The organism is Prevotella disiens (genome assembly GCF_900454955.1).
Lineage (GTDB): Bacteria > Bacteroidota > Bacteroidia > Bacteroidales > Bacteroidaceae > Prevotella > Prevotella disiens.
Genome location: NZ_UGTL01000002.1, coordinates 115343 through 346028, shown reverse-complemented (window position 1 = coordinate 346028; position 230686 = coordinate 115343). Strand labels below are relative to the sequence as shown.

Genomic DNA, 230686 nt, shown 5'->3' with positions numbered 1-230686 from the left:
CTTTCACGCGCCGCAGCTACTGCTCCACGCTTGTGGAAGAGCTTTGGGTAGACAATTTCTGCTGGAACAGTATATTTATCGTCCGAATCGCCGAGCATTTGCCCCTTTGTGGCAGTCTTAGAAGCTGGGTCGCCTGCTTGAATCATGAAGTCTTTGATGACACGATGAAAGAGTTGCCCATCGTAAATTCCTTCCTTTACATTTTTAAGGAAGTTGTCTCGGTGTTGTGGCGTTTCGTTGTAAAGTGCGATAACAATTTTTCCACTATCCGTAACCATCTCTATTTCGTGGCGAATGTTATCTGTTTGCGCTTGAATACCTATGGTTGCAAGGCATAAGACGAGGGTTGCAAAAAACTTTTTCATATTTTTTTTCATATTATTTGGGTTGTTTTCAACGATTTTCTTTTGGTTTAGAAGACAATATTGAAGCCGAAACGAATGCCATGTTTGGAAATTCCAGGCATATCAGTGTAGGTAAGGCGGCGCACATAGTCGATTTCAAACATTTTGAAGATGTTTTGAATGCCTATCACCATTTCCAAATATGGTTTTTTCCCCATGATATTGGTTCCTTCGGGGAACTTATACAGCACAGGGTCGTTGGCATTTTGCTCCAAGAAAGGGTTGTTTTTATCGGTAAGTTTGCCCCACATACCTTTGAAAGCGATGTATTCACGCCATTTAAGTTTCTTAATGAGTGGCAGACGGTTAAAGATTTTGCCTTGTAGACACCATGCAAGATTGAACTGCGCATAGCGGTCGTTCAAAAATTCTAAGTTCTCCATGAGGTTGAACGTGCCTTGGTGTTCAAAGAAAGAGGTGTTTACAGGTGGCATAATCAATAGTTGGTAAGGCACTTTATTCCATTGTGCGCCTGCCATAACACGCATATCAAGGTTGCCCCAACTGCCCAACCACAAGCGTTTATAAGCCGAAATTTCGGTGAGATTGTAGTTGAATTGTCCGCCTAACACCTTCTTTAATCCCATGGTATGGGTGAGTGTGAATTGTGGCGCATCAAGGTTCACCTCGAAACGGCGTTGCTTTGAGTTGATATAACTTTGTCCTGGGCGATAATCAAATCCCACTTTCACTTGCGTCATGCGCACTTTATCGACAAATGAACCGTCCATTCGCTCGTAATAAAGCTTGCCCAATGGTCGGTTGCTTTCCGTGTTCATTTCTATTTTTGTCGCTAAACCGTAGTCTGTTTCCCACATAAATCCTAAGCGTTGTCGGTTGTACAGATAAAGTTTTTCGACTTTTACAGGGCGGAAAGTCATGAAAATGTTGTCTTTATTGTGTACCAAATATTTGTCAGACGGTGATTCTAAGTCGCGTGAAGACTCAAACCATAGGGTTCGAATAGGGAATTCCGTTGGTTGATATTCAGGCTTATTGAACGAATAAGTAACCTTTGCGCCATAGTAATGACCTCGGGATTTTGTTCCATAGGCATAATATCCATCTGCAAACCAATGTGGATTGAGGTTGGCAGTGGTGCGTGCTGCTGCGCGAAGTCGTATTCCGTCGATGTAGTTTTTAGAAATAAACGTATTGACAGGACCTATATCCACTTTGCTTGGGTGTCCTTCCGAGCCAGTTTCCACGAAGTTTTCGATGAACGCTTTGGCTACTAACATGACATATTTAAAGTGTTTTGTTTGCTCCATTCGCTTGATAAAGTTGTCCATATCGCCCTCGCTCTTGGTGAGAGCGGTTGTTCTGTGCTGCTGCCAGAAGGTTTCGTCCTGCATTTTCGCCTTCGGGTCGTATTTTGTTTCCGCTTTACCTTTGAAAAGTTTGTCGTCTATCGGGTCGAAAGCATAGTTTTGCAAGCCTGTGGTACGTATAACAATGGCTTGACGGAACATACTTAGCAATTCCAATTCAGCCATTAAGTCGTCGGTAGTCAGCACCCATTCGCCATTATCGAGTTTGGTAAATTCTTGTTTAAATTTCATTGATGCAACGTAGTTTACACCTGTGTTGGCAGGCAACTGCATATCGCATCGTCGAACGTGTAAGGAGCTGTCGTTTAGCACATACAATTCGCCACGGAAACCAAAGTCTTGTTGGTTGGCAGGCATGAATTGCAGTCTGATACATTCGTCATTTCCCACTTTCAAAGTGTCGTCTATGTAGAAATGATAGAACGAAATGGCAGTTGCTCCGATAGGCGATGGGAACCTTGCTTGTAGGAGTTCTATTTGGTCGTCGTACAAATCAATGTCCTTAAAAATATCTTTCACCATGGTATTCATGGCATCACCTGTTTGAATGAGCTGTGAAATACCCTTTGTTGTTTGTCCTTTTATGATGTTTTTTTGGTCTTTCGGATTTTTGCGGTAGATGTATTGCGTAACGGTTTCGTCGACAGAAATCGGCAAAATCATCTTGTTGTTGTAGTCGCACATCTCTACTTGGTCTTTCAGCCACGGCGTTTTTTTGAATATTCCCCCCTCCATATCTTCTTGAGAAATATTGTTTATTGCCATTGTAACCTTCTGATACTTATCGAATTGATAGTAATCGTGGTTAGAAAGATTTGTTTTTTGTTTGGCAGCAATGACTCTCTTCATGAGTTCCACTGCTGGGTTATTTTTTCTTGTATATTTTTTGCGTCGTTTTGCCTTCACCACTACTCCTTGCAATTGCCTTGCGTCTGCAATTAAGGTAATGACGAGTTCGTCAGGTGTCTTTTCTGTTATCTTAACTTTTCTTGTTTTGTATCCTACTGATGTTACTTGGAGTGTTTCTCCATTTCTTCTTTCAATGGTAAATCGTCCATTTTGGTCGCTTGATGCTACAATCTTTGTGTTTTTGTAAATTGCATTTGCAAAGCCAATAGAGTCTTTGCTTTGAGCATCAATTACTACGCAGCGTAGTTTTTGCGCTGTTGCTGATGTTACCCAAATACTTAAAGTGAGTAGCAAGAACGCTATTCTTGCTACTCTGCTTTTGTTATCTTTTTTAATCAATTTCTTCATCTGCTTCGTAACCGCCTATTTCGCGGATAGCATTTTTGAGCATTGTGTATTGCTCAAAGAGGTTGTTCACCGCTTCCTCGCCTTGCGTGTAGTCGTGCATTGGACTCTTGAGGTAGAAACTCAAGAAACGTTGTATGCCGTATCTTCCGTCGCGTGCTGCAAGGTCGCTCAATAGGGCGAGGTCGAGCAGTAATGGTGCTGCGAGAATGGAGTCGCGGCAAAGGAAGTTAATTTTTATTTGCATAGGGTAACCCATCCAACCAAAGATGTCGATGTTGTCCCAACCTTCTTTGTCGTCATTGCGTGGTGGATAGTAGTTGATGCGCACTTTGTGGTAAATGTTTCCGTAGAGGTCTGGTTGGTCGTCTGCTTTGCAAATGGTTTCCAATGTAGAAAGTTTGCTGACCTCCTTTGTACGGAAGTTGGCTGGTTCGTCCAATACAAGTCCGTCGCGGTTGCCGAGAATATTGGTTGAGAACCAACCATTTAAACCCAATGAGCGTGTCTTGATGATAGGAGCGAAGCCCGATTTAACGAGGGTTTGACCTGTTTTGAAGTCTTTACCTGCGATAGGCATTTTTGTTTTTTCTGCCAATTCCCACATGGCTGGAATGTCTACGGTGGTATTTGGCGCACCCATGATGAATGGACAGCCTTCTGAAAGAGCTGCGTAAGCGTAACACATTGATGGTGCGATGTGTTCACGGTCGTCGGCTTTCATTGCTGTTTCCAACTGTTCAATGGTCTTATGATGATTTTCATCGTAAGGCACATAGATTTCTGTTGATGCTGCCCAAAGCACTACGACACGGCTAACTTTCTTTTCAGCTTTGAAATTTTGAATGTCTTTGCGCAATTCTTCTACCATATCCCATCGTGTGGCACATGGTTTCACGTTGTCGCCATCGATGCGTTTTGCGTAGTTTTTATCGAAAGCTGCCTTCAATGGCTTAATTGCTTCGAGTTCATCGCGTACGGGTTCAATGTCCTTTGCCTTTAATACTTCAGCGTAAACAGCTGCTTGATAAGCGTTTTGTGGGTACACGTCCCATGTTCCAAATTCAATATCGTTTAACGATGAAATAGGTACGATGTCCTTATAGTGTAAGTACTTTTTGTCAGCACCTTTTCCAACACGAATTTTATCGTATTGTGTCATTGACCCGATAGGCTTAGCCAAGCCCTTACGAGCCATTAATACACCTGTCATAAAGGTCGTTGCTACTGCTCCGCAGCCTACAACCATAATTCCTAATTTCCCCTCTGCTGGGGCTACTTTTTCCTTTTTCATTGTCGATTTGTTAACTTTTAAACGGACGATTAGGTCTTTTATTGTTTTGTTCTTTGTTTTTGGACTAGTCAGACTAGTCGGACTAGTCGGACTAGTCGGACAGGTCTGACACATTCTTTTAGCAAAAACCCGCCTTGTTCTCTGCGCTCTCCCTCCCAACGGAGGGGGTGGGGGAGGTTTTATGCTCTTATATTTCTCTCAAATTACCGATTACCTTGTCGGCAACGCCTTTTATTTCAGCTTCTTCCGTCCAACTTTCGCCTTTTATCCAAATGGTTTTACAACCAATCGAGTGGGCAGGGACGATGTCTTTGTCGTAGCTGTCGCCCACCACGATAACGTTTTGAGCGGGAAGGTTGATGGCTTCGATGCCCAATTCATAGATGCGTGGGTCGGGTTTTCTCACTTTCACCACGGCACTCTCAATGATTTCTTGGAAAATGCCGTCCAATTGAAATTCGCTCAATACCACTTCGATGTTGCCATAAAAGTTGCTCACCAATACCAATGGGTAGTTTTCTTTCAGTTTAACGAGTACGTCCTTACTCTCTGATACTGTGTGTTTTACCTCATTGTAAAGGATTTCTACGATTTCGTTTCTTATTTTTTCCAATGCAAATCCTGTTGCTGCAATTGCTCCTTGCTGCGCCAAGTATTCAGTTTGCAATTTTATTTTTTCTTTGAGCGTTTGGAGGAACGTGAAATGGGGTTTTATGATAGGATTTTTCCCCAATGTTCGTTCTCCAAAAACGTAGGCATCACGATACATTTTTTCTTGTATGGGCAAGTTGAGGCGTTCGTATGCGTGCCATATTTTCATGCCCCAATGACACCCTTCGGTGTCTATTGTGCCTCCATAATCGAATATGTAACCTTCTGTCATTCTGTTAATTCCACTTGTTTTTTATCCAATTCTTTTCTCATTTTTCGGCAATGGTCTTCGTGTCTTTTGTGCATGAACATGTAAACCATAGTGTAACCGATAATTTCTATGAAAAAATAGAGCCACGGAATGTTTGCCAACACTGTGATATAGATGATGATGGCGCGCGAATTGAACGTTAGGAAGTTGGTGATGGGCATGAGTGGGCGGCTCTTTTTCAGGAAGTTTTCTTTCCACTCTTGCGGTATCTTTTCTACTGTTCCATAGTGTTCTTTTAACGCTTTTCGTAGCTTTTGAAATTCAGGTGTGCGGCGTTCCTGACTTTTGCAATAGTTTTGGTAGTTGTAATGGAATGCCCTATCCCAAAACACACCTTTCTTGCCTTTCAACTGCTCTACAATAGCGTGTTCCGAAGCGTAGGAATCAAGTTCTGAACCTGCTTTCCCTTTGAGGAAATAAAGGTGTATTTGGCGATAATAGTCGGCTAAGGAACTTTGTTGTGCATGGCAAACAATGCCTGCAATGGCGGCTAAGGCTAAGCCGAAGAAGCCCCATGGCTCGTTAGTTCCTGGCATGTGTTGATGCCAAATTCTCAAAGCAATAGCCAAATAAATGGCAAAAAACCATGTGTCGCCTGCAAATCCGTCTAAGCATCGCCCAATCATGGAGCGTTGGTTGGTCAATCGTGCCAATTGTCCATCGGTTGAATCGCACAGATTAGCCAAAACGAGTAGCACTACACCTATTATATTATACCACACGTTCGTAAAATAGAACATTGCGCCTGCTGCTACTCCGAGGAAAATCGAAAGTATGGTAATGGTATTTGGTGTTACGCCCAATCGATACCACATTTTGGCAAACACTAATCCTATGGGACGTGTGAAATAAACATCGAGCCACTCCTCTGTGTCTTTTGACTTCATGGAGGCTCGGAGGAGTTCTTTGAAACTTTTATCTTCTATGTTCATTTGTGTTCTTAAATATTTTGGAGTCGGACTGGTCAGACTAGTCCGACAAGTCTGATGTGGATAGCCTCAGAGGCTCTCCCTTATTGCCTTTGCGGCTTCGTCTTTGCAGCGTGAAAAGCTGGGCCAATCGTTGAAATCGATGATGTAAAACAGCCCTTCTTTCGTGATGATAGCATCGCCCCCGTAAACCATTGTGTCGGTGAGGATTGCCAATCGTTCGGCTGCTTGTTGCAAATTGTCAGTTGCAAATGCGTAATGATGGGGAGTTCCGTTGCGCATTTCGTCGCCAAATTTCGATGTTCCGTCATCGTTCGGGTAGAAAATGCGAAAGAAATTCGCCGTGTTCACACCATAAAACTTCACAAGGTCGCCTACGATGTGGGCTTGTATCACGATATTTGTAATGCCCCGTTGGCTGAATCTTGCCTTTGCAGCATTGAGTTCCGTTTCGTTGGCGCAAAACTGCACGTCCTCATGCGTTTGGGCAGCTTCGTCGCCTCGCTTTATCCAATACCCATTTTCGCCCTTTTGGGGTGGGGTAGGTATGTTTTCTTGTGCCATGAGTTGGGCGAGAAGGCTGCGTTGGCAGTTCCTTACCCCCTTTGCCGAATTGATAACGCATTTGTCTTTGCCCTGTTTGGCAAGTAAATCGAGCGTTTGGGGCAGTCGTCCCATGTTCAAAACGATGTCCGCTTCGGCTATGTCGTTGGCAGTCAGTTGGCTTTCTGCAATGATTTTAGCCTCTAATGGCATCGCCACCGCTTCGAGAATGGCAAGGTCTTTGTCTACTGAATGAGGCGAAAAGCGTGGGTCGCGTTGCACAGCTATGGTCTTCATCGTCAAGGTTTTAAGTATTCCTCTGCCTTTTCGATGTCGGTAGCGTGGTCAATGTCCAACACTTTTGTGAACGCATAGGCTTTGGTTTTGCGCCCATTGGCAATGAGCGCACGTTGGAAATTGCGCATACGACTTTCGCCACGTTCCATGCAGTTGTTCAAAGTTGTAATGGTTTCGGGTGTGAGTCCGTAGATTCCGCCCGAAATATATTGGCAGTTGCCTGTATTTTTGTCGTGAAATCCTGTAATGTTCATGGCTTCGTCGGTGGAAACATATAGGGGCTTTTCGTCGTCAATATAGTCGGTTACACCCATAAAAGCCTGTGTTCCACCTTCAATTTCCTTTTGAAATTCGTGGATATAAACAGAAAATTCGTCCTCACGGAAGATAGTATCAACCGTTGTGAGGACGAAAGGTTCCTTGCCGATAAGGCTACTTATTTCGTAGAAACTGTGCATTGAGCTTGGCGTTGTTTTAACAATGAAGCGCAAAGGCACTTCTTTGCCGTTTAGTCCATGCTGCTGCACATCTGCCAAATGTTCTTGAACATCAGTCATTTGCTCGTTGCAAATAACAATAATTTCAGTTGCTTGGTTGTTGCAAAATATGCGTAAAAGGCGGTCGATAAGTCGCTCACCATTGACTTTCACCAATGGCTTAGGAGCTTTCACGCCTTCTTGGTGTAGGCGAGAACCATTCCCTGCTGCTATAATCGCATATTTCATTTTTATGTCTTTTTGCTGTTTTGTTGGAAAGTCGGACGAGTCCGACCAGTCCGACTAGTCCAACTAGTCCAACTAGTCCAACTATTCAAACTAGTCTCTTTGTGTGTAAAGCTATTTTATGCAAAGATACATATATTTCTTAATAACACCAAATTAAAATTTCATTTTAGTTTTAATTTTTAAAGTGAATTTTAATTTTTAAAGTGAATTTTAATTTGCCAAAGCACCATAAATTCTTGAAAATTATCTTGTTACGATGAGTCGTATGCTGTCGGCTTTGATACGCTCTTTTAGCCATTTGTGCATTTTTGTTCTGCTATTGTTTTCTAATTGTCCGTTTTTGCAACCAATAATTGCTACAACATAATCTTTGTTTTTTGTTGTATCGGTCGAAGCGTCATCGACCACTGACAATGAAATGTTATTCACAGAAGGCCATAAAGTTACGATTTCTTTCTCAATATTTCTTTTTAGTTTCTTGTAACGTGTATATTTATTGAGTTGAGCCTCTAATGCTTGCAATTGTTCTGATTGCTCCATTAACTCTTTGTTTAATAAATCGTTGTTGTTCGATTTCTTATACAACATATTGTTAATATATGCGCTGTCTGATTGAGCACCTTGAATGACATTGAGAGAATAGTCTTCGAGCTGATAATTTTTAAGTTCTTCCTTTAACTTTTTTATCGTAGTTGGAGGGATTATTCGTCCTAAAGCCACCACATTCAGATTTTTGTTATCTGTATTGTGCGATAAAATTTGTGTGCCGTTGAACGACATTTCTTGCTTGATAAACTTTCTGATGTTGTTTTCCTGCACACTTTTCGTAATGATTTGTATGGTAATGTAAGTGGCTGGGAGCATGGTGATAACGACAATCGCAATGATGTATCGTTTTACTTTTTGGAGTTGGTCAGTTTGAAGGAATTGTTTTTGTTTGAATTTTAACAAGCGTGTTCCAATAAAGGTAGCCAAACAGATGAATACGGTGTTGATGAAAAACAAGTAGAATGCGCCAAAAAAATAGGTCGATTTTCCCATTGCAAGTCCGTATCCAGCTGTACAAAGCGGTGGCATTAAGGCTGTTGCGATGGCTACACCAGGAATAACGTTTCCTTTGCCCTTTGTTGCCAATGCGAGGAAACCTGCTGCACCACCAATGAGAGCAATGAACACATCATAAAGGGTAGGCGAAGTGCGGGCAAGAAGCTCTGATTGCGCATCGGTTAAAGGCGTTAGAAGAAAGTAAACCGTTGCAGTTAAGACACTTATTAAGGTTGCTATGAGGTAATTTTTGAATGAACGTCGTAGCAAATCAAGGTCGCTGATGCCTATTGCCAATCCCATGCCGATGATAGGTCCCATGAGTGGCGAGATGAGCATGGCTCCAATGATGACAGCTGTCGAGTTTACATTCAATCCCAAGGAAGCAATGAAAATGGCAAATACCAATACCCAAAGTTTGGCACCATGAAAGAAAGCATCATTGCGAATGGCAGAGATAGTTTCTTTTTCGTCCTCTTTGTCGGGTAAAGCGTTGAAATAGCCTTTGATAACTTGCCACAATTCGTTTTTAGTTTGCATAATTTCTATAATATTTTTACTTTGAATGTTGATGCAAAGGTACAATAATTTTAGTTTTTTTGCTCGTTCCAATTAGTTTTTTTCCAATTTTAAATATAGAAGTGAGTTGTATTTTCAAAAGAAATGGCAGTTGAAAATATGCCTTGTTCGATTACTTTCTTAACTAAAATTTAGAGCAACGTTCCCATGGAATTAAAAAAAAATATTACCTTTGCAGCGATTATATAGAAAAACCACCGCTTCATCGCGGTATTTACCAGAAGAATTAAACATTGTTTATAGAATAGATGAAAAAGTTTAGATTAGTGGACAACACTTTGGGTTGGTTAGCTTTCTTGATAGCCGCCTTCGTTTATTGTTCCACAATTGAGCCAACGGCAAGTTTTTGGGACTGCCCTGAATTCATTACAACGGGTTATAGACTCGAAGTTGGACACCCTCCTGGGGCGCCTTTCTTTGCTTTAACAGCAAATTTGTTCTCACATTTTGCAAGCGATGCTTCCGAAGTGGCACGATGGGTAAACACCATGAGTGCGCTTTTGTCGGCTACTTGTATCATGTTCTTATTTTGGACAATATCCCATCTTGCAAGGAAACTCATCGTTCGTGATGGCGAAGAAATCTCTATGGGCAAACTTATTGCCATAGAAGGAGCTGCCATGGTGGGCGCACTTATCTATACTTTCAGCGATACTTTCTGGTTTTCAGCCGTAGAAGGCGAAGTTTATGCTTACTCTTCAGCCTTCACCGCAGTTGTTTTCTGGCTTATTTTGAAGTGGGAAGACAATGCCGATAAGCCTCATGCCGACCGATGGTTGGTGTTAATCGCTTATATGACAGGACTTTCTATTGGTGTCCACTTGCTCAATTTGCTTTGTATCCCAGCCATTGTGTTGGTTTATTACTACAAGCGAGTACCCGATGCCGACCTCAAAGGTTCGCTCATAGCCCTTTCAGTGTCTATCGTTCTCGTGGCTGCCGTGCTTTATGGCGTTGTGCCTGGCATCATTACCGTGGGCGGTTTCTTCGAACTTTTGTTCACCAATACGCTTGGAATGCCTTTCAATACAGGTACAATTCTTTATATTTTCTTGCTCATTGGTAGCTTTATTTGGGCAATTTACGAAACATATAAAGAAAAATCAAAATACGAAAACATAGCTTTTCTCTGTGCTTTCGGACTCATCGGTGTGCCTTTTGTAGGCTATGGTTGGACAGCTTTCATCGTAGGAATCGTTGTACTTGTCATTGTTTACTATGTGTTGCGCATGAAACGAGGCAAAGAACCATTGATTTCTACCCGATTAAAGAGTACAACTTTGCTCTGTATGCTCATGATGATTATTGGCTATTCGTCATACGCAGAGATTGTTATACGTTCTACAGCCAACCCTCCAATGGACCAAAACTCACCAGAGGATATCTTTACACTCGGTAACTATTTAGCACGCGACCAATATGGCGACTCTCCTTTGCTCTATGGTCAGGCTTATACGAGCGAACAAAAGGTGGCAGAAGACGGTCGCCACTACGAAATAAATTACGGAAAACCAATCTATCATCGAAAAGAAAAGGCATCGAAAGACGAGAAAGATTCTTATTTTAAGGTGCGCAACAAGATGTCGTTGGTCTACGAACAAAACATGTTCTTCCCTCGTATGTACGATGCAGCGCACGCTCATGATTACGAACAAATCATGGGTGGTATCGAAGGTCATGATGTGGACGGCGTAAAAATGCCAACCCAATTTGAAAACCTACGCTTCTTCTTGGCTTATCAATGCAATTTCATGTATTGGCGTTACTTTATGTGGAACTTTGCAGGTCGTCAAAACGATATACAAGGCAATGGCGAAACCGAACACGGTAACTGGATAACAGGTATTTCGTTTATCGACAATGCCCTTTATGGCGACCAAAGTTTGATGCCAGACGAGTTGAAAAACAATAAGGGACACAATGTCTTCTATTGTTTGCCGCTCTTGCTCGGTTTGCTCGGACTCTTCTGGCAAGCATGGCGAGGCAAACGTGGTATCCAACAGTTCTGGGTGGTGTTCTTCTTGTTCTTTATGACAGGTTTAGCCATCGTCGTTTACTTGAACCAAACACCGAGTCAGCCTCGTGAACGCGACTATGCTTATGCGGGTTCGTTCTACGCTTACGCTATATGGTGTGGTTTGGGCGTTTTGGCAATCTATGATTGGTTGAAGAAACTCAAACTTTCAGGAACCATAGCAGCTACGTTGGCTTCTGTGGCTTGTATCCTTGTGCCTATCCAAATGGCTTCACAAACATGGGACGACCACGACCGTTCAGGACGTTATACCTGCCGAGATTATGGTCAGAACTACCTTAACTCTATGCAGGAGAAGGGCAATCCGATTATCTTTACCAATGGCGATAACGATACTTTCCCACTTTGGTATAATCAAGATGTTGAAGGGGTGCGCCAAGATGCACGTGTCTGCAACCTTTCTTATTTGGCTACCGATTGGTATATCGACCAAATGCGTCGTCAAGCCTACACTTCTCCGAGTGTGCCAATCAATTGGCCAAGACTCGATTATGTAGAAGGTACAAACGATTATGTGCAAGTTCAACCAGAATTGAAGCAAGAAGTTTTAGACCTTTATGCACAATCTCCAGAGCAAGCACGCCAACAATTTGGCAAAGACCCATTCGAATTGAAGAATATTTTGAAGTATTGGGTGCGTTCGAAAGACCCTCAATTCCATGTTATTCCAACCGATACGGTTTATGTAACCATCGACAAAGAGGCTGTGAAGAAGAGTGGAATGATGCTTGCAAGCGATACCATTCCTGACCGTATGGCGATTTCGCTCGCTGGTAAAGGTGGCTTGGGCAAGAACGATATTATGATGCTCGAAATGATTGCTAATTGCAACTGGACACGTCCATTGTATGTTGCCGTAACCGTGGGTAGCGAAAACTTCATGAACCTTGGCGATAACTTCATACAAGAAGGACTTGTCAATCGTATTACGCCTTTCTACACGAAGGGACAACGCGACTATGATGCGCAAAAGTCGTACGATGTTATGATGAACAAGTTTAAGTGGGGTGGGGTTTCTACCAAAGGCATTTACTTAGACGAAACCGTTATGCGCATGTGCTACACGCATCGTCGTGAAATGGCATATCTTGCAATGCAACTTTCTATGCAAGGCAAAAATGCTGAAGCGTTGAAAGTGTTGGAAAAGAGTGAAAAGGAAATACCTTTCTACAATGTTCCTGTTTCATTCTCTTACCAACGTGGCGCACCACTTATGGCTGACGTCTACGCAAAGGTAGGAAAGAAGCAAAGAGCAATCCAAATTTACAACGACCTTTGGAAAACGTCAAGTCAATATGTGCGCTATTACTTGAGTTTAAGTGGCAATGGACTCTACATGAGCTTGCCTTCATGTGGTATGCACTTGCAAATCATGATGCAATACCTCCGTGCGGTCAATGAATTTGATGCTAATTGGGCAAAGCAACACGAGAAAGAATTAGTAATGATGGTGGCAGCTTATCAATCAAAAGGCGGAAAAATGCAATGATAAATAAGCAGAAATGCCATAGATAATACGAGGCAGCAAGGAAACTTTAAGTAGGTTTCCTCGCTGCTTTTTGTTTGAAAGAAAATAAAAATGTTTATAGAACAACCCGCACGATTTCTGCGTTGGCTTTATCCACACGCACTATGGCGAATGCCCAAAGATGACCATTCGGTTTATTTGACGTTCGACGATGGTCCCATACCCGAAGCAACACCTTTCATTCTCGACACCTTAGATAAATATGGGGCAAAGGCTACCTTCTTTATGGTGGGCGACAATGTGCGGAAATATCCTGAATTGTTCGAAGAAGTTATCCGTCGAGGGCATCTTGTGGGCAATCATACCTACCACCACCTTGGGTCGTTCAAACATTTTACACTTACATACGCAGTCGATGTAACGAAAGCTAACGGACTTATCAAGTCGAAATTTTTTCGTCCTCCGCATGGCTGGTTGCGCCATTCGGTTTATTGGTGGGTCAAACAAAACTATCGTGTCGTGATGTGGGACGTTGTTACACGCGATTATTCCAAATGGCTTACTGGGCGAGATGTGCTCCGCAATGTGAAAAAATACACTCGCAACGGTTCTATTATTACTTTTCACGATTCGCTCAAAAGCATTGAAAAGTTAGAATATGCCTTGCCACGAGCCTTAGCGTGGTTGAAGCAAGAAGGATATGAGTTTAAAGTTTTCAAGGAAGGAGATTAAAGCTGCGGCAAAGCATTTTGGTTTTTTTGCCTGTGGGGTAGCCAAAGCCGAACGCGTTGATGCTGAAACTGCTGCCAGAGTCTGTGCTTGGCTCGAAAAAGGTAGTCAAGCCGATATGGCATACATGGGCAACTACACCGACAAACGCCTTGACCCTCGTTTGCTTGTTCCTGGAACAAAAACGATTCTGTCGCTTGCCATGAATTATGCGCCTGCTAAAACTTTGCCAAAGGGTGAATATCAGTTGGCTGCATACGCTTATGGGCTTGATTATCATGATATTATGAAGGCAAAATTGAGGGAATTGGTAGAAGCAAAGCTGCGTGTAAAGGAAGAGCCTAATAGTAGGGGCGAGTCGGACTCGTCTGACCAGTCTGACTTGTCCGACCAATCAAACCAGTCGGAGTTGTCCGACCAGTCCGACTCTTCCCCAAAACAATCTCCCCAAATCTCCCCTTCTGAAATCCGTGTTTTTGTCGATACTGCCCCAGTTTTGGAGCGTTATTGGGCTTGGAAAGCAGGTTTAGGGTGGATAGGCAAGAGCCACCAACTCATTATTCCGCATGCAGGCTCCATGTTTTTCTTAGGCGAAATATTTCTCCCTTACGAGTTCGACGAATACGATGAGCCAATGCCTTCACGTTGTGGCAATTGTCGCCGTTGCATTGATGCTTGTCCAACCCATGCCATTACCGAGGCGCAAGGTTTTGATAGTGTGAAATGTCTGTCCTATCAGCTTATTGAAAATCGTGGTTCGCTCTCCGAAGAGGCTGTTAGCGCGATGCACGACACTATTTATGGGTGCGACCGTTGCCAAACCGCTTGTCCATGGAATAAGTTTGCTACCCCCAATACCACACCTGAATTTCAGCCAAAGCCCGAATTAATGGCAATGACCAAGGACGATTGGCATAATCTTACGCTGGAACAATATCGCAAACTCTTCAAAGGGTCAGCCGTAAAACGTGTAAAATTTGAAGGATTGAAGCGCAATATTGCCGCTGCCAATGGTAATAGCGATGTGATTGAATGATGAATGCGTCTTTTTAAAGATTGTAAGTAACGATTTTGCGGCTCGCAAAAGCAAATACGGATATATTCTTTGCGGTTAGGAACGTGATACGAGTTGTTGAGCTTGCGAAAAAATCATGCCCCTACATGCCTAAAAACAAGGCTCATGCAATCTAAATCGTTGGCAATTTGTTGAAAAACCATTGGCAAACCATTTGGCAAATCATTAGCAAGCCAGCGTAGGAGCGTGGTTTTTTCGCAAGCTCAACAACTCGTACCACGTTCCGAACACAACAAGCCAACGTAGGGGTGAGATTTTTTCGAAAGTTCAACAACTCGTATTCCGTTCCGCAAAAGCAAATGCGGATATATTCTTTGCGGTTAGGAACGTGGTAAACCACGCCCCTACATGAGAAAATCACGCCCTTACAGCAACAAAAAAGCCCACCGCAGCAGCGATGGGCTTATATTTTAAACCAATTAAAATGGATATTTTATATCCTTTTTATGTTCTTAAAGGGCAAACTTGTAACCCAATGTGATTTGGAATACAGAGTTCTTAGCCTTTGAACCTTCAACATCAAATACCTTTGTTACACCGAAGTTGTAACGAGCATCGAGTTGGAAGTTTGCGTATTCGTAAGAGATACCAACTGGGATAGAGAAGTCGAAAGACTTAGCACCGAGTTTACCCTCTGGGAGGTTCTTGTTAAGTAGCTTATTAACCTTATCACTACCTGTATCAACTTTAGAAGTTGCTTTGTCGCTTACTAAAAAACCTGGTTGGATACCCAATTTTACAGCCAAACCTGGCACTACATAAACGTTAGCCATGATAGGAATGTTAACGTAGTCAAGTTTGTTAGTTACAGTTGCGCTATACTTATCATAGCTCCAATTGTACTTGTTACCTTGCATAGAGTACATAACACCTGCAGAAATTGACAGAAGGTCAGTTGCTTGGTATTCTGCTTCAAGACCTGCAGCAAGACCAATACGTGGGTCAGCCTTGTCAGCATCTGTAAGCATAGCTACGTTCATACCAATTTTTGGTTGCAAGTTAATAGAACCAACTGCGTGTTGTGCGTAAGCACCAACTGAAGCAAGCATAATTGCCGCTGATAAAATTAATTTTTTCATAATCTTTTTACTATTAAATGATTTATATATGTCTTTTTTCTGCTGCAAAAGTACGCTTATTTTTCTATATGAGTCAAATTATTTTACTAAAAAGTTGTTAATATGTGTACAAAATGCCTATTTTTGTTCTATGCTGCAGGTATTTATTGCTATTTGCGAGTTAAAAAGGGTTTTTTATGCAGCTGGTTTGGCACTATTTTATTGGCTCAGTAGAAATATTAGGCGATAAAAATAATGTAGCAGTAACTTTGTAGGGGCGTGATTTTTTCGCTTTGCTCAACAATCACGCCCCTACGAAGTTACTAATGCTGTAAATAAGAAAGATTAAAGAAATAAAAGAATCCCCCCTTTAAATTTCTACTGAGCTTTTTTATTCTTAAAAAAAACAATTGCACCCCTACACTTTTAACAATGTAGGGGTGCAATTTTCGTTTTGTTGTTACCCTTTTTGCGTGAGCCTTTTGCTTCTTTTTTGCGTTAGGGGATTGAACCCCACCTTTTATTTAAAGGTCAATGCTTCTATTTAAAGGTCAATGCTTCTGCGTTGGGGTTCTTTCCAATGTTGATGGTATCGCCTTCGTGGAGTTCGCCCGATAGAATTTTCTCGCAAATGCCATCTTCAATGTAGTTTTGAATGGCACGTTTGAGCGGACGCGCACCGAATTGAACATCGTAGCCCTTTGTGGCAACAAATTCTTTTGCCTTGTCGGTAATGGCGATGGCGTAGCCAAGGTCGGCAATGCGTTTGGTGAGTCCACGCAATTCGATGTCGATAATTTTCTTGATAGCGTCCAAATCCAATTGGTCGAAGGTTATGATTTCGTCCAATCGGTTCAGAAATTCGGGTGCAAACTGCTTGCTGAGGCTCTTTTGGATAATGGCTCTTGCATGCTCTTTGTCTTGTTCGTTGTGAGAAAGTCCATTCAAATTGCGTGCTGTAAAGCCTACACCCTGTCCGAACTCCTTTAGTTGGCGAGTTCCCGCATTCGATGTCATAATGATAATGGTGTTGCGGAAATCGATTAAACGCCCATTTCCGTCGGTCAATCGTCCTTCGTCTAATACTTGAAGGAGCATGTTGAAGACGTTGCCATGTGCCTTTTCGATTTCATCGAGTAGGACAATCGAATAAGGGTGGCGGCGCACTTGCTCTGTCAATTGTCCACCTTCTTCGTAGCCTACATAGCCAGGAGGCGCACCAATGAGGCGTGATGTGTTGAAACTTTCGGTGTATTCGCTCATGTCAATGCGGATTAACGCATCGGCTGAGCCAAACATTGCTTCTGCCAACTTCTTGGCTAAATAGGTTTTACCTACACCTGTCGGGCCGAGGAACATGAATGCGCCAATGGGGTGGTTAGGCTCTTTGATTCCTACACGATTGCGTTGAATGGCTTTTACCATTTTTTCAATCGCTTTATCTTGTGCAATTACCTCATGTTTAAGGTTGTCTGCCATGTTCACGAGCTTTATTCCTTCGCCTTCTTTCATGCGTTGTACAGGCACACCCGTCATCATTGACACCACGTCAGCTACTTTGTCTTCGCCTATTTCGACACGGTCGCTGCTTTCGCCTCGTTCCCATTTTTCTTGCACTTCCTTGAGTTGGGCTTCCAATTCGCTTTGTTTGTCACGGAAAGATGCTGCTAATTCAAAATTTTGATTCTTTACTGCCAACTTCTTTTTCGCATCGGCTTCTTCCAATTTCTTTTGAATTTCAATGACTTCGGCAGGTACTTCAGCATTTTGAAGATGCACTCTTGCACCCACTTCGTCCATAGCATCGATGGCTTTATCAGGGAAAAAGCGGTCGGTAACATATCGGTCTGTCAGTTTGACACATGCCGTTATGGCATCGTCCAAATAGGTTACATGGTGGTGAGCCTCGTAACGGTCTTTTATATTCTTCAATATTTGCAGTGTCTGCTCTACGTTTGTAGGTTCGACCAACACCTTTTGGAAACGGCGTTCCAAGGCTCCGTCTTTCTCAATCGAGTTGCGATATTCGTCCAAAGTGGTGGCTCCAATACATTGAATGGTGCCTCTGGCGAGGGCAGGCTTGAGAATATTGGCTGCGTCCATAGACCCTGGGGTTGAGCCAGCACCTATGAGCGTATGAATTTCGTCGATGAAAATAATTACATCGGGGTTGTCTTCGATTTCTTTGATTAAGGCACGTATGCGCTCTTCGAACTGTCCACGATACTTTGTTCCTGCTACAACGCCTGTCATATCAAGGGTTACAACTCGCTTATTGAATAGAATTGGCGATGTCATGCGCTTCACAATGAGTTGGGCTAAGCCTTCTACGATAGCCGATTTGCCCACTCCTGGTTCACCTATCAAGATAGGATTGTTCTTTTTGCGGCGTCCGAGAATTTCGCTAACACGTTGTATTTCACGTTCACGACCTACTACGGGGTCGAGTTTTCCGTCTAAAGCAGCTTGCGTAAGGTCGGTTCCGAAGTTGTCTAAGACGGGAGTTTTCGATTTTCCGCCTGCTGTTTGCGTTGTCTGTGCCGCCTTTGAACCGCCCATATTGCGATTCATGATAGGTTCTTCGTCTTCATCTTCTGCCATACCGATGCCGTCTTGAATGGAACGCGTAGGTTGTCCCAAGTGGGAGAGGGCTGTGGTGTAATTCAAGTCATTGTTTTGCAATACCATTTTTGCTCCATTGTCCACATTGTCGTGCAGAATGGCGAGCAAAAGGTGCGGTATATCAACGGTTTGCATGCGCTGACTGCGTGCTTCAAGTACTGCCAATTTTAGAATATTATTGGCTTGGTCGCTGAGCAACATGTCGGTTGAAAATTGCATTTCGCTTATGTTTTCGTTGCGCACCCTTTCTTCCAATTGATTTTTTATATTTTCCAAATTCAAATTTAGTTTTCCCAGCATATTGGTAACTGCCCCTTCTTTTTGTCGGAGTATCGCCAACATGATGTGTTCTGGACCTACTTCACGGCTTGCCAATCGCTCGGCTTCTTCGCGCGAGTGCGACAAAACTTCTGAAACTTTGGGTGAAAACTGATTTATCATTGTTCTTTTAACCTTTCTTTATTTGTCTGTTGGCAAATGTTTGCCTTGTTTTAGGGCTTTTGTAGCACCTTATTAGTTGTATTGCAAAAGTTGTGCCAAAAATAAAAAGGCAAGTAAGAAACGTGTGTTTCTCCTTGCCATAGTGTGAAATGAATTCTATCTTACATTAGAAAACTCTGATTTTTGATTGTTTTTTTGCTTGTGCGGAACGGAATACGGGTTGTTGAACTTGCGAAAAAAATATCGACCCTATCTGCTGTTAGGAACGGAATAAATTCCGCCCCTACATCGATTTGTTGTGTTTGGAACGTGGTAAACCACGCCCCTACGCTGATTTGTTGTGTTCGGAACGCGGTAAACCACGCCCCTACGTTGGCTTGCTAATGATTTGCCATGCGCCGATTTGCACTCTTTGCGTTATTTTGTGCCTATTTTGGCATTCAAAAGAGTCTGTTTTGAGTTGCAAAATAGGCACTTTTATTTTTTATGTTGTTACAACGCTTCGTCTTCAGGCTTGGGAATGTTTCTATTTTTCACCTTTTTGAGGTGTTTCTTCTTCCTCAGCCACGCTTCTTTGCGCTGTAGATAGTCTTCGTGATGCTTTTCTAAGAAGTTATCTGCCATTGAATCTGGTATATACAACCGACATCTTGATGTTTCCGAGCGACCTGTCGCCACCCAAAAGCCCAGTATTTGCCATGCCCATATAGTGGGATACCTTATTAAGAACGAGGATTCCTTGGTCGTTGGTGCTTGTTTTCACTTCCACAGGCACGACCACCACTTTGCCCCAATTAGGATTTGAACTCGCAGTGGCTCTGTTGTTGGCAAAGTAAGAAACCAATCCTGCTATATTGGCAAACTCGTAACTATTTGTTTTTGAGCTATATATGGCAAGGAATGATGTTTTGTTGTCAGGAATTTTATTCTTTGCAAAGAATGAGCCAACGCTATCGGCAGGCAAGATGAGAACATTTTGCGGAATGTCGAGATTGTATTTTGAATTAGCTGTGCTGTTGATGCGGCGTAATTCAAGTCTTGCCGAGTTGATGGTATCGTTTTTGTGCTTCGCAATGATGTCGTCGATAGGCAATTGTAACTCGGTGAAGAGTCCCGCAGGGGTCTTCAAGTAAGTGCGGTCAGGCTGTTTTGCCAACTTTTCCAATTCAGTTCGGTTCATATCAAAGTTGGTTGTGAGCAACACTTCTTCCGTACTTGTGAGGTGGGTAACCATTGTTTTTGGTTTGTTGTCTACTTTTTCTTGATAGAACATGGCCAATTGAACTGCCTCAATGCGAGTCATTGCACCCAAACCGTTGGTAATTTTGAAGTAGAAGCCAGGGCAAATATCATGTAAGAATTTGTATAAGTTGCGGAAATCTTTCGGATTTTCGTAAAATTTCTGCATGATATACGAGCCATAGTTGTTGTAAACCTTTCCAGCCTTGTCGGTATATGGGTCGTTAAGTCTTATTTTGATGTTTAAATATCTGGTACTTGACTTCTTAATACTATCGCTTACCTCTTGGTCGTCCAATGTATAAGTGCGTGAAGCTGTCAGTCCTCCGCTTCTTACATATCCATTTTTTTCAGGATTGAAGTTGCTTAAAACCTCCGTATTTTCTTCTATAGGCTTTTCAAGTTCGTACGCTGTAACCTTCATTGGTGCCAACGAATCGCCATAATAGTTATAATAATAAAGAAGAATCTCGCATGAATCGGCTTGCGGATTGCCTTGCGCATCTTTGCTCAGTATTTTTGTCTTTTCAGGCAATGTGTAATTGTCCAGCACATAGAACTGTGAAGTCATGTTAGCTGTTATTTCTGAACCTGTTTCAGAGTCTTTGATGCGTCCTAAGTATCCTTTTGCCGAACGTGAGAGTACACTTTCTGCCATAATACTTTTAGAGCCAACGCTGAAAGTATCGGTAACGACTTGAATATTATCCGTTGTATCGCCGAGCGACTTGCCAATAAATTCAGTTGTGTCGTCGCATGACGTGAAGGCAAGTGCCATAACGGCTGTTGCCAACGCTAAGAGTTTTGCTTTCATTCAATAAAGTTGTTATAAAACTCAGTGTATTTTTCTTTGACTTCTTCCGCTGTTTTAGGCTGTTGCAACATTGGCTTTTTGTTTTCGCTTGCATATTTTAGCAAGTCTTTATTCACATTATCGCCCGTTTCTATGATGCCGTCAGAGTAGTCAATTGCTAATTTCCCAAGTTCCATGAAGTCGAAATTATCGCCATATTTCTCCAATTTGCTCACTTCTGCACTTCTAAATTCAAGACATTTCTTGAACATATCGCCGAGGCTGTCGTGTGGTTGTTCTGAGAAGAGCGACGTAATAACTTTTGAGTTGGTAAATTGTGGTTCATCGTGATAAGCTGTTTTAACATAGAATGGTATCACCGCTGACATCCAACCTTGGCAGTGTATAATATCAGGAGTCCATCTTAGCTTTTTAACAGTTTCCAATACGCCGCGTGCAAAGAAAATGGCTCTTTCTCCATTATCAGGGTAATCGTTGCCGAGTTCGTCCTTTGTCATTGCCGAACGCTTTTGGAAATAATCCTCGTTGTCAATGAAATATACTTGGATTCTAGTTTGTGGAATGCTCGCTACCTTGATGATGAGCGGATGATCCATGTCGTTGATGATGAGGTTCATACCCGAAAGTCGTATCACCTCGTGCAATTGACCTCTTCTTTCGTTGATTGCTGCCCACTTAGGCATGAATGTACGAATTTCGAAGCCTGCCTCTTGCATAAGATTTGGCATTTCTGCACCAAACATTGCCATCTCTGAATCTGGAACATACGGTGAGATTTCTTGGTTTATGAACAATACTTTCTTTCCCATTTTATTTTGCTTTACTTCTTGCAAAGTTACAAATTTATATTGACAATTCAGTGTCTTTTTGGCGTAAATCGTCAAGAAAGTCCCATATTTGGCATATTTTTAGGGTATTCTTACGAGTTTTAAATAAATTTGTTGTTACTTTGCACTAAAATTAGGAATATTGAAAATGAAAGTTATTGAAAAGGTTGTCGATTTGAAAAACGAGCTTTTTGAGGTTCGTAAGTTAGGCAAGTCAGTTGGTTTAGTGCCAACTATGGGTGCTTTACATGAAGGACACGCATCGCTTGTGTCAAGAAGTGTGAATCAAAACGATGTTACTGTGGTTTCAGTTTTCTTGAATCCTACACAATTTAACGACAAAGGTGATTTGGAAAGGTATCCTCGCACGTTAGAAGCCGATTGTAAATTATTGGAATCGTGCGGTGCTGACTATGTTTTTGCACCTTCGGTTGCTGAAATGTATCCTTCAAAAGACGAACGTCAGTTTGAATTTCCACCTCAATCTACGGTAATGGAAGGTGCGAAACGTCCTGGTCATTTCAATGGAGTGTGCCAAGTTGTCAGTCGTTTGTTCTATATTGTACGCCCACAACGTGCTTATTTTGGTGAGAAAGATTGGCAACAAATCGCTGTTGTAAAGCGACTTGTCGATTTTATCAATATGGATATTGAGATTGTGGAATGCCCAATTATCCGTGATGAAGACGGTTTGGCAAAAAGTTCACGCAATGCTTTGCTCTCAGACGATGAGCGTCAAATAGCTCCCCATATATATAAGGTGTTGAAAGCGAGCCAAGCGGAGGTTGAAAAGCTGAGTATTGCAGAATTGCACGATAAAGTGGTAAGCGAAATTAATGCAAAAGACGGTTTAGAAGTGGAATATTTCGACATAGTTGATGGCAATACACTTCTGCCTGTAACTACTTGGGAGGCTTCTCCTTATGTGGTTGGTTGCATTACAGTATATTGTGGTAAGACGCCAATCCGTCTTATTGACCATATAAAATATAAAGGTTAAAAATGCAGATTGAAGTTTTAAAAAGTAAACTCCATTGTGTTCAAGTTACAGAGGCTAATTTGAACTACATAGGAAGTATTACAATAGATGAAGATTTAATGGACGCGGCTAACATGATAGCCGGCGAGAAGGTTCAGATAGTGGATAATAACAATGGTGAACGTTTTGAAACCTATATTATAAAGGGAGAACGGGGCAGTGGTTGCATTTGTTTGAATGGGGCAGCTGCACGCAAAGTTCAAGTGGGCGATACGGTTATCATTATCAGTTATGCGCTAATGGACTTTGAAGAGGCGAAACATTTTAAACCAAGTGTGGTTTTTCCAGAGAATAATAGGGTGTAAGAACGATTGCACCAATTCTTTTATACAATAGCGCAGTGGGTTTCTTAGATAAACTCACTGCGTTGTTGTTGCGTTTCAAGCTTGTACAGAACGGACAAAAACGTCCGCCCCTATGTGGGTTTGCTGTGTGCGGAACGGAATAAATTTCGCCCCTACAAGGGTTTGCTGTGTGTGGAACGGAATGAATTCCGCCCCTACAAGTATCTTGCGTAAAGATATTGCCAACGAGCGTAATGCCAACTTGTTTCCTTGTAGGGGCGTGATTTATCACGTTCCTATCAGCAGTTTAATGATTTGCATGATACAATGTGGTCTTGTAGGGGCGTGATTTATCACGTTCCTATCAGCAGTTTAATGATTTGCGTGATACAATGGGGTCTTGTAGGGGCGTGATTTATCACGTTCCTATCACCCACGTGTTCGTCTTTCCCTATGAGAAACGAAAATCGAGTTGTGTTGTTGCGTTTCAGGCTTGTACGGAACGGAATAAATTCCGCCCCTACAAAGGTTTGCTGTGTTCGGAACGGAATAAATTCCGCCCCTACAAATATCTTGCGTAAAGATATTGTCAACGAGCGTAATGCCAACTTGTTTCCTTGTAGGGGCGTGATTTTTTCGCAAGCTCAACAACTCGTATCACGTTCCTATCAGCAGTTTAATGATTTGCGTGATACAATGGGGTCTTGTAGGGGCGTGATTTATCACGTTCCTATCAGCCACGTGTTCGTCTTTCCCTATGAGAAACGGAAATCGAGTTGTTGAGCTTGCGAAAAAATACGCCCCTACGGAGATTTGCACACGATTTTCAACTATTTTGCAATGGTAGTAAATCGTTTTTTACACTCCATAACCCATTACTACACACACGACACACCTATACTTACTTGATTTGGGTTTCACCATTGTGTACCTTTGCAACAGAAATAGCTGCCACGACACGTTAGTAACGTTGGAAAATCGACCATAGAAGCGGAATTTTTTTTCGCAAGTTCAACAATTCGATTTCCGTTTTACTTTTGTGAAAGATGTTTCTCGACAATATTTAATTCAACATCAACAAAATCTGCAGGTTTCATTCCCTTTTTGTTTCTTATGGTATGTACACATATTCTAACATGGCACGTCGTATGTTGCGTGCAGTGAGCAGTGGCAAAGTGGCAAAAGCTACGAGTGCCACGATGTAAATCCATGCGTCGCTAAGTGGGTATCCATTGAAAATAGTCATTTGATAGACCATATAATAATGTCGTAAAGGTATGAGTTGTGCCATTCCCATTATCATGGGGTTCATGGCAAAGACGGGATAGGTGGCTCCACATGCCGAGAAACCCAATACTCCCCAAAGGCTACAAACACTCATAGACATGCGCAGCGAAGGCATTAGTCCGAAGATGAAGATGCCAAAGCCTTGCGAAGCGGTAACAACAAGAAATGCCAACAGAATGATATTTCCTATTCCACCTGGGTGAGGGAAGTCTAAATAGCCATAGACAAACCATTCATAGCCCAAAAACATGGTAAAAAACACGAGAAATTGGGGCAGGAATTTGCCTGTGATTGCTATGAGAATGTTCTTTCCTGCCATTTGCATCCATTCCCTTGACCGCCCGAATTTTAATTCTGTACCAATAGAATAGGCTGTGATGAGCATTATGAAGAGGATAAAAATTCCTGGTATCATGATAGTCGACAGATAGATATTATAGTTCAGCCATGGGTTTCCGATGGTGTGCATATCTAATGCTATGGGCTGTAGTTTTGTTTTTATTTCGCGTTCGGTTTTGCCGAGCATTTGCATTTTGGCAGAACCGACGGAAGCCGCACCAAGATTGGTGATGGTTTTCAAATCTTTGAAGAGCAATGCGCCTGCGATGAGGGTTACATTGCTATAATAAAATGAAATTTTGGGCTGTCTGCCGGCTACAAGTTTAGCCGTTGTTCCTTTGGGTAGGTACAAGAATGCGTATATTTCGCCTCTTTGTATGGCTTTTCTTGCTTCGTTTACGTTGTTGAAATGTGCCACCACTTTTGTGCTTTGGAACGCATCTAACCTTCTCACAAGGGTGCGTGTTATCATGGAATTGTCGTTATCAACTACTCCGCAAGGCAAATTTTTGGGTTGTCCGTCGCCCATGAGGGTGGTGAAAAAGAACAAAATGATAATCGGAAAGATTATCATGCAGAACAAGTAGATAGGTGCGTGTAGCATTTGTCCTATCTCTCGTGCCGCTATGTTCATAATTCTACGAAACACAATTCACTTTTTTGCTTGCCATCTTGCCGATGACCATACGTTATTTCTTTAATATCACGGACATTCCTGGGCGCAAACCATCAATTCTTTGAAGTGGTTTGGCTTTTACTTGGAATGTTTTTAAATCGTATTGTCCTGTTGATTTTGTCGCTTTCCACACGGCGTAAGTGCCTTGGTCTTTGATAGCGGTAACTTGGAAATCTATTTCTTTTCCGAAAGCAGGAATATAGGCTTTCACTCGTGAGCCAATCTTCATTCCTTTGAGTTGGTCTTCACGAATATTGAACGTTGCCCACACGTCGTTGGTCATGGCAATCGACATGATAGGCGAGCCTAAGCCCACCAACTCGCCCACTTTTGGGTAAATGGTAGACACTTCTCCGTCGGCAGTGGCACGTTGTACGGTTTCTTTCAATACTGATTTCACTACTTGCACCACCTCTCGTGCGGCTTTTGCTTGACTTTTTGCTAATTGTTTCGTTTCTTCTCGCTTGCCACTTTTTGCCAATTCGTATTGCGAAAGTGCTACTTCTACTGCCGATTTTGTGGTGAGAAATGCTGCTTCGGCTTCATCTCTTTTCTGTGCCGACACTACTCCCTCGTTGAAAAGGCGTTGCAATCGTCCGTAAGTTTTTTGTGCTACGTCGTTTGCTGTAAGGGCTTGTTGATAAATCGAATATGCCGTTTTGATGATTTCTTCACGATTGGGGGCTTGGGTTAAGTCGCTCAATGCTTCGGTAGCATTTGCGGTAGCCTCTGCCACCTTTTCTTGTGCATTGGCTTCGGGTATTTCTACCACTGCCAACACATCACCTTTATGCACCATATCACCCTCTTTCACACGGAGTTCGGTGATGCGTCCTGGCAATTTGCAAGCTACTCGGTATTCGCTTACTTCAATTTCGCCTTGTATTACTTCTTCCTCTTTGCCCAATGTGAAATATCCGATGACGGCAACGAGGACTACCACTGTGGCAAAGCCTATGATAGCCAAGAGAATGTTGTTGTGTTGCGATTTTGCTGACATATTTTTTTTCTTGCTTTTTTGTTTGGAGAACTAGGAGAACTAGGGAAACTAGGGAAACTAGGGAAACTAGGAGTACTAGGAAAACTAGTCTGACTAGGGTTCGATTAGTCCTTTCTTAGGCTTTTACAACGCTCCTATTGCCTTTTTGAGTCCTACATGAGCCGTTCTGACTGCAATTTCGGCATCTATGATAGCGGTTTTAGCCGTGAGCCATGCTGTTTGTGCTTGCATGACATCGGTAACGGTCATGACTCCTTCCTTGAAACCAAGGTTGGCAACACGCAGATTTTCCTCTGCCGACTTCATATTTTTGTTGGCTGTCAAAAGCCTTTCGTTGGCATTTTTCAGTCGGAAGTTATTTTGTTCCACTTCCAACCTTATTTTATTTCTTACATCGCTCAACTCCATTTCTGCCATACGAGTAACCCCTTGTGCGGCACGGGTGCGATATTTTCCTTCTCCCCAATTCCAAATTGGCACATGCAAAACAAGTCCAACACTCCAAAGGTCGCGAAATTTTTGTTCGAAACCGTTGAAAGTGTTAGGATTTGTAATGGTGTACCCTGCCGTCAATGCAAGGTGCGGACGATAAAGAGCCTGAATTAATTTTGTGTTTTGACGCGTTATGTCGACCGTATTCTGCAACAATCTCACCTCTGGGCGAGCGTTGTAGGCTGTGTCTACATGGTTATATTGCGTTGGGCTGAGTGCTGTCAGTTCGTCTGTATTTTCGTCTTTCAAACTTATTTCGTTCTCTATGGAGAGTCCGCAGAGTTGGCAAAGTGCCATTTTAGCGAGCGAAATGCCGTTTTTTATTTCCGCAATGGTGAGATTGGCAGTATTGACCGCTACCGAAACCTTTAACCCATCGGCTTTGGTGGCTACTCCTGCCTCATACATTTTGTTCACATTGTCGTTCAATTTTGCTATTAAATCCCGATATTGTGTTGCCAATCGTTCTTTCTTTTTGAGCGAAATGATGAGCCAATAAGCGTTATCAACGGCAAAAAGCACGGTTTGCTGTTTCAGAGCGATGTCGTTTTGCGCCACCTGTTCGCCTATTGCTGCCAAGTCGTTGGCAGCTTTGATAGCCCCGCCCATATAAATAGGTTGTGTTACCATGATGCCTGCCGCATACATGTTTTTGGTGTTGGTGCGCAATTCGTTTTTAATGGTTTCGCCAATGTTGTTGCCTACCTGCGAGAGTGGAGCGCCAATGTTGCCAAGTACTTCGCTAAGGCGTTTCATTGCCTCTGCCGAAATGATGCCTTGTTGCTGGAGGAAGGATAAGTTTTGCCCTATCTGCGCTCCCATTTTGCCCACGGTGGTGGAGCCAAGATTGGTCAATGTTTCCTTTTGCTTATCGTTGAGCAACGACATTTCCCGCGATAAATGTTCGTATCCAGCCATACCCATAACTCGCGGCAAATACTTTGTTTTTGCAGCTTTGTGTGCATTTTCGGCAATTTCTACCGATATGCGCGATATGGCAAGTTGCTTATTGTTTTGCAGTGCCAACTCTCGACAGCGTTCCAACGATAATGTGTTTTGCGCATGGAGTGTTGAAATAACCCCGAAAACAATAGCTATAACCCCAAATAGGTTTTTCATTTTCTCAATCTCAATTTGCTTGCAAAGTTATATAATTTTCCAACCAATGCCAAGCAAATTGTTCTATATTTTCTTTATTTACGTTAAAGAATAGATTTTTTGTTCAAAAAAGAACCATAATTAATTTTTTTTTTTAATTTTGCAATTGAATTTGTATTTGATACAAGATTTATAAGAATTACATTTATGGTGAAACGTGGTTTTTTTTATAGAGTTTTCGACCTCTATTATGATGGATTCAAGAACATGACTTTGGGTAAGACACTCTGGGCGGTGATTCTTATAAAGCTCTTCATCATGTTTTTTATTCTCAAACTTTTCTTTTTTCCTAATTATATTAAGGAGAATGCCAAGAAGGGGAGCGAGGATAAGTTTATAGCAACCGAAATGTTGAACAGAAACTAAGCGAAGTTTTTTGGAGGAAAGCTGAGATTTGTCCGACCAGTCTGACTAGTCCGACTCGTCCAAACACTCCCCTCCAACTTAAACAACCGAAAATTATCATTCTAACAGTAATATTTAAACAGTATGGGAAATCATTTTTTAGCCATTGACCCTGATTTAGTGAATTGGTCGCGCGCTCAATTTGCCCTCACAGCCATCTATCACTGGCTGTTTGTGCCGCTGACGCTCGGTCTTGCACTCATTATGGGTATCATGGAGACGTACTATTATCGTACGCGCGATGAGTTTTGGAAAAAGACGGCACAGTTTTGGCAACGTCTTTTCGGTATCAATTTTGCCATGGGTGTGGCAACAGGTATCATTCTCGAATTTGAATTTGGTACAAACTGGAGTAACTATTCATGGTTTGTAGGCGACATTTTCGGTGCGCCACTCGCCATTGAGGGTATGTTAGCCTTCTTTATGGAGTCTACTTTCGTTGCCGTGATGTTCTTCGGTTGGAAGAAAGTATCACGCGGTTTTCACCTTGCTTCTACGTGGCTCACAGGTTTGGGTGCTACCATTTCGGCGTGGTGGATTCTTGTTGCCAATTCATGGATGCAATATCCAGTTGGTTGTGCGTTCAATCCTGACACGATGCGCAACGAAATGACCTCGTTTTTGGAAGTGGCTTTAAGCCCAGTGGCAGTTAATAAGTTTATTCATACCGTTACTTCGGCATGGGTTTTGGGTGCTTGCTTCTGTGTTAGCGTAAGCTGCTGGTATTTATTGAAGAAACGCCATGTAGAATTTGCCAAAAAGAGTTTGAAGGTTGGCGCAGTGGTAGGTCTTGTTTCGTCGTTGATTACAGCGATTGCAGGCGATAATTCTGCTTACCTTGTTGCCCAAACTCAGCCTATGAAACTCGCTGCAATGGAGGCTTTATATAAAGGTGGTAACAGTCAAGCCTTGACAGCCTTTGCTCTTGTCAATCCATTTACAGAGCAAGAGGACTACACGACACAAACTGAGCCACCAATGAAGATAGCTGTTCCAAACATGCTTTCGTTCCTTGCAACTCGTACAACCAACGGCTATGTTCCAGGTATTCAAGATGTTATCAACGGATATACCAAAGACGATGGCACAGTAGAACCTTCATTGAAAGAAAAAATGGCACGTGGCCAATTGGCTATCGCTGCTTTGAAGGCTTATCGTGGTGGCGAAAAGACCGCAGCAAACGAAAAAGTTTTAAAAGAAAACATGAAATATTTTGGTTACGGCTACATTAAAAACGCCGACCAAACTGTTCCGCCAATTGCCGTAAACTTCTATGCTTTCCGCATCATGGTTGGTTTAGGCACATTGTTTATCTTTGTGTTTGCGTTTATCCTTTTCATTATTTATCGAAAGGACATTACACGCCCTCGTTGGCTACAATTATTGGGCATTGCGCTCATTCCTTTGGCTTACATTGCCAGCGAAAGTGGTTGGTTGGTAGCCGAATTTGGTCGTCAGCCATGGACTATTCAAGACATGCTTCCTACATGGGCATCGGTAAGTCATCTTACTTCGGGCAACGTGGCAACCACCTTCTTCCTCTTTGCCTTCCTCTTCACCACCATGTTGGCGGTAGAAATAAGCATTATGTGTAAACAAATAAAGAAAGGACCACAACTATGACATACGAATTTTTGCAACATTACTGGTGGTTCCTCATCGCCCTTTTAGGTGGGTTGTTGGTGTTCCTCATGTTCGTTCAAGGTGCTAACTCTATGATTTTCCAATTGGGAAAGACAGACGTAGAGCGCCGATTGGTAGTAAACTCAACGGGTCGTAAATGGGAATTTACCTTTACCACGCTCGTAACCTTTGGTGGTGCATTCTTTGCATCGTTCCCACTCTTTTACAGTACAAGTTTCGGCTCTGCTTATTGGGTATGGGTTGCCATTCTTTTCACTTTTATCATTCAAGCTGTAAGCTACGAATTTCAGAACAAAGCAGGCAACCTCTTGGGTGTGAAAACCTTCCAAACTTGCTTGATTATCAATGGTATCGTTGGTCCATTGCTCATCGGTGGTGCTGTAGCAACCTTCTTTACAGGTTCCAACTTCATCGTTGAGAAAGCCAATATCGTCAATGAAATGCAACCCGTTATCTCGCATTGGGCAAACGGCTCACGCGGTTTAGACGTATTGTTGAACCCTTGGGTAGTTGTTTTCGGTATCGCAGTGGTATTCTTGGCACGTGTTTTGGGTACACTCTACATTCATAACAATGTGAACGACGACGCTATCCGCTCTCGCGTGCGCCCACAACTGCTCATCAATACCGTCTTCTTCCTTGTTTTCTTCCTCGCTTTCTTGGTGAAAACATTGCTCGGCGAAGGCTATGCAGTCAATGCAGAAGGCGTTATCGTCATGGAACCAATGAAGTATTTGAACAACCTTTTGGATATGTGGTACTTAGCCGTTATCCTTTTAATAGGTGTTCTCATGGTACTCTATGGCATCGTGCGCACCATCATGCAACCTACTTTCATTAAAGGTATTTGGTCTACTGGCATCGGCGTTGTCCTCGTAGTCATCGTTCTCTTCCTCATTGCAGGTTGGAACAACACCGCCTACTACCCTTCAACAGCCGATTTGCAGAGTTCGCTCACCTTGCAAAACTCAAGTTCAAGCGAATTTACATTGACCGCCATGTTCTATGCGAGCCTCATTGCACCATTCGTTCTCGCCTACATCTTCTATGCTTGGCGCAGCATCGACAGCAAGAAACTCGATAAAGCCGAATTGGGCGACGACAAACACGCTTATTAAACTCGTTTTGGGTGCGTAGGAACGTGATTTTTTCACAAGCTCAACAGCTCGTATTACGTTCCTAACAACTCAAAAACAATAATGAAAAACGTGGAAAATGGACTTTGTTCCGTTTTCCACGTTTTTTTGTTACCATAATCTGGTGTGCGGAACGGATACGAGTTGTTAAGTTTGTGAAAAACCTCCGCCCCTACACCTTTTTTATATATAGGCTGTTTTGCGCTTTAAAACAATAGGTTTTGGAATGCAAAACAGTAGGTTTTGAAAATCAGACCGGTTATCCTGCAATTTATCCCATATTTTTGTGCAAACGATAAAAAATGTAAGCATACCTACAAATAGGCATTGGAGGGATAGAAAATGCCCTCGTTTTGTAATCCAAAGATTGCAATTATTGGTGTATAATCTTAAAGGCGATACCTAAAAGTAGGTATTGAGTGCATAAAACTATTCGTTTTTGCACATCTTAAAAGACTTGTGCAATGAAAAATACTTAATTATAAGTATTGTCAAAAAAAGATAAACCGAGTACCTTTGTAACCTAAAAAATAATAACCAGACCAAGTATCCCATTATAAGGTACTCGGTTAAAAAATTTACTAAATTACAGATATTGTTATGAGAGAAGAATGGAGAGGTTTCACAGGCACAAAGTGGCTTGATGAAGTTAATATGCGCGAGTTTATCCAGTCAAACTATACTGGCTACGATGGCGATGCAGAATTTCTTGCAAATCCAACAGAAGCTACTGACAAGCTTTGGGGCAGATTAAAAGAACTCCAAAAAGAAGAACGCGCTAAAGGCGGTGTTCTCGATATGGAAACAGAAATAGTTTCAAGTATGACAGCTTATGGTGCAGGCTACATTGACGAAAGTATGAAAGACCTTGAAAAAGTAGTAGGTCTTCAAACCGATAAGCCTTTGAAGCGTGCCTTTATGCCATATGGTGGTATCAAGATGGCTGAACAAGCATGTACTACTTACGGCTACCAACCATCAGAAAAGCTCCACGAAATCTTTACAAAATATTGCAAGACCCACAATGATGGTGTGTTCGATGCTTATACTGACGAGATGAAACTCGTTCGCCACAACCATATTCTTACAGGTCTTCCTGATACATACGGTCGTGGACGTATCGTAGGCGACTATCGTCGTGTAGCTCTTTATGGTATCGACTTCCTCATTGCAGAGAAGAAAAAAGACTTGAAGAACTGCGGTTGCGGCGAAATGCAAGACAACATTATCCGTCTTCGTGAAGAAATTTCAATGCAAATCAAGGCGTTGAAAGAAATGAAGGAAATGGCTAAGATTTATGGTTACGATATTTCTAACCCTGCTAAGAACGCTCGCGAAGCAGTTCAATGGCTCTATTTTGGCTACCTTTCAGCTATCAAGACACAAAATGGTGCTGCCATGTCAGTAGGTCGTGTGTCTACTTTCCTCGATATTTACATCAACCGCGACCTTGAAGAAGGTACATTGACCGAAGAAGAAGCACAAGAATTGATTGACCACTTGGTTATGAAGTTCCGCATGGTGAAGTTTGCTCGTATTCCTTCTTACAACCAACTCTTCTCTGGCGACCCAGTTTGGGCAACCCTCGAAATGGCTGGTTTAGGTATGGACGGTCGCCACATGGTAACAAAGAACGACTTCCGTTTCCTCCACACATTGGAAAACATGGGTCCTTCACCAGAACCTAACCTCACAGTGCTTTATTCTCCAGCTTTGCCTGAAGGTTTCAAGAAATATGCAGCAAAGATTTCGGTTAAGACAAGCTCTATTCAATACGAAAACGATGAAGTTATGCGTCCAGTTTGGGGCGACGACTACTCAATTTGCTGCTGCGTTTCAGCAACACAAACAGGTAAGGAAATGCAATTCTTCGGTGCTCGTGCCAACTTGGCTAAGTGCTTGACATACGCTATCAGCGGTGGTGTAGACCACAAAACACGCGAACAATGCGGCCCTGCGTTCCGTCCTATCGAAGGCGATGTAGTAACTTACGAAGAATTTATGCCAAAATTCATGGATATGATGGAATGGTTGGCAGGCGTTTATGTAAACACCTTGAACCTTATCCACTACATGCACGACAAATATTTCTACGAAGCAGCCGAATTGGCACTTATTGATACCGATGTTCGCCGCACATTCGCAACAGGTATCGCTGGTTTCAGCCATGTTGTAGACTCAATTTCAGCTATCAAATATGCTAAGGTAAACATCGTTCGCGACGAAACAGGTTTCCCACTCGAATTTAAGACCGAAGGCGAGTTCCCACGCTATGGTAACGACGACGACCGTGCAGACGAAATTGCAGTATGGTTGCTCAAGACTTTCATCAGCATGATAAAGAAACACCATACTTATCGTGATTCAGAACCAACAACAAGTATTTTGACCATTACCTCAAACGTGGTTTATGGTAAATATACTTCAAATATGCCTGACGGTCGTCCTGACGGTGCTCCATTGGCTCCGGGTGCTAACCCATCATACGGTGCAGAGCAAAACGGCTTGTTAGCTTCTTTGAACTCAGTAGCAAAATTGCCTTACGAATATGCTTTGGACGGTATTTCAAATACACAAACCATCGCTCCAAGCACATTGGGTAAGGACGACGAAGAACGTACAAATACCCTCGTGGGCGTAATGGACGGATACTTCAGCCGTGGCGCACACCACTTGAACGTAAACGTGTTCGGTGTTGAAAAGCTCATCGATGCTATGGAACACCCTGAAAAGGAAGAATACGCTAACTTCACCATCCGTGTCAGCGGTTACGCAGTGAAGTTCATCGACCTTACACGCGAGCAACAAGAAGATGTTATCGCTCGTCAGGCTCACGCTAAAATGTAAGCATTGATTTAAGTTTTTAAAATATTAAAAAGATAATTGGGCAGCTGCCCAATTATCTTTTTCATATTGAGAAAGTCAGACAGGTCCGACAAGTCCGACAGGTTAGACAAAACTACAAACATTATGGCAGAAATCCCCACAATCGACATCTCCACCGAGCAAACCATCAACGCTGATGGCACTCACACCGCTCGTGTACACTCTATCGAAACCTTCGGCTCAGTAGACGGGCCAGGTATTCGCTTCATCGTTTTCCTCAAAGGTTGCGCCATGCGCTGCCAGTATTGCCATAATCCAGACACATGGGAACCAAATTCAGACACCCTCACCACCGCCGACGAACTCTTAGAAAAAGCACTCCGATACAAAAGCTATTGGGGCAAAAACGGAGGTATCACCGTTAGCGGAGGAGAATCGTTGTTGCAAATAGACTTCCTCATCGAATTTTTCAGAAAGGCAAAAGCAAAAGGCATAAACACCTGTTTGGACACATCGGCACAGCCCTTCCGCCGCACAGGTCAGTTCTTCAAGAAGTTTGAAGAACTGATGCAGTATACCGATTTGCTGCTTTTCGACATTAAACATATCGACACTGTCGAGCATAAAAAGCTCACAGGGTGGGGCAACGAGAACATACTCGACTGCGCTCGTTATCTTTCAGAAATCAATAAACCCATTTGGCTGCGCCACGTCCTCGTGCCTACCATTACCGACAACGATGAATATCTGCACCGTTTGCGTGCTTTTATCGAAGAATTGCACAATGTAGAACGCATCGAAGTGCTGCCTTATCACACACTTGGCATTTATAAATGGGAAAATTTGAACCTACCTTACGCCCTAAAAGACATACCAGAACCCACCCCAAAAGCGGTGGAATATGCTCAACGAGTGTTAGAAGGAAAAGCATAAAAAGATAATTTTTATTAATCTTCTGTTCATAACCTTTTCTTGTTCAAAGAATTTCTATACCTTTGTTCCCATAATTGGGTCAATTCTATTTAAGAATGAAAAGGATTATTATTGCTATTAGCCTGTTATGCTTGCCATTTATACTTTTAGGACAGAATAATATAGGAACAAACGACAACGAACAAGCAAACGAAATAGCGCACATATCACCCCCAAAAACTCCAGCGGAAAGGAAAAAGCTGTATGAGTCTTTGGCAATCATGGGCGATGCTGTGAGCCAATATAAACTTGCGCTTTGTTATGACGATGGAATCGGTGTTCCACAAAACTATGGTGAAGCGCTGAAATGGTATCGTAAATCCGCCGAACAAGGAGTGCCACAAGCACAACACAACCTCGGTTTTATGTACGCATTGGGCAATGGTGTACGACAGAGTTGGAAAGAAGCCGCAAAATGGTTTCAGCAAGCTGCCGACCAAGACCATACATTGGCACAATTCGCCTTAGGCTCATGTTACGAAAGTGGCAATGGCGTAGAACAAAATTATGTAGTTGCAGCAAAATATTTTAGAGCAGCAGCTGCAAAGGGATTGCTGCCCGCTGTCAATGCCCTCGCCTCATTTTATTTTGAAGGGACAGGCATTGTGCAAAACTATGAAGAAGCACTAAAATTATACCGTCAAGCCGCCGAACAAGGCTACTCGGAATCACAATATAAACTCGGAGTTTGCTACCAAAAAGGCACAGGAGTGAAAGCCAATATAAACGAAGCACTGAGATGGTTTTTAAGGGCTGCTCAACAAGGATATGCCCCTGCACAAAACGATTACGGCACTTATTTCTTAGATGAGAACAACCCTAAAAAAGATTATCCTACCGCTTTGTTCTGGCTACATAAAGCTGCCGAACAGGAAAATGCACAAGCCATGTACAACATTGCCGTAAGTTACGAAAACGGGTGGGGCGTAGCACAAAGCTTAGAAAATGCCATAAGTTGGTATCGAAAGGCTGCATTGGCAGGCGATGCCGATGCTATGCTGCAAATGGGATTGGCATACGCAGACGGAAGAGGCGTGAAACAAAGTTGGACAGATGCCACTCAATGGCTTTTGAAAGGAGCAGAAGCGGGCAATGCGGAAGCCCAATCCTACTTTGCCTTGTGTCTTTTACAAGGTAAAGGCATAGCAACCGATGCTAAAAAAGCCGTAAAATGGTTGGAAAAAGCAATAGAACAAGGCAACGCAATGGCAGCTAACAATCTTGGATTTTGCTATCTCAACGGATTTGGTGTTGAAAAAGATAAAGAAAAAGCCAAATATTATTTTCAGAAATCAGCCGAAATGGGCTATGAGTTGGCAAAGAAAAATTTAAAATTCATAAAATAAAAGTGTGGTAAATTTGCTCCCTTATGTTCTTGTAAGAATACATTTTTTAAAGAAAATATATACAATAATTTGCAGTTTATGGAATTTTTATTTAACTTTGCTTCATCATTTTTTCAAAAAGCCATAAAATGAAAAGAAAAGTTATATTGTTTGCAGCGTTGCTTTTGCCCCTTTTCGTTTTAGCACAAAGCAATTTAGGCAAGGCGGACGATAAAAAAACAGATGATTTTGTACACGAAAACTATTTTGGAGGGTTTACACCTGAAGAATTTCAACTCTATAAAGATGCTGCAAAGGCTGGCGATGTTGATGCACAATACAACGTGGGCTACTGCTACGAGAATGGTGAAGGAGTGGAACAAAACTATAGCGAAGCCGCAAAATGGTATCGTAAAGCCGCTGAGCAAGGACTCTCTGCTGCACAACATGGCTTAGGATTTCTCTATGCCTACGGTCAAGGAGTGAAAGAGAATTGGACAGAAGCTGCAAAATGGTTTAGCAAAGCTGCAGAACAAGGCTACGGACTGTCTATTTTTGCCATGGGAGCTTGTTACGAAGACGGCAATGGAGTTCCGCAAAACTTTGTAGAAGCCGCAAAATATTACCGCAAGGCAGTGGATAAAAATGTGGTTGAAGCCTACGAAGCACTCGGACGATTTTATTATATAGGTGGTGGCGTGCCGCAAAACTATGAAGAAGCTGTAAAATTATTTGCGAAAGGAGCAGCTTTGAGAAACCCTAATGCGCAATATTATTTAGGACTTTGCTATCATTTTGGCAATGGAATCAAGGCTGATACCACTGAAGCGGTGAAGTTGTACTTGCTATCGGCAGAACAAGGATTTGCTCCTGCACAAAACGAATTAGGTAATTTTTATCTTACAGACCCAACTCATAAAGATTACAAAAAGGCACTTGAATGGCTGAATAAGGCAGTTGCCCAAGACTTGCCTGACGCTTTTTTCAACATGGCACTCTGTTATGAAGAAGGGTGGGGCGTTGAACAAAATTTGAAAACAGCGGTAGAGTGGAATCGCAAAGCTGCTTTAGCGGGCGATGCTGAGGCTATTACAAAAATGGGAATTGCTTACGAAGAAGGAAAAGGTGTTGAACAAAATATGACCGATGCGGTGAAATGGTACCTGAAAGGTGCTGAATTAGGCAATTCGGACGCACAAACCAACTATGCTAAGTGTCTTTTACAAGGCAATGGTATTACGCAAAATTACACAGAAGCCATAAAATGGTTGGAAAAAGCTGTTGCTCAAAAAAATCCAATCGCTATTAATAACTTAGGATTTTGCTATCTCAATGGATTTGGTGTAACTGCCGACCTTGAAAAAGCTGAGCAATATTTTCAAAAAGCTGCCGATATGGGCTATGAATTGGCAAAGGAAAATCTAAAAATGCTAAAATAAAGAATAATGAAGAAATTCTCTACTATCCTTGTGTTACTCTTTGTCAGCACCATTGTGTTGGCACAAGACTTCAATCGCTATTTTATTGATGCCACATTGCGCATCGATTACACGTTTATTGGCAATATAAAGCAACAACATATTGCCGTTGATGAACTCTGTAAGATACCTCGTTGGTATGGTAAACATCAGCGATTGAGCGAATTACCTGTTGAAGGAAATGGACAAATTACCGTCCGCGACCACAAAACGCAAACCATTATTTACCGTAATTCCTTCTCAACTTTATTCCAAGAATGGCTCTCTTACGATGAAGCAAAGACAGCGACAAAATCGTTTGAAAACGTTTTCCTCGTGCCATTTCCTAAAGATACAGCCGACATCACCATAGAATTGCGCGACAATCGCCGTTCTGTGATGACACAACTCACCCATATGGTGGTCCCAAACGATATTCTAATTCGTAAAATTGGGGATAAATCGGTTACGCCATACGAAACCTTGCAGCAAGCAGCCGATACTTCTCGTTGCATTCACATCGCCTATGTGGCAGAAGGATATACCGAAGCAGAAATGCCAACCTTCCTAAACGACTGTCGCACAGCTATGGAAGCACTCTTTGCGCACGAGCCTTTCAAAACTTTACGCAACCGCTTTAACGTGGTAGCCGTGAAAGCTCCGTCAGCCGAAAGTGGCACTTCCAACCCAGGAAAGGGCATTTGGAAGAACACCGCACTGCACTCTAATTTCAATACTTTTTACAGCGACCGCTATCTAACTACGTTGCATCTCAAAGATTTGCACAATTGGTTGGCAGGAACTCCCTACGAACACATCATTGTTTTGGTGAATACTGACAACTACGGAGGGGGCGGAATTCTCAATTCTTACAACCTTTCCATGACACATCACCGTGCGTTCAAACCTGTGGTAGTACACGAATTTGGACATTCTTTTGCAGGATTGGCTGACGAATATGCCTACGACTACGAAGCCATTCCAATGTTTCCCCACGACATTGAACCTTGGGAAAAGAACATTACCACTATGGTCGATTTTAAATCGAAATGGTCGGACATGGTGAAGAAGGGGACAAAGATACCAACCGAGCAGCCTGCCGACTTAGATAAGCCCAATGCCAAGAAAGAAAAGTGGCAAATTGGTGCTTACGAACCAGCTGGTTACAGTATGCACGGCGTTTATCGTGCCTATCCCGATTGCCGTATGCGCACCAATAACAACCCCGAATTTTGTCCTGTTTGCCAGAAAGCAATCACCGAATTGGTGAAGTTTTACACAGAATAAATCAATTTTGCCAACCCTAACAGTCTGATAGCCTCCCTCAACACTCCGTTGGGAAGAAAGAAGCCTCCCCCAACCCCTCCGTTGGGAGGGGAGTGCAAATAGATAGTTGGTGGGGCAGGTGGGAATTGGCAGATGGGAATAGTCGGACAAGTCTGAAAGGTCTGACGAGTCGGACACAGCAATTGATGGTAGGTTGGTGGCTAAATGGTGCAACAAATAAAAAAACTCCCTTCTCCACGCAATTATGGGGAAGGGAGTTTTTTATTTTTCAACTTTGTTGAGCCTTCTGCTCCGCAAGTTTTTTTGACCTCTACGCTTTATTTTGCAGCGATGCACTCAACTTCTACCAAAGCATTCTTTGGCAAAGTCTTTACAGCAATGGCTGAACGAGCAGGGAATGGTTCGTTGAAAAATTCAGCATAAACTTCGTTCATGGCTGCAAAATCGTTCATATCAGAGAGGAAAACAGTAGTTTTCATCACGTTAGCGAGCGAGATACCAGCTTCTTCGAGAATAGCCTTTGCGTTGGTGAGCGATTGGCGTGTTTGTTCTTTGATACCACCAGGAGCAAATTCGCCTGTTGCAGGGTCGATAGGGAGCTGACCAGAAGTGATAACTAACCCGTTAGCTTCAATTGCTTGACTGTAAGGACCAATTGCCTTTGGTGCTTTTGCTGTGTTTATAACTTTCATAATCTTTGGTTTTTATTTGTTTTTGGTTTTCTTTTTTATTGCCTTTGTTTTTCTTTTTTGTCGCCTTCGGTTTGTGTTGAACCATTGTGCCGTAGGTTTTCATGGCAAAGTTAATAATAAATTGTGAGTTTTGCAAAGATTTTTTTGTTTGCTTTTTTGTACCCATATACCTTTTTTCAACCTATTCTGTAAAAAAATAGAAGGTGTGCTTCAAAAAAGCACACCCTCATAGGTTTGAAAACCTGCGGCATATAGCCTTATTGTGATAAGATGTAGAATATCTTATGCTGCAAAAATAAGAATTTTGTTTGGAAATTGCAAATATTATTACTATTTTTACAAAAAATAATTATAATCAATGGAAAAACAACGAATATTAGGATTAGACCCTGGAACAAATAGTTTAGGTTGGGCTGTTCTTGATTTTGATAATTCAAAGCAAGAATATAACTTAGTTCGCAAAGGAGAAGTTATTTTTGAAGAAGGTGTTGGTAAAAGCGAAAGGGGCGAATTTTCTAAAGCTGCCTATAGAACTTTTTACAAATCAACGCGTAAGCACTATTTTCGCCGCAGACTGCGCAAAATAGAAGTGCTAAAAGTATTGGTTAAATATGATTTTTGCCCATATCTATCAGACGATTTGTTAAAACAATGGCACGAAAAGAAAATTTATCCAGCAGTTAAAGAATTTATGGATTGGCAGCGAACCAGCGATGCAGAAGGAAAAAATCCATACTATGACCGCCATTGCTGTTTGAACGAAAAGTTGGATTTATCATTAAAATCAGATAGATACATTTTAGGAAGAGCATTGTACCACCTTACGCAACGAAGAGGTTTTAAAAGCAACAGATTGATACAAAATAATGATGAAAATGAAGAAGGAAAGGTTAAGAAGGGTATTTCAGAATTAAGTACAGAAATGCAAGAAGCCAATTGCAACTATCTTGGAGATTATTTCTATAAACTTTATACCGAGAAAGGTAATACTGTGCAAATTCGCAAACGATATACTGACAGAGAAAAGCATTATAAAAACGAATTTAATGCTATTTGTGAGAAGCAAGAACTTAACGAAACTATCGTAAAAGAATTAGACAAAGCCATCTTCTTTCAACGTAAATTGAAGCCTCAAAGACATGGTGTTGGTAAATGCACATTTGAGCCAAATAACCGCCGATGCGCAATTTCACACCCTGATTTTGAACGATTCAGAATGCTATGCTTTATCAATAACATCAAAATAAAAACTCCGTTTGAAGAAAATTTACGCCCTTTAAATAATGAAGAAAAAGCATTGATAGAACCTCTTTTTTATAGAAAATCAATTAAAAACTTTGATTTTGAGGAGATTGCAAAAAAGTTGGCAGGGAAAAATAATTACTGTTATATAAAAGATGATTCTTCAAAGCAATATAAATTCAACTATCGCATGTCGCAAGGTGCTTCTACATGCCAGACCATTGCAAAGCTAAAATCTATTTTTGGTGAAGAGTGGAAAAATGGTATTGCAGAAACATATACTAATAGAAGAAAAAAGGAAGGGCTTAAGAAACAAGCTGAAATGGTTGATGATATTTGGAATGTTCTCTATTCTGTGTCAGAATGCGATGTACTAAAAGATTTTGCAATAAATAAGTTACAGCTTGACGAAAAAACTGCAGACAATTTTTCTAAAACCAAATTAGCACAAGGCTTTGCTACATTGAGTTTAAAAGCTATCAGAAAAATATTACCTTTCTTAGAGCAAGGTTTTGGCTACACCGAAGCTGTCTTTCTTGCAAATATTCCTACAGTTGTAGGTAAAGAATATTGGAATAACGAAGATATTCGTAATGATATTATGGAAGAAATCAAGACTATATTTTATCATAATACTTTAAAGACAAACGATTCACATAATACCATACTTTTTTGTATTAAAGATATTTTAAGCAATAATTTTGATTTAGCTCCAGGGGCAATAGATAAACTATATCACCCATCAATGATAAATGTTTATAAAGATGTTATACCCAATGAAGATGGCATTCTTCAATTGGGTTCACCAAAAATAGATGCCGTCAAAAATCCAATGGCAATGCGTTCTCTTCATATCATTAGAAAAGTCGTAAATGAATTATTAAGAGAAGGTATCATCAATAGTGATACAGAAGTAAGAATTGAATATGCAAGAGAATTAAACGATGCTAATAAACGTCATGCTATAGCGGATTGGCAAAAAAAACAATACGGAAAGCATCAGAAATATAGAAAAGAAATAAAAGAATTATTCAAAGCTGAAACAGGTTTTGAAATTGAACCTAATGAAACTGATATTCTTAAATTTGAATTATGGGAGGAGCAAAATCATATTTGCCTATATACAGGACAAGAAATCGGAATTTCCGAATTTGTAGGAGAAAATCCAAAATATGATATAGAACATACTTTTCCAAGAAGTTTAGGTGGTGATAGTACAAAAATGAATATGACGCTCTGTGAAAATAAATTTAATAGAGAAAACAAGCAAAAGAAATTGCCTTCAGAGTTAGCAAACCATTCCGAAATTTTGGAACGTATAGATGATTGGAAAAAGAAAATTTATATTTTGCAAAAAAAATATGACAGCATACGTACTCATAATGGAATGGACAAAGAAAACAAAGATAAAAAAATTGTGAGTAGGCACAAAATAAAATTGGAGTTAGACTATTGGAAAGGGAAATATAACCGCTTTACAATGACCGAAATACCAGAGGGATTTAGTCGCAGACAGGGTATGGGTATTGGATTAATATCTCGCTATGCAGGTTTATACCTTAAAACAATATTCCATAAAAAAGATAATCCACAAAAGTCTAATGTTTATATCGTAAAAGGATCTATTACGGCAGAGTTTCGTCGTATATGGAATATACAAGACGATTACGAGAAAAAATGCCGCGATAACCATATTCACCATTGCATTGATGCTATTGTGGTAGGTTGCATTGGAAAAAGAGAATATGACTTAATGGCGCAATTTTATCGAGATGAAGAAAAATATAGATGGGAAAAGAAGAAAAAACCTTTCTTCAAAAAGCCTTGGGAAACATTTACTCAAGATATGCTTTCATTGAAAGATGAAGTTCTTACTGTACATTTTAATCCGAGCAATTTTACTAAAAAGGCACATAAGAAAGTCTTTACACCAAAAGGGATATTTGTTGCTCAGGGAGATTGCGCACGAGTAAAACTTCATAAAGGAAGCTATTTTGGTGCAATAGAGCAAAAAGGGGAAATTAAATATGTTATGCGAAAAGAATTAAGCGCATTAAAAATCGAAGATATAAAGAATATAGTTGATGCTGTAGTTAAAGAAAAAGTACTTGCTGTAGTAAAAAAGAAAGGTTTTAAACAAGCAATGGCTGAACCTATCTACATGAACGAAGATAAACGCATATTGATAAAGAAAGTTCGCCTATTCGTTTCCCAAGCAAATCCTCTGATTGTTAAGAAGCATAGAGACCTTTCTTCTAAAGAGTATAAACAAAATTATTATGTTGATAATGAAGGAAATCTAATGATAGCCATGTATGAAGGAGTTAAAAAGAATGGAAAAATTGATAGAGAAATTACAGTTGTAAATAATTTAGAAGCTGCAAAATTCTTTAGGCAGAGTCAAAAAAATAATGCAGAAAAACAACTAATATCACATTTAAGTCCCAAAAATGGTTATCCATTAAAGACCGTCTTAACTCAAAAACAATTGGTTTTGATGTACGAAGATAGTCCAAAAGAAATAAAATTGAGAGATACAAAAAATATGGTAAAAAGGCTCTACCAGGTTTTTGGAATAGAAAAAGATGGACGTGTTAAACTGAAATTCCATCAAGAAGCCCGTTCCGAAGGCTTGAACATAAATAGTGCAGCATTTAAAATACAAGATACTCCAGAATCATTATACCGACATACTAAATCAAATTTGAAGGTGTTAGTAAATGGAGTGGACTTTAAAATAAATATTTTAGGAGAAATATCATTAATATAACGCTTATGCCCAAATACTGATTATTGTTCAAAAATTTGCAAAGATAGAGAAATGAGTGAATTTAGATTAAATGCTTACCATATTATGTGGCTATTTATTATGTTCGATTTGCCCACGATTACAACAAAGGATAAAAAAGAATCTGCTCGATTTAGAAAAGATTTAGAAAAAGATGGCTTTACAATGCATCAGTTTAGTATCTATGTTCGGTATTGTGCATCGTTAGAAATAGCCAAAGTGCATATAAAACGAGTAAAATCACTTGTACCTTTAGCAGGAAAAGTTAGCATACTAATGGTAACTGATAAACAATATTCTAAAATGATAAATATTTGGGGAGGAATAAAGAAAAAATCTCCTTCAACACCTGTACAGTTAGAACTTTTTTAGTAAATTTGCAGTTAAAAGATTATATCAAGTTCACTTCATATAACATAAAAATATTATAACTCGTTGTAAAACAGTTTGCTATGCAATGTATGTTGTGATTTGATGTAGAATGCGCAAAAGAAATAACTTTTTACTTCTCCGCTTCTTCTTCCGTAATGTTGTGATTTGATGTAGAATGCGCAAAAGAAATAACTTAAATAAATTTATTATGACTTACGACAAGTTGTGATTTGATGTAGAATGCGCAAAAGAAATAACCGACTCGGCTAAATCGCCTGCTTTGTCAGCGTTGTGATTTGATGTAGAATGCGCAAAAGAAATAACGTCGTAGCGTTTCTCCTTTAATTCAAGCTCGTTGTGATTTGATGTAGAATGCGCAAAAGAAATAACGCCCGTGAAGATTGTCTTATACATTACGATGTTGTGATTTGATGTAGAATGCGCAAAAGAAATAACTTGCATGGTTCATGGACATACACACAATAAGTTGTGATTTGATGTAGAATGCGCAAAAGAAATAACACCACCCATAAAAGCAGGGCAGTTGATAATGTTGTGATTTGATGTAGAATGCGCAAAAGAAATAACTAATTCTCCTGGTTTTAAATATCCGTCAGGTGTTGTGATTTGATGTAGAATGCGCAAAAGAAATAACAACACATCAATATTACCGTCTATTGATGTAGTTGTGATTTGATGTAGAATGCGCAAAAGAAATAACCGGAACAGTATATAAAGGTGGCAAAGATATGTTGTGATTTGATGTAGAATGCGCAAAAGAAATAACAAATTTCAATATATGAGCAATAAAGAAAATGTTGTGATTTGATGTAGAATGCGCAAAAGAAATAACAGTTCAACGATGCCAGCCTATTTGTTACTTGTTGTGATTTGATGTAGAATGCGCAAAAGAAATAACTCGTTCTTCTTACATTGTCAGAACGTTGTTGTTGTGATTTGATGTAGAATGCGCAAAAGAAATAACCTTACAGATGCGCTGTGGTGTATAACCAAGGTTGTGATTTGATGTAGAATGCGCAAAAGAAATAACCATTCCGTATGCTAATGTGAGGGCTGCTCCGTTGTGATTTGATGTAGAATGCGCAAAAGAAATAACCCCTTTTGGCGATATTTTATCAGAGGGGGAAGTTGTGATTTGATGTAGAATGCGCAAAAGAAATAACCGTTACCTTTTTTATCCACTGCCGCTTGTAGTTGTGATTTGATGTAGAATGCGCAAAAGAAATAACTAAAATAGGTATGATAACAATATTAGGGACGTTGTGATTTGATGTAGAATGCGCAAAAGAAATAACCTATAATCCACAACACGGTAAAGTTCAATAGTTGTGATTTGATGTAGAATGCGCAAAAGAAATAACCTCGATATTGAGCCAATTATTTTCTGTTAGTTGTGATTTGATGTAGAATGCGCAAAAGAAATAACATGAAGTGGCGCAACAAGGTAATGAAGTACGTTGTGATTTGATGTAGAATGCGCAAAAGAAATAACCCTTGAACTTGACGGACTCAGCGCAATATCGTTGTGATTTGATGTAGAATGCGCAAAAGAAATAACGGGCGGTAAATAAGCATACAATAATCGCAAGTTGTGATTTGATGTAGAATGCGCAAAAGAAATAACGGAAGATTGAGAGGAAGTATCATATTCACGGTTGTGATTTGATGTAGAATGCGCAAAAGAAATAACTTATTTTTTACAACTTTTTTGGGTGCAGTGTTGTGATTTGATGTAGAATGCGCAAAAGAAATAACGCCACATGTGCACGATATTACGCTTTAAGTGTTGTGATTTGATGTAGAATGCGCAAAAGAAACAACGAACAACGTTCAATAGAAGTGTGTTACGGAGTTGGGAAACAAAAGTTCATAGGAATGCTTTCATGACAATATTTTGTAAACTTGTGCTTGTTAGTTGAACTCACTGAACCAACATATTCTTTTAAACGTTAATAAGGTTTAAATACACCTGTTGGCTAAGATAAAATTTGGTAGTTTCAAAAAAAAGTACTACCTTTGCACTCGCAATTCAGAGATAACACAACATCTTAATTACAATTGCATGGTTAATATCGCGGGTTGGAGCAGTTGGTAGCTCGCCAGGCTCATAACCTGGAGGTCGCATGTTCGAGTCCTGCACCCGCAACAAGTTTCAATAAGTCGCTCATTTTTGAGCGACTTATGTGCGTTTATAAGATAGAATTATTCATGATAATTTTGTCTCAGCGGATTTTTCCAGTTGGCAAAGCGCAGTATTGAACATAAAGTTCATACCTTTGCAGTATGAAATCAGACGCATTATTACGGCTCAGTAGGAAAAATATCCTCATATTTTTCCTACTGAGCCCTTTTTTTTCTATAGAATTTCGTTTATTGCTGTAACTTTTGGATACAAAAAAGGCACGACCACAGTCGTGCCACCTATTTATTATATAAATAACCAAATTGTTTTGAGCTTGATTATTAGTTCACACCTCACGGTGTTGAACTAAAATCTTGCATCAAAATGTCATCCTATTAACTAACCTATTACCTTAATAACCTATTGACTTCCTGAAAATTCTTTTTTTTACTTAAACAACTAAATCTTTAAACCTAAACAATCTATTCTTATAAACTTTACGTTTGCAAAGGTAAAGAGTATTTTCCAATGTTCCAAATATTTATTTGGAAAGTTTACAATAACTGCAATAACTTGATATAAATCAATATATTTGGTGCTTTTATGCGTGATTTATAGAAAGAATGACGTAAGTTTTAGGATAACGAATCAGAATGTTAGGTGATAAAATAGGGGGAATGATTAGTGATAAAATAAATTTTTGCTAATCATTTTACTATAATACGCAAATTTACTCACTTGTCCCCATGCTGCAAGTTGCCTTTTGGTTGTTGCTATATTATAAGGTGCAACCGAATGTAAACCATTCTTTGAAGGCAGAAGGGAATTGGGTTGGGGCAGAAGGGAGTAGGGCAAAGAACGCACTACCGCTGCCTGACATCTGCGCATAGAAAGCTCCCATATCGTAGAGCGATTGTTTCACGCTGCGTATTTCGGGGTAAACGCTGAAAATGGAGTGTTCAAAATCGTTGGACAAGTGGTTGCGCCACTCTGTAACAGGGCGTTTGACAATGTCTAAGCAGTTTTCTGCGGGTGCTTTTGGGGTGATAAACGAGAAGGCTTGAGCCGTAGAAATAGCCACAGGAGGTTTCACTATGAAGAGATAAAGTCCTTTTAAGTGAGCCAAATCATTGGTTATGGGTTGCAAAATTTCGCCTATTCCTGTTGCGTATGCTGGTTCTGAGGTTGCAAAAAAGGCACAATCGGCTCCCAATTTCGCTGCATAATGTTGTAATTTCTCGGTCGTTAGTGATAGGTTACAGAGTTGGTTCACCATTCTTAAAGCGTAGGTTGCATCAGCCGAACCGCCTCCCAATCCTGCTTGAGAAGGGATATTTTTTTTCAAATCGAAGCTAACGTGCGGTAAATCGAAATCGTTGGCTAACAGTTTGTAAGCCTTTACGATAAGATTGTCAGCTGCATTGCCTTCAATTTTGTTTCCGCTCATGGACAAGGAACAAGCATTTGGCGTTCCGTCCGTGATGTTTGCCTCCAATCGGTCGGTCAGTTCAATAGGATAAAACACAGTTTCCAAGTCGTGGTAGCCGTCTTTGCGCTTTGCCACAACGTTGAGACCAAGATTTATTTTACAACAAGGATAGGTTATCATACTTTCTATTTTTAGCTTTTGCGACCCTCTTCGTCGGGCGAGGGCATACAAAATGGCTTATCGTTCATAGGCGAAGACAAGTTCGAGGTGAATGCTTCGCTTAATCTTCTACAAAGTTACACAATCATTATGGAATATTTGCGAGAGTTTGAAGAATTTTGATTAATTTTGTAGCGATATGCCAGAAAAGAATAGTAACAGCAAAAAAAGTCCGAATAGACGCCAGACCGCGCCTATTGACAACACGTTTGGACACTTGCAACCGCAAGCGTTGGACATTGAAAAAGTAGTTTTGGGAGCGTTAATGATTGATAAAGACGCCTTTACGGTGGTATCTGAAATTTTGCGACCAGAAACTTTTTACGACCCACGCCACCAAAAAATATATGGGGCCATACAGTCTTTGAATTTCCACGAGCGTCCTGTTGATATCATGACCGTTGCCGAAGAGTTGAAACATCAAGGCAATTTGGAGGAAATTGGTGGTCCTGCCTACATCGTAGAGATTAGTTCGCATGTGGCATCGTCTGCCCACATCGATTATCATGGTAAGATTTTGCAACAGAAGTTCTTAGCACGACAATTGATTCAATTTGCATCAATGATAGAAACCGATGCTTTCGACGAAACAGTTGATGTTGATGATTTGATGCAAAGGGCGGAAGGCAGTTTGTTTGAACTATCGCAAAAGAACATGGCGCAGGAATATACGCAAATAGACCCGATTGTTCAGCAGGCACACGAATTGCTTTTGAAAGCTGCAAACAATAAGGATAGTGGCGGATTGACAGGTGTATCAACAGGCTATCACGACTTAGATAAAATTACAGCAGGTTGGCAACCGTCCGATTTAATTATTATTGCGGGACGTCCAGCTATGGGTAAAACTTCGTTTGCATTGAGTTTGGCTAAAAATATAGCCATTGATAACCGCATTCCAATGGCTTTCTTCTCGCTCGAAATGAACAATGTGCAGTTGGTAAACCGCTTGTTGTCAAACGTTTGCTCTATCTCTGGTAGCAAAATACTTAGTGGACAATTAGACCCAAGCGATTGGGAACGATTTGATACGAACCTTAGAAAAATGGAAGGCGCACCAATTTATGTTGATGACACGCCAGGATTATCCGTTTTTGAGCTCCGTACAAAGGCAAGACGATTGGCACGCGAGCATGGAATAAAAGTTTTGATGGTCGACTACTTGCAGTTGATGAATGCTAATGGCATGCGTTTCGGCAGTCGTCAAGAAGAAGTTTCCACCATCAGCCGCTCGTTGAAAGGATTAGCCAAGGAATTGGACATACCAGTTTTAGCCCTTTCTCAATTAAATCGTACCGTAGAACAACGTGATGGTATCGAAGGTAAACGCCCACAGCTGAGCGACTTGCGTGAATCGGGAGCCATTGAGCAAGATGCCGATATGGTTCTCTTTGTGCATCGTCCCGAATACTATCGCATTTTCCAAGACGAAAAAGGCAACGACCTACACGGTAAGGCGCAAATCATTATCGCCAAGCACCGTAAAGGCGCAACAGGCGACGTGTTACTCAACTTTAAGGGCGAATTTACCCGATTTGCTAACCCCGAAGAAGACAACTTCCTCCCTTCCATGAACGACCCATTGGGCGGCACAATCATGGAAAGCCGAATGAACAACGACCCATTGCCCCCACCACCAGGCGATATAGATTTCTAAAAAAGCCTCCCCAATCCCTTTCGCAACAACGAAAGGGATTGAGAAGGTTTCACCTTGATTTTACAAAATAGCCTATTTTGGAGTTGAAAAGCATAACTTTTTAGCACTAAAATAGGCTATTTTAAAAAAGTAACCGCCCCTCCGTTATTTTCGTTTCATAAAATGTTGTGTCTGTACAATATAAAAAATGTGCAACACTCTTCTCTTTAACCGATTAAAATCTTATGTCTCAGCATGGATAGTTAGCATAAAGTTGTTGTTTTTAAAAAAGGATTTTGGAGACCTCAGCAATATTGCGCCATGCAAGTTAGGTAACGAGATATTTAGCCATAATATAGACTTCATTGCTCGCAATCACCGATGACATTTTTACCACGATCACGATTATTAATTATTGTATTTCATTTTCCGATGCAGAAGTGTCTAAAAATGTTGTGGAGGGTTTCTTGCGACGTGATTTGATTTCCTGTAATTTCTCCGAGAATGGCGATGGTGTCTTTAAGGTCTTCGGAGATGAGGTCGCCACTGAGGTTCATTGCCATTGCTTCTTGTACACGGAGGAGGGAGGCGTGGGCACGGGTAAGGGCGTCATAGTGGCGAGCGTTGGTGATGATGGTCGTGTTTTCGGTAAGTTCGGGTAGGTCGGCAACCTTGTATATTAGGCTTTCAAGGCGGTCAATACCTAAGTTGTATTTGCCCGAAATGGCGATTTCGTGGTAGGTTTGGTTCTCGGAAAGGGTAGGAGTGGTTTCGGGAAGGTCGTCTACTTTGTTGCGCACGAGTATGAGCTGTTTGTCAGTACATTGTGTAATGATTTCTTCTTTCTCGGCTTCGGTGGGTTCTTGGTCTACTACCCACAATACGATTTGTGCTTTTTGTAGTTCAGCGAGGGTGCGTTCTATGCCCAATTGTTCCACATAATCGGTGGTTTTTCGTATTCCTGCTGTGTCAATAAATAGGAAATCGACGCCGTTAATGCTAATGCTATCTTCTATCACATCACGAGTAGTGCCGTGAATATCGCTTACAATGGCACGATTATCACGAAGTAGGCGGTTGAGTAGGGTCGATTTTCCAACGTTGGTTTTACCGATAATGGCTACTGGAATGCCGTTTTTTAAGGCTTGACCCGTTTTGAAAGAGCGTGCAAGGGTTGTAACTTTGCTGTCAATTTCGTTGGCGAGTTCCTTTAATTCAGTGCGGTCGGCAAACTCTAATTCCTCATGGTCGGAGAAATCGAGTTCGAGTTCGAGCAACGAATTGATTTTAAGTAGCTGCTCTCGCAGTGTAGAAAGTTCTGAAGAAAAATGCCCTTTGAGTTGCGAAAGCGCAAGTTTGTAAGATGCTTTGTTAGTCGATGCGATGAGGTCGGCTACCGCTTCGGTTTGCGATAAGTCCATTTTGCCATTGAGATAGGCTCGTTGGGTGTATTCTCCTGGTTTTGCTTGTTGGCAACCAGCTTCAATGAGTTGGTGTAGCACTTGTTCGAGAATATAAGCCGAGCCGTGGCAGGAGATTTCAACCGCATCTTCACCCGTGTAAGAGTGGGGCGCCCGCCAAAGCGAAACGACTACTTCGTCAATGGTTTGTTGGTCTTTGTCAATTATTTCACCATAATGCAAGGTGTTGGCAGTGGCATTTAAGATAGATTTTGAGAAAATAGAATCTACTATTTCGATAGCTTTACTGCCCGAAATTCTGATAACTCCGATTGCTCCACCGGGTTGTGTCGCCAATGCGCAGATAGTTTCTGTGGAGATAAGAGGATTGTTGTAAGTTTGCATTATGTTTCTTTTTATAAGATTTTAGGGACACACGAAAACGTATGTCCCTATATTTTAAATGGAATTGAAAGTCAATTAAATTCTTTCAAGTACCTTTTTAATCAGTCCGTCAATTGTATTTTTGTAACCAGCATTTGCTTCTTTTTGTAAACGATTAGCGATTACCATGCAGCAAGTTAATGCTTTGTGTCCCATGTGTTGTGCTAAACCTGCCAATGCGCTACTTTCCATTTCAAAGTTTGTGCATTGGTGTCCTTTGTATTCAAATTTTACAATTTTTTCGTTCAAATGTGGGTCAGCCAAAGGCACACGCAAGCGACGTCCTTGAGGTCCAAAGAATCCACCGCAAGCAATTGTTACGCCACGAACCATATCGTCTTGTGCAATTTGGTCTAAGAGTTCTTTATCGGCATTTGCTACATATGGGTTGCCCAATGCTGGTTTCCATTCTACTTGTTTCTTAAATTCTTCTTCAAACTCTGTATCCAACTTTTCTCGGTTGGCATAATAGTTCAGCAATCCGTCGAAGCCGATGCTTTTTTCTGATGCAATGTAAGTTCCGATAGGTGTGCTTTCTTGCAAACCACCGCAAGTTCCGATGCGCACCAATGTGAGTTGGCGTAGTTCGGCTTTTTCTTTACGAGTTTCGAAGTCAATATTTGCCAATGCATCAAGTTCATTTACCACGATGTCAATGTTGTCGCAGCCAATTCCTGTACTCAATACAGTGATGCGTTTGTTCTTATATTTTCCCGTAATGGTTCTAAATTCTCTATTGTTCACTTCGCATTCTACACCGTCAAAGTGAGAAGCTACTAATGCAACACGTCCCGGGTCGCCTACCAAAATAACTTTGTCTGCTAAGTTTTGTGGCTTCAAATGCAAGTGAAAAATACTTCCATCTTCATTTATAATAAGCTCAGAAGGAGCAAAAAATATATCTTCCATAATTCTTTGAATTTGGTAAATTATTAGTTCGTTCTTACAAAGATAGTTATTTTTGGAAATTGGAGCAAGAAAATAGGTATATTTTTGCCCAAATTTCCTGATTACTAATCTATAAATACGAAAAATCGAGTTAAAACAAGGTTTCGACTTGTTTTAACTCGATTAGTTTTCATGAAAATATTACTTCAAAAGATGTTCTGCCATGTTCTGTGCAGCCTTTCTACCGTCGCCCATTGCGAGGATTACAGTAGCGCCACCACGAACAATATCGCCACCTGCATAGATTTCATGAATAGAGCTTTGCATTTCTTCGTTTACTGCAATGGTGTTCTTTCTGCCCAATTCCAATCCTTCAATAGATTTTGGTACGAGTGGATTAGGCGAAACACCTACTGCAACTACGACTTGGTCGCATTCGATGTTTACTGTCTTGCCTGTTGATTTAGGGCTACGGCGTCCGCTTTCGTCAGGCTCGCCGAGTTCCATAACATCGAGTATAGCACCGCAAACACGACCATTTTCGTCAGCGATGTATTCCTTTGGATTGTGCAAAGTAAGGAAGTTAATGCCTTCTTCTTGTGCGTGTTTCACTTCTTCTACACGAGCTGGCATTTCTTCGAGCGAACGACGGTAAACCAAAGTAACATCAGCACCAAGGCGTTTGGCTGTACGACAAGAGTCCATTGCGGTGTTACCACCACCAACTACCAAAACTTTCTTGCCTATAATAATAGGTGTGTCGGTGTCAGGGTTGGCTGCGTCCATCAAGTTTACACGGGTAAGATACTCGTTACTTGACAGAATATTGATGCTATTTTCACCTGGAATGCCCATGAAATTAGGCAGTCCTGCGCCTGAACCTACAAAGATTCCTTTGAAACCGCTTTCCTTTAATTGGTTCACACTGATGGTTTTACCAATGATAGTATCTGTTTGGAAATGAACGCCTTGCTTGCTAAGGTTTTCCACTTCCACCTCAACAATCTTGTTAGGCAAACGGAATTCAGGAATACCATATTTCAATACACCGCCAATTTCGTGCAATGCTTCAAATACATAAACCTCAAAACCACGTTTAACCATATCGCCTGCAAAGCTAAGACCCGCAGGACCTGAGCCAATAACAGCAACTTTTATGCCGTTAGATGGGGCTAATTCAGGCAAGGTGGTGTTGCCGCTTTCACGTTCATAGTCGGCTGCGAAACGTTCCAAATAGCCGATAGCTACTGCTGGCTCGTTCATCTTCAAGTGGATACAACGGCTTTCACATTGTTTTTCTTGTGGGCAAACACGACCGCAAACGGCTGGTAGGGCAGACGTATCTTTCAAAACACGAGCGGCATTGAGGAATTGTCCACGTTCAATGTTCTTTACAAAACTTGGAATATTAATGTTTACAGGGCAACCTTCCACACACGTTGGCTTTGCACAATCGAGACAACGTTGTGCTTCACGCATCGCCATTTCCTTGGTAAGACCTTTGTTTACTTCTTCCAAACGAGTGGTTGCACGATAAACGGGGTCGAGTTCAGGCATTTGAACACGTTCAATGGTTGTGCGCTCTTTTGGTTTCATGCTCTTTCTCAACTCGTTGCGCCATTCTGCCTTGCGGTCAGTGAGTTCCGAAAGTGGAGTTTTTGTTTCTTCGGCAGGTTCCAAAGTTGGTTTATTTTGCTTGTCTGCTTCTTTGGTTGCTGCTGTTGCGTGGCACACTTCGGTAGATTTTCTTTCCAATTCTTCGCGTTCCACGTTCTTGAAAGTACCCATGCGCTTGAACATTTCGTCCCAATCCACAAGGTCGCCATCAAATTCTGGACCGTCAATACAAACGAATTTTGTTTTTCCACCAATGGTCAAACGGCATGCACCACACATACCTGTTCCGTCCACCATAATCGTATTGAGCGAAACATCGTTTGGAATGCCGTATTTCTTTGCCATGAGTGAGGTAAATTTCATCATCATAGGAGGACCTATTGCCAAAACTTTGTCCACCTTTTCACGTTGTAACACTTCTTCAACACCAACAGTTACGACACCTTTTTTGCCCATACTGCCGTCGTCAGTCATGATGATTACTTCGTCAGAATATTCAGCTACGTCATCAACCATGATAACGAGTTCTTTTGTACGGCCTGCTAAAACTGAAATAACACGGTTGCCTGCCTTCTTTAATGCTGTAAGAATAGGGAGAATAGCTGCGATACCAATGCCACCACCAGCACAAACCACTGTTCCATAGTTTTCGATATGTGATGCTTGACCCAAAGGACCAACGATGTCTAACACCTCTTCGCCTGGTTCCATGTTACACAATTTTGTTGATGAAAGTCCAACTTCTTGAATAACCATGGTTAAAGTGCCTTTTTCAGGGTCAGCTTTAGCAATTGTATAAGGTACACGCTCGCTATTTTTGTCTACGCGTACAATAACAAAGTTACCTGCTCTGCAACTGCGTGCGATAAGCGGTGCTTCTACAACGATGCAAAAAACCTTTTCGGAAAATTGCTCTTTGCTGAGAATCTTGTTCATGTTTATAAAGGTTAAATTTTTAATAAATGTTCTTGTAGGAAGTATTTAGTTGTTTAAGAAGAGTAGGTTTTTCCGTTACAAATCCTATGTTTTGCAATTCAAAACCTACTCTTTTGTTCTTTTTTTAAGTTTAGATTAGAAATTCTTATCGTCTAACATTTCAAAGCCACAGTAAGGAACGAGTGCTTTTGGCACACGGATACCTTCTGGTGTTTGGTTGTTTTCGATGATAGCGGCTACGATGCGAGGCAAGGCGAGGGCTGAACCATTGAGCGTATGGCATAGTTCAATCTTTTTATCTTCTGCCTTACGGTAGCGACAATGCAAGCGGTTGGCTTGATAGCTTTCAAAGTTTGACACCGAACTAACCTCCAACCAACGTTTTTGGGCTGCACTCCACACCTCAAAGTCGTAGCAAATGGCAGAGGTGAAACTCATATCGCCACCGCAAAGGCGGAGGATGTGGTAAGGCAATTCTAATTTTTGCAATAAGCTTTCAACGTGTTCGAGCATTTCGTTGAGCGATTCGTATGAATGTTGTGGGGTATCGATGCGCACAATTTCTACTTTATCGAATTGGTGCAAGCGGTTCAATCCACGCACATCTTTTCCATAACTACCTGCTTCACGGCGGAAACAAGAAGAGTAGGCGCAACGTTTGATAGGCAATTCCTTTTCGTCAAGAATTTCATCACGGAAGATATTTGTTACAGGCACCTCGGCTGTTGGAATCAAATAGAGGTCATCGGCTTGTACATGATACATCTGACCTTCTTTGTCAGGCAACTGTCCTGTTCCTAAACCTGATGCTTGATTGACGAGCAATGGAGGTTGCACTTCCAAATATCCGCTCTTGCGTGCTTCTTCCAAGAAGAATGCTTCTAAGGCACGTTGGAAACGAGCCATTTTACCAATGTAGATAGGGAATCCTGCGCCTGTGATTTTAACACCGAGGTCGAAGTCTACAAGGTTGTATTGCTTGCATAAATCCCAGTGGCACAAGGCTTCTCCTTCAAATGTAGGCTTTGTTCCACCTTCTTTTACAATGACATTTTGGCTTGCATCTTTGCCTTCTGGCACATCGTCATTGGCAATATTAGGAATGGTTAAAAGCACTTCTGTCATATCGTTTTGTGCCTTTTCCATTTCTTCTTGCAAAGTTTTGTCCGCCACTTTCAGCGCTGCAACTTTGTTTTTTATTTCGTTTGCTTCGTCCTTCTTGCCTTCTTTCATCAATCCACCAATTTGTTTCGACAATTGGTTTTGTTGTTGCTTGTTGCTATCCAACTTTTGTTGGCATTCACGACGAGTTTTATCAAATTCTAAAACCTTGTCAATGGCTTCTTTAGCACCTGCGAAGTGCTTCTTCTCTAAGCCTTTGATGACACGTTCAGTTTCCTCACTGATGAGCTTTAATGTAAGCATATGTCTTCGATTATTTGTTTTATATATTCTGACAACAAAGTTACAAAAAATATTTTATTTGCAATGAAATAATAGAGTAATTTATTTTTGTGCAGGTATTCATCTTTTATGAGAATTTACAAGCGGTTCTAATTCTATCTTTTGAACAATAGGTGTCCCAAAATGATGGCAATGACGAAATAAGCGGCGATATAGGAACAAAATAGAGAAAAGTCTACCCAATCATTCCAACCGATAGTTTCTCCAATGACTTCGCCTAATGAGTCGTAAAGATAACTTCCGAATTCTTTATGCGTTTCTAATGAAAATTTAAGGGTAGCGATGAGCCAAAAAACAAAGGTTGTGGCAATGCCCGACAACCTAATTTTTATCGTCCGACACCAATAATGGAGCAATAAATCACACAAGACCATGAAGCCATTAGCCATAAGAAACACGATGACAAACACAAATCCTGTTATGGCATCGCCTGGTCCGCCTGTAACTTCGTGGGTGGGGACGAGGAAGAAGGAATATATTTGAAATAAAAGAAATAATATCCCGATATTATAAAGGAGCGTTAGCACCCAATGTTGTTTATAAAAAGACACAAAAGCCATGTTGTGAGGGGGGGAAGCATAGTGGAAAATAAAAAGAGTTAAACCGCTTTATCATTTGATGATTCAAATATAAAGGGTTTAACTCCTTGAAATCTTTTGATAGAAGGTTACTCTATCACCACCATTGGTTCGTCTTCAAGCACTGCTTGACCTACTTTCACAATGATAGCGGTAACTTTACCGTCTTTTTCAGCTTCGATATTGTTCTGCATTTTCATTGCTTCCAACACAAGAACAGTGTCGCCTGCCTTCACTTCTTGACCAACAGTTACTTCGATTGATGTAATGGTGCCAGGAAGTGGGGCTTTAATAGCGTTTGAAGTGTTTACATTGGCAGCTGAAACTGCACCTTCTGATTCGTTTTCAGCTACAGGTTTACCCAATTCAACCTTTTTCTTTTCAGGTTCGGCAGGCTTTTCCATTTGCACTTTAAACGCTTCGCCATTTACAGATACTTCAGCAATGTTGTCTTCGCTGATATTTCCAATTTCGACCTTGTATTCTTTGCCGTCTATTGTATATTTAAATTCTTTCATTTTGCCTTATGGTTTCTTGGTCATAATTTCAAACTTAGCATTCCAAAGGGTTTGCTTTGGTTTGATAGTGATGATACCTGATTCGATGTCGTGAACGTTATTGCCTGCAAACTCGTAGAGCGCCATGGCAATAGCCGCATATTTATTATCGCTCATTATCTTATTTTTATTGATGATACCCTAATTACATTGGCATGCAACCATGCTTCTTAGCTGGCAAATCTTGCTTTTTGTTTGCCAATTGTGCCAATCCACGGCAGATGCGGAAACGAGTATTGCGAGGTTCAATCACATCATCGATGTAGCCATATTGGGCTGCTTCGTATGGATTTGCAAACTTCTCTGTGTACTCTTCTTCCTTTTCAGCGAGGAATTGCTTCACATCGCCACCTGCTTCCTTCACTGCTTTGGCTTCTTTACCGCAGAGAACGGCAACAGCACCCGATGCACCCATCACGGCAATCTCTGAACTTGGCCATGCAAAGTTAAGGTCTGAGCGCAATTGCTTGCAGCCCATAACGATGTGAGAACCACCATAGCTCTTGCGAAGGGTAATGGTAATCTTTGGAACAGTGGCTTCGCCATAAGCGTAAAGCAACTGAGCACCATGCAAAATAACTGCATTGTACTCTTGACCTGTACCAGGAAGGAATCCAGGAACGTCTACCAATGAAACGATTGGAATGTTGAAAGCATCGCAGAAACGAACGAAACGTGCGCCCTTGCGGCTTGCATTAGCATCGAGCACACCTGCGTAAGCAGCAGGTTGGTTGGCTACGATACCAACACTTTGTCCGTTGAAACGTGCAAAACCTGTGATGATGTTCTTAGCAAACTTAGGTTGCACTTCGAAGAACTCACCATTATCGGTTACCGCCTTGATAACCTTATACATATCGTAAGCCTGATTTGGGTCGTCAGGGATAATTTCGTTCAATAAATCTTCCTTGCGGTCGATTGGGTCGGTGCATTCTATGCGTGGTGCTTCTTCACGATTGTTAGAAGGAATGTAAGAAAGCAATGTCTTAATGATTTCCATTGCGTCTTCTTCTGTCTTGGCTGTGAAACCTGTTACACCGCTCTTTGTTGCGTGAACGCTTGCGCCTCCGAGTCCTTCAGCGTCAATATCTTCGCCTGTTACAGTCTTTACCACCTTTGGACCTGTAAGGAACATGTAACTGGTGTCCTCCTTCATGATGATGAAGTCGGTGAGGGCAGGAGAGTAAACAGCACCACCAGCACAAGGGCCGAGAATGCTTGAAATCTGTGGAACGACACCTGAAGCAAGAATATTGCGTTCAAAAATCTCTGCATAGCCTGCCAAAGAGGTGATACCTTCTTGGATACGAGCACCACCAGAGTCGTTCATGCAAATTACAGGGGCGCCGTTTGTCATAGCCATATCCATGATTTTGCAAATCTTTTGTGCCATCGTTTCTGACAACGAACCACCATTTACGGTAAAGTCTTGAGCGTAAACATAAACGAGACGACCGTCGATTGTAGCTGAACCAGCTACCACACCATCGCCAAAATATTGTTTCTTCTCCATGCCAAAGTTATGGCAACGGTGAAGTTTAAACATATCGTATTCTTCAAAACTACCTTTGTCTACCAACATGTCAATGCGCTCGCGTGCAGTATATTTACCGCGTGCATGCTGCTTTTCGATAGCTTTTTCACCGCCACCCAAGCGAGCTTGCTCTCTTTTCACTACGAGTTCCTTGATTTTTTCTGTTTGTTTACTCATATATGTTTATTTTTATCTTATAAAAGTCTTTTAATCAATTGGAAATATAAATTATCTAATTTTTCCGATGCAAAAATACGAAAAAGATTCTACTTATATACGCACGGCACTTTAAAGTTTGTTAAGGTGGTTTCTAAAAATTAGCTTTGTCATGAATACTTGAAACTACGGAGCGTGTTCCTGTTTCATTCTCAATTTTCACTTTTGTGCAGTCTTCCAAGTACCAGCACTTACTTTTCATTGTTGCTTGATTCGATAAATCATTATCAAACAGCAAAATTGAAGCAATTATATTATTTAGGGAAGAGATTGATAAAGCAAGAAAATGGAGTGATGGATTGTAGATAGCTCACATGGGTTTTTCTGCCACCCGAAAAGGAATAAAACTTTTCAATCCCTTGGCAATGCTGCTCTATTGGACAACCCACCGTGAGGTGCTGAACATGGTGAAGTTGCTTAACGGCATGGTGCTGTATGAGGGCGACTCGCAGGGCAAAGTAATCGAGGATAGTTTGCCGAAATGTTTGAAGAAGAGTATTACCGAGCTTTACAGGAGTTGCAGTTCACCTTTATAGGTCGGATTTGACGGTGGTTGGCATAATGGAAATCAGAAATAGCCTGTTTTGAACGTCAAAACAGGCTATTTTCGTTTTCAAAACAATAGGTTTTTATGAATAGCTAAATATTAACTATTTATCCTTTATCCTTTAAAGTTTTGGAGGATTCTTCTTTTCGCTTTCAGAAAGGAAGCCATGTCGGTAGGCATAGAGCAGTTCTTGGAGTGCTTCGATTTGCATTTTCAACTCTGTACCCTTATCCATGTCAGCCACTTTCAAACGCTTTTCGTTCAATTCTACAATCTGTGTTGTGCCGACAATGTCGATACCACGTTTGATAGCGTCTTCTTCTGAGGAAAAAGGCTCGTGTTGAACAAGTTCGAAGCCACGAGAGTGGTAAACCAAAGTGTAGCCTGCGATACCTGTTTCCTTGTGGTAGGCTTGTGAAAATCCGCCATCAATCACCATTAGTTTGCCGTTGGCTTTGATAGGACTTTCGCCTTTATTAACGTGTACGGGAACGTGTCCGTTGATGATATGACCTTTTGCAGAATTTACTCCGAACTCTTCCATGATAGTGTCTGCGATGTCTTCACGTTCACGGAACTTAAAATAGAAGCCTTTTTCCTCGTGGTGGGTTTCTTTTTCTTTGAGGAAATAGCGTTCAAAAGTAGTCATGGCGTGCTTGTCGAACAAAGGACTGTTTGGACCACACCATAGATAAAGGAAGTAGTCGGTGGCATATTGCATATCCTTGTCGCATTCTGCACCATTATTTTGGAAAGCTCTGCGAATAATCGTACCTATTTTATTGAGTAAATCCTTGCCTTTTGCAATTTTTTTCGGTGTAATTTCTACCTCGCGCAATGTGCCGTCTTCGTTTAAAGGAATGGAAGCATGATAGAGCAAATTATTGTTCACAACTTTATACATACAGCCGTGTCGCAATAGGAGAAGGATATGTTCACGCAACTTTTCGCTTACGGTGAAGTTATGGTGTAGCTTTTCCATTAAAGCCTGCTCCTCGGGTGTGAGAACGTCAGGATTTTTGGGGTCGATAGTAGGGAAATTGCATGATGTTAGTTGGTATTCTTTTCCGTCAATCTTTATTGTTCCCTTTTTGTAATCTATCTTGTCGTAGAGCAAACGACCATCCATTTTCCAATGTGGATACTTCTTTATCATTTGCGATTCCACCTTGAACTGAATAATACTAATGGCTTTGTGCATCTGGGCTATCAGTTGTATGCTCTTTTCGTCTATGGCATCGGGTTGCATAATCTTTGGCATAAACTCGGCACATGGGTCATTTTTGTAGGTTTCCATTGCGAAAGTAGCCAACTGCATCAGGTTTATTCCGTAGCCATCTTCGATAGTATCCATGTTGTCGTAGCGCAAAGCAATGCGAATTACATTACAAATACAAGCGTTATTACCTGCACATGCACCCATCCATAAGATGTCATGGTTGCCCCAAGTAATGTCCCATGTATGGTAATTCTTGAGAGTATCCATTACAGCATGGGCTCCAGGGCCACGGTCATAGATATCGCCCATGATGTGTAAGTGGTCGATTGCAAGGCGCTGAATGACGTTACAGATGGTTTCAATAAAGTCATCGGCACGACCAGTTGATATGATTGTCGAGGTAATCGCACTTACATAATCAGTTTTATCCTTGTCGTTTGAATTTTCATGCAATAGTTCCTGAATAATATAAGAGAAATCAACAGGGAGCGATTTGCGCACTTTCGACCTTGTATATTTGCTCGATACATCTCTGCAAATCTTTACTAAGCGGTGGATTTGGATATGATACCAATCGTCCAACTCTTTCTCTTCTTGCTTTACTAATTCGAGTTTTTGCTCTGGATAGTAAATCAATGTGCATAGGTCGCGCTTTTCTGACTCACGCAAAGTGTTGCCAAAGAGGTCGTTTACTTTTCTTTTAATGTTTCCTGAGGCATTTTTCAATACATGTTGAAATGCTTCGTGTTCACCATGAATATCTGCCAAGAAATGTTCTGTACCCTTTGGCAAATTCAAAATAGCTTGCAAGTTGATGATTTCAGTACTTGCGTCGGCAATTGTTGGGAACGACTGCGAGAGCAATTGCAGGTAGCGCTCGTCTTTTTTCAAATCATAAGTTTTGCTTGTCATAGTCAATTGCTTAATAAATTGTGATTAGTACTCTTCTTTATTAATGAAGTTTTTTATAATGTTCAATGTTTTCTTGTCGTCAATGGGCGGAAATGGCGTGTAACCGCGCTCTAAAAATAGGTTTTTGGTGAGGATTTGCATCATGCGTTGACCAAATTTTAAGAGGTGCATTTGCTTTAAAACCGCTGCGAGTTGGTCTTCATCGTAGTCTTCAAACCTTATCATGAGATAGATTTCCGATAGATGTTGCAGACTCAAACGCTTTTGTTGGGACAAGAATTTAGCATTTGCCATCATGAAAGTGATGGACTTTATAGGTTCTTCTTCTCGTTCATTAGCGTTCTCAATGCGTTCTCTGGAGAAGTAGTTAGTAGTGATTGCTTCTTTTTTATTGAGTGTTTCTTTTGTTTTTGGCATATAGGCTGGGTAGCGAAGTATGCTCTGCGAATCAATATTTGTGGGTGATAATTTCAATAAACTGATGCCAATGTCGATGTAATTTCGGATATTTTCATCGTCAGCAAATAGGAATATGCGTTGCCATTGCTGCGGTGTCAAATTGTGAAGTTCCAGCAATCGGTCGGTAGGAATAATCTTATAATTTTCGTCTTGCTGCAATCCTTTGTGCAAAAGTGTACAAATAGATTGGAATTCAGCCGTCGTCATATACTTTCTATAACGGGTATGAATGATTTTCGTATAGATTAAAATGACTTTTTCAGCCATTTCTTGAGCCGAAATATTACTATTAAACAGACAAGAAGGAACGATGTCGATGCGATTATTCCATTTTAATTTTTCTACATCGTGCTTCTCTTTCTCGCTGAAAACCAATAGTGCATCAACCAATTGCACCATTTTTTGTTGGTAAGTAATGCGTTTGATGTCTTTTCTTACCGCCTTTTCGCTTTCCATAGCAAATTGAAATAACTCGCCATGAGGGGAAAGTAGGAGAGCGCAGCCCTTGTTAATTGCTTTTTTTGCACACAAATAAGTGTTTAAATCCCAGCATTTATGAATATGAACAATATCGGGTTGAAACGTAGCAAACATCTTATTAAATTCTTTTTCAGAATAAGCCACAGCGACTTCCATTGATTGTTGCTTTTGATTTTCAACCAATGTGGAAATGTAATCAGTGATGACGTTTCCTTTGTTTGCCTTGTATGTAAGGTGCAGTATGCGCATTATAATTTATGAGAGATAAAGTCGTATTTGTCAGCTCGCCAGTATTTTATCTTATAACCTAAGTTTTGCCAAATAATTCGCAACTCAAATGGAATAATTTTCCATGACGGAATTTCTTCGTTAAAGGTTGTAAGTGCCTTTTTACCAATTGCTATTCTTATGGAAAGCGTTAAAATTAGTGCCAAGCAAGCGGCTATAATGAGGATTAAATTCTGTGTCAAAATGGAATAAACCAAGCCTGCAAGAATCATTAGATAGTTAAGATGCAAGGCTATTTGGTCAAGGTTGAACAAAGCACGGTGGGCAAAATTTCGGCTAAGATGTTTCCTATTTTCCATATAGAAAAGGTGGTTGTTAATCCAATGTTTATAGATTGGTTCTTCTTCTACCAATATTCCGCTCCATGAATTTTCCACAATGGTAGAATGTTTTGCAGCGTATTTATTGACGAGAAAGTCGTATTCGCCTCTAATATATTTGAGATTGCCCCGAAATCCTTCTGCTTTAATGAAATCATCTTTCTTGAAAAGCAACGTTTTAGAGTTCCAACGATAGGCGATACCACGTTGTGCGGCACGCATAAGATAACAAGAAGTGAGGAAATGCTCAAACCTCCAAAAGTCGGAAGTGCCTTCTTCGTATGTTGTATATCCTGCAACAAGGTTTACATCATCGGTACAATTGCGTGCCAAAGTTGCCAACCATTGGTCGGATTGTGGCGCACAAAAGATGTCACACATTAACAACCAATCGTATTTTGCCGCTTTAACGCCTAAGGTTATAGCGAGTTTTTTCCTGCTCATGTACTTTGATGAAGTAGGAATAAAGGTCGTATAAAGGCGTGGATTGTTGGCATACGTTTTCAAAATGTCTTGCGTTTCCGTATCATCTTGCGGCACAACTACTATGATTTCATAGTTGGGGTAGTCTTGATTCAGGTACTTTTCAATGTTTTTTGAGAATGCTGCAGCCCTGTCATTGGGGGTGAAAATGAGCGAAATGGGAGGAGATGGAATTTTATTTTGCACTTCTTTATTAGCCGAAACAGTGCTGTTCTCCAATTTTTTAGTATTTTTTTGCGCTTCTATATCCGCTGTTTCTGCTTCTATATTCTCTATTTCTATTTCTCTATTCTCTGTTTCTGTTTCATTTTCGATATTTTCTTCATGAAAATCATGGGCAATATCGTTGCCAAAGGGTTTCGAAACTTTTGGTTTTCGAAAGAATGGATTTATAAAAGATGTTAGCAACGCTACGAAAAGCAGTATTGCTGAACCAACAATCGTGTATGTATCTAATATAAACATTTGGAAATTTGTTAGAAAAGCACTGCCGATAAGGATTGAAGGGCATGTTTTTTGTCTTCACCCTTAATCAAAAATGAAATGTTATAGTTGCTTCCGCCATAGCTTATCATACGTACTGGAATATCTTTGAGCGCATCTGCTGCCTTGGTTTCAAAGCCAATATTTTTCCAAGCTAAGTCGCCGACCACGCATACAATGCACATGTCGCTATCAATGGTAATGGTTCCAAAAACTTTCAGTTCGTCTACAATTTCTTGTAAGTGGGAATCGTCCTCAATTGTAACCGAAACCCCAACTTCACTCGTGGCAATGAGGTCGATACATACTTGGTAACTTTCAAAAACCTCGAATACTTTTCGAAGGAAACCTGGCGAACCTAACATGCGAGTAGAGCGTACTTTGATGACAGTGATATTATCTTTTGCTGCAATGGCTTTGATTTTACCTTGCTGCATGATATTGTTGATGATTGTACCATCGGCATCTGGTTCCATTGTATTCTTTAATCTGACAGGTATTCCAGCGTATTTTGCTGGTTGAACACAAGTCGGGTGAAGAATTTTAGCACCGAAATAAGCCAATTCTGACGCCTCTTCAAAGTTTAATTGTCGCACCGCTTCGGTGTTATCCACAATGCGTGGGTCGTTGTTATGCATTCCGTCAATGTCGGTCCATATCTGAATTTCCTCAGCTTGGAGTGCTGCACCAACGAGCGAAGCGGTGTAATCAGAGCCGCCACGTTGTAGATTGTCTACTTCTCCGTAGGCATTTTTGCATACAAAACCTTGTGTAATATAGATTTGATAATCGGCATTTTGAGCCATTATCGCTTGCAATTTTTCTTTGATATAGCCCAAATCAGGTTCTGCATTCTTGTCGGTTCGCATAAAATCGAGTGCATTGAGCAACTTTGCCTTTATGCCTTTTTCCTCCAAGTAATTGACAACCATGTTGGTTGAAATGACTTCGCCTTGTGCAACGATGTTTTTTTCTTCAAAAGAAGTGAATATATCATTGGTAAACGAGCGTAAAAAAGCAAATTCTTTGGTCAGAAATTCGTGCGTTTTTGCTTTGTATTCTTCCGTAGAATAGAGCTTTTCGATATGTTCTAAATACTTTTGTTCCAATTTATTCAGCACATCGTTTGCTCCTTCGTGGTTCTTTTTGTAAAGATAATCAGATACTTCGATTAAAGTATTGGTTGTTCCACTCATTGCAGAGAGTACAACAAACGTTGGATTGCCCGACTTTGTAACCAAGTTGGCAACTTCTTTCATTCTTTCTGGCGACCCTACTGAGGTGCCTCCAAACTTCATTACAATCATATTTCTTTAACTGTTTGTTGTTTCTTCTATCGGTGTTGCTTCAGTAATTACTTCGTCGTCGTCAACGAAATCAATAGTTTCGCTTGATTCTTCCAAATCTTTCGTGTCATCATCGTTGGTAATTGGGATAAATTTTCCGTCTTTACATCTATAAACTTTCCCTGGAAATTGGTCAAGAATGTGTATGTTATGGGTGGACATCACGATGGTTGCACCGTCTTTTGATGCTTGTTTTAAGATGCTGACAATGTTGGTTGCTGTTTCAGGGTCAAGGTTTCCTGTTGGTTCATCGGCAATGATGATTTTCGGGCGATTGAGTAAAGCGCGTGCAATGGCAATGCGTTGTTGCTCACCACCCGAAAGTTCGCTTGGCATTTTGTCTTTTTTATCGGTCATGCCCACGTCTTCCAGCACGTCTTCAATGCGTTTCATGCGTGCTTCTTTCTCTTTCCAACCCGTTGCTTTTAGTACGAAGTCAAGATTCTTCACAACTGTTCTGTCATGGAGCAGTTGAAAGTCTTGAAAGATGATGCCCATTTGCTTTCTTAGTGCAGGAACGTTCTTGCGTTTCATATTGATGAGCGTTTCGCCTAATACTTCTGCTTTTTCGGCATCTTCTTTACAAATGTCGAGTTCGCAATAAATCGTTTTTAATAAAGAACTTTTTCCCGAACCAACTTTCCCGATTATGTATATAAATTCGCCTTCTTCGGCTTGGAAATCAACGTCTTCTAAAACCAGTTTATCGTCTTGGTAAATGCTAACTTTATGATAATCTATCAACATCTTTGCTCGTTTTTTGAAATTTCTATTGTCTTTTTAGCCTTGCCAACCATACTTTTACGAAAGGATATTGGCATGCTCATTCGATATAGAATTAGAAAGTGAAGATAAAGGTTTTCGAAATGAAATCTCTTTAAATATGTTTTCTAATCTATTATTTCGCAAAGTTACTAAAAAACTTTTGATTTAGGGAGTCAATAAAGGAAAAGAATTGTAAAGATTAGTACGAATTTATAATTTCATCGTGCTTTTCTTTCAATTGCTTATTGAGCTTTTTGCGATTGTTGAATAGGGTAGAGAAGTCGAAACTAAATCCTGTTTTAGGAAGATTGTATAGCCATGGTTCAATTTTCACTTTGGCATTTTTTGAAAAGCGGTTTTTCTTTCCCCAAATAATGACCTCGTCAAGGGTATTAAATTTGGGTAAAAGTTCAATGGTATCAGGCATTTCGTACAAATTTAGTGTACGACTGACAAATCCAGCCTTTACAATTGTAACGCTGGTGAAGGCTTTTGGTATGTAAAATTCGCCTTTATAATTGGTAAAAACGGTTTGTTTATTGTTGGTGTAGATGGTTACTTCTCTTATTGGTATTCCGTCTTCCATGTTTAAGATTGTGCCTTTTCTTTGCGCATTTGCCGAAAGAGAAAGCAGTAAGGCGGCTATAAAGAAAACGTTTTTGCCCATTATGAAATCATATTATTCACCTGTATTAAGGATTATACTTGTTGCTCCGATGGTGAAAAGCGTGCCATTTTCTATCACTCTTCGTTCGTTATCAGCAAGAATTTCATTGTCAACGAATGTCCCAGTGTATGATGGTCCGTCGCGTAAAATGTATTTTATTTTTCCGTTTTTGTCTTTTGACACGTTCAAAATGCAGTGTGTCATGTCCATACTTGGGTCGTCTGTTTGTATTGGACAATTGATTGGATTGCCTTTCATGTATCGTCCAATGACGTTATCGCCCATTTGTAACGGGATAATATGCTTGTAATGGAACACGTTTTCAATGACGTGTAGGGTGCCATAGATGCTTTCTGTTTCCTCTTTCTGTTCTTCTTTTTGCTCTGTTTGAGCCATTTTTTTAGCTTTGGAAACACCTATTCTTATTCCGAACTGCTTTCCGCAGCTTGGGCATTCAAAGTCAAGACGTTGTCCATCTTGATATTTTGTTTCGTCAAAAGTAAGAAATTTCTTACATTTAGGACAGCGTACTCTTTTCATATTTATCAGGTTTACTTACCTATTTCAAGCACCCATGCTTGTTTGAAATTGCGGTTTTCTCTTAATTTATTCAAGTTCTCTACCGCTTGTTGGGCTGATTTATAATTGCCATACAACACTTTTGTGCTGCTTTTGCCCATATATAAATGTGCTTGGGCATAGCCTTCGCTCTTTAAGTTTGCTATAAAATCGTTAGCATTATCTTCTGTTACATGGCTTGCCAAGACTAATGTCCAATAATGTTCGGCTTTATTTTCAATTTTCTTAGGGGTGGCTTTTATTGTTTGCACCTTTGTTTGTTGGGCTGATTGGCTTACATCGTTTGAATCGAAAATGTTGTAAAACATGCCACTTTTTACTTCATGATTTGCCAAATTATTTTGTCTTTCAGAAGTAAAGCCTACGACAAAAATTGCCGAGAGTAGCACAGCCGCCACAGCAAGGTCTTTCACTGCTTTTAAACTAACGTTTAATCGCTTTTCACCTTCATTGTTTATGTCAATATATATTGCTCTTGGCTTCTGCGTTTCGGTGTCTTCTATTGATGCAACGTCCTGTTTTTCAACTTCTTTGGTGGCTTTAATCTTGTTCAGTTCAAAGCTACTTAACCCATAAAATTCAGGGGTTAATATGCCCGCTTCGTAAGGTTCAAATGTTATTTTCCCTTCTTTGTCGTTATGCAACGTGCCTAAACCATTCAAAATAATTTCGCCATTCACTTCCAAATTGCGTTGTATGGTTTCCACTTCTGCCTCAATTTCGCTCATTGCAGCAGGGTAACTTAAATCGTAAGCCTCAATGTAAGATTGAACCAACAGAGAATCGTTCATCTGCAACACTGGATTGAAGCCTAAAGTGCGGTAGGGAGGGAGAAAGAGGGCATCATTTTCGTCATACGAAGCCTCAGCGTGGTGGGCAACAAAGCCACCAAGTCCAGGGACAATGACACAATCATTTTCCAATAAAAGAATCTCAATATGTCGGTCGAGTTTGAACATCGTTTGCAAAATTAATGCTTTTATTCGTAAAAACCAAATCTAAATTTTAAAAAGTAGTGCAGATGCAGAAAGTGGCGCACCAAATTCATGGTTTAAACACCTACTTTTATCAAAATGATATTTTGTTCCATTTTCTTAATAGGCTGTTTTAAAATCAAAAACAATGGGTTTTGCACTTCAAAACAGCCTATTTTATGATTCGAAACAACCACTTCTCAAAAATAATCGTTTTATTGTTGAAAAAAATAATTAACTTTGCAGCAAATAAAATACAATGAGCAGAAAGAAGAAACCATTACCAATATTGGAGAATGTTGAGATTGAGGCAGTAGCCGCAGAAGGTAAATGCGTAGCCCATGTAGACGACATGGTTGTTTTTGTACCTTTTGTCGTGCCAGGTGATATTGTAGACTTGCAAGTTCGCAAAAAGCATCGTAGCTATTCGGAAGCTACTGTAATAAAAATGGTGAAAGAAAGTTCTCTCCGAATTACCCCAAAATGTTCGCATTTTGGCATTTGTGGCGGGTGTAAATGGCAAAATTTGCCTTACGAAGAGCAATTAAAAGCAAAGCATCAGCAAGTGATTGACCAATTGACACGCATCGGTAAAATCGACTTACCAGAAATTTCGCCGATTATGGGGTCAGCAAAAACAGAAGAATATCGCAACAAACTCGAATTTGGTTGCTCTAATAAACGTTGGTACACCAAGGAAGAATTGGCAGAATTGCCCGAAGATGCAGGCTTAAACCAAGGTGCTATCGGCTTCCATATAACAGGCGCATTCGATAAAATTTATCCTATTGAGAAATGTTTCCTTATGGACGATTTCTGTAATAAGGTGAGAAATGCTATCCGAGACTTCGCTTTAGCAACAGGAATGACCTTTTTTGATATTCGTGAACAGCACGGACTTTTGCGTGATATCATGATGCGCAATTCCAATACGGGCGAATGGATGGTTTTAATTCAGTTCCATTACGATGAAGAAGGCGACGAGATGCGTGCCATGGCGTTGATGAACCATGTTGCAGAACAATTCCCTGAAATCACGGCTTTGCTCTATGTTGATAATCAAAAAGGCAACGATACTTTCAACGATTTGGACTTAACCGTATATAAAGGTAACGACCACATCTTTGAACTCATGGAAGATTTGAAGTTCAAAGTGGGACCAAAGAGTTTCTATCAAACCAATACCGACCAAGCCTACCACTTATATAGTGTGGCACGAGCATTTGCTGGATTGACAGGCAAAGAACTTGTTTACGACCTTTATACAGGTACGGGAACCATAGCCAACTTTGTTGCCAAGCAAGCCAAGCAAGTTGTTGGTATAGAGTATGTTCCTGAAGCTATCGAAGATGCTAAAATAAATTCAGAAATCAACGAAATCGACAACACATTGTTTTATGCTGGCGATATGAAAGACATTCTGACAGACGACTTTGTGAAACAACACGGTCGCCCAGATGTTATCATTACCGACCCACCTCGCGCAGGAATGCACAACGATGTTATTGATGTGATATTGAAAGCACACCCAAAACGCATCGTTTATGTGAGCTGTAATCCAGCTACACAAGCAAGAGATTTGGCATTGTTATCCCCTGATTATCGTGTCGTTGCAGTACAACCTGTCGATATGTTTCCCCATACTCCACATGTGGAAAACGTAGTTCTGTTAGAAGAAAGATAAAGAAAAAAGTCATATATTCAAGGAAAAATAGAACATTTTATTATCTTTAAAATAAAGGAAAAATAAAATAATGTTTCAATTTAAAACTTGTTATGAAAAAAATATTGGAAATAAAGAAATTTTATTGTACCTTTGTCAAAAATTATTCTTCAAAATAAATGGCACATAGAGGTTTAGATAAATTAGACAAAAAGATACTTTGTCTTATAGCAGAAGATGCACGTATTCCATTTTTGGAAGTAGCACGTGAATGTAAAGTTAGTGGTGCAGCAATCCATCAAAGAATTCAGAAGCTTACAAATTTAGGGGTTTTAAAAGGTTCACAATTCGTTATTGACCCAGAAAAGATAGGTTTTGAAACCTGCGCTTACATGGGATTAAATTTGAAAAACCCAGAAAATTTCGATGAAGCTGTAGAAGCTTTGAAGAAAATTCCAGAGATAGTGGAATGTCATTACACAACTGGTGAGTATGATTTGTTCATCAAAGTTTATGCTCATAACAATCATCACCTTTTAACTATCATACATGATAAGCTTCAAGTATTAGGACTTTCAAGAAGTGTGAGTCTTATTTCATACAATGCAGTGATTGACCGTCCGCTTCCTATCATTGATTTCCCAACGGAAGAAACAGAGGAGGAAGAAGATGAAGATTAAATAAGGCAGGATAAAAAAGGTAAAAATAAAATTCAAGCACCTTATTCTATTGATAGCAAAAGCTATTTAAAATAGAAAAGGTGCTTGAATTGTTTTATCGTTTAACGAAGAAGTAGCCTATTGAGTGCAAGACTTTGCGTTTGGCAGAATGGGCATAAATTTGATAAGTACCATTCTTCAAATCTGCAACATTGATTTTCAAATGCTGATTCTTTGTATAATAAACTTTTTTAATGGCATTTCCTTGCATGGACGTGATAAGATAATAATCTATATCCATGTCTTTCAACCATTCAGGAAGTTCAATTTGTTTCTTTTTCAGTTTTAAAAGTTTGCTTTCTACCTTTGCTTTTTTGAAAGAACTTTGCAAGGCTTCGCTCTCATTGCCAAATCTGTCCATTGCTGTAATGGCATAATAATTGTTCCCAGCAGCCTCGTGGACAAACGAATTACCTACAAATCTTGCTGTAACAAGGTTGCGTGGGTCTTTCGTATCAACAGGATAGGTGCTGCTCATGTATATATTATAATAAGGTGAAGAACCTTTCCATGAAATGGTTTTTGTTCCATCGCTGCCGATTGAGGATACAAGCGATGTGCCTTCAGCGTAATATGGCTTTTGAGGTTTCGTTGTTTTTTCCCATGTCATGGGTGGAGTGAGGGTAGGAATTGCATTAAATCGCTTTTCGAAATTGTAAATTCCTTGGTTGTTATCTAATAGAAATTTAGAACGGAAATGGGCATGTCCCATACCTAAAGAACGGCTAACATACATCTGACGAGTGATTTCGCTGAGCGTCCAGTTGCCTTGGCGAGGGTCAAGAAAATAAGTTCCTAACCCTGTAATCATATCTCTGCCATTTGAATTTTCTACCCAATCGGCGCAAAAAGGATAATAATTATCGCTACGGAAATATTGCATAGGATAGAGTTGGTCCATGATTCCTTGCTTAATCCACGCTTGTGCTTCTTGCGAAACACGGTCGCGTGCATTGTAATTCTTTGAAGAATAATTCGTTAAATCAGCGTATTTGCCAATGGGCGAACACGATATTTTAATCCAAGGCTTTATTGCTTTTACTCGGCGATTGATTTCTCTGACAATTGCAGTGATGTTTGCACGACGTTCATCGGGCGTATCTCCGTTTCGATAGCTTGGGCGTGGCCACTTATCGGGGTAACGAATATAATCTAAATTGATGCCGTCAATGTCGTAATTGCTTGTAATTTCAGCACAAATCTCGCCTAAATAATTCGCAATATTGGGGTCAGCAGGGTTGATATACGCCCCAGAAGAAAATCTTCTAATCTTAAAACCTTTTTGTTTCAATAGCTTGCAACCCAAAGAACTGTAAGAACCAACAGGAATAGCTGCCAACCAAGCATGAATTTCCATACCTCGTTTATGGCATTCTTCCACTGCAAATGCCAAAGGGTCGTAGCCAGGATTGCCATTTTCTCTGCCTGTTAAACATTTATCCCACGGCTCTATGTTCGAAGGATAGATAGTTGCAGCACGCACACGCGTTTGTAAGATTACGGTATTAATGTTCGCAGCAGCATATTTATCGAGTATTTCGATGAGTTCACGCTTTTGTTCTTCTCGTGATTCGTCAGAATTTGCCAAAGTCTTAGGCCAATCAAGATTGCCCAAAGTAGTAAGCCAAACGGCACGAGTTTCATATTTTTGAAGGGGAGTAGTGTCCCAATTGCTGAAAAAAACATTGTTTTGCGCTGAGCAATATAATGTGAACCAACTAAAAAATAATAATGTAGCTATTCTAAATTTCATACCGATTTAATTCTTGTTTAAAGGCAACAAGAGCGTTAACTCATTTGCAATTAAGTTACAAAGATAGGCAATAATTTTCGTAATTCAAATATTTCTTTTACCTTTGTCATTGAATAAGCCAATTGAACAATAAAATCCAATTTGCCAAACCTTTATTTTTTGAGCCTCAGACAGGCAGAAAAACATATAAGCAAGCAATATTGGACACAAAATGTAATTGATATTAAGTAAAAATAAACATAAAAATTTTTCATGATGAATAAAAAAAATATCCTTCTTATTCTAAGTTTGATGTTGTCATTAGGCATACATGCTCAATTTCAACAAGGCAAAGGTTACCTCGGAGCATCGCTTACAGGATTAGATTTGCATTATAATGCACAAAATAAGTTTAATATCGGATTAGAAGCAAAGGCTGGCTATTTGGCATGGGACAATATCATGTTGTTGGCTGACGTAAGTTTTGAGCATAATGGTTCTGAAGCGGTGGCTGACCATATCTCTCTTGGTGCTGGTGGACGTTATTATATTACTCAAAATGGTTTGTATCTTGGTGCAAATTGCAAGTTTTTGCATGCCAATCATGATTATAATGACTTCATGCCAGGGGCTGAAATTGGATACGCTTTCTTTATTAATCGTTCCGTAACCGTTGAGCCTGCTGTTTATTATAATCATTCTTTCAAAGACGCAGATTATTCAACAGTTGGACTTAAAATAGGTTTGGGTATTTATCTTTTTGACGATTAATTTAAAGATAACAACCAATCATGCAACAATTTCCGTCCCAATTGCTTGAAAAGGCAGTTGGCGAGTTTGCTAAACTGCCAGGGGTAGGACGAAAAACAGCTTTGCGCTTTGTTTTACATCTATTGCGTGAGTCGAAAGAAGAGGTTGATGTCTTTACTGAAACCATTTCAACGATGCGCCATGATATAAAATATTGTCATGTTTGTCATAATATTTCCGACACTGATACATGTGCTATTTGTGCAAATCCACGGCGCGATAGTTCCACAATTTGCGTGGTAGAAAATGTTCAAGACGTACTTGCCATTGAGAATACCCAGCAATTTAATGGCTTATATCATGTCTTAGGAGGAATTATTTCGCCAATTGACGGGGTAGGACCCAATAATTTGGAAATAGAATCTTTGGTGGAAAGAGTAAAAAGTGGGGGTATAAAAGAGGTTATTTTAGCCTTAGCCAGTACAATGGAAGGCGATACAACCAATTTTTATATCTCTCGAAAGCTAAAAGAATACGATATTACGATTTCAATCATTGCCCGAGGCATTTCTGTAGGCGATGAATTGGAATATACCGATGAGGTAACTTTGGGAAGAAGTATTGCCAACCGAACAATAATGAATGATTAAAATTTATGGAACAAACAAGAAAGACACTTTTATTCCAACTCTATGGCTACTTGTCAATCATGGTTTTAATATTGGTTTTATTCGAAACAAACATGATATTGGCAGGAACTTTGGTGGGAAGCAATAGCTTGATTTACATGCAATTTGTCATGCAGTTCCTCACTTTGATGACCATTCCATTTGCTTTGTACCTATTTAAAATCAAAAACATTGAACGAAATATTACAAACAAACTGTCTACGAAAGGTTTTTTGGTGTGGGGCAGTGTTCGTATGGCTCTGCTTTGTGTTCCAACTATCATCAATATTTTGCTGTATTACATCTATGGCGAAGAAGTTGGATACTTTTATTTGGCTTTAATTCTGCTCATTAGTCTATTTTTTATCTATCCTTCAAAATCAAGATGCGATAGCGAACGAAAGATGAACAACGAAGCAACAAACGAGGAAACCCAACCAAACGCATGAAATTAAGTATTATAATTGTCAATTATAACGTAAAATTTTATTTGGAACAATGCCTGTTAAGTGTTGAAAAAGCTATTCATGGCATTGATGCTGAGGTGGTTGTGGTAGACAATCATTCCAAAGATGGTTCCGTAGAACATATCGAACAGCGTTTCCCAATGGTAAGATGTATCTCCTCATTACATAATCTCGGATTTGCAAGAGCGAATAATTTGGCTATTAAACAAACTACGGGAGAATATGTTTTACTATTAAATCCAGATACTTTTGTTGCTGAAACCACGATAAAAGAAGCCTTAGATTTCATGGAGCAACACCCAAAAACGGGTGGGGTAGGTGTCAGAATGTTAGAAACAAGTGGCAAAGCTGCAATGGAAAGTCGCCGTGGTTTCCCCTCTCCAATGGTAGCATTCTATAAAATAATAGGACTTTGCAAACGTTATCCACAGCATAAAAAATTTGGACACTACTATATGAGTACAATGTCGTGGGACGAACCAGGCAAAATGGAAGTGATAAGTGGAGCTTTTTGCCTCTTGCGCCGCAAGGTTTTAGATGAAATTGGCTTGTTAGACGAAACGTTTTTCATGTATGGCGAGGATATTGATTTGAGTTATAGAATATTAAAAGGTGGTTTCGAAAATTGGTATTTGCCTGTAAATATATTGCATTACAAAGGCGAAAGTACCCAAAAAACTAGCTTTAAATACGTCCATGTGTTCTATGATGCCATGCTTATTTTCTTTAAAAAGCATTATGAAAGCATGAGTTTTCTACTCAGTATCCCCATTAAAATAGCTATCTATTTGAAAGCGACCTTATCGTTAATCAGTATGTTTTGCGAAAAATCGGAAAGAGCTTTGGGCTTATTCCACCCTGCAAAGCGGATTGACCGAAACTTTATTTTCATTGGAAATGAAAAAAATATAGAACGTTGCAAGCAAATAGCTAATAGGCGAGGACTGCAAGCAACCTTTGTAATAGGAAACAAAAACAACCTTCCCAAAGGACATCACGACCATATTGATTTGATAGATTCCGATAGAATCAATTACATCGTTTACGATATTGACGCTTATAATTACAGCGAAGTGTTAGAATTATTCGCTCAAAAACCGATAAAGAACGTATTTATAGGAACGTATAACAAGCGTGCCAACTGCATCATTACGTCAGAAGAAATATTAGAATAATGGATAAAAAAGAAGTTCGCCTTCGAGCAATGGAGCCCGAAGACCTTGATTTGCTTTATAAAATAGAAAATGACGAACAACTATGGAACGTTAGTACAACCAATGTTCCATACAGTCGTTACGTTTTAAGAGATTATATTGCAAATGCCAAAAACGATATTTTTGCAGACGGACAGGTTCGACTCATCATCGAAAACCAAGACAATGTGAGTGTTGGAATCTTAGATTTAGTCAATTTTGATTCCAAACACCAAAGAGCAGAACTTGGAATTATCATCTTAAACGAGCATCGAGGCAAAGGATATGCACGCAGTGCAGTTGAAAAAATCATACGCCATTCAAGAGAATACCTACACCTGTTGCAAATTTACGCTTACATTGATGTTCACAACACAAATTCTCTAAAATGTTTGGAATCAATTGGTTTTCAGAAAAATGCACAATTGAAAGATTGGTTCTTTGAAAACGGACAATTCCATGACGCCTATGTAATGCAATTTTTTTTGTAAAAAAGCGAGAAACTTTTTGGCGGATACAAATAAAATTACTATCTTTGCACTCGCTAAACAGAAAAGTAGTTAGCGCAAGCAATATTGGTGCGTTAGTTCAGTTGGTTAGAATGCCTGCCTGTCACGCAGGAGGTCACGAGTTCGAGTCTCGTACGCACCGCAACTACTATTCTTCAAGCACATTGGTGCGTTAGTTCAGTTGGTTAGAATGCCTGCCTGTCACGCAGGAGGTCACGAGTTCGAGTCTCGTACGCACCGCTTCAAGTACTCTGAAAATCATGTCAGAGAATTTTAAAGAATAGCATAAATATCATAGCTTCTCGAAGTTATGATATTTTTTGTTTTATCCCACTTCGTTTTTTCAGGACTATGCGAATATCCAAAGTTGGTAAAGCTAAATAAAATAGGCTATTTTGAAAGCAAAAACAATAGGTTTTGAACGCTAAAACCTATTGTTTTTATTTTTTTTGTGGATTGAAGAATCGACCAAAGTATTTACTCGAAATAATAAAGGAAGGTGGCTATGCCTTCTAAGGCTGGTTTGCGCTCGCCTTCTATTTCGATTTGGAATTTTATACCTGCTTTGCAAGTGCCACGAAGATTTTCAATGGAATGCAACGATGCTACAAGGCGCAATTTGGAACCAACGAGAACGGGACGACCAAAGCGCATTTTTTCCATTCCATAGTTTACCATCATCTTTAAATTGTTCACTTCAATGATTTCGTTCCACATGTGTGGCAACAACGAGAGGGTGAGGTAACCATGTGCAATTGTACTTTTATAAGGGCTTTCAACGGCTGCTCTCTCGGCATCAACGTGTATCCATTGATGGTCGAGGGTGGCATCTGCAAAAAGATTGATGCGTTCTTGGTTTACTTCTACCCACTGGCTTTCGCCCAATTTCTGCCCTAAATACGAAGCAAGTTCGTCATAATTATTAACGATGAGTTTTCCCATTTTTCTTAGTTTTTTATGGTGACTCCGATGGGATTCAAACCCATGACCTCAGGAACCGGAATCCTGCGCTCTATTCAGCTAAGCTACGGAGCCAAAAATGCAACGTTCGTGTCGCTATATTTTATATAATGTATCTCAAAAAGTCTGTTTTGCTTGTAAGGAAACGTGATACGAGTTGTTGAACTTGCGAAAAATCATGCTCCTACACCGATTTGCAGATATTTTTGCGTTACTGGTTTGTTGAGAGGAACGGAATAAATTCCGCCCCTACACCGATTTGCTGACAGTTATATCTTATGCAAAGATATTGCCAACGAGGACAAAGAAAGTTTATTTTCAATTTGTCGAGTGCAGTTATATCTTATGCAAAGATATTGCCAACGAGGACAAAGAAAGTTTACTTTCAATTTGTCGAGTGCAGCTATATCTTATGCAAAGTTACGGGAAAGTTTGGAATTGGCAAAATTATGGGGCGTGTTTTCCATTTTTTTCGTGTGCTTTCGTGTTTTGAGTGGAGGGGAAAGGCAACAAAAAAGCCCGACTATTGTCGAGCTTTTTTGTTTTGTTGATTGTATGAATTGTTGCTTACAAGCCACGTGATTTGAGCAATCCTGCTGCATCTGGGGCTTTAAGACCTGTGAAGTCTGTGAAGATTTCCATTAAATCTTTCGTATTACCACGGCTAAGAATCTTGTTACGGAAGTCGTCGCCCACCTTGCGGTTCAAGAAACCATTCTTTGCAAAGTAGTCAGCAATGTTTACTGCCAGTACTTCAGACCAAAGGTAGCTGTAGTAGCCTGCTGCGTAACCGCCACCCCATATGTGATTGAAGTAAGAAGTTGAGTAGCGTGGAGGGATTTGAGCGTTCAACAAACCGATTTCGCTCAATACTTTTGTTTCAAACTCTTGTGCTTTGTCGGCTGTAGGAATGTCCTTTGAACCGAGCATGTGCCATGCCATATCAAGGCAAGTAGCTGCAAGGTTTTCGCCGAGAGCGTATGCTGCTTGGAAATTGATAGAATTCAACATCTTGTCGCGCAATTCTGCTGGCATTGGTTCGTTTGTTTTGTAATGCTTAGCGTAATGATTGAACACTTCAGGAACGCTTGCGAAAGTTTCGTTGAACTGTGATGGCATTTCCACGAAGTCGCGTGCTACGGAAGTACCGCTCAATGTGTTGTAATAGCAGTTAGAAAGCATTCCGTGGAGGGCGTGTCCAAACTCGTGGAACATGGTTGTTACTTCGTCCCATGTTACGAGTGTAGGTTGTCCTTGTGGTGCTTTTGCGTAGTTGCATACGTTGTAAATGATAGGCAATTGTTGGCGCAAACCGCTTTGTTTAGCAAATGCGCTCATCCATGCACCACCGCGTTTTGTTGGACGGCGGAAGTAGTCGCAATATAAGATAGCGAGTTGCTTTCCGTTATTGTCGATAACGTCGAAGACTTTCATATCAGGGTGATAGGTAGGAAGGTCGTGGCGTTCTTTGAAAGTGAGTCCGTAAACTTTATTTGCAGCGTAGAAAATACCATTTATAAGCACTGAATCGATGTTGAAATAAGGTTTTGTTTCTTCATCAGAGAAGTTGTATTGGTCTTTTTTCATCTTTGCAGAATAGTAGAAGCGGTCGTATGGTTGAAGTTTGAAGTCGGCACCTTGTGTTTTTTGTGCATATTCTTCAATGGCTTTTGTTTCTGCTTCTGCCTTTGGTTGGTATTCTTTGATGAGTTGCTTGAGGAAAGCGTATGCCTTTGCAGGAGTTTTTGCCATTACGTTGTCTAATCCATATTCGGCAGCGTTCTTATAACCCATGAGTTCAGCCTTTTCAGCACGAAGTTTAGCAATCTCTACGGCAAATGGGAAAGTGTTGTAGGTGTTGGTTCCGTCGGCACGATGGATAGAAGCATTCCATACACGTTCGCGCAATTGGCGGTTGTCTAAACTTGCAAGGATAGGTTGTTGGGTAGTATTGGTGATAACGATGCAGTAAGGAGCTTTTGCGCCACGACTTTCTGCGTCTTTTTTGCATTGTGCAATGTCTGCTTCGTTCAATCCAGCGAGTTCGTTCACATCGCTAACCCATATAGTTGCTGCTGCGGCCGCCTTTGGAAGCATGTTGCCAAAGTCTTGTTGCAACTGTGCAATGCGGTTGTTGATTTGTTTCATGCGTTCCATTTTGTCTTTTGGAAGCAATGCGCCTGAACGTACGAAACCATTGTAAATTTCCTTCAACAACACTTTATCTTCGCCTTTAAGTGTATTGTACTCGTGGTCGTAAACGTATTTTACACGTTCGAAGAATTTTTGATTGAACGAAATTTCATTCTCAAAGTCGGTCAATAATGGTATGATAGCCTTTTCAGCAGCTTCTATATCTGGAGTCTTATGCGCTTCTGTAACACCGAAAAATACATTTTTCACACGGTCAAGTAACAAGCCACTCTTTTCATAAGCCAAAATTGTATTTTGGAAAGTTGGCTTTTGCTTGTTTGTAACAATTCTTTTAATTTCAGCACGTTGCTCTGCTATTCCTGCTTGAATAGCTGGTAGATAGTGTTCGCCTTTGATTTTGCTGAAATCAGGAGCTCCAAATGGTAATGGACTCTTCTGCATCAATGGATTTGAATACGCAGATTTACCTTTCTTTCCCTTTGGCGCAATGGCTGCTGTAGCCACAAGTGTAGCGCAGGCTAATCCCGCAACGAGGAAAGTTCTTTTAAAATTGTTCTTCATAAGTTTTTATTTTATTTTATAATTATTCGACTCTATTTTAGCAAGTTGCGTTAACAATGATTTTATACTTTAATAAAGCATTGAAAAAGTCACCAACAAAAATAACCAATAAATATTAAATGGCGATAGGTTTCTGAAAAATTAACTTTATTTGCCTCTACTTTTAGTTTCAAGCCAAATCGTTTTCTGCACAAAAGAAAAGGGTTCTGTGCTTTTAAATAGGTTTCTTGCGAAGTCATACGCAAGGTTTCATCTACTGACATGCTTCATTTTCCAATAAATCCAAAACCTTTTGTTCGTCCATCAACCTATCTTGACGGCGCGCAGTATCGTTTATATATTTTATTTTTAATTCGTTTTATCGTGCAAATATAGAAGATAAATTACAGACCAGCAAAAAAAGCGAAACCGAATCAATTGAAAATAGATTTTCCCATAAATACTTTTGCCTTTATAGGGTCTGTTTCATAATTAAATTGTATCTTTGCAAGGGTAATGATAATATCCTTTATCCTAAAAAACATGGAGAAAAGATTAAATAATAACCATTTAATAAGCTGAAAATGAAGAAACTGTACACAATGGTATTGGTGCTTTTTTTGCACTCAACCTACACGCACAAGTTCAAAGACCTAAACTTGTGGTTGGATTAGTAGTAGACCAAATGCGTTGGGACTACCTCTATTTTTATCAAAAAGAATACGGTGAAGGGGGTTTAAAACGCCTTTTGAACAACGGATTTTCGTTCGAAAATACGCTAATCAATTATTCTCCAACCGTAACAGCCATTGGACACACATCGGCTTATACGGGTTCGATACCAGCATTGCACGGCATTTGCGGTAACAACTTCTGGCAAAATGACAAATACATCTACTGTTGCGACGACTCTACCGTACAAAGTGTTGGCTCACAGAGTAAACAAGGTCAAATGAGTCCACGAAGAATGCTCTCTACAACCATTGGCGATGAACTCAGATTGGCTACCGATTTTCGCTCAAAAGTCATTGGTGTTGCTTTGAAAGACCGTGCTGCTATCCTCCCAGCAGGCCACTCTGCCAATGCTGCTTATTGGTGGGACTCATCAGTAGGTCACTTTATTACCTCTTCTTATTATATGAAAACGCTCCCAACATGGGTCGAAAAATTTAACAAGGAGAACCAAAAAGCACCAAAATACGACATAAAAAAATCGAATGAAGGTGTAACAATTACCTTCAAGATGGCAGAAGCAGTCTTAGAAAACGAAGGCTTGGGACAAGGCGACGAAACCGATATGCTCACCGTAAGTATCTCTTCTACTGACGCTATCGGACACGCTTACGGCACAAGAGGCAAAGAAAATCATGATGTTTATATGCAATTGGATAAGGATTTAGCCCACTTCCTTGATGTGTTAGACCAGAAAGTGGGACGCGGAAACTACCTTCTCTTCCTTACTGCCGACCATGGAGCTGCGCATAACTATAACTTCTTGAAAGAACACAACCTCCCTGGGGGCGCATACGATTATAAAAAGGCAGTGAAAGACCTTAACAACCACTTGCAAAAAACCTTCGGTATCAAGCCAGTAATGGGCGAAGACAATTATCAATTCTACTTTGACGATGCCATGATTGCTCAAGCAGGCAAAAAAAAGCAAGAGGTAATAGACGAAGCCATTGACTTTTTAAAACAAGACGAGCAATACGTTTTCGTGTTTGATTACGAAAAAGTGGCGCAAACTACCATGCCTGATTATATAAAGACACGAATGACGAACGGATACATGAATCACCGTTCGGGAGAAATAGGATTTGTAACACGTGCTCAATACTTTGGAGCAAAGAATGCGCCTGACTACAAAGGCACATCGCACGGACAACCTTACAATTACGACTCTCACATACCATGGTTAATGTATGGTTGGCATGTTAACCAAGGAGAAACAAACCAAGAAGTTACAATAAACGACATTGCAGCAACCGTCTGCGGTATGCTTAAAATACAAGCGCCGTCAGGTTGCATCGGAAAAGCTGTGTTAAGATAAAAGAAAAACTATGCACATAGCAATAGCTGGAAACATTGGAAGCGGTAAAACAACACTGACAACTATGCTCGCAAAAAGATATGGGTGGGTTCCACGATACGAATCAGTGGACTATAATCCGTATTTAGACGATTACTATAAGGACATAAAACGTTGGTCGTTCGCCATGGAAATATTCTTTCTCAAAGAGCGATTCAAGGATTTATTGGAAATTAGTAAAGCGGGAAAAGATGTCATACAAGACCGAACTATCTACGAAGGAGTTTATGTTTTTACGGCAAACAACTACGCAATGGGGAATTTAGACAATAGGGATTACGAAACCTACATGGAACTTTTTGAAGACATGACAGACGCTGTGCGCTATCCCGACCTCATGCTTTACTTAAAATCGTCGGTGAGCCACCTTGTAGCAAACATTGAAAAGCGAGGGCGCAACTACGAGCAACGCATGCCACTCGACTATCTCGAAAATATAAATAAGCGGTATGATGACTTCATAGAAAACCAATACAAAGGCAGAGTACTCACTATCGAAGTGGATAAACTCGATTATGAACACAATCCAAAAGATTTCGGATTGATAACCGACAAAATTGATAGAGAATTGTTCGGACTTTTTTAAACCAAACCAATCGTAGAATTTCAGAATACAAACAATATGCATATAGCAATCGCAGGAAACATAGGAGCAGGAAAGACGACACTCACCACAATGCTCGCAAAAAGATATGGCTGGAAAGCACAATTCGAGCCAGTAGACAATAATCCTTATCTCGCAGATTACTACGAAGATATGAATCGTTGGGCATTTAACCTACAAATTTATTTCCTTAACAAACGATTCCGTGATGTGGTAGATATATCACGCTCGAACGATACCATTATTCAAGACAGAACCATCTTCGAAGATGCAAAGATTTTTGCACCAAACCTACACGAAATGGGACTCATGAGCGACCGCGATTTCGACAACTATACTCATTTGTTCGACCTCATGCTAAGTCTTGTAAAGTTGCCCGACCTTCTTATTTATATAAGGAGTAGCGTGCCACACCTCATTGACCACATTCAGCAGCGTGGACGTGAATATGAGCAAACCATGCGCATTGATTATCTGCGTGGACTCAACGAACGCTACGAAGAATGGATAAAGACATACAAAGGCGAAATTATGATTGTAGACGGCGATACCACCGATTTTGCAACCAATCCTCAAGACTTTAAGCGCATTGAGGACATGATTGACGCCCGATTGTTCGGATTATTCCCACCAACAGAAGATAAATAAAACAAAATAAAGAAATGGAAAAAGTAAAAACATTAATCATAGGCAGTGGTCCAGCAGGCTACACAGCAGCCATTTACGCAAGTCGTTCCAACTTAAATCCTATACTCTACGCAGGATTGCAACCAGGAGGACAATTGACAACAACTACTATCATTGAAAACTTCCCAGGTTTCAAAGATGGTATTGATGCCAACCAACTCATGATAGAAATGCAAACACAAGCCAAAAATGTTGGTGCTGACGTGCGCGACGGCTCTATCGTAAAAGTAGACCTCGCAAAACGCCCATTCATCGCCGAAGATGAGCGTGGCAACCAAATTGAAGCCAACACCATTATCGTTGCAACAGGTGCCAGCGCAAAGTATTTGGGACTCGCTGACGAAGAAAAATATCGAGGACAAGGCGTTAGTGCATGTGCCACTTGCGATGGTTTCTTCTATCGTAAACGCACCGTAGCCGTTGTAGGCGGTGGCGACACAGCTTGCGAAGAAGCCATGTATCTTTCAAGTTTAGCAAAGAAAGTCTACATGATTGTGCGCAAACCTTACCTCCGTGCAGCCGAAATCATGCGCAAACGTGTTGAAGACCAAGAAAATATTGAAATCCTTTACAACACCAACACGTTCGGACTTTTCGGCGAAAATGGTGTCGAAGGCGCTCATTTAGTACGTTTCAAAGGCGAAGAGAACGAAGAAAACTACGACATCGCCATTGACGGTTTCTTCCTCGCCATTGGACATAACCCAAACACCGAGCTTTTCAAAGGTCAGTTAGAATTAGACGAACAAGGTTTCATCGTTACCCGTCCAAAATCAACCGCTACCAGCATTGAAGGTGTCTATGCCGCAGGCGATGTTGCCGACCCAACCTATCGACAAGGCGTTGTAGCAGCCGGAGCAGGCGCAATGGCAGCTATTGAGGCCGAAAGATTTTTGCAAGAGAAGGGCGAAAAATAAGCTAAACTTTTTAAAAAGGGTGGAGGGCTACCGATAATTTGGTCAAAAGCAGACTTGTCCACCTCGTCCGATGAAGTCTGATTTGTCAGAAAATCCCTTTCCTCAATTTACCCCCTTCAAATACCAAATAGCAAAACCCACTGTTTTGAAGCATAAAACAGCCTGTTTTATGCTTCAAAACAGTGGGTTTTATTTTTGTAAGAGTTTGGTTATCCAAATGGGGAACGTTGTAGGGGCGTGATTCATCACGTTCCTCATGAGCAAGTTTTTGATTTATAAAGCCTTAAACTTATGAGGAACGTGATGAATCACGCCCCTACAAAATTATTTTTTCGCAAAACAGTACTTACTTCCTACATTTCTTAATGGGGAATGTTGTAGGGGCGTGATTCATCACGTTCCTCATGAGCAAATTTTTGATTTATAAACCCTTAAACTTATTAGGAACGTGATAAATCACGCCCCTACAAAATTAATTTTTCGCAAAAACAGTACTTACTTCCTACATTTCTTAATGGGGAACGTTGTAGGGGCGTGATTCATCACGTTCCTCATGAGCAAGTTTTTGATTTATAAAGCCTTAAACTTATGAGGAACGTGATAAATCACGCCCCTACAAAATTAATTTTTCGCAAAAACAGTACTTACTTCCTACATTTTTTGCGTTTATATTTACTCTATGCCACGCTCGGTCAAGGCCTTAGCGTATTTTTGAGCGTTTATATTATGCTCTTCGTAAGTCTCTGCGAAATTGTGTGTGCCGCTGAAATCCTCTTTTGCGCACATATATATATAATTATGGTGTACATAATTTAGCACCGCTTCAATGGCTGCCACGCATGGAATACGAATCGGACCAGGAGGTAATCCTTTATATTTATAGGTATTGTATGGACTGTCATAGCTCAACCACTTCACATAAATGCGGTGGGCTTCAAACTTTCCTAACGCAAACTTCACGGTTGGGTCGGCTTGTAAAGCCATATTTCTATGTAAACGATTGATGTACATACCAGCAATTTTAGGCATTTCGCCCTCGTTATCGGTTTCTTCATCAACAATACTTGCCAATGTCATGACCTCTTCTTTACTAAACCCATTGCTCTCAGCCTTTTGTGTGCGTTCGAACGACCAAAATTTCTTGTCCTCTTTGCTCATCTTTTCAAGAAATTCATCAACAGAAGTGTCCCAATAAAAGTCGTAGGTGTTAGGGATAAACATGCCAATAATGGTTTCAGGCGTATAGCCATATTTCTTACAAACTTCAGGCGAAGTTACTGCATTCATAAAGTCTTTGTGCGAGAAAATAAGCTTCTTGCAAATATCGTCAGCCAAATCGCCCAACGTTCTAACCGACCTAATCGTCAGCGTTACAGGGGCTTGACTACCGTTGCGGAAGTTTCTGAATGTCTGTAATGCGCCCGAACTTCCCACAGCATATCGTCCTGAACGAATATGCTTTTTGTAAGCGAGAACTTTTGCTAACTGCTTGAAAGTCCACAAACTATGTTTTGTTGAAACATGTTCCAACTTTGTATAAACCGAATCAATGTTATCGTCGTTGTCAATAAAAACATATTCTTTCTCACCCGTCTTTGACATGGAAGAAAATAGAAAGAAATAAGCGATGATACCCCCCAATAGGGCTACAACACCTGCCACTTTTAAGCCTTTATGATTACTCTTCTTACGTTTTGTCTTTGTCATGTTATTTCTTTTTTAACGGCTGCAAAGGTAAACATTTTGCTGCAAACACATCACATAAAGGAATGAAAGAAAGTGTATTTTTTCTGTTTTTAAAATCTTTTATAGTAGTTCAAAAGTGTTATTTCAATTGTTTTAATTAATAATTATCAATTAACATTTATCAATTAAGTTAATATAGCTAAATAGAATGAATATTATTAACTTTTAATTGTTAATTGATTAATAGTTTTAGTAACTTTGCTTTTGGTTAAAACAAACAAAAACGCATACCGATTTAACATTGGTTGCAATCAATAAAAAAGAAGATGAACAAAAAAACGATTTGGACAATTGCAGTCATCATGGGACTTTCGTTCCTTGCCCTTCTTTTGCTACAACTCAATTACATTGAGGAAATGGCAGAAATGAAAAAGGAGCAGTTTGACGAATCGGTAAATCGCGCCCTCTATCAGGCTTCACGAAACATGGAGTTGAACGAAACGTTACGTTTTTTAGAGAAGGACGTGAATAAAAATGAATTAAAGAGCGAGAAGAAAGAAGATGTAAAAAAGAAGGTAACAGCAGGAACGCATCAAGCCTCTAACACTGAATTAGACATCGTTGAGCCTTACTCTTCATTCCAATCGAAACTTTTGCAAAACAATCCGTCGCTTACGCCAAAAGCAATGATACTCCGCAATGACAGCAGTACCATTTCTGCCACGAAGCGAAAGATGCAAGAAGTGGTGCGCAATCGGTACGTTTATCAGAAAGCGTTGTTAGAAGAAGTTGTTTACAACATACTTTATTCGGCATCAGAGAAACCTTTGAATCAGCGAATTAACTTCAAACTACTCGACCAAGATTTAAAAGCAGAGATGATGAACAATGGTATCAACATTCCTTACCACTTCTCTGTGCTAACACAAGACGGACGTGTGGTTTATAAATGCCCTGATTATGCTGAAAATAACGATGAAGTAAGCTACTCACAAGTGCTTTTCCGCAACGACCCACCAAACAGAATGGGCGTCGTAAAAGTGCATTTCCCAGACATGAATAGCTATATTTTCTCAAGTATACGCTTCATGATTCCGTCCATCATCTTCACTTTCGTGTTGTTGGTAACCTTTATTTTCACCATTGTCATCATCTTCCGACAAAAGAAATATTCTGAAATAAAGAACGACTTTATCAATAATATGACCCACGAACTGAAAACACCGATAGCAAGCATATCATTGGCAGCACAAATGATGAACGATTCAAGCTTGACAAAGTCGCCAAAAATGATAGAACACTTAGGCGGAGTAGTGAACGATGAGGCTAAACGCTTGCGCTTCTTGGTAGAGAAAGTACTCCAAATGAGTATGTACGACCAAAAGAAAGCAGTGCTTAAAAAGAAATATGTAGACCTTAACGAAATGGTAGAAACCATTGCAAATTCGTTTACACTGCGTGTTGAACATACTGGCGGTAAGGTGTTTACAGAAATTTCTGCCATAGATTCAATGATATATGTGGACGAAATGCACTTCCAAAACGTCATCTTCAATCTGTTGGACAATGCAGTAAAATACGCCAAAGCAGACCAACCATTGAACGTTTACCTCAAAACGTGGAATACAAACGAACACCTTTATCTCACCATACGCGATACAGGGCAAGGCATAAAGAAAGATAATTTGAAGAAAATCTTTGATAAATTCTATCGTGTACATACAGGTAACCGCCACGATGTCAAAGGGTTTGGGTTAGGATTAGCCTATGTTAAACGCATGGTAGACTTGCACGAAGGCGAAATTAGAGTAGATAGCGAATATGGAAAAGGAACGAAATTTACAATCATTCTGCCCGTATTGCTCGATAAAGACTAATTTGCAAGCAAAAAGAACAAACGAAATAAACAAATAAAATAGAAACAAACTAATAAAAGGAGAAAAGATATGGAAGAAAATTTCAAGATTTTATTGTGCGAAGATGATGAGAATCTCGGAACACTATTGAGTGAATATTTGCAAGCAAAAGACTATCAAGCTGACCTTTGCCCAGATGGCGAAATTGGATACAAAACATTCTTGAAGAACAAGTACGACATCTGTGTTCTCGATGTGATGATGCCAAAGAAAGACGGCTTTACATTGGCACAAGAAATTCGTCAGACCAACGCTGAAATCCCAATCATTTTCTTGACAGCAAAGCAATTGAAAGAAGATATTTTGGCAGGATTTAAGATTGGTGCAGACGACTACATCACCAAACCTTTCTCAATGGAAGAACTCGTATTCCGTATTGAAGCTATCCTTCGCCGTGTACGTGGAAAGAAGAGCAAAGAATCAACACTATATCAAATTGGTCGTTTCGCATTCGATACACAAAAGCAATTGCTTACACTCGACAACGACCCAGAAAAGGCAACAAAACTTACAACAAAAGAAAACGAATTGCTCGCCTTACTTTGCGCACATTCAAACGAAATTCTACAACGCGATTACGCTTTGAAGACCATTTGGATTGACGACAACTACTTCAATGCACGCTCAATGGACGTTTACATTACAAAATTGCGCAAACATTTGAAAGCCGATGACCAAATTGAAATCATCAATATCCATGGTAAGGGCTACAAACTCATCGTACCAGAAGAAGAATAAAGCTAATATATAAGGTGAAAAAACTTATATGAACCCCCAAAAGCCTATTCGCAGCAATGCAAATAGGCTTTTTTGTGGAAGAAAACCTAAACCATTATACGTTAAAAATCACGCTTTTGCAGTTTAACATGGGCAACGGTTCCACCAATAACCAATGTCAATCCAGCGAAAAGCAAACCATTGCCATGCACTTTTGCCAATAGATGAACGACGAAAAGAATAAGCCCCACCATCACACAAAATAAGCCTAAATATTTGATATATCCCTTCATAAGGTGCAAAAGTACTAAAAAGATTTGGCTATTTCATAAAAAAACAGTACTTTTGCACCGCATTTCAAAAAGAGATGCATAATATTTATAAATAATTTATATAACGTAGTATGAATCAATACGAAACCGTTTTCATTTTGACTCCCGTTTTATCTGATGAACAGATGAAGGAAGCGGTCGCAAAATTCAAGACTCTGCTTACCGATAATGGTGCTGAAATCTTGAACGAAGAGCTTTGGGGACTCAAAAAATTGGCTTACAACATTCAAAAGAAATCATCAGGTTTCTACGCAATGTTAGAGTTCAACGCAGAACCATCAGTTATTAACACTCTCGAAACAGGCTTCCGCCGTGACGAGAAAGTTATTCGTTACATCACCGTTAAGCAAGACAAATATTCAGCAGCTTATGCTGAAAAGCGTCGTGCTAAGTGGGCAGCTAAAAAGGAGGCTTAATCATGGCAGAGCAAAAGAAGTCAGAAATTCGTTATTTGACAGCACCTTCTATCGATACAAAGAAGAAGAAGTATTGTCGTTTTAAGAAGAGTGGTATTAAGTACATCGACTACAAGGACGGAGAATTCCTCAAAAAGTTCTTGAACGAGCAAGGTAAAATCCTTCCACGTCGTATTACTGGAACATCTTTGAAGTATCAACGTCGTGTGGCACAAGCTGTTAAGCGCGCACGCCAGATTGCATTGCTTCCATATGTAACCGATTTGATGAAATAAAAAAGGAGGCTAAAGATATGGAAATTATACTTAGAGAAGATATTATCGGTCTTGGTTACAAGAACGAAATCGTAAATGTAAAGAGCGGCTATGGTCGTAACTATCTCATTCCAACAGGTAAAGGTATCATCGCATCTCCTTCTGCAAAGAAGCAATTGGCTGAAAACCTCAAGCAACAAGCTGCTAAGATTGCTGCTAAAAAGGCTGAAGCAGAAAAGCGTGCTGCCCAATTGGAAGGTGTAGAATTGGTAATCTCAGCTAAAGTTTCTGCTACTGGCGTAACTTACGGCTCTGTAAATACAGCTACTGTTGCTGAAGAATTGGCAAAGAAGGGCATTGAAATTGACCGCAAGATTATCACCATGCGTGATATCAAGAAGGTTGGTACTTTCGAAGCCGTTATTCACTTCTTCAAGGACGTAGAATTTAAGTTGCCTGTTACTGTTGTTGCTGAAAATCAACCAGAACCAAAGGCTGAAGAAGTTGAAACAGTTGAAGAAGCTCCTGTAGCAGCTGAAGAAGCAGCAGCAACAGAAGAAGCTCCAGCAGCTGAATAACACAAATTCTCGCAAGAGAATTTCTGTAAATTGAACAAATAACAACCCTTATAAATGTCCCTTGCACCATGAAAAGTGTAAGGGATTTTTTATTTTACATGAAGAAAATTGTACTTACAGGCGGTCCATGTGCAGGTAAAACAACCGCATTGGTGAAAATAATGGAACACTTTTCAAGTATTGGATATAAGGTGTTCATCATTCCAGAATTGCCAACTTTGTTTCTACAAGCTGGTATGGATTATCTTACCGATAACAAACAGTTCTTCTATGAAGGCGAAAAAGCTACATTGGAGATGCAAATTGCAATGGAAGATAGATTCCAACGCATGGCAGAAACTATCAAGCAACCTGTTTTAATGGTCTGCGATAGGGGAACAATGGATATTTCTGCCTACATGAAACCCGAACTTTGGGAGGAAATTACAGCGGTGGTAGGTACAAATACTGAAGCTTTACGGTCGCGTTACGATGCAGTACTCCACTTGGTTAGTGCTGCCGATGGGGCTGAACAATTCTATACCACCGCTACAAACAAAGAAAGAACCGAAGGATTGGAGTTAGCTCGCGAACTTGATAAGAAGGTTATTCATGCGTGGTCGGGACACTCTCGCTTGCGTGTCATCAATAATCATGAGAAGTTTGAAACAAAATTGGAACGTGTTTTGCAAGAAATTTCTGATGTATTAGAGATTCCTCGCCAAGCTATTAAAGAACGTAAGTACATCGTAAAGCTGACAGGAGAAATCCCAGAAGCGATAGAAAGCAAAATCATTCAAACTTATCTTACTTCCGAACCTAACAACGAAGTAAGGTTGCGCCGCCGTATTCTCAATGGTATTTCTGTCAATGTGCGTACGACAAAGAAAACTTTATCGAACAACGAACAAGTAGAAACAGAACGTCAAATCGACAATAATCTTTATAAATCGTTGCTCCGTTCAGCCGATCCATACCGCCAACAAATCAAGAAAACGCGTAAAACATTCATTTGGAAAGGACAGTTTTTCGAACTTGATACATTCATTGAGCCATACAATGGTCTGCAAATCCTTGAAACAAGGGGCATTATCGAACACGAAGTTGTAAATTTCCCACCATTTTTAGAGGTTCTTGAGGACATTACGGGGAATACAAAATATTATAATTACAACCTTGCGTTGAAGGAAAATAACCATTAACGCTTGTGTAACTCCAACCTGGTATGAACCAAAGTGGACAAAAAAAGAGTGGAGTGAGCATAAAATATCTATAATTAAGGGTGAAAGCGGAAAAAATATTGTAAGTTTGCATAAAGTAAAATTCAACTTTCACTTTATCATAAAACTTTAAACGTGAGCATCAACAACAATTATAGCTTTAGATTTCCAGCAGAATGGGAGCCACAAAGTGGCGTTATGCTAATTTGGCCGCATGCAGAAACAGATTGGAAACCCTATCTGGACGATATAACAACGACCTATTTGCAACTCGCAGATGCTATCACTCGGTATGAAAAATTGTTGCTTGTCGCACAAGAATTGCCCCAAGTTCAGCAACTCATAGCTTCACGAATTAGCGAAAAACAATACCAAAACATCATATTTTGCTCGGCAGAAAACGATGATACATGGGCTCGTGATGTTGCGCCAATCACCCTTATTCCGTGTGAAAAGGGTGAGAAAACAAGTTTGCCTTACCACCTTCTTGACTTTAAATTCAATGGGTGGGGCGACAAATTTGCTGCTGATAAAGACAATTGCATCAATCGAAAACTTTATTTTGAAGGCATCTTTAACGGCATATTAGAGAACCATAAGGACTTTATTTTGGAAGGTGGCTCGATTGAAAGTGACGGCAAACATACTTTGTTTACGACCACTTCGTGTCTTACAGCACCTCATCGCAACCAACCTTTGACACAAAACGATTTGGAGAAACGGTTGCTTATGCTCTTTCCCGATATGCAACGAGTGGTTTGGATAAATCATGGCGAACTTCAAGGCGACGATACCGACGGGCATATTGATACGATTTTGCGCTGCGCTCCCAACGATACGCTCCTTTATGTCAGCACTGACGACACTTCAGACCCACATTATGACGAGTTGAAAGCCTTGGACGAACAAGCTAAATCGCTAAGAACCATAGACGGAAAGCCTTACAAACGCTTCAAACTTCCTATTCCAAAAGCTATTTTTGACGACGGAGAACGATTGCCAGCTACCTACGCTAACTTCTTGATACTGAATGGTGCGGTGCTTGTTCCTACCTATAATCAGCCCGAATACGACAAGGTTGCATTGGAAAGGATACAGGCTGCGTTTCCAAATTACGATATTATCGGCATTGATTCATTGACGATTATTCGCCAACATGGGTCAATTCATTGCTTAACGATGCAGTTCCCAGAGGGTGTTTTATAGGAAATTATTGAAAGGAAAAACGAAAATGAAAGAATTAAAAATAGGAATGTTGCAGTTGCACAATACTGCTGATACACAAAAGAATATAGAAAATTTGACAGAGGGTATCAGAGATTTGGCAAAACGTGGTGCTGAACTCGTTGTATTGCAGGAATTGCACAACTCATTGTACTTTTGTCAGGTGGAAGACGTAAACAATTTCGACTTAGCCGAACCCATTCCTGGTCCTTCAACCGAGCATTTTGGAGCGTTAGCAAAGGAAAACAACATCGTCTTGGTAACATCTTTATTTGAAAAACGTGCGGCAGGATTGTATCATAATACGGCTGTGGTGTTCGAAAAAGACGGCACCATTGCTGGAAAGTATCGTAAAATGCACATTCCTGACGACCCTGCTTATTACGAAAAATTTTATTTTACACCAGGTGATTTAGGCTTTGAACCTATTAACACCAGTGTTGGACGTCTCGGCGTGCTCATTTGTTGGGACCAATGGTATCCTGAAGCTGCACGTTTAATGGCTTTGAAGGGCGCAGATATGCTGATTTACCCGACTGCAATCGGTTACGAAAGTTCTGATACTGAGGAAGAAAAGGAACGCCAACGCACGGCATGGACGACCGTTATGCGTGGGCATGCGGTGGCAAACGGTCTGCCTGTAATTGCTGTCAATCGTGTTGGGCATGAAGACGACCCAAGTGGTCAAACCAAAGGTATTAATTTTTGGGGCAGTAGCTTCATTGCAGGCCCTCAAGGCGAGTTGCATTATCAAGCATGCAATGATGATGAAGAGAGTTTAATAGTTGAAATTGATTTGCATCGAAGCGAAAACGTAAGACGTTGGTGGCCCTTCCTTCGCGACAGACGCATTGAAAACTATGGCGATATTACCAAACGATTTATCGATTAACTGCCAATCAATGTTCGAAATAAGGAAGTCGGAAAAGAAAGATTTAAACTTTGTCCTCGAATTGATAGCATCGGGGAGGAAGAAAATGATTGAATCGGGCAACACAAAGCAGTGGAGCAATGGTCAGCCGACTACAAAGCAAATTGAAAATGATATTGAAAACGGCAACAGCTACTTGGTTTTTTCAGCAGAAGGTAAGCCCATTGCCACGTTTGCATTCATCATTGGCGAAGACCCAACCTATTTGAAAATTGACGGAGTAGGGTGGTTGAACGATGAAAAATATGGAACAATTCACAGAATAGCCTCTGTATCAGGCGTTCACGGTATATTTGCGAGCGTTCTAAACTATTGTTTTCAAGCCATTGACAACATTAGAATTGATACCCACGAGGACAATATTCCGATGCGAAATGCCATTAAAAAGTTTGGTTTTACCTATTGTGGCATCATTTATTTAGCGAATGGCGACCCACGAAGGGCCTACCAAAAAGTAAAAAACGAGTAACGATATGACAGAAAAAGAAAAGCAAAATCAAGGTTTACCCTATATTGGCAGCGACCCAGAAGTGTTGAAAGGCTTGAACGAATGCAAAGACGAGTTGTTTCGTATCAACCAAATGATGCCTTCAGATGATGAGCAACGCAACGCAGCTTTTAGGAAATTGTTTGGAAAAACAGGGAAAACGTTCAAGATTATCGCCCCTTTTTTCTGCGATTATGGTTATAATATCGAGATAGGCGAGAAGTTTTTTGCTAATACCAACCTTGTAATTCTTGACGAAGCGAAGGTAAAGTTTGGCGACAACGTGTTTATTGCGCCCAATTGCGCCTTTTACACGGTTGGGCATGCACTCGACCCAATCGAAAGAAACAAAGATATTCAATATTGTTATCCTATTACTGTTGGCAATAATGTGTGGATTGGCGGCAACGTAGTGGTACTTCCTGGCGTAACCATAGGCAATAACGTTACCATCGGAGCTGGGTCTGTCGTTACAAAAGATATTCCCGACAACGTTGTAGCTGTTGGAAATCCTTGCCGAATCATCAAGACGATAGAGTAAAAAACCTTACTTATTTTTTCTTTTTCTTCTTTTTCTTGACACCAAATAAATCCCAAATGTTGGTGAAATCTTTCTTCATGATGACACCAATGCCTTGTGTGTTGAGCGAATTTCGGGTGAAATATCGGTCGTTGGCTCGGTTGTAGAAGTTCAGAGCTATATTTCCACTTGGTGTCAAAAGGTATTTGATGTCGAAATCACCGATAAATGCCGATGTGTTGGTGGCTACATTATCGCGATAACCAAACTCGCCATTGATGAGCAAACGGTTGTTTAGCAGACTGCCCGACAGAATTCCTTGATATTCGGCATTGCTAAATCCGTCGTTACCTGTGGCAATATTTGCACCAAAATTCCAATGATTATCCTTGATAACATTCGAGAGAATTGTGTTGATTTGCTGCGATAGCGTTCCCGAAAGAATACTTTGCATCACAAGCGACGCCTGTCCTTTTTGTCCAGGTGTGCGTTGTGCAGCGTTGTTAGAGGTCTGTGGGTAGAATCTTCCTACTGCCAACAAATAGAGAACTTGTTGGTTAAGGTCTTGTTCCGAGTTGAGTACCGATAAAACCATTTGCTTTGCATCTGACGAAAGGTTCGGCAAGTCCAATCCGAAAGTAACTTTTGGTGTCCCAGGTGTGCCGTTAATGTCTAACAAACAGTTCACTTCTGTATTGTTTGAGCGGAACGAATTGCCCATTTGCAAGTCGGATAGCGGCACAGAATTGAGGATATAAGAGCCTTTCAGACTGAGTGCTGCATCAAACGGATTTCCTCCGAAGGCAATTAACGAGCCAGGTTGGAAAGCAAATTGGCGTTTAATGATATTCTGAATGGTGAAATTATAGTGTCCTCGTTCAATGTTGTAATTGCCAAATATATTGAATGCGCCTTTATTATAGTAGGTAGCACGAATGACACCCGACCCATTGAGCTCAATATTGTCGCCCGAAGCCTCGTCCATAAGTACGCCGAGTGTGAAATTAGGATTCGTATTGATGAGACAATTGATGTGCAAATCACTTGCAATAGGGGAGATATTATTGTCAATTGAGTCGCGTTTTTGCCATTGTGTGGTTTGAGTTATGGTTGCCGAAAGCGTGTCTGGCGTCATATCACGCCAACGAATGAACGAATTTTCGTCAATAGAATTTTTTGCTGCATTGTAGGTTATGAACGAATTTTTGGTGGGTTCCATGTTCACATTGATAGTCGTTTCGTTCTCTCGCCCAATGAGTTGGCACATACCATTGCCATATACTTTGCCCCAAAAAGTATTGTTTGTGTCGTACCGCCCATGGTTGTAAACCATTAAATTCTTGGCATTTACATCAATATCGAACGTAAGATGTCGCAACGCTTGGTGGTGTAATCCGCCCGTAACAATGCCAATGTTGCCGTCAGCATCGTAGACTGTATCACGTTCAAAGTATATTTCGTTCGGAATAAGGCGCACTCTGCCCTCATGAAGGGTGTAGGTTGTGCCGAGAGCTTTTAGTCGCACAGACCCCGAAGCCAGCATATCGCCTTCAAGATTTACATCAGATAGCGGTCCAACCACCTTTACCCAGCCGTTTCCACGCAGGTTGATATTATCCATAAAGGCTTTGCAAAATTTGTTCAAGAAGTCTAATTTTGTATCGTGGGCAGTAATTGGCAAGTTAATATACTTGCGTTTGATGTCAATATATCCGCCCACATCGGTTATGTTATCGTCGCTAATGGCTTTTGCGTCCACATTAATGCGCCCTTCGCTATGGGTGTAATCGGCGTCTGCAAAGAGCGTTCCCATGTCAGTATCTTGAAATTCAAACTTCTTTACAGTAAGTTTTGCGTGCGCTTGCAGATTGGTAAAAAGCGATTTAATGGCAACTTCGCCCGATGCGATACCGTCGAATGTAACGCTATGGAAATTAACTGCTTCGAGAATATACGGCACATCAATATCTTTGAGTTGGACGATTAAGGAGTCAGACGGATTGCCCGATGCTTGCCCATTTATAATAATATGTTGTGCTTTATTCGATAATTCGAAGTAATTGATATACAAATTGTTGTGCGAATAGGTTAAATCGGAAGGTTGAACCTCCAATCCTATCGTATCGACCATAATTTTCGAAGGCGAGAAGTGGAGATGAGTTGCCAAATTTCCTCGTGTTCGCTTGAACGAAGCCGCACAATTGATTTGTCCACGGATAGGTTTTTTGCCATGCGTATCGAATGAAGACAGCGTTTGTAGTTGGTTGTTGCGAGCGATAGCGTGCGTGTTTAGTGAAATGTGCCGCCCCGAAAAGTCAGTACGATTGCCCTGTAACTGAATGTCCAACCCTTTGTTTTGCGTTGTAATATCTACCTGCAAATTTTCAATTTCGTTGTTGGCGTAAGTGATTTGAGGCGCATTGAGGCTTAAATCCAATGCGTTACGCGCTTCGTTTATGGTGGCATTAAGATTTAAATATTGTGGAATATCCACTTTAACTTTCGCCAATTCATGCAACAAATCGGTATTTTTGATGTTGGCAGTCAGAGTGAAAGCATTGTTGCCCACTCCTTTTGTCCAACGTTGCGGACTGCCTACTATCGCAGGAAGATAGGTTCCCACCACATTTTTAATACTTTGAACGAGTGTTTTATAGTTGAAACGTCCTGAAATAGAAGCAGTTCCAAAGTCGGAATTAAGCGTAATGGACTTATTCAACAGGCTAACTGATGTTTTCAAATCCAAATGATTTACCTTAATATTACGATGTGGCTCATGCAAAGTGAAGTCGTCTATTGATAATTGTCCTATCAAATCGTCTAAGGTCGTTCCACTGCCGACAATTTTCGAATTGAATGTGAACGAGCGATTGCCTAAAACATTGGTTAGACGTAGGTTATGAAGGTTCACAGCCTTGGCATTGATTTGCGCATCTACATTGATTTTTGCCCGCTTTGCCATGAATTTCCGAATATTTCCCACCGTTCCGTCAATGTAAATTCTACCATTTGGGTCGTCTAACGATAGTTTTCCACGGAACGCATCGTTGAGGTAAAATCCGTCCACTTTGATGTTGCGGTAGGCATAACCATTGTAGTCGAGGAGTGGAATAGAACCCTTGGCATACAGGTGGTTAAGGTCGGTAGTACCTTCGACAAACAAGTCGGCAACAAAAGCGTTGATGTGCGACGACGTAAGAATATTTCCCAACGCAAAATGTTGGGTATGTAGCTCGCCCCGAAGGTTTTTTCCGTTGAGCGAAACATCAACATCGGCATTGCCCGCAGCAAGTGTTAAAGTTCCTTTTACATGGTGATTTTGCCCTCCACCTGACACCTTTCCTTTAAAATTTATATCCCCAATATTGTAGATTTCCTTCGGTAGGTTAAAATGGAAAGCCTTCGCTACATTTTTAATAGTGCCGCTTTTGACGTGCAAAACAATAGCTTTTATGTTCCAAAATAGGCTGTTTTGCAAATTTTTCAATTGGCCCTGCAAATCGGCAACAATACTTCTGTCTTCGGCACGCAATACAATTTTTTTTATGTTCAACTGCTGCAAATCACCTGCAACGTTTGCTTTCAAATGCAATTTTGTCCCAAATGGGCGGAGTTGGGGTAGGAGGAAAGCCAAATCTTGTGGCGTAATATACGAATTTTTTATGCGCAATTCGTGTCTTGCACGGTTTAGATTAGGCTTCTTTTCACCCTTTTTGAAAGTTGCTTGATAGAAAGGTATAGAAATTTTCGATTGTGGAAGTTCCACAAAAACATCTTTCATTTCTATACTTTTCTGATTGGCTGTAAGATTTAAACGCAAGTTTTTAAGGTCTAAACCCGATGCTTCGGTGAACGAAAAGTTGCGGATTGCAGCTTTGATTTGTTGGTCGGTCAGTTCGTTTAAATTGATGTGTCCCGAAACATTGCGCAAGTCTAAATGGTTGAAATTCAGACGATGATGTGTCGTAGGTTGGGAAAGAACATCGTAACGCACGTTGGTATGGCGCACAATCAAACTTTGAATGCGCAAGTCTAACGGCTTTTTCGAAGTGGTATCGCGTGAAGCCAAGGAATCGATAACAAATTGAAAATTAGGCTTTGAAGTAGGGGTCGCACGATAAAGCTGGGCATTCATTCCGAAGATTTGCGCTGATGTGATGCGCACTTTCCCCTCCTTAATGAGTGTCCAAATATCAATTTTTGCTGCAATGCGTGTGGCTCTCGCCATGAGTTTGTCGGTTTGGTCGTTGATAACAACTCCGTCTACCACAAAATGGTTTAACATTCCTAAATCGACACGCTCTACCGAAACCTTTGTTCCAAGCTTTTCGGAGAGGGCATTTGCAACTTGTGAGCCTACAAAGTGCTGCACAAAAGACATGCGCAATAACACTATCGTAAGCAAGTACAGTCCTATTGCAGACCATACAAACCAGCGTATAAAAGTTCTTAGCTTCTTCAAATCAAGTGCAAATCTACAATTTTTCAATCTTATATTAAAATTAATGATACAAAAAGTTTCTAAACTCCCTAAAATTTGCTATATTTGCATGCTGAATTAGCATAAGAATTCATTAACTAAAAGTATGGTAAATTTAATAAGGTTGCGTAAGGGTTTAGACATAAAACTCAAAGGGCGTGCTAAAAAACAAACTATGCCAACGAAGTTATCGAAAGAGTTTGCGCTCGTTCCCGATGATTTTGTAGGCGTAACACCTAAGATGGCTGTAAAGGCAGGCGACCATGTTAAAGCTGGAGAAGCAATTTTTGTGAACAAGAATTCTGAGGAAATAAGATTCGCATCACCAGTGAGTGGAATTGTGAAAGAGGTGGTTAGAGGAGAACGAAGGAAGATTCTCTATGTAAGCATTGAAGCTGACGAAACCCAAGAAGCCGTAGATTTCGGAGCGAAAAACCTATCGAAAATCAATGGCGAAGAGGTGAAAAAGGCTTTGCTGGAAGCGGGGTTATTTGGTTATATTAACCAACTACCGTATGCTGTTTCAACCACTCCCGACACAATGCCGAAGGCTATTTTTGTGTCCGCATTAAGAGATAAACCATTACAAGGCGACTTCGAGTATGAACTTGAAGGACAGGAAGAAGCGTTTCAAACAGGATTAACCGCACTCTCAAAGATTGCAAAAGTTTATTTGTCAATTGGCGCAAAGCAAAGTAATGTAGCATTGACGGCGGCAAAGGACGTAGAAATCAATGTCTTTGACGGTCCTTGTCCAGCTGGAAACGTAGGAGTTCAGGTTAATCATCTATCACCTGTAAACAAAGGAGAAGTGGTTTGGACAGTAGAACCAACCGCAGTTATCTTTTTCGGGCGATTGTTTAAGACAGGTAAAGTAGACTTAACACGATTGGTTGCAGTGGCAGGAAGTAAGGTGAAAGAGCCTTCTTATGTGAAAGCCTTGGTGGGAACACCTATCAAAAACATTTTGGAAGATAAACTTACAACAACAGAACATGTGCGCATATTGAACGGAAACCCATTGACAGGAGTCATTGCAGGCGAAAATTCATACCTCGGTGCGCATACTTCAGAGATTGTTGCAATGCCAGAAGGCGACGATGTAGACGAAATGGCTGGTTGGATAATGCCACGTTTCAAAGATTTTTCTACATCACGAAGCTATTTCAGTTGGCTTTTAGGAAAGAATAAGGAATACGATTTGGACGCGCGCATCAAAGGCGGCGAACGTCATATCATTATGAGTGGCGAGTACGACCGCATGTTACCAATGGATATTTATGGTGAATACCTTATTAAATCTATTGTTTCGGGTAACATTGATAAGCAAGAACAACTCGGAATTTACGAAGTTAGTCCTGAAGACTTTGCATTAGCAGAGTTTGTGGATAGTTCAAAACAACCATTACAACAAATTGTGCGTAAAGGTTTGGACATTCTAAGAAAGGAAAACGCGTAACCTTTTATATTATTTGAGAATATTAAACTTTAAGTGATTAAAATATGAGTTTAAGAAATTATCTTGATAAGTTGCGTCCACAATTTGAAAAAGGTGGAAAATTGCATGCTTTCAAGAGTATTTACGATGGTATGGATACCTTCTTATACGTTCCTCACGAAACTTCTAAGAGCGGAACGTCTATCCATGATGCCATCGATTCAAAACGAATTATGAGCATGGTAGTGATTGCTTTGATTCCTGCAATGTTGTTCGGTATGTACAACATCGGTTATCAAAACGCATTAGCTGCTGGAAAATTAGGCGAAGCCACCTTTATGGGCATGTTCCTTTATGGTGCTATCATGCTTTTGCCTAAAATCTTAGTATCTTATATCGTTGGTCTTGGCATCGAATTTGCTTGGGCGCAATGGAAAGGCGAGGAAATTCAAGAAGGCTATTTGGTAAGTGGTATTCTTATTCCCCTTATCATTCCTATCACCTTACCCCTTTGGATGTTAGCATTGTCAGTAGCTTTTGCCGTGATATTCACCAAAGAAATCTTTGGCGGAACGGGTATGAACACCTTTAACGTGGCATTAGGAGCACGTGCTTTCCTTTTCTTCTCGTATCCAGCAAGCATGACAGGCGATACAATTTGGACTTCAACAACGCAAGCTTTCGGATTTGGATATACTCTTCCTGACGGTTTCACAATGGCAACCCCATTGGGTGAAATCGCACAAGGGGCGGATGTGAACACTTCGTTGAACGATATGATTATTGGTTTAATACCAGGTTCTGTGGGTGAAACGTCAGTTATTGCTATCGCAATCGGTGCGCTCATCTTAATTTGGACTAACATTGCCAGTTGGAAAACCATGCTTAGTGTGTTCCTCGGTGGTGCGGCTATGGGCTGGTTATTCCACTCTACAGGCGCAAGTCCACTGCAATGGTACGAACATATCGTCTTGGGTGGCTTCTGCTTTGGTGCAATCTTCATGGCTACCGACCCTGTAACATCTGCAAGAACCGAAACGGGTAAATGGTATTTTGGCTTCTTGGTAGGTGCTATGGCAGTCATTATTCGTGTGTTGAACCCAGGATATCCTGAAGGAATGATGCTCGCTATCCTTTTCGGAAATATGTGTGCTCCACTCATCGACTATTGTGTGGTACAATCAAACATCAACAAACGTGCTAAACGTGCTAAAAACTAAGGAGGCAAAAAATGAAAACAAATAGCAATTCTTACACTATCATTTATTCGATTGTACTTGTTGTTGTGGTGGCTTTCTTGCTTGCTTTCGTTTTTCAAGCATTGAAACCTGCGCAAGATGTGAATGTTCAGCTCGACCACCAAAAGCAAATTTTGTTTGCTCTCAACCAAAATAGAGACATGACTAACCCCGAAGCAGAACAGCTTTGGAAAAAAATCATTATCGCTGATGATGTGATTGACGAGAATGGAAAGGTCGTAGAAAAGGGCGAACAAGGCGGTGTGAAGGCTGGCTTTAAGCTTAATAGTGCTGATGCAAAGGCAGGAAAGTTGGCTTTGTTCCGTTGTAAAGTGGACGGACAAGACAAGTATGTAATTCCTGTTTATGGCAATGGACTTTGGGGACCAATCAATGGTTTCATCGCTTTGAATGCCGATAAATCGACTATCTTTGGCGTTTACTTCAACCACGAAAGCGAGACCGCTGGTTTGGGTGCTGAAATCAAAGATAATAAGGCTTGGCAAGATAAGTTCAAAGGGAAGACTCTCTTCGACGCACAAAAGCAAAACATCGTCTTTTGTGTAACTAAAAAGATTGACAACCCTAAAACTCAAGTTGATGCCGTTACAGGAGCAACCCTCACAAGCAACGGTGTAACAGAGATGTTTCAAGGACAAAAAGGTGGTCTTGCCTCTTATAAGAAGTTCCTTACAAATAAGTAATCAATTTGAACAATAAATAATAAAAACAAAAAATTATGAGTTTGTTCTCTAAACAAAATAAAGAGGTTTTCATGACCCCACTGAATTTAGACCACCCAATCTTAATTCAAGTGCTTGGTATCTGCTCAGCATTGGCAGTAACCTCACAATTGAAACCTTCTATCGTAATGGGATTGGCGGTAACAGTGATTACTGCTTTCTCAAACGTTATTGTTTCAATTATCAGAAACACTATTCCTAATCGCATTCGTATTATCGTGCAGCTTGTCGTTGTGGCAGCTCTCGTAACCATTGTGAGCCAAATTTTGAAGGCATATGCCTACGATGTTAGCGTACAACTATCTGTTTACGTGGGTCTTATCATTACAAACTGTATCCTTATGGGACGTTTGGAAGCCTTTGCAATGACCAATAAACCTTGGCCAAGTTTCTTAGATGGTATCGGAAACGGATTAGGCTATGCGTTTATCTTAATCCTTGTGGGTGGCTTCCGAGAACTTTTCGGACGTGGCAGCTTGCTCGGTTTTAAAATTATCCCACAAAGTTTCTACGATATGGGGTATGTTGATAATGGTATGATGGCTATGCCTGCCATGGCATTGATACTCCTCGGCTGCGTTATTTGGGCTCATCGTGCATATTTTTATAAGGAGGAAAAATAATTATGGAACATTTAATAAGTTTATTCTTCCGCTCCATCTTTGTGGACAACATGATATTCGCATTCTTTCTTGGAATGTGTTCATTCCTTGCGGTATCTAAAAATGTGAAAACATCGTTCGGATTGGGTGCAGCGGTTACTTTCGTACTCGTTGTAACAGTGCCTGCCAACTATCTTTTGCAAACAAAAGTGCTTGGCCCAGACTGTTTAATGGAAGGCGTAGACCTCTCTTATTTGAGTTTTATCCTCTTCATTGCCGTCATTGCAGGTATTGTGCAATTGGTTGAAATGGTTGTTGAAAAATATTCTCCTTCTCTCTATGGTGCATTGGGTATCTTCCTTCCACTCATCGCTGTGAACTGTGCCATTATGGGAGCATCGCTCTTTATGCAACAACGCATTGGACTTGACCCAGCAAGTTCACAATACATCGGCTCATTCTGGGACGCTGTCATCTACGGACTCGGTTCTGGTATTGGTTGGATGTTGGCTATTGTGCTAATGGGTGCTATTCGTGAGAAAATGGAATACTCTGATGTACCAAAGCCCTTGCAAGGTTTGGGCATCACCTTTATTACTGTAGGCCTTATGGCAATGGCTATGATGTGCTTCTCAGGACTTAAAATTTAATATCAAAATGGCAGAATTTATATTATATAGCATTGCTGTTTTCTTGGTTACAATCCTCCTTTTGGTGGTTATTCTTCTTGTGGCAAAGAAATATTTAAGCCCAAGCGGAAAGGTAACAATCACGATTAATGGCGATAGAAAGATAGAAGTAGAACAGGGTGGAACCATTATGGGAACGCTCAACGAGAACGGTATTTACCTTCCTTCGGCTTGTGGCGGTAAAGCAAGTTGCGGTCAATGTAAATGTAAAGTAGAAGAGGGTGGGGGCGAAATACTTGATTCTGAACGTCCACACTTCTCTCGTAAGGAAATAAAAGAGAACTGGCGATTGGGCTGTCAAGCCAAAGTCAAGGGCGACCTCTCTATTCGAGTGGCTGAATCAATCATGGGTGTGAAAGAGTGGGAATGCGAAGTTATTTCAAACAAGAACGTTTCGTCTTTCATCAAAGAGTTTAAAGTGGCTCTCCCGCCAGGCGAACACATGGATTTCGTGCCTGGTTCGTACGCTCAAATCCGCATTCCTAAGTACGATTGCATCGACTACGATAAGGATTTCGATAAGGAACTCATCGGTAAGGATTACCTTGGCACATGGGAAAAATTCAATATTCTTTCGCTTAAAGCAAGCAACCCTGAAGACACCGTGCGTGCTTACTCAATGGCGAACTATCCTGCTGAGGGCGACATCATTACCCTCACTGTGCGTATTGCTACCACTCCATTCTTGCCACGTCCACAAGTAGGATTCCAAAATGTACCAACAGGTATCGGTTCGTCTTACATCTTTAGCCTCAAACCAGGCGACAAGGTTATGATGAGTGGTCCTTATGGTGAATTTGCACCTAACTTTACGTCAGGAAAAGAAATGATTTGGATTGGTGGTGGTGCTGGTATGGCTCCTTTGCGTAGTCAAATCATGCACATGCTCAAGACTTTGCACACACGCGACCGTGAAATGCACTTCTTCTATGGTGCGCGTGCGTTGGGTGAAGCTTTCTTCTTGGAAGATTTCTGGGAATTGGAAAAGGAATATCCAAACTTCCACATGCACTTATCGTTAGACCGTCCCGACCCAGTTGCTGATGCAGCAGGTGTGAAATACTATCAAGGTTTTGCGGTTAATTGCATTCGCGATACTTATTTGAAGGACCATGAAGCCCCAGAAGATTGTGAATATTACCTTTGCGGTCCTCCTATGCTCATCAAAACCGTTACCGACTATCTTGATAGCCTCGGCGTAGAGAAAGATGCTATCCGCTTCGATGACTTCGGATAATAGCTTTCTTTCCTTAAAACAAAGGAATGAACGCAGAAAACATATTAAAAGGTGGAAACGCAATAGAGTTTCCACCTTTTTCTTGGATTCTACTAAACCTTACACTCTTATTATTTCCAACGAGCATGTACGAATTTCGTTTCACTCATTGGATAAGATATAGCTGCACGCTACAAATTGAACTTTGTTCTCGCTTGCAATATCTTTCGCATGCTTCGTCTGGCTTAACGAAATCGTTCTTTTTCAAGTGCGATTTCTCGCCACGAGCATGTACGAATTTCGTTTCACTCATTGGATAAGATATAGCTGCACGCTACAAATTGAACTTTGTTCTCGCTTGCAATATCTTTCGCATGCTTCGTCTGGCTTAACGAAATCGTTCTCTTTTAGAGTGCAAAATAGCTGCTTTCTGGCAAGTTATGATACTTTGTAGGGGCGTGATTTATCACGTTCCTCTCCGCAAATTTTAGTGTATTAGGAACGTGATAAATCACGCCCCTACAAAGTATCATTGCTCGAAAGGTTCTATTTCTCGTCACGACCATGTTCAAATTTCGTTTCGCTCATTTGTATGCTTCGTGTAGTTTAACGAAATCGTTCTTTTTCAAAGTGCGATTTCTCGCCACGAGCATGTTCAAATTTCGCTTTGCTCATTTGTATACTTCGTGTGGCTTAACGAAATCGTTGGTTTTATTGCTATGCTTTTGCACCGATTTAATATTATTCAAAGCTGCGGCAAAGTTGCAAAGTTTCTTTTTAAACTTTAAATTATATGCTATATTTTTGAGAAAATGCCTATTTGTCGAATAAAAATTGTATCTTTGCGTAATACAATTTAAAATAAAGGATAAGAAAAAGATATGAATAAGAACGAAATTCCAGTACTTCTTTTGACTGGCTATTTAGGAAGTGGAAAGACTACTTTGGTCAATAAAATATTAAGCAATAACAAGGGTATTAAGTTTGCAGTAATTGTGAACGATATTGGAGAGGTAAATATTGACGCAGACTTAATTGAAAAGGGTGGCGTTGTAGACCAAGCCGACGATTCTTTGGTTGCTTTGCAGAATGGTTGCATCTGTTGCACACTGAAAATGGACTTAGTGCAACAGTTGAGCGACATTGTAAAATTGGGAAAATTCGACTATATTGTCATCGAAGCGAGTGGAATTTGCGAGCCAGCACCTATCGCACAGAGCATTAGTGCCTACCCTCAACTTTATCCAGAGTTTGCCAAAGACGGCAAAGCTGTGTTGGACGCCATTGTAACCGTGGTTGATGCGCGTCGTATGTGCGATGAATTTTCTGCGGGCAACGACCTAATGAAGAAAAATTTGGAGGAAGACGACTTAGAAAATCTTATTATTCAGCAGATAGAATTTTGCAATTACATCATTCTCAACAAGGTAGATGATGTTTCAAAGGAAGAACTTGAAAAAGTAAAAAGCATTATCCGAGCTTTGCAACCAAAGGCAGAAATCTTGGAATGCAACTACGGCGATATTGATTTTGACAAGATTTTGGACAATAGAAACTTCGATTTCGATGCTGTAGCTACGTCAGCTTCATGGATAGCAGCCATTGAAAACGAAGAGGAAACCCATGACGAACCGCATCATCACGACCACGATGACAATGAAGACGAACATCACCATGAGCATGAAGGGCATCATCACGACCATCATGAGCATGGACATCACCACCATCATCACCACGACCACGACGATTTGCACAACGAAGAGAGTGGGGAAGCGTTAGAATACAACATCGGCACGTTTGTTTATTATGCAAGACGTCCAATGGATATAAATTTCTTCGATGATTTCGTAGCACGAAAGTGGCCAAAAAGCGTTATCCGCTGCAAGGGTTTGTGCTATTTTGAGCATGAAAAAGACATTTGTTATGTGTTCGAACAAGCTGGCAAACAGGTTACTTTGCGCAACGCAGGACAGTGGTATGCCACCATGCCAGCCTTTGAATTACGTGAATTCTTAGAGCGCAACCCACGATTGAAGAAGGATTGGGAAGAACCTTACGGCGACCGAATGCAAAAACTCGTGTTTATCGGGCAAAATATGGACAAGGAAGCCATTTGCAACGAACTTGATAAGTGTTTGAAATAGGTGTTCCGAACGCTGAAACAATAGATTGAGCATGAAAATAGAAGATATAAAACATTTCCTTACCATCGGAATGTGGCAAACAGATATCAATCAGTCGGTCAAAAAAAGCCGATTGATTGGTCTGCTGCAACGTCTTTATTTGGCAGTAAAGCTATATTTGGAGCAAGGACACGTTGCTGCTGCTACCGAATTAGCCTTTACAACCATTCTTGCTATTGTACCTATTGTGGCTATCATCTTCGGCATTGCCAACGGATTTGGCTTTGGAACTTATATCGAAAGTGTGTTCCGTGAGAGTTTTTCAGCGCAACCACAAGTTGCCGATTGGCTCATAAATCTTACTCGTTCCTACTTAGAACACGCCCAAACAGGGCTATTTATCGGAATTGGCTTGGTGTTTATGCTTTATAGTGTCATCGCTTTGATACACAATATTGAGTCAGTTTTCGATGATATTTGGCAAGTAAAAACAGCAAGACCGATTAGCCGAATCATTGTAGACTACACCGCTATGATGTTTCTCATGCCCATTGGCATCATCGTCATGTCGGGATTGAGCATCTTTGTTTTTAGTTATGTCGAAGGATTAACCCAATATTTATTTGTAGGAACTTTGACACGATTCACGTTCCATTATGTTGTGCCGTGGCTTATCCTCACCGTCATGTTTGTTGTGCTTTATACTTTCATGCCCAACGCAAAGATAAAAATCATGAAAGTAATATGTCCCGCTATGCTTGCAAGCTTTCTAATGCTCTGTTTGCAAGCAGTTTACATTCACGGACAAATATTTTTAACTTCCTATAATGCCATTTATGGTTCGCTTGCTGCCCTCCCTTTGTTCATGCTTTGGATGCAAGTATCGTGGCATATTTGCCTTTTTTGCGCAGAATTGAGCTATGCCAATCAAAATTTGGAATATTATGAGTATTTGGTACAAACCAGCGATGTCAATCATAACGACTTCTTACTCATGAGTGCCTTCATGCTTAGCTTGATATGTCATCGTTTTTCAGAAGGCAAAAAGCCCTATACTGCTTACGAACTCAAGAATTTGACCCACATACCTATCCGTGTAACCGTGGATATTCTTGCAAAACTTTGCGAAATAAAACTTGTTTCATCAAACCGAGCCACCAATTCTGAAGACGTAACCTATACGCCTACACGCGATACAGACACTATCACTGTGGGCGAAATGGTCGATTTATTAGAAACATTGCCAAAGAATAAAATTTTGTTCTTCGATATTCGCAAGCATAAAGACTTCGATAAACAATGGTTGAACACTATTTTGAAGACTCACAAAACTTATCTTTCCGACCTCAGCACTATAAAAATAAAAGATTTAAAGGCAACCGATTTGTAAGGCAAATCACCCTTTTCAACCCAAAAAGGCCCCACAAACGTGGAGCCTTTTATGCTATCAATTTTATTAAAAACGGATATTTCTATCCAAGATATTTCATTAATACCTTTGCATTACCGCTTAAACGGATTTTCTCAATAGCCTTTTCACGAATTTGGCGTACACGCTCACGCGTCAAAGCCATTTCCGTTCCAATCTCTTCCAACCCCTTTTCAGGACACCCAATGCCGAAACATTCTATCACGATTCTGCGTTCACGGTCTTTCAGCGTATTTTGTAATACAGCATTAAGGTCGTCAGACATCGATTCAAAATCCACTGCTTTGTCTGTTCGTGAGTCATCACCTGACGCCAACATATCGCTCATCGAGTTGTCATCGTCATCGCTAAATGGAGCATCAATACTCATGTGGTGATTGTCGGCACTTTGACTTTGTCGAATACGTGCTTCGTCAATGCCTGTTAAGTCAGCCAATTCGTGAATAGACGGACGACGATTGTGTTTCTGAATGAACTCATTTGACACTTGGTTAATCTTTGAGATTGCTCCCACTTGGTTCAGTGGCAATCTAACGATGCGACTTTGCTCTGCAATAGCTTGCAAAATGCTTTGTCGAATCCACCAAACTGCGTATGAGATAAACTTAAAGCCACGAGTTTCATCAAACTTTTCAGCCGCTTTTACTAAGCCGATATTTCCCTCATCGATAAGGTCGGTAAGCGACAATCCTTGATGTTGGTATTGTTTTGCAACAGAAACAACAAATCGAAGATTAGCCTTGATTAGTTTTTCTTTTGCTCGTTCACCTTTTCTGCCGCCTTTATGAATTTCTTGAGCAAGCTCAATTTCTTCATCAACGGTAATCATTGGCTCACGACCAATCTCCACTAAGTACTTGTCAAGTGCCTCGCTGGTGCGATTGGTAATACTTTTTGAAATCTTAAGTTGTCTCATTCGATAAAATACTTCCTGATTAAAATGGATTAAATTGCGCTCAAAAGAACGAAATTTCGTGCAAAGTTACAAAAAATAATCCATATAATCAAGTCAAACTTTATTTTTTATGTTAAGAAAACTATAAAACAAAGTTGTATTTAGCAAAAACGAAGTAATTATAGGCTTATTTTAATTCAGTGGATTATGGCTGAGTAGAAAAAAGGGGATTCGTTTTTGAGTGTTTTAGTACTCTTATAGCGGAATATAAGCAGGTCGGTGTAGGGGCGGAATTTATTCCGTTCCTAATATTAATAGAGATAATTTTTGCTGATAGGAACGTGATAAATCACGCCCCTACAAAACGTGTTGGCAATACGCTCGTTGGCAATATCTTTGCATAAGATATAGCTGCACTCGGCAATATGTAGGGGCGGAATTTATTCCGTTCCTAATAGAAAAAAGGAATACTTGGCTGATAGGAACGTGATAAATCACGCCCCTACAAGGAAATATGTTGGCAATACGCTCGTTGGCAATACCTTTGCATAAGATATAGCTGCACTTGGCAATATGTAGGGGCGGAATTTATTCCGTTCCTAATAAGCAAACCATACGCAGGTTGTTAGGAACGTGATAAATCACGCCCCTACGCCGTTCTGTTTTTCATGTTCAAACTGTCTAAATTGATTATGCGGAACGGAATAAATTCCGCCCCTACGCCGAAAACCTATTGTTTTGCGCCCTTAAAGTGCCTATTTTGCGCTTCAAAATAGGCGGTTTTGATTTTCTTAAAAATGCTATCAAGTCGCAGATGTTAATAAATTAATTGGCAAAAAGGTTAAAAATCCATTGAGCAGTAACAACAGCAAAGTAGATTAAAGCAAAAATGAGGATAAGGAAAATGATGATGAGTATGGATAAACTCACAGCTTGTCGGTTTACTTCCTTAATGGTTGCAACATCGCCCTCAACAAATCCTCGTACCAACTGCATGTTCTGACGGTTGGAACGATGGAAAAAGTCAATAATGTCGCCAATGTAAAAAGGAATTAAACCTAACAGAACATCGCGTAAAGTGTTGTAAATAATTGCCAAAGTGAGTGGGGTACTCTTTATTTTGGTCAAGGCAAACCACGCATAAGCAACACTGAAAAGCGCAGAAATAACATCGCCTATACCGTAAGGAATTAGACCCATAAAACCGTCAAGGCAGTATTGGTCTAAAACTTTCTGTATGGTTTCCAATCGTTGATAAGCCTTGCTATTTTGCAAACGTTGGCGAGCGATATTGCGCTTTTCGTCGTTCATATAGGTAACTTGTGCGGAAAGATTTTAACGTAAGTCGATAATTTCAGCCGAAGGCGCATTGGAACGTGAGAAACGGAAAAGCGAATCGGGTTGCGCAGCGGTGCGGAAATTATTGATATAAATGGTTACCCATTTTTTTCCTTGTAATAATTTGACTATTTTAGGGTGATATGACTTGGACAAAGTGATGTAAAACTCTTGAACAGAGCGTGCTGGGTGCATGGCTTTCAGATGAACCACATACGTATTGCCCTTTGTTTTCATCGAAATATTGTAGCCATTGCGATACATTGAAATAAAGGCATAAGGGTTGAGCGACATGCGTTGTGCCTCATTAGGAGTAGAAATGTTCACTTCGTTGGTACTTTTCATGTACGACCACTGGGTTTTCCCGTCAAACCAAATGGTAGCTTGGGGTGTGGTAGCCTTAAATTTGTTGCCTTTGATAGCAATATTTCCTGTGGTACGTCCCATTGTTCCACCAGAAATTGAGAAACTTGCGGCAGCACCACTACGACTTCCAACAATGGCAGCAGCACGGTCTAACACTTTGCGAGCTTGGGCAGATGATTGGGCAAAGGCATTGGCGCAAAGAAAAAATGCCAACGCTATGATAATATTTCTTTTTGTTTTCATATTCTAATTCCTTTCTTTTTCATTTAAAATTTACAGAAACAGTGTAAAACTACACCTTATTATATTACATACGGTTGCCGCGTAAACTTGAAAGCAATGACTCTAAACTCATTTCGTCGCTCAAAAGCACTTCGCGAGGCTTTGAACCTTGGGCAGCACCCACAATTCCAGCCTTTTCCATTTGGTCCATTAAGCGACCAGCACGATTGTAACCAATGGCAAAACGGCGTTGTATCATACTCGTTGAACCTTGTTGATTAAGCACAATGGCACGAGCTGCCTCCTCAAATAATGGGTCTAAGTTTTCGTCCAAACTGCCTCCGCCAACAGTACCGTCTTCTGTCATCGGCTCAGGAATTTCCAATGGAGAACGAGGACCTGGCTGATTGGCTATAAATTTAGAAATTTCATCAACCTCAGGCGTATCAACAAAAGCACATTGCACACGAGTTGGTTCGCCACCATTGAGGTAAAGCATATCGCCTCGACCCACTAATTGCTGCGCACCAGGGCGGTCAAGTATGATGCGAGAGTCCATCATAGCACCTACACGGAACGCAATGCGACCAGGGAAGTTGGCTTTAATGTTACCCGTAATAATGGAAGTAGTAGGGCGTTGGGTGGCAATAATCATGTGAATACCTACGGCACGTGCCAATTGGGCAATGCGTGTGATTGGCATTTCGATTTCTTTGCCCGCAGTAAGGATTAAATCGCCGAACTCATCAATAATTACGACAATGTAAGGCATGAACTCATGACCCTCTTCAGGGTTGAGATGATGACTTAAATATTTCTTGTTGTACTCCTTGATGTTGCGTGCGCCAGCAGCTTTTAGCAAGTCGTAACGATTATCCATGAGTGCGCAAAGACCTTTTAATGTCTTCACAACCTTTTGAACATCAGTGATAATTGGTTCGTCAGCGTTCTCATCTACGGCTGCCATGAATGGTTTGGCAATTGGAGCATAGATGCTAAATTCCACCTTTTTAGGGTCTACCAATACGATTTTCAAGTCGTTCGGGTGCTTCTTATATAATAAAGAGGTGATAATAGCATTCAGTCCTACGGATTTACCTTGACCCGTTGCACCCGCAACAAGCAAGTGTGGAATTTTGGCAAGGTCTACCATGTAAACATCATTGGTAATGGTTTTGCCCAAAGCAATTGGCAATTCCATCGTACTTTCTTGGAATTTTCGTGAATTCAAGATAGAGAACATTGACACGATAGAAGGTTTTGCGTTTGGCACTTCAATACCAATGGTTCCTTTACCTGGCATTGGTGCAATGATACGAATACCGATTGCGGCAAGGCTAAGGGCTATGTCGTCCTCAAGATTCTTAATCTTTGAGATGCGAACACCTTGTGCAGGCGTAATTTCGTAAAGCGTAATGGTAGGACCAACCGTAGCACGAATACTTCTGATTTGTACACCAAAGTCGCTCAAAACCTTAATAATTCTATTTTTATTTGCTTCTAATTCGTCCTTATCAACGAAGTTTACGTTGCTGTCAGAATCATATTGCTTGAGCAAAGCGAGGGTAGGGTACTTCCATTTTGTGAAAGGTTCGTGTGGGTTAATAGGTGTTGATAAGTCTTCCTTGCTTGCAACAACCTTGCCCAAAGTTTTCTCTTCGTGGTTAGGACGCTCCACTTCCAAACCGATTTCAGCATCATTTTTTGCCGATTTCTTCGGCTTTTCTATCGGCGTAACCTCTAATTCAGTAGGTTTTACAATTGGTTCTGGTATGTTATCCTGCAAGAAATCAACCATTTGTGGCTCGGTAGAAAGAAATTCTTCCACCTCTTTTGCATCAACAGCGTCATCGAGTTCTTTCACCACTTCCTTATCTCCATGGCGGCGAACAATGGTAAACTTCACTTTATCGCGAAGGTATCCCACAGGGTTGAGCATCTTTTTAACCACCGTAATGGTTTCCGAAGTGATGTAAGTGAGGAAGGTAATCATCGTAACCACCAAGATAACAATAAGTCCAGGAGGACCTATTACGTTTTCAATGTATTCAACCACGAATGCACCATGGTCGCCACCAGGGTTGAAAACATTTTCTCCCATGATAGGTGTAACAAACTTTGCGAAGGTGATACTGCTCCAAATCATTATCAAAGCAGCACCAAAGAACCATTTCCAAAGGTTTACTTTCTCGTAAGCCTTAATCATTTTAACACCACAAACGATGATAAAAAATGGAATGATGAAGGCTGGAATACCAAAACAACGTGCGATGAGGAAGTAAGAGAGCAAGGCTCCTACCGACCCACAATAGTTTTGAAACTCCTTTGCGGTATTTTCTATTTCACCAGGTCGCAACGCCATAACCAAACTTTGGTCGGCTTGCCCCGTATTAAAATAGCTTACAAAGGAAATAATAAGGTAAATAGCCAAACAGAGTAAGATTAATCCAAATACAAACCCTGTCTTATCGTTGATAATATAATTGATTCCAAGTGCCTCAGTAAATGTCTTCGGCTTTTTCTCTGTTTTCTTCTTTGCCATTATGAAAAGTTTAACCAAATGCAAAAGTACGAAAATTTTGGGAGAAAATAGGGTATAAATTCAGAAGAATTTGCTAATTTTGCAAAACGAAATAGACATCATGATTACTACATTATACAATAAGTTCGATAAAAAGAAGATTTCCACCTTGCCAAGAGTTATTTTCCCAGGCAAGATTGTGGTAGTTTTGACCGAATCGGAAGCCGAAAAAGCGGTTGATTATTTATTGTCAGCCGATATTCTTGGCATAGATTCTGAAACACGACCTGTATTCTGTAAAGGGAAGCATCATAAGGTTGCCTTGTTGCAAGTGAGCACTCACGATGTGTGTTTCCTATTCCGATTAAATTTAATCGGTATGCCTCCGTGCATCATTCGCTTATTGGAAGATACCACGGTTACCAAAGTTGGACTGTCATTGCATGATGATTTCATGATGTTGCACAAACGTACAGACTTCACAACTGGCAAGTTTATTGATTTGCAGAACATTGTACAAGAGTTTGGAATAGAAGACCTTAGTTTGCAAAAGCTATACGCTAACCTCTTTCACGAGCGCATCACAAAACGCGAACAACTATCTAATTGGGAAGCACCCATATTGTCTGACAAGCAAAAACTTTATGCTGCGACGGACGCATGGGCATGTATTCAAATTTATGAAAGACTGCGTGCGTTGCGTTCTACCAATAATTACGAAACAATAAAGGTAGCTGAACCTGAAAAAGTGGTATCACGACAGTCAGAAAATAGCGAATCCACCGATAAATAGACGATTATTATGTACAAAAAAATAAAATTAAAACGAGGGAAAGAGGAGAGTTTATTGCGTAAACACCCATGGGTCTTCTCTGGTGCTATCGCCAAAATGGACGAAAATTTGGAAGAGGGCGACCTTGTTAAGGTATATACGCATAACGAAGACTTCATCGGTGTAGGTCATTATCAAATTGGTTCTATCACGGTGCGCATTCTTTCGTTCAGCGATATAGCTATTGATGCCGACTTTTGGCAAAGTCGTTTGGCTGCAGCATTGGAAGTTCGCAATGCCATAGGAGTTATTCGTCCTGCCGAAAAGGTGGCTACAACGGGCGAAACTATCAATACGACCTATCGTTTGGTACATGGTGAGGGCGACAATCTGCCTGGATTAATCGTTGATGTTTACGATAAAACGTGCGTTGTGCAGGCTCACTCGGTGGGAATGCATGTGGCTCGTTACGAAATAGCAGATGCGCTGCGAGCTGTTTTGGGCGAAAATGTGGATAGTATCTATTATAAAAGTGAAACAACCCTACCATTTAAAGCCGATTTAGGACAAGAAAATGGTTTCCTTTATGGGGATACGGAAAATAATATTGCCATTGAAAATGGATTAAAATTCCATATTGACTGGTTGAAAGGACAGAAAACAGGATTTTTTGTAGACCAACGTGAGAATCGAAGTCTATTGGAATACTATGCCAAAGGTCGTTCTGTGCTGAATATGTTCTGCTATACGGGCGGATTTTCTGTATATGCTATGCGTGGTGGAGCTAAAATGGTACACTCGGTTGATAGTTCGGCAAAGGCGGTAGAACTAACCAATCAGAACATCGCACTTAACTTTCCTAACGACAAAAGGCATGCTGCCATTTGCGAAGATGCCTTTAAATATCTTGATGATAACGACGGAAAGTACGACCTTATCATACTTGACCCACCTGCTTTTGCCAAACATCGCAGTGCTTTAAAGAATGGTCTGCGTGGTTATACCCGATTAAACGTAAAAGGTTTCGAACGCATTAAGAAAGGAGGCATACTCTTTACCTTTAGTTGTTCGCAAGTTGTAACAAAGGAAAACTTCCGCCAAGCGGTGTTTACTGCTGCTGCTCAGGCTGGTAGAAGGGTTCGTATCTTACACCAAATACACCAACCAGCCGACCACCCAATTAATATTTACCACTTGGAAGGGGAATATTTAAAGGGGCTTGTCTTGTATGTTGAATAAAGTAAAAGCTTATATTGAAGCGCATCATTTACTCCATGAGGACGGCAAATATATTGTTGGACTTTCTGGTGGGGCTGATTCTGTTGCGCTTTTATTGGTGCTTAAACACTTAGGATATAACATTGAAGCAGCGCATTGTAACTTTAATTTACGAGGAGAGGAAAGCAATCGTGATGAAGAATATTGCAAAAAACTCTGCGAAAAACTAAATGTTCCATTTCATTTAATTCACTTTGATACAATACTTTATGCAGAATTACATAAAGTAAGCATTGAAATGGCGGCTCGAACCTTACGCTATGGCTATTTTGAAAACCTTAGACGTGATATTCAAGCTGATGCAATTTGCATCGCTCACCACCGAGATGATTCGGTAGAAACAATTTTACTCAACCTTATTCGTGGCACTGGTATGCGTGGATTAGTGGGCATTCGCCCTAAAAATAGCAACATCGTTCGACCAATGTTAGATTGTTCACGACACGAAATAGAACTTTTTTTAAAGGAAAAGGGGGTAAATTTTGTTACGGATAGCACCAATTTAATAAACGATGTAAAGCGTAACAAGCTGAGATTAAATGTTATTCCAGAATTGCGCAAGATGAATCCATCGTTCGATAATGCTGTTATGCGCATGGCAAATAATGTAAACGAAGCGAATAAAATCATTTTTTCAACGTTAGAATCGGCTTTTTCTTCTATTGTTACTGCCGACACAACTGACCCAAAAGCATTCTTCGAAGCCTTGAAATTAGGATTACCAACAACAGATTTGCCTTCTTTGCAGATTGATATTGTTCGCCTTCGTGCTTTCGTTTCACCCTCGTATTTCCTATTTTATTTGCTCACGCCATACGGATTCGCCGCTTCTATGATTGAAAGCATTGTAGAAAATTTAAATTTGCAAAGCGGAAAACAGTATATAACAAATGATTATATACTTTTATTCAATAGAAACTTTATATTGATTTCGCGTAAAAAAGACAGAGAAATGCCCACTTTAAGAATCCAAGAGGTGGGTAAATATATTTATTCTGACCAACTTTCGCTCTGCATTCAGTATGAAAAAGTAGACGAAAACTTTGTCCTTTCTCGGCAAAAAAATGAAATTATGTTGGACGTTTTAAAAGTAAATTTTCCCTTTACGCTGCGTCCTTTGACTGCTGGCGACCGCTTTCGTCCCTTTGGTATGACGGGTTCTAAACTTGTGAGCGACTATCTTACCGATGAAAAAGTAAATGTTTTAGACAAAAAAGCCCAACTCGTTCTCACAGATTCGGCAGGAGAAATCGTTTGGGTTGTGGGCAGAAGAAGTAGCGAAAAGGGTAGAGTAACTGCTGAAACAAACGCTGTTTATAGAATTTCTCTGTGCTAAAATAAAACCAAAAGATGTAGAAAAGTTATTTAAACGGCGTATTACATCGCTTGATAAAATATGTTTAAAAACAAATAACCCTCTCAACTGATGTTGAAAGGGTTACATTTTTTATCTCAAGTATTTCTTTACTTTATTATAATAGGCTTGACTCCCTTTTATGGTGTATTTTTCACCTCCATGCCACATTCTAATCGCTTTCTCAATATTGTTTTTAGGATTGTATTTTGACATGAAAAGCACAAACATTTCGCGCGATTTTTTAGGGCTAAAGCGGTCGGCAAGTGTGTAGCGTAGAGCCTTACCTTGGCTTTTTAAAATGTTATTACAAGCTGTTACGATACCTGATGAGATTTGTAAGATACCAACGTGAGGTCCATTTTTTGCTTTTGCGTTACCTCTACTCTCTACCATCATGATTGCGTCCATCACTGGTCGCCAATTAAACTTTTCTTTTGAAACGACTGCCTCTGCACTAGCAGAGAACGAAGTCAAAGACATTAAAACTGTTACACTAAATAATTTAATAATTCTCATTATTCTTTACTTTCCGAAATCTATAAAAATACCGATAAAATGGTATTTTTTGCGACTTGACGGGCGTGAGAATTTGCGCGACGAAGTCTTGATTTCATGTTTACTAAGTGCAAAGGTAAGCAAAAAAATGCTGAAAATCAATCTATTAAGGATTACTTAACAAAATTATAGATGGTAACGTTTGTATGATAACCTTCCTTTAAAAATGCTAAAAATCTTGGTAATTTCAATTGTTAATATTTAGCGCTTTAAATGTTACAATTAACAAAATATCCCCAACACTCCTTGTTTGCAGCAGGAGGATTGGAGGCATTGATGAGTGTATGCGTTCTATCGCGCTTCTAAAAAGGGATTAGCGCATTCGCTAAATCCTATTATGGGCGCATATCAAAGCCGATGCGCACTCCGTCATAATTCTTTGAGATATCGCCAATGGAAGAAAGCGTAGAATTGCCTGACATTGCTGAAATGGTTTGGAGCAATGAAAGTACTTTGCGAGATTCGAATAGAACGCTAATACCATTCGCTTCGCGCTTAACGTAGCCTTTCAAATTTAGCAAGAAACCACTAAAATTGATACTCTGAGTTCTTTCGTCGAAAGTGTACTGACCATTCCAAGGCTTACCGTCAATCTTTGCTGAAAAAGTTCCGTCTTGATTGAAAGTCAGATAGGTGTTTTGACTGTTAAATCCTATCTTTTTGTATTGTGCTGCCAACTTCTGTTCCACTTCGGTAGCGGCAACTTCGCCACCAGCTTTTGCCAAAGCGTTCTCTGAAGTAAAGGCACAACCAGGACCATTATATCGCCATGTACCCAATAAGTTACGAGATGATAACTTATCAAGACCGATAACCGATGTTAGAATGTTACTAATTGTTTCTCCATTGGTAGCTGCACCAATGATACTTCCAAGAATGTTGCCCGTTGTGCTACCAGTATTGGTATCCCTCATTGTTCCTAATCCTCCGCACGATGTCAATGCAAGCGCTGCAATCGCCGCAGCTGCAAAATAATTCTTTTTCATAATTCCGTATATCTATATTTGTTTCCTTTCTTAACTTTTGGAATTTACTTCGCAAATTCTTTTGCAAAGGTACGCAGAAAGGTTGGATTGGTCAAACAGAAATTCCTTATGTTCTGAGGGAATTCCCTTTATTTGATTAGAGTATAGGGGATTTTTCCCTATGGAATGGCTTTATTATGATGTTTTTTTAAACGAAATGAAGATTTGTCATACGTTGGTGTAGCAGCAAAAGCGGTTGTTTGAAAAATTAAAAAATCTGTTTTCATCAGCAAAAAACTATCATTCTGAAAAATTTCTGGTTCAAGAACTATACGACAATCGTGCATTTACCGATGAAGTGATTAGCGCTTTTGTTTAATAATTATCCAGAATTTTAGCATAAATAGCGCAAAAATGATAGTATTAAAGCGTTTAATATAACCGTTTTGGGTCATATTATTATTTATTAACATAATATTTTTGTAGTGAACACAATTATTCGATAACTTTGCAACGTGTTTTTCATGGTATTAGATTATTAAGGTTTGAAGATTGGTTGTCGTGAGACAGTCAATCTTTTTTGTCCCAACAAGTAATTGTTGGGACATTTATTTTAGGCGAATTGTTATTCATTTCGTGTGCTTTGTCCTATAAACTCCCTCTTTTTAATGTTTAAATATTTGTGTATGCCTTAAATTTGAGTCTCAATGTGCAATCGTTTGTATAGCATATAGGTTATTTAAAATACAAAAATACTTTTCTTTTTTCAAATTTGCAATACCTTTGCATAAGATATAGCTGCACTCGGCAAATTGAAAGTAAACTTTCTTTGCGCTCTTTTGCAATATCTTTGCATAAGATATAGCTGCACTCGGCAAATTGAAAGTAAACTTTCTTTGCGCTCGCTGGCATATCTTTGGATTGGACAAATAGTTAGTAGTGATAAATAATGTTGACATAACCTTCAATAAAGCGGAAATCACAAGATTGTAAGGCAATTGTGCCTAAGGTTAACAAGATATGATTTGGTATTTTAGATGATTGATTAGTACGACCAATGTAGTTTTTTACTAAATTGGGAAAACCCCACCTGCTGTTGAAGTAGGTGGGGTTTTGCATTGTATTTATAGCTAATTTTCTACGGTTTGTCTTTATTTATTTCAACTTTTCTTTTGCTTCTGCGAGTGCTAAAATCCAGTTTGTATCCAAAGAGAATGGAGTAGGATAGTCGTCTCGATTGTAATAAGCTAAAACTAATTCCTTATCTTCATCGCCATACAAAGGGTTGTTGATGCTTGAATCACGGAAAATCCTCATGACACGAATCTTTTCTTTTTCGGTAGACGCTTTGGCATATTCCTTCAAATATAGGTTTACGTAATCGTACATGTAATAAGCCATTGAATCCAATTGATTGTTCAAATGGGCTATATCGGCGTTTTTAAGATTTGCATTAGGGGCAGAGAAAGCCTCTAATGTCTTAGTTTTCAAGTAGGAAATGGCATCTACTTTGAACGAAGCAATCTTGCGCAACTCAGTATCTTCAGCTTTGTTGGCTGCGATTTTATAAGAACTTTTATAAATTTGTTCGTAAACACGTTGTGAATCCTGAGCGTAAGTTGTGGCTGTGAATGCTAAACCAATGATTGCCAAGGCGATTTTTCTTAATGTTGTCATATTTTATTGAGTTTGAAAATTCTTATTTTTATGCTTTGACTCCATAACGTACAAATGGTTTAAATGTTGTATGAAAGAGCCTTTGATACTATTATTTTAATATTCTGACACGCTTTTTATTTATTATTTCGATATTCTTGACTTATTTTTCAGTGCAAAATCTTTCCACGATGAGAAATGTTTTGCATCATTTTCGGGGCAATTCGATTGCAAAAAGTGGCAATATGCTGCGCCAAGTGCATCGGTTGCGTCCATGAACTGCGGCATTTCGTCGTCCTTTAAGTGTAAAAGTCGCTGCAACATACCTGCTACTTGGTTTTTAGAGGCTTGTCCATTGCCTGTAATAGCCATTTTAATTTTTAATGGAGCATACTCGTGTATGGGAACATCGCGCTGAATAGCTGCTGCTATCGCTACACCTTGCGCCCGTCCAAGTTTCAACATTGACTGAATATTCTTACCGAAAAATGGTGCTTCAATTGCCATTTCGTCAGGCAAATACTCTTCAATAATGCCCGTAACACGCTCGAAAATTTTGCCCAATCGCAAGTATGGGTCTTTCTCCTTACGCATATCAATAACGCCCATTACCACCATTTCGGCTTTATTGCCTTTTGCTCGAATGACACCATAGCCCATCACGTTAGTGCCAGGGTCTATTCCAAGAATGATGCGAGCAGGTTTTGATTGCGAAAGTGTCATGCTTATCTGTCCATATAAGGGTTGTGAGCCAACTCATAGCCGATAGTTGTAGCTTCGCCATGCCCTGCATAAACCGCTGTATTATCTGGAAGTTGTGATAATTCTCTCAAGCTATTAATCAACTGAAACATACTTCCACCTGGGAAATCAGTTCTACCCACGCTACCTTTGAATAGGGTATCGCCCGTAAAGGCAATGTTTTCTTCTTTACAATAGAAAGTTACACCCCCTGGGGTATGCCCTGGGGTGCGAATAATGGTAAGTTCGTGGTTGCCAAATTTTATGGTTTCGCCCTCTTCGAAGATATGTCCTACTGGTGGGAAATCGTAATCAAGTTGCATTCCGAACAGCGTTTGCGCCTGTTCTTTGAGCGTTTCGAGCGCTGGAGCATCTTTTTCGCTCACCTCAGGTTGCAATCCAAAGGCTTCGTTTATCGTGTTAATGCCAAAATTATGGTCTAAATGAGCATGTGTGGCAAGCAAGTGAACAGGTTTTAAGTTGTTCTCTTTGATGAAATGAACGATTGCATCACGTTCCTCTTGGTAGTAAGCACCGCAATCAATGAGGACACATTCGGAAGTTTCGTCCCACAAAATGTAGGTGTTTTCCTCAATCATGTTGCAAACAAACTTCTTTATTTTAATCATATTGTTTTTGTTTAATAAGATTATATAAACGATTAAATGCGAGGAACATATACAAGGTTCTTTTCTTTAAACCACTCTTCTGAAAACCATTGAGAAAGTTCTTCCATGACAGCTATCTTTTTAAATGGTTGTAACTCCTCTTGCAGGTTGCCTCCTTTGAGTACGATGACGCCATTTTCAAGTGCATTATGATTGTCAGCTGCTATGTTTTTGCGCACAATACGCATCAAATCGGGCAACGGCATAACAGCTCTTGAAACAATAAAATCGAACTTTCCTTTTTCTTCTTCGCCACGTTTGTGTTGTGGAAGCACATTTTCCAATCCTATTGCGTTAGCCACTTCGTTAGCGACTTTGATTTTTTTACCTGTGCCATCAATGAGTTTGAAGTTGGCATTGGGAAACATAATTGCCAAAGGAATGCCTGGGAAACCGCCACCTGTACCAAAATCGAGTACATTGGTATCGTCTTGAAAGTTAATAAACTTGGCAATGGCAAGCGAATGCAGCACATGATGCTCGTACAAATTCTCAATATCTTTGCGCGAAATAACATTGATTTTCGAATTCCAATCTACATATAAATTGTAGAGCGCTGCGAATTGCTCTTGCTGTTTGTTGGTAAGTTCAGGGAAATATTTAGTTAAAACTTCTATCATTGCTATTATTCAATTAGTTATCTATTGTTACTTTTACTTCCTTTTGACTGATTTCTCCCGCATTATACACAAACGTTACCGAGTCAGAATAGAGCATAAAATTGGGTGAAGCGTAGGGTGCTATGCCCACAAAGTAGCCTTTGCGTTGTGCCTCCTCTATATTATCATCGTCCCAATCATTGTCTTTCGCCATTTGTTCAACGATTTCCTTGACGAGTTTCTCTTTGTAATCGTCGCCAAAGGCGTCTTTTAGTGTTGTTTGCTTGCCTGTTTTCGGGTCAATATTGAAACATTGAACGTATTTATTAACCGTTTCGCCTGTTTTTATCATGATGTTTGAAACGTAAATAACACTTTTTTCTGTGCCAGGGAGTATCTTCGTGTCAATCGAAAGTTCCCAATTTAATTGTGAAGCATTGCGCTCTCTGTCTTTTAACCAACGTGCGAGTTCCAAATACTCTTTTCCATAGCGGCGTGCAATCTCTGGGATTACGATTTGGGGCGTAAGTTTCTCGTAACTTGCTGCAAAGTAATTAGGTTGCAAAGTTCCCATACGAAGCAGCGAATCGTTGGTTACGGCATATTCTTTTCCCTTTAAAAAAGCGTAATTGATGTGTATTTTACACGCTGCGTCCTTGTTGAAACTGATAATTGTATCAACTTGAACCGTTTCAACAGGCAAGTTCAACTGCGGTTTCGTGGGTTTGCTCATACAGCTTGCCAAAAAACAAACCACAGCCACTGCCGAAAAGTATATAAAATTCTTCTTTACCATATAATTGGGACAAAGTTACAAAAAACTTTCGTAACTTTGCACAACGATTACACAATTAAATGAAAATGATAAAAGCGTGTTTATTCGATTTAGATGGGGTGGTTTTCGACACAGAACCATTGTACACCTTATTTTATAGGGATATTTTCAAGGAATATTACCCCCACGAACAGGGAATCGAATACAAAATAAAGGGGCAAACACTCCGTGAAATTTATGATGCTTACTTCCCCAATGACGAAGCGTTGCAAGCATCACTTACGCGCCGACTTTATGCCTATGAAGCACAAATGCCGTATCGATTTATAGACGGATTGGAGGATTTCGTTCAACACTTGAAGCAAATCGGTGTAAAAACCGCAATAGTAACGAGTTCCAACAATGATAAAATGGAAAATGTTTACGCCCAACATGCAAATATTAAGCAGCTTTTCGACCGTGTTTTTACCGCTGATGATTTCACCGAAAGCAAACCTTCTCCCGAGCCATACCTCACGGCTGCACGCCAATTAGGAGTGTCAATAACCGATTGTGTTGTATTCGAGGATAGCTTTAACGGATTGCGTTCAGGTGTTGCTGCTAAGGCAAGAGTTGTAGGGCTGGCTACATCGAACTCGGTGGAAAGCATTCAAGCCTTTACAAGTGAAGTAATTGAAAATTTTGTTGGCTATCAGCTATAACATTTGATATAAAAACTAAAAATAATGGGTTATTTATCAACAGACAAAAAGAAAATAACGGCAACGACATTGCGCGACATGAAAGCTGCTGGAGAGAAGATTGCGCAGATTACTGCCTACGATTTCACAACGGCAAAGATTTTCGATGAAGCAGGAATTGACAGTATTTTGATTGGCGATTCGGCATCGAACGTAATGTGTGGCAACAACGATACGCTGCCTATAACGGTGGACGAAATGATTTATCATGCCAAGTCGGTGGCAAAAGCTTGCAACCATGCTTTTGTTGTTTGCGATATGCCGTTCGGCAGTTACCAAGTAAATCGTGAAGAAGGGGTGCGCAATGCTATCCGCATCATGAAAGAAAGTGGGGCAGATGCTGTGAAACTTGAAGGCGGAACAGAGATACTTGACACCATTAGAGGAATGCTTGCTGCGGGCATTCCCGTTGTCGGACATTTAGGACTTACGCCACAAAGTGTTCATAAGTTTGGCGGTTATGGTTTGCGTGCAAAGAATGAAGCCGAAGCAGCTAAACTTTTGGAAGATGCGAAGGCATTAGACGAAGCTGGAGTTTGCGCTTTGGTATTGGAAAAAGTGCCAAGTCAGTTGGCTAAAAAGGTGTCTGAAACCATCAAAGCCCCCACAATTGGTATTGGAGCAGGCAATGGTACCGATGGACAAGTTTTGGTTTATGCTGATGCAATGGGCATGACACGTGGTTTTAAACCTAAATTTTTGCGTTATTTCGCCGATGTAAACAAGTGTATGACAGACGGAATAACCGATTATATGCGTGCCGTGAAAGACCAAAGTTTCCCAAATGAGCAGGAATCTTATTGATTTTTTTCGCTGAAACAAAATCATATCAATAAAAAATAAAGGGAGTTAGTAGCGCAAAACTACCGACTCCCTTTTGTTTTTTGTTTCATCATTTTTTAAAACCATAGGTTTTGCAACTCAAAACAGGCTATTTTGGAGTTCAAAACAGGCTCTTTTGAAAATTAAAGCGTTAGGCTTTTTATTTTTCAGCCTCATACCACTCTTTGATATACATATAATGGTCGGCTGAAACGCGTGATTGTCCTGGCTCACATGCTTTGATGCGCTTGGCAGGAATACCGCCCCAAATTTCGTTGGGAGGAATAATGGTTCCTTTCACCACCACCGCCCCTGCGGCAACAATGGAGTTTTCGCCCACAATGGCATCGTCTAAAATGGTGGAATTCATACCGATAAGCGCACCTTTGCGTATGGTTGCACCATGAACTACGGCTGCATGGCCAATGCTTGCATCGTCTTCGATGATGACAGGGCTGCCCGCAGTTTGGTGAATGCACGCCAAATCTTGAATATTGGCACGATTGCCAATTTTAATAGCATCGACATCAGAGCGTACTACAGCTCCAAACCATACAGAGCAATCGTCGCCCATGATAATATCGCCAGCTAACGTGGCATTTTCGGCAATGTAACAGCGTTCGCCCCAATGTGGTTTTTTGCCACGAGCAGATAAAATTAACGGCATAATGTTTTAGTTTTATTGTTTGTTTTTTCTGTTTTAGAATTTATTCAACTCTGTCCAAATGCGCTGAACAGGCAGTCCCATGACGTTAAAGTAACTGCCTTCTAACGACGTAACCCCCACATAACCAATCCATTCCTGTATGCCGTATGCACCAGCCTTATCGAATGGTTCGTAAGTTTCAACGTAATAATTTATTTCAGCATCGGAAAGTTCTTTGAAAGTAACATCTGTTGAAACCGAAAAACTATGTTGTCGTTCCTTCGTTGTTAGGCAAACACCCGTAACAACTTGATGTTTTCGCCCACTAATCTTGTGTAACATGGCTTTGGCTTGCTCTGCATCGTGCGGTTTTCCGAGTATTTCACGGTCTATAATCACCACTGTGTCAGCTGTTAGCACGAGTTCTTTCTCGGTAATGGTGTCCAAATAAGCATTTGCTTTCACCTTACTGATGTATTCAGCAACGTCCTTTGGCTCAATGGTTTCGGGGAAATTTTCTGCAATATCGGGCAGTACACGCACATCGAAAGCAAGGTCTAAACCTCGCAAAAGTTCTCGGCGGCGTGGCGAATTGCTTGCCAATATGATGTGATAATCCTTGATATTCATTTTATTTTAGTAATATTTCTTTGCTTACCACCCGAAGGCTTTGGTGTCCATTTCCCATTTTCTTTGTGCCATTAACACCTGTTCTATGATGTCGCGCGCCACGCCGTAGCCACCATTATAATCGCTAACGTAAAGCGAAATGGCTTTAATGTCGGCACAAGCGTCCTTCGGACAGCACGCACAGCCTGCTCGTTGCATGATTTGATAGTCAGGAATATCGTCGCCCACATAGATAACCTCGTCTTCACGGAGTCCGTTTTTCTCTAAATAGGCATTCCAAATATCAAGTTTTATGGCACAATTAAGATATACATCTTTCACTCCGAGTGCTTGATAGCGTTTTTTTATTGATTCACTTCGTCCACCTGTCATAATCGCAATGTGCAAACCACGCTTTACAGCCAACTGTAATGCGTAGCCATCTTTGATGTTCACGGTGCGAATAGGCTCTCCCGCATCGTTCATTGGGACGGTGTTTGCTGACAGAACGCCATCAACATCAAACACAATAGCCTTAATCTTGTTTAAATCATAGTTTATCATAGTGTTACAATCACTTGTTAATCTTTTAGTTATACTTTCTTTTTACTTGTTTCATGAATACTTTTTGCCAATTCTTCGTATAGCTTTTTCGCTTCAGGCATATCCTTCATGAGTTCCATTTGCGCCTCTATCACATTCGTATCATATCGTATTGCTGGACCTGTTTGGGCTTCTCGTGGCGACAAATCGTGTACTTTTCGTGCCGTTTCGTCGGTCAATTCCAACATAACAGAGAAGGGTAGGTCGGCTTTTTTCAATACTTCGGCTGCCATATCGTAGCAATGATTGGCATAATTGCAAGCCCAAACGGCTGCCAAATGAAGATAGCGACGCTTGTCAGTTGATAGGTTTCGCACGTTTTTGCTAATGCTTTCAGCTACATCGGTGAGCTTTTGCAAAGTGAAATCATCGCTTGCTTCCAAGAAAATTGGAATGTTTTCGAACGCTACACGCCTTTGTTTGGAGAACGTTTGCATCGGGTAGAACACACCATAATGCTCCGCTTTCCCCTTAAAACAATCTAATGGCATTGAGCCAGCCGTATGTACAAAGACTTTTTGCGACTTATTTTTGCATATTCTATCGATTATTTCAGTCAGGATACTATCCTTTACTGAAAGAATATACAGGTCGGCTTCGTCGGTAATTGCGTCTAAATCGTTGGTTGGTACACTCTCAATTGCAGCCGCAAGTAGCTTAGCCGATGTCATTGTTCGACTAAAAACCTGCACTATATCATGGTTTGCTTCATGAAGTGCAAGTCCTAAATTGGTGGCAAGATTGCCTGCTCCTATCAAAACTATTTTCATAAGTCGGACAAAATTAGCAAAAATATACATAAAAAGCTATTTGTTTCTCGCTTTTTTAGAAAAGATTTACTATTTTTGCAATTATCAAAGTGCTTTTTAAATCCTTTTCATAATCTACTGAAAGAATAAAAACGAATGGCAATACAAATTGTAACGCGGAGCAAAGATTTGCCAAAATTGTGTGAAGGCAATTTCTTTCATAGTCGGGATTTGTTCGTTATGTTGGAACAAACCCCTCGTGTGATGCCGTGTATGGTGATTGCTACGAATGAAAAAGGCGAGGTATTGGGGCAAATTTTAGCCCAAGTGCGAACAAAAAGGCGCATCTTTTTTATTAATTTTACGCATCGAGCGCGCATTTATGGCGAGGGTTCTTATTATAAAGGAATAGAGTTTAAAGAAAAAAATGAGCTTTTCGAGGCAATGCTTACGGCATTAGTTCACTTTCTTAAACGCCGCTTTTGCTACCATATAGAATTGAGTGATACCTCAAAGAAGATGTTTGGCTATCGAGCCTTGCGCAAAAATGGATTTGTACCCATACCTTGGATTCAATTACACCACTCGCTCCACAGCAAAGCACCCAAAGAACGTGCCAACGAAAAGGTACTTCACCGTGTGCAACGTGCCTATGACAATGGATTTATTACGCGTGAAGCTGTGGGAGAACAGGAGATTCACCAGTTGTATACCTTAGTAAAGAAGTATTATATCTTGCGCAAACAACGCCACATACCAGCTGAAAAACTTTTCCAACAGATTGGTGCAAGCCAATATGGGCATGTTTATGTAACCACTTACAAAGACAAAATTGTTGGCGGAAGTGTTGTTGTGGAGTCGGGGAGAGAATCTATGTTATGGTTTGATGCCGCTTTGGACAAACGTTACCTATTTTATCACCCCCATTATGTAACGGTTTGGCACGCTTTGCAAGATGCTTTTGAGCGTGGGCAAGACCATATTCACATTCTGAATCTCGGTTTGCCATTCTCACATTCCCCCTATCGTGATTTTATGCTGAGCTTTGGCGGCAAACAAGTGAGTTCCTATCGTTGGTTTCGCTTCTCCAATTCGCTCATACGTAGCCTTATGTATTGGTATTATCGCTTGTAAAGGACCCAGTAGGAAAAGGTTGAGGATATTTCTACAAGCTTAGTTAGACGAAAATAAATTAATCTTTTGTACTTGGAAATAGTCTTGCGAAATAATGAAAGCCTTGTAGGGGCGAAATTTATTCCGTTCCTCATAACTAAAAAATAACTTTTTAATTGATAGTAACATGATACAAGTTTATGAGGAACGGAATAAATTCCGCCCCTACAAGGCAACTACAAGCAGTCCTAATTAACAAAAGATAGAAATCCAAATCCCACTTTTTTCCCAACTAAGCCTTGTAATGCTTCATAAAGGCAAACTCAAACATTTACAGACAAACAAGAAAGAGGAATCACCCACTGGTGAATCCCCTTTCAAACTTTACAAAAAAACTATTTTTATTTCTTCTTTTTCTTTCAGAAACGCTTATTTCATGCCTTTGTAAGCCTTGTTCATGCCTTTTACAACTTCGCTTGTGATGTTTGCAGAAGGGGCTGCGTAAAGGATATTGTCGCCACTTTTTGCAAGAATCATAGTGTATTTCCCATCTTTGTTGTATTCTTTCAAGTAGTTGTGAACGCTGTCAGAAAGTGCTTTGTTGTATTTTGTAACTTCCTTTTGATACTCTGTGCCTAATCTTTGGCGCAATGCTTCAGCGTCAGCAGCTTGCTTTTGTATGCCAGCTTGTATTTGTTCAGCCTGTTGTTGAGTGTATTTGTTGGCTTGAATATTCTGTTGGAAGTTTGCAGCAGCTTGTTGAATTTGCTGTTGTTTGCCTCCTAAAGTCTTTTGAATGTTTTTTTCTTTTGCTTCAAGAATCTTTGTTACTTCTTTCCAATAGGTGTATTGGCTCATGATAGAGTCAATTTCCACGTATGCTATCTGTTGTTCGCCTTTTGCAGGAGTTGCTTCTGCTGGTACAGGGCTTTCCTTTGTGTCATTTTGCTTTGGCTGTTTGTTGCATGACATGATGCTAAAAGCAACGGCTACGATAGCCATAGCAGTAAGAGTCTTTTTCATTTTTATATTTATCTTTTTTTTATTAATAATCGTTTAATATGCTTTGTTGGCTGTACGCGCCTCTTTATCTTGGTCGATAACGCAATGGATTCCTTTCTTACGCAAATGCTTGTTGTCGTGAATGTGCTGCGACTGAAAGGTTCCGCCTTTCTTAAAGATTACTCTGACCGATAACAAGAGTATCGCAATAGCAATTATTAACACACTCAACAATAAAGTCTTAACCATTTTTCGTATCTTTGCATTTATATTTTTGCAAAGGTAACACAAATCAAGAATATATCAAAAAAAAATACTATTAAAAATGACAAACATGGAATTAAAACCTGCTCGTGTTTTCGAGCAATTCGCAAAAATTAATCAGATTCCTCGCCCTTCAAAACATGAGGAAAAAATGATAGAATTTCTTAAAGAGTTTGGTAAAAGCCACAACTTGGAAACAAAAGTAGATAAGACTGGTAACGTTCTCATTACCAAATCTGCAACAAAAGGCATGGAAAACGCTCCTACAATTATTCTCCAAAGCCATATAGATATGGTGTGCGACAAGTTGGTGGACGTTGATTTCGATTTCTATAACGACCCTATTCAAACTTATGTAGATGGAGAATGGCTTACCGCAAAGGGTACAACGCTTGGTGCTGACGATGGTATCGGTGTTGCTTACGAATTGGCTATACTTGATTCTGACGATATTGAACACGGAAAAATAGAATGTCTTTTCACAGTAGACGAGGAAACAGGACTCACTGGAGCGTTTGGTTTAGAGCCTAATTGGCTGACAGGTAAGTATCTTATCAACCTTGATTCGGAAGATGAAGGACAAATTTTCGTAAGTTGTGCGGGTGGTGTTACAACCGACAACCTATTTAAATATAAGCGTGAAGAAGCTCCTGCGGGTTACTTTTTCATGGAAGCAAGCGTGAAAGGATTCATCGGTGGACACTCTGGTGATGATATTAACAAGAAGCGTGCGAATGCTATCAAGGTGTTAGGACGTTTCCTTTACATGGAGCAAAGCAAGATGGACTTGCGCCTTGTTGAGTGGAATTCAGGTAAAATGGACAACGCTATCCCTCGTGATGGCAAGGTTTTGTTTGCTGTTCCTGCTGCTGAAAAGGAAAATGTTATGGCAGATTGGAACATCTTCACAAAGGGAATCGAAGAAGAATACCACGTTTCTGACCCTAATGGCGTATTCAGCATCGAGAGCAAAGAGGCTCGCCCAGTAGTAGAAAAGGAAGTTGGTCGCCACCTCATCATGGCTATTCAAGCGGTAGACAATGGTCCTTTGACCAATTGCCAAGACGAAGTTATTGCTTATATGGTAGAAACTTCAAGCAATGTGGCTGTGGTAAAAACAGAAGAAGAGGTTATCACAGTTATTGCTTCACAACGTTCTAACGTGCCAAGTGCATTGACCAACATGGCAAACACTATCAAGGCTTGCTTCGAAATGGCTGGTGCTGAAGTAAATCAACATGACCAATATCCTGGTTGGAAGATGAATCCAAACTCTAAGCTCGTTGATGTAGCGGTTGCAGAATACAAGAAACTTTTCAACAAAGAGCCTGAAGTATTAGGTATTCACGCTGGTCTTGAATGTGGTTTGATTTCTGAAAAATATCCAAATGTAGACATGATGAGCGTTGGACCAACCCTCCGCTTCGTTCACACACCAGAGGAGCGTTTGTTGATTCCTACTGCTCAAATGGTTTGGGATCACTTATTGGCAATCTTGAAGAATATTAAGTAAAAAGAAATAAAGATTTCATTAATGTTAATTTTTTTATAATTACTTTTTAGTAAACTGATAAGAAGTGATGAGAATCACATAAACTTATTAAATAAAAATAGAAAGTGATGTGAATCACTTTCTATTTTTTTTGCAAAACCCACTGTTTTGGAGCATAAAATAGGCTGTTTTGGTGCGAAAAACAGCCTATTACGTTAATAAAACAATAAACTTCAAATAGGTATTGTTCGTTTTAAGGAAATGTTATTTTGAGCCAAATCAACTCAAAAAGTCGGCTACGACATAACTTGAACCACCTATAAAGATGAAATCATCGGGATTAGCATCTGCTAAAGCTGCTTCGTAAGCTGCTTTTACAGAGGTAAATAGACGACCATGCAAACCATTTTCGGCTCCAACCGAGGCGATTTTTTCAACTGGGAAGGCACGCTTTGTACTTGGTTGTGTCCAATAGTAAACGGCATCATCGGGCAACATCGACATGATAGCGTGAATATCCTTATCGTCTACCATGCCAAAAACGATGCGCAATGTTTTGTATGATTGGCTTTTAATTTGCTTTGAAAGGTCTATCCAACCTGCTTTGTTGTGCCCAGTATCGCAAACGACCTTCGGATTTGTTTGCATTTGCTGCCAACGCCCCATTAGTCCTGTTGATTTTGTAACCGTTGCAAAGCCTTTAGACACGCTGTCTATATTTCTAATAATCTGATTATTATACAATTGCATCACTGCTGTTAAAAGCGTATTGGTATTCTTGTCTTGATAAATACCCCCTAATTCGCCTTCAATTGTGCCGAACAATCGTGTTTCATATCGGCGTCCTACTGTTGGCAAAGCACGGGCAGACTCGACCATTGGCATATCTTCTGCGAAGACAATCATGGCGTCCATTTCTTGCGCTTTGGCTTCAAAAACGACACGCGTGTCTGGGTTAGCCTCGCCTATGACTACGGGTGTGCCTTGTTTGATGATGCCTGCTTTCTCGAAAGCTATCTTTGGCAGTGTATCGCCAAGGAATTGCGTGTGGTCTAACGAAATGTTTGTAATAATGGAGAGTAGGGGATTGATGATATTTGTACAATCTAAACGCCCTCCAAGCCCCACTTCTATAATGGCAAAGTCTACTTTTTGTTCGGCAAAGTATTTGAAAGCCATTGCCGTAGTTAGTTCAAAGAAAGACGGGTGAAGGGGTTCGAAAAATTTGCGATGCTCTTCGGTGAAGTCTATCACATATTGTTCGGAAATCGTTTCGCCATTTACTCTGATTCGTTCGCGGAAATCAACAAGGTGAGGACTGGTATAAAGTCCCACTTTGTAGCCGTCGGCTTGCAAAATAGAAGCTAATGTATGCGAACAAGAGCCTTTTCCGTTCGTGCCACCAATATGAATGGAGCGGAAATTCTGGTGCGGGTGTCCGAAATATTCGTCTAACGCAAGCGTTGTAGAGAGTCCTTCTTTATAAGCAGAAGCACCCACATGTTCAAAAACAGGGGTGCTATTGAATAAATATTCTATTGTTTCTTCGTAAGTCATATACCTTTTAAGCTAAGAAAGATTAGCTAAATAGTTTTTTGAAGTTTTCAAAAATGGAGCGTTTGGTATGGCTATCGCCTTTGAAATTGTCGCTTTCTTGAAATTCTTCTATTGCTTTTCGTTCTGTTTTTGATAGTGTTTTTGGAACGTAAACACTGATTTGAACAATCAATTCGCCCATTCCACGACCATAACCTTGTACGGCTGGCAAGCCTTTTCCTTTCAAACGGAGTATCTTTCCTGGTTGTGTCCCAGGTTCAATCTTTATTTTTACCGCACCACCGTCAATGGTTGGAATATCAACTTGACCACCGAGCACAGCAGTAGGGAAGTCGAGCAACAAGTTATAGATAACATTTTGTCCGTCGCGAATAAAGGTTTCGTTCTCTTCTTCCTCAATGTACACTTGAATATTGCCTGTAATTCCGTTGTGTTTTCCTGCGTTTCCTTTGTTTGGAACATTGACAACCATGCCTTCAGCTACACCTGCTGGAATGTTGATTTCCACAACTTCTTCGCCTTTTACAACGCCATCTCCACCGCAATGTGTACATTTGTTTTTAATAACTTTGCCTTCTCCGCCACAAACATGACAAGTTGTCTGGGTTTGCATCATACCAAAGATGCTTTGTTGGGTACGAATTTCCATACCACTACCATGACAATTTGGGCAAGTTTCTACGCCGCTACCGCTTTCTGCGCCTGTTCCATGGCAATGTTCACACACAACATCTTTGCGAACTTTAAACTTTTTGGTAACGCCTGTGGCTACTTCTTGCAATGAAAGTTTTACTTTCAAACGCAAATCGGCACCTTTATATTTAGGAGCTTGTCGGCTTCCACCGCCAAAACCTCCAAAGCCACCGCCTCCATGTCCGCCAAATACATCGCCGAACATAGAGAAAATATCGTCCATAGAGAAACCACCATCGCCAAAAGGATTGCCGCCACCGAAATTAGGAGCATCAAAACCAAATTGGTCGTACTGTTGTCGCTTCTGTGGGTCGTTTAAAACGCTGTATGCTTCAGCAGCTTCTTTGAATTTTTCTTCTGCATTTGCATCGTCAGGGTTTCTATCTGGGTGATACTTTATGGCGAGTTTTCTGTACGCCTTCTTTATTTCGTCGTCCGAAGCATTCTTATCAATGCCTAATACTTCGTAGTAATCTCTTTTTGCCATTGTTCTATTATTGTCCTACTGCAACCTTTGCGTGACGTATAACCTTATCGTTGAGCATGTAACCCGTTTGCACACAATCTATAATTTTTCCTTTTTTATCGTCGCCCATGCCTGGAACCATGGCGATAGCTTCGTGGAAATCGACATTGAAATCCTTGTCCTCAGTATCAATTTTGCTCACTCCGATGCCTTCCAAGGTCTTTAAAAACTTCTTGAAAATAAGGTCAAAGCCTTCTTTGATAGCTGCGACATCTTCTGTGTTGTCGGCAATAGCACGTTCAAAATCGTCAAGAATAGGGAGAATTGCTGTAATGGTTTTTTCGCCACCATTAAGGATTAGTTCTGTCTTTTCCTTTAAAGTGCGCTTCTTATAGTTTTCAAATTCAGCAAAAAGGCGGATATATTTGTCTTTCCATTCTTCTGCCTCGTTCACTTCTTCCTTTGTTTCCCCTTCTGTTTCCTTGTCAAAATCGGTTTCAACGTTATCGTCAGAAGTTTCATTTTGGGCAGTTTCGTCGTTCATTGCCTCTTCGTTCAACTTTGTTTCCTCGTCTTCGAGTTCTATGTTTTTATTCTTTTTGCTCATGATTATGTTTTTTATCTACTATATAAATGGAACAAATAGCGTGCCAAATTAAATAATAAATAGATTAAAAGTGCATGGCTGACATTTTATGCGCCATACATTTTATTGCGTTGCTCCTTAATTTTCTCGTCGTGAACGTATTCATCGTAACTCATCAACTTGTCAATTGTGCCGTTAGGAGTCAGTTCGATGATTCTATTTGCCACCGTTCCAATAAATTCATGGTCGTGTGAACTGAAAAGAACATTGCCTTTAAAGCCAACAAGATTATTGTTGAACGCTTGAATACTTTCAAGGTCGAGGTGGTTAGTAGGGGTATCGAGTATCAAACAGTTGGCATTTTGCAACTGCATACGTGCTATCATACAACGCATTTTCTCGCCTCCTGAAAGCACATTTACTTTCTTTTCCACTTCTTCTTGCTTGAATAACATTCTGCCTAAGAAGCCTTTCATAGCCACTTCGTTGCCTGGTCCATATTGTGAAAGCCAGTCTACGAGATTCATATCGCAGTCGAAATATTCTGTATTATCGAGTGGGAGATAGGCCGTTGTAATGGTAACACCCCAATTATAAGTGCCTGCTTGTGCTTCACGCTCACCATTTATAATATTAAAGAGGGCTGTCATCGCTTTTGAATTGCGTGAAAGGAACACAACTTTTTGTTCTTTTTCAACGTTGAAATTTACATGGTCGAACAAAACTGTGCCGTCTGCATCAACTGCTTTAAGGTCTTCTACTTCCAAAATTTGGTTGCCTGGCTCGCGTTCCATTTGGAAAATAATGCCTGGATATTTACGGCTTGATGGTCTGATTTCTTCCACATTAAGCTTTTCAAGCATCTTTTTGCGTGATGTAGTCTGCTTACTTTTGGCAACATTGGCAGAGAAACGACGAATAAACTCTTCCAATTGTTGTTTCTTTTCCTCCGCCTTCATCTTTTGATTTTGTGCCTGACGAAGTGCTAATTGAGAACTTTCGTACCAGAAAGAGTAGTTACCTGCAAAAACAGTAACCTTTCCAAAGTCAATATCAATAGTTTGCGTACTTACAGAGTCAAGGAAGTGGCGGTCGTGCGATACGACAAGCACAGTCTGTGTCTCCTCAATTTCGCCCAAATATTCTTCCAACCATTCAACTGTTTCGAGGTCAAGGTCGTTGGTAGGCTCATCGAGTAGGAGGTTTTCAGGCTTACCAAATAGGGCTTTAGCCAACATAACACGCACCTTTTGAGTATTAGATAATTCACCAACAAGCTTCTGGTGGTCAGTTTCTTGCACGCCAAGGTGTTGCAAAAGCTGTGCTGCTTCGCTGTCAGCTTCCCAACCATTCATCTCAGCAAACTTCAGTTCCAAGTCGGCTGCGCGGTTGCCATCTTCCTCAGTCATTTCAGGTTTAGCATATAATTCCTCACGTTCCTTCATGTTTTTCCATAAAGGTTCGTGTCCCATAAGGACTGTATCGATTACTCTAAATTCATCATATTTGAAGTGGTCCTGCTCCAAAACCGATAAACGCTCGCCAGAACCTAAGGTAATCGTACCTTTGTTAGGCTCTAAATCGCCTGAAATGGCACGAAGTAAAGTTGATTTTCCAGCACCATTAGCACCGATAACGCCGTAGATGTTACCTGGTGTGAACTTGATATTTACGTCTTTGTACAGAACTCTTTTGCCGAACTGAACTGCAATATTTGAAAGTGTAATCATTGTTTGTTTTTAAACCTATTTCTATTTTGCGTGCAAAGGTACAATAATAATGTGGTTCTGCCAAAAACAAATGGATAGGAGTGAACAAGAATAAATTATTAATTTGCCCTATTTATCATAACTATCATTAGTTTATAAAATAGGTTTCATTTATCAAAATAGGCTCTTTTGGTTGGCAAAACAATAGGTTTTGAACCGCAAAAGAGCCTGTTTTGATTTTTAAAGCAATCTTGATATTTTTACTTGCCGATATATTCTGGGCGAAGTTTTACTTTTGGAATTTTCATGGTGTCGCCTTCAGACATGGTTTCGGCATTGTTCAGCACTTGGAAATAGCCAACCATATCGGGACCCAACGTTTTTCGACTATACGACTCCATGGTTTGACCTTTCTTTAATACTACCACTTTTTCAATTCCTACAATATCGTATGCGCCATATCGAATGCGTCTGTCAGCACTCAGCTGCTTAAATTCGTTGGTTTCAACAGGTTGTGGGGCTTGTGCAGCTGCTTTTTTATCTGCTTTTTTAGGAGCAATTGGCGCAGTTGCTTTGACTTTCTTTGCAGTTTGACTCGGTTTTTCAGCAGGTTTTTGCGCCGTTTTTTCTTGAAAAGATGCAAGAATATTGTCACGTAATGCACAATCTTTGCCGTATTGATAGCCGAAAAATGCGAGTACAACAATCGCTAAAATGGCTACTATTATCCACCATTTTTTGTTGGAATTGGTTGGCTCGTTCTCTAAATCATCAGTTGTTTCAGCCTCATTTTCAAAGGTTTGCGTTTTATGTTCAGCTTTCTCGAACTGTTTTTCAGTAGACTTTTCTTCCTTTTCAACCGATTGTGTCCCCTGCTCTACTGCTTTGGGCTGCTCAACTTGCTCTTGTTCTGGGCGAGGAATAGGTGTCGCGTGAGTTGGCGGCGTTGGATTTTCAACTTTTTTAGCAGTATTTTGCTCTTCTTTTCGTTCTATTTTGGCGTTATTTTCCTCTGTTTTTACCGATTTTTCTACAATATTTTCGCTTTTTTCCGCAGCCTTTTCAGTGAGCGGAGTTGCAGTTTCAGACACTTTTTCAAGCGTGTTTTCCTCTTCAACCGATTGGTTTTCAGCATTTTCTGCCACCTCTTCGTTATCGAAGTCTACCCCATCGTTCAACACAACGGTTTCAAATTGCGCAAAAGGCTTATTGACAAGCTCTTTCATCGCAGCATCTGGAGTGAACGAAACCTTATCGTGTCCTGCAATTAGTACACGCTCGCCCGTATTCACATTGATGCTTTCACGAGGCTTTACGGCTTGCACTTTGAAAGTTCCAAGTCCCTTTACCTTTGCTATTTTGTCTTCGTGCAACCCTTCTTGAATGACTTCAAAGAGCTGACTGACAAACTTTTCCGACTCTTTTATGGTTAGTTTGTGCTTTTTTGCAACTGCATCAGCCACCAATTGTAATGCTGTTTTTGCCATTATTCAGCCCCTCCTTTCTTCAGTTTTTCCTTGACAGACTGAGTAGCACGGAAGCCTAAAACCAATTTTGGTGGCACTAACATGCGCTGTCCCGTACCAGGATTGACCATGATACGTTCCATTCTTTTTTTTACTTCAAAAGCTCCAAAGCCCGAAACCAAGAAAGGTTCGCCCGATTCAAAATTATCTCCCATTGCTTGCAAGGCTGTTTTCACAAGCTTTTCCGTTTCGTCTTGCGTGCGACCTGTCTTATTTGCTAATGCGGCTATGAATTCTTTATTGTTCATATCTTGGGATTTACTTTTGCGTTTATACTAATTGTTATCGTAGTACTTTAGAGTATTTTTGTAAGAACTATTATATCAGTCGTTTAAAACTTCTCCATAAAGGTCGAATTCATCAGCTTCTGTGATGCGGACTTGATAAAATTCGCCAATTTTCAATGTCTTGTCGGCTTGAATAAGCACTTCTGGGTCTACCTCTGGTGAGCAAAATTCGCTGCGTCCAATGTAGTATTCACCTTCTTTACGGTCAATAATAACTTTCAATACTTTGCCAATCTTTTCAGCTTCTATCTCTGCTGAAATCTCTTGCTGTATTGCCATTATTTCGTCCAACCGCTTTTGCTTCACTTCTTCGGGTACATCGTCTTCATAATGCAATGCGCTGTAAGTGCCTTCCTCGTGCGAATAGGCGAAAGCACCCATGCGTTCGAAGCGAGCCCAACGCACAAATTCTTTCAATTCTTCAAAGTCTTGCTCTGTTTCGCCAGGAAAACCCACTAAAAGCGTAGTACGAATGTGCAAATTAGGCACCTTTTCGCGCAATGAACGGATAAAATCCATAGTTTCTTGCTTGGTAACATTGCGGCGCATACGGGTCAGCATATTGTCGGAAACATGCTGTAAAGCCACATCTAAGTATTTGCAAACCTGTGGCTTTTCACGCATTACATCTAACAAATCCATAGGGAATTGATTTGGATAAGCATAGTGTAATCGAATCCACTCGACGCCAGGAATATCCGCCATGCGCGAAATCAATTCCGTGATGTGGTGTTTGCCATCCAAATCTACCCCATAATAGGTCAATTCCTGCTCAATTACTTGAAATTCTTTCGTCCCTGCAGCGGCTAATTCAGCCACTTCTTTGAGAATATCCTCCATTTTTCTTGAACGGTGTTTGCCCGTAATAAGTGGTATTGCACAATAAGCGCAATGGCGGTCGCAACCCTCCGCAATCTTAATATAAGCGTAATGATGCGGTGTAGTAAGGCTTCTACGCCCATTACATGCCGTTACTTCAGCTTTGCCAAGGTCGGTTAGCAATTCTTTGAAATTAAATTTTCCATAGAATTTGTCCACCTCTGGTATTTCTTTCTCTAAGTCTTCTTTGTATCTTTGTGATAGACAACCCATTACAAATAGTTTGCTCAGTTGTCCGTTTTCCTTTCTATTAACAAATTCAAGGATTGTGTTGATGCTTTCTTCCTTGGCAGTATCAATGAAACCGCAAGTATTTATGACTGCAATTTCGCCTTCTGGTTTTTCAGAATCGTGTACACAATCGTATCCATTGGCTTCAAATTGTTTCATGAGGAGTTCCGAATCAACAAGATTCTTGGAACACCCCATGGTGATAATATCTATTTGATTTTTCTTCATGCAATATTGGGCGCTTTTTTCGTCTTACAATTTAGATTTTTGCGCTGTATTTTAAGTTCTCAACTTGTAGGTTTAAACCTTTAGTCTTGCTTAAATAAACTATCTACAAATTGCTCTTTATTAAAGAGTTGCAAGTCTTCTATGCCTTCTCCTAAGCCGATATATCTTACAGGAACTTTCAATTGGTCGCTGATACCAATCACTACTCCACCCTTTGCAGTACCATCGAGTTTCGTGATAGCGAGTGATGTGATTTGCGTAACCGATGCAAATTGCTTCGCTTGCTCAAACGCATTTTGTCCAGTACTGCCGTCTAAGACCAACATAACATCGTCTGGTGCTTCTGGTAATATCTTTTTCATGACCTCTTTAATCTTTTTCAACTCGTTCATGAGTCCTACTTTATTGTGCAAACGACCAGCTGTATCAATGATAACAACGTCAGCCCCATTGGCTTTTGCACTTTGTAAGGTGTCGAAAGCAACACTTGCAGGGTCGGAACCCATTTGTTGTTTGATGACAGGAACGCCAACACGGTCGCCCCAAATCTGTATTTGCTCCACCGCAGCAGCACGGAAAGTGTCAGCAGCCCCAAGATAAACCTTCTTTCCAGCCTTCTTAAATTGGTAAGCAAGTTTGCCGATTGTCGTAGTTTTGCCTACTCCATTTACGCCCACAATGAGTATAACGTATGGTTTATGGTCGGTTGGCAAGTCCCAATCTTCAGCATTTTCAGTATTATTTTCCGTGAGTAGATTGGCAATTTCAGCGCGTAAAACATCGTTCAACTCCGATGTTGAAACGTATTTATCGCGTGCGATGCGCTCCTCAATACGCTCAATGATTTTCACTGTCGTATCAACGCCCACATCAGACGTGATTAAAATCTCTTCAAGGTTATCTAAAACCTCATCATCTACCTTTGATTTGCCGGCTACTGCGCGTGCAATTTTAGAGAATACACTTTGCTTTGTAGTCTCAAGACCCTTGTCGAGTACTTCTTTTTTCTTTTTGTTGAAAAGTCCGAAAAATCCCATAATTAGCTAATTTGCTACAAAGTTACAAAGTTTTTATTGAAAAATGTAGCACTTTGATGAATAAAAAAACTTCCCTAAACCCACCCTCGCCCTCCGACGAAGTCAGTTGAGTGGTAATGAAACATGCTAAATGCAGCGTAAACCATGCTAACGTGCGGGGCTTGATACGTAAATTTTATTTTATAACGCGCCCAAACGTTTCATGATCCTTTATTTTCAACTCGCCCTTCGCATTGGGTTACACCAAAATATCTTTAATCTTCCAATTCAACGAGGAAGTTTAGTCCTTGAATTTCAATATCCAATTTGCGCAATTTCTCTGCCAATTTATCAATTTGCTTGCTCAAATTGCGCACATCAATGGTGGTAATGAGTTTAATTTCAGAGCGAGAATAACGGTCATGTCCTTCGTTTGCTTTATTGAAAACATCTCGTAGAATGCTAACACGCAAGGTTAAAACCTCTTTTTCAGCCATCATTTCGGTCAATGTGCGCCCATTATGCAAGGTGTGCATATTGGTTTTATTGATGCGAGCAATCAATTCTTCCAATGTTTTCAAACTATTATCAAGCGACTTCATCAAATCTTCCACTGGTTCAGTGGGTTCATCACCTTCTTGTAGCTTTATATTTGCGAGTAATCGGGCTTGTAATTGCTCTATTTTTCTATTCAATTCTTTGCGAATTGACAATGCTTCTGCTAATTTCATTATTCTTATTTTGTTTTAAATACCTTTACATTCCGTCTTCTTCAGCCTGCTCGAGAGCTGTTTTAGGCTTCTCTTCGGACTTTTCTTGTCCCACTACGCTTTGCGTATCAAGTTCCACTGAAGAAGTAACACTCATGTTTCCTAAGTTATTGATATTGACATCGATAGGAATAAACTCATCGCTATTGGGGTCAGGCGAGCCTATACTGGCTCCAAACTTCAACACATTGCCTTCAATCCTATCGAACATCAAACCTATAAGCGCCCCATTTTTAACGTATTTATTATGTGCAAATGCTTTAAAATCATCTTTTTGGAATGTTTTATTAAAGAATTTCGTACCGTCAGAGTGCAAGATTGTGAGCGTTATTTTATTGTCATAATATTTCTTTTCATCGGAATCGGCTACCATAGGCAGCGATTTATCAGCATGGCGTTCAATAAGAATCGTATAATTCTTGCCCAACCACTCAATATTCTTTTGGTATTTAAAATTTGAAAGTTGTTGTGGTTGATGCGAAGCCTTGGGTTTTGGCTTTATTTTGGTGATAATGTTATCAGATTTTTTTTCTTCTTTGCACGATGTTATCACTACGGAAATTACTCCGAGCATAAGGATAACTACAATGTTGCGTGATACTTTCATCATCAGTTTTAAATTATTATATTATGCAAATTTACGACTTTTTCTTAACACTGCCAAACGTTGAAAAGAAAAACAACATGTTTTGGTGTTTTAAAGCTATTTATTGGTGGCACAAGGTGCTTGCTTTTACGATAGATGTGCGGCATTCAATGCCATAGATTTCTAAAGAAGCTAAAAAAAAATGCTAATTTCCGAAACGTTTTATGTAACTTTGCACCCTGAAAACGAAGAGAGTATGAGTACAAAAAAATACATCATAGCGATAGTTTTTTCCATGATAACATTGCCCATTTTGGCGCAAGAATATCACGGAGAAATGGAGCGGCTCTATCCAAACAAACCAGATAAGCAAAAAGAAGTGAAGCAAATGGTGGCTAAAACGACAAACGAGCCACCTACAACCCTGTTGCCACAACTACAAACCCTTGCTGCCGAGCTTTTAAAAGATAAGAAAGGAAGCATTGTAGCCCTGCGCCCTAAAACAGGAGAAATCATCTGTTTAGCTACCAATTCGCCTCAAGGAGAGAATTTAAGCCTCGCTATCGGAACGGCTTATGCACCAGGTTCTACCATAAAAGTGGCGAATGCGCTCGTTTATTTGCAAGAAGGAATCATTCAACCCACTACAAAATTGCATTGTGGAGGGGCTTTTCGTGAGGGTAATATAAAGGTAAATTGCCACAAACATCGCCAACCTTTGATGTTGGAAGGAGCTATTTCGGCTTCGTGCAATACCTATTTTTTGAAAGCATTCAAACTCATGATTGGCAATAAAGCCAAATATGGGAGCTATAATAACGCCTTAGACACGTGGCACGACTACATGATTAGCATGGGTTTGGGCGGACCATTAGGAGTTGATTTGCTCGATGAAAAAGGCGGATTAATTGCTAATTCAGCTTATATGGCACGCCGTTATAAAGGTGGGTGGAACCCATTGACCACCATTTGGACAGGTATGGGACAAGGCGATTTAACCTGTACGCCGCTTCAATTGTGCAATTTAGCAGCTACCATTGCCAATCGTGGCTTCTTTTATACGCCTCATATCACTCGCTCGGGCAAGGGATATACGTTGCCACAACGTTTTTTTGAACGCCATAATACGAAGATTGCGCCCAAATATTACGAGCCTATTATAAAAGGAATGCGTGGTGTGGTTACTTCAGGAACGGCTTATGCTATCAACACGCCCGACTATACCATTTGCGGAAAGACCGGAACGGTGGAAAATGAGGGTGCCGACCACTCCACTTTCATTGCTTTTGCGCCTATGAACAATCCGCAAATTGCTATTGCAGTGTTCATCGAAAATGGTGGTTGGGGGGCTGAAGTGGCTGCTCCAATTGCTGCTAAAATCATAAAAAAGGCACTCACAAAAGAAACAAAAGCAGCTATCAAACCAACGAAAAAGTCGATAAAAACGGCAAATACAACGAAAAAGAAGAAATAAAAGAATACAATTTATTCACTATCTATCGCAATATAAATCATTAAATAAAAAAAATGAAACATCTAAACGTTCTCTGTAAAGGCACGATATGCCTTTCGCTCATTTTACTTCTCGGCTCGTGTATCAAAGATGAAGCCTTAAATAAAGAGGCAGACATAACGAAAGCCACCTTGAAAGATTATAAAACCTCGCGTATGCCTATCATTACCAACAATGAAGTTCGGTTCTATATGAATGGTTGGGAGGATTTAACGAAGATGGCACCCGAGTTTGAACTGACCCCAGGTGCTACCATTGACCCTGCAAGTGGTACTGTTCGTAACTTCTTAACACCGCAAAATTACATTGTAACATCGGAAGATGGACAATGGAAAAAGCCATACAAAGTGTCGTTTATCACCGATGACGTGGCAACAAAATATCATTTTGAAAATGCAAAATATTACACTTATACCGATAGGGAAGGTGTTAAAAAAGAGTATTTCCACATCTTTTATGAAACAACCAATGGCAAAGATATCATGCAATGGGGAAGTGGAAACGCAGGATACCTCATTACGCACCAAGATGCAAAGGCTGAAGATTATCCAACTTGCCAAGTTGATGGTGGCGTCTTGGGCAAATGCGTAAAACTTACTACAAAAGATACAGGCGAATTGGGTAAAAGATTCAAAGCGCCTATTGCCGCTGGCAACTTGTTCATGGGTACTTTCAACATCGAATTAGGTAATATGGCGAAATCAACCCACTTTGGTTTGCCTTTCAGAAAGATACCTACCAAACTTTCAGGCTATTATAAGTACAAGGCAGGCGATGTTTATACCGATAAAAATAGCAGTATCGTAAGTGGCAAACGAGATGATTTTGATATTTACGCAGTATTGTTTGAAGTAACAGATGATACGCCTTACTTAGATGGAAATAACGCTCAGACCAGCAAGAATATAGTTCTTTTTGCTCAAGTAACAGATAAAAAAGAAACAAATGAGTGGACTCACTTCGTTATCGACTTTAATTCAGTGGACGGACGTGTGGTTGATATGGAAAAATTGAAAGACGGAAAGTATAGTTTAGCCATTATCATGTCGTCAAGTAAAGACGGAGCGAACTTTAATGGAGCCGTTGGCAGCACGCTTTATGTAGACGAAATGGAACTTTTTACCAAGTAATCAATTCTAATTAAACGTAAAAACAATGAACAATATATCAGCTATATACAATTTTTCATTAAAGAAAACAAGTAAGTTTGCTTGCCTTTTTCTTTTCCTTTTCACGGGTTTGACAGCACAAGCACAAGAAGAACTCATCTCAGCCATAGAACTTACCGACCGCAATGGTTGGGAACTTGAAGTAAGAGCTGGGGTGAATATTGGTGGTGCAAGCCCCCTTTCATTGCCTCAAGAAATAAGAAAAATCGATAGTTATAGTCCACGTTTAAACGCAACCTTAGAAGGTGTGGCAACAAAATGGTTTGGTCCTGAAATGAAATGGGGTGTTTCAGCAGGATTGAAATTTGAAGAAAAAGGTATGATAACAGGTGCAAAAACCAAAGCATACCACATGGAAATTATCAATGACGGCAGCAAAACTTCAGGTTATTGGACTGGTTATGTTAAAACACACTATAACAGTACGTTCCTTTCCATACCTATTATGGCGAATTATCGCATTAACAACGCATGGAAAATACGCGCAGGCATCTTTACCTCTTTCCGTCTTGACGGCGAATTTGCAGGTAAAGTGAGCAACGGATACTTGCGTGAAGGCGACCCAACAGGCGAAAAAGTAAGTTTTGATAACGACAAAGTGGCGACATACGACTTTAGCAGTAACCTCAATCACTTCAATTGGGGCGCACAAATCGGTGGTTCGTGGAATATGTTCCGCCATTTTACATTGAATGCAGACCTAACTTGGGGTTTCAAAGATATATTTGAAAGCAGTTTCAAAACCATTTCTTTCAACATGTACCCCATTTATATGAACATAGGATTTGGCTATAAATTTTAAAAACACACGATTAAAATAAAACGCAAGAATAAAGGGGATAGGTATGCTTAGGCTTATTCCCTTCTTCTTTTTTATATATGAAATGGAAATCAATTGCAGTCATCGTTAATTCAGCATAAATGACTTATTTCCCAAAACAGCCTGTTTTGCAATTCAAAACAGGCGGTTTTAAGATGAAAAACAGCCTATTTCAAAAAAAATAGGATAAGGTGCTGATTTTTAAAGTGAATACATTAAGTTGCGAAAGCGTCAATGTGGGATTATTACAACTCCACCACCGTGATACCAGCACCACCAAATTGGACATGTTCATCACGACAATTCGTAACATTAGGAATGGAATGGAGGAACTGACGAATCATGGTGCGCAAAATTCCATTTCCTTTGCCATGTAAAATGCGTACTTGACTGGCACCCACGAGGATAGCATCGTCAATGAAATATTGCACTTGATTCAACGCTTCATCGGTTCTCATACCACGCACATCAAGTTCTTGTTTAAATTGACTACGGTGTTGGTCAATCGTTTCACGTGTTTGGCGACTGTAATTGTAGGCTTGAAATTGTTTTTTGGTTTCTTCTATCGTTGCAGTGTCCACATGTTCCAATCGTGAAACAGCCATTTTAGTACGCATTCCACCAAAAATCACAGTGGCTTGCTTTCCGTCTGTGGTTTCAACCTTACCCACTGACGTTAAACCTTTTATGCGTACAGTGTCGCCATTGCCAATTGGACGATTCTTAGCACGCTTTTCTGTCGCTGCTTTCAACGATTCGGCAGCCGTTTGCTTGCGCTCTTCCTTCTCCTTTACATGACGTTCGTGGCGTTCCTTACGATTTTTTATTTTCTCAATCTTGGCTTTCAGCTCCTCGTCTGTCATGAGTCCACCCTCACGCATCGCTGCTTTGTTGGCAGGTTTCTTAGCCTTGGCTTTGTTTTTTTCGTTCAATTGAGCGACCGAATCGTTGAGCATCGCTTCCTCATATTCGGCTAATTCTTGGCGCAAACGCTTCGTTGCCTCCTTTTCGGCTTGCTGTTGGCGTATCTCACGAATCACGTTTTCAATGCGCTTATTGCTCTCTCGTATGATTTCTTCGGCTTCGGCTTTCGCTTTTTTGATAATTTCCTTTCGACTTTGGCGCAACTCCTCTATTTCTTTTTCGTATTTAGCGATGGTGCGCTCCAATTCTTTCTCGTGTCCATGCACAGTTTGTCGCTTGGCTTCCCAATAACGTTTGTCACGAACAATATCTTGTAAATACTTGTCGCTCTGTATGTAATCTGAGCCAACAATCTCGGAAGCATCGCTAATTACCTCCTCTGGAATACCCGTTTTGCGAGCTATTTCTATGGCAAACGAACTACCTGGGCGACCAATTGCCAACTGAAAAAGTGGGCGCATCTCGTGTCTGTCGTAAAGCATTGCACCATTTGCCACTCCCTTATGGTCTTCGGCAAAATGTTTTAGGTTCTGATAGTGGGTGGTAATGACTGCCCACGCTTGCTTTTTCCAAAATTGTTTCAATACCGATTCGGCAATCGCACCACCAATTTGTGGCTCCGTTCCTGTTCCAAACTCATCAATTAAAATGAGCGTATAGGGGTTGGCTTGCTTCATCATGTTCTTCATGTTCATCAAATGCGATGAGTAGGTACTCAAATCGTTCTCAATACTTTGTTCGTCACCTATGTCAATCATCAAGTTTTTGAACATTCCTACCATAGAACGCTCATCAACAGGGATTGACAAACCGCATTGAAGCATGTATTGAAGTAGTCCGATTGTCTTCAAACAAACCGACTTTCCGCCTGCATTCGGTCCCGAAATAATGAGCAAACGCTTCTCTTTTGTGATTTGAATATCCAATGGTACGACTGCCAAAGGAACATCATTATTTTCCGCAGTACGCTGTTTTCGGCTTAACGAAAGCTGCAAAAGAGGGTGAATGGCACGAATAAAATCGACGTGAGGTTCTGCTCCCACTTTGGGTTCTATCGCTTTGAACGTGCGAGCCAACTCCGCTTTGGCACGAACAAAATCAATCAGTGCAAGAAAATGGTAAGAATCGAGAATTTCACGCACATTGGGGCGCACTTGTTTGGCAAACTCTCGCAAGATGCGAATGATTTCTTTGCGCTCTTCGTTCTCCAATTCACGCACTTTATTGTTGGCTTCCACCACCTCAGTAGGTTCGATAAAAACAGTTTTTCCTGTGGCACTTTCATCGTGAACAATGCCCGAAATCTTGCGCTTCATGCCTGGAGCAACAGGAATTACCAGTCGTCCATCACGCAAAGTTGGGGTTACATCACGCTCAACAACACCCTCGCTTTGAGCTAAACGCAAGATACTGTTCAAAGTACGGGATATGCTGCCTTCCATACGAGCCAATTCACGGCGAATTTGGAGCAAATCGGGCGAAGCTGTATCACGCATTTTGCCAAATTTATCAATTATCTGACTGATGCGTTGCACCAATAAAGGGAACGTAGCCACACCGTCGGAAAGCGCATAAAGTGCTGGGTAAGTATGATTTATATCACCATTTGGCAATTCATCGCCCATGCTAAGAAAGCGCACAACGGCAATAATGGTTTCCATGGAACGCTTCAAATCGAAAAGTTCGCCCTCCTCCATGTAGGTTCCTTCAAGGCGAATGCGTGCCACACTTTCACGAACATCAAAAACATTGTCTAACGGAAATGGCTCTGTACCCTCTTGAATCAGCCGAAATTCACGAACTTCAGCCAACCAACGGTTCACTTGTTCAGTGTCGGTAGAGAACTCCATAAGGTCTACTTGTTCCTTGCCAAGCGTTGAAAGACAGCGTTCGCGCAACAAAGTGCGTATCTCGTTGAAACCTATTTTCTGCTCAAAATTGTTGGGATATATCATCTTTTTTTCTCAATATTCATTGTAGTAAGCCTGAGGGGGGATATTTTTTTTAGACGAGTTAGTTTTTTTCGGACGAGTCGGACAGGTCAGACGAATCAGACTTGTTCGACTTTGCTAAAAAGCCCCTAACACTCTCCCCACGTCTGACTTGTCTGACAATCCGACCCGTCCGATTCTTCCTCAAATTCCTCAAAGCCCCTCAAAGCCTTCAAGCCAAAAAGCCACTACAAAGTTACTATTTTTCTTTTTAATTTAAGTGGGTGTTCGTTTTTTAATTGCATAATTCGTAACTTTGTCCACAAAAAAATATGTTCAAAGACTTTTTGCTTGTAGGTTTTGGTAGTTTCTTTGGTGGGGGATTGCGTTTTCTTGTATCTCGCCTTTTAGCCGTTTCATGCAACTCAACCTTTCCGTTTGGCACTTTCACTGTCAATGTTTTAGGCTGCTTCATCATAGGTTTTATTTCTTCGCTATCGATGAATAATTGGCTAACACCTAACACTCGCCTGCTGCTTACAACAGGTTTTTGCGGCGGATTCACCACCTTTTCAACTTTTATGAACGAAAACGCTGCGATGATGAAGGACGGAATGCCTACCACTGCCCTACTCTACACGCTCGCAAGCCTCGTTCTCGGCTTTGTTGCCCTCATTATTGGACAACAATTGGCACGAGTTTTCTAATTTTCATCGTTGCTAACAAATCATTCGCAAATTGTTTGCCGACTTACAACCTTTTACTTTTTTAAAAAACAGCCTATTTTCAAAAGAAAAAAAGCGTCTATTTTGCAGTGCAAAACAAACGCTTTAATTTTTTAACTGACACAAGAAAAATTATTTTCTGCCCTCTGCCATGCGCAAAAGACACCCTGTTGGGCAAACAAAGCGACAATAAGGGCGGGGAATGAAGAGGGAAAGCACGACAACAACGATGCCAAGAGCAAGCACAATGTAAGAAGCGGAGGTGAAAAGGAAGGCTGAAAAAACTTCGTAGTCTATCCATTCCAAATAAATTCCGCTTAAAGTTACCACCAAAAGACCCAAGAAAAGCAACGAACGAAAGGTGCGTAAAACTTTGGTAGTCAATGGTGATAGACGCCATTTCTTGACTTTTGTTTTCGATAGCAAATCTTGTAAGGAACCACAAGGGCAAACATGGTTGCAATAATAATTCTTTTTTCCAAAAAGTGGGTAGATAAAAGCGGTTACAAGCATGACTATCGGAATGAGGGAAGCCCAAAAATAAATGCCACTCGATAGATAATTGATGAACAACGACCATGAAAGGAAGGTACCACAACCAAATCCTAAGACCAAAACGTTGAGCAACATTTGTGCCAAACGATAGTATTTGTTTTTGAAAAAGAGGGGAAGAATGGCGGCTAACAATACCACTGCTAAGCCCATATATACTTTAAAATCAAGCGATTGAAAGGTTACTTGCTCTTCTTTTGCTGCTTTTTTATCATAATAAGCCAATCCAAGGTGGAGGTTTTTGATAATGGCTTTCGATGAATAGGTAGCCCCACTGACGGCATCGACACGCATTTTCAAAGCCTCATCTACTGTTTTGCCGTTCCATGAAGACAACAACGAAGCGGCTTCTTGGAAGAAATCGGGCGTTTCGGTATTCTTCAGCGATTTCACTTGCGTGATTTTGCCATTGTTGATATAGATTTCCAACGGCACCGTGCCTGCATAACCCACAATTTTGTTGCCTAAATCGGTGGTATTCACCACGATAGTGCCGTCTTCTAAGGTGCGCAATGTTTCTATTTTAGCAGTCTTTGGCTTATCATTGAATAAGTCTTTAAAGTCTTTTCCCCACACTTTTCCGTCGCGTTGCACGGCAGCCACCATCAAAACGAGCAGACAAAGTGCTAACATGAGGATTTGTTGCAATTTCTTCATTGTCATATTCTTTGTGCGAAGCGTTCAAATCGCTTTCTTTTTTAACGAATTAGATATTCCAACAAGGGGTTTCACAACGTCATTTCCCCCACCCTGTCGGCGTTTCGTTTAGTAATTTTTGATAGCTCTGTCCATTTCGCGCCTGTCTTCTTTCTCCTTGAGTGTCTGACGCTTATCATATTCTTTCTTACCTCGGCAGAGTGCAATGTCCACTTTGGCATGTCCTTTGTCGTCGATGAATACAAGTGTCGGCACAATGGTGTAGCCTGGCGTTTTCGATTCTTCTTCCAATCGCTTGATTTCACGCTTATTGAGCAACAATTTACGCTTTCTTCTTGCCTCGTGATTAGAATAAGAGCCATAGAAATAAGGGGAGATATTCATGTTCTCAACCCACATTTCACCTTTATTGATGAAGCAAAACGTATCAACCAACGATGCCTTTCCCGCCCTAATAGACTTGATTTCAGTACCCGTTAAGACAATTCCTGCCGTATAAGTATCAATAAAATAATATTCGAAAGAAGCCTTTTTGTTGCGTATTTGCACGGGCGACTTCTTGCGTAATTCTTGTTCTTCTTTATTCATTTTCTATTGTAACAAAATCGTTAATGTGGTCGTCAATGTATTGAGCCACCTCGTTTGTCCATAATTCTTCATTGACAATGAAATCATCGTCCACCTCATCGAACTCAGGCATCTGCTCATAAAGTGCCATAAAGTCGTCGTCCGACATTTCCTTTTCTATTTGTTCGTGGTATTTTTCGTAGGCTTTCTTGGCTTTTCTGATGTGCGAATACAAATCGGTCAAGCCCCAATTGCGCATCGCCACGGCGAAAGGGTTCTTGAAAATAAAAGCTCCGTAACCATTATGTATCAGCTGTACGTAACCACCGTCCATAACTTCTTCGTGCAAATAGCTCCAACCGAGCAACGTTATTTGGTCGGGCGTGAGTTCTTGCATATTCTCTTGGGTGAGTTGTCCGCCAATTGCCTCGTTAATAGCGTCAATAAAAACTTGTACAAAGGCGTCTAATCCCTCTTGGGCAGCTTGTTGCAAAGTTGCATCTTTTATCTTTATTTCTATCATTTCTTTGTTTTTAAGTTGTGAAATAGACATTTTCTTTTCACGTTTCAGCGTTAAACTTCCTCGACAATGGTGTTCGGCACTTCGTGTTCCTTGATTAATTTGTCAAGACTTGTAAAGGTATAAGCCGCCTTATCCTTGACTATCATGGAAGTAAATCGATTGCGCAATTCCATTAATTTCTCTGCTGCTAACGGATAAATCTCCGCTGTGATGCGCTCCGACATGGTTTTTGCATTCTCCTGAGTGAACTCAAAATAGTGGACAAGCATCTGTTGGAAGTGGCGACGTTGCATTTCGTTCATCTGTTCCAGTTGTGCGTCCATCTTGTTTTTAGCCTTAAAGATATTGAAAATCAATTCATCTGGCTCACCGCCTCGCTGTCCATGGTCGTATTTCTTTTCGTATTCGAAGTAGCAATCGCACAATCCTTTGTCGGCTAACTCTTGCAATTCTTGTTGCGCAGGGTCAAGAACACGGCGACAAAAGTCGGAAAATTTCTTGTAATTATTCTCCAATCGCAACATTTTTCTGAATTCTAAGGTCTTGATAACGGTGCGTCCTTTGTCAATCCACGACTCTATGAACATGTAAATGCGCTGGGTATAGCGGTTCTTACAAGCGAAAACGATTTGCTTATTCAGGCTATGGTAGCCAAAATCTAACGACACTAAACGTTCGGCAACGGTTTGGTCGAGCTTCAAAATTGCGTATTTATTGTAAGAACTGTCCTCGGGAATGTAAACATCGCATAGGTTTGTCGCCTTTGTATACTTGCGTCCTTCGCTTGTTTTGTATGGAATTTCAACAGGAATAGAGGCCAACATTTTGAGCGAATTGCGCAGTTGCGGATAGTGATTGGGGTCTACTCCCAACTCTTTAAATGGCAATTTGATAGGCATTCGTCCGTCTTCGTCCAACTCATCGGTCTTAAAAATTTCGAGTTGGGGATTGCGTTTTTTATTGAGAATGCCGTGCAAAATCGATTGTAAACTCTCAACAATAGAAACAAGTATACGCACTTGAATGAGCGAATAGTCGTGTCGCATCATGGTTACGGCAATGGGTTGCAACAACCATGTTTCTTCTTCAATAGGAATGAGTTCGTTTGATATGCCACGCTTTACTGGAGCTTTCTTCGCTTTGGCCCCTTTTTTGGTTGCCGAAGCTGCTTTTTTCGTTGTTTTGCTTGCCGTCTTTTTTGTCGTTGCCATATAAATTAATGTATTATTTCTGTCGAAAAACGCTCCGCAAAAAGGCTTATCGCCCTATCAAACACGCTATTGGAGAGTTATCCTTGCAAAGATAATAAAAAAAAATAAGACAAAAAAGAAAAGCGACAAAATGTTTTCGATTTGTCGTACTTGCTCTTTTTCATGGTGAAAGTGATGGAAAATGGAAGCAAGTCGTGGGGAGAACGGTAGGAAACAGCGGATAGTTAGGTGGATAATGGTGGAAAAGCGTAAAAAAATAGTGGAGAAACGGCGTAAGGGCGGAATTTTTTCGCAAGCTCAACAACTCGTTTTCTGTTCCGAATACCAAATTTTGAGAATTAAGCACATGGAATAACGGCGTTTTTGATTGGGCGGAACGTGATAAATCACGCCCCTACAAAGAATTTGCAGTGGATTTGCGAACAATTCGCACAACTACTGCACGGTGAGAATGTAAATATCCGACCATATTTCGACATCAACGGTTACGGAAACATCTAATTTTCTAAATTCTAAGATATTCGTAGCACGGGGCGTATTGCGCATTACAAAGCCGATAGTGCGTAATTGCTGGGCAAAACGGCGATAATAAAGTTTATCCCAGAAGATGATTTCTGTTTTCCCCTCCTTTGTATCGACCACCGCCATAGCTGTTAAGTTGTTGCGTTGGAAGAGTTTGTAGAGTGGTTCTGATGTTTGATAGTTTTCGTTTGGGTGAATTTGCCACCCCCATATCTGCCGTGGGTCGTTGTCTTCCATTATTTTTGACGCTCTGATGCGCCTCATTCCGTAGCGGCGGAAAGGTGGTGTTGTCATCTGCTTTCGGTTTTTCTGCATTTGATATTGCAGCAAATCTAAAGCCGATAACTGTACATAATTGCCATATTGGGCATGTCCCAATATGGCAATCATGATAAAGAGGATTGTTAAAACGCTTCGTTTCATTTTTTTTGGAGTGTAGGGCGGGTCATAAAAGTTCTTTTTCAAAGTGCAAAATAGCTGCTTTCTGGCAAGTTATGATACTTTGTAGGGGCGTGATTTATCACGTTCCTAATACACTAAAATTTGCGGAGAGGAACGTGATAAATCACGCCCCTACAAAGTATCATTGCTCGAAAGGTTCGATTTCTCGCCACGAGCATGTTCAAATTTCGCTTCACTCTTTTGTATGCTTCGTGTGGCTTAACGAAATCGTGGGATTTTCAGCCTTAGCAACCCCGTCCTTACCTTAGAGTTGCTCTATTTCCGTCAACCAATTGGTGCTATCTGCATCGGAAGGCATGCGCCAATCGCCACGAGGAGAGAGGCTTACCATTCCTACTTTTGGTCCTTCAGGGAGGCATGAGCGTTTGAATTGATTATTGAAGAAGCGGCGCACAAAGGTGTAGAGCCATTTTTTGATTTCTTCATTTGTATATTTTCCTTCAAATGCTTGTCCTGCAAGATAATAGATTTTAGACGGTTGGAAGCCGTGACGGAGGAAGTAGTAGAGGAAGAAATCGTGCAATTCGTATGGTCCAACGATGTCTTCTGTCTTCTGTTGCACTTCTCCCGACTCATTTGTTGGCACTAATTCTGGTGAAATTGGTGTGTCTACAATATCACGGAGACTCTCTGCCACCTTAACATTGTCTGTTTGATTAGCCACATAGCCTACTAATTGTTTTACTAATGTCTTTGGCACGCTACCATTGACGGCATACATGCTCATGTGGTCGCCGTTATAGGTACACCAACCGAGGGCTAACTCGCTCAAATCGCCTGTTCCAATAACCAAACCATTGTATTCATTTGCCAAATCCATGAGAATTTGTGTGCGTTCTCGTGCTTGTGCGTTTTCGTAGGTAGCATCTTGAACGTTGATGTCGTGTTCAATGTCTTTGAAGTGCTGTGTTACTGAAGGTACAATGCTTATTTCTTTCATGGTTACGCCCAACTCTTGCATGAGTAAAAGGGCATTGTTGTGCGTGCGGTCTGATGTTCCGAAACCTGGCATGGTAACTGCGAGAATGTCTTTGCGGTCGAATTTAAGTCTGTCGAATGCTTCTATACAAACCAAGAGGGCGAGTGTAGAGTCTAAACCGCCACTAATGCCAAGGACAACTGTCTTACATTTAATGTGTAACAGGCGTTTCGCCAATCCTGTAACCTGAATATTGAACGCTTCTTCGCATGCTGCATCGATGGTTTCGCCTTGTAAGAAAGGTTGTGGGGCGATGTTTCGATTCAATACAAATTCACGTTCTGCATTTTCCTTTGGCATACAGTCGATATATTTCTTTTCGTATGTTCCAGCTCCAACTGGTAAAACGAACAGATTGTGCTGTGCATTGACGAAAGTTGTGTTTAAACGGCGTTCGCTGCGCAACTTTTCAATGTCTATATCGCAAATAACGACTTGTGATTCCATTTGAAAACGCTTGGCAGAAGCTAATTGCACACCATTTTCATATACAAAAGCGTTGCCGCCAAAGACTACATCTTGTGTGCTTTCGCCAAATCCGCAACTACTATATACGTAAGCCGAGAGCGTTCTTGCACTTTGTTGTGCCAGGAGAGCCTCTAAATAGCTGTGTTTTCCAATTTGTTCTGTACTTGCCGACAGGTTGAAAATGATTTCAGCACCATCTAAAGTCAGCACGCTGCTTGGTGGAATAGGCGACCATATATCTTCGCAAATTTCAATTCCAAACTTTACGCCGTCTGCTGTTCTATATATTTGTGGTTCAGGAGTTATGGGTAGAAGTTGTCCAGCATAGTGAACTTTTGTAGGACTCATATCGAATGCTGATGCGAACCAGCGTTTTTCGTAAAATTCTGCATAGTTAGGCAGATAAGTTTTCGGTACAATACCGAGTATTTTTCCGTGTTGAACCACTACTGCACAGTTGAGCAATATTGAGCCAACACTTACAGGTGTGCCCACAATAGCGATAATATCCAACTGGCGAGTGAAGTCGAGCAACCTAAGCATAGCTCGTTCAGCGTCGTCAAGGAGTTGCTGTTGGCGAAATAAATCTTGGCATGTGTAGCCTGTAATGCAAAACTCTGGGAAGACGATTATCTCAACCCCCTGCCCTTCAGCCATAACTATTTGCTTTTCAATAGCTTCCAGATTAAACTTAGTGTCTGCAATCCTTACTTCTGGTATTGCCGTAGCCACTTTGATAAATCCATATTTCATATCAAAATATATTAGGTGATTATTGTTACTTGAGTAGCACCATATCCATATTCACGGAAAGATGCGTCTTGAAACTGATATTTTTTATAGCGATAGTTCAATTCTCTGATAATGGTTCGGCGCAAAACACCCTCGCCTTTGCCATGAATAAAGACTATCTTTTGTCTATTTTTGTTTTTATATTGTTCGAGTGTAGCGTGGAAAATGCCCATTTGATATTCTAAAATATCGCCTGCTGTCATTCCTGCCGTTGTTTCCAACACTTCATTGGCGTGCAAATCTACAACAATTTTATCGTTTTGGAGTATTTGTTTGGCATGTTTTGCCTTGCTTTGGTTGTTTTCGTATCTTCGTTCCAAGGGCTTTCGTGCTGAAGCCGCTTTTATCTCGATTTTTTCGGTTTGACTTCCCTGCAATTTTTTAGGAAATTCGAATTTAGGTTCTATTATCTTTTCGATTGTTTTTTCCTCTTCGGTGATAGCGTAAAGGAGGGCTGGCTCGTCGAAAAAGTCGTTTTCTTTAAAGGTATTGAGTTTGTAAAACTTTGTTGCATCTAAGTGGATATGAACGTCTAAGGCTGGTTTTCGCTCGAAAGGCTTGTCGTATTTGTAGGCAAAAAGTTGCACACTCGACTCGCTAATGTTGTTCAAATCGGTGTAAGGAAACTGCTCTAAATACACTTTCGTGTTGGGTTCTATCTCGCCTACTTTCTTCACCGTCCATTCTTTGCCCGTGCCTACCATGTAAACGTAGTGTACATAGTAGTTTGAATCGTTCACCATGAAAGATTGGAACTCGGTGTTTTGCATGTCTTTGGGCTTGGTAGGCACAAAAGCTAAATAGGTTGTAAGCTTGTTTCCGCCCTCTCGCTCTTTGGGCGGAGCCACGAAATTGTCGGCAGGGTCGTAGTCGGGTTCTTCCGTTGCGTTCCAATCGGCATCAGCCTTATCATTTTGGTCGCTCAATCGTGCTTTGATTGATTTCGATTGGTCTTGTGTTTCCTCCTCAACAGTGGTTTCCAAACTTTTGATTTTGGCTTTTGCCATATCGTCATTGCCCACCAATACCACTTCATTGATAGGGGTCGGAATTTCGAAACCGTCTTCATCTTCTACCAATACGATTTTGTTGCCTTGAAATCCTGAAATGATTCCACCACCAACATCACTTAAAAATCTTACTTTATCACCTATTTTCATTGTTGCAAATATTTAGAGCTTGCGAGTTGTTTGCGCTTTGTACGAGTTGGAATAGTCAGACTGGTCAGACAAGTCCGACTATTCAAACCTCTTTCCCACAAGCTTACTGCAAAGGTACTAAAACAAAACACCTTTTCCAAACTATTTGGCAAATTTCTATTTTCTCGTAAAAAATAAAAACAATAGGTTTTGAGGTGCAAAACAGCCTATTTTGGACTTCAAAACCTATTGTTTCTAAAAAATTAGCGGTAAGTCTGAAAAAAACATCCTACGGTATGAGCAACGAACTATCGCCGTAGCTCAAGAAACGGAAGTCGTGCTGGAGAGCGTAATCGTATACTTTGTGCCAATCGCCATGGAGGAAGGCACTCACAAGAAGGAGCAACGTGGATTGTGGTTGGTGGAAATTGGTTACCAACATCTTCACTATCTTGTATTGAAAGCCTGGGGCTATGATAATTTGCGTACTCGAATGGAGTGCCTCTAAATCGTCTTTCTTCAAGTAATCCAAAAGGTTTTGAATGGCTCTTTGGACGGTAACCACTTGTCCGTTCACCTTGATAAATCCGTCTTCGGTAACGTCTTCAGCGTATGGCTCCCACTGATTAACGTGCAAATCGTCTTCCGTGGCATTAGCATTGCGTTCCAATTTTACGCCCATATAGTAAAGACTTTCAAGCGTACGCACAGAGGTTGTCCCCACGGCAATGGCAGAACAATCGTGAGAAAGAAGATTTTCCAACGTGTGGCGATGCACTACAATGTATTCGGTGTGCATGTTGTGTCCTTCTATCTCACTACTTTTCACGGGTTTAAACGTACCTGCGCCAACGTGGAGCGTAAGTTCATCACGCAAAATTCCTGCCTTGTCCAATTGCTCAAGTACGGCATCGGTGAAATGAAGTCCAGCCGTTGGGGCAGCCACCGACCCCTTTATCTTCGAGTAAATGGTTTGATAGGTTTCCTTGTCGCTCTCTTGGGTTTCACGATTGAGGTAAGGCGGAATGGGCAATTCGCCCACTGCTTCCAAGATTTCGGCAAATGAAACTTTCGCATTGTCCCACTTGAAATCCACCCAATGGTTCGTTCCACCTGCTAAGTCGCTTGCTTTCGAGCGGTCGACACTGGCAGTTAAAACCAATTTATTGCCGTTAATTTCGAACGAACGACGGAGTTCGCCCTCTTTCCATTTCTTCAAATTGCCTATCATACAGAGCCATGAACATTCAGAATTGGTCTGAAACATGAGTTCATAGTCAGTTGGTTGAGCAGGTTCCATGAGGAAAATCTCAATGAGTGCGCCTGTTTCCTTGCGGAAGTGCATGCGTGCTTGAATGACTTTCGTGTTGTTGAAAACCATCAATGCCCCATTAGGCAAATATTTCGGTAAGTTGCAAAACACATCTTCGCTCACTTCACCATGCTTATAAAGCAAGAGTTTGCTTTGGTCGCGTTGGTTTAAAGGGAATTTTGCGATGCGTTCATCGGGCAACGGATAATCGTAATCTGAAATTTTAATATGTTTTGTTTCGTCTAACATTGGTTTGTGAATTTTAAACATGAAGTATTGTGGTCGCAATAAGGTTTAATTCAATAAATTCCTGCCTCTATAAAAGCACGAAGCACACAATAAAGGCAGAGTAAAACCATGGTTGAAATGACCACGTCAATATCTATTAAACTATAACCCGTAGCGGTATATTGGCTTGAAACGTATGGGGATATGGGCGCAACACGCTTGCTCACTCTACTATAAGCAAGGTAACAGAGCGAAGCGAGCAACATGCCTACAACAGTACCAACCACTACATCGGAAAAATAATGGACACCGAGGAACAAACGAGTCCAAACCGAGAAGGCTGCCCACAGAAAAAGAAAGGCGGAAAGTATTTTGCTGCGCACTAAAAGTGTAAAGAAAGTGGCGACAGCAAAGGTGTTGCACGCATGGGCAGAGAAGAAACTGAACCCTTCGGCAGTATATCCATTAACCAAACGGACGATGCCCACCATGGAAGGGTCTAAAGAGGGGCGCAAACGACCAATGTATGGTTTTGTAAAAGCATTGTTCAAACTATAAGACAGCAACATACAAACGCCAATGGTGAACATAATGAGGAAAATGCGCGACCATTTTTCATTGTTTTTCATCACCAAATAGAACAGGGCAACATACAACGGAATCCATGTGAAACCTGACGTGAAAGCCAAAAAGAAGTGGTCTAAGAAAAGGTTATCGCTCCCATTGAAAGATGAGAGCAACAACTTGTCGAACGCTATGATGTTGGTTAAATCCATGCTATATACTTGATGATGTTTCTTTCAGACAAGTCAGATGGGGTCAGACGAGTCGGACAAGTCCGATGTGGGTGTTAAGGAAAATCGTAATTGCTGCACTCTAACGTCTTAATTCTAAAATCTAAATCTCTAAACTCTAAAATCTTAACTCTCAACTCTTAACTCTAAATCTCTTCTATCTGATTCGTTGGTATCCAACCCTTCTTATCGTCAGGCAAACGAATACCTCGCCACTCCTTCAAACTGCGGTCTATGATTTCAACTTTCGTCCCTTCGTGCAAGGTGGTAGCATTGTCTGACTTGCCATCGGGGTGGGTTTTCACGGTTGCAATAGAGGCCACTATGATGGCTTGGTTCTTGTTTGTTTTCTCGTTACGTTGAGTCTTAGCAAACGATATGGAGAAAATAAAAACTAAAAGGAAGAATAAGCCTGCGAAAAAGCCTAACTTGCGCCTACCCACTGTGGTTGCGAGGAAATACAAAAGGGCAAAAGACAAACTCAAAAAGAGAGAAACAAGTCCTACGATTGCCCATGCGTCAATGCTCATTAAATAGACCAAAGCGTGATACCAACGCACAAAAAACAAGTCGCTATCGGGCGAAAGGCGGTCAATGGTCTTGGATTGAGCAATCTGAAGATTAAATCTGGCATCTTCATCGCTGGGTCTTAACTTCAAAGCACGCTCGTAAGAAAGGATAGCATGGGTAATATCGTTGGCACGATACTGTGCATTTCCGAGATTATAATAGAGCGCAGCCGATGGATTTTCCTCAATTAATCGTTGATAAATCTTTGCCGCTTCGGTGTAATTACCTTTATCATAAGCCTTTGCAGCGTCCTCCATGCTTACGGCAAAGGCACGCTGTGGCATTGAGAAAAAGGCGATTGCAAGGGTCAAAAGCAAAAGAATGGACTTTACATTTGACTTGTCGTTGCTCTTATTTTTCATCGTTCTCATACGTTCTTCTATATCAATAATGGCTTTAACGGCTGCCGCATAGCTTGAAGACATGTTACCTCGCTCGTCGCCAGGGGCATAACGCTGAAATTCGCACTCATCTAAAGCAGCAATAAACTCATCGATAACATCGCTTTCAACACCGAGTTTTGCGAAATTTTCCTTCACATTGTCGCGCGAAAGCTGCTCAACTGGTATGTTCAACTTGTCGCTAACATATCCCCAAAGCGCACGCAAATTCTCGTCATAGAAATCCTCTGCTTTGCGTCTTTCAAGATAAACTTTGGCTTTATGCAAACGATTTAACGCCACACGTTCGGCATTTTTGCCCTTCAAACCTGCTATATCGCCACGAATATTGGCACGTTTGCGCAACAAGGTAAGCGCAATGACGAACAAACCAATAAACAATACGATGCAGAACCAATAGCCTACAGAACCATAGAAATTGGTATCAGCGGCTAAAATATCTTTCGCAGTCTTCAAACCCTTAATATCTTGATTGGCAACCGCATCGAAAGCCTCAGCATTTTGATTCGTTCCGTCGCCCTTTGCCACCTTGATTTTGAAAGGCGAAGTGGTCAAAGTTTTGTAAGAATTGGTCGCTGTGTCGAAGTAAACAAACGTTACTGGTGGTATGGTATAGTTGCCTTCTTTGCGTGGAACCGCCAAAAAGTCGTACACCATGCTACCCTCTACGCCATTGGAAGTGAGGTGGGTTTTATCGGAAAGCTTAGGGTCGTAAACGTCAAAGCCGTCAGGAAATTTAACTTCGGGCTTGCGCATGAGTTTCAAATTGCCCACTCCGCTGATAACAACTCGAAGGTTGATTGGGTCGCCCTCGACTGCATCGGTCTTGTTAAGTTGGGCAGTGATGTTCATTCGCCCTACCCCTCCAGAGAAAGAAGCGGGCTTTTGGGGCAATGGTAAAACCTTGATAGTCAAACCTTGTGCCGTAATCTTTTTCTGAATATCCTCTCCTTCAGACATGAAAGCAAACGGGTCGAAGTCGTCAGCATTGGGTCTGATAATGCCCGTAAAGTTCACTGAAGGCACAGAAAGTCTGCCTATAACTTGCGGATAGACCACATATTGACTCCATTTTGTTACTCGATAGGTGCGTCCGTTGAGGCGTTCGGTGGTGAAAACTTTTTGTTGTGGCAAACTAATTTCCTGCACATGAGCACCTTTTATATCAGGCATTTTGCCTGCCATTTGCACCAAATTCACGTTGGTATATACCTTATAAGTGAGCAAAACTGGCTCTTGTTCGTGTACAACTCGCTTGTTTGCTGTTACCCGAACGAACAAATCTTTGCCACCAATAACCTTGCTTTCGGGTCGAGAGATACTAATATCTTGTCTACCGCCACCATTTGACTGTGCAGCACGATTGATATTCGCCACGCCAGTAGCTGTAATGCGCACAGGAGTTGATGCCAATGTTTGTCCTTTTACGGTAATTCGAGCAGGTGGAATGTTAAATGTTCCACGTTTTGTAGCAAGAAAAACGTATGTAAAAGATTCTGATGACGAACTGCTCATGTGCCCATTTGTCATCTGAATGTTCTTCTGTGATGAATAGTAAGGGCCTGCCATTAACTCAATACCATGCGGCATTTTTGCTAATTTAAGTCCTTCTACATCGTCAGTATAGACGATATATTCTATTTGGAATTGCTCTCCCACTTCCACTTGACGAGGTGCTGCAACACGAATATGTTGTGCTAAGGCGGTCAAAGGCAAGAGCATTGCCAAAAGTATGTTAATGTATCTTTTCATATTTTCCTTACCAATTTTTCTCAATAACCCTACTTGGAGGCTGTTGCATATACTTTTTGAGTCGTTCTTGCGTTGCTTTTTCCTCTTGCATGGCTGCATTGAGTAATTGCTCGGCATTGTCTTTACTCATTCCATCGTCCTCTTTTTTGCGTTTATCTTTATTGTTTTGAGGATTCTTTTTATCTTGTTTTTGCTTGTTTTTGTCGTTCTTATTGTCTTTCTGCTGCTTGTTATCATTCTGTTGTTGCTGCTTTTGATTTTTCATTTGGCGCAAACATTGTGTCAAATTGTAGCGAGCATTGTCGTGATGCGGATTGTTTCTAAGCGCATTCTTGTAGGCTTCGACTGCTTTTCCATAGTCTTTTTTAGCTTGATAGACTGTGCCTAAATTGTGAAAAGCACTGGCTTTACGCATTTTATTGCTCTCATTTTGCGCTGCCAACTGATAGTTTTTTATCGCCAAAGAGTCCTTATGGAGTGCTTGTGAAGCACACCCAAGATTGTAAGCTGCTATGGCATTTTGCCCATTTGCTGCCAATGCTTTCCGATAAAACAGCTCTGCATCGGCAAATTTCTTTGCAGCAAACGCCTTGTTACCGCTACGAATGAGTTGGCGGTCGGTCTGTGCTGATACGGCAAGTGCCATAAAAGCCACACAAAGCAATATGTAAATTCGTTTCATCATTGTTTCTTTGTAAAAAGATGGAAGCGACTGTACCACGGATTCTTACGCTCCATGAGCAACGCCTCGACGATTAAAAGAACGAGAGCCAACACAGCTATGGCTTGAAACTGCTCTGCGTAATCGCTATACGATACACTTTCGATTTCGCCACGCTGCATTTTTCCTATTTCGTTGTCCAAGATTGTTTCTGCTGCGGTGGTATTATCAACGTGGATATACATGCCTTTGCCCGCTTCAGCAATCTTTCGGCACATGTCTTCGTTAAGGCGTGTCATGACAATTTGACCGCTTGTGTCTTGTAAATAGCTACCGTTGCCCATTGGAATGGGTGCGCCTTGTGGCGAACCAATGCCGAGAATGAACACTCGAATGCCTTGTTTTTGGGCTTCACGTGCCATTTCTTCAGCTCCTTTTTCGTGGTTTTCACCATCTGTTATGATGATGATTGCCTTACCAAAGTTGGCTTTTTCCGAGAAACTATGCTCCGAAAGTTCAATGGCTTTGCCTATATCTGTGCCTTGACTGCCTATGAGTTCTGGACTAATATTGTTTAAAAACATTTTGGCAGAAATATAATCTGACGTGATAGGCAACTGAACGAAAGCATCACCTGCAAAGACTACGATTCCAATTTTATCGTTTGTGAAGCGATTAACGAGGTCTTCCACCAATCGTTTGCTGCGGTCTAAGCGTGTGGGAGCAACGTCTTGCGCCAACATGGAGTTGCTAATGTCCATTGCTATCATGGCTTCAATGCCTTCACGCTTGTCTTTCGATATTTTTGTTCCCACCTGTGGACGTGCAATAACGATGATAAGCAAGGCGAGAATGACCTCCATAATGTAGAATTTAAGCAGTGGACGCCACTTGGAATAACCTGGGGTGAGCTGCTTTAGGAGGGTTTTGTCGCCAAAACGAGCCATGCGTTTTTTGCATTGATACACCCAAACATGGTAGATTACTGCTAATATTGGAATTAGCAGCAATAGCCAAAGGTAGGTGGGATTAGCAAATCTAAACATGCTTTTTTATTTTTTCTTTCCGTTTGGGAATGTCTTTCCGCTACGGTATGCGTTTAAATACAGTTGTTCTCAACAAGATTTCAGCCACGAAAGTGAGCAAAGCCAGAATGGCAAAAGGCATGAAAGCCTCGTAACGTTTGCCGTATTGGGTGGCATTGATTTTTGTTTTCTCCAACTTATCAATGTCTTTGTATATCTGAGATAGTTCTGCTCTGCTCTGAGCGCGATAAAAGTCGCCGTCAGTTTGCATGGCAATGTCTTGTAATGTCTTATAATCTATTTCGCCAACAGGTCGCCCTTGAATGTCTTTGCCGTCGGTTCCGAGTCCGATGGTGTAGACACGAACACCGAATTTCCTTGCAATTGAGGCGGCAGTGAGGGGAGAAATATCGCCCACATTGTTGCTTCCGTCGGTCAAGAGTATGACTACTTTGCTTCCTTCCTTCACATCTTTCAATCGTCCCACGGCATTTGCCAATCCCATACCGATGGCTGTACCGTCTTGAATCAAATGATTGACCGACAAATCGGCACGTATTCCTGCCAAAAGGTTGAGCAATGAGGCGTGGTCGGTGGTCATTGGGCATTGCGTAAATGCCTCGCCTGCAAAGATAGTTAGCCCAATATTGTCGTTCGGACGTGAGGCAATGAACTCTTTTGCAACGTCTTTTGCCACCTCAATGCGGTTCGGGTCTACATCGTCTGACAGCATACTGGCTGAAATATCGACTGCCAACATAATGTTAATGCCCTCTACTTGTCCGTTATCGATAGGCGTTGTGGTTTGCGGACGTGCCAAAACGATGACGACCAAAGCGTAAACCAAACAACGAAGGAGCATGGGAAGATGGATTAAACGCATCTTCCAACTCTTTGGAGCATACTTGAACGTGAACGTATCGCTCATGCGCAACGATGGTTCTGTGCGGCGGCGATAGAGAAAATACCATATTATATAAGGTATAAGGAGCAGAAGCAGCAATAAATATTCTTTGTTGGCAAATTCCATTGTTACACTTCCTCCTTTTAATTCATTAGTTCCCAAATGCCCATAGCGGCAATTACGCCCAACGCTATGGCTGCCACGAGGGCAAGATATTTGCACCAACGCAAGATAAGGCGCATACGTTGATTGCGTTTATCTTCTTGTTCTGCTTTGGTTTCCTTTATTTCTTTCGGTGGCTGATAGCCTGCTTTTGTCTCTTCGATGAACTCCACGACGTTGCCAAGATAGTAGTCTTTCTCGTTGTCTTGGGTTGAATATTTCGCAAATTTCACCAAATCGGCAGTAGCAAAGACACGTTCCAACTCTTCTATTTTCTCTCTATCGCCCTCTTTACGCAAGGTTTCCACGATTTCTGCCGAGGTCATTTCCATAGCATTGATACCGAAACGGTCTTCCAAATATTCACGAAGAATATCGGTCAAGGCGGTATAATAAGCCTTTTGGTCGGCTGCTACCTCGTTGCGCTCTGCTTTCACCATCTGAATAGCCTGCATTGCCTTTTCGTGTGGCAAGAGTTTGCGCTCTGGTTGGCGTGCTTTGACGAGTGGTTTTTGACTTTTTAAGCGCAAATGTATGGTGTAAGCCACGCCTAAAAGCAGCAAAACAAAGACACTTAACCAGAAGTAGGGCCACCATTCGTCTAACAAGAAAGGTGGTTTTTGTATACCGTCTTCGGGGCGAGCCTTAGCGTTTGCGGTGGTATCCACCTTTACTTCCTTAACATCGAAAGCGAGTTTAGAGGTGGTATAGGTTTTTCCGTTTACCTTTACCGTAACGGCTGGCAACTCAAAGTTGCGTGTGTCCCATGCTGTAAGGGTGCGGCGGAAAGCTATTGTAGGGTTGTTGCCTTGTTGAAGGGTGTCAATGTGTTGCTCCAACACCTCTATTCCATGTGGAATGTTAGTGGTATCGGCAAATTGAGCATACTCTATTTTTGCGCCTTTGGGTGCAGAAACCAATACCGACCAATGGATTTGTTCGCCTATTAAAATCTTCGTTGAATCCAAAGCGGCCTTCACTTCCACTTGCGCCGTGGCAAGTAAAGCGTTGAAAAGGAGCAATATGGTAAACAAATATTTCTTCATTAGCTTCGTTGGGCAAATAATATCATGAGTTTTTTAACGTAATCTTCGTTGGTAGCAATGCTGATATTATCGACATTACTCTTGGTGAAAATCGTTTGTAAGGTGTGCTGTCGTTCCAACCAATTGGCTTTATAAGCCGTGCGGAGCTTCTTGCTACTGGTGTCGATGAGCATTTCATGACCCGTTTCGGCATCGGTAACGTTCATCAATCCTACATCGGGCAACTCTTTGGCACGTGGGTCGTAGACTTGAAGGGCTATGACATCGTGTTTGCGATTGGCTATTTGCAAGACTTGTTGGAAGTCGGAACGCACATAGAAATCGCTTAAAACAAAGGCTGTGCAAGGGTGTTTCACCACACGAGTAAGGAACTCTATGGCAGCGTTTAAGTCGGTTTTCTTGCTTTCGGGTTTGAAATCCAACATTTCACGAATGATGTACAAGATATGTTTACGTCCCTTTTTGGGTGCGATGTATTGCTCAATTCGGTCGGAAAAGAAGATAACGCCTATTTTATCATTGTTTTGTATGGCTGAAAAGGCTAACGTTGCCGCAATTTCTGTTGCCATATCGCGCTTCATTTGGTGGGTTGTACCGAAATCTAACGAGCCACTGACGTCGATGAGCAACATCACTGTGAGTTCTCGTTCTTCCTCGAACACCTTGACAAAGGGGTGGTGAAAACGAGCCGTTACGTTCCATTCTATATCGCGAACATCGTCGCCGTATTGGTATTCGCGCACTTCGGAAAACGCCATACCACGCCCCTTGAAGGCAGAATGGTATTGCCCTGCAAAAATATTCTGACTAAGACGCTTGGTCTTAATCTCTATTTTCCTTACTCGACTCAGCAATTCGGTGGCGTTCATGGGTTCTTCCTATCGTTTATTAAGGTACTTGCACCTTGTTAATTATCTCGCTTACAATGGCTTCGCTGGTCATATTGCTGGCTTCAGCCTCGTAAGACAAACCGATGCGGTGGCGCAAAACATCGTGTGCCACAGCACGAATATCTTCGGGAACAACGTAGCCACGACGCTTAATAAAGGCGTAGGCACGGGCAGCTTTGGCAAGATTGATACTTGCACGAGGGCTACCGCCGAAGGTTATCATTTGTTCAAGACTGTGCAAGCCGTAACGTTCTGGATAGCGAGTAGCAAAAACGATGTCGGCAATGTATTGTTCTATCTTTTCATCGATGTAAACTTCACGCACCACATTGCGGGCTTCTAAAATGTCTTGCGCCGTTGTAACAGGCAAAACAGTTGGCAAATGCTCACGCAAATTTTCACGAATGACACGTTTTTCCTCTTCCAATGTAGGGTAATCGATGACTACTTTAAGCATGAAACGGTCTACTTGTGCTTCTGGCAACATATAGGTACCTTCCTGTTCGATAGGGTTTTGCGTAGCCATGACCATGAAAGGCGTTGGCAAAGCAAACGTTTTTTCGCCAATGGTTACTTGGTGTTCCTGCATGGCTTCGAGCAAAGCACTCTGCACTTTGGCTGGTGCACGGTTGATTTCGTCTGCCAAAACAAAATTAGCGAATACAGGACCTTTCTTCACTTGGAAAGTTTCGTCCTTCTGCGAATAGATTTGTGTTCCCACAACATCGGCAGGAAGCAAATCAGGAGTAAACTGTATGCGACTATATTGTGCGTCAATGAGTTGCGAAAGGGTCTTAATAGCCAATGTTTTAGCCAATCCTGGTACACCCTCAAGGAGGATATGACCGTCGCTAAGTAGCCCGATGAGCAACGAATCGATGAGGTGTTGTTGTCCGATAATGACTTGGTTCATGCCCGTAACAAGATTGGTTACGAAAGCACTTTTTTGTTCTATTCTTATATTCAGTTCACGAATGTCAATAGCTTCTGCCATATTTCTTCTGTTTTTATCTGTCTTCTTTTTATTCTTACGCAAAAGTACTACATTAAAAAGAATATCCGCTCGCCCTACCAACTAAATAATATTAAAAATTGAACGTGTAAATTAAATTTTACTGATTATGGTGGTTTTTTCAAGATATTTCGCAGTTTCAAAGTGCTTTTTGGCTTTATTTTTTTTGTTAGATGGACAAAAAAATGGAAAACAGGGGGTTTTGAAAACAAAAACAGCCTGTTTTGGCTTTCAAAACAGGCTGTTTTTGTTTAGCTAAGGGAAAAGATAGTGAACCTAGTCCTGACTAGTATAAATAGAATCACTAGAACCTCTTCCCTTTTTTCTTTATGCGCGTTCGCCCAACTTTCTATCAATATGAGCGATAGTGTGGTGTGGCATTTGCTTAAAGAGTAAAAGAATATTGTGGCAATTCTTTTCTTCTTCTACTTGTTCGTCAATATATTTGGCGATGAAGTTCTGAGATGCACGGTCTTTTTGTTCGTCAGCAACGTCAGCGAGCTTGTTCACCATTTCTGTAACAGCTTGTTCGTGCTTCAAAGTAGCTTCAAAAACTTCCTTTGGACCGTCCCATTTTGTTTCAACAGCCTTGATTTCTCCTATTGTAACCTCACCACCACGATTGATTACATAGTTAGCCATGTCCATAGCATGCTCCTTTTCTTCTTCAGCTTGCTTAAACATCCAATTGGCAAAGCCGTTCCAACCTTCCTTGCGGAAGTAAAGACCCATACTAAGATAAAGATGTGATGACCAAAATTCGGCTGCTATTTGCTCATTGAAAGCGTCTTGCATTGCTTGATTAATATTCATAATACTCTAATTTTTGTTTGTTATTGCGACTTTTCGCCGCATTTGTTATTATTTATATATGCAAATGTAAACCTTTTTTTTGACAATACCAAATTAAAAACAAAGAAAAGTTTGTAATTAATACAAGTTTAATCTTACCATACAGATTCATTGGTGTTTTTACGAGAAAATGATTACCTTTGTTGGCAAACATGTTTTTCATCGAAAACTTAAACAAGAAGCACAAATGGCAGAAAACTCCTACAATCTTTTAGACAATAGCCAGAAAAAAGTGGTCGATGCGCAAACGGGACACCACCTTGTATTGGCATCTCCTGGCTGTGGCAAGACGCATATCTTGGCAGAACGTGTGAAACAGGCTCGCCTACAAGGCATTGCTTACGAGGATATGTTGTGTCTGACGTTTACCAATCGGGCGGCAAGGGAAATGCTCAGCAGAATAAAATCGGTGGTAGCAGAGGATTTTTCGGCTTTACAAGTGGGCAATGTTCACCATTTTTGTGCAAAATTTTTGTTCGATGAAGGGGTTGTTCCTGCTGAAACATCGATTATTGACGAAGAAGAATGTGTGAGTATCATTGCCGAATACAAACAACAGAGCGAGGAAGCGGTGATGAATAATTACGCCCAACAGAGGGAATACTACGAAATTATACATTTTGCCCACTTCCTTCAACAAATGGAAGACCAACAACCGTGGGAGGTTTTCGTTCACCCTGAATGTTTTACCGAGGACGACCGTGAGGCATTGAAGCATATTTGTAAGGTGCAAAAAATGGATTATAAGCGGAATACGGTGCTGGAAATCTATCACAATGCGGAGAATTATGCCGACGAAGCCAATGCTTGCAACATTGATTATGCACTGAAAAGGAAACTCAACAAGCTGATTTCGAAGATGTTTTATGCCAAGAATTTCAATCGTTACAAGGCGGAACACAACATGTTGGACTTTGAAGATTTGCTCATTTTCACCTATAATATATATAGAAACAATCCCGATGTGCGCCATTATGCGTGGGTTCAAGTGGACGAAGTGCAGGATTTAAATCCGTTACAATTGGCGATTGTAGACTTGCTTGTGGCGAAAGACAACCCAATGGTGATGTATCTTGGCGACGAACAGCAAGCCATTTTCTCGTTCATGGGGGCGAAAGTTGAAATTCTTAGTTTGCTGAAAGTGCGCTGCAAGGGCAACATTCACCACCTTTTGCGCAACCACCGCTCGCCAAAATACCTCTTGGACGTGTTCAACGACTATGCTGCCGACCAATTAAAAATTGACCGTGAATTGCTGCCAACAACTGATAACAAAACTCAAGCAACAGCGGGCGACTTGCTAATTATAGCTGATGAAAACATGGAAGCACAAACGCAGCATGTGGCAAGTGTAACCCACCGACTTTTAACAACCCACAAAGACGAAACGACAGCCATCATCGTGAACTCGAATGCCGATGCCGACAAGGTGAGCCAGGCATTGGAAAACGAACAAGTGGAGCATCTGAAGATTTCGGGAAGCGACATGTTCAACTCCAAAGACATGAAACTCTTGCTCGCACACCTCATGGTACTCGCCAACGAACACAACCTTTTGGCGTGGACGGAAATCATGCGCGACTTGAAAGTATTCGACTCTAAAGCGCTCACAAGGCGGTTTCTCTACAAACTAAGAGAGTGTGCTTTGTCGCCAACCGACTTGCTTTGCTACGAAAACTCAAATGAAACGGCAGAATTTTTAAAGGCTTTCTCGGGCGATATGGTGGTGTTCGACACCGAAACAACGGGGCTTGACGTTTACGAAGACGACATCATTGAGATTGCTGCCATACGCTTGCACAACGGAAAACCTGTGGGCGAACCCCTCGATTTGTACATCGAAACCAACCGACCCATATTGGAAAAGTTGGGCGAAAACGAAAATCCGCTCTACCCTATCTATCACGAAAAGTTGGCAAAGGGCGAACTTCTCCAACCGAATGAGGCGTTTCAGCTGTTTTGGAACTATGTGGGCGATGCTACTTTGTTAGGGCATAACGTGATGTACGACCGCAATATATTGCACTACAACCTCTTGCGCCACGCCCAAGACAGCATGGAAAACCATGCCAACCCTGTGTTCGACTCGCTTAAAATCATGCGTTTGCTGCAACCCAACCTACCCTCTTACAAGTTGGAAACGCTTTTGGAACGCTTCCAACTCGTGGGCGAAAATTCGCATAAAGCCATTGACGACGTCGCAGCAACCATCAGTTTGGTCGCCCTATGCGCCGAAAAAGCTGCCAAAAAGCAAGCCAAACAAGCGGAATTCCTGCAACATAAAAGAGTAATTCCCTTTGTTCGGAAATTTCGTGATGCCTATAAAGACTTGTATATCAGTGCAAAAAACGATTATTACACACTCCACAAAGACGATGAAAAAGCAGTGGTCAAGGAACTAAAACGAGCCTATGAAGAACTAAAATTGGCAGGAACTATCAAAGAAATTGACAGAATCGATTACGTTTTGCGCTATCTGCAAATGGATTTAATCGTGTCTGAAAGCGTGAAAAATGTTCTTTCAGAGCAAATTTCAACCTATCTGTTAGAAATTACCACCATGAAAGAAAGCGATTTCTGTAAAAGTCGCAGCATAACGGAGCGTGTCTACGTTACCACCGTCCATAAAGCCAAAGGATTAGAGTTCGATAACGTCATCGTTTTCGATGCTGCCGACGGTCGTTATCCAAGCAAAATGTGCAAAAAAGTACAAGAATACAACGAAGATGCCCGCAAGTTTTACGTTGCCATGTCGCGCGCCAAACGCCGATTAATCATTGCCTACGCCATGGAAGCCCGCGATTGGCATGGTGTTCCCTACCGCCGCGACATCACACCCTTCATGCGTTCGATAGAAAAACACTTTTAAACTGATGAGAAAGACTCCTTTTAGCGAACAGAAAGGCTTTTTAAGCTCACGAGAAAAGAATATTGAACGAAGCAAAAAGAAAATATAACTGAATGGAAAGAAAAAATATAACCATTGAGAAGAGAAATTAAAAATTACGGAATCGCTTATTAGTCAATGAGAAAAGGACTTCCTAAGCTCTAAAATAAGCAAAGAAAAGAAAAAAAGAAAGAAAAAAACAAGACAAAAATTTGGACAGTCAAAAAAAAATCTGTAATTTTGCACCCACTTACGAAACGTAAGGGCGTTTAGCTCAGTTGGTTTAGAGCATCTGCCTTACAAGCAGAGGGTCGGCGGTTCGAATCCGTCAACGCCCACAACACCAAAGGGTAGTTTCCAGAGTGGCCAAATGGGGCAGACTGTAAATCTGCTGCTTCTTGCTTCGGTGGTTCGAATCCATCACTACCCACAGATTTATTTATTTACTTTCTGCTGTTCCATAATAACATTTTTTTTTATGCACCCAAAGTTCAGAGTATGCTGATTTTTCGGGCAAAACCCTCAACAACTCGTCCTTTTTGTAGCAATAAAAAGGTAGTGGACGCAGCTAGCACAAGGTTTTGTAGGAAAATACTACCTGAAATGAAATGTAGGTGTGGAGATTTTCCGTACAAACCAAAGGCACAGACCTTGTGCAAGCCGTAACCCCTTACTACCTTTGCGAATAAAAAGAAATCAGCACCGACTTATGGCACATCAAAGTGGAATATGTGGACATAAGAAGCGAAAGTGCAACACCTTGTATGGAAAACAAAAAAGGGTGGCTACCTCAATTGAAATAACCACCCTATAAACAACAATTTTTTTTGGCTCATCCGACATTTACTGTACAAATAACAGTGCGTTTTGTTCTAAGCAGTATTTTGACACACCCTCTTTTGGTAGATTTTTTCTAATATTCATTTGCAAAATGAGCAAAGATGGTAATTACAATGGATGGTCATAATACCTTATTTTAGGTATTGTGCAAATTACCTTATTTTAGGTATTGTGCAAATTAAGGGATGTCTGTATATTTGCACCAATTTTTTCTTAGACTCTTATTGGGTCTATTAGACTCTTATTGGGTCTAATTGTCAATCAGGTTTAAGATATTGAAGTAAATAACTTAATAAAAAAAAGAATGAAAAAATTTTACTTATTGTTAATCATTTGTAGTATGTTCTTTGCATCTGCAAGAGCAGAAATAGGAGAAGGAGTTATAAAAATCAAGACCGACAAACTCATAGGTGAGAATATCAAAATGGATATTCTCATCTATGGTGGCTTGGATGAAGAAGGCGAAGTTCAGGATGAAGATCCTACTGAGGGGAAAAACATTTCATTTGAAGGTGCTACCGTAACATGGTCAAGCAGCATGAAAATTATACTGAAGATAAATTCTCCTGAAATAACTATTCGTGGCAAAGTGGATTATTTATCTATCGTAAATCAAAAATTGGTTGAAATTGACGTGAACAAAGCCGATGAGCTATATGAACTGCGAATCAATGAAAATCCTATCCAAAGCCTTGATATTAACCAAGCACCAAAACTAAAAGTACTTTGGGCAAGTTACTGTAAAGAACTTAGTGATGTAAAAATGGATAAAGCCGATAAAATCACAAGTATATCATTGCAGGGTACTAAGATTTCTTCTATTGATTTGAGTAACAAACCTTTAATTACAAATTTGAATCTTGGTGAAAATCCTCACTTAAAATCTATTGATGTAACAATGCTTCCACTTCTTGAAGAATTGTGGATAAACGCCAATGGTATAAAAAGTCTTGATGTTTCAAAGAATCCTAAACTCAATCACTTAGAATGTAGCAGAAACAAACTTACAGAACTGGATGTTACCAACAACACCAAATTGGAAGCTTTCTTCTGTTGGGGTAATCAAATCAAGGATAAAGCAATGGACAAACTAATTGCCTCATTGGTACAAGAAAGCGGTGATACAGAGCGTGAGTTCTGTGTTTACAACAAGTTGTATGCTGACGAAGGTAATGTTCTTACCGAAGAACAAGCAGCAGCGGTAAAGGCGCGCGGATGGATTCCAAAGCAGGCGACAGGCTCTATGGAATTCTTTATGTGGGAAGAATACAAGGGTGTTCCGACAGGTATTGAGAACCTGACTATTCAGAAAGAAGATAAGGGCGCATGGTACGATCTCAACGGACGTAGAATAGAAAAGCCATCTGCTAAGGGTATTTATATCCACAATGGTAAGAAAATACTTATCAAATAATTCAAAATATTAAACTGTTTCGACTCCGAAGTGCCATTGCTTACCTGTTCATGAAAGATAACAATGAACTTTGGAGTCTTAATGTTTTTTTGAAAAGCTATGGAAAGAAACTTTTCAAGATAACTTTTTAAAATTATAATAGGTGTTCAGAATGAAAGTGAAAGAAGAATATATATATAATTATGAACACCGACTTAAAACTAAAATGTAAGGCGTCATAAAAGAGTTGTGGAAAGAATTATAATGACATTTTTTGCATGCCTGTTCTTCGTTCAGATGCAGGCACAAATGCAATGCAAGGTACTTGAAAAAGGAACACGAACTCCTATAATCGGAGCAACAGTTATGGTTGTTGGAACAAAGAAAATCATTGCTGTTACTGATCAGAATGGATGTTTTGTGTTGTCCGATGGTTTCAATAAAACCATAAAGATAAGCTATATCGGTTATAAACCTTTACAAATTATACCGAAGAAAGCAGGTGTTTATTATCTTTCACCCAACATAAACAGCCTTCAAGAGGTTGTAGTAACTGCACAGGAAGGACACGGACTTTCGAGTGCTTCCACCATCAGTAGGCAAGCTATGGAACATTTGCAACCATCAAGTTTTGCAGACTTATTGGAACTTTTGCCAGGTGGTAGAGCACACGACCCACACTTAAATGTCCCCAACACCATAAATCTGAGAGAAGTACCGATAGGCAACGACCAATATAACACAACATCATTAGGTACACGCTTTGTGATAGACGGAGCACCTGTTAGCGTAAATGGTAATATGCAGTATCTATCAGGAGCAATAGACCGCACATCGGGTAAAAGAAATTTTGCAAATGCCGGTGTCGATATGCGCACACTCTCTACCGATGACATTCAAGAAGTAACAATCATACGCGGTATTCCGTCTGTGCAATATGGAGATTTAACGAGTGGTTTGGTGAAGGTGAAACGTCGCAAAGGCGGAAACGATATATCAGCAAGATTTAAGGCAGATATGGATACCAAGCTATTTTATCTTTCCAAAGCCTTTGAATGGCAGGAAAAGAAGCTTTCGCTCAATCTGAGTGCCGACTATTTGAATAATAAAGCTGAGCCAAGAAACCTGCTCGAAACCTATCAGCGCATTACTATTTCAGCACGTCTAAACAAACGATGGCACACAAAGCCTCTGAACTTCAACAGTTCGTTCAATCTTGACTATGGCGGCTCTTTCGATAATGACAAAAAAGACCCACAGTTTAATCATGGTGGAATAGACAAATATAAGTCCAAATATAATCGCTATGCTGCAAGCTGGGCATTCGACATGAACAGCAATAGCGACCGTTCTATCTTTAAGAGCGCAGAATTGTCAGCATCATTCTCCTACGAAAAGAATTTGCTGGAGCGCACACGACTTGTCCAACTGGATGGTGATACTCCCGCAGCCATGACGATGACAGAAGGAGAAAGCGATGCCGTACTGATAACTCCTTATAAATATACTGCTACACATACAGTAGATGGCAAGCCCATAAGTCTCTTTCTGAAAGCAAACGCAACTTTCAGCGCACCCATAAAAGGGCTTTCAAACACATTGCTCACAGGTATAGACTATCAGATGGATCGTAATTTAGGAGAAGGACAAATCTACGACCGACTACACCCTGTCTATACAGGTGCATCGTTTCGCCCACGCAGATATGCCGACATACCCGCTTCACAAATGTTAGCAGCTTATGCCGAAGAACGGTTAAGTATGGGAATTGGTAGTAATAAGCTCGATATTGAAGCGGGAGTAAGAGCAGAAACAATGCCTGGTATTGACAAGCGTTTCGCTACCTACAGAAAAGTCAATATAGACCCTCGTATAAATGCAGGCTGGACTTTTCCATCATTCAAGGTTGGAAAAGACAGAATGACTATCAACCTGACGGGAGGTATAGGTTGGCACAGCATGTTTCCAACCATCGACCTACTCTACCCAGAGCCTGCTTATATGGATATTGTCGAGTTGAACTATTATCACGAAAAGCCGGAATACAGAAGAATGTATCTCCAAACCTACGTTATCGACCCAACAAATCCAGACTTAAAAGCAGCCCGCAACCTAAAATGGGAGGTGAAAGGAGACATAGACTGGGCAGGAAACCGCCTCACCATGACCTATTTCGTTGAAGATATGAAGTCAGGATTTCGCTCAATGAGTGTTTATGCACCTTATCAATACAAAGAATACGACCCATCGGGAATAGATCCTGATGCGCTTTCCGACCGTCCCGATATTCACACGCTGCCTTATAAAATAAAGAATGTGATGAGATATTATGAGCATTCATCAAACGGAAGTCGCACATATAAAAGAGGATTGGAATGGATACTCTCTACTGTCAGATTTCCTGTTATCAACACACGACTTACTGTCAGCGGTGCATGGTTTCTTACGGAATATCACAATTCGCTCCCTATAATGTATAAACCAACAAAGATGATAGGTGGAGAACCTATGGAAATAGTAGGAATTTATAAGGACGACGAAGGCTTTATCAGAGAAATGGTAAATACAAATTTCACTTTCGATACCACTATTCCAAAGTTGAAATTGGGTTTTTCGCTGTCTGCACAATGTATTTGGCAAACAGCTGAACAATCCATGTATAAAGAAAACATCCCATTAAAATATATGGACGTGAACGGAAATATTCACCCATTTACCGAAGCAGACACGCATGACTTATATTTACAGCATCTTGTCAGAACTTATACCGACGGAATGTTTCTTCGACAAACTGTTCCTTTCAGTATGGATTTGAATTTCAAGGCTACCAAGAAACTATTCAACGACAAACTCATGGTGGCACTATTTGTAAACAAGATGTGGGACGCACATCCTGATTACGAACGAAACAACTTTGTTATACGCCGATATGTTACACCATATTTCGGATTGGAAATGAATGTAAAACTTTAATTTACGATGCTGTTATTTCACTCGTACAAGATAAAATAAAATGAAACAATTATCATATATATTCATTGTCATCCTATTTCTGTTTGGTGCAGGAAGTTGCCAGCAGAAAAATGACGATTATTACACACAAGCGTTCATTACACTTCAAGTGCCAGACACCATCACACCGCTGAAAATTCAAGGAACTGTTATTCTGAAGAATTTATCAAATGGGCGCAAATATGCAACATCAGATTTTAAAAGCAACACGGTAAGTATTGAGCTGCTTAGAGGCACCTATATGCTTGATGCCGAAGGCACCCTACTCTGCCGTATGCCTGACGGAAAAGAAGAAGTGAAATATTACAGAACATCGAAAAACTATATTGAAATTGTAGAACATCCCGTAAAGATTGATACGGAAATAATCTTTATGTAAAATGAATAAATCTTATCTATTCAAAACAAAGAAGACTGACATTACCAAAGATGTGGCTTTACGGAAGACAAAGCGCAGATGGGCGGTTTTGCTACTGTGTCTGCTGTTGCTAACTCCAACCTTTGCGCAAACAAAGGACACTACCGCAATAGCCGAACATCAGAACAAATGGAACGAAGTGTTGAAAGAATCAAGAAACAATCCCGCATTCATGCAAGATGCCTTCAATACCTCCATCACACGGATGGGAATTAACTTTGAACACAGAGATGCTAACCGACATTTCCAACTGGAAACAGGCAACGGACATAGCTTAGTAAATGCTCGGGTAGCATCTTATTTGCGATTAGATAAACACAACACAGTATGGGGCGGTGCTTCTTACCAAATAGGAAAGAAACGTAACATCCGCTTCAATTCAACTTCCGACTACGAGCTTCTCTATCCCTATGTAATGGCGGATACCATTGGAGGAAACATGGAAAACGAGCAGTATGCCTTCAACGGTGGTTATGCAGTGAAACTGAATCAATGGACTTTTGGTGCCAAATTAGATTTCAAAGCAGAACACGAATATCGCACGATTGATCCAAGACCGCGTGGTATATCGACCAACATAACGCTACGTTTAGGACTTGCCTATGATTTGCAACGCTATCGGTTGGGCGTAGGAATAGGAGGACACACCTATAAACAAACCAATAATGTTGATTTCTATAATCCACTCGGAGTGATTCCAGAATTTCACATGACAGGACTCGGTACCGACTATGTACGCTTTGCAGGTGCTGTACGCTCTGCCTACTATAAAGGAACGGGATATATTGTAGATTTTCAATTAACTCCTTTGCAGGAAAGCGGATGTTATGCCTCTATCGAAGAAAACTACATGCCTTATCAGAACATACTCACCGAGCTCAATGCACTTCCTATCAGTCAGCTCAATGTCTATCAGACAAACGCACAGATTGGTTGGAAGCACTCGGGGCGTTTGAACTGGACGGCATATTCGGGAGTAAACTACGAGAATCGGAAAGGCAACGAACATATTGCAGGAAGTTCGTCGAGTACGGAATATAAATCACTTATCACCCTGTCCATGTTCTCAAACCGAAAGACAGACCTTCATATCGGAGGAGGTCTGAACATGGGAACAAAGCATTGCATTACTCTTGACGCACGGTTTGGATTTATAGACGAAAAGTCGGAATATGTGGATTTGAAGCGAGAAATGGCTTTTACGAAAAGCTACGGAAAGCTAAGCGGACAATGGCTGTGGCGAAGCAATACGCATTGGCTCTTTGAATGGAATGGAAATGCAGCCTACTATCATAACAACTCAAAAAGAATCATTATGCCGTATGCTTGCATGGACAAGCAGATAACACAGCTGGTGAACGAGACATACACTGCAAAAACAGAACATTTATGGCAACTCGCCACACAAATTCAAATCTGCCATACCCCTGAGAAGTGGAAAGGTGTAGGCTTGTTCTTAAACTTCGGAAGCGAATATAGTCATACACCGACAATTCATCAGATAGAAATCAACAGTTCGGCAGGAATCGTATTCTGAGCGCAATAATCATCAGAAAAAATGAATAATAACAAATTATCCCAAATAAGGTGCAAAGACGAAGAAAAGCATAACATCTAAACGCTTTAAAAAGCCTTTCCGGGTTAATGACCAATTTGGGATTATTATTAACATAACAATACAAAAAAAATGAAAAGAAACAAAACAAAGAAATATTTATTCAAGATTGCTACAACTATTCTTGTACTATGCACAATATTGGTATCGTGCAACGAATACAATGAAGTCGACCATGAAATGATGCCTATCAGACATAAGCTCACCCTTAACATGCCGTTCAACATAAAAAATGCCACACTTACACAAAGCGAGGCAACACTCACAAATATCCAAAGTGGGAAACAATACACAATAGACAATTTCAAAGCAATAGAGGAAGGATACGTTGCAGAAACATTCATTCCAGAAGGCACTTACAACATAAAGGTAAAAGGTGCCATCTCCTATATGCTTAACAAACAAGAAATAAAAGCTAACGTAAAAGCAAAGCGTGAGAATGTCATCATTAAGAAAAATAACACAAGCGAAGAAAGCAGCCAAACCAACATAGCGCTCAATGTGTATTCCGCACAGGAGGGCTTTCTTATTTCGGAAATATTCTTCACGGGTACGACAACGCCCGACGGATTTATGTACACGGACGACCAATACATCAAAATCGGTAACAACAGCGACACAATCATGTATGCAGATGGGATAGCCTTCATCGAGTCGTTCTTCACTAGCGATGACAAACACGACTATCAACCCAACATCATGAACGAGGCAATGACCATTGTAACGATATACGTTGTACCGGGAACGGGAAAGGAACATCCTGTAAAACCGGGCGAAGAATTGGTTATAGCACTCACAGCCATTGACCATCGCCCCATCAATCCTAATTCATTCGACCTTAGCAAGGCTGATTTTGAGATCTACGACAAATCATCTCATCCCGAAGGCGATCAAGATAATCCCAAAATTCCTAATCTTATCAACTGGTATGCCAACTTTGAAGGGACATTTGTCATGCACACAAGAGGCGTAAAAAGCTACGCTCTGGCACGACCGATGGTTGATATGAAAACCTACATGACAAATTACCGCTACAAATTCGGCTATATATTCAAGCAAGGCGACATTGTTGTTCCAATGAACGAATACGAATATTTCATGCCGAACGCATGGATTATTGATGCTGTAAACCTTGCAGTCCCCACCGTTCACGAATGGAATCTGGTGTCGCCTGTACTCGATAAGGGGTTCACCTACTGCGGATACGTTGATTTTGACGAAAACCGATACAACAAATCTGTCATCCGAAAAAAAGAAGGAAAGAAATGGGTAGATACCAACAATTCCACTGACGATTTTGAGCCCAACGCTGTTCCCTCTTATCTCAGAAAAGAATGAAAAAGAACAACGTGTCATCGTGTATTAAAAAAACTATATATCGAACTTAAAAAAAGCTCGCCAGCTTTTTTGAAAAAACTGGCGAGCTTTTTTGACACAGCAAAACCAGACAATAAAAAAATATTTATAATATAAAAAAAGTAATTATGCGAAAACTTATCATTATCATCTTAGCCTGCATAGCCTGCAACGTCAGCGCACAGGAAAAAGTGATAGAAATGGACAAGACCATCCGAAAAGGAATACTGTCGAACGGAATGACCTATTACATCCGACACAACCACCAAACAAAGGGAGTAGCAGATTTTTACATCGCACAGAAAGTTGGTTCCATACAGGAAGAGCCTCATCAGCGTGGACTTGCACACTTCCTTGAACACATGGCATTCAACGGCACTCGCAATTTCCCCGGCGATTCCATTAAGCCCGGTATTGTAAAATGGTGCGAAAGTGTCGGTATTAAATTCGGAACAAACCTCAACGCCTACACCAGCGTTGAACAAACAGTATATAACATATCGGCAGCTCCCATAAACAGAGAAGGAGTGATAGACTCCTGCCTGCTCATTCTGCACGACTGGAGTCATGATCTCCTGCTCTCCGACAAAGAAATCGACCGCGAACGAGGCGTTATCGAAGAAGAATGGCGTTCAAGACGTATCGGAATGGCAATGCAAAGACTGGCTGAAAAGTCCATGCCTGTAATCTATGCCGGAACAAAATATGCCGACTGCATGCCAATAGGCGATATGAACATTGTCAGAAACTTCCCTTATCAGGCACTAAGAGATTATTATCATAAATGGTACAGACCTGACTTGCAGGCTATCATCATCGTAGGAGATATTGACGAGGACATCATGGAAGCCAAAATAAAAAAACTGTTCGGCTCTATCCCCGCACCCATCAATCCGGCAGAACGCATATACTATCCCGTTTCTGATAACAAAAAGATGATACTCTACACAGCAACTGACAAAGAACAGCCCACGGTGAACTTTACGCTGTATATGAAACGAGACGTAACGCCGAGAAACCAGCGCAATACGCTGCAAGCCTACACCGACGACTACAAAACAAGTATCGTAAGAATGATTATTAACGATCGCCTCGAAGCACTCACAAGAGCAACTGATGCGCCGCTTATCTCTGCATCTGTACGCGATGGCAACTTCTTCATGTCGTCCACAAAAGACGTTTTTGAACTTTCGGGCGTATTCAAGGAAGGCAAAGTAAACGAAGGAATACAACTCCTCACAGGAGAAGTAGAACGGGCAAGAACAAACGGATTTACGGAAAGCGAACTCAAACGTGGCAAGGCAGAAATGCTTTCATACGCCGAAAGCGGCTATAACGACCGGATAAACCGCAGAAACGGAGATTTCGTGGAAGCATGCGTAGAAAACTTCCTCGAAGAAGCACCTATCATTGACCCCGAAAAAGAACTTGCTATCGTAAAGAAACTTGATGAAACCATCACCCTTGACGACATCAACCAAATGGCAAAAGAAATTATTAGCAACAAGAATCAAGTAGTAACTCTCTTTGGACCCGACAAAGAAACATTCAAGATGCCAACGGCAAAGAACATCGAGAAGCTCATACTAAAAGCACAAAGAAAGACCTACGAGCCATACGCTGAAAAAGAACTTGCAGACAAACTCATAGAAAAACTACCCACACCGGGCAGAATTCTGTCAGAAAAAGAATACAAATATGGATACAGAGAGATAACTCTCTCCAACGGACTATGTGTCTATGTGCGACCAACCGACTTCGAAGCCGACGAGGTAAATCTCAAACTGTTCAGCATGGGTGGAAAAAACATGTACAAGGACGAAGATATGCCCAACCTCACCTACCTCATCTCAGGAGCAACCATAGGAGGCGCAGGACAGTTCGACGACCTCACACTCGAAAAAATGCTCGCAGGAAAGACGGCAACCGTCAGTCCATTCATTGACGACGAAACAGAAGGAATGACAGGAAGTTCGAACATAAAAGACATGAAAACGCTTTTCGAACTCGTCTATCTCTACTTTACACAGCCGCGAAAAGACATCGAAGCATTCAAAAATATGATGGAACAGCAAGAAGAATTTCTCACAAATGCACACGCCAATCCGATGATTGCATACAACGACACCCTGCATGCAGTAGCATACGGCACACAACGTCTGGAATCCATGAACAGTAAATTGCTGAAAAAGGTAAACTACGACCGCATCATGCAAATATACAAAGAGCGATTTGCCAATGCAGCAGACTTCAAACTCATACTGACAGGAAACATAGACCTTCAAAAACTAAGACCCTTACTCTGTCAATACATGGCAACACTTCCGACAGGAGGCGCAATAGAGAAAGTAGGCACACATGGTGCAAACCTCATAGACGGCGATACCTTGCACATCTTCAAGAAAGAACAGAAAACACCATCAGCCACCACCACCATCATTATCAAAGGAAAGATGAAGTACAACAATCGGAACGAACTCATCATGGATGCCATCGGACAGCTGCTGCGCATCGTATATACCGAGAAAGTACGCGAAGAAAAAGGCGGAACATACAGCGTACAGGCAGCAGGAAGTATGCAGCACCATCCGCACGACGAGGCGATGCTCCGAATAGCTTTCCAGACCGCACCCGAAAAATACGCAGAATTGATACCGATTGTTTATCAACAGCTCGAGAAAATGGCAGCCGAAGGACCTTCACAGGAAGACCTCGATAAAGTAAAAGCCTACGAACTGAAAATATACAACCAAGTGCTGCGTATGAACAACTACTGGGAATATGTCGTGTACAGCGACCTCTTTAACAACATAGACGTTGATACCGAATTTAAGTCTATCGTTGAAAGCATGACACGGCAAGACATACAAACCACACTTCAAGAACTACTCAAACAGAAAAATCGCATAGAAGTAACCATGACTAATTAAACCCAAATCGGTCGTTAGACTTCTTCGAGATTTGCGACCTTATTTTGAGCTATTTTTGGTTGTTTTTGAAGACGTTTAGCGAGCTAAACAACTAAAAAAAACAAACGAAAAGAGCCTAAATAAGGTGCAAAAACGAAGAAAAGCATAACATCTAAACGCTTTAAAAAGCCTTTGCAAACATCTTTTTTACGCACTAATCACATAATTCCAACTAAAGAAGTTACCTTTTTGCACGTAATTCCAACTAAAAACCATAGTTTTTTGCACATAATTCCAAATATCACAATCGTTTTATTTCGTCATTACCTGCACCTTTACCTCGGTATTTATTACTTGCAGTATTAAAACTATAACGCAAAGTAACATAAAACGCTTGTGCAGTACCTTTCAAACATTTTGTAAAAGATAGCCCTGGAGAATTTGCACCCCAATATTCACGTGATGTATTAAAAATATCGCTTATTATAAACGATAGTTGTAAACCACAAGGAAAATCTTTGACAACTGAAACAGAGGTATTTAAATTAGAATATCGATAAACCAATTCATCATTACCAGCAGATTTACCTACAAGATTAAAGGTTGCAAAGAATGATTTAGAAAACGACAGCATATTTTTAAATGCGTAAATTAATAAAGGTTTTGTATAACTCATTCCTTTATAATTAAGATGTTGAACATATCCGCCCAATGTAACAGTAGGTTTCCAAATTCCAAAAGTTGAGCTATACGTGGCTTGAACTCGCAAAGAGCTATAATCTGTATTAATATGTGTACTCAACGCAATGGGCTGATTGTCTATCAATGCTTTATAAAAACTAATACCATCTTTCAAGTAAACATAGTTTGCACTCATCACAAAATCTTTACAACGTAGAAGCAAACCTAAATCATACTTATAGCAAGGACGCAATGAGGGGTCGCCTCTTTCATAAGTATATCGGTCGTTGTAAGATATGCTGGAACGCAATACGCTATATGAAGGACGCATTATAGTAGAACGAAAAGATAGAGTAGCTCCGAATTGCTCTTTAGAATAACTGAGCGAAAGCGTTGGCAATAAACTGCTATACTTTTTAGATTGCTCTGCTTGCTTGATGTTATTCAACTTATAATTGAAGTTCACCCACTCATAACGCAATCCCATATTCGTACTCCAATGTTTCCATTGTTTGCTGTATTGTCCAAAAAGAGCTATCGAGTTTTGTATTGTTTGATTATTATTTGATGAAAGTATTGTAACGTGTGCGTCATCAGTAAGGTCAAACTTTTGTTTGCTATTACTATATATGTATTCTTCTCCAAAGGTAAATTTACCAATAGAAGATGGCTTAGACAACATTATATTTTCTGCATACACGTTCGACTTCCTATCGTTTTGACTTCCTACAATTACAGTTCTATTTTGTTCCATCTCCGTTGTACTAAGGTCGGTTATGAGGTTAAGACCTGCATACGAAACATTTGCTTCTATCTGCCATTTGTTTTTAAAAGTTCTTAGAAAATATCCCGTTACATTATGTTGCCCACCATAATTATTCTGAAAATAAAATGTATTCATTATATGGTCACCTTCTAAATCGGAAGAGCGAAGCTCTCCATTAGAAGTATAAGGCATTTTAATGGTTCGAGAATAGAAATACTTCATTCCTGCATACAAGCTATTGTCATTCGATGCATAATTTATTCCTACCACAGGAACAATATATTTAGCGGTAGACTTCATTGCAACTGTGCTATTTACAGCTATGGTTTTATCTAAATATGAAAGTAACATTTTATTTGTTTGGTCGCCTTCATTTCTACTTTCACGATAGTAGGTTGAAGCAAAAACATCAAAACCATTCTTACGATAATTAAACTTAGCAAAATTTTCTTGCGCAAATCTATGTGTTTGAATACCCGACCATTGAAACAAGCCTGACCAACCATCACCTTGGTTACGAATAGTGGTAATACGTATCACAGCCCCTACATTTGAAGCATAACAACTACCTGGATTCATTATCACCTCGACATTCTTTATTTGGTTTCCTTTCAATCCTTTCAGTTCTGTATTATCAGTTATTTTTCTACCATCAAGATAGATAAGAGGGCTGCCTTTGCCCAACACACTTATCACATCATTAGAGACATTAAGAAAAGGCAACTGATTGAGTACATCGGATAGTTCAGGAAGTTTGTTCAAAGCACTACCTTGAATAGTAGCACTAAGTCCTTCAGCTGTCATTCTATAAATACTTTGTTTTCCTTTCACAACTACTTCTCCCAACAGCTTGCTATCCTCAACCAAATTTATAGTAGCAGTAGGCTCACCAGTATAGTTTTTATAAAGCGTGGTATAGCCTATTGAGGAAAACCTTAATATACAGGGTACTGATTTACACTCAATGGAAAACTTACCTGTCTCATTCGTAGTTGTACCGCCAAGCAAGGTTGAGTCGGATACAGAAAGAACAGCAATATTTACAAAAGGTATTGCTTCGTTCTTATCGTTCACAACAACTCCATTTAAGACTTGCGCAGTCAATTGAATACTCACAACTTGTAGTAGTAAAAACAAAATACTTCTCATCGCTTTATATTATTTCTTAAATACATAAAGAAGACAACAAAATTATTATAACTCAAACACAAAAGATTAAAAGTTAATATTTTTTAACTCCAGCTTTGATGTTCTGTCCCCTTAAACCCAAATCGGTCGTTAGACTTCTTCGAGATTTGCGAGCTTATTTTGAGCTATTTTTGGTTGTTTTTGAAGACGTTTAGCGGGCTAAACAACTGAAAAAACAAACGAAAAGAGCCAAAATAAGGTGCAAAGACGAAGAAAAGCATAACATCTAAACGCTTTAAAAAGCCTTTGCGGGCTAATGACCGATTTGGGTTAAAATGTCAATCGGTCGTTAGAAGAAAAAGCATGAATAAGTAACCGCAGAGTCAACCAGCAAGTGCAAAATTATAAAACGTATTTGAAGAATTCATACTTTGGAGTAGAAAAGTTTAATTTTTCTCTCGGTCTTTCGTTTAATTTCTTTTGTATCGACATAATTCCTGATGAACCTATTTTTATGTTCTTGCTCATATCAAATACAAGTGAATTTTAAAACCTATTGTTTTGGCATTCAAAATAGGCTATTTTGGAGCTCAAAACAATAGGTTTTGAAAATAAAAGCATATCAACTGACTTTACCTAAATTTTCTATACACTTTTAGGCTATATAAACTAACTTTCTATGCACTTTCTTTTTTGCTATACTAAATTAGTAGACAGAGTCCTAAAGTTGCACTTAAAGTATGAGAGCTGGACTTGCTGACCCCCTACTTGTTGTTTGTCAAAATTGTATGCCCCTCAATGGGGCATGCAATTTTTTTCTTTCTTATCAGGGTTGCTGGCATGTGCTTTGCCCCTGACTTGTTGTTTGTCGCTGTAAAGTTACAATTTTGTTTTCTTTCGTCTCTTGTTTTTTATCATATTTTTTCTTTTTCCACTTTTTTTGTTGTGGTCCTTTCTCTTGATGCGCCATGGCAGGGGTTTTGTAGCCGATGCTCATGTGGGGGCGTTTGTTATTATAGAATTGTATGTATCGTCCGATAACTTCTTTTGCTTGTGCTTGGTTTGCAAATTGGTGGGTACGATAAACGTATTCTTCTTTGATAATACCATTTACTCGTTCGGCTATGGCGTTATCGGTGGGCTTGTAATCTTCTGTCATAGAGATGGATATACCATACGATTTTAAGACTTCAACATAGGCATCGCAGCAGTATTGTACGCCACGGTCGGAGTGGTGGATAAGTCCCTTTAGGCAGCTATTACCTGTGCTTTGAACTGCTTGGTCGATGGCTTGTTGGAGGGCTTCTATTGACATGGCTGCTTTTAAGGTATCGGTTAATACCCAACCTATTATCTTATGGGAGTAGGCATCAGTTATAAGATGTAGATAACAAACGCCTTGAGCCGTCCAAATATAAGTTATATCGGCTACCCATAGTTCGTTGGCAGAGTTTAGAGAAATGCCTTTTATAAGGTTCTTCCATTTATGATAACGATGATTGGAGTTGGTCGTATGCCGTACCTTAGGGGGAGGAAGCATCAACTTGTGTCTGCGAAGCAGGACATAGAAACGATCACGACCCATAACTGCCTCATAACCATAGATGTTTCTCATCATGAGCCAAAGCTTATAAGCACCGATACCAGGGTCTTCCGCCCTAATTTCGCAGACACTTTCAAGTACACGACGCTCGTTGGCAATATCCTTTTCAATATCAGACTTTAACTGGTAAAAAGACTGACGATGATGGTCAAATAGCTTACAAGCAAGCGTAACACTGAGGTTGTCTTGCTTGACCAGTGAAGTGGCTACTTGACCCCACATTTTTTTCTGATTGAAATGTTAAAGTATTCTTCTGCCTTATCAATGAGCATATCACGAGCTTTGGTCTCTAAACGAGAAATTTCCAAGGCTTTTTCTAACTCTGCATACTGCTTTTTCAATTCCGACAACTCTTTACGATAACCCTCTTTACTTATATTTGCCATGTCTATATCGAATGATTCAGAGGGCAAAGGTAAGCCTTTTTTCTCACAAGCGTAACGCTTTATCCAACTACTTAAGAGAGTTACATTGCAAATGTTGTGCAATTTAACAAACTTAGACTTACTCAAACCTGATTCGTAATACGAACGAACCAAACCTAAACGAGCTTCATCACTGTAATGTTTCCGATTTTTTACCATATTTCTTACTCATTTTATGCGCCGAAAATGTGTATAGAAATTTCAGGATAAGACAGGTTGATTTTTTCTTTTTTATAGAGCACTTCATCGTTCTATCCATAAGCTATTGTTGCAAAGCTATTGCAAACGAGGGCAAAAAAATGTATTTTCAATTTGCCGAGTGCAACTATGGGTTATGCAAAGATAGCGATTTAATTTTATAATTTCGCCCTCTGACCTATGAAAGTTGTTGTATGCACTAAAAAAAGAGAGGGGCATCTAGTTTGGCACACCCCCTTCTGCTATGCAATTCAGCCTGAATTCAAATGCCGTCAATGCTCTCCCTGGGGTTTTGACATCTGTTTTTTCTTTACATTTTAAGGACAGGAAACAGATTCTTTTAGTGAGCAGTTTGAGGTTGTCTGCCCCTGGGCAAGGCGTGTACTCGGGAAAGCATTCCTAAGCAGACGCTGCCAGCCGATAATCGCTCTTGTGTGGCTGAGCGGGTGTTTTCAAGGCACAAAAAAAAGCGACTCATTGAGCCGCTTCTTTTTAGTATGTTGTTATCAGTTTCCGCTATTACCAAGCCGGGCTTTTCAGCCAAGGGAGGAAATATTTCCCTCCTGCTGTTCCGGTTTGAAGATTCTGTGCAATACCATCAAGGTTGAAATCAGTGTAGGTTGACTTTGGCTCATTTGGCAGCAGGATTGTATTATCGTTGCTAAGCCAATAGGAACCCAACTGGAACTCACGTGAAATGATATCCTGACGATCCAGCTTCTTCCAGAAGTCAGGATGACAGATAAAATAACCTGCTACATTGAAGGACAGATTATAGTTTGGACCCAAATAATATGTTTCTACCTTTGCAACACCCAATTTAGCCTGAGGACCTGGGAAGGTCATCCTGACAGCCACCTTGTAGTTGTTTGTTGGGTTAGGGTCAATATCTTTCACAGGTTTCATATACATGATAGCATACATCACCTTGCTGTTTTTCTCAGCACAGTACCAGTTAGAGAACTTTCTTTGAACACCATTCAGGTCAACGAAGTAACGATGACTGTCAACGGTAAATGAGTTACCATATCCTGTTCCGGCATCGAAGGGGTCTAGTTTGCCTAACTTCTCGCCTTTGTCAAGCTGCAACTTAGGATTGTTGAAGACAGGGGTAAACTCGGTATACTTTGGCAATCTGTAGAGTTTGCTGCTCAGAAGAGGATAGTTTTTGTTGTCGACAGTCTGCCCCTGAGCAATCCTGTCAGCCTCGGTTCTTGTTTTTTTCTGCAGCCTATTACCGTACCTGTAAGCCCACAAACGCTCGATAGGGAGGTTAGGGCGGATGATCCTCAGCGTCATGTCATAGCTGGACCCCTTGCTGAGCTCGTTACTGAAGCTGCCCAAGAGATATCTGTTGCCCATATACGGACGCCATGTGTTTGGCTCAGTGGCATAAACTCCCGTATTGTTTGTAAAGTTCGTTCTTTTTGGATCCGTTACATCAACCTTTCCATAGAGGAGGGTCTCATTGACGATACCGACATGGTCGCTTGTCTTCTTGTAGTTGACAGGCATCAGGCAGAGAAGGAAACCACGGTTTGTCCTGGTGTTTGGTGTGTTAGTACCCGTTGATTTTTTATAGCTGTTGAAGTAAATGTAACTGTCGAGGTCGCTCTGACCGTTACGCAGCGTACCGTCATCCTTGCCCGAATTATAGTTGAGCTTGATGGTGCTTCTATAATGTTTTGCATTATACTTCTCGTAGACGCCAGACATACCGCTGATAGCCAGTTGGTTGTTTGGTTCCCAATAATCAGCTGCTAAGTCAGCATCCTCGCCAACGTTGTTGCCGACATTGAACTTATAAGAACCTGACGTACAGAAGGCATTGCTTTCGAGTGTGAGCTCACGGCTGATCTTTGTAGGAAGGGTCATACGGCTTTCCAATGACATGACAAGGAAGACACCCTGTGGCTTGAATACCATCTTGTTGCTTTCGTTGCTGAGTTTCAGCTTATTGCCGTTCTTGACAATGCGACGCCATGTGGTTGCAAAAGGACAAGGAGAAGTAAAGGTCTGACCCTTCTCAATCTGGTTGATTTCGGTTGGCATATCCACCTTCAACCCGTTATCGTTCTTCTCACCACCCATCAGCGACATAATGTACCATTCACCGTTAGCCAGGTCGCTCTTAATGTTCAGCTTGTTCAGGTTAAACTTTATGCCTGTAGCTTCCTTGATCACGCTCCAGTTTGCCTCGACAACTTCCTTGACATCATTATTCTTATTGTAGAGCACCACCACCGAAGGCATAGTCTTCTGTGTGATGTTCAGTTTCGGATACAGAACAGTCTTGCCCTTGATATTCTCTTCCGTAACCTTGAATGGCATAGCGGCCCTTGTTTTAGGTTCGTTGGCAGGCTCATTGGCCTGTGCTTCAATCTCCACTTCGTAGGTCTTCAATTCATTTGCAGATGTAGTGGTGGTTGTCATGGAATCGTAGTCTGTGCTTGTCTGGCTGCACGACACGGACAGCAGTGAGGCTAAGATAGCCATTGAAAAAACTTTAATAGACATATTTTTTTTAAGATGTTTCTGTTTTTATATTCTTGTTTCGTTATTAAAACCTGTATGAGTGTATAGACATTTGACATACGTTTGTCTATACGGAAGAGGATGCCTATTGGTCGTCTATCTCGTCGGTAAGGTTCTCCCCGTAATGAATGTCCTCAATAGTCGCTTTCGGATCTGAACCAGCCATCAGATGCACTGTTTCTATAGCCGTGATGTTGATACGCGGAGTAACGTACTGCTTACCTCGGTCTGATAGGGAATGGAATTCCTGCTCTTTGTTGTAGTTATAAAGCATAATGTAATTATTTTCTTAATTCCGCAACACTATTATAAATTAAACTTTTTAAGTATCTGAGCAACAATAAGTTGCTTGGGATTTTGTTATGTCAGAATTTTCACTTATCTTAGTGTTGCAAAATCAAACAAGCAAAAATCTGATATGAGGTGGCAAAGATACAAATTAAATCTGAGAAACTCACTCCTTTTGGGGGATTATTTTCAATCATAGAGCAAATTCAGTAATGAGAGGACGTGTAAACGCAATAAGGACGTTCAAGGGCTTAGTTGCGGATTTGAGGGTAAATGTTTTCCAAACAGAAATTTTTTACAGAAACAAGATTTCGGAATAAGAAGATTTTAACCAATAATAGGTAAACGGGAATACCTACAACAAGGTAGTTTGACAACCCGAAAAGCTAAAACAGCATTTTCCCCTCATCACATCTGGGTAAAATCTTCGTATTTTCTTACTTAAGATTTCATAATATTTAGGTATTGTCACATCGTATGAATCTTTATGTTTTTGTTTCCAAAAGTTAAGGATACCATTCTTACATGATAATATAAAACATATAATATAATAATGAACAAGAATTTACTTCTACTAGGACTTTTGTTCTGCGGACTTTACTCTTCCGCCTTAGCAGAAGAGAATGCAACCACAAACAAAGGAACAGAGTCTACCGTAAAAAGCGAAAGCAAGGACGACGATGGCAAAGTGAAGAAACTTGCCAACGCCCTTTCACGTTTATCTATCGGCGGATATGGCGAGGCTGTTACTTCGCGCAACTTCTACAGCCAGCACTTCAACCGCTACCGTAATCCTGCTACCTACAAGAATGACGACAGCCACGGACGCTTCGACCTGCCACACGTCACTCTCAACCTCGGCTATAACTTCGGCCATGGATGGACCATGGGTATGGAGATTGAGTTTGAGCATGGCGGCACAGAGAATGCCGTAGAGATTGATGCTGACGAGAGTGGCGAATACGAGGCTGAGACAGAGCGCGGCGGCGAGGTTGCCCTGGAGCAGTTTTGGATTAACAAGGCTTTCTGGGGAGGTAAGTTCAACATCAAGGCTGGTGAGATTATCATCCCTGTCGGAGAAATAAACGCCTACCACATGCCTAACGACTTCTTCTCCGTCTACCGTTCTGAGGGTGAAGCAAAGATGTTGCCAAACACATGGCACCAGGTCGGTATCTCTCTTTGGGGACGCATCAGCGACTGGCGCTACGAGGCTATCTTCACTTCCGGTCTTGATGCCGAGCGCTTTGGGCACAACTGCTACGTGCATTATGGCGCAACAAGCCCATACGAGTATAAGTTGGGAAATGTATATGCTGGTGCAGCACGCATCGACAACTATTCCATCCCTGGTGTCCGTCTCAGTCTGAGCGGATACTACGGCTATACTTTCAAGAACACGGAGCGAAAGGCAAGTGCATCTTATGATAAGGTACACGGAGCCTTGGCAATCGGAAGTTTAGGACTGGAGATGAAGCGCTGGAACTGGATAGTACGTGGTAATGTTACCTATTCTCATCTCGGCAATGCTGCCAAGATGACCACCTTCATGAACGCTTACCCCAAGCACACCCAACAGGACGGTTCGCCTTCAAAGCACTCTCCTATCGCAAGCAACGCCTACTCTGTAGGCCTTGAGGCTGGCTACAACATCTTCTCGCAGATTGGCAGCCTGAGCGACAAACAGAAGCTTTATATCTTCGGGCGCTATGAGGACTACAACACCTATGCCGCCGGTAAACAGAAAGTGGCTTACAAATACGACCGTGTTAAGAGAATGGCGGTCGGCGTAAACTACTCTCCTATCAAGCAGATTACAATCAAGGGAGAATACAGCAACCGCTTCCTCAGCCACGGCTACAACAACGAGCCAAGCGTTTCATTGGGAATAACCTATGCTGGATGGTTCCTGAAATAATTTAAAGTTTGGAATATAATATTAATTTAAGTTTCTGATTTGGAAAAGACATTAAAACGCCCATTTTATTCTGTACAGTCCAGTATTTGTGTAATGTATCTATGTCAATTACTTCAGTACTCTTAGGGAGATTACTCCAGTACTTACGCAAGAGTACTGCAGTACTTACGGGAGAGTACTGAGCAAGTTGACTTTGAAAACGACAATGACATTACTAAAATGGCGATGATATTAAAAACAAAATAAATGGTTTACTCTCAGTTTTACCATTACTCACATAAAAAAGAAAATTTAATAATAAAGTAAAAATCAAGAAAATGAACAATTTTTTTAAGTATTCAATGATGTTTGCAGCTGCATTGGCTTTCACAATGGGCTTAACAAGCTGCAGCGATGATGACAACGACGAACAGGAAGTAACAATCAACTCCAACGAGCTGAAGAAAGTCAACGCAGGCTATGTTGACAACACGATTGTTGCAACATACCGTAACCTTGCCGACTATAACAAGCAACTCGTTGCCGACCTCAACGCCATGTCTGACGATGCCGGCGTTGCAAAGGCTTGCGAGACATGGAAGCGGTCACGAAAATGGTGGGAGTTCTCCGAGGCTTTCCTCTTCGGAGCTGCCGGCGACTATGCTATCGACCCTCACACAGACACATGGCCATTCGACCGCACTCAGTTTGACAAATACATGAACAAGTATAAGGATGCTATGCTCGGAGAGGAAGGATATGAGGATGAGACTAATATCATCGACGAAGCTATCGCTACAGGACAGAACCTCACAGGCTTTCACGCTGTAGAATATCTTATCTTCCGCAACGGACAGCCACGTCACTTCGCTGACATGACACACAACGAAATCTACTTTGCCAAAGCTGCAGCACAGGATCTCTACCTCAGCTCCTTGAAGCTCGTTTCCGCATGGGGCGGCAAGGTTTCTGCCGACGAGCAGGCTCTCCTCGACAAAGTTGAATTCGCATCTTCCATCAACTATGGCGAGAACTTCAAGAACGCAGGCAATGCCGGTTCTACCTACTCTACCGTTGTACTTGCATCCAAGGAAATAATTGCCGGTGCAAACGACATCATCGGTGAGGTACGCGACTCTAAGATTGGTGCTCCTGCCACAGGTGCGGACGTCAACTACATCGAGTCTCCTCATGCCTATAACTCTATCCAGGACTTCTACGACAACATCATGTCTTGCAAGCACGCTCTCTATGGCGGCTGTACAGTCGACGGAACAACCCCTGAGGCAAAGTCTCTCATCGGCGTCTGTCTGAAAAACGACAAGACCAAGGCTGCCGCACAGAACGTCATGACTAACCTTGAGAATGCTCTATCCAAGATCAGCAACATGAAGAAGCCATTCGTTCTCTACTACACAGACCAGAGTGCAAGAGATGCAATGGAAGCTCTCGACGGACTGGAGAAGTCTCTGAACGTCCTCAACAATCTGCTCGACTAACAAGTCCATAGGATAAACATCCGAAAGAACATTAAAAATTTTAATAACCGTTGGTGGTCTGCTCCAAAACAGCCACCAACATTTCACGTCTAACAATAAACAACATTATGAAACAGATCTATTTAGTTCCTGCGTTGTTCTCGGTATTGGCATTAACAGCCTGCACCGATGACGACAAGCTCGACACCAATCTGCCGGAAGCCATCTACGGTAAAGCCAGCGATTGGTACTATGCCGGAGGAAAACTCGGCACGACAAGCATCCAGTCTGCCTACGCCTACCGCCAGGCTACCCAGGCTGTTGAGGACGCTGGTCTGTCGCTGAACTTCCAGATTGGCGAGTCGCTCTTCGAGAAAGACTACAACACGTCCAACGACGCCTTCGCTGGACTCGGTCCTGTCTACGTGCGCCGCGGCTGCCTCTACTGCCATCCCAACTATGGCCACGGTAAGCGTCAAACAGCCTATCGTGCCGATCAGGACGGCAACGGCTACCTGCTCGTAGTCTACGACAAGAAGACCAATGCCTATATCTATTCCGTAGCCGGAATGCCGCAGACCAAGGCTGTAAAGCCGTTCAAGCCTCAGATTGACGAGAGCAAGATCAATATTGAATGGAAGAACTATACAGACGAATGGGGCAACAAGTTCCCCGATGGCGAGACCTACTCGCTCATCTATCCTGAAGTTACCATCCCAGCCGACGCATACTACTCTCCCGTGACGGTGAAACGCAACGGACAGTATGTGGTTATCCCTGCCGACCAGGTGGCAAGTGAAATCGGCGTACGCCTGGAATCTACCATCGGAATCTACGGCACCGGACTTACCGATGCCATCCCCGACGACTCCATCACAGCAGAATGGAAGCGACAGAGCGAATACTTCAACTCCGTAGGCAAGACCAACGCCCTAAACCCTGCCTACTGGAGCCAGGCTGACAACAAGTGGGTCAGCTACTACGTGAACAAAGCCGGCGACAAGAAGCAGTATGTCCGTCGCTACACCTACGCCATAAGCCGCGGACCTATCCTCGACGGCCCCGGAGCAAACGCCATCTGGAACATCACGAACGTGACCCGTCCCGACCGCCGCTACCACTACTTGAGCCTCGACGGTACCATCTATGCCAAGTCGTCTATGGAAGACCCTGACGTTCAGGCTGGCTTTCCGGAATACATCAAGCAGATTGACCCGAACAACGCTCATCCTACGTGGCACACAGACGACGTGAAGCAGAACATCTACAACTACCTGATGGCCAAGGATCTCGATGCGGAAATGTCAAACCAACAGTACAAGAACTTCATGATATGGCACCGCGGACTTGCCGTCCCTGCAGCCCGCAACACGGGTACCGACCGCTTCAAGCAGGGCATGAAGCTCTTCAAGGAAATCGGATGCGCCAACTGCCACCGTCCGTCATGGACCACCGCCAACGACAACATCCAGGACCCTAACGGCATCTTCAAAAACGACGACATGCCACGCTATCCTCACCAGAAGATATGGCCATACACCGACTTCGTGCAGCACCGTCTCTTCATGGAGAACAACATCCGCACTGGCTGGTGCCGCACCACTCCTCTCTGGGGTCGCGGACTGTCTAAACTCTGTACCGGTGCCGAAGACCGTCTCCACGACTGCCGTGCACGCAACACCATAGAGGCTATTATGTGGCACGGCAACGCCAAGAGTGATGCTCGCTACACCATCGAGAAGTTCCGCAACCTCTCAAAGACCGACCGTGACAACATCATATTCTTCGTTGAGTCGATTTAACAAACACTTTAATACAAATATGAGCGTCTTTACCATCACCCAGGCGGTGAAACGCTCATAAATCCAACCGCACACTACCCATTATATACAATAAGGTGGCGTGTGGCTTTTCTTTGACCACACACCAATGAAACATCTAAAGAATCTGATTCTAATCGTGGCGACAGCGATAATCCTCGTTCTCATTGCCACAACAATTATCGAAAGCAGCAAAGGCACACCCTTTGTACGCCAGAATATCTACAGTTCCCTGTGGTTCATACTTCTGTGGGCAGTTCTTGCTGTGGCAGCCACATGCTACATCGTGCTCCGCAAACTGCACAGAACCCCCATCGTATTCCTCATCCACGCCTCATTCCTGGTGATTCTCCTTGGAGCCTTTGCCTCATGGAACATGTCCGAAAGCGGCAATATCCATCTGCGCCATGGCGAATCAACAAACCTGATGAAGAACTCGGAGGGAGAACCAGAGGAACTCGGCTTCAAGGTGGCGCTCAAAGACTTCTGCGTAGTCACTTATCCTGGCACCGACGCTCCGATGGACTACGTTACCACTCTCTCTGCCGACAGTCACGACATCAAGGTGTCGATGAACAACATCGGTAGCTACCAAGACTACCGCTTCATACAGTCGGGTTACGACAGCGACATGCAGGGCACCACGCTCATCCTCTATCACGACCCTTGGGGCATAGCCATAACATACTGCGGTTACGCCATGCTCTTCATTTCGCTCATCGCCGCCATGTTCAGCAAGCGTACAAGAATACGTTCTCTCTACCGCAAAGCCCTTTCGCAGCAAGGCTCAAAGGCACTCCTGCCTCTTCTGCTCCTCACCGCCCCAGCCCTCGTTCCTTCTGCCAGCGCACAGGAAAGGGTAAAGATTGACAGCAACATCGCCGACGACCTGGGCAGAATCTGCGTGCTCTACAACAGCAGGATAACTCCACTCAACACCGTTGCCACAAGCTTCGTCACCAAGCTTTGTGGCAAGTCCACCTGGGACGGGCTTTCCTCCACTCAGGTCTTTGCTGGATGGATATTCGACGTGCCTTATTGGGAAACGGTAAAGATGATAGAGGTAAAAGACTCAAAAGCGCAGGAGCTGCTCGGCATCAGCGGAAAATGGGCTTCTTTCTCTGACTTTTGGGACTCATACAACAACTATAAGCTCGATGCCCCTCTGAAGGAAGCATACAAGAAGGGCGACACAAAACTGCAGAAGCAGCTGCGCGACGCTGACGAGAAGTTCAACATCATCCGCATGCTCTATGGCGGAGAGATGCTGAAGATGTTCCCATACACCGACCGTCGTGGCAACATGCAATGGTTTGCTCCCGGCGAGCCGCTCGGCAACATTTCGCTCGACGAAAAGGAACTGACGTTCATCAAAAAGTCGATGGACTATCTTGCCGAAAGCATCATAACTGGCGACAAAACCCGTGCCGAAGAAATAGCAAAGAAGATATACAGCTACCAGCACGTAAGGGCAAAGTCTGTCGTACCCACCAAGTTCCGCATTCTAACGGAAATCCTCTACAACAGGATAAACGCACATCACTTTCCCGTCATACTCTACCTCACTATCTCGCTTCTGCTCGCCATAGTCTCTACGGTCAGCCTCAACAATAAGAAGCGCAAAGTAGCCTCAACCATCGGCAGCGCACTCATCTGGGTAATGCTCGTCCACACCACTCTGCTGCTCGCCCTGCGCTGGTACGTCTCCAGCCATCTGCCTATGTCAAACGGCTACGAAACGATGCAGTTCATGGCGTGGGCAACGCTCATCGTCACTCTCCTCATGCAGAAGCGCTTCCTGCCCATCAGGCAGTTCGGACCGTTGCTATCGTCGTTCGCCCTGCTCGTGGCAATGATAACCGACAGCAATCCGCAAGTCACACAGCTCATGCCCGTGCTGCAGTCGCCTCTGCTCTCCGTTCATGTTATGGTAATAATGTTCTCCTACGCCTTTTTCGGTCTTATGGCACTCATCGCCATACAGGGCATCGCCGCCCACTACCGCAGGGAGATGGAACAGGAAAGCCGCCTTGCCGCCCTCTCGCAGTTTCTGCTCTATCCAGCCGTGGCGCTCATTGCCATCGGCATCTTCATCGGAGCCGTATGGGCAAACGTCAGCTGGGGGCGATACTGGAGCTGGGACTCCAAAGAGACATGGGCTCTCATCACGATGCTCATCTACTCTGCCCCTCTCCACAGCGACCTGAAATGGCTGCGCAAGCCGCTCCACATCCACATCTACATGCTGTTGGCATTCCTCAGCGTACTGATGACGTACTTCGGAGTGAACTATTTCCTCAGCGGCATGCACTCTTATGCATAAACCCAAATCGGTCATTAACATAAAAAGGAAACGCTGGCTGCACGCTTCATCAGTCTGCGTTTCCTTCCGCCTTTATCTTCTTGACGTTAAGGATTCCTACCATCATGTTATATGAACCTCAGATACAGTTAAACACCTCTCCGTAGATGTCTATCTCCGGCGTATATTTCCATTCTTTGTCTTCCTTCAACGAATTGTTCTTTAAGCAAACAGCGGTTTTCAGACTGGTCTTATGCGGCGGCTGCAAACTGCGACCCATGGTGTAGCCTGTCCACAGCAGACAGGCAATAACACATACAACGGTATTCTTGCCTGTTGTAAAGGCAGCGCCACGTCCCGTATCAGACTTTACTTCTCTGACAAGCAAAGCTCTACTTTTATAACATTTCTTCATAAATTTACAGTTTAAGGTTTCGATTATAGCACAAATATAGCAAAATATTTTATAAACCTTAATTCCGTAACACTATTATAAATTACCCCACTTCGGGATAACTGAGTGTCTAATATGATATAAATGCAGCGTGAATACACCTCCTCCCCATACCATTAGGAGTGGGTAATAACAGAAGGCTGAAAGAAATTGTTTTGCCCTTAGAATAGTGACAGCTGTTTGGTGTCTTCGATGCAGTATCCCTGCAATGCCTTTGGCTTGTTGTCGAAGAAGCAATATGCTCCCAATGCTGAAATAAGGTTCATGATAAAGTTGCTTACAGATCTATGGCGTGAGTGTACAATCTGTGCCGTATTCTTCAGCATATCGTTGATTGTTTCGATGATGTATCTCTTGCGCAGCATCATTCTGTCATAGAATGGCATCAGCTTGTTTTTCATGTTTACGCGCAACCCAGTTATCAGTTGTATTCCATCCTCAAAGAGGAAGTCAAACAGCTTCTGCGAAATATAGCCTTTATCAGCGAACAGCTTGCCGTACAGTCGTTTAGCGAGAACCTTGAACACATTCGGATCCTTGTCGCTGACATTTGCGCCTGTAAGGACAAAGGCTATTATCTCGCCTCTGTCATTGCACGCAAGGTGGAGCTTAAAGCCATGGCACCAACCCATTGTTCCTTTTCCGTCAGTGGCAATTCCCTTGAATACCTTATTGGCATATCTCCTGAGATTATGGCATACGGGTATCATCGTGGAATCAACGAATGTTATGCCGGTACATCTTCCGAAAGCTCTCAGATTAAGGAAGAACATGAGCTGGAAGAATACGCGGCTTTCCAACTCCACAAAGCGGTTGTACGACACGGCTTTCGGAAAATAAGACTTCATCGTACCCTTGACGAAGAACAGATAGTAATGCTTGAAATTGCGGAATGTACCAAAATGAAAATACAACAAAATGGTCATGATTTCACTGTCGGACAACGACGCTTGGCGACGTCTACGCTTGACTACGCTATTGTCTTCAAGTAGATTTCCTGCATTTTCTGCATCAAAATGTTTGCAAAACTCGTCTATTATACAAAATAATTCTGTAACTTTGTAATCGGCAGTCATATCAAACATTTTTGTAACTAATTGATTTTCACCTATAAAGATACAAAATATTTGTGAGGCTACCAACTTGTTTATGAACTATTTCTTATCCCGAACTGGGGTAAGTGAATTTTAAAACCTATTGTTTTGGCATTCAAAATAGGCTATTTTGGAGCTCAAAACAATAGGTTTTGAAAATAAAAGCATATCAACCATTATTTCAGAGGAATTTTTCTATTGGTTTAAAAGAACTTAAGGAAGCAAATATGGTTTACACTTGTGATAAATCCAAGCACGCCTATAAGTTCAATAAGGATGAGAAATTAAACCAACGATTTCGTTAAGCCAGACGAAGCATACAAATGAGTGAAACGAAATTTGAACATGCTCGTGGCGAGAAATCGCACTTTGAAAAAGAACGATTTCGTTAAACCACACGAAGCATGCAAATGAGTGAAACGAAATTTAAACATGCTCGTGGCGAGAAATAGAATCTTTCGAGCAATGATACTTTGTAGGGGCGTGATTTATCACGTTCCTCTCCGCAAATTTTAGTGTATTAGGAACGTGATACGAGTTGTTGAGCAAAGCGAAAAAATCACGCCCCTACAAAGTATCATAACTTGCCAGAAAGCAGCTATTTTGTACTCTAAAAAAAGAACTTATTTGTGGTAAGTTGAGCAAAAAATGACAAATCGACCTTTCTCGTAGGGTTAAATGAGACGCAAACAAGTTTTGAGACAAACAAGGAAATTGTTTGCGGAAATAAGGTTAATTCCTTAATTCCGCAACACTATTATAACTTAAACTTTTTAAGTACCTGAGCAACAAAAAGTTGCCCAGGATTTTGCCATGTCAAAGAATTCACTTATCTTAGTGTTGCAAAACAAGCAAGCAAAACTCTGATATGGCATGGCAAAAATACATATTAAATCCGATAAACTCACTCCTTTTGGAGGAATATTTTCAATCATGGAGCAATTTGACTCCACATTGTCATCTGTAATCGACTCGACCCTCGGTCTAAGGTGTAGATCATTCGGTTATCAGTACAGCGAAATCATCCGTTCACTCATGAGTATCTACTTCTGTGGTGGCTCATGTGTTGAGGATGTCACTACTCATTTGATGAGCCATCTCTCGCTTCATCCGACACTTCGAACTTGTAGCTCTGATACTATCCTCAGAGCGATAAAGGAGCTGACGCAAGAAAACATTTCATACACATCAGATATGGGCAAGACCTACGATTTCAACACGGCTGACACTCTCAATACTTTACTGCTCAATTGTATGTTTGCATCTGGCCAACTGAAAGAGGACGAGATGTATGATGTTGATTTCGACCATCAGTTCATAGAGACAGAGAAGTATGATGCAAAGCCTACATACAAGAAGTTCCCTGGTTATCGCCCTGGCGTGGCGGTTATTGGCGACTTAATCGTTGGCATTGAGAATAGCGATGGCAACACAAATGTTCGTTTTCATCAGAAGGACACGCTGAAGAGGTTCTTTGAGAGATTTGAACAGAACGGCCTTACTATCAATCGTTTCAGAGCTGACTGTGGATCATGTTCCGAGGAAATCGTAGAAGAAGTAGAGGAACACTGCAAATCCTTCTATATCCGCGCAAACCGCTGCAGTTCGCTCTACAATGAAATCTTTGCTCTCAGAGGTTGGAAAACTGAGGAAATCAATGGCATTGAGTTCGAATTGAACTCTATCCTTATTGAAAAGTGGAAGGGTAAAGCATACCGACTTGTGATTCAAAGACAGAAACGGTTGGATGGTGTATTGGATCTCTGGGAAGGAGAATACACATACCGTTGTATCCTGACTAACGACTATGTATCTTCCGTAAGAGAGATTGTCGAGTTCTATAACCTTCGAGGGGGAAAGGAACGTATCTTCGATGATATGAACAATGGTTTCGGATGGGACCGATTGCCCAAATCCTTCATGGCAGAGAACACCGTGTTCCTTCTTCTTACAGCACTTATCCGTAACTTCTACAAGGCCATTATCCAAAGACTTGATGTAAAGAGGTTCGGACTCAATACAACAAGCCGCATAAAAGCGCTTGTCTTCAGGTTTGTCTCTGTACCAGCAAAGTGGATCAGGACATCAAGGCAGTATGTGCTGAATATCTATACTTGTAACAATGCTTACGCGGATGTGTTCCAGACAGATTTTGGATAACGCCTACAATTTATGGGTATGATACTGCGTATTGCCTCAAGTCGCATTGTGGGGTAAGGGGATGTTGTAGGCTGAAGTGGGGGATTTCAGTTCTAATTATCTGCAAATTCAGTAATGAGAGGATGTGTACACGCAAGAAGGACGTTGAAAAGTTAAGTTGCGGATTTGAGGTAATTGTGAATTTTGAATTAAAAAACCCGCAGGCCTTCTTCTCGAAAACCTGCGGGAATATTGTTATTGATGATTATTCAATCGAGTTTAGTCGATGACAATCTTAGAGGTCTGAACGTTGGTTCCGTCGGTGGCCTTGATGAGGTAAACACCTGCGGGAACACGTCCCTTCAGCTTCTCTGCGTCGAGCGGCAGGCTAAAGGTGCCCATCTTGACGCCGGAGAGGTTGTAAACCTCAGCTTGACCCTTGGTCAGGGTAGTCGTCATTCCCTCAATACCGGCTATAGAACCAATAATCTTGGCGAAATCCGTCTCAGGAGTGTCCACGAATACGAAGCGGTTTGCTTGTACGCCATCCACCTCACCAGTGAAGAAGTACTTGGCCTTGTCGTCAACAAACGGAGTAACCGTCTTGTTCTTCAAGTCTACCAACTTCAAGTTCTGATAATCCAGATCCATAGCCGTAAGTTCCATGTTGTAGGTTTTGCCCTTACTAACTTCCACATTGAAAGCACTTCCAACGACACTCGGCACGGTCATCACCTGCACATTCTTGGCATCGGTGGTTGTTCCGAAGACCGAAGGCTCACCCATATTGAGTTTCTCGCCATCCAATCCGTTGTCGTAAGCAGTCGTAGCGTTTTGGCGCTGCAATATGGTGAACTTGTCGTACACTTGCTCGTTGTCCAGCTTCACAGCGATACCACCATTGCAATAGTCAGACTCCATGTAGAAAGGCTTGGCGCAAAGTTCGCCACCTTCTTTCACAAGGCCTTGATAAGGAATGGTGAGTTTGCCCGGAGTAGTGCTAAAGGTAGGATTCTTGTATTTCACCATGAAGCCCTGCATAGGTGCAAGGGTCTGGGTCATACCATTCTCTCCAGCCACACCAATAGGCACTGCCTCGTAGCCACCCTTGGCTTTCACTGAGTTGCCATAAGCATTCTTCCAGTCTTCCCAGCTACCGGTGGTGTAGATGTAAACCGTGTTGTCCATGTCCACACCATCTTTACCAGATTCTAACGTGATGTCCTTGATTGGCACACCAGCCATGAACGAGTTACCCACAATGTTGTAACCCAATCCGTAACGCTTGGCATCATCGCCTTCTGCCGTAGAAGCAGTAACGACAGCTGCCTGACGTGTCAGCTCAATAGTTTGCTCGCAGAGGTTCAGTTGTCCTTGAATCTTTTGTACACCCTTACCTGTATCGGTTATTGGAGCCACCTCATAGCCTACGAATGCCTTCATCTCGCTACCCTTAGGAACGTCTGTCCATTTGCGGTAATAGTGATTAGGGTCATTCAGTTTCTCACTGTAAGCACGGATATAAAGATCCTTAGAGCGTGTCTGCTTCTTGGTCGTTTTAACAGGCAATCCTATAAACTGCCAGTCAAACTCATTCCATACCGTCTTGTTGTAGTCTGGCGAAGTCTGATCCTTGTCATCCACGGCAGTACGACGTTTTACATACGTACCCAATGGCTTGAATTCAATAGTAGCATATACGGTAGAGGCGCATGGGTCAGTGTTGTTCAAGATGAACGTACCCACCTTCTTACCGTCGGTTGATGTCTTCATCACAAGCTTGTCCTTGTCACCGTCTGTGGTGAAGCCCTCCACGCTCTTCACGGTCAAACCACCGTCAGCGGGAACAACCACAGCTGGGTGACCAACGGTCTTGGTAGTGGCACCTTTCTCAAACTTCTCGTTCGGAGCGTTGTTCACCAACTTGTTTGCAGAGATAAACTTACCAGCAGGCAAGTACAGGTCGCGCTCTGCCACCTTCTTCTCACCCTTGATGTCTTTCTGGTTATTGGCAAAGATGATGCTTTGCCCGTCCTTAGGAACATCGTTGGTCCAGTTGTTCTTGTTATTGAAGTCGTTGTCCACGCCACCAATCCAATAGTTGTTGCCGCAGGCATTCTCTTCTGGGTCGTAAGCAGAACCAGCTCCCTGTCCGCCATTGGCAGCCACAGGAATACCGTTTTTATCTACTTTACCCTTGATGACACCGCCTTCAACCATGTCCTCAGTGATGTCGCCATCACCCTCTATTGCATCAGGACAGCCGTCTTCGTCGCTATCAAGGTCAAAGTAGTTAGGAATACCGTCCATGTCATCATCGCAAGGCAACATGATGGTTACCAAGGTGTTCACAATACCTGTTTTGTCAGGAGTCTGTGTAAACGCAAAGTACTTCTTGCCGGGATCGGTGTTCAGGTACGACAGTGCTACCATATTAGTAAGATTCACATCCTTGTTATTTATCAGCACTTTCTTGGTGCCTTGATCCTCGTAGACGGTGTAGCGGTCATCGTCCATTTTGGTGTACAACTCGGTCTGCGACAACGCATGCTCATTGGTGAGAACGTTGATGCCAAACTGGTTGTCCTGGTGGAACTGTGAAACTGGTGTGCTCTGCATCAGCACATACGGATGCATGGTTCCTCCAATTTCCCAAGTGGTGACAGTTCTGTCGCTATTTGTTCTAAAGTAACCTCTATCCAATGAGTAGTTTTGAACCGTTACAACTACTCTACCCGTACCAGCTTCGTATCCAAACTTATCGGAGAGGTCTACGGTATAAGTCTCGTCACCCGTTGCAGCTTGTGCACCAATCACAGAAGGCAACAAGGTAAGTACCCTACCAGGCTTAGGATTAGGATTGAGATAGTTCTCATCCTTCACTATATTAGCGAAGAGTTGCTGAGTCTTCACATTATCTCTATAACGTATCCACTTGCTTTCACCCAAGCCGTTTTTGTCAACCAGCGGTGTGAGGTTGGGCTCGGCAATGTCCGCACACTCCACCTCGTTCTTGATACCGTCATCGTCCCAATCGAGATCGCCGGGAGCCACAACACATTGCTTGAAGAATATCTGTGCACCGGTGCTTTGTGCGTACTGGCGTGTCTCGTCATAGGCACCCACGCAATCGTATATATACTCATTCTTGTCACCATCAGTCATGCTCTTCACGATGATGGTGTAGAGATACCCCTCTTCAACCTTGTTAGAAGGGAAGAGTTTGTCCCCCTTGATCGTAACATTGTCTGGGAATTCCTCGACCGTTACCTTCTTGGTGCCGTTCTGTACATAGCCGGTGATATTTCCGTCTTTATCGTAAACAGGTTCCAAGTTGGGAATTTCTTTTTCAATAGGAACTCTTTCTTTTAGCGTTTCCGCTACGGCACCTTCTACAATCCTTTCGGTGCTGTGTCCTTTCTGTTTCCATACATCGTAGGTAAAGGTGAACGGACCTTCGCCACCAATACTCTGGAACTTAGCCCAATATTCTGTATTGCCGGCACAGTAGGATGCGTATGTACTGCTCACACCTGGCTTGTCACTGTCGTTGGTGATGATGTCGGCATGTGGTTTCAGCACGTCAACCTCTGGACGAAGTTCAATTGGCTTACAGTCTACCTTCACACCTTGACCTTTGTCGCCTATCTCGGCATCGGTGGGATAGGTATAGCCCTGTCCAGTCGCTACGTTTGGCTCGGTAGGAACCTTAGGGTCGGTAGCGTAACCTGCATTGCCACCCTTATCATTCAGCCTTAAATTGGTAGTATAGGAATTAAAATTCAATTGCAATTTCGTGTTGGAAATCGAGATGGGGTTATAGCCCTTCGTACCTTTGGGTACAGCGATGTCTGCACCCCAAACAGCAGCACTCAGCTTTTTGCTGGTACTCATTCCTTGGTTGCCATAGAACACACAGCCATCCAACTTGTCGATGACATCTTCTGCACCAGGTCCAAATTTTCCACTACGTGTATAAACATAAATGGCACCACCGCTTCCGTCTGCTCCATAATCACCATCAGCGATGTTATTCACAAACTTGGCATTGACAATCTCGCAGTTTCTTTGTTGTGCTATATAAAAGTGTAAAGCACCTCCTACACCATTGTTCTTACCTTGCTTTCCGCCATTCAGCGCAAGTGTGGCTTGGTTTTGATAGAATACATCATTTGTAGACCAGAAGCCACTTGACCAATCGACACCTCCGTCGTCTAGGATACGAATGGCACCACCCTCTACTGCTTTGTTGCCATAATATTGGTTGTTGGCTGACTTCAGATAAGCATTGCTATAGTTATAGATGGCACCACCCATACCATTGGCAGTGTTGCCATTGAAAATACTATTCTTCACATCGGTACCAATGCAACCTTTTACAAAAATGGCACCACCGCCAGACCATTCAGAGGCTGAGTTTTGCTTGAAGATACAATTGTTGATAAATACCGGGAAGTTAGCGCCAACCTGTGCGATGGCACCACCGTTTTTAGCTTTATTGCTTTCGAACAGACAGTTGGTAAAATTAAAGATAGCATTTGTTACCTTGTAGGCAGAGCCAGCAAGGAATACGGCACCACCTTGTTTTGTACTTGTGTTGCCCACAAACTTACAGTTGGTGAAATCACCATAGCCACTTTCCACATTCACAGCACCACCGTTGTCTGAACCAACGGTACTTGTGGTTTGGTTGTGGATGAACATACAGTTTTTCACGTCGAACTTGCCCTGCTGTATACCAATAGACAAGGCATTGGCTTGTGCATCGCAACTGTTGTTCTCGAAATAACAGCCTTCCACCAACAGGCTTTTTGCATTGTTCGCTATACGGAAGGCACCACCGTATTTAAGACCACTGTTGTTACAGAACACAGTGTTGGTAACCTTGACATTGCCGTCTTGGTTTGCGATATAGAGTGCACCACCTTGATTCTTCGATGTATTGCCTTTGAAGTTACAGTTGTCTATTGTTACATCCACCGGAGCTGATGCATCTTCATCTTGAATCTGAAGCGCACCACCAGCATTGGTCGCAATATTGCCCTCGAACTCATTGTTGATGAAGGTAATTGTGCGGCGACCAGTTCCTGTTGGGATGTAGGCAGCTTTTCCTCCGCTCTGAACAGAAACAGCACCACCGGCGTCACCTGATGTACATTTGTGGAACTGGTTATTCTTGAACACTACCTCATGACATGACTGAACTCTGAAAGCTCCACCAATTCCTGATGTGGTATTGCGGAAGATAGAATTGGTGACACTCACTTTCTTGAAGCTTTGCAAAGAGATGGTTGTGATTTGCTGTCCAGCCGTACCACCAAGGTTGCGGTTCACCTGCACATGGTCGAGATTGACATAGGAATTGTCTTTTCCATCGGATGGTTGGTAGTTTCTCGCACCAATCACCGCATATTTCTGGTCTGGTCCCAAGTGGTTGATGTCATGAAACGTAACATATTTCATGTCAATCTGTATGTTCGTCGGCTTATATATAGTTTGCTCGTTGAACACCAAGAAGCCACCACCTGTTGCAGCCACGCGATCGCCTTGTAACACCTCTACACGCTCTATCTTAATCTTGGGATTTTTCATCGTACCGAAGAAGTAAATAGCTCCGCAGAATGACGACTTGTAATATTTAATGGAACAATCAATCATCTCAAAATATGGATTGTCATACCCATTGTTGTCAAAGGTAATCAATGCACCATCAGAGAGACTACCCACAAAGTTTTTAGAGTCGAACGTGATGCCGTGCAAAATCAACCCCTGATTGTGGTTGTTGGTGCGGAATACGGATGTTGTTATCTTATCCTTCGATACGAATTTTGTCACATGTCGTTGAGGGTTGCTGTTACACGTATCTTGAGGCAGCGTTTGAGAGCCTGGCGTGGGATATCCACCCATGAGCCACAGCTTCTGTCCTTCTTTTGACAAGGTGTAAAAGCCTGCGGTTCTTTTTTTGCCATCTTTATACTGAATCGCTTTCGTATCACTCACGTCATACTCACCCTCTGCCAAATAAATTTTGACCTGTGTGTTTGCACTACTCTCAGCTATTTTCAATGCTTGCGTGAGGGTTTTGTATGCATTGTTCCACGAAGAGCCATTACGCCAGTCGTTACCCGTCTTGGCAGACACATAAATCTTCAATGATGTATCTTCTTGAGCCTGCACCCCGAGTGCCATGAAGCACGCAAGGAGCATCGTCAGCAGATACCTTGCTGGTAATAAATGTTTCATGTTTGTGTTATTTTTTTTCATTTTCTTATTTACTATACGTCTGTTTACTTACGATCGCCGACATAGGGTTTATTATTCCCAGCCTGTGTCGTTCTCTTCGTCGTCAAACTCCATTTCTTTTGCATTGTTTGTTTTAGGCTTGTCAGGGTCATACTGGCTAAACGCCCCCAGACCTGCACCTGGACCCCCGCCGGGCACAAGCAAGATAACTGGACTCACATAATTTCTTTTTGCCATGTTTAATTTTTTGTTTTTATAAATAAATAAGTGTTCTATGTTTTGTTACCAGCTATAGCTGGCACATTCTTCTCTTTTTTACAAATGGTTATAGACAAACATTCATCCAAAGTATCTGTCTTACTTGGGGTTCTCCGTCCTACATTACCTTCATTCTATTTTGCATATCAGCGCAAAGGCTGTTTCAATTTCGATAATTTGTGAACTATATATAATAAGGTGGAATGGCAACAGCGATTCATCACCTAATAGTTCTTTTCCAAAGTGCGATTTCTCGCCACGAGCATGTACAAATTTCGCTTCACTCATTTGTATGCTTCGTCTGGCTTAACGAAATCGTTGCAAAAAGTTCGTATTTTGAACAATGCAAAAGTAATCATTACAAATGGAGTAAATGCACGAAAAAATATCAAAACGATAAATATATCTATCTACCCCCCCCACAAACGTTAATAGTATTTAATTACTTAATGTAAGTGTTAATATTTTATGTATTTACATTCTATACAACCATTATTTGCTTATCTTTGCAAAACTAATGTCTGTTTTCTTTTATTCTACAGATTTGCAAACATTTAGCACATGAAATTTTACAATTTAAACAAGCATCGCCAGTGTCCCAACTATATTGGCTCTAAAGCCATGGGTTTTGCTTTGATTACCGGCATGTGTGGTGATCGTGTGGGCGACATTCTACCCGTACCCGTGATGATATTTGTAATCAGTGGGAAAATTAAGTTATGCTATCAAAAGAACGTTGAAACCGTTGTCAATGCCGGAGAGATGATAACTGCCGTTTTCGGAAATGAGTCGTACGCCACCGCCATGGAAGATACGGTATGCATGCGACTCTACGTGCAGGGCGACGGACTGGATTTCTGTCATCGCATCGTGAACTCTAACTTGCTACAAAGGTTTGGTGAACAAGTAGGAGAACAGGGCAAGGTGTTGTCTATGATACCCGAGATACAAGCCATTGTGCGACAAATGACGGGCTACATCACCGACGGGCTGCTGTGCTGTAACGTGCATGCCATGAAACAACAAGAGTTAGCGGCGGTGCTGCAAGCCTATTACAGGCCAGAAGATTTGCTGCCCTTTATTGCTCCTATCTACGATCCGAATGCGCGTTTTTACAATGACGTGATGAAGTTGGCTGATGATTATCTCCCTGTGAAAGAAATGGCAGCAAGACTCAACATGAGCTACCCCTCGTTTGTCCGACACTTTCGCAAGGTATTCAAAGAGACGCCGTTGGAGTGGCAGTCGAAGCATCGCATGAAACGTTTGACGGATATGCTGCGCCAAACGGCGCACACGGAACAAGAGATTGCCGACGAACTAAAATTCTCTACGGTGCAGAACATGCGGGTTTTCTGTAAGTCAAGATGCGGGCAGACACCGGCACAGGTTAGAAATTCAAAATTGGGCTGCGCGGGGTAATTCAAAATTCTAAATTCTAAATTAGGTTGCGTGGGGTTAGGTGATATTCTGAGATTGTTTGCGCAGCAAACGGGAATATTTTCTGCGATAAGCCTTTCGTTCTTGAAAAATATTCTTCAGATATTCTAAGATTCGGCGAAGCCGAGCGGAGGAGTTTTTTCAATTCAAAATTCACAATTCATAATTAGTGTTTACTGAATAATTTATAATATTTTGATATACAATAAATTATATTGTTTTATCTTTGGTTATTTAACATAAAATTCGTACCTTTTCATTGTATATTTCTGAATACGATTCATTAAAACATACTCTTAGGTATAAGCCGCTCTTATGCTCATGTAAAGAGTTGTTCCCTCCAGGCAATTCCCCAAGATTATCATCTGTGAAATACACTTCTATCAATATTTCGGGCAAAACATGATTTACCTTATATTCTTGGATGCTTTCTATGTTGAATATGTGTGGAGTTACCTCAAACTTGTTTAGACCATACCCTAAGGCAAGAGATACAGCTTCCATCAGTGTGGATTTTCCTACACCATTGTTTCCTACAATAATATTTTTGAACGATACTGTCCTATAAAAGTGTGTAAGCCCATATTTCTATTATCTTTGTATTTAGATATAAAATAAGATAAAAAATGGAACTTACACAATTACAAATTTCGGAAATTATTTCCAATTACACAAGCAGTAGTGAGGGTTTTGTTACTCTTCAGTCTTTAATTATGAACTCCTTGATGTTTCACGAGCGTGAATTATTCGTCAATGAGAACACCGGTGAACAATGCAATGGCTTTCGTAGTCGTCGCTGGTATAGTCATGGCTTTGAGTTTTCTCTTCGTATTCCCCGTAGCCGTAGTGGTAATTTTTATCCTGTGCTTCTTGGCCTGATACGTAATGAGAGCGAGGAACGCGCTCGTCTGTTCAATCTTCTTTATACTAAGGGGCTCACAACAGAGCAGATAGGCGATATATCTGAGTGTGTCTATGGTCGTTCCTACAGCAAACAACAGGTTTCCTATTTGGCAAACAGTTGTCGTGATGATGTTGAGCAATGGCTTTGCCGTGGTCTTTCTTCTCACTATCTGGCAGTCTATATCGATGCAACCTTCATCTCCACTCGTAGGGACAGACAAGTGTCAAAAGAAGCTTATTATACGATATTGGGCGTACTTGAGGACGGCAGCAGAGAGGTGCTTTCCGTGGTGAATCATCCCACCGAGGGCGCCCTATGCTGGAAGGACGAACTTGATACTCTGAAAGAAAGAGGCGTTAAGGAAATAGACCTGGTTATCTCTGATGCACTAACAGGCATAGAGAACGCTGTCTGTGCCGCTTTCCCTTGTGCTGCGCATCAGTTCTGTGTGGCACATCTCAAGCGTCAGGTTATCAACAGTGTTGCCCACAAGGACAAACCCTCCATCGCCAGTGAACTCTCAGAAGTCTTCCGTATGGAAGATAACAGTGGGGATTCCTTGTGGGGATACGAACATTTTCTTACTTTTGTAGGCAGATGGGAAAAGAAGTATCCAACCCTTAAGAAATATAAGGCAGAAAGAAATATGGCATACTTCACCTATATGGACTTCCCGAAAGAAGTGCAAAGGTGTATATACACGACAAATTGGATTGAAAGACTCAACAGAAAGTATAAGAGGACTATCAACATGAGAACATCTATGCCATCAGCACAAGCGGTCATCTTGCTCTTGGGGTCCGTAGCAATGGAGGAGACTAAAAGTGCTTACAAAAGAAAAATATACCAATTCAAAAGTTGGGAGAAAATAAAGAAAAATGGAAATAACAAGGATAAAAGAGAAGAATAGCTTACACACTTTTAAGGACAGTACCGCTGCCGGACAGGTTGAGCGTCTTACGAGCAATAAACAGGGACGTCAGAGCGTTATAGTAGAAAGGATAGGCTACGATAAGGACGGGCACACCGTTTACCAGAAGCTCGGCAACGGTACCGAGACTACCTATACCTACGACAAGCAGCGTGAACGTCTGCAGGTGATGAACCTTACAGCGGACGGTCAGACTGTGATGGAAAACAGGTATCGTTATGATGCTGTGGATAATATCCTCGGTATTACGAATGCTGCCAACCCAACGTCGCTTACAAAACTCAATAGGGCGAAGTTAGGAGGAAGGAGTTCGTATACGTATGAGTATGACGAGCTGAACCGCCTTATTCATGCAAGCGGTAAGGCAAAGCGTGCATCGTATGATATGGTGATGTCGTTCGGGCGGATGAGTGAACCACTGACAAAAGTTCAAAAGGTGGACTCAACGACGACTGCCAAGTCTTATAACTTTGCTTATAAGTATGAGGACAATAACCACCCGACAGCTCCAACGCAGATTGGTCACGATCATTACACGTATGATGCCAACGGTAATCCTACGCTGGTAACGAACGACTCTACGAACACTACTCGTGAGATGTACTGGGATGAAGACAACCGTCTGATGGTTCTCTCTGACAACGGTAAGATAAGTCGTTATACTTACAACGCCGCTGGTGAGCGCATCATGAAGAGTTACGGTACGATGGAAGGTGTGTATATCAATGGTGCACCACAGGGCATTACTTTCCATGAGACGGACAACTTCACGCTTTATCCTGCCTCAATAATCAGCATTAATAAGAATCGCTTTACAAAGCATTACTTCCTTGGTGACAAACGAGTTGCCTCAAGGATAGGAACAGGTCTGTTTAATAATGTCTATGGGCGTAACGGCTCATATGTAACCGCTGGTCAGCAGGACTATGCTGAACGCATGAATCAGATACAGAAGCAGAAAGAGTCATACTATAAGCAGCAGGGCATTGCTCCTGGTGTACCTACAGAGAAGGGTGCGTATGGTGATCCAGAGAACACTGGTGTAGGGTATAATGCCGTCCTCACTGAACTCGGCAACCATGATGTGCCACAGGGTTGGGTACAGACTCCGAAGCCGAACACCACACCAAATACCAACCCCGGTCCGCCTGTAAGCTGGAACGACCCGAGCAACCCTGATGACCCGCAGGCTGGATATGGCTATATTCCAAACGACCCCACGAAGGAGGAAACCTTCTTCTATCACAGTGACCACCTCGGCAGCACAAGTTACATCACTGACAAAGACGCCAACATCACCCAGTTTGATGCTTACCTGCCCTATGGCGAATTGCTAGTGGATGAGCACACATCCTCAGAAGAGATGCCGTATAAGTTTAATGGAAAGGAACTCGACCAAGAGACGGGACTATACTACTATGGTGCGAGGTATATGAACCCTATTGCAAGTATTTGGTATGGGGTAGATGCACTAATGGAAAAACATCCAAATCTTGGTGGATATGTGTATAGTACAAGTAATCCCATCAAATTTGTAGATCCAAATGGAAAAGATTGGATTCGTCATAACCATACATATATGTATGATCCGATGGCAAGAAGCCAAGAAGATGTGAATAAAACTCATGGCGATGGTTGGGAATATTTGTTTCCCTCAGGAAGACTTTTTGCAACAAATGGCTCTTATAGTTATGATTTGACATTGGAAGGAGATATAAAAGATAGTTACACAGGTGAATTCATCCCAGGTGAATTTACAACTCCTTATGGAAGCACACTCATTAATAATAATCAATATCTCTCGCAATATGAGCCTTCATTTATGGAAAGATGGGCACAGTCGGATAACTTCTTTAGTCAAGTTGTTTATGAAACTGTTAATGATATTTACTTAACAGCACAGATTTTTGACTTTGGAAATTTTGCAGGTTCTGGTTCTGTAAATCCTTTAACTGGTGCCGAAGTACAATTTTATAATATGGATGGAAGTCCCAATTATAATCCATCTACATCTATTGTTACAACATTAGCTACTCAAGGTACAGGAGGATTAGGAACGATGGCAAAGGGGACTATTGGAAAAAAAGCAACTTCTATTATGAAGAATTTCAATAAACTAAATGCAGCACAATTTAGCTCAAGTTTTAATAAAGTATTTGCGAAATTTTCTCCTAGGACAAGGGGTTTCTTGAACCGTAATTATAATAAAGTAATAGATTGGTTAAATAAACCTCAACGAGCCGTGTCTGTATCAAAATCTACGGCAGGAGCAGTTAATGGCTCTGAAGGAGAAAATAAATAATTATTTTAACAATAGTTCGTTAAAATTTGAGTATATGGCTACGCAGCCTTAGGCTGCCAACCAATGAGTTCTTTGACAATCTTACTAATTAAAGTTCGGTTCGGTCGGCATCGGGATATATCGAAAATTAATTTCGTATAGTTCGCATTGAACATCAACGACTTAACTTTTGCCATGGAATTGTCCATGCCATTGTCTTTCATGAAGACCTTGGCGGCATTCAGTGAGGCGAACGATGCGTTGAACGCAAAGTCCAACTGGCTCTTGTGTCTTGCCTGACAATCCATAAGTCCCGTAAACTGCTTGCTGTCGCGATAGCAGAACTCTATCTGGAAACGAGTGCGGTATGTCTTCAATACTTCCTCACCCGTCATTGAGAGTTTTGTCGAGAAGAACAACTTGCACTTTCCACCGGGCATTCGCCAGATGACAAGCGTTGTCACGGAAGCGGCTGACCAGATAGAAGCCAAGTTCCGACATGCCCTTCTCGAACGTGGATGTGGAGAAGAATGCATCAGCCACTACTATATCGGTGATACTCAGCAGTTTCTTTGAATACCTCTTCATAACACTGATGTAATATTCGACGAGTGTCTTGTTCCTCATCTTCAGCGCGGAGTTCCCTATTGTCTGATGGGCACGCAGCATCATGCACTTGTTGTTGGCAACATCCAGCAAGCCGACGCCCATGATTTCAAGTCCGTGCTTCACCGCCCCTGCACATCCCGACCAGAACCGTCCGATATGAGGAGTCTTCTTCCCGGCCTTGCTGATATAGCATGGGTCTATGGCAATGGCAAGTAAGCCATCCATGTCCAACACACGCCTTGCAAGAGACAGGTTCAACAGAAGCCAATCGATGCAGTCTTTCTTCTTGCGGTTGAAATTCTGACGATAGGTCTGCTCGTCATGCTTGCCGTAGCGAGCCATCTGTGTGAAGTTTATCTTTCTGGGTAGAATCATATATAAAGTCAGTATCTCGATAAGCAGAGTCTGGAAAGTTTTTGCTAACTTTGCACCAGATTCTTTCATTGATGTACGGATTGCATCCTTGAGGATCTCCTCATATTGGCTAAGTGGTTCTGAAATCATCATACTTTTAAAGTCTTGAATAAATTATAAAAGTACTGAAAATCAAACACTTAGCCAAATTTATTTAGTTATGTTTTGTTAATCAATTCGCTCATTTTCAAACAATTATGTGATTATTAACAGAGTATTGTTTTAAAGAATAAGGTTTCTAAACAAGAACCTTATTCATTTTAGGTAAAAAATGAAAAAATATTTCTTAGATTTTATAGTAGCTATAATTTGTACTATTCTTTTCCTTGTCTATAGCCTTATAGACTATATAAACAATTACCTCGTTTTCCTACCTAACATACCAGAATCATATTTCTCTGAGAAAAAATGGAAAAAGAAACTTAGAAGATTCTATAAAAATAAACATGGATAAACTACCATTTGATTTCTCCCCCATTCCACCTATCTGGACACTGTGTTATGATTCCTATCCACAGAGTGAAATTCCTCAACGTAAAACACGTGGACGATACGCCGATATTCAGAGTAAACTTGGAGTATGCAAGTTCAGCAATGTCTATGGCATCAGCGGCAACAACGTTACGGCAGGTCAGAAAGACTATGCCGCTCGCATGATGCAGATAGAGAAGCAGCGTGAGGAGTATTACAAGAAGCTTGGCACGCCGCCGGGTATTCCGACGATGAAAGGCAACTATGCCGACCCAGAGAACACGGGGGTAGGCTATAACACCATTATCGGCGAACTCAGCGACCACAGCGTACCCAAAGGCTGGCCACAGACACCGAAGTTCAGTCAGCCGGGTACGCCTCTAGGACCGCCCGTGCAGTGGAATCCGCCCACCAACCCCGAGGACGTTCCCGCAGGCTATGGCTATGTGGCAAATGATACTACCAGTGAAGAGACGTTCTTCTATCACTCAGACCACCTTGGCAGCACGTCCTACATCACTGATGACCACGCCAACATCACCCAGTATGATGCTTACTTACCGTATGGTGAACTACTTGTCGATGAGCATAGTAGTAGCGAGGACCTACCGTATAAGTTCAATGGCAAGCAGTTCGATGAGGAAACTGGTCTATACTATTACGGCGCAAGGTACATGAACCCTGTCACGAGTTTATGGTATGGGGTAGATCCGTTGGCGGAGAAGTTCTTGCAAATATGCTCATATAACATTTGTCTAAGTAATCCTATTCGCTTTATAGATCGGACAGGAAAGGCTGCTGGAGATTATATTACTGGGGACGGTACATATTTAGGTTCTGATGGTAAAGATGATCAAAAACTATATGTGTTAAAGATGTCCAACAAAGAGAATATTGAATCGTATGGGAATGCCAAAATTAATGGGCTTGACAATAAGATAAGGAATCGTATAATAAAAGAAAACGATATTAGTAATAAAGAGAACTTCGTAGAAATAGATGGAAGTCGCAGAGTCCGAAATGAAGTTGTATCAAAGATTGGTGATAATGGGATGGGAGGAACATCTGACAACAATAATAGAGAATATGGTTTATCCTTCACTCGAAATGATCCAGAGACCTCAGTCTATTGTAGGATAGGAGATGTTGGTGATCCTGCTAAAAACAGTACTGTCAGTGTTAGTTCGGGAGATTATCCTGATTTGGTATATATCCATACACACCCTAGCGGAACAAATGGAAATTCTTATTGGATTCCAGGACCGTCTGCAGTGGATATAGATGTAGCGTCCTCTACACGTTATGTTATTTCCATGCGAGATAAGAATGTATATATTTATAATCATACAGGAATCCTATCTGAGATACAAATAGATGTTTATCAGAATTTTGGTCAAGTAACAAGAAGAGGTCTTAAGGAGGTTTCCGTTACAGATCAATAGAAATCATTCAAGAAATGAAAAAGAAAATTGTTTTTATTCAGTTCTGTATTGTATTGATTATATCTAGCGTAAATGTAAAAGGACAGAATGCTTCTTTAAACAAAGCATTGGAAATCTCATACTATAATTTCTTAAGAACAGTACCTGACAGGTGGAAAGATAAATTTGACAGAAAAGACTTCTATCTCGTCAATAATTATAATCCATATGGTTTTAATGTTCAAAGAATAAAGGGCTGGAATCATTTATACCTTAAGAACGGCAAGCCCATAACAGGAAAGAATCATGTCGGATATCCGCTTTTACAAATGATGGGCAGGGACACATTGCTGATAAAGATAGGGCAGCTCTCTTGCAGACAAGATGAAATGTATGCCTTTACAGACCAATATACATCACTCTTTAATGTAGATAATAAGGCTTTTAAGGAAATTAAAATCTCTCAGATGGACTTATGTTATAAGTATGAGAATGCTGTGAGGCAAGGAGAGCTTATAGACTTTGACAGTATTTATGCTAAGGCCGTTAAGAGAGCGATAGGCTCTTTGCAGAGGTCGGGAGTCCCTCGGCATTTAATATATATAAATAAGGATTATTTCCCAAGTTGGCTTTTCAAAAACCAACGAAAGAATGTAATTGAAGGTTCTGAATATAAAAAATACACCAACAAGAAATGTTACATTATCGGTTGGCCTATTTTATTTATAAAAAAAGGGAATATAGTTGTCAGACTGTATTGCGCAGACAAATCTAGTATAAGAAAGAAAATTATTTCAGAAGTACAATATAGATTTGATGAAAATAAAAAAAAGTGGACACTACGCAATGAATATTCCACTACGATGTCTATTAATATGAAATGACCAACACTGGTAACGAACGATTCAACCAAAACAACCTGCGAGATGTACTTGGATGAGGACAACCGACTGATGGTACTCTCTGACAATGGCAAGACGAGTCGTTATACTTACAACGCTGCTGGTGAACGTATTATGAAGAGCTATGGAACATTGGAAGGTGTGTATATCAATGGTGCGCCACAGGGTATCACATTCCACGAGACGGATAACTTCACGCTTTATCCTGCAAGTATCCTCTCTGTTAACAAGAATAGATTCACGAAGCATTACTTCCTTGGTGACAAACGAGTTGCTTCAAGGATAGGAACGGGTCTGTTCAATAATGTCTATGGGCGTAACGGCAGTTATGTCACCGCTGGTCAGCAGGACTATGCTGAACGCATGAATCAGATACAGAAGCAGAAGGAGGCTTACTATAAACAGCAGGGCATTGCTCCTGGTGTACCTACAATGAAGGGTGCGTATGGTGATCCAGAGAACACTGGTGTAGGGTATAATTCCGTTCTCACCGAACTCGGTAACCACGATGTGCCACAGGGTTGGATTCAGACTCCACGTCCCAACACCACACCGAATACCAACCCCGGTCCGCCTGTAAGCTGGAACGACCCGAGCAACCCTGATGACCCGCAGGCAGGTTATGGTTACATTCCAAACGACACCACAAAGGAAGAGACCTTCTTCTATCATAGTGACCACTTAGGCAGTACGTCTTACATCACAGATGAACACGCCAATATCACCCAGTATGATGCTTACCTACCTTATGGTGAACTGCTCGTGGATGAGCATACATCTTCAGAGGATATGCCTTATAAATTCAATGGTAAGGAACTTGACCAAGAGACAGGGTTGTATTATTATGGGGCGAGGTATATGAACCCAGTAATATCACTATGGTATGGAGAGGATCCAATGCAGGAAAAATCCCCTTTTATTTCAACTTATGTATATACTTTTAATAATCCTGTTCATTTTATTGATCCAAATGGTAAATGGGGAGAAGATGTTAATGGAAATCTGATAGCAAAAAAAGGAGATAATGCATGGACATTGGCTAAGTATCTTAATACATCTGCCGAGATCTCAACTAAAATGTTGAATGAACAGGGATATTTTATAAATGAGAACGGCATTTTGAATTTAAAAGTTGGTGATATTTTCAAAGTCGAACGGGAAAGCCCTAAACCCGAAGAAAGAATGGATTTAGGGTTTGTAGGAAATAATATAAGAAAAAGAGCCGGTTCCGAGTTTAGTAAAAACTTATTTGAAAATTATTGGAAAGGAAATGGAGATGTTGAATTATCAGGGGAAAGATTTGCTGGTATTTTACTTTATGTAAAAGAGAATGCTCCCAAGTCTTCCAATCAGACTCCTGTCACTCTTATAGATGCCCCTAGTGGAAAAGTTGTAGGTCATGGTAGTAAAAGAGCTGTTAGCTTTTATTCAAGTTCTGAATACGATAAAGCTTTCGGTACTGCAACCTTATATTATAATTCTAAAGGTAATATAATAGGCTTCTTTGATCATTATGATTTTGACTCGAAACCTTGGGGTGAAAGAAGTGTTAAAAATGAACTTATAACAAGAGCAGTAGAAATAGTTTCCCCTTCAGAGGCTAAGGATTTTAAAATTAGATATGGATATTCAAAAAGATAGATTTATGAGACATCTTACCTTATTTATTTTATGTTTTATTTTCATCGCCTGTGAGAGAGCATCTCTAAAAAGAGCAGAGAACCTTCTTAATTTTTCTCTCAATAATAGTGTGTACTTTCTACAAAAACATGAATATTGGAATGACTTTAATGGTAATGGCTTCAGGATAGAAGTTTATAATATTTTAGATATGAACTATATAAGGAATATGTCTGAGAAATCGCATCTTAAATCTTTTAATTGCAATAAAAAGTACGACGCAATTAGAAATAGTGAATGTGGTAAATTTATTAATAACGGTGCAGGTTTCTATAAGACAATATGGAAAGGTGACAATATAGAAACGGTTGTTATAGATACTCTTAATAAAAAGTTTTTATACTGTTATTGCTTTATATAGACAAAATCAAATAAGTTTATTAATGTCGTCTATAATTTGGGAAACAAGCGACCCACTCTCACACTTGATTAGCAAGTGGTATTGTAAACATCTTCCGCTCATATGGCTATACCGAAGAATTGGACTTCGATAACTACATCGACCGTTACTCATATGAATAAAATAGAGTCTCAGAAAAATTTCAAGCATTGGAACGCACAGTTTCAATGCTTGAAACTCCACGTATGCCAGTATTTGACAAATCACGCACTTATCAGTGATAAACGCATAGCAAGTAAGTTCGGTGTGGGCAAGTTCAACAATGTCTATGGGCGTAACGGCTCATACGTAACGGCTGGTCAGCAGGACTATGCTGAACGCATGAATCAGATACAGAAGCAGAAAGAGTCATACTATAAGCAGCAGGGCATTGCTCCTGGTGTACCTACAGAGAAGGGTGCGTATGGTGATCCAGAGAACACTGGTGTAGGGTATAATGCCGTCCTCACTGAACTCGGCAACCATGATGTGCCACAGGGTTGGGTACAGACTCCGAAGCCCAACACCACACCGAATACTAATCCCGGTCCACCTGTAAGCTGGAATGACCCGAGCACCCCTGATGACCCACAGACTGGTTATGGTTATATTCCAAACGACACCACAAAAGAAGAGACATTCTTCTATCATAGTGACCACCTCGGTAGTACTTCTTATATCACAGACGACAGAGGTAACATCACCCAGTATGATGCATATCTGCCGTATGGCGAACTGTTGGTTGACGAGCATAGCAGTAGTGAGGATCTACCGTATAAGTTCAATGGCAAGCAGTTCGATGAGGAGACAGGCTTGTACTATTACGGTGCAAGGTATATGAACCCTGTGGCAAGTATTTGGTATGGGGTGGATCCTTTAGCAGAGAAATACATTAACATTGGTAGTTACATTTATTGTCATAGCTCTCCTATTATATTGATAGATCCTACAGGTGAAGGTGATTATTATGCAAAAAATGGCTCATATTTGGGAACTGATAAGAAAAAAGATAATTTTATCTATATTCAATATTCTTCTGGCAAGACAAAGTTCGAGATAAATGGTAAGTACCAAAATTTCCAGAAGTTGGATGTTACAAGAAATACATTCTTAGCTTTTGCATCGGCAATAAATAATGAATCATCAGGAAATAAGCAGGAATCAATGGCTTTGGCAAATGTTGTAATGAATTTCATTAATGATGGAGGGAGTAAGACTCTTAAGACTTTAGATGATGTAGTACTTTATCGCAATTCATTTATGAGAGGTTCTAATCAAAAAGCAGTTAATGAATTTCAGGGATTACCTATAAATTCTAAAAATAGAACCCTTGCGATTGCTGCTGTTATAAACGCTTTAGGATATAATCAAGGCTTAACCGGCTTTTCTGATTATTCGGGAGGTGCCAATACATGGGAAGGTAAAGACTTAATGTATACTAATTGGCCAAATTCTCACAGGAACTATATTTGGAGTTCAGATTCCAAGCAGTTATTGAAACAATATAAATTATTAGTTCATGGAAGTGTTAATGTGGATGGCTTTAAATATAAAAATACTTATGGGGAAAACCATCAAATACAAGTAAATATTAAAGCTACTATGATTGCTGGTAAGACGCTCTTTACACATCTGTATGGAGGGCGAGGAGAAAAGAGATATGAACATTTAAACTTTTAGATAATGAAAAAACATCTATTATTTTCTTAATATTTTTTACTTTACTATCATTATATGCTTCATCAAGATCCCAAAAGGAAATAAAGAGTTCTCATGAATATAAATTCAAACTCTGGCTTAATGATACTGTTAAGCATATAAAAGGCAAATACACTATTAGTTATGATTCTACATTGTTAACTATAACTGACAGCTTTTCGTACATAGTTAGAAAGGGGAAAACAATTTATAGTACCAACAAAAAGAATTCAGATGCTATACAACAAATGCTTAAAGATGTTCATGAGCCTCCGTCTGTAAATTACAGAGTTATAGCAGTTAGACATGATGAGTTTACGCCATCAGAAATAGACTTCCTAAAATATGAGACTTATACAGAATTTCCTCTTATAAAAGTCTTAGAAAAAGATATAGTTAGAGATTATAATGAAAATAGAGCTAGTATCAAGAGTGCTTTTATAATAAATAAACAAATAAAAGATACAATATTAGTAGAATTTAGCTCTAACGGGAACAAGGTTGTAAAAAGAGTTTATAAAAGTAATCGAGCTAAGAATAGAAAAAAATAGGTGCTCTTGGATATTTACAAAATTAGGCTCTATAACGAATCGTGTGGGTTGTGTGTTGATATTCCACCGGTTTGGTGCGGGTGCTTTGCACATGTGGTGCGGATGGTATGCACCACATGTGCGAAGGATCAACACCATTTCTATATATGGAAGGGTAGGGATTTAATGTGAGTTAAGCGTATTAAGACTAAGGTCAATTTAGAGTTGTGTTTAGTTGGAGGCTATTCTTTTTGACATTTTTTTAGGCTCTATGCACTTTGGTACACGATACTATAACGTAAGTGGCATGACATCTTCTTCCATGTCGGCAAACAACTAACCCATGGTCTCATACTCTGAGTATATGACCATGACTATATGTTGAGAAAAGTGAGAGAATATCACTGCTCATCTTATTTTTAATACTCAAAAGCTTGAATATCTCGCTTAAATTATCTAAATTCGCAACTATAATGGTTACTCCTAAATTCTTTGATAATCAATGATGTATAGCACTACGAAGTTGCCATCCCAAATTCATTGTCACAGACATTCTAGAATATTATTACGCAAGTTCAACATAGAACTGCAATTTCAGGTGTAGGTTTAGCTTAATAATCTATACCAGAAAACACCGAGGGGTTTGGGGGCGAGCAGCCCCCATGAGTGGAAAATCAACAAGCAATGCTTAAAAAATAAAAAAGGGAGACCTCTGTCTCCCCAAGATTAATTAACTTTGTATTGTGAAATATCATCAATTAACCTCGGAGCAAAGGTACACAATTTTTGTGCTACTCCAAAATGGAATTATATTAAAAGATATTGCGAAAGCAATAAAAGTATGTCCAAGTACAGTATCTCGTGAAATAAAACGTAATAGTGGAACCAGAGGAAAGTATAATTGGAAAACTGCCCAAGCAAATGCTGTTCTCACAAAGCGAAAAACTCCCGGCAATCATTCAATCAAAAAGAATGTTATGGATGAGGCGAAACGTCTTCTTATTATAGAGCAATGGTCTCCGGAACAAATATCTGGTATATTGGCTAAGGAAGGCAAGTATATTGGCCATGAAACCATATATCGTACGATACGTAAGGACAAAGCAAAAGGTGGAACACTATATAAACACTGTCGTCACAAGCTAAAGCATCGTGCCAAGCCTGTTGGTAGCAGACGTATATCCATACCCAATAGAACAAGTATCAGCGAGAGACCTACTGAAGTTGACGGAAAACGCTTTGGGGACTTCGAGATGGATACAATTGTTGGAAGAGGAAATCATGGTGCTATTGTGACACTGATAGAACGCAGTACAAATATGCTATTTATGAGAAAACTTAAAAAGGGAAAGAATGCCAAGGAGTTAGCACGCACTGTAATACATTTGCTATCTCCATTCAAAGAGCATGTCAAGTCTATTACAACGGACAACGGCACAGAATTCGCTTGCCATGAAATGATAAGCAAAAGCCTTGGTGTCACCGTCTATTTTGCTAACCCATACGCTTCATGGCAGAAAGGGGCTATAGAAAATGCTAACGGACTGATTAGACAATACGTGCCAAAAAAAGAAACGTTTGAGCATGTCAGTCATCAACAAATAACAAAGTATTCAAAGAAAATTAACATGAGACCAAGAAAGAAATTAGAATTTAGAACACCACATGAGTGCTTTTACGAACTAATTAGGGTCTGCTGAATTATTATCTCTTCACAGACAGAGGGTAGCAGACGTAGACCCTCATAGTGACGATAATGATGAAAAACCGCCAGATTTCGGTCAGGGCAAGACAAAGTTCCCTCAGGAACTTCATCACGTTTTTAACGAAGTAGCACATTCCTGTCCAGCATCGTGCTGTATCTGGAAGCTTGGCTCTTATGTCATTGGCTCGATAGATTCTCTTGCCAGTACCGAATGAGCATTCGATTTCATTGCGCTCCCCGATGGCTTTGGCCATTCTGGATTTCATCTCATCTGAAGGAGGATCCTTCGATGGTCGCCCTAACGGTTTGCAGTATGAATGGATTTCAAAATCCTCAAGTATATCTCGGTTTGACCTGTTCAGGTAAATCTTATCCGCAAGGATGGTGGCCGGAAGGTAGCCGAAGCGTTCTTTGAAAAGTTGAATCTGTAGCAAGAGGTCCTGGCTCTCGTTGTAGGCATCCTAGCTGTGGTGGTCGATGAACGTATAGCCCTCGACTATGCTTGCACCTATCTTGGCCCCGAACTCAGTCCTTGCCTTGGCCTTTCCACGGACAATGGCACGGACGTGTGGCTGAAAGATGCTCAGTATGCGGTCTGCACAAGTATGACTCTTTGACCTGTACATCTCCTCCTGCTGATGGTACATCGTGAGGATTGCAGTCAAGGTGCGTTTCTCATATAGGAATAGGCTCTCGTAGTACATCTTGTTCTTTGCAAGCAAGTCCATTAAGATGCGGATGTCCTTGCGCAAGTAGTTGAGCATCACCCCGATAGTATCACGCACCATCTTGCCTTTCTTCTTGGCTTTCTTGACAAGCTGAAGGTATGCCTGACGTGCATGCTTGTAGTTCGTGCGTGGCTTGTGCAGCTCAAACATCTCGCACACCTTTATAATATAGTCGGTAACCTTGCGGCAACCGTCATGTATTATATCAACGTCAACAGGATAACGCATCTCTGCATCGGCGCAGGTAGCATCAATCTTCAGCACTCCCTTGTGCTCGCGACCTTTTGAATCGGTGAAGGAAGCGGCATTCGGATCCTCTGGTTTCGGAGTCGGTGGTTCCTCATCATTCTTTTTCGCCTCTTCTTCCTCACGCTTGCGTTTCTCTACAAGAAGACGTTTCTGCTTGTCGAGAAGCTTGACTGTCATCTTGTTGAGTTCTTCCTCTGAGATTCGCTTGCGTATCGTGACGAATAGGCTCGGGTCGAATATAGGCTTGTCGGTGAACTCATGCAATCCACAAAAGTACTGCATGTAGGGACTCTCTCTGATAATCTCGATGGTCTCGGCATCACTCAGGTTTAGTTTGTGCTTGATAATCATTGCGCCGAGAATCATGCGTGCCGGCTTGTTCCCTGCACCTTTCTTCTGATTGTCCAACCTTGAGTTGTATTCCTTCTCAAGTTCTGTCCATGGAAGAAGGTCACCGAGAGCCACCCATCGGTTTGTCTTGTCCAACTCATCAAGGGATGAGCGGAGCAAACCGAGGTCAAGTTGCTTGTATTTTGGAGCGTAAAACTTCATCTTGCTATGGATTTAACTATATAAAGGTACGATTTTTTTGTTAAACAAACAAAGAAATAAAGTTATATAAACTTAAATATCAGAGAGTTATAAATTATTCAGTAAACACTAATTAAGTAAATTTGCACTTGCTTGTTGAATTCACGCACGGAAACAAATAACGCATAATGTAAAAAATGCAAAATGGCAATATAATGTCAATATTGGCAATTTAATATTCTTTCTAAAGCCCTATTTGTTAAGAACTTTGCAGCATTATTTCTAACAAAAAGACGGATACATATGAAGACAAAGAAACAAAACTCCGGAAGTAATGCAAAATTCTACGTTGTACTTCCGACACTTGAAATCATGCTCTCCGCCAGCAAAAACTGCAAGCTAAGGGCAGGCTATGCCGATATGGAATATTCCAACTTTATGAAACACTGCAAGATGCAGACCGACCTTCGTATCAACACTTATGCAAGATGTGCCGCAGCCTTCGATATGGATGTGCTGCTGATACATCTCCCAAAGGGAATGATTGATTCCATGATTGCAACCACACCCCATAAAAGCCTTCGCTTCTCCACAATGGAGCAGGAAGATCTCATCGTTATTCTCAATCGGCTGTGCAAGCTAGACAGTAGAAGATTTAAGCAGCATCTTATGCAGTTATTGCACCAATTGGGGAAGGACTCTGAATTTCCAGACGGATGATAATCCACGGAGAGCAACAATTCAATCCTAAACTGAAAAGAGAAGTAGCATATGACAGAAGAAGATAATTTACAAAAGACGGTAATTGCAGAGTTACGCTCACTAAGGAACGACATGGAGCGAATAGCCAGCTTTATCGTGGAAATGAGACGCGATTATTCCGTTTTGGAGGATAAGATGGAACTCAGTTCCTCCGACGTCATCAGACTCTTGGGCATTTCGCGGGCATCCCTTGCCCGATGGAGGGACACCAACGCAATCCCGTTCAGGTATATATCATGCAACCACGTTGCTTATCCGTTCAAGGGACTTTACGTCGCCGTCAAGAGCGGACGTGCCTCCTTCAAGGGTTTCAGACGGGTGGAAGCCCTGCAACGACTCAACGCCTACAAGGATGGTGTCCTTAAAGGATATATGGGAAATGGTCAAACTTTATTTGAGGAACTATGAACATCAAAGAAGAAATACTAAGCCGAACCAACAAAGGACTGGATGTGTTCTGCTTCTATATGCCCATCGACTTTGTGCCAAAGCGCAATTTTCGAAATCCTTTGTATGACGACAAGCGTGCATCGTGCAATATCTATCTCGACAACAAGTCCGGCTGCTACCGAATGAAGGACTTTGGCAACGATGCCTACTCCGGCGACTGCTTTTGGTTTGCAGCCACAATGCTCGGACTGGACGTGAGGAAAGACTTTGTTAAGGTGCTTGAAACCATAAATCGGGACTTGCAGCTGAATATTTGCATTGAAAGGAAAGAACATAGTAATCCCCACACAATGATGATGAAGCCTTGTAAACCAACCTTAGTACAACCACCTAACCAGCTCAAGAAGATGGAAGGTAAAAAGTGGTACAAGCTAATTGAGCAATCTTTCAATGTCAAAGAACTAGACTATTGGGAGCAATATGGTATTGATACTAAGACTCTGCAACGTTTTTATGTAAAGTCGCTTGCTCGCTATGAATCTGTCTCCAATCAGGGTAAGCCGTTTACACTTGGTTCAACACATGAAGATCCGATGTTTGCATACAGTATGGGGAAGTTTGTAAAAGTCTATCGCCCTAAGAGTAAGCTGCGCTTTCTTTATGGGGGTGAGAAAGTGAACGACTATGTTTTTGGCTTCCAGCAGCTGCCCAGCAAAGGGGATGTTGTTTTCATCACAGGTGGGGAGAAAGACGTGCTTTCACTTTCGGCTCATGGTTTCAATGCCATCTGTTTCAACAGTGAGACGGCACAGATTCCAGAGAATATCATCGAAGGGTTACAGCTCCGCTTTCGCCACATTATTATATTGTACGACTCTGATGAGACAGGCATAAGAGAAGCTAAACGGCAGACAGATGCACTTGCTCAATACAAGGTATTGAGTCTAACCTTACCATTGCAAGGGGGTAAGTCGGAGAAGGATATATCGGACTTCTTTGCCTTGGGCAATGAAGCAAAGGACTTGAAAGTGCTTCTTAATGATATGTTCACCAATATGTATGCACAGACGATGATGATGCTGCGCTCTTGTGAAATTGACTATGATAACCCTCCTGATGCCTCGAAGTCTGTGGTGGCTGTCAATGGAGTTCCGCTCGGTACGCAGGACAATCTGTTTTGTATCACAGGTGGAGAAGGAACAGGCAAAAGCAACTACATTGCCGCCATCCTTGCCGGCACTCTTGGGAGAGAACGATTAAAGGCAGAGCAAACCTTGGGATTGGAGGTAACCGCCAACCTCAAAGGTTTGGCAGTTCTTCACTATGATACGGAACAGTCCGAGGCACAACTCTATAAGAACTTGGAGAAGACGCTTCGCAGGGCTGGTATCAAGTCCGTGCCTGAGTTTTATCATTCTCTCTATCTGGCATCGCTATCACGCAAGGACAGACTGAAGATTATTCGTGAAAGTATGGACTTGTTCCATCACAAGCACGGGGGAATACACCTTGTGGTCATTGACGGTATAGCAGACCTGATACGCTCCGCCAACGACGAAACGGAGAGTATAGCCATTGTGGATGAACTCTACCGCTTAGCAGGCATTTACAATACTTGTATCATTTGTGTACTCCATTTTGTACCTAATGGCATTAAACTAAGGGGACATATAGGCTCGGAGCTGCAACGTAAGGCTGCGGGCATTCTCTCCATCGAGAAAGATGACAATCCCGAATACTCGGTCGTCAAGGCTTTGAAAGTGCGTGATGGAAGCCCGCTAGATGTGCCGATAATGCTCTTTGGATGGGACAAGGAAGCCGATATGCACGTTTATCGTGGAGAAAAGTCGAAAGAGGATAAGGAAAAACGCAAGACCGATGAACTGTTGGCTGTCGTAAAGTCTGCATTCCGTGCCAAACTAAAGCTATCATATCAAGAGTTGTGCGATGTGTTGATGCGTGAAATGGAAATCAAGGATCGAACGGCAAAGAAGTACATTGCCTATATGAAGGAGCAGCGTATTTTGTCGCAAGACACAAGTGGTAACTATCAAAAAGGAGAATTATGTCATACATAGACCAAAGAACCGAAGAAACATGGCAGAAACGCTTGTTTGACAAGCTGATGACCGTCGAGGACAAACTTGATCGCTTGCTGGTTTTACAGGAACAATCCATCGACACGACCGTAAACCCTCCATTAAAACCCGAATACTTGGACATCATCGACGTTTCCAAGATACTCAAAGTGGAGCAGAAGACCATCTATAACTGGGTTTGGGCAGGAAAAATCCCTTATCTTAAAGCCAATGGACGGCTTCTTTTCCTGCGTGAAGAGATAGACGAGATGTTGCGCAAACGGGATAATTGGTAAGACCTTATCGTATGTTTTCACTCGGTATTTGCTGTTCAATGTTTTTTATTGTTCATTATTATTGAACGATCATGATTTATTGAACAGAAAATTTGGAACTATCATATTTGTTCATTATCTTTGCATTGTTCAATAGAATTGAACAGGTTTTGAATAATGAACAAATATGAGTGAATTACTTATTATTGAACAAGCAGTAAATGCTATGAAGTTACAATGGTTAGAAAGTAACGAAAGCATTACATACGATTTTATTCCACAAGAAAACCCTATGATTAAGGGACAAATAAAAATCTTGGGGATAAATTTTCTTTGCTTAATTGAAAACGAGGTGAACGGTGTTAATGTAACTCGTATCAAAGATACCATAAAAAACTGTCCTGATTTGCAGGCAATCCCTTTTTTGGTAGTAGCACGATATGTGCAACCCATGGTCTATGAAACTTTGAGAACGGCTGGCATCAACTTTGCCGATACCGCAGGAAACTATCAAATTCGGCATACAAAAGACAAGGGTATCATATTTCAACTCTCTCATACAGGCGAAAAAGCACCTACAACGCTTAACAAGAGTTATCCTATATTTCAAGAGGCAGGACTAAAGGTCATTTTCTTTTTGCTACAAGATGATAATAACATAAGTAAGACTTTCCGAGAAATTAAGGAACAATGTGCGGTTTCTTTGGGTACCGTAAAAAATGTACTTGATGAATTAGAGGTGCGTAAATTTGTTCTCACAACCAAGAAAAAACGCACTTTAAGGGATAAGCGTCGATTGCTTGACTTGTGGGTGGAGAATTACCATCAAGTACTTAAGCCTAAATTGCTGATTAAGCGTTTGGGGTTCAGAGACGCAAAGAGCAAAGAGCAATGGGATAAGATAACCTTGCCTAAGGGGATGTACTGGGGCGGAGAATGTGCAGCTTATCAAATTGATGGGTATTTAACACCACAGAAATTTGAGATTTACACAGATTTAGCTTTCGGCAACCTGATGAAAACTGGTGCCGTGCATACCATTGAGGGAGAAATAGAAATGTATCAAAAATTCTGGAAAGCCGGCAAGATGCCCGCAATCCTTATTTATGCGGACCTGTTAGGTGATGGAAACAGCCGTTCCATAGAAGCTGCAAACAAATTATTGAACGATGAACTTCCAGATTTCAAGTGATAAAATAGGCAATCCTCTTTTGATAGAATTGCTAAGCGTAGTCAATGAATGTTTCAAAGAAGTTGGACAAGACTTCTTTGTCATAGGTGCAACAGCCCGGGATATATTGATTCGACAGTTAGTAGGAATAAGTTCTGGTCGAAAGACAAGAGACTTGGATCTCGCTATTGCCATTCCTAACTGGAAAGCCTTTGACGATATTACGCAGACACTTTTATCGCATGGATTTACAAAAGAAGAGAAAATGTATCAGCGGTTTTATTATGGGGCTTACGAAATGGACGTTGTACCATACGGTGAAGTTACAAAGGAAGATGGCTATATTTACTGGCCACCGGAAGAAGATATTGCCATGTCGGTTAAAGGATTTGAGGAAGTGCTGAAAGATGCCATAACCGTAAGCATTGATAATAAATTCGACATCAAGATAGCATCGCTACATGGACTTTTCATCCTCAAACTCAATGCTTGGCTGGATCGCAATATCCAAACAAGCAAAGATGCGGATGACATGGGCTTTATCATAGATAACTATTTCTTTGCCAACTTAAACCGGAATGTTTATCAAGAAGTATATGATTGGGAGGACTTTGACGAGTTTGTTGTTGGTGCATATTGGCTTGCCAATGATATTGTCAGCTTTTTATCCATAGAGCATTTAGCCTATTATGGGCAATGCTTACAGGGAGAAATTGAAAAAGAGGAGGATAGCCGACTCCTTCAACAAGTGCTTGACAGTAACTCTGCTTTTCAATATGAGCAAATTCTTCAAGCTTTCAAAAAAATGATAGCGGTGTTTAATAAGAATCTTCGATGAATATACAGATTGAGTTTCAAAGTATTGCTGCTGGCGAAAAGAATGGCGACTTTGTCCTATATGAAGAATTAGCTGGTGGAACATTAGTGGTACTTGCCGATGGCATGGGAGGATTGTCCTTTCCCGAACAAGCTGCCAAAACAGTTTGTGAGGCTGTACGCTATTATTTTGTGCACAATGAAGTGTCCAATCCGCTTAACTTGATTAGACG

188 protein-coding genes, 6 tRNA genes, 3 pseudogenes and 1 CRISPR repeat array (2 of these 198 cut by a window edge) are annotated in these 230686 nt (G+C 41.1%); of the genes and pseudogenes, 93 read left to right on the top strand and 104 right to left on the bottom strand.

All coding sequences use genetic code 11. The features are described from left to right. From DYI03_RS11935 to DYI03_RS11900, 8 genes are all read right to left on the bottom strand, one after another. Positions 1-365 carry the 5' portion of a peptidylprolyl isomerase gene (locus DYI03_RS11935; protein WP_025064797.1) on the bottom strand. 319 nt of this gene lie to the left of the window's left edge, so only the first 365 of its 684 coding nucleotides appear in the window; the start codon lies at positions 363-365; its stop codon lies off the left edge, out of view. Positions 366-412: 47 nt separating this feature from the next. Next, complete coding sequence (locus DYI03_RS11930) at positions 413-2992, bottom strand: DUF5686 family protein (protein ID WP_021668428.1); 2580 nt, start codon at positions 2990-2992, stop codon at positions 413-415. Continuing rightward, positions 2976-4283 carry an inositol-3-phosphate synthase gene (locus tag DYI03_RS11925; protein WP_025064798.1) on the bottom strand — a complete coding sequence of 436 codons (1308 nt, stop codon included), beginning with the start codon at positions 4281-4283 and terminating at the stop codon, positions 2976-2978. The genes DYI03_RS11930 and DYI03_RS11925 overlap by 17 nt, the downstream gene beginning before the upstream one ends. A gap of 187 nt (positions 4284-4470) precedes the next feature. After that, the gene (locus DYI03_RS11920; RefSeq protein WP_004357672.1) at positions 4471-5166 is read right to left on the bottom strand and encodes an HAD family hydrolase; all 696 of its coding nucleotides are present in this window, start codon (positions 5164-5166) and stop codon (positions 4471-4473) included. After that, complete coding sequence (locus DYI03_RS11915; RefSeq protein WP_021668430.1) at positions 5163-6137, bottom strand: CDP-alcohol phosphatidyltransferase family protein; 975 nt, start codon at positions 6135-6137, stop codon at positions 5163-5165. The genes DYI03_RS11920 and DYI03_RS11915 overlap by 4 nt, the downstream gene beginning before the upstream one ends. 66 nt (positions 6138-6203) lie before the next feature. After that, positions 6204-6974 (bottom strand): ATP-grasp domain-containing protein, encoded by a 771-nt coding sequence (locus DYI03_RS11910; RefSeq protein WP_021668431.1) that lies wholly within the window; start codon positions 6972-6974, stop codon positions 6204-6206. Between the two features lie 2 nt (positions 6975-6976). Beyond that, entirely contained in the window at positions 6977-7699 is a 723-nt protein-coding gene (locus tag DYI03_RS11905; protein WP_021668432.1) for a sugar phosphate nucleotidyltransferase, read from the bottom strand. 243 nt (positions 7700-7942) lie between these two features. Next, positions 7943-9286 carry a DUF389 domain-containing protein gene (locus tag DYI03_RS11900; RefSeq protein ID WP_025064497.1) on the bottom strand — a complete coding sequence of 448 codons (1344 nt, stop codon included), beginning with the start codon at positions 9284-9286 and terminating at the stop codon, positions 7943-7945. A 284-nt stretch (positions 9287-9570) separates the two neighbouring features. Between DYI03_RS11900 and DYI03_RS11895 the strand changes: the two genes are divergently transcribed. From DYI03_RS11895 to queG, 3 genes are all read left to right on the top strand, one after another. After that, positions 9571-12846 (top strand): glycosyltransferase family 117 protein, encoded by a 3276-nt coding sequence (locus tag DYI03_RS11895; RefSeq protein WP_004357621.1) that lies wholly within the window; start codon positions 9571-9573, stop codon positions 12844-12846. A 90-nt stretch (positions 12847-12936) separates the two neighbouring features. Then, on the top strand, positions 12937-13557 hold the full coding sequence (locus tag DYI03_RS11890) for a polysaccharide deacetylase family protein (RefSeq protein WP_021668434.1): 621 nt from the start codon (positions 12937-12939) through the stop codon (positions 13555-13557). Next, entirely contained in the window at positions 13526-14590 is a 1065-nt protein-coding gene (queG, locus tag DYI03_RS11885; RefSeq protein WP_021668435.1) for a tRNA epoxyqueuosine(34) reductase QueG, read from the top strand. The genes DYI03_RS11890 and queG overlap by 32 nt, the downstream gene beginning before the upstream one ends. 491 nt (positions 14591-15081) lie before the next feature. On the opposite strand, the gene DYI03_RS11880 is transcribed toward queG, so the two are convergent. The 5 genes from DYI03_RS11880 to DYI03_RS11860 form a co-directional block, all read right to left on the bottom strand. Continuing rightward, entirely contained in the window at positions 15082-15708 is a 627-nt protein-coding gene (locus DYI03_RS11880; RefSeq protein ID WP_025064499.1) for a porin family protein, read from the bottom strand. A gap of 519 nt (positions 15709-16227) precedes the next feature. Continuing rightward, complete coding sequence (locus DYI03_RS11875) at positions 16228-18750, bottom strand: ATP-dependent Clp protease ATP-binding subunit (RefSeq protein ID WP_025064500.1); 2523 nt, start codon at positions 18748-18750, stop codon at positions 16228-16230. A gap of 492 nt (positions 18751-19242) precedes the next feature. Then, entirely contained in the window at positions 19243-19374 is a 132-nt protein-coding gene (locus DYI03_RS11870; RefSeq protein ID WP_004357682.1) for a hypothetical protein, read from the bottom strand. Next, positions 19364-20803, bottom strand: coding sequence for a DUF4270 domain-containing protein (locus DYI03_RS11865; RefSeq protein WP_021668405.1), 1440 nt, complete (start codon positions 20801-20803; stop codon positions 19364-19366). Before DYI03_RS11865 ends, DYI03_RS11870 begins: the two co-directional genes overlap by 11 nt. Continuing rightward, positions 20800-21612: a glycogen/starch synthase gene (locus DYI03_RS11860; protein ID WP_025064504.1), complete on the bottom strand. Its 813-nt coding sequence runs from the start codon at positions 21610-21612 to the stop codon at positions 20800-20802. Before DYI03_RS11860 ends, DYI03_RS11865 begins: the two co-directional genes overlap by 4 nt. A 166-nt stretch (positions 21613-21778) precedes the next feature. Between DYI03_RS11860 and panC the strand changes: the two genes are divergently transcribed. Together panC and panD are read left to right on the top strand one after the other, a co-directional pair. Beyond that, entirely contained in the window at positions 21779-22630 is an 852-nt protein-coding gene (gene panC, locus DYI03_RS11855; protein ID WP_021668407.1) for a pantoate--beta-alanine ligase, read from the top strand. Positions 22631-22632: 2 nt separating this feature from the next. Next, positions 22633-22974, top strand: coding sequence for an aspartate 1-decarboxylase (gene panD / locus DYI03_RS11850; protein WP_004357623.1), 342 nt, complete (start codon positions 22633-22635; stop codon positions 22972-22974). Between the two features lie 1090 nt (positions 22975-24064). Here panD and DYI03_RS11845 read toward each other — a convergent pair. From DYI03_RS11845 to DYI03_RS11835, 3 genes are all read right to left on the bottom strand, one after another. Next, complete coding sequence (locus DYI03_RS11845; RefSeq protein ID WP_004357641.1) at positions 24065-25228, bottom strand: ABC transporter permease; 1164 nt, start codon at positions 25226-25228, stop codon at positions 24065-24067. A 40-nt stretch (positions 25229-25268) separates the two neighbouring features. Beyond that, positions 25269-26255, bottom strand: a complete 987-nt coding sequence (locus DYI03_RS11840; RefSeq protein ID WP_021668704.1) for an HlyD family secretion protein — start codon at positions 26253-26255, stop codon at positions 25269-25271. Between the two features lie 123 nt (positions 26256-26378). Then, positions 26379-27866 carry a TolC family protein gene (locus DYI03_RS11835; protein WP_021668703.1) on the bottom strand — a complete coding sequence of 496 codons (1488 nt, stop codon included), beginning with the start codon at positions 27864-27866 and terminating at the stop codon, positions 26379-26381. A gap of 186 nt (positions 27867-28052) precedes the next feature. On the opposite strand from DYI03_RS11835, the gene DYI03_RS11830 reads away from it, so the two are divergent. From DYI03_RS11830 to DYI03_RS11795, 8 genes are all read left to right on the top strand, one after another. Then, on the top strand, positions 28053-28271 hold the full coding sequence (locus DYI03_RS11830) for a DUF4492 domain-containing protein (protein WP_004357622.1): 219 nt from the start codon (positions 28053-28055) through the stop codon (positions 28269-28271). A 123-nt stretch (positions 28272-28394) separates the two neighbouring features. Further along, positions 28395-29933: a cytochrome ubiquinol oxidase subunit I gene (locus tag DYI03_RS11825; protein WP_021668702.1), complete on the top strand. Its 1539-nt coding sequence runs from the start codon at positions 28395-28397 to the stop codon at positions 29931-29933. Further along, complete coding sequence (locus tag DYI03_RS11820) at positions 29930-31072, top strand: cytochrome d ubiquinol oxidase subunit II (protein WP_004357629.1); 1143 nt, start codon at positions 29930-29932, stop codon at positions 31070-31072. Before DYI03_RS11825 ends, DYI03_RS11820 begins: the two co-directional genes overlap by 4 nt. Before the next feature lie 618 nt (positions 31073-31690). Continuing rightward, positions 31691-33937, top strand: a complete 2247-nt coding sequence (pflB, locus tag DYI03_RS11815; protein ID WP_021668700.1) for a formate C-acetyltransferase — start codon at positions 31691-31693, stop codon at positions 33935-33937. Between the two features lie 123 nt (positions 33938-34060). After that, a complete protein-coding gene (pflA, locus tag DYI03_RS11810; RefSeq protein WP_021668698.1) occupies positions 34061-34849 on the top strand; it encodes a pyruvate formate-lyase-activating protein in 789 nt (262 codons plus the stop codon). Positions 34850-34944: 95 nt separating this feature from the next. Continuing rightward, entirely contained in the window at positions 34945-36234 is a 1290-nt protein-coding gene (locus tag DYI03_RS11805) for a tetratricopeptide repeat protein (RefSeq protein WP_021668697.1), read from the top strand. A gap of 128 nt (positions 36235-36362) precedes the next feature. Then, a complete protein-coding gene (locus DYI03_RS11800) occupies positions 36363-37652 on the top strand; it encodes a tetratricopeptide repeat protein (RefSeq protein ID WP_021668696.1) in 1290 nt (429 codons plus the stop codon). A gap of 6 nt (positions 37653-37658) precedes the next feature. Next, the gene (locus DYI03_RS11795) at positions 37659-38957 is read left to right on the top strand and encodes a M64 family metallopeptidase (RefSeq protein WP_021668695.1); all 1299 of its coding nucleotides are present in this window, start codon (positions 37659-37661) and stop codon (positions 38955-38957) included. Between the two features lie 317 nt (positions 38958-39274). Here DYI03_RS11795 and DYI03_RS11790 read toward each other — a convergent pair whose 3' ends face one another. Together DYI03_RS11790 and DYI03_RS13525 are read right to left on the bottom strand one after the other, a co-directional pair. Beyond that, a complete protein-coding gene (locus tag DYI03_RS11790; RefSeq protein ID WP_004357669.1) occupies positions 39275-39649 on the bottom strand; it encodes a RidA family protein in 375 nt (124 codons plus the stop codon). Next, positions 39588-39815, bottom strand: coding sequence for a hypothetical protein (locus tag DYI03_RS13525; RefSeq protein ID WP_025064505.1), 228 nt, complete (start codon positions 39813-39815; stop codon positions 39588-39590). The genes DYI03_RS11790 and DYI03_RS13525 overlap by 62 nt, the downstream gene beginning before the upstream one ends. 192 nt (positions 39816-40007) lie before the next feature. Here DYI03_RS13525 and cas9 point away from each other — a divergent pair, with 192 nt between their 5' ends. The 3 genes from cas9 to DYI03_RS11770 all read left to right on the top strand — a co-directional run bounded on the left by cas9 (position 40008) and on the right by DYI03_RS11770 (position 46218). Further along, positions 40008-43661 (top strand): type II CRISPR RNA-guided endonuclease Cas9, encoded by a 3654-nt coding sequence (gene cas9, locus DYI03_RS11780; RefSeq protein ID WP_021668693.1) that lies wholly within the window; start codon positions 40008-40010, stop codon positions 43659-43661. A gap of 51 nt (positions 43662-43712) precedes the next feature. Beyond that, entirely contained in the window at positions 43713-44051 is a 339-nt protein-coding gene (cas2, locus tag DYI03_RS11775; RefSeq protein ID WP_021668692.1) for a CRISPR-associated endonuclease Cas2, read from the top strand. A 91-nt stretch (positions 44052-44142) separates the two neighbouring features. Next, a CRISPR array of direct repeats spans positions 44143-45893; the repeat unit is 36 nt; unit sequence GTTGTGATTTGATGTAGAATGCGCAAAAGAAATAAC. A 252-nt stretch (positions 45894-46145) separates the two neighbouring features. Beyond that, positions 46146-46218: transfer RNA gene (locus DYI03_RS11770), tRNA-Met, on the top strand. A gap of 754 nt (positions 46219-46972) precedes the next feature. On the opposite strand, the gene ispE is transcribed toward DYI03_RS11770, so the two are convergent. Then, a complete protein-coding gene (gene ispE / locus DYI03_RS11765; protein ID WP_021668689.1) occupies positions 46973-47803 on the bottom strand; it encodes a 4-(cytidine 5'-diphospho)-2-C-methyl-D-erythritol kinase in 831 nt (276 codons plus the stop codon). Positions 47804-47821: 18 nt separating this feature from the next. On the opposite strand from ispE, the gene DYI03_RS13520 reads away from it, so the two are divergent. Both DYI03_RS13520 and dnaB read left to right on the top strand, forming a co-directional pair. Next, positions 47822-47965, top strand: coding sequence for a hypothetical protein (locus DYI03_RS13520; RefSeq protein ID WP_021668688.1), 144 nt, complete (start codon positions 47822-47824; stop codon positions 47963-47965). 16 nt (positions 47966-47981) lie between these two features. Continuing rightward, positions 47982-49499: a replicative DNA helicase gene (gene dnaB, locus DYI03_RS11760; RefSeq protein WP_021668687.1), complete on the top strand. Its 1518-nt coding sequence runs from the start codon at positions 47982-47984 to the stop codon at positions 49497-49499. A 401-nt stretch (positions 49500-49900) separates the two neighbouring features. Here dnaB and mnmE read toward each other — a convergent pair whose 3' ends face one another. From mnmE to DYI03_RS11725, 8 genes are all read right to left on the bottom strand, one after another. Next, entirely contained in the window at positions 49901-51283 is a 1383-nt protein-coding gene (gene mnmE, locus DYI03_RS11755; protein ID WP_115367977.1) for a tRNA uridine-5-carboxymethylaminomethyl(34) synthesis GTPase MnmE, read from the bottom strand. A gap of 75 nt (positions 51284-51358) precedes the next feature. Further along, a complete protein-coding gene (locus DYI03_RS11750) occupies positions 51359-52231 on the bottom strand; it encodes a nucleoside phosphorylase (protein WP_021668368.1) in 873 nt (290 codons plus the stop codon). A gap of 180 nt (positions 52232-52411) precedes the next feature. Next, the gene (locus DYI03_RS11745; RefSeq protein WP_004355210.1) at positions 52412-54763 is read right to left on the bottom strand and encodes a bifunctional dihydroorotate dehydrogenase B NAD binding subunit/NADPH-dependent glutamate synthase; all 2352 of its coding nucleotides are present in this window, start codon (positions 54761-54763) and stop codon (positions 52412-52414) included. Between the two features lie 135 nt (positions 54764-54898). Next, positions 54899-56188: a serine--tRNA ligase gene (gene serS, locus DYI03_RS11740; protein ID WP_004355417.1), complete on the bottom strand. Its 1290-nt coding sequence runs from the start codon at positions 56186-56188 to the stop codon at positions 54899-54901. Positions 56189-56322: 134 nt separating this feature from the next. Beyond that, complete coding sequence (locus DYI03_RS11735; RefSeq protein ID WP_147287684.1) at positions 56323-56778, bottom strand: hypothetical protein; 456 nt, start codon at positions 56776-56778, stop codon at positions 56323-56325. Between the two features lie 116 nt (positions 56779-56894). Continuing rightward, entirely contained in the window at positions 56895-57323 is a 429-nt protein-coding gene (locus tag DYI03_RS11730) for a biotin/lipoyl-containing protein (protein ID WP_004355351.1), read from the bottom strand. Between the two features lie 6 nt (positions 57324-57329). Next, positions 57330-57479 (bottom strand): hypothetical protein, encoded by a 150-nt coding sequence (locus DYI03_RS13515; protein WP_004355379.1) that lies wholly within the window; start codon positions 57477-57479, stop codon positions 57330-57332. A gap of 28 nt (positions 57480-57507) precedes the next feature. Then, complete coding sequence (locus DYI03_RS11725; RefSeq protein WP_021668366.1) at positions 57508-59073, bottom strand: acyl-CoA carboxylase subunit beta; 1566 nt, start codon at positions 59071-59073, stop codon at positions 57508-57510. A gap of 353 nt (positions 59074-59426) precedes the next feature. Between DYI03_RS11725 and DYI03_RS11720 the strand changes: the two genes are divergently transcribed. After that, entirely contained in the window at positions 59427-59648 is a 222-nt protein-coding gene (locus DYI03_RS11720; RefSeq protein WP_021668365.1) for a hypothetical protein, read from the top strand. A gap of 132 nt (positions 59649-59780) precedes the next feature. Here DYI03_RS11720 and DYI03_RS11715 read toward each other — a convergent pair whose 3' ends face one another. The 8 genes from DYI03_RS11715 to DYI03_RS11680 form a co-directional block, all read right to left on the bottom strand. Further along, positions 59781-61790, bottom strand: a complete 2010-nt coding sequence (locus tag DYI03_RS11715; protein ID WP_021668364.1) for a fructose-bisphosphatase class III — start codon at positions 61788-61790, stop codon at positions 59781-59783. A gap of 24 nt (positions 61791-61814) precedes the next feature. Then, the gene (locus DYI03_RS11710) at positions 61815-62978 is read right to left on the bottom strand and encodes a glycosyltransferase (RefSeq protein WP_021668363.1); all 1164 of its coding nucleotides are present in this window, start codon (positions 62976-62978) and stop codon (positions 61815-61817) included. Continuing rightward, positions 62978-64285 carry a glycosyltransferase gene (locus DYI03_RS11705; protein WP_021668362.1) on the bottom strand — a complete coding sequence of 436 codons (1308 nt, stop codon included), beginning with the start codon at positions 64283-64285 and terminating at the stop codon, positions 62978-62980. Before DYI03_RS11705 ends, DYI03_RS11710 begins: the two co-directional genes overlap by 1 nt. 11 nt (positions 64286-64296) lie before the next feature. Then, complete coding sequence (locus DYI03_RS11700) at positions 64297-65610, bottom strand: aspartate kinase (protein ID WP_021668361.1); 1314 nt, start codon at positions 65608-65610, stop codon at positions 64297-64299. 6 nt (positions 65611-65616) lie between these two features. Further along, a complete protein-coding gene (locus DYI03_RS11695; protein ID WP_021668360.1) occupies positions 65617-66396 on the bottom strand; it encodes a cell division ATP-binding protein FtsE in 780 nt (259 codons plus the stop codon). 217 nt (positions 66397-66613) lie between these two features. Then, positions 66614-67081 (bottom strand): hypothetical protein, encoded by a 468-nt coding sequence (locus tag DYI03_RS11690; RefSeq protein WP_021668358.1) that lies wholly within the window; start codon positions 67079-67081, stop codon positions 66614-66616. 12 nt (positions 67082-67093) lie between these two features. Then, complete coding sequence (locus DYI03_RS11685; RefSeq protein ID WP_004355286.1) at positions 67094-67621, bottom strand: FHA domain-containing protein; 528 nt, start codon at positions 67619-67621, stop codon at positions 67094-67096. Positions 67622-67632: 11 nt separating this feature from the next. Continuing rightward, complete coding sequence (locus DYI03_RS11680) at positions 67633-68619, bottom strand: HU domain-containing protein (protein ID WP_021668357.1); 987 nt, start codon at positions 68617-68619, stop codon at positions 67633-67635. Between the two features lie 274 nt (positions 68620-68893). On the opposite strand from DYI03_RS11680, the gene rlmD reads away from it, so the two are divergent. Beyond that, positions 68894-70318, top strand: a complete 1425-nt coding sequence (gene rlmD, locus DYI03_RS11675) for a 23S rRNA (uracil(1939)-C(5))-methyltransferase RlmD (RefSeq protein ID WP_021668355.1) — start codon at positions 68894-68896, stop codon at positions 70316-70318. 158 nt (positions 70319-70476) lie between these two features. Beyond that, positions 70477-70977 carry an Lrp/AsnC family transcriptional regulator gene (locus DYI03_RS11670; RefSeq protein WP_021668354.1) on the top strand — a complete coding sequence of 167 codons (501 nt, stop codon included), beginning with the start codon at positions 70477-70479 and terminating at the stop codon, positions 70975-70977. A gap of 94 nt (positions 70978-71071) precedes the next feature. On the opposite strand, the gene DYI03_RS11665 is transcribed toward DYI03_RS11670, so the two are convergent. Beyond that, positions 71072-72769, bottom strand: a complete 1698-nt coding sequence (locus tag DYI03_RS11665; protein ID WP_021668353.1) for a glycoside hydrolase family 10 protein — start codon at positions 72767-72769, stop codon at positions 71072-71074. 255 nt (positions 72770-73024) lie between these two features. On the opposite strand from DYI03_RS11665, the gene DYI03_RS11660 reads away from it, so the two are divergent. From DYI03_RS11660 to DYI03_RS11630, 7 genes are all read left to right on the top strand, one after another. Beyond that, complete coding sequence (locus DYI03_RS11660; RefSeq protein WP_025064506.1) at positions 73025-73519, top strand: membrane protein; 495 nt, start codon at positions 73025-73027, stop codon at positions 73517-73519. A 20-nt stretch (positions 73520-73539) separates the two neighbouring features. Next, positions 73540-74148: a recombination mediator RecR gene (recR, locus tag DYI03_RS11655; RefSeq protein ID WP_021668351.1), complete on the top strand. Its 609-nt coding sequence runs from the start codon at positions 73540-73542 to the stop codon at positions 74146-74148. Positions 74149-74153: 5 nt separating this feature from the next. Beyond that, positions 74154-74615: a hypothetical protein gene (locus DYI03_RS11650; RefSeq protein ID WP_025064507.1), complete on the top strand. Its 462-nt coding sequence runs from the start codon at positions 74154-74156 to the stop codon at positions 74613-74615. After that, positions 74612-75808, top strand: coding sequence for a glycosyltransferase family 2 protein (locus DYI03_RS11645; protein WP_021668348.1), 1197 nt, complete (start codon positions 74612-74614; stop codon positions 75806-75808). The genes DYI03_RS11650 and DYI03_RS11645 overlap by 4 nt, the downstream gene beginning before the upstream one ends. Beyond that, the gene (locus DYI03_RS11640) at positions 75808-76317 is read left to right on the top strand and encodes a GNAT family N-acetyltransferase (RefSeq protein ID WP_021668347.1); all 510 of its coding nucleotides are present in this window, start codon (positions 75808-75810) and stop codon (positions 76315-76317) included. Before DYI03_RS11645 ends, DYI03_RS11640 begins: the two co-directional genes overlap by 1 nt. Positions 76318-76403: 86 nt before the next feature. Further along, a tRNA-Asp gene (locus DYI03_RS11635) sits at positions 76404-76477 on the top strand. A gap of 24 nt (positions 76478-76501) precedes the next feature. Then, positions 76502-76575: transfer RNA gene (locus DYI03_RS11630), tRNA-Asp, on the top strand. A 237-nt stretch (positions 76576-76812) separates the two neighbouring features. On the opposite strand, the gene DYI03_RS11625 is transcribed toward DYI03_RS11630, so the two are convergent. The 4 genes from DYI03_RS11625 to DYI03_RS13510 all read right to left on the bottom strand — a co-directional run bounded on the left by DYI03_RS11625 (position 76813) and on the right by DYI03_RS13510 (position 80273). Beyond that, positions 76813-77277 carry a MaoC family dehydratase gene (locus DYI03_RS11625; RefSeq protein WP_004355332.1) on the bottom strand — a complete coding sequence of 155 codons (465 nt, stop codon included), beginning with the start codon at positions 77275-77277 and terminating at the stop codon, positions 76813-76815. A gap of 16 nt (positions 77278-77293) precedes the next feature. Then, positions 77294-77370 (bottom strand) — tRNA-Arg (locus DYI03_RS11620). A gap of 492 nt (positions 77371-77862) precedes the next feature. Continuing rightward, entirely contained in the window at positions 77863-80010 is a 2148-nt protein-coding gene (locus tag DYI03_RS11610; protein WP_021668345.1) for a M3 family metallopeptidase, read from the bottom strand. 89 nt (positions 80011-80099) lie between these two features. Next, on the bottom strand, positions 80100-80273 hold the full coding sequence (locus tag DYI03_RS13510) for a hypothetical protein (protein WP_021668344.1): 174 nt from the start codon (positions 80271-80273) through the stop codon (positions 80100-80102). A 300-nt stretch (positions 80274-80573) separates the two neighbouring features. Here DYI03_RS13510 and DYI03_RS11600 point away from each other — a divergent pair. The 4 genes and pseudogenes from DYI03_RS11600 (at position 80574) to trxB (ending at position 84286) form a co-directional block, all read left to right on the top strand. Continuing rightward, positions 80574-82039: pseudogene (locus tag DYI03_RS11600) on the top strand (alkaline phosphatase family protein). Between the two features lie 10 nt (positions 82040-82049). Continuing rightward, positions 82050-82664 (top strand): deoxynucleoside kinase, encoded by a 615-nt coding sequence (locus DYI03_RS11595; protein ID WP_021668341.1) that lies wholly within the window; start codon positions 82050-82052, stop codon positions 82662-82664. Positions 82665-82700: 36 nt separating this feature from the next. Further along, complete coding sequence (locus DYI03_RS11590; protein WP_004355295.1) at positions 82701-83330, top strand: deoxynucleoside kinase; 630 nt, start codon at positions 82701-82703, stop codon at positions 83328-83330. Between the two features lie 14 nt (positions 83331-83344). Then, positions 83345-84286: a thioredoxin-disulfide reductase gene (trxB, locus tag DYI03_RS11585; protein ID WP_021668338.1), complete on the top strand. Its 942-nt coding sequence runs from the start codon at positions 83345-83347 to the stop codon at positions 84284-84286. Positions 84287-84958: 672 nt separating this feature from the next. On the opposite strand, the gene mltG is transcribed toward trxB, so the two are convergent. After that, positions 84959-85993: an endolytic transglycosylase MltG gene (gene mltG / locus DYI03_RS11580; protein ID WP_004355443.1), complete on the bottom strand. Its 1035-nt coding sequence runs from the start codon at positions 85991-85993 to the stop codon at positions 84959-84961. Positions 85994-86298: 305 nt separating this feature from the next. Here mltG and DYI03_RS11575 point away from each other — a divergent pair, with 305 nt between their 5' ends. Next, entirely contained in the window at positions 86299-87849 is a 1551-nt protein-coding gene (locus tag DYI03_RS11575) for a sensor histidine kinase (protein ID WP_021669136.1), read from the top strand. Positions 87850-87918: 69 nt separating this feature from the next. Further along, on the top strand, positions 87919-88626 hold the full coding sequence (rprY, locus tag DYI03_RS11570; RefSeq protein ID WP_004355451.1) for a response regulator transcription factor RprY: 708 nt from the start codon (positions 87919-87921) through the stop codon (positions 88624-88626). 101 nt (positions 88627-88727) lie between these two features. On the opposite strand, the gene DYI03_RS11565 is transcribed toward rprY, so the two are convergent. Beyond that, entirely contained in the window at positions 88728-88898 is a 171-nt protein-coding gene (locus DYI03_RS11565) for a hypothetical protein (RefSeq protein ID WP_004355326.1), read from the bottom strand. 110 nt (positions 88899-89008) lie between these two features. Between DYI03_RS11565 and rpsF the strand changes: the two genes are divergently transcribed. From rpsF to DYI03_RS11525, 8 genes are all read left to right on the top strand, one after another. Continuing rightward, positions 89009-89353, top strand: coding sequence for a 30S ribosomal protein S6 (gene rpsF / locus DYI03_RS11560; RefSeq protein ID WP_004355400.1), 345 nt, complete (start codon positions 89009-89011; stop codon positions 89351-89353). Positions 89354-89355: 2 nt separating this feature from the next. Next, a complete protein-coding gene (gene rpsR / locus DYI03_RS11555; protein WP_004355224.1) occupies positions 89356-89628 on the top strand; it encodes a 30S ribosomal protein S18 in 273 nt (90 codons plus the stop codon). A 17-nt stretch (positions 89629-89645) separates the two neighbouring features. Further along, positions 89646-90185: a 50S ribosomal protein L9 gene (rplI, locus tag DYI03_RS11550; RefSeq protein WP_004355462.1), complete on the top strand. Its 540-nt coding sequence runs from the start codon at positions 89646-89648 to the stop codon at positions 90183-90185. A 98-nt stretch (positions 90186-90283) separates the two neighbouring features. Then, entirely contained in the window at positions 90284-91366 is a 1083-nt protein-coding gene (locus DYI03_RS11545; RefSeq protein ID WP_025064642.1) for an AAA family ATPase, read from the top strand. Positions 91367-91519: 153 nt separating this feature from the next. Next, complete coding sequence (locus DYI03_RS11540; RefSeq protein WP_021669134.1) at positions 91520-92590, top strand: agmatine deiminase family protein; 1071 nt, start codon at positions 91520-91522, stop codon at positions 92588-92590. A 25-nt stretch (positions 92591-92615) separates the two neighbouring features. Beyond that, complete coding sequence (locus tag DYI03_RS11535) at positions 92616-93500, top strand: carbon-nitrogen hydrolase (protein ID WP_004355201.1); 885 nt, start codon at positions 92616-92618, stop codon at positions 93498-93500. Next, positions 93469-94008, top strand: coding sequence for a GNAT family N-acetyltransferase (locus tag DYI03_RS11530; protein WP_051263432.1), 540 nt, complete (start codon positions 93469-93471; stop codon positions 94006-94008). Before DYI03_RS11535 ends, DYI03_RS11530 begins: the two co-directional genes overlap by 32 nt. 4 nt (positions 94009-94012) lie before the next feature. Beyond that, positions 94013-94567, top strand: a complete 555-nt coding sequence (locus DYI03_RS11525) for a sugar O-acetyltransferase (protein ID WP_021669131.1) — start codon at positions 94013-94015, stop codon at positions 94565-94567. Between the two features lie 10 nt (positions 94568-94577). Here DYI03_RS11525 and DYI03_RS11520 read toward each other — a convergent pair whose 3' ends face one another. Next, positions 94578-99041, bottom strand: coding sequence for a translocation/assembly module TamB domain-containing protein (locus DYI03_RS11520; RefSeq protein ID WP_036870188.1), 4464 nt, complete (start codon positions 99039-99041; stop codon positions 94578-94580). A gap of 91 nt (positions 99042-99132) precedes the next feature. Between DYI03_RS11520 and DYI03_RS11515 the strand changes: the two genes are divergently transcribed. The 9 genes from DYI03_RS11515 to DYI03_RS11480 all read left to right on the top strand — a co-directional run bounded on the left by DYI03_RS11515 (position 99133) and on the right by DYI03_RS11480 (position 108465). Further along, positions 99133-100485 (top strand): Na(+)-translocating NADH-quinone reductase subunit A, encoded by a 1353-nt coding sequence (locus DYI03_RS11515; RefSeq protein WP_021669129.1) that lies wholly within the window; start codon positions 99133-99135, stop codon positions 100483-100485. 44 nt (positions 100486-100529) lie between these two features. Further along, positions 100530-101684 (top strand): NADH:ubiquinone reductase (Na(+)-transporting) subunit B, encoded by a 1155-nt coding sequence (locus DYI03_RS11510; RefSeq protein WP_021669128.1) that lies wholly within the window; start codon positions 100530-100532, stop codon positions 101682-101684. An 11-nt stretch (positions 101685-101695) separates the two neighbouring features. Then, positions 101696-102406 (top strand): NADH:ubiquinone reductase (Na(+)-transporting) subunit C, encoded by a 711-nt coding sequence (gene nqrC / locus DYI03_RS11505; protein WP_021669127.1) that lies wholly within the window; start codon positions 101696-101698, stop codon positions 102404-102406. A gap of 35 nt (positions 102407-102441) precedes the next feature. After that, entirely contained in the window at positions 102442-103068 is a 627-nt protein-coding gene (locus tag DYI03_RS11500; protein ID WP_004355403.1) for an NADH:ubiquinone reductase (Na(+)-transporting) subunit D, read from the top strand. Between the two features lie 2 nt (positions 103069-103070). Then, the gene (gene nqrE / locus DYI03_RS11495; protein ID WP_004355374.1) at positions 103071-103697 is read left to right on the top strand and encodes an NADH:ubiquinone reductase (Na(+)-transporting) subunit E; all 627 of its coding nucleotides are present in this window, start codon (positions 103071-103073) and stop codon (positions 103695-103697) included. Positions 103698-103704: 7 nt separating this feature from the next. After that, positions 103705-104973, top strand: a complete 1269-nt coding sequence (nqrF, locus tag DYI03_RS11490) for an NADH:ubiquinone reductase (Na(+)-transporting) subunit F (RefSeq protein WP_021669125.1) — start codon at positions 103705-103707, stop codon at positions 104971-104973. Between the two features lie 26 nt (positions 104974-104999). Beyond that, entirely contained in the window at positions 105000-105272 is a 273-nt protein-coding gene (locus tag DYI03_RS13330; RefSeq protein WP_147287683.1) for a hypothetical protein, read from the top strand. A 561-nt stretch (positions 105273-105833) separates the two neighbouring features. Further along, positions 105834-107096 carry a CobW family GTP-binding protein gene (locus DYI03_RS11485; protein WP_021669784.1) on the top strand — a complete coding sequence of 421 codons (1263 nt, stop codon included), beginning with the start codon at positions 105834-105836 and terminating at the stop codon, positions 107094-107096. Between the two features lie 31 nt (positions 107097-107127). Continuing rightward, positions 107128-108465, top strand: a complete 1338-nt coding sequence (locus tag DYI03_RS11480; protein WP_021669785.1) for a YihY/virulence factor BrkB family protein — start codon at positions 107128-107130, stop codon at positions 108463-108465. Positions 108466-108547: 82 nt separating this feature from the next. On the opposite strand, the gene DYI03_RS11475 is transcribed toward DYI03_RS11480, so the two are convergent. The 4 genes from DYI03_RS11475 to DYI03_RS11460 form a co-directional block, all read right to left on the bottom strand. Next, on the bottom strand, positions 108548-109420 hold the full coding sequence (locus DYI03_RS11475) for a sigma-70 family RNA polymerase sigma factor (protein ID WP_004355248.1): 873 nt from the start codon (positions 109418-109420) through the stop codon (positions 108548-108550). Between the two features lie 804 nt (positions 109421-110224). Beyond that, the gene (locus tag DYI03_RS11470; RefSeq protein ID WP_004355371.1) at positions 110225-110710 is read right to left on the bottom strand and encodes a DUF4112 domain-containing protein; all 486 of its coding nucleotides are present in this window, start codon (positions 110708-110710) and stop codon (positions 110225-110227) included. A 24-nt stretch (positions 110711-110734) separates the two neighbouring features. Then, the gene (locus tag DYI03_RS11465) at positions 110735-111346 is read right to left on the bottom strand and encodes a LolA-like putative outer membrane lipoprotein chaperone (protein WP_021669517.1); all 612 of its coding nucleotides are present in this window, start codon (positions 111344-111346) and stop codon (positions 110735-110737) included. A gap of 64 nt (positions 111347-111410) precedes the next feature. Then, positions 111411-113867, bottom strand: coding sequence for an FtsK/SpoIIIE family DNA translocase (locus tag DYI03_RS11460; RefSeq protein ID WP_021669518.1), 2457 nt, complete (start codon positions 113865-113867; stop codon positions 111411-111413). A 100-nt stretch (positions 113868-113967) separates the two neighbouring features. Between DYI03_RS11460 and DYI03_RS11455 the strand changes: the two genes are divergently transcribed. The 3 genes from DYI03_RS11455 to tilS are packed head-to-tail and all read left to right on the top strand — an operon-like array spanning position 113968 to position 117232. After that, positions 113968-114639 (top strand): 3'-5' exonuclease, encoded by a 672-nt coding sequence (locus DYI03_RS11455; RefSeq protein WP_021669519.1) that lies wholly within the window; start codon positions 113968-113970, stop codon positions 114637-114639. Positions 114640-114648: 9 nt separating this feature from the next. Further along, positions 114649-115857 carry a class I SAM-dependent rRNA methyltransferase gene (locus DYI03_RS11450; protein WP_021669520.1) on the top strand — a complete coding sequence of 403 codons (1209 nt, stop codon included), beginning with the start codon at positions 114649-114651 and terminating at the stop codon, positions 115855-115857. Continuing rightward, the gene (gene tilS, locus DYI03_RS11445; protein WP_021669521.1) at positions 115847-117232 is read left to right on the top strand and encodes a tRNA lysidine(34) synthetase TilS; all 1386 of its coding nucleotides are present in this window, start codon (positions 115847-115849) and stop codon (positions 117230-117232) included. Before DYI03_RS11450 ends, tilS begins: the two co-directional genes overlap by 11 nt. Before the next feature lie 111 nt (positions 117233-117343). Here tilS and DYI03_RS11440 read toward each other — a convergent pair whose 3' ends face one another. From DYI03_RS11440 to DYI03_RS11410, 7 genes are all read right to left on the bottom strand, one after another. Then, positions 117344-117769: a lysozyme family protein gene (locus DYI03_RS11440; RefSeq protein ID WP_025064587.1), complete on the bottom strand. Its 426-nt coding sequence runs from the start codon at positions 117767-117769 to the stop codon at positions 117344-117346. 374 nt (positions 117770-118143) lie between these two features. After that, on the bottom strand, positions 118144-118794 hold the full coding sequence (locus tag DYI03_RS11435) for a DUF4923 family protein (protein WP_021669524.1): 651 nt from the start codon (positions 118792-118794) through the stop codon (positions 118144-118146). Positions 118795-119928: 1134 nt separating this feature from the next. Further along, positions 119929-120450: a hypothetical protein gene (locus DYI03_RS11430; protein WP_021669526.1), complete on the bottom strand. Its 522-nt coding sequence runs from the start codon at positions 120448-120450 to the stop codon at positions 119929-119931. A gap of 123 nt (positions 120451-120573) precedes the next feature. Further along, the gene (ruvC, locus tag DYI03_RS11425) at positions 120574-121152 is read right to left on the bottom strand and encodes a crossover junction endodeoxyribonuclease RuvC (RefSeq protein ID WP_021669527.1); all 579 of its coding nucleotides are present in this window, start codon (positions 121150-121152) and stop codon (positions 120574-120576) included. Between the two features lie 2 nt (positions 121153-121154). After that, entirely contained in the window at positions 121155-121799 is a 645-nt protein-coding gene (locus tag DYI03_RS11420) for an MBL fold metallo-hydrolase (protein WP_004355297.1), read from the bottom strand. A 32-nt stretch (positions 121800-121831) separates the two neighbouring features. Next, the gene (gene rsmG / locus DYI03_RS11415) at positions 121832-122458 is read right to left on the bottom strand and encodes a 16S rRNA (guanine(527)-N(7))-methyltransferase RsmG (RefSeq protein ID WP_021669528.1); all 627 of its coding nucleotides are present in this window, start codon (positions 122456-122458) and stop codon (positions 121832-121834) included. A 13-nt stretch (positions 122459-122471) separates the two neighbouring features. Continuing rightward, positions 122472-123170: a DUF3298 domain-containing protein gene (locus DYI03_RS11410; RefSeq protein WP_004355334.1), complete on the bottom strand. Its 699-nt coding sequence runs from the start codon at positions 123168-123170 to the stop codon at positions 122472-122474. A 122-nt stretch (positions 123171-123292) separates the two neighbouring features. Between DYI03_RS11410 and DYI03_RS11405 the strand changes: the two genes are divergently transcribed. Both DYI03_RS11405 and panB read left to right on the top strand, forming a co-directional pair. Next, the gene (locus tag DYI03_RS11405) at positions 123293-123913 is read left to right on the top strand and encodes an HAD family hydrolase (protein ID WP_021669530.1); all 621 of its coding nucleotides are present in this window, start codon (positions 123293-123295) and stop codon (positions 123911-123913) included. 24 nt (positions 123914-123937) lie between these two features. Next, entirely contained in the window at positions 123938-124756 is an 819-nt protein-coding gene (panB, locus tag DYI03_RS11400; RefSeq protein WP_021669531.1) for a 3-methyl-2-oxobutanoate hydroxymethyltransferase, read from the top strand. Positions 124757-124934: 178 nt separating this feature from the next. Here the strand turns inward: panB and DYI03_RS11395 are convergent, their stop codons facing one another. Genes DYI03_RS11395 through DYI03_RS11380 form a run of 4 tightly spaced genes read right to left on the bottom strand, consistent with a single transcriptional unit; the run spans position 124935 to position 127402 of the window. Then, a complete protein-coding gene (locus DYI03_RS11395; protein ID WP_004355181.1) occupies positions 124935-125441 on the bottom strand; it encodes a gamma carbonic anhydrase family protein in 507 nt (168 codons plus the stop codon). A 33-nt stretch (positions 125442-125474) separates the two neighbouring features. Further along, a complete protein-coding gene (locus DYI03_RS11390; RefSeq protein WP_021669532.1) occupies positions 125475-126050 on the bottom strand; it encodes a Maf-like protein in 576 nt (191 codons plus the stop codon). Between the two features lie 24 nt (positions 126051-126074). Continuing rightward, positions 126075-126593, bottom strand: coding sequence for a KdsC family phosphatase (locus DYI03_RS11385; protein ID WP_004355466.1), 519 nt, complete (start codon positions 126591-126593; stop codon positions 126075-126077). A gap of 29 nt (positions 126594-126622) precedes the next feature. Continuing rightward, positions 126623-127402: a Rossmann-like and DUF2520 domain-containing protein gene (locus DYI03_RS11380; RefSeq protein WP_025064585.1), complete on the bottom strand. Its 780-nt coding sequence runs from the start codon at positions 127400-127402 to the stop codon at positions 126623-126625. Between the two features lie 135 nt (positions 127403-127537). On the opposite strand from DYI03_RS11380, the gene DYI03_RS11375 reads away from it, so the two are divergent. Next, positions 127538-128515 carry a GNAT family N-acetyltransferase gene (locus tag DYI03_RS11375; protein ID WP_004355447.1) on the top strand — a complete coding sequence of 326 codons (978 nt, stop codon included), beginning with the start codon at positions 127538-127540 and terminating at the stop codon, positions 128513-128515. A 408-nt stretch (positions 128516-128923) separates the two neighbouring features. Here the strand turns inward: DYI03_RS11375 and DYI03_RS11370 are convergent, their stop codons facing one another. Together DYI03_RS11370 and DYI03_RS11365 are read right to left on the bottom strand one after the other, a co-directional pair. After that, entirely contained in the window at positions 128924-129517 is a 594-nt protein-coding gene (locus tag DYI03_RS11370) for an OmpH/Skp family outer membrane protein (protein ID WP_021669536.1), read from the bottom strand. Between the two features lie 33 nt (positions 129518-129550). Continuing rightward, positions 129551-129745: a hypothetical protein gene (locus DYI03_RS11365; RefSeq protein ID WP_004355328.1), complete on the bottom strand. Its 195-nt coding sequence runs from the start codon at positions 129743-129745 to the stop codon at positions 129551-129553. Between the two features lie 76 nt (positions 129746-129821). Here DYI03_RS11365 and DYI03_RS11360 point away from each other — a divergent pair, with 76 nt between their 5' ends. Then, positions 129822-131273, top strand: coding sequence for an aminoacyl-histidine dipeptidase (locus DYI03_RS11360; protein ID WP_021669537.1), 1452 nt, complete (start codon positions 129822-129824; stop codon positions 131271-131273). A gap of 258 nt (positions 131274-131531) precedes the next feature. On the opposite strand, the gene DYI03_RS11355 is transcribed toward DYI03_RS11360, so the two are convergent. The 10 genes from DYI03_RS11355 to DYI03_RS11310 all read right to left on the bottom strand — a co-directional run bounded on the left by DYI03_RS11355 (position 131532) and on the right by DYI03_RS11310 (position 141807). Further along, positions 131532-132809 (bottom strand): bifunctional folylpolyglutamate synthase/dihydrofolate synthase, encoded by a 1278-nt coding sequence (locus tag DYI03_RS11355; protein ID WP_021669538.1) that lies wholly within the window; start codon positions 132807-132809, stop codon positions 131532-131534. Between the two features lie 22 nt (positions 132810-132831). After that, positions 132832-133989 (bottom strand): molecular chaperone DnaJ, encoded by a 1158-nt coding sequence (gene dnaJ, locus DYI03_RS11350; protein ID WP_021669539.1) that lies wholly within the window; start codon positions 133987-133989, stop codon positions 132832-132834. A gap of 7 nt (positions 133990-133996) precedes the next feature. Further along, positions 133997-134575: a nucleotide exchange factor GrpE gene (locus DYI03_RS11345; RefSeq protein WP_021669540.1), complete on the bottom strand. Its 579-nt coding sequence runs from the start codon at positions 134573-134575 to the stop codon at positions 133997-133999. An 86-nt stretch (positions 134576-134661) separates the two neighbouring features. Then, complete coding sequence (locus tag DYI03_RS11340; RefSeq protein ID WP_021669541.1) at positions 134662-136284, bottom strand: ABC-F family ATP-binding cassette domain-containing protein; 1623 nt, start codon at positions 136282-136284, stop codon at positions 134662-134664. A gap of 239 nt (positions 136285-136523) precedes the next feature. Beyond that, positions 136524-137750 (bottom strand): HU family DNA-binding protein, encoded by a 1227-nt coding sequence (locus DYI03_RS11335; RefSeq protein ID WP_021669542.1) that lies wholly within the window; start codon positions 137748-137750, stop codon positions 136524-136526. After that, a complete protein-coding gene (locus DYI03_RS11330; protein WP_004355373.1) occupies positions 137750-138037 on the bottom strand; it encodes an HU family DNA-binding protein in 288 nt (95 codons plus the stop codon). The genes DYI03_RS11335 and DYI03_RS11330 overlap by 1 nt, the downstream gene beginning before the upstream one ends. Before the next feature lie 75 nt (positions 138038-138112). Then, positions 138113-139414, bottom strand: coding sequence for a 30S ribosomal protein S12 methylthiotransferase RimO (gene rimO, locus DYI03_RS11325; RefSeq protein ID WP_021669543.1), 1302 nt, complete (start codon positions 139412-139414; stop codon positions 138113-138115). Positions 139415-139494: 80 nt separating this feature from the next. Then, complete coding sequence (gene ftsY, locus DYI03_RS11320) at positions 139495-140451, bottom strand: signal recognition particle-docking protein FtsY (protein WP_021669544.1); 957 nt, start codon at positions 140449-140451, stop codon at positions 139495-139497. Between the two features lie 254 nt (positions 140452-140705). Next, positions 140706-141161: a DIP1984 family protein gene (locus DYI03_RS11315; protein WP_004355301.1), complete on the bottom strand. Its 456-nt coding sequence runs from the start codon at positions 141159-141161 to the stop codon at positions 140706-140708. A gap of 25 nt (positions 141162-141186) precedes the next feature. Beyond that, positions 141187-141807, bottom strand: coding sequence for a DUF4738 domain-containing protein (locus DYI03_RS11310; RefSeq protein ID WP_036870341.1), 621 nt, complete (start codon positions 141805-141807; stop codon positions 141187-141189). A 235-nt stretch (positions 141808-142042) separates the two neighbouring features. Between DYI03_RS11310 and DYI03_RS11305 the strand changes: the two genes are divergently transcribed. Genes DYI03_RS11305 through DYI03_RS11295 form a run of 3 tightly spaced genes read left to right on the top strand, consistent with a single transcriptional unit; the run spans position 142043 to position 145270 of the window. Then, positions 142043-143260, top strand: a complete 1218-nt coding sequence (locus DYI03_RS11305) for a penicillin-binding transpeptidase domain-containing protein (RefSeq protein ID WP_025064584.1) — start codon at positions 142043-142045, stop codon at positions 143258-143260. Between the two features lie 53 nt (positions 143261-143313). Continuing rightward, complete coding sequence (locus tag DYI03_RS11300) at positions 143314-144429, top strand: PCMD domain-containing protein (protein ID WP_021669548.1); 1116 nt, start codon at positions 143314-143316, stop codon at positions 144427-144429. A gap of 25 nt (positions 144430-144454) precedes the next feature. Then, the gene (locus DYI03_RS11295) at positions 144455-145270 is read left to right on the top strand and encodes a porin family protein (RefSeq protein ID WP_021669549.1); all 816 of its coding nucleotides are present in this window, start codon (positions 144455-144457) and stop codon (positions 145268-145270) included. A gap of 263 nt (positions 145271-145533) precedes the next feature. On the opposite strand, the gene DYI03_RS11290 is transcribed toward DYI03_RS11295, so the two are convergent. Then, entirely contained in the window at positions 145534-148167 is a 2634-nt protein-coding gene (locus tag DYI03_RS11290; protein ID WP_021669550.1) for an endonuclease MutS2, read from the bottom strand. 308 nt (positions 148168-148475) lie between these two features. Between DYI03_RS11290 and crcB the strand changes: the two genes are divergently transcribed. After that, a complete protein-coding gene (crcB, locus tag DYI03_RS11285) occupies positions 148476-148850 on the top strand; it encodes a fluoride efflux transporter CrcB (RefSeq protein WP_036870339.1) in 375 nt (124 codons plus the stop codon). Between the two features lie 150 nt (positions 148851-149000). Here the strand turns inward: crcB and DYI03_RS11280 are convergent, their stop codons facing one another. The 17 genes from DYI03_RS11280 to DYI03_RS11200 all read right to left on the bottom strand — a co-directional run bounded on the left by DYI03_RS11280 (position 149001) and on the right by DYI03_RS11200 (position 168310). Next, a complete protein-coding gene (locus tag DYI03_RS11280; RefSeq protein ID WP_025064582.1) occupies positions 149001-150077 on the bottom strand; it encodes an FMN-binding protein in 1077 nt (358 codons plus the stop codon). A 108-nt stretch (positions 150078-150185) separates the two neighbouring features. After that, positions 150186-150665: an SsrA-binding protein gene (smpB, locus tag DYI03_RS11275; RefSeq protein WP_004355185.1), complete on the bottom strand. Its 480-nt coding sequence runs from the start codon at positions 150663-150665 to the stop codon at positions 150186-150188. Further along, positions 150658-151167, bottom strand: a complete 510-nt coding sequence (locus DYI03_RS11270) for a DMP19 family protein (RefSeq protein ID WP_036870343.1) — start codon at positions 151165-151167, stop codon at positions 150658-150660. Before DYI03_RS11270 ends, smpB begins: the two co-directional genes overlap by 8 nt. Before the next feature lie 50 nt (positions 151168-151217). After that, entirely contained in the window at positions 151218-152378 is a 1161-nt protein-coding gene (locus tag DYI03_RS11265) for a replication initiation protein (protein ID WP_004355445.1), read from the bottom strand. 435 nt (positions 152379-152813) lie between these two features. Next, positions 152814-153323, bottom strand: a complete 510-nt coding sequence (locus DYI03_RS11260; RefSeq protein WP_025064581.1) for a hypothetical protein — start codon at positions 153321-153323, stop codon at positions 152814-152816. A 283-nt stretch (positions 153324-153606) separates the two neighbouring features. Beyond that, on the bottom strand, positions 153607-155562 hold the full coding sequence (locus DYI03_RS11255) for an NAD(+) synthase (protein WP_021669942.1): 1956 nt from the start codon (positions 155560-155562) through the stop codon (positions 153607-153609). Between the two features lie 11 nt (positions 155563-155573). Then, a complete protein-coding gene (locus tag DYI03_RS11250) occupies positions 155574-156761 on the bottom strand; it encodes a DUF2027 domain-containing protein (protein ID WP_021669941.1) in 1188 nt (395 codons plus the stop codon). A 268-nt stretch (positions 156762-157029) separates the two neighbouring features. Next, complete coding sequence (locus DYI03_RS11245; protein WP_025064636.1) at positions 157030-158301, bottom strand: S-adenosylmethionine:tRNA ribosyltransferase-isomerase; 1272 nt, start codon at positions 158299-158301, stop codon at positions 157030-157032. A gap of 50 nt (positions 158302-158351) precedes the next feature. Beyond that, positions 158352-159056, bottom strand: coding sequence for a phosphatase PAP2 family protein (locus tag DYI03_RS11240; protein WP_021669938.1), 705 nt, complete (start codon positions 159054-159056; stop codon positions 158352-158354). Positions 159057-159220: 164 nt separating this feature from the next. Further along, complete coding sequence (locus tag DYI03_RS11235) at positions 159221-161797, bottom strand: BatD family protein (protein ID WP_004355352.1); 2577 nt, start codon at positions 161795-161797, stop codon at positions 159221-159223. A 7-nt stretch (positions 161798-161804) separates the two neighbouring features. Next, positions 161805-162479 carry a tetratricopeptide repeat protein gene (locus DYI03_RS11230; protein WP_004355387.1) on the bottom strand — a complete coding sequence of 225 codons (675 nt, stop codon included), beginning with the start codon at positions 162477-162479 and terminating at the stop codon, positions 161805-161807. Further along, complete coding sequence (locus DYI03_RS11225; protein ID WP_021670116.1) at positions 162479-163504, bottom strand: VWA domain-containing protein; 1026 nt, start codon at positions 163502-163504, stop codon at positions 162479-162481. The genes DYI03_RS11230 and DYI03_RS11225 overlap by 1 nt, the downstream gene beginning before the upstream one ends. A 40-nt stretch (positions 163505-163544) precedes the next feature. Beyond that, the gene (locus DYI03_RS11220) at positions 163545-164513 is read right to left on the bottom strand and encodes a vWA domain-containing protein (RefSeq protein ID WP_025064637.1); all 969 of its coding nucleotides are present in this window, start codon (positions 164511-164513) and stop codon (positions 163545-163547) included. Between the two features lie 17 nt (positions 164514-164530). Further along, positions 164531-165595 (bottom strand): BatD family protein, encoded by a 1065-nt coding sequence (locus tag DYI03_RS11215; protein WP_004355232.1) that lies wholly within the window; start codon positions 165593-165595, stop codon positions 164531-164533. Further along, the gene (locus DYI03_RS11210) at positions 165595-166464 is read right to left on the bottom strand and encodes a DUF58 domain-containing protein (protein ID WP_021670114.1); all 870 of its coding nucleotides are present in this window, start codon (positions 166462-166464) and stop codon (positions 165595-165597) included. The genes DYI03_RS11215 and DYI03_RS11210 overlap by 1 nt, the downstream gene beginning before the upstream one ends. A gap of 19 nt (positions 166465-166483) precedes the next feature. After that, positions 166484-167479: an AAA family ATPase gene (locus DYI03_RS11205; protein WP_036870513.1), complete on the bottom strand. Its 996-nt coding sequence runs from the start codon at positions 167477-167479 to the stop codon at positions 166484-166486. Between the two features lie 345 nt (positions 167480-167824). Then, positions 167825-168310 (bottom strand): ferritin, encoded by a 486-nt coding sequence (locus DYI03_RS11200; protein ID WP_021670111.1) that lies wholly within the window; start codon positions 168308-168310, stop codon positions 167825-167827. 226 nt (positions 168311-168536) lie between these two features. On the opposite strand from DYI03_RS11200, the gene DYI03_RS11195 reads away from it, so the two are divergent. The 9 genes from DYI03_RS11195 (at position 168537) to DYI03_RS11150 (ending at position 182800) form a co-directional block, all read left to right on the top strand. Then, the gene (locus tag DYI03_RS11195; RefSeq protein WP_025064638.1) at positions 168537-171218 is read left to right on the top strand and encodes a 3'-5' exonuclease; all 2682 of its coding nucleotides are present in this window, start codon (positions 168537-168539) and stop codon (positions 171216-171218) included. A 281-nt stretch (positions 171219-171499) separates the two neighbouring features. Then, a tRNA-Val gene (locus DYI03_RS11190) sits at positions 171500-171574 on the top strand. A 10-nt stretch (positions 171575-171584) separates the two neighbouring features. Beyond that, positions 171585-171666: transfer RNA gene (locus tag DYI03_RS11185), tRNA-Tyr, on the top strand. Positions 171667-172380: 714 nt separating this feature from the next. Continuing rightward, positions 172381-173490, top strand: a complete 1110-nt coding sequence (locus DYI03_RS11175; protein WP_025064639.1) for a leucine-rich repeat domain-containing protein — start codon at positions 172381-172383, stop codon at positions 173488-173490. Between the two features lie 243 nt (positions 173491-173733). Beyond that, a complete protein-coding gene (locus tag DYI03_RS11170; RefSeq protein ID WP_021668295.1) occupies positions 173734-176442 on the top strand; it encodes a TonB-dependent receptor in 2709 nt (902 codons plus the stop codon). 40 nt (positions 176443-176482) lie between these two features. Beyond that, positions 176483-176860: a hypothetical protein gene (locus tag DYI03_RS11165; RefSeq protein ID WP_004355424.1), complete on the top strand. Its 378-nt coding sequence runs from the start codon at positions 176483-176485 to the stop codon at positions 176858-176860. Between the two features lies 1 nt (position 176861). Next, positions 176862-178436, top strand: coding sequence for a DUF6850 family outer membrane beta-barrel protein (locus DYI03_RS11160; protein WP_021668294.1), 1575 nt, complete (start codon positions 176862-176864; stop codon positions 178434-178436). A gap of 150 nt (positions 178437-178586) precedes the next feature. Continuing rightward, a complete protein-coding gene (locus tag DYI03_RS11155) occupies positions 178587-179852 on the top strand; it encodes a DUF4876 domain-containing protein (protein ID WP_021668293.1) in 1266 nt (421 codons plus the stop codon). 146 nt (positions 179853-179998) lie between these two features. Beyond that, a complete protein-coding gene (locus DYI03_RS11150; RefSeq protein WP_021668292.1) occupies positions 179999-182800 on the top strand; it encodes a M16 family metallopeptidase in 2802 nt (933 codons plus the stop codon). A 280-nt stretch (positions 182801-183080) separates the two neighbouring features. On the opposite strand, the gene DYI03_RS11145 is transcribed toward DYI03_RS11150, so the two are convergent. The 6 genes from DYI03_RS11145 to DYI03_RS13765 all read right to left on the bottom strand — a co-directional run bounded on the left by DYI03_RS11145 (position 183081) and on the right by DYI03_RS13765 (position 191162). Then, the gene (locus DYI03_RS11145; protein ID WP_021668291.1) at positions 183081-185375 is read right to left on the bottom strand and encodes a TonB-dependent receptor domain-containing protein; all 2295 of its coding nucleotides are present in this window, start codon (positions 185373-185375) and stop codon (positions 183081-183083) included. 805 nt (positions 185376-186180) lie between these two features. Next, complete coding sequence (locus DYI03_RS11140; RefSeq protein WP_004355165.1) at positions 186181-187179, bottom strand: IS3 family transposase; 999 nt, start codon at positions 187177-187179, stop codon at positions 186181-186183. Beyond that, complete coding sequence (locus DYI03_RS11135) at positions 187164-187541, bottom strand: transposase (RefSeq protein ID WP_004355157.1); 378 nt, start codon at positions 187539-187541, stop codon at positions 187164-187166. The genes DYI03_RS11140 and DYI03_RS11135 overlap by 16 nt, the downstream gene beginning before the upstream one ends. A gap of 558 nt (positions 187542-188099) precedes the next feature. After that, positions 188100-190097, bottom strand: a complete 1998-nt coding sequence (locus tag DYI03_RS11130; protein ID WP_242401867.1) for a hypothetical protein — start codon at positions 190095-190097, stop codon at positions 188100-188102. Positions 190098-190200: 103 nt separating this feature from the next. Then, positions 190201-190389, bottom strand: coding sequence for a hypothetical protein (locus tag DYI03_RS11125; protein WP_021669467.1), 189 nt, complete (start codon positions 190387-190389; stop codon positions 190201-190203). Between the two features lie 611 nt (positions 190390-191000). Beyond that, positions 191001-191162 carry a hypothetical protein gene (locus DYI03_RS13765; RefSeq protein ID WP_244916361.1) on the bottom strand — a complete coding sequence of 54 codons (162 nt, stop codon included), beginning with the start codon at positions 191160-191162 and terminating at the stop codon, positions 191001-191003. 133 nt (positions 191163-191295) lie between these two features. On the opposite strand from DYI03_RS13765, the gene DYI03_RS11120 reads away from it, so the two are divergent. The 4 genes from DYI03_RS11120 (at position 191296) to DYI03_RS11105 (ending at position 197921) form a co-directional block, all read left to right on the top strand. Next, a complete protein-coding gene (locus DYI03_RS11120) occupies positions 191296-192321 on the top strand; it encodes a hypothetical protein (RefSeq protein ID WP_244916360.1) in 1026 nt (341 codons plus the stop codon). Between the two features lie 317 nt (positions 192322-192638). Then, the gene (locus DYI03_RS11115) at positions 192639-193799 is read left to right on the top strand and encodes an imelysin family protein (RefSeq protein WP_021669196.1); all 1161 of its coding nucleotides are present in this window, start codon (positions 192639-192641) and stop codon (positions 193797-193799) included. Positions 193800-193906: 107 nt separating this feature from the next. Further along, complete coding sequence (locus DYI03_RS11110) at positions 193907-195580, top strand: di-heme oxidoredictase family protein (RefSeq protein ID WP_115367975.1); 1674 nt, start codon at positions 193907-193909, stop codon at positions 195578-195580. 127 nt (positions 195581-195707) lie between these two features. Beyond that, positions 195708-197921 (top strand): cytochrome c biogenesis protein CcsA, encoded by a 2214-nt coding sequence (locus DYI03_RS11105; RefSeq protein ID WP_025064779.1) that lies wholly within the window; start codon positions 195708-195710, stop codon positions 197919-197921. 118 nt (positions 197922-198039) lie between these two features. Here DYI03_RS11105 and DYI03_RS11100 read toward each other — a convergent pair whose 3' ends face one another. Continuing rightward, complete coding sequence (locus DYI03_RS11100) at positions 198040-198315, bottom strand: hypothetical protein (protein WP_021669728.1); 276 nt, start codon at positions 198313-198315, stop codon at positions 198040-198042. A 200-nt stretch (positions 198316-198515) separates the two neighbouring features. Continuing rightward, positions 198516-199430 (bottom strand): IS982 family transposase, encoded by a 915-nt coding sequence (locus DYI03_RS11095; RefSeq protein ID WP_115367997.1) that lies wholly within the window; start codon positions 199428-199430, stop codon positions 198516-198518. Between the two features lie 891 nt (positions 199431-200321). On the opposite strand from DYI03_RS11095, the gene DYI03_RS11090 reads away from it, so the two are divergent. Further along, positions 200322-201608 (top strand): IS1380 family transposase, encoded by a 1287-nt coding sequence (locus tag DYI03_RS11090; protein ID WP_115367883.1) that lies wholly within the window; start codon positions 200322-200324, stop codon positions 201606-201608. Between the two features lie 258 nt (positions 201609-201866). Here the strand turns inward: DYI03_RS11090 and DYI03_RS11080 are convergent, their stop codons facing one another. From DYI03_RS11080 to DYI03_RS13500, 3 genes are all read right to left on the bottom strand, one after another. Then, the gene (locus DYI03_RS11080) at positions 201867-207851 is read right to left on the bottom strand and encodes a T9SS type A sorting domain-containing protein (RefSeq protein WP_244916359.1); all 5985 of its coding nucleotides are present in this window, start codon (positions 207849-207851) and stop codon (positions 201867-201869) included. Positions 207852-207902: 51 nt separating this feature from the next. Further along, the gene (locus tag DYI03_RS13505; protein WP_172462604.1) at positions 207903-208049 is read right to left on the bottom strand and encodes a hypothetical protein; all 147 of its coding nucleotides are present in this window, start codon (positions 208047-208049) and stop codon (positions 207903-207905) included. Positions 208050-208217: 168 nt separating this feature from the next. Continuing rightward, entirely contained in the window at positions 208218-208376 is a 159-nt protein-coding gene (locus tag DYI03_RS13500; RefSeq protein ID WP_159105342.1) for a hypothetical protein, read from the bottom strand. A gap of 273 nt (positions 208377-208649) precedes the next feature. On the opposite strand from DYI03_RS13500, the gene DYI03_RS11075 reads away from it, so the two are divergent. Then, positions 208650-209510: a helix-turn-helix domain-containing protein gene (locus DYI03_RS11075; RefSeq protein ID WP_021669761.1), complete on the top strand. Its 861-nt coding sequence runs from the start codon at positions 208650-208652 to the stop codon at positions 209508-209510. Positions 209511-209762: 252 nt separating this feature from the next. Here the strand turns inward: DYI03_RS11075 and DYI03_RS13980 are convergent, their stop codons facing one another. Further along, the gene (locus DYI03_RS13980) at positions 209763-210068 is read right to left on the bottom strand and encodes a hypothetical protein (RefSeq protein WP_373277510.1); all 306 of its coding nucleotides are present in this window, start codon (positions 210066-210068) and stop codon (positions 209763-209765) included. Between the two features lie 86 nt (positions 210069-210154). Between DYI03_RS13980 and DYI03_RS11065 the strand changes: the two genes are divergently transcribed. Both DYI03_RS11065 and DYI03_RS13760 read left to right on the top strand, forming a co-directional pair. Continuing rightward, positions 210155-211342 (top strand): IS256 family transposase, encoded by a 1188-nt coding sequence (locus DYI03_RS11065; protein ID WP_021669758.1) that lies wholly within the window; start codon positions 210155-210157, stop codon positions 211340-211342. After that, entirely contained in the window at positions 211311-213665 is a 2355-nt protein-coding gene (locus DYI03_RS13760; RefSeq protein WP_244916358.1) for an RHS repeat-associated core domain-containing protein, read from the top strand. Before DYI03_RS11065 ends, DYI03_RS13760 begins: the two co-directional genes overlap by 32 nt. Positions 213666-213703: 38 nt before the next feature. Here the strand turns inward: DYI03_RS13760 and DYI03_RS13975 are convergent, their stop codons facing one another. Both DYI03_RS13975 and DYI03_RS11055 read right to left on the bottom strand, forming a co-directional pair. Then, on the bottom strand, positions 213704-214039 hold the full coding sequence (locus DYI03_RS13975; RefSeq protein ID WP_244916357.1) for a hypothetical protein: 336 nt from the start codon (positions 214037-214039) through the stop codon (positions 213704-213706). Beyond that, positions 214029-214760 carry a transposase gene (locus DYI03_RS11055; RefSeq protein WP_244916356.1) on the bottom strand — a complete coding sequence of 244 codons (732 nt, stop codon included), beginning with the start codon at positions 214758-214760 and terminating at the stop codon, positions 214029-214031. The genes DYI03_RS13975 and DYI03_RS11055 overlap by 11 nt, the downstream gene beginning before the upstream one ends. Before the next feature lie 467 nt (positions 214761-215227). On the opposite strand from DYI03_RS11055, the pseudogene DYI03_RS11050 reads away from it, so the two are divergent. The 7 genes and pseudogenes from DYI03_RS11050 to DYI03_RS11020 form a co-directional block, all read left to right on the top strand. Then, positions 215228-216580 (top strand): annotated as a pseudogene (locus DYI03_RS11050) (RHS repeat domain-containing protein); the annotation flags it as partial. A gap of 14 nt (positions 216581-216594) precedes the next feature. After that, complete coding sequence (locus DYI03_RS11045; RefSeq protein WP_021669443.1) at positions 216595-217443, top strand: hypothetical protein; 849 nt, start codon at positions 216595-216597, stop codon at positions 217441-217443. Positions 217444-217512: 69 nt separating this feature from the next. After that, on the top strand, positions 217513-219102 hold the full coding sequence (locus DYI03_RS11040; RefSeq protein ID WP_244916365.1) for an RHS repeat domain-containing protein: 1590 nt from the start codon (positions 217513-217515) through the stop codon (positions 219100-219102). A gap of 477 nt (positions 219103-219579) precedes the next feature. Beyond that, positions 219580-219663: pseudogene (locus tag DYI03_RS14050) on the top strand (DUF6078 family protein); the annotation flags it as partial. Continuing rightward, positions 219656-221200 (top strand): RHS repeat domain-containing protein, encoded by a 1545-nt coding sequence (locus DYI03_RS13750; RefSeq protein WP_244916355.1) that lies wholly within the window; start codon positions 219656-219658, stop codon positions 221198-221200. The pseudogene DYI03_RS14050 and the gene DYI03_RS13750, both read left to right, overlap by 8 nt. A gap of 266 nt (positions 221201-221466) precedes the next feature. After that, on the top strand, positions 221467-221769 hold the full coding sequence (locus DYI03_RS13745) for a hypothetical protein (RefSeq protein WP_242401890.1): 303 nt from the start codon (positions 221467-221469) through the stop codon (positions 221767-221769). A gap of 722 nt (positions 221770-222491) precedes the next feature. Continuing rightward, on the top strand, positions 222492-223448 hold the full coding sequence (locus DYI03_RS11020) for an IS30 family transposase (protein WP_021669755.1): 957 nt from the start codon (positions 222492-222494) through the stop codon (positions 223446-223448). A 4-nt stretch (positions 223449-223452) separates the two neighbouring features. Here DYI03_RS11020 and DYI03_RS13740 read toward each other — a convergent pair whose 3' ends face one another. Further along, a complete protein-coding gene (locus DYI03_RS13740) occupies positions 223453-223887 on the bottom strand; it encodes a transposase (protein ID WP_244916354.1) in 435 nt (144 codons plus the stop codon). 27 nt (positions 223888-223914) lie between these two features. Next, the gene (locus DYI03_RS11015) at positions 223915-224982 is read right to left on the bottom strand and encodes a transposase (RefSeq protein ID WP_244916353.1); all 1068 of its coding nucleotides are present in this window, start codon (positions 224980-224982) and stop codon (positions 223915-223917) included. A gap of 282 nt (positions 224983-225264) precedes the next feature. Between DYI03_RS11015 and DYI03_RS11010 the strand changes: the two genes are divergently transcribed. From DYI03_RS11010 to DYI03_RS10980, 7 genes are all read left to right on the top strand, one after another. Then, positions 225265-225681, top strand: a complete 417-nt coding sequence (locus tag DYI03_RS11010) for a hypothetical protein (RefSeq protein ID WP_036857307.1) — start codon at positions 225265-225267, stop codon at positions 225679-225681. Positions 225682-225732: 51 nt separating this feature from the next. Then, a complete protein-coding gene (locus DYI03_RS11005) occupies positions 225733-226131 on the top strand; it encodes a hypothetical protein (RefSeq protein WP_021669139.1) in 399 nt (132 codons plus the stop codon). Continuing rightward, positions 226128-228191, top strand: a complete 2064-nt coding sequence (locus DYI03_RS11000) for a bifunctional DNA primase/helicase (RefSeq protein WP_021669140.1) — start codon at positions 226128-226130, stop codon at positions 228189-228191. The genes DYI03_RS11005 and DYI03_RS11000 overlap by 4 nt, the downstream gene beginning before the upstream one ends. Further along, the gene (locus DYI03_RS10995) at positions 228179-228487 is read left to right on the top strand and encodes a helix-turn-helix domain-containing protein (RefSeq protein WP_025064773.1); all 309 of its coding nucleotides are present in this window, start codon (positions 228179-228181) and stop codon (positions 228485-228487) included. The genes DYI03_RS11000 and DYI03_RS10995 overlap by 13 nt, the downstream gene beginning before the upstream one ends. 166 nt (positions 228488-228653) lie before the next feature. Next, the gene (locus tag DYI03_RS10990) at positions 228654-229658 is read left to right on the top strand and encodes a type IV toxin-antitoxin system AbiEi family antitoxin (RefSeq protein ID WP_021668782.1); all 1005 of its coding nucleotides are present in this window, start codon (positions 228654-228656) and stop codon (positions 229656-229658) included. Next, positions 229636-230475: a nucleotidyl transferase AbiEii/AbiGii toxin family protein gene (locus tag DYI03_RS10985; RefSeq protein ID WP_021668781.1), complete on the top strand. Its 840-nt coding sequence runs from the start codon at positions 229636-229638 to the stop codon at positions 230473-230475. Before DYI03_RS10990 ends, DYI03_RS10985 begins: the two co-directional genes overlap by 23 nt. Further along, on the top strand, positions 230472-230686 hold the 5' portion of the coding sequence (locus DYI03_RS10980; protein ID WP_021668780.1) for a PP2C family protein-serine/threonine phosphatase. Its footprint extends 412 nt past the window's final position; 215 of the gene's 627 nt are visible here — the first part of the coding sequence; it begins with the start codon at positions 230472-230474; its stop codon lies off the right edge, out of view. The genes DYI03_RS10985 and DYI03_RS10980 overlap by 4 nt, the downstream gene beginning before the upstream one ends.

Coding starts and splice junctions, on each gene's coding strand:
- DYI03_RS11930 (WP_021668428.1), bottom strand. CDS start 2,992: ATGAAGAAATTGATTAAAAAAGATAACAAAAGCAGAGTAGCAAGAATA.
- DYI03_RS11925 (WP_025064798.1), bottom strand. CDS start 4,283: ATGAAAAAGGAAAAAGTAGCCCCAGCAGAGGGGAAATTAGGAATTATG.
- DYI03_RS11920 (WP_004357672.1), bottom strand. CDS start 5,166: ATGACAGAAGGTTACATATTCGATTATGGAGGCACAATAGACACCGAA.
- DYI03_RS11915 (WP_021668430.1), bottom strand. CDS start 6,137: ATGAACATAGAAGATAAAAGTTTCAAAGAACTCCTCCGAGCCTCCATG.
- DYI03_RS11910 (WP_021668431.1), bottom strand. CDS start 6,974: ATGAAGACCATAGCTGTGCAACGCGACCCACGCTTTTCGCCTCATTCA.
- DYI03_RS11905 (WP_021668432.1), bottom strand. CDS start 7,699: ATGAAATATGCGATTATAGCAGCAGGGAATGGTTCTCGCCTACACCAA.
- DYI03_RS11895 (WP_004357621.1), top strand. CDS start 9,571: ATGAAAAAGTTTAGATTAGTGGACAACACTTTGGGTTGGTTAGCTTTC.
- DYI03_RS11890 (WP_021668434.1), top strand. CDS start 12,937: ATGTTTATAGAACAACCCGCACGATTTCTGCGTTGGCTTTATCCACAC.
- queG (WP_021668435.1), top strand. CDS start 13,526: ATGAGTTTAAAGTTTTCAAGGAAGGAGATTAAAGCTGCGGCAAAGCAT.
- DYI03_RS11880 (WP_025064499.1), bottom strand. CDS start 15,708: ATGAAAAAATTAATTTTATCAGCGGCAATTATGCTTGCTTCAGTTGGT.
- DYI03_RS11875 (WP_025064500.1), bottom strand. CDS start 18,750: ATGATAAATCAGTTTTCACCCAAAGTTTCAGAAGTTTTGTCGCACTCG.
- DYI03_RS11870 (WP_004357682.1), bottom strand. CDS start 19,374: ATGGCAGATAACTTCTTAGAAAAGCATCACGAAGACTATCTACAGCGC.
- DYI03_RS11865 (WP_021668405.1), bottom strand. CDS start 20,803: ATGAAAGCAAAACTCTTAGCGTTGGCAACAGCCGTTATGGCACTTGCC.
- DYI03_RS11860 (WP_025064504.1), bottom strand. CDS start 21,612: ATGGGAAAGAAAGTATTGTTCATAAACCAAGAAATCTCACCGTATGTT.
- panC (WP_021668407.1), top strand. CDS start 21,779: ATGAAAGTTATTGAAAAGGTTGTCGATTTGAAAAACGAGCTTTTTGAG.
- panD (WP_004357623.1), top strand. CDS start 22,633: ATGCAGATTGAAGTTTTAAAAAGTAAACTCCATTGTGTTCAAGTTACA.
- DYI03_RS11840 (WP_021668704.1), bottom strand. CDS start 26,255: ATGTCAGCAAAATCGCAACACAACAACATTCTCTTGGCTATCATAGGC.
- DYI03_RS11835 (WP_021668703.1), bottom strand. CDS start 27,866: ATGAAAAACCTATTTGGGGTTATAGCTATTGTTTTCGGGGTTATTTCA.
- DYI03_RS11830 (WP_004357622.1), top strand. CDS start 28,053: ATGGTGAAACGTGGTTTTTTTTATAGAGTTTTCGACCTCTATTATGAT.
- DYI03_RS11825 (WP_021668702.1), top strand. CDS start 28,395: ATGGGAAATCATTTTTTAGCCATTGACCCTGATTTAGTGAATTGGTCG.
- DYI03_RS11820 (WP_004357629.1), top strand. CDS start 29,930: ATGACATACGAATTTTTGCAACATTACTGGTGGTTCCTCATCGCCCTT.
- pflB (WP_021668700.1), top strand. CDS start 31,691: ATGAGAGAAGAATGGAGAGGTTTCACAGGCACAAAGTGGCTTGATGAA.
- pflA (WP_021668698.1), top strand. CDS start 34,061: ATGGCAGAAATCCCCACAATCGACATCTCCACCGAGCAAACCATCAAC.
- DYI03_RS11805 (WP_021668697.1), top strand. CDS start 34,945: ATGAAAAGGATTATTATTGCTATTAGCCTGTTATGCTTGCCATTTATA.
- DYI03_RS11800 (WP_021668696.1), top strand. CDS start 36,363: ATGAAAAGAAAAGTTATATTGTTTGCAGCGTTGCTTTTGCCCCTTTTC.
- DYI03_RS11795 (WP_021668695.1), top strand. CDS start 37,659: ATGAAGAAATTCTCTACTATCCTTGTGTTACTCTTTGTCAGCACCATT.
- DYI03_RS11790 (WP_004357669.1), bottom strand. CDS start 39,649: ATGAAAGTTATAAACACAGCAAAAGCACCAAAGGCAATTGGTCCTTAC.
- DYI03_RS13525 (WP_025064505.1), bottom strand. CDS start 39,815: ATGGGTACAAAAAAGCAAACAAAAAAATCTTTGCAAAACTCACAATTT.
- cas9 (WP_021668693.1), top strand. CDS start 40,008: ATGGAAAAACAACGAATATTAGGATTAGACCCTGGAACAAATAGTTTA.
- cas2 (WP_021668692.1), top strand. CDS start 43,713: ATGAGTGAATTTAGATTAAATGCTTACCATATTATGTGGCTATTTATT.
- ispE (WP_021668689.1), bottom strand. CDS start 47,803: ATGATAACCTATCCTTGTTGTAAAATAAATCTTGGTCTCAACGTTGTG.
- dnaB (WP_021668687.1), top strand. CDS start 47,982: ATGCCAGAAAAGAATAGTAACAGCAAAAAAAGTCCGAATAGACGCCAG.
- mnmE (WP_115367977.1), bottom strand. CDS start 51,283: ATGCAAACTTACAACAATCCTCTTATCTCCACAGAAACTATCTGCGCA.
- DYI03_RS11750 (WP_021668368.1), bottom strand. CDS start 52,231: ATGGAAGATATATTTTTTGCTCCTTCTGAGCTTATTATAAATGAAGAT.
- DYI03_RS11745 (WP_004355210.1), bottom strand. CDS start 54,763: ATGAACAAGATTCTCAGCAAAGAGCAATTTTCCGAAAAGGTTTTTTGC.
- serS (WP_004355417.1), bottom strand. CDS start 56,188: ATGCTTACATTAAAGCTCATCAGTGAGGAAACTGAACGTGTCATCAAA.
- DYI03_RS11730 (WP_004355351.1), bottom strand. CDS start 57,323: ATGAAAGAATTTAAATATACAATAGACGGCAAAGAATACAAGGTCGAA.
- DYI03_RS13515 (WP_004355379.1), bottom strand. CDS start 57,479: ATGAGCGATAATAAATATGCGGCTATTGCCATGGCGCTCTACGAGTTT.
- DYI03_RS11725 (WP_021668366.1), bottom strand. CDS start 59,073: ATGAGTAAACAAACAGAAAAAATCAAGGAACTCGTAGTGAAAAGAGAG.
- DYI03_RS11720 (WP_021668365.1), top strand. CDS start 59,427: ATGGGTTTTTCTGCCACCCGAAAAGGAATAAAACTTTTCAATCCCTTG.
- DYI03_RS11715 (WP_021668364.1), bottom strand. CDS start 61,790: ATGACAAGCAAAACTTATGATTTGAAAAAAGACGAGCGCTACCTGCAA.
- DYI03_RS11710 (WP_021668363.1), bottom strand. CDS start 62,978: ATGCGCATACTGCACCTTACATACAAGGCAAACAAAGGAAACGTCATC.
- DYI03_RS11705 (WP_021668362.1), bottom strand. CDS start 64,285: ATGTTTATATTAGATACATACACGATTGTTGGTTCAGCAATACTGCTT.
- DYI03_RS11700 (WP_021668361.1), bottom strand. CDS start 65,610: ATGATTGTAATGAAGTTTGGAGGCACCTCAGTAGGGTCGCCAGAAAGA.
- DYI03_RS11695 (WP_021668360.1), bottom strand. CDS start 66,396: ATGTTGATAGATTATCATAAAGTTAGCATTTACCAAGACGATAAACTG.
- DYI03_RS11690 (WP_021668358.1), bottom strand. CDS start 67,081: ATGGGCAAAAACGTTTTCTTTATAGCCGCCTTACTGCTTTCTCTTTCG.
- DYI03_RS11685 (WP_004355286.1), bottom strand. CDS start 67,621: ATGAAAAGAGTACGCTGTCCTAAATGTAAGAAATTTCTTACTTTTGAC.
- DYI03_RS11680 (WP_021668357.1), bottom strand. CDS start 68,619: ATGTTCAAACTCGACCGACATATTGAGATTCTTTTATTGGAAAATGAT.
- rlmD (WP_021668355.1), top strand. CDS start 68,894: ATGAGCAGAAAGAAGAAACCATTACCAATATTGGAGAATGTTGAGATT.
- DYI03_RS11670 (WP_021668354.1), top strand. CDS start 70,477: ATGGCACATAGAGGTTTAGATAAATTAGACAAAAAGATACTTTGTCTT.
- DYI03_RS11665 (WP_021668353.1), bottom strand. CDS start 72,769: ATGAAATTTAGAATAGCTACATTATTATTTTTTAGTTGGTTCACATTA.
- DYI03_RS11660 (WP_025064506.1), top strand. CDS start 73,025: ATGAATAAAAAAAATATCCTTCTTATTCTAAGTTTGATGTTGTCATTA.
- recR (WP_021668351.1), top strand. CDS start 73,540: ATGCAACAATTTCCGTCCCAATTGCTTGAAAAGGCAGTTGGCGAGTTT.
- DYI03_RS11650 (WP_025064507.1), top strand. CDS start 74,154: ATGGAACAAACAAGAAAGACACTTTTATTCCAACTCTATGGCTACTTG.
- DYI03_RS11645 (WP_021668348.1), top strand. CDS start 74,612: ATGAAATTAAGTATTATAATTGTCAATTATAACGTAAAATTTTATTTG.
- DYI03_RS11640 (WP_021668347.1), top strand. CDS start 75,808: ATGGATAAAAAAGAAGTTCGCCTTCGAGCAATGGAGCCCGAAGACCTT.
- DYI03_RS11625 (WP_004355332.1), bottom strand. CDS start 77,277: ATGGGAAAACTCATCGTTAATAATTATGACGAACTTGCTTCGTATTTA.
- DYI03_RS11610 (WP_021668345.1), bottom strand. CDS start 80,010: ATGAAGAACAATTTTAAAAGAACTTTCCTCGTTGCGGGATTAGCCTGC.
- DYI03_RS13510 (WP_021668344.1), bottom strand. CDS start 80,273: ATGTCAGTAGATGAAACCTTGCGTATGACTTCGCAAGAAACCTATTTA.
- DYI03_RS11595 (WP_021668341.1), top strand. CDS start 82,050: ATGCACATAGCAATAGCTGGAAACATTGGAAGCGGTAAAACAACACTG.
- DYI03_RS11590 (WP_004355295.1), top strand. CDS start 82,701: ATGCATATAGCAATCGCAGGAAACATAGGAGCAGGAAAGACGACACTC.
- trxB (WP_021668338.1), top strand. CDS start 83,345: ATGGAAAAAGTAAAAACATTAATCATAGGCAGTGGTCCAGCAGGCTAC.
- mltG (WP_004355443.1), bottom strand. CDS start 85,993: ATGACAAAGACAAAACGTAAGAAGAGTAATCATAAAGGCTTAAAAGTG.
- DYI03_RS11575 (WP_021669136.1), top strand. CDS start 86,299: ATGAACAAAAAAACGATTTGGACAATTGCAGTCATCATGGGACTTTCG.
- rprY (WP_004355451.1), top strand. CDS start 87,919: ATGGAAGAAAATTTCAAGATTTTATTGTGCGAAGATGATGAGAATCTC.
- DYI03_RS11565 (WP_004355326.1), bottom strand. CDS start 88,898: ATGAAGGGATATATCAAATATTTAGGCTTATTTTGTGTGATGGTGGGG.
- rpsF (WP_004355400.1), top strand. CDS start 89,009: ATGAATCAATACGAAACCGTTTTCATTTTGACTCCCGTTTTATCTGAT.
- rpsR (WP_004355224.1), top strand. CDS start 89,356: ATGGCAGAGCAAAAGAAGTCAGAAATTCGTTATTTGACAGCACCTTCT.
- rplI (WP_004355462.1), top strand. CDS start 89,646: ATGGAAATTATACTTAGAGAAGATATTATCGGTCTTGGTTACAAGAAC.
- DYI03_RS11545 (WP_025064642.1), top strand. CDS start 90,284: ATGAAGAAAATTGTACTTACAGGCGGTCCATGTGCAGGTAAAACAACC.
- DYI03_RS11535 (WP_004355201.1), top strand. CDS start 92,616: ATGAAAGAATTAAAAATAGGAATGTTGCAGTTGCACAATACTGCTGAT.
- DYI03_RS11530 (WP_051263432.1), top strand. CDS start 93,469: ATGGCGATATTACCAAACGATTTATCGATTAACTGCCAATCAATGTTC.
- DYI03_RS11525 (WP_021669131.1), top strand. CDS start 94,013: ATGACAGAAAAAGAAAAGCAAAATCAAGGTTTACCCTATATTGGCAGC.
- DYI03_RS11515 (WP_021669129.1), top strand. CDS start 99,133: ATGGTAAATTTAATAAGGTTGCGTAAGGGTTTAGACATAAAACTCAAA.
- DYI03_RS11510 (WP_021669128.1), top strand. CDS start 100,530: ATGAGTTTAAGAAATTATCTTGATAAGTTGCGTCCACAATTTGAAAAA.
- nqrC (WP_021669127.1), top strand. CDS start 101,696: ATGAAAACAAATAGCAATTCTTACACTATCATTTATTCGATTGTACTT.
- DYI03_RS11500 (WP_004355403.1), top strand. CDS start 102,442: ATGAGTTTGTTCTCTAAACAAAATAAAGAGGTTTTCATGACCCCACTG.
- nqrE (WP_004355374.1), top strand. CDS start 103,071: ATGGAACATTTAATAAGTTTATTCTTCCGCTCCATCTTTGTGGACAAC.
- nqrF (WP_021669125.1), top strand. CDS start 103,705: ATGGCAGAATTTATATTATATAGCATTGCTGTTTTCTTGGTTACAATC.
- DYI03_RS13330 (WP_147287683.1), top strand. CDS start 105,000: ATGAACGCAGAAAACATATTAAAAGGTGGAAACGCAATAGAGTTTCCA.
- DYI03_RS11485 (WP_021669784.1), top strand. CDS start 105,834: ATGAATAAGAACGAAATTCCAGTACTTCTTTTGACTGGCTATTTAGGA.
- DYI03_RS11480 (WP_021669785.1), top strand. CDS start 107,128: ATGAAAATAGAAGATATAAAACATTTCCTTACCATCGGAATGTGGCAA.
- DYI03_RS11475 (WP_004355248.1), bottom strand. CDS start 109,420: ATGAGACAACTTAAGATTTCAAAAAGTATTACCAATCGCACCAGCGAG.
- DYI03_RS11470 (WP_004355371.1), bottom strand. CDS start 110,710: ATGAACGACGAAAAGCGCAATATCGCTCGCCAACGTTTGCAAAATAGC.
- DYI03_RS11465 (WP_021669517.1), bottom strand. CDS start 111,346: ATGAAAACAAAAAGAAATATTATCATAGCGTTGGCATTTTTTCTTTGC.
- DYI03_RS11460 (WP_021669518.1), bottom strand. CDS start 113,867: ATGGCAAAGAAGAAAACAGAGAAAAAGCCGAAGACATTTACTGAGGCA.
- DYI03_RS11455 (WP_021669519.1), top strand. CDS start 113,968: ATGATTACTACATTATACAATAAGTTCGATAAAAAGAAGATTTCCACC.
- DYI03_RS11450 (WP_021669520.1), top strand. CDS start 114,649: ATGTACAAAAAAATAAAATTAAAACGAGGGAAAGAGGAGAGTTTATTG.
- tilS (WP_021669521.1), top strand. CDS start 115,847: ATGTTGAATAAAGTAAAAGCTTATATTGAAGCGCATCATTTACTCCAT.
- DYI03_RS11440 (WP_025064587.1), bottom strand. CDS start 117,769: ATGAGAATTATTAAATTATTTAGTGTAACAGTTTTAATGTCTTTGACT.
- DYI03_RS11435 (WP_021669524.1), bottom strand. CDS start 118,794: ATGAAAAAGAATTATTTTGCAGCTGCGGCGATTGCAGCGCTTGCATTG.
- DYI03_RS11430 (WP_021669526.1), bottom strand. CDS start 120,450: ATGACAACATTAAGAAAAATCGCCTTGGCAATCATTGGTTTAGCATTC.
- ruvC (WP_021669527.1), bottom strand. CDS start 121,152: ATGACACTTTCGCAATCAAAACCTGCTCGCATCATTCTTGGAATAGAC.
- DYI03_RS11420 (WP_004355297.1), bottom strand. CDS start 121,799: ATGATTAAAATAAAGAAGTTTGTTTGCAACATGATTGAGGAAAACACC.
- rsmG (WP_021669528.1), bottom strand. CDS start 122,458: ATGATAGAAGTTTTAACTAAATATTTCCCTGAACTTACCAACAAACAG.
- DYI03_RS11410 (WP_004355334.1), bottom strand. CDS start 123,170: ATGAGCAAACCCACGAAACCGCAGTTGAACTTGCCTGTTGAAACGGTT.
- DYI03_RS11405 (WP_021669530.1), top strand. CDS start 123,293: ATGAAAATGATAAAAGCGTGTTTATTCGATTTAGATGGGGTGGTTTTC.
- panB (WP_021669531.1), top strand. CDS start 123,938: ATGGGTTATTTATCAACAGACAAAAAGAAAATAACGGCAACGACATTG.
- DYI03_RS11395 (WP_004355181.1), bottom strand. CDS start 125,441: ATGCCGTTAATTTTATCTGCTCGTGGCAAAAAACCACATTGGGGCGAA.
- DYI03_RS11390 (WP_021669532.1), bottom strand. CDS start 126,050: ATGAATATCAAGGATTATCACATCATATTGGCAAGCAATTCGCCACGC.
- DYI03_RS11385 (WP_004355466.1), bottom strand. CDS start 126,593: ATGATAAACTATGATTTAAACAAGATTAAGGCTATTGTGTTTGATGTT.
- DYI03_RS11380 (WP_025064585.1), bottom strand. CDS start 127,402: ATGAAAATAGTTTTGATAGGAGCAGGCAATCTTGCCACCAATTTAGGA.
- DYI03_RS11375 (WP_004355447.1), top strand. CDS start 127,538: ATGGCAATACAAATTGTAACGCGGAGCAAAGATTTGCCAAAATTGTGT.
- DYI03_RS11370 (WP_021669536.1), bottom strand. CDS start 129,517: ATGAAAAAGACTCTTACTGCTATGGCTATCGTAGCCGTTGCTTTTAGC.
- DYI03_RS11365 (WP_004355328.1), bottom strand. CDS start 129,745: ATGGTTAAGACTTTATTGTTGAGTGTGTTAATAATTGCTATTGCGATA.
- DYI03_RS11360 (WP_021669537.1), top strand. CDS start 129,822: ATGACAAACATGGAATTAAAACCTGCTCGTGTTTTCGAGCAATTCGCA.
- DYI03_RS11355 (WP_021669538.1), bottom strand. CDS start 132,809: ATGACTTACGAAGAAACAATAGAATATTTATTCAATAGCACCCCTGTT.
- dnaJ (WP_021669539.1), bottom strand. CDS start 133,989: ATGGCAAAAAGAGATTACTACGAAGTATTAGGCATTGATAAGAATGCT.
- DYI03_RS11345 (WP_021669540.1), bottom strand. CDS start 134,575: ATGAGCAAAAAGAATAAAAACATAGAACTCGAAGACGAGGAAACAAAG.
- DYI03_RS11340 (WP_021669541.1), bottom strand. CDS start 136,284: ATGATTACACTTTCAAATATTGCAGTTCAGTTCGGCAAAAGAGTTCTG.
- DYI03_RS11335 (WP_021669542.1), bottom strand. CDS start 137,750: ATGGCAAAAACAGCATTACAATTGGTGGCTGATGCAGTTGCAAAAAAG.
- DYI03_RS11330 (WP_004355373.1), bottom strand. CDS start 138,037: ATGAACAATAAAGAATTCATAGCCGCATTAGCAAATAAGACAGGTCGC.
- rimO (WP_021669543.1), bottom strand. CDS start 139,414: ATGAAGAAAAATCAAATAGATATTATCACCATGGGGTGTTCCAAGAAT.
- ftsY (WP_021669544.1), bottom strand. CDS start 140,451: ATGGGATTTTTCGGACTTTTCAACAAAAAGAAAAAAGAAGTACTCGAC.
- DYI03_RS11315 (WP_004355301.1), bottom strand. CDS start 141,161: ATGAAATTAGCAGAAGCATTGTCAATTCGCAAAGAATTGAATAGAAAA.
- DYI03_RS11310 (WP_036870341.1), bottom strand. CDS start 141,807: ATGAAAGTATCACGCAACATTGTAGTTATCCTTATGCTCGGAGTAATT.
- DYI03_RS11305 (WP_025064584.1), top strand. CDS start 142,043: ATGAGTACAAAAAAATACATCATAGCGATAGTTTTTTCCATGATAACA.
- DYI03_RS11300 (WP_021669548.1), top strand. CDS start 143,314: ATGAAACATCTAAACGTTCTCTGTAAAGGCACGATATGCCTTTCGCTC.
- DYI03_RS11295 (WP_021669549.1), top strand. CDS start 144,455: ATGAACAATATATCAGCTATATACAATTTTTCATTAAAGAAAACAAGT.
- DYI03_RS11290 (WP_021669550.1), bottom strand. CDS start 148,167: ATGATATATCCCAACAATTTTGAGCAGAAAATAGGTTTCAACGAGATA.
- crcB (WP_036870339.1), top strand. CDS start 148,476: ATGTTCAAAGACTTTTTGCTTGTAGGTTTTGGTAGTTTCTTTGGTGGG.
- DYI03_RS11280 (WP_025064582.1), bottom strand. CDS start 150,077: ATGAAGAAATTGCAACAAATCCTCATGTTAGCACTTTGTCTGCTCGTT.
- smpB (WP_004355185.1), bottom strand. CDS start 150,665: ATGAATAAAGAAGAACAAGAATTACGCAAGAAGTCGCCCGTGCAAATA.
- DYI03_RS11270 (WP_036870343.1), bottom strand. CDS start 151,167: ATGATAGAAATAAAGATAAAAGATGCAACTTTGCAACAAGCTGCCCAA.
- DYI03_RS11265 (WP_004355445.1), bottom strand. CDS start 152,378: ATGGCAACGACAAAAAAGACGGCAAGCAAAACAACGAAAAAAGCAGCT.
- DYI03_RS11260 (WP_025064581.1), bottom strand. CDS start 153,323: ATGAAACGAAGCGTTTTAACAATCCTCTTTATCATGATTGCCATATTG.
- DYI03_RS11255 (WP_021669942.1), bottom strand. CDS start 155,562: ATGAAATATGGATTTATCAAAGTGGCTACGGCAATACCAGAAGTAAGG.
- DYI03_RS11250 (WP_021669941.1), bottom strand. CDS start 156,761: ATGAAAATAGGTGATAAAGTAAGATTTTTAAGTGATGTTGGTGGTGGA.
- DYI03_RS11245 (WP_025064636.1), bottom strand. CDS start 158,301: ATGTTAGACGAAACAAAACATATTAAAATTTCAGATTACGATTATCCG.
- DYI03_RS11240 (WP_021669938.1), bottom strand. CDS start 159,056: ATGGATTTAACCAACATCATAGCGTTCGACAAGTTGTTGCTCTCATCT.
- DYI03_RS11235 (WP_004355352.1), bottom strand. CDS start 161,797: ATGAAAAGATACATTAACATACTTTTGGCAATGCTCTTGCCTTTGACC.
- DYI03_RS11230 (WP_004355387.1), bottom strand. CDS start 162,479: ATGAAACGAATTTACATATTGCTTTGTGTGGCTTTTATGGCACTTGCC.
- DYI03_RS11225 (WP_021670116.1), bottom strand. CDS start 163,504: ATGTTTAGATTTGCTAATCCCACCTACCTTTGGCTATTGCTGCTAATT.
- DYI03_RS11220 (WP_025064637.1), bottom strand. CDS start 164,513: ATGGAATTTGCCAACAAAGAATATTTATTGCTGCTTCTGCTCCTTATA.
- DYI03_RS11215 (WP_004355232.1), bottom strand. CDS start 165,595: ATGAAGAAATATTTGTTTACCATATTGCTCCTTTTCAACGCTTTACTT.
- DYI03_RS11210 (WP_021670114.1), bottom strand. CDS start 166,464: ATGAACGCCACCGAATTGCTGAGTCGAGTAAGGAAAATAGAGATTAAG.
- DYI03_RS11205 (WP_036870513.1), bottom strand. CDS start 167,479: ATGGCAGAAGCTATTGACATTCGTGAACTGAATATAAGAATAGAACAA.
- DYI03_RS11200 (WP_021670111.1), bottom strand. CDS start 168,310: ATGAATATTAATCAAGCAATGCAAGACGCTTTCAATGAGCAAATAGCA.
- DYI03_RS11195 (WP_025064638.1), top strand. CDS start 168,537: ATGGCAGAAAACTCCTACAATCTTTTAGACAATAGCCAGAAAAAAGTG.
- DYI03_RS11175 (WP_025064639.1), top strand. CDS start 172,381: ATGAAAAAATTTTACTTATTGTTAATCATTTGTAGTATGTTCTTTGCA.
- DYI03_RS11170 (WP_021668295.1), top strand. CDS start 173,734: ATGACATTTTTTGCATGCCTGTTCTTCGTTCAGATGCAGGCACAAATG.
- DYI03_RS11165 (WP_004355424.1), top strand. CDS start 176,483: ATGAAACAATTATCATATATATTCATTGTCATCCTATTTCTGTTTGGT.
- DYI03_RS11160 (WP_021668294.1), top strand. CDS start 176,862: ATGAATAAATCTTATCTATTCAAAACAAAGAAGACTGACATTACCAAA.
- DYI03_RS11155 (WP_021668293.1), top strand. CDS start 178,587: ATGAAAAGAAACAAAACAAAGAAATATTTATTCAAGATTGCTACAACT.
- DYI03_RS11150 (WP_021668292.1), top strand. CDS start 179,999: ATGCGAAAACTTATCATTATCATCTTAGCCTGCATAGCCTGCAACGTC.
- DYI03_RS11145 (WP_021668291.1), bottom strand. CDS start 185,375: ATGAGAAGTATTTTGTTTTTACTACTACAAGTTGTGAGTATTCAATTG.
- DYI03_RS11140 (WP_004355165.1), bottom strand. CDS start 187,179: ATGTGGGGTCAAGTAGCCACTTCACTGGTCAAGCAAGACAACCTCAGT.
- DYI03_RS11135 (WP_004355157.1), bottom strand. CDS start 187,541: ATGGTAAAAAATCGGAAACATTACAGTGATGAAGCTCGTTTAGGTTTG.
- DYI03_RS11130 (WP_242401867.1), bottom strand. CDS start 190,097: ATGTCTATTAAAGTTTTTTCAATGGCTATCTTAGCCTCACTGCTGTCC.
- DYI03_RS11125 (WP_021669467.1), bottom strand. CDS start 190,389: ATGCTTTATAACTACAACAAAGAGCAGGAATTCCATTCCCTATCAGAC.
- DYI03_RS11120 (WP_244916360.1), top strand. CDS start 191,296: ATGGAGATTGAGTTTGAGCATGGCGGCACAGAGAATGCCGTAGAGATT.
- DYI03_RS11115 (WP_021669196.1), top strand. CDS start 192,639: ATGAACAATTTTTTTAAGTATTCAATGATGTTTGCAGCTGCATTGGCT.
- DYI03_RS11110 (WP_115367975.1), top strand. CDS start 193,907: ATGAAACAGATCTATTTAGTTCCTGCGTTGTTCTCGGTATTGGCATTA.
- DYI03_RS11105 (WP_025064779.1), top strand. CDS start 195,708: ATGAAACATCTAAAGAATCTGATTCTAATCGTGGCGACAGCGATAATC.
- DYI03_RS11100 (WP_021669728.1), bottom strand. CDS start 198,315: ATGAAGAAATGTTATAAAAGTAGAGCTTTGCTTGTCAGAGAAGTAAAG.
- DYI03_RS11095 (WP_115367997.1), bottom strand. CDS start 199,430: ATGACTGCCGATTACAAAGTTACAGAATTATTTTGTATAATAGACGAG.
- DYI03_RS11090 (WP_115367883.1), top strand. CDS start 200,322: ATGGCAAAAATACATATTAAATCCGATAAACTCACTCCTTTTGGAGGA.
- DYI03_RS11080 (WP_244916359.1), bottom strand. CDS start 207,851: ATGAAAAAAAATAACACAAACATGAAACATTTATTACCAGCAAGGTAT.
- DYI03_RS13500 (WP_159105342.1), bottom strand. CDS start 208,376: ATGAGTGAAGCGAAATTTGTACATGCTCGTGGCGAGAAATCGCACTTT.
- DYI03_RS11075 (WP_021669761.1), top strand. CDS start 208,650: ATGAAATTTTACAATTTAAACAAGCATCGCCAGTGTCCCAACTATATT.
- DYI03_RS11065 (WP_021669758.1), top strand. CDS start 210,155: ATGGAACTTACACAATTACAAATTTCGGAAATTATTTCCAATTACACA.
- DYI03_RS13760 (WP_244916358.1), top strand. CDS start 211,311: ATGGAAATAACAAGGATAAAAGAGAAGAATAGCTTACACACTTTTAAG.
- DYI03_RS13975 (WP_244916357.1), bottom strand. CDS start 214,039: ATGACGGGTGAGGAAGTATTGAAGACATACCGCACTCGTTTCCAGATA.
- DYI03_RS11055 (WP_244916356.1), bottom strand. CDS start 214,760: ATGATGATTTCAGAACCACTTAGCCAATATGAGGAGATCCTCAAGGAT.
- DYI03_RS11045 (WP_021669443.1), top strand. CDS start 216,595: ATGAAAAAGAAAATTGTTTTTATTCAGTTCTGTATTGTATTGATTATA.
- DYI03_RS11040 (WP_244916365.1), top strand. CDS start 217,513: ATGGTACTCTCTGACAATGGCAAGACGAGTCGTTATACTTACAACGCT.
- DYI03_RS13750 (WP_244916355.1), top strand. CDS start 219,656: ATGAATAAAATAGAGTCTCAGAAAAATTTCAAGCATTGGAACGCACAG.
- DYI03_RS13745 (WP_242401890.1), top strand. CDS start 221,467: ATGCTTAAAGATGTTCATGAGCCTCCGTCTGTAAATTACAGAGTTATA.
- DYI03_RS11015 (WP_244916353.1), bottom strand. CDS start 224,982: ATGAAGTTTTACGCTCCAAAATACAAGCAACTTGACCTCGGTTTGCTC.
- DYI03_RS11010 (WP_036857307.1), top strand. CDS start 225,265: ATGAAGACAAAGAAACAAAACTCCGGAAGTAATGCAAAATTCTACGTT.
- DYI03_RS11005 (WP_021669139.1), top strand. CDS start 225,733: ATGACAGAAGAAGATAATTTACAAAAGACGGTAATTGCAGAGTTACGC.
- DYI03_RS11000 (WP_021669140.1), top strand. CDS start 226,128: ATGAACATCAAAGAAGAAATACTAAGCCGAACCAACAAAGGACTGGAT.
- DYI03_RS10995 (WP_025064773.1), top strand. CDS start 228,179: ATGTCATACATAGACCAAAGAACCGAAGAAACATGGCAGAAACGCTTG.
- DYI03_RS10990 (WP_021668782.1), top strand. CDS start 228,654: ATGAGTGAATTACTTATTATTGAACAAGCAGTAAATGCTATGAAGTTA.
- DYI03_RS10985 (WP_021668781.1), top strand. CDS start 229,636: ATGAACTTCCAGATTTCAAGTGATAAAATAGGCAATCCTCTTTTGATA.